Genomic DNA, 226,408 nt, shown 5'->3' with positions numbered 1-226,408 from the left:
TCGTACCCGAAGGGGTGTCCGGAGCTGGACGTCTCCTGGCCGTGGGCGAGGTCGCAGTCGTTGGGGTCGCCGCTCGCGAGGAGCTGCGGCCAGATCGCGACGACGATCAGGAACAGGATGATCAGCGCCGAGACGAGGAAGACCGGGTTGCGGCGCAGCGAGCGCCAGGCGTCCGACCACAGGGAGCGCGCGGGCCCCTCCGCGCCGCCGCCCTCGGGCGTGCTGCCGGGCGTGAGCTGGGCCTCGACGGTGACCGGGGTGACGGGCTCAGGCATAGCGGATCCTCGGGTCAAGGACGGCGTAGAGCAGGTCGACGATGAGGTTGGCGAGCAGGAAGACGATCACCAGGACGGTCACGAAGCCGACCACCGTCGGCGAGGACTGGTGGAGGATGCCCTGGTAGAGCTGGTAGCCGACGCCGCGGATGTTGAAGATCCGCTCGGTCACGATGGCCCCGCCCATCAGGGCGCCGATGTCGGTGCCGATGAAGGTGACGACCGGGATCAGCGAGTTGCGCAGCAGGTGCCGCCAGATGATCCGGCGCCGCGGCAGCCCCTTGGCGACGGCGGTGCGGACGTAGTCGGACTTGGCGTTCTCGGCGACGGAGGTGCGGGTCAGGCGGGTCACGTACGCCAGGGACACGGACGCGAGCACGAGCCCCGGCAGGATCAGCTCGCTGAACGGAGCCTCGTACGCCACCGAGGGTTTGACGATCCCCCACTCCATGCCGAAGAGGAGCTGGGCGACGAGCCCGGTCACGAACGTCGGCACGGAGATGACGACCAGGGTGAGGACGAGTACGCCGGTGTCGACGGGCTTGCCGCGGCGAAGGCCGGTGATGACGCCGAGGCCGATACCGATGACGATCTCGAAGACGATCGCCACGAACGTCAGCTTGATGGTGACGGGGTAGGCGCGCAGCAGCAGATCGGCGACCGAATCACCATTGAAGGCGGTGCCGAAGTCGCCCTGGAAGATATTGCCGAGGTAGATCAAGTACTGCTGCACCAGCGGCTTGTCGAGGTTGAAGTCCTTCTGCAGCTGGGCCTGGGTGGCCGGGTCGCAGGCCTTGTCGCCGCAGAGCGCCGCCGTCGGGTCGCCCATGACGTTGACCATGAGGAAGATCAGCAGCGTGGTGCCGATGAACACCGGGATCATCTGCAGCAGCCGCCGGATCACATAGCGCCCCACGGCACCTCCCTCACGTAACCCGAGCGGTCGTCGTTCTCAGTCATCGACGGTCATCTCCTCGAAGACCGGCACGCTGAAGGGGTTGAGCTTCACGTCGTGCACGCGGGTGCCGTAGACGGCGGTGCCGTTCTGGTACCAGAGCGGGATGGCGGGCATCTGCTCGGCGAGGATCCTCTCGGAGTCCTGGAAGTCCTTGATCGCGTTCTTCGGGTCCGGGTCCGCGTTGGCCTTGTTGATCAGCGCGTCGAACTCCTTGTCGCTCCACTTGCCGTCGTTGCTGGGCCCGGTCGTGGTGTAGACGGGTTCGAGGAAGTTCTGGATCAGCGGGTAGTCCATCTGCCAGCCGCTGCGGAACGGGCCCGTGAACTTGCCGCTCTGGATCTGCGTACGGAAGTCGGCGAAGGTGCCGATCGGGTTGCCGACGCAGGACTTGGAGTCGCCCATGACGCGGTTGATGCTGTTGCAGATGGCGTCGATCCACTGCTTGTGGTTGCCGGTGTCGGCGTTGTAGCTGAGGACCAGCTTGCCGCCCGGGAAGCCGCCGCCCTCGTCGATCAGCTTCTTGGCCTTCTCGGGGTTGTACTCGCAGCGGTCGCCGCAGATGGAGGGGGCGTAGCCGCCCTCCTCGCGGAGCACGGGCGAGGTCCAGTCCTTGGCCGGGATGCGGGTCTTCTGGAAGATCTTGTCGGTGATCTGCTCGCGGTTGATGGCGAGCGAGATGCCCTGGCGGACCTTGAGGGCGTCGGCGGTGTCCCAGTCCTTGTCGTACATCGGGAACATCAGCGTCTGGATGATGCCGGCGGGGGTGTTGATGTACCGGTCGCCCAGGTCGCTGTGGATGTTGTTCAGCTGCTCGGCGGGCACCTCGTCGGTGACGTCGAGCTGGCCGGCCACCACATCGGTGTACGCCGTGTTGTCGTCGGTGTAGACGAGCAGGTCGACGCCCTTGTTGCGGGGCTTGGCGCCGTTGTACTCGTCGTTGAGGCGGAGCTTCATGCGGCCGCCGCGCTCGTAGTCCGTCACCTGGTACGGGCCGTTGCCGAAGGGCTTCTCCAGCCATGCGTCGTGGTCGCTGAAGAACTTCTTGGGCAGCGGCGAGAAGGCGGCGTAGCCGAGCATGTCGGGGAAGAGCGAGAACTTCTGGTTGAGCCTGACCGTGAAGTGCAGATCGTCGGCGACCTTGAGCCCGGACAGCTTCTTGGCGGTGGGCTCGCCCTTGGCGGGGTGGACCTTGTCGTAGCCGTCGATGTAGCCGAAGAAGTCGGAGCCGATCTGCGCGTTGGGCAGGTACGCGGCGTAGTTCCAGGCGTCGACGAAGGACTGGGCGGTGACCTCGGAGCCGTCGGCGAACTTCCAGCCGGGCTTCAGCGTGATCTTGAAGTTCTGCGCGTCGTCGCTGGTGATGGACTTGGCGACGGCGTACTCGGGCTCGGCGGTCTCGGGGTTGTAGCGCTTGAGGCCCCGGAAGATCATGTCGAGGACCTTGCCGCCGTTGACCTCGTTGGTGTTGGCGGGTTCGAGCGGGTTCTGCGGGTCGCCCCACCTGGCCCGCACGATGCCCGACTCGGTGGTCGTGGCGCCGCAGGAGGCGAGCCAGGGCACGGCGACGACCAGGGAGGCGGCCAGGGCACCAGTACGCAGGCCGAGGCGCATCAAGGGTCCTCCAGAGGGCGATCCGACGACAAAGGGGACGAGCCTTGGGGACATTGGACCTGTTGGGTGGGCGGTGCGCCTGTTATGTCCCCCGTACGGGGGTCGGGGGCGCGGTGTGCTGACAGGTGAGGCCAACCAGAGGTGCACCGGGGCGCCCCCGGCTACCGTGGAGACATGGACTACGCGAAGATGCGCGAGATCGCCGAGGAGCTGGGTGAGTACGCCGAGCGCCTGGAGGGTTCCTGGACGGTGGAGATCGGTTCTTCCGGTCCGATACTGGCGATGATGAGCCCGTCGAAGCGGCACGAGGGGACGGTTTGGCGCATCAGCAAGCAGCTCAACGAACAGCTTGCCGCTACGCATCCCGGCTACGCGTGCATTCCGGGCCCAGAGATCGAGCACCCATCCGCCGGCCGCATGCGCCGCCCCGACGCGGTGGTGATCCCGGAGGAAGCCCTGGACGAGGACGGCCTGGCCGTCGACACCTCCCAGGTGCTGGCCGCCATCGAGATCGTCTCCCCCTCCAACCCCGACAACGACTACCGCGTCAAGCTCGCCGACTACCCCGCCATGGGCATCGAGCACTACCTCATCGTCGACCCGCGCGCGGGGACCATAGAGGTCCACTCCGACCCGGCCGACGGCCGCTACCGCTCGACGGAGCCGTACATCTACGGCGACCTCGTCCCCTTCGGCCCCTGGACCGTGGACACCGCCGACTTCCGCCGCTACGGGAAGGCGGGCGACCGGGACGGGCGGTGACGCCGCGCGCCCGCCGGCCAACGGCGGAGGCCCGGCCCCGGTGAAGATCACCGGGGCCGGGCCTCAGTCGCACATCGGGTCAGCCGACAGCCATCAGTCCTCGGACTCCGCGTCTCCCTCCAGCGCCGCGAGCGCCGGGTCCATGACGACGTCCTCGGCGCGCGCCTCGATCGTCGGGTCCTCCGGGAAGTGGCAGGCCGTGAGGTGGCCCGGCTTGCTGGTGGAGAGCTGCACCAGCGGGGGCTCCTCCGACGCGCACTTGTCCTGCGCCTTCCAGCACCGGGTGCGGAACCGGCAGCCGGACGGCGGCTCGATCGGCGAGGGCACGTCGCCCTCCAGGCGGATCCGCTCCCGCTTCTCCGCGTCGAGGTCCGCGTCCGGCACGGCCGACAGGAGCGCGTGGGTGTACGGGTGCCGGGGGCGGTTGTAGAGCGAGTCGCGGTCCGCGATCTCGACGATCTTGCCGAGGTACATCACGGCGACGCGCTGCGAGAAGTGCCGTACGACGGCCAGGTCGTGGGCGATGAAGACGAACGCGATGCCCATCTCCTGCTGCACCTTCTGCAGCAGGTTCACGACCTGCGCCTGGATCGACACGTCGAGCGCGGAGACCGGCTCGTCGGCGACGATCAGCTTCGGCTCCAGGGCCACCGCGCGGGCCACGCCGATGCGCTGGCGCTGGCCGCCGGAGAACTCGTGCGGGAAGCGGTTGTAGTGCTCCGGGTTGAGGCCGACGATCTCCAGGAGCTCGCGCACCCGGGCCTCGCGGCCGCCGGGCGGGTTGATCCCGTTGATCTCCATGGGCCCGGAGATGATCGAGCCGACGGTCTGCCGCGGGTTCAGGGACGCGTACGGGTCCTGGAAGATCATCTGGATCTCGGACCTGATCGGCGCCAACTGCTTGCGGTTCGCGTGGCTGATGTCCTGGCCCTTGTACGTGATGGTGCCCTGCGTGGGCTCGTACAGGCGGGTCAGGAGGCGGCCCGTGGTCGACTTTCCGCAGCCGGACTCGCCGACCAGGCCCAGGCTCTCGCCCGGCAGGACCTCGAAGTCCAGGCCGTCGACGGCCTTGACCGCGCCGACGGTGCGCCGGATCGGGAAGCCGCCCTTGATCGGGAAGTGCTTCTGCAGCCCCTCGACCTTCAGCAGCGGCGCGGTGTCGCCCTCGCGCTGCTCCGGGATCGCGTCGGCGACCGCCGTGGTGGTGTTGCTGTTGCTGTTGTCGCTCATGGTCATGCCCCAGTCGCCGGTTTCTCAGCCCAGCCGGGGCTGAATCGTCTCGATGAACACCTGCTGCTTCTGGTCCGCTGTCAGGTGGCAGGCGGAGCCGCGCCCGGCAGGGAGCTGCGGTCGCTCGCCCGAGCAGCGTTCGCCGGACACCTTGTCGGTGAAGGCGCAGCGCGGGTGGAACGGGCAGCCCGACGGCGGGTTGAGCAGCGAGGGCGGCGAGCCGGGGATCGGCATCAGCGGCTCGTCGAGGTCCGAGGTCAGGCGCGGCATCGAGCCCAACAGGCCCCAGGTGTAGGGGTGCTGGGGCTGCTTGAGCACCTCGCGCACGCTGCCCCGCTCGACGGCCCGGCCCGCGTACATCACGAGCAGGTCGTCGGCCATGTTCGCGACGACGCCCAGGTCGTGGGTGATCATGATGATCGCGGAGCCGAACTCTCGCTGCAGGTCCTTGAGCAGGTCGAGGATCTGCGCCTGGACCGTCACGTCGAGGGCCGTCGTCGGCTCGTCGGCGATGAGCAGTTCGGGGTTGCAGGCGAGCGACATGGCGATCATGGCGCGCTGGCGCATACCGCCGGAGAACTGGTGCGGATAGTCGTCGACCCGCTGCTTCGGGTGCGGGATGCCGACCTTGCCGAGCAGTTCGATCGCCCGGTCACGGGCCTGCTTCTTGGAGGCGCCGGTGTGCTTGCGGTAGGGCTCGGCGATCTGCCGGCCGACCGTGTAGTACGGCGACAGGGCGGTCAGCGAGTCCTGGAAGATCATCGCCATCTTGTTGCCGCGGAGCTTCTCCATCTCCGGCTCGGTGGCGGTGATCAGCTCCTTGCCGTCGAGGACGATCTCGCCGTCGATGGTGGTGTTCTTCTTCGGGTGCAGGCCGAGCACGGCCAGGTTGGTGACCGACTTGCCGGAGCCGGACTCGCCCACAATGCCGAGCGTCTTGCCGCGCTCCAGGTCGAAGGAGAGGCCGTCCACCGCCTTGACGGCGCCGTCCTCGGTGGAGAACTGCACCCGCAGGTCGCGTACCGACAAGAACGCGTCGGAGCCGGTCGGGGCCGGGGCGTCCTCGGGCTTGGTGAGTGTGGTCACGGGGGTTCTCCTAGGACAGCCGCACGCGCGGGTCGATCACGGCGTACAGGGCGTCCACGACGACGTTGCAGAGGATGATGAAGGCGGCGCTGACGATCATCACGCCCATCAGGACCGGCAGGTCCTTCTCGGTGACCGACGTGATCGCCAGCCGGCCCATCCCCGAGAGGTTGAAGGTCAGTTCGGTGACCATGCCGCCGCTGAGCAGCGAGGCGATGTCCATGCCGAGGATGGTGATGATGGGGATGAGGGAGCCGCGCCACGCGTACCGGAAGAAGACGAAGCGGCTGCTCATGCCCTTGGCCTTGGCGGCCCTTACGTGCTCCTCCTGCATCTGCTCGATCATCGAGGAGCGCGACATACGCGTGTAGTTGGCGGTGAAGATCGTCGCCATCACGATCCAGGGGATCAGCAGCCCCATGAACCAGGACGCCGGGTTCTCCCAGAACGACACGTACTTGGGCGACTTCAGCCAGCCGGTGCTGTAGACGAAGATGCCCATCACGATCGGGCCGAGCAGGTAGATCTGGAACGAGCTGGTCACCAGGGAGGCGCCGGAGAAGAGCTTGTCGATCCAGGTGCCGCGGAAGCGGGCGGCGAGCAGACCGGCGCCGAGACCCGCGATCAGGAAGACGACCAGGCCGCCGATCATGAGCGAGATGGTCAGCGGGAGACGGTCCATCATCGTGTCCCAGACCATCTGGTTGTTCCGGAACGAGACGCCGAAGCACGGCGCGCTGCAGTGGCCCACCGCGAAGTCACGGCCCACGAAGATGCCGGACAGGAAGTCCCAGTACTGCACCGGAAGCGGCTTGTCGAGCCCCAGGTTCTTGTGAATGATCGCCAGCGCGTCCGGGGTGCAGTTCTTGCCGCACGCGAGCGTCGCCGGGTCCTGTGGGATGGCGAAGTACATGAAGAACGTGAAGGCGCTGATCAGCAAGAGGATGAGTGCTGCGCCAGACGTCCGGCGTATGAGAAATCGAAGCATGGCAGAAAGCTGCTCTCAGGACGGCGGCGGTGGGAGACCAGGAGGGGATGTGCGGCGGCCCGGGGGCGAGAGCTCCGCCGCGCTCTCACCCCCGGGAACTGCCTTGTGCGAACTACTTCTTGAGGTAGACCTGCGTCGGGTCGGTGTAGCTGGTGACCGTCGAGTAGCGCAGGCCGCCCACGTTGGAGCCGGCGATCTGGAACACCTTGGTGTAGTAGATCGGGGCGGCCGGGTTGATCTCCTTGGAGATGTAGTTGGAGAGCTTGCGGTACTCCTTGGCGCGCTCCGCCGGGTCCGCGATCTTCTGGATGCGGGCGCTCTCCGCGTTCACGTGCTTGTCGTTCACGTGGGAGTAGTTGGAGCCGCCGTCCTGGATGTTGGTGCCGTCGTACGTCGGCGGGAAGACGGTGTTGCCGTCGGCCCAGTCCTGACCCCAGCCGGTCATGTAGAGGTCAAGGCCGTTCTTGACCTTGCCCATCTGCTCGTACCAGGTGGCGTTGTCGATTTCCTTCTTCTGGACGTCGAGCCCGATCTTCTCCAGGTTGTTGATGATCAGGTTCGCCTGGGTGACGCGGACGTCGGTGTTGGCGTAGCCGTAGACCATCTTCTTGCCCTTGGCGCCGGCCTCGTCGATCAGCTTCTTCGCCTTGGCGATGTCGCCGTTCGGCTTCCCCTCGCGGTTGAACACGTCGTCCTTCGCGTTGTAGCCCGGAAGCGCGGGCGACGTCAGCGAGTTGGCGGCGTCGCCGCCGTACTTGCCGCCGTCGGCCTGGGCGGCCGCGGTGGCCGGGATCGCCAGGGCGATGGCGTCGCGGATCTTCTTGTCCTTGATCCGGTCCATGTTCATGTTCAGCTGCCACACGTACGGGGCGTAGCCCTGCACCGTGCGCTTCATGACCTTCTTGTCGGTCGTGATCTTCTGCAGCTGGGTGGCGTCGTTCTGGCCGGTGAACATGATGGCGTTCTTGGCCTCGCCGCGGTCGGCCAGGATCGTCTTGGTCTGGTCGGCCTTGGAGACGTTGAAGTCGATGTTGAACCCGTCCACGTAGTTGTGGCGCATCGGGTCCGTCTTCTCGTCCCACTTGTCGTTGCGGACGAGCTGCAGGCTCTTGCCCGGCTTGTACGAGGCGATCTTGTACGGGCCGGAGGCGACGGGCTTCTGGTCGTACTTCTGCTTGGTGTCCGTCTTCTCGGGCACGACCGAGTACGCGGCCATGGCCAGGGCCTGCGGGGCGTCGGTGTGGGCTTCCTTGAAGTGGAAGACGATGGTCTTGTCGTCCGGCGTGTCCAGGACCGACTTCGGCAGGTGCTTGCCCTTGTACGGACCGCCGTAGGCCTTGCGGTAGGTGGTGCCGCCGCCGGAGAGCCACTGCTGGATGTACGTCGGACCGTCCGTGAGGAACGGGTCGTAGAGGCGCTCGATGGTGTGGCGGATGTCGGCCGAGGTGATCTCGCGGCCGTTCTCGTCCTTGATCCCGTCCTTCAGCTGGAAGGTCCAGGTCTTGCCGCCGTCCGAGGACTTGCCCGCGTCCTTGGCGAGGTCACCGACGACCGTCTGCTGGCCGTCGGCGTCCTCGGTGTACGTGGTCAGACCGCGGTACAGGAGCTTGGAGAGCAGGCCGGCGTCGGAGACGTATATCTGACCCGGGTCCAGGTGCGAGAAGTCGCTCTCCTGGTAGACCTGGACCGTGCCGCCCTTCTTGGCGCCCGGGACCGCCTTGGCGGGGCCGACGGAGTCCTGGGCGGTGCCCATGACGACCGGCTTGGCCTGGGCCGCCGCGTCGTCCTTGGACTTGCCGACATTCTTGTCACCGTCGCCGCTGCCGCTGCTGCAGCCGGTGAGCGTGAGGGCGCCGACAGCGGCGGCGACGATCGTTGCCTGCGCCGTGCGCGAACGAAGGATGCTCATGGAGTTGAGTCCACCTGCCTGTGAGTAGTGATCCTTGTGTGCTGCCTGACGCATCCGGCTGGTCGGTCCGGCGCCCGGGTGGCAGCGACCCTCGGTGAAGTCCGCTCAGCGTCCGGTCTTGGGATCGAACGCGTCCCGGACGGAGTCACCGAAGAGGTTGAACGCCACGAAGAAGACGACCATGGCGACACCCGGGAAGTACAAGTAGGTCGGGTCCACCTCGTAGATCTTCGCCGCCGTCGCGAACATCAATCCCCAGTCGGGCGTGGGGTCTTGGTATCCGACGCCGACGAACGAGAGGAAGGCGACCGAGAGGATGGTGCTGGGGAGCAGGTACGTGCCCTGCACGATGATCGGCGTCACCAGGTTGGGCAGCAGCTCCTTGCGGACGATCCGCCAGGGCGAGGCGCCCGCGACCTTCGCCGCCTCCACGAACTCCCGCTCGCGCAGCGACAGGGTCACCGCGCGCACCAGGCGTGCCAGGCTCATCCAGGTGAGCATCCACATGATGCCGGTGATGGCCAGGAACCGTACGTAGACCGGGGTTTCCTCGTCCGGGGCCACGAAGACGGCGACGATCACGGGCATGGCCGCGACCATGAACAGCTGATTGGGCAGCGCCATCATGAAGTCGGTGAGCCGGCCCAGCCAGTAGTCGATCTTGCCGCCGAAGTAGCCGCCCAGGAGGCCGATCACGACTCCGAGGATCACCATGCCGATGGTGGCGCACAGCGCGGTGTAGAGCGAGGTGCGCATGCCGTAGAGCAGGTAGGCGAGGACGTCGCGCCCGTAGTTCGGGTCGATGCCGAACCAATGCTCGGGCGACATACCGCCGTTGGGCCCGGCCGGCAGGTTGAACTCGTTGAGCAGCGTGGGGTCGTCCTGGCCGTAGAAGGTGTACGGGTCCTTGCCGTACAGCTTGCTGATGACCGGGGCAAGCGCGGCGATCACGAAGAAGAACAGGACGATCCACGCGGACCAGACACCCGTCCGGTCCCGCTTGAAGCGCCGCCACATCAACTGGCCGGGACTGCGCCCCTCGAGCTTCTTGGGCTCCTTCGCGTCACCCTGCGGCGCGCTCTCCTTGTCCAAGGCGGAAGAGGTCTCGGCGCCCTCAATCTCGATTGGACTCGTCATGATTCGTCCATTTCACAGGTGTTGGAGACCATCAAAGGCCGGAAGGCCCGGTGGTCGTCGCACGGCGTACGTCACTCGAAGCGCGCGAGGTCCGAGTAGCCGTCAGGAACCGTCGCAGCGCGGGATCCGGGACGCTACGCGGACCACTATTAGCCACAGCCGCTGTCGCGACCACACTCTTTTGGTCTCGGTTCGATCACACCTGAAGCGTACTTCTCCCAAAATCCGGACAAACAGATCCGAGATAGAGGGCCACGAAACGGACGTGTTACATACCTATCGGCCACCGGCGTCCGCATTCCGGACCACGGGATGGACTTAATCACTTGCGCTCCAGCGGAATTTGACCCGCTGTTGGGAGACATCGCCGCCGGTTTCGTTCACTGCGCGTAGACGGCGTGAAGACTAGCGGCAAGACAAAGGGCCCGGCACCCCCCTGTTGTGGGGGATACCGGGCCCAACTGCCGTCAGGCGGCGCGGACTAGTGGCGCGGACTAGTGGCGCGGACTAGCTGTGCTTCGCGCGCGAGGCCGAGCGGCCGCGCTCCTTCTGGTCCAGGACGACCTTGCGGATGCGCACGGCCTCCGGGGTCACCTCGACGCACTCGTCGTCGCGGCAGAACTCCAGGGACTGCTCCAGGGAGAGCTTGCGGGCCGGGACCACGTTCTCCGTGGAGTCGGCGGAAGCCGCACGCATGTTGGTGAGCTTCTTCTCCTTGGTGATGTTCACGTCCATGTCGTCGGCACGCGAGTTCTCGCCGACGATCATGCCCTCGTACACCTCGGTGCCGGGCTCGGTGAACAGCACACCGCGCTCCTGGAGGTTGATCATCGCGAAGGGGGTGACCGCGCCGGCGCGGTCGGCGACCAGCGAGCCGTTGTTACGGGTCGTCAGCGTGCCGAACCACGGCTCGTGGCCCTCGTGGATGGAGTGCGCGATGCCCGTGCCGCGGGTGTTCGTCAGGAACTCCGTACGGAAGCCGATGAGGCCGCGGGACGGCACGACGAACTCCATGCGGACCCAGCCGGAGCCGTGGTTCGACATGTTGTCCATGCGGCCCTTGCGGACGCCCATGAGCTGCGTGACGGCGCCCATGTGCTCCTCGGGGACGTCGACCGTCATGCGCTCGACCGGCTCGTGCGTCTTGCCGTCGATCTCCTTGGTGACGACCTGCGGCTTGCCGATCGTCAGCTCGAAGCCCTCACGGCGCATCTGCTCGACGAGGATCGCGAGCGCCAGCTCACCGCGGCCCTGCACCTCCCAGGCGTCGGGGCGCTCGGTGTCGAGGACGCGCAGCGAGACGTTACCGATCAGCTCGCGCTCCAGGCGGTCCTTGACCTGGCGGGCGGTGACCTTGCGGTCCTTGACGGCGGCCTTCGCGTCCGCGCCCTTGCCCGTGCCACCGCGGCCGACCAGCGGCGAGGTGTTCGTGCCGATGGTCATGGAGATGGCGGGCTGGTCCACCGTGATCAGCGGCAGCGCGACCGGGTTCTCCGGGTCGGCGAGCGTCTCGCCGATCATGATGTCGGGGATGCCGGCGACGGCGCAGATGTCACCGGGGCCCGCGACCTCGGCGGGCTTGCGGGTGAGCGCCTCCGTCATGAGGAGTTCGCTGATCCGGACGTTCTGGACCTCGCCGTCGCGCTTCATCCAGGCCACGGTCTGGCCCTTGCGCAGCTCGCCCCGCTCGACGCGGAGCAGCGCGATACGGCCGAGGAAGTTGTCGGCGTCCAGGTTGGTGACGTGCGCCTGGAGCGGGGCGTTCTCCTCGTACGTCGGAGCCGGGATGTGCTCCAGGATCGTGGAGAAGAACGGCTGGAGGTTCGTCGAGTCGGCCGGGACCGTGCCGTCCTCCGGCTTGGTCATCGAGGCGACGCCGTCACGGCCGCAGGCGTAGACGATCGGGAACTCGATCTGGTCCTCGTCGGCGTCCAGGTCGAGGAAGAGGTCGTACGTCTCGTTGACGACCTCGTCGATCCGGGCGTCGGGGCGGTCCGTCTTGTTGATGCACAGGATGACGGGGAGCCGCTGCTTGAGCGCCTTGCCCAGCACGAAGCGGGTCTGCGGGAGCGGGCCCTCGGAGGCGTCGACGAGCAGCACGACACCGTCCACCATCGACAGACCGCGCTCGACCTCGCCACCGAAGTCGGCGTGGCCGGGGGTGTCGATGATGTTGATCGTGATCGGGTCCCCGCCGTCCTTGGGGTGATACTTCACCGCCGTGTTCTTGGCGAGGATCGTGATGCCCTTCTCACGCTCCAGGTCGTTCGAGTCCATCACCCGATCGTCGACCGACTCCAGCTGGTGGGCCGCGAAGGCACCGGCCTGCTTCAGCATGCCGTCGACGATGGTGGTCTTGCCGTGGTCGACGTGAGCGACGATGGCGACGTTACGGATGTCGTGGCGCGTGGCCATAGTGAGGCGTACTCCTGGAGTGAGTGGTCGGCTGCGCGTACGTTGCTTTACGCGCGCCCTGCCGGGCTGGACATGCCACGGCCTCACCCCATGCTACGTGTCCCCGCGGCGACCGGCTCAGCCGGGCCGAACGGGCCGCCTCCGAAGAACCGGCCCGCCCGAAGAAACCGCAGGTCAGCCAGCGTCCTCCGTGGGGGAACCGGTGGCCTTGGCGCCCGGCTTCAGGAAGCCGATGTCCTCGTAGTCCGGCTCCTGGAAGCCAAAGGCGCCCGCGTTCACCAGATTCGCCTTCGCCGCGACGAGTTCGGGCCGCTGGTAGAGCGGAATCGATCCTGCGGCGGCCCAGATGCGCTCGTCCGCCTGCCGGACGAGCGAGCGCTCCTTCTCCTCGTCGAGCTCGCCGACCGCCTGGTCGAAGAGCTGGTCGATGTGGTCGGTGCCGACCCGCGTGTAGTTCTGCTCGACCGTGAGCGAACCGTCGGCGGCCGGGACCGGCTTGGCGTAGATCGGGCGGCCGTCGGTGGCCGGGTAGGCGGAGCCGGGCCACGAGTACAGCGCCAGGTCGTAATCGCCGGCCGCGATGTGGTCCTTGAAGTAGTCCGCGTCGTCGACCTTCGTGATGTCCGTACGTACGCCGATCTTCTGCAGCATCGCCGAGATCCGGTCGGCGACGGCCCGCAGCTGCTCCGAGTCCTCCCCGGAGGGCAGGACGAAGTTCAGGGTCAGCGGCTTGCCGTCCTTGGCCAGCTGCCCGGTGCCCGATTTGACGCCCTTGTCGGCGGCCTGCTCCGGAGCGGCGGTCCCCTTCGGGGCGTAGGCGCCGGGGGCCGCGCCCTGCTTGGCGTCGCCTGCGTGCTTCTGCTCGTCGCCGGGCTTCTGGTCGTCCTCGCCCATGATGTACGTGCCGTCACCGGAGCCGGAGCCGTGCTCGGCCGAGGTGTCGGAGGCGTGGTCGGCCTTGCCGCCCGCCGTCTTCGGCTTCTTCTCCTTCTCCTCCAGCGGGCCGCCGCGCACCCAGCCCGCCTCCGCGAGCAGCGCCTGCGCCTTGTCGGCGTCCTGCTTGCCGAGGGCGTCGCTGTTGTCGGCGTACGCGGCCTGTCCGGAGAGGGCGAGGTGGCTGCCGACGGTGGCGGCGGGCAGGCCGAGCGGCTTCAGCACGCTCTCGGCGAGCTTCGTACGGTCGAGGGCGCGGGCCACGGCCTGGCGCACCCGCTCGTCGGCGAGCGGGCCGCTCGAACCGTTCAACGCGAGCTGCGTATAGGCGGGTTCGAGCGACTTGCGGACGACGAAGCCGTCGAGGCCCGCCTGCTCCTTCGCGTACTTCTTCACGGCCTTCCGGGTCTTCGCGCGGGCCTCCAGCTCGCCCTCGGCGACCTCCCAGTCCTCGTTGTGCGCCCGCGCCCAGGAGCGCAGCGCCTCACCGGAGGTGACGTCGGAGCCGGGGCCGTGCGCGAGCGGGCCGGAGGCTCCCTTGGCGCCGTCCTTCCCCTTGTCGCGGGCGGCGTACGCGATGCGCTCGGCGGCCTCCTGGTCGACCCCGGCCAGGTCCACCCTGCCGTCGGCGAGCGCGGCGGGCCGCTCGTCCCGGGGCACCGCGGTGAGCTGCAGCTTCTCCAGCTTGGCGGGGCGGCCCCACCAGCGGGGGTTGCGGTCGAGGGTGACCTTCTTGCCGCTCCGGTCGACCTTGTCGAGCGCGAAGGGCCCCGCGGTCACCTTGAGGTTCTTCCGGGCGCCCTCGTTGAAGGCGTCCGGCGTCCCCATCACGTCCTTGGGGTACAGCGGCGAGAACAGCGAGCGCCAGTCCGCGTACGGCTTGCCGAACGTGACCCGCACCTCCAGGTCGTTCTTGCCGCGCTCGACCTTCTCGATGCGGTTGTAGCCGGCGTTGTGGGCGGTCCAGTACGCGCTGTTCTTTCCGGACAGGGCGCGCCACTGCGCGGCGAAGTCGGCGGCGCCGATCTCCCGGCCGTCGCTCCACACCGCCTGCTGGTTCAGCTTGTACAGCACGACCTGCTTGGGCTCGGTCTTGATGACCTCGGCCTTCTCCAGGTAGTCGGAGTCGGCCTGCGGGCGCCCCTGCGCGTCGAGCCGGAACATCGACGGCAGCACGGCCCCGGCGATCCGGCTGGTGGCCGCGTCCGCGTCGGCCTGGAAGGAGTTGAGGGTCTGCGGCACGTCGTCGACGGCCCACCGTAGCGTGCCGCCGTCCTTGACCTGGGCGCGGGCGGCCGAGGCGACGTCGGGCCCGGCGGCCGGCTCGCCCGCCTGGTCCTCGGAACCGCACCCGGCGAGGGCGGTCACGGCGAGCGCGCCGCACACGAGGAACGCGGCCGAGCGTGCGGCGGCTCCTGGGCGCCTGGGGACGTGGGGCATCACGGGTACCTCCGGGGCTGGCCGGTTTTGTCTCGTTTGGCGGTATATGGAGCTGATCACATCTATCGGCCAACTGAAGTGGATTCACGGAGGGGACCCGCCCGACACGCCCACAGGCCGTCCGGAAGCCACCCGTGCGGCCCAAAGGGGCCCGCGTCGCCACCTGCCCCGGCGGCGCGAATTCGCTGACGCGCACCACGGCGCACGCCGCCAATCCGCACGGATCCCTTCACAAACGGCAATGTGACGCGCGACACTCTCAGGCGCATGAGCAACTCCGCCGCACCAGCGGAAGTGAGGCCAAGTCATGTCCCTGCACGACGACTTGACGGCGGTTCAGCGCTGCGTCGACGACCTCGCGCGCGCCGTGGGGCGCATAGGGCCCCAGGTCGGAGGCCCCGATCTGCGTCGGGTACGCGCCGACACCGACCATCTGCGCGAGAGCGTCGCCCTGCTGCGCGAGTCGGCCGAGGGCCAGGAGAAACCGCGTCACCCCGAACTCGTGACGATCTCCGACGCCCCGTACGACAGGTCCCTGTGGATCGACACGGACGACGAGGGGCTCGGCGCCCGCGACCGGCACGCGCCCTAGCGCCCTTCTGACGGCACCCCCATCCCCCGTCCCTTCGAGCGGAGGCTTCGTTGGCCACCGGCACGGAACCCACCAGTACCGAAGAACCCCATACCGTGAGCGGCACCGGCGTCCGAGGCCGGACGCGTGCCGCGATCACCGCGCCCCATCTGCGTACGGACCGCTGGTGGCTGGCGCCGGCCGTGACCACGGGCGGGCTGCTCGCCTTCATCGTCTACTCGACGTGGCGGGCCTTCGCGAACGCCGACTACTACGCGGCCCCCTACGTCTCGCCGTTCTACTCGCCGTGCCTCGCGGACAACTGCGAGCCGATGCGGCACGGCCCCAACTGGGAGATCTTCGGGAGCTGGTGGGGCCTCTCCCCCGCCCTGCTGATCCTGATCTTCCCGCTCGGCTTCCGGCTGACCTGCTACTACTACCGCAAGGCCTACTACCGCGGCTTCTGGGCCTCGCCGCCCGCCTGCGCGGTGGCCGAGCCGCACAAGAAGTACAGCGGCGAGACGCGGTTCCCGCTGATCCTGCAGAACATCCACCGCTACTTCTTCTACGCGGCCGTGCTCGTGGCCTGCATCCTCACGTACGACACCGTGCTGTCGTTCCGCGACGAGCACTACGAGTGGGGGCACATGGGGCTCGGGTCCCTGATCTTCCTCGCCAACATCGTGCTGATCTGGGCCTACACGATCTCCTGCCACTCCTGCCGGCACATCGTCGGCGGACGCCTGAAGCACTTCTCGAAACACCCGGTGCGCTATCGGCTCTGGGGCTGGGTAGGGAAACTGAATGCCCGTCATATGTTGCTCGCCTGGGCCTCGTTGGTGAGCGTGGCGCTCGCCGACTTCTACGTGTATCTGGTCGCGTCCGGTGCTTTCGACGATCCGAGGTTCTTCTGATGAGTGCGGTTGAGCGGCAGCAGTGGGATGTTGTCGTGGTGGGCGCCGGTGGCGCCGGTCTTCGTGCCGCGATCGAGGCGCGGGAGCGGGGCGCCCGTACGGCGGTGATCTGCAAGTCGCTGTTCGGCAAGGCGCACACGGTGATGGCGGAGGGCGGCATCGCCGCCTCCATGGGCAATGTGAACTCCGGGGACAGCTGGCAGGTGCACTTCCGCGACACGATGCGCGGCGGCAAATTCCTCAACCAGTGGCGGATGGCGGAGCTGCACGCGCGGGAAGCCCCGGACCGCGTATGGGAGTTGGAGACCTGGGGCGCCCTGTTCGACCGGACCGGGGACGGGCGGATCTCGCAGCGGAACTTCGGCGGGCACGAGTACCCGCGGCTCGCGCACGTCGGGGACCGTACGGGACTTGAGCTGATCCGCACGCTCCAGCAGAAGATCGTGCAGTTGCAGCAGCAGGACTTCAAGGAGACCGGCGACTACGAATCCGGCCTGAAGGTCTTTCAGGAGTGCACGGTCACACGGGTGTTGAAGGACGAGGACGGGGCGGTCTCCGGCGCCTTCTGCTACGAGCGCGAGAGCGGCCGCTTCTTCGTCATCGAGGCGCCGAGCGTGGTCCTCGCGACGGGCGGCATCGGAAAGTCCTTCAAGGTGACGTCGAACTCGTGGGAGTACACGGGCGACGGGCACGCGCTGGCCCTGCTGGCGGGCGCCCCGCTGCTCAACATGGAGTTCGTGCAGTTCCACCCGACGGGCATGGTCTGGCCGCCGTCGGTGAAGGGGATCCTCGTCACGGAGTCGGTGCGCGGCGACGGCGGGGTGCTGCGCAACTCCGACGGCAAGCGGTTCATGTTCGACTACGTCCCCGACGTCTTCAAGGAGAAGTACGCGCAGTCGGAGGAGGAGGGCGACCGCTGGTACGAGGACCCGGACCACAACCGGCGCCCGCCCGAGCTGCTGCCGCGCGACGAGGTGGCGCGGGCCATCAACGCGGAGGTGAAGGCGGGCCGGGGGTCGCCGCACGGCGGCGTGTTCCTCGACGTGTCGACGCGGATGCCCGCGGACACCATCCGGCGCCGACTCCCGTCCATGTACCACCAGTTCAAGGAGCTGGCGGACGTCGACATCACCGCCGAGGCGATGGAGGTAGGGCCGACCTGCCACTACGTGATGGGCGGCATCGCCGTCGAATCGGACACGGCGGCGGCGCGCGGCGTGCCCGGTCTCTACGCGGCCGGTGAGGTGGCCGGCGGCATGCACGGCTCGAACCGGCTCGGCGGGAACTCACTCTCCGACCTGCTGGTGTTCGGGCGCCGGGCGGGACTGCACGCGGCCGAGCACGCGGAGGCGCGCGAGGGGCGTCGTCCTGCCGTGGCCGACGAGCAGATCGACACGGCGGCGGCAGAGGCGCTGCGCCCCTTCTCCGCGGAGGGCCAGGAGGAGGGCGTCACGCCCGAGAATCCGTACACCCTGCACCAGGAACTCCAGCAGACGATGAACGACCTCGTCGGCATCATCCGCCGGGAGGCGGAGATGGAGGAGGCGCTGCGCAAGCTCGCGGATCTGCGGGTGCGGGCGCGGCGGGCCGGGGTGGAGGGGCACCGCCAGTTCAACCCGGGCTGGCACCTCGCCCTCGACCTGCGGAACATGCTCCTGGTCAGCGAGTGCGTCGCGCGCGCCGCCCTTGAGCGCACGGAGTCGCGCGGCGGGCACACCCGCGAGGACCATCCGACGATGGACCGCACGTGGCGGCGGGCGAATCTGCTGTGCGGGCTCCGGGACCCCACCGGCGGGTTGGCGGCCACGGACCCGGTGCGCGGCCAGATCACCCTCACCCGCGAGACGACCGAACCCATCCGCCCCGACCTGCTCGCCCTGTTCGAGAAGGAGGAGCTGGTGAAGTACCTGGCCGAAGAGGAGCTTTTCGAGTGAGCAGCTACGAGGCGGCCTTCCGGGTGTGGCGGGGCGACGTCGACGGGGGCGGCCTGGAGGACTTCAAGGTCGAGGTGAACGACGGCGAGGTCGTCCTCGACATCATCCACCGCCTGCAGGCGACGCAGGCCCCCGATCTGGCGGTCCGCTGGAACTGCAAGGCGGGCAAGTGCGGTTCGTGCTCCGCGGAGATCAATGGGCGGCCGCGGTTGATGTGCATGACGCGGATGTCGGTCTTCGAGCGGTCGGACGTCATCACGGTCACGCCGCTGCGCGCCTTTCCCGTCGTACGCGACCTGGTGACGGACGTCGGCTTCAACTACACGAAGGCGCGGGAGGTCCCGGCCTTCGTCCCGCCGGCCGGGGTGGGCCCGGGCGAGTACCGCATGATGCAGGAGGACGTGGACCGCTCGCAGGAGTTCCGCAAGTGCATCGAGTGCTTCCTGTGCCAGGACACCTGTCACGTCGTCCGCGACCACGAGGACAACAAGACGGCCTTCGCGGGCCCGCGCTTCCTGATGCGCGTCGCGGAACTCGACATGCATCCCCTGGACGCGGCGGCCGAGGACGGCCTGGACCGTAAGCGCACGGCCCAGGACGAACACGGCCTCGGCTACTGCAACATCACGAAGTGCTGCACGGAGGTCTGCCCCGAGGGCATCCACATCACCGACAACGCCCTGATTCCCTTGAAGGAGCGGGCGGTTGACCGTAAGTACGATCCGGTGGTGTGGCTGGGGAACAAGATTCGGCGGCGACAGAAGTGATCCGGGGGCGCGGGCTGGGAGATCGTCCTGCGGATACCGGAGCGCGCCGGGCACAATGGCGTATACCCCCACAGCAGGAGCACAGGCGCCATGAGCGATCAGCCCGCGCAGGATCCCCCTCAGGAAGAGGGCATCTCGGCCACCGTGACCGTCACCGGGACGCGTGCCGCGATATTGCGTGATCTGGCGGCGGTGCTCGGCCGGTCCCCCGAGGAACTGGTCGCGGAGTGGGCCGGTGGCACGCTGGTCATCCCGAACGAAGCCATCGGGGACGATCCCCGGGTGCCGGAGTGGGGGCTGTTCGACGGCCCGACCGACCTCGCCGTCAGCGCGGAGGAGCAGCTCCGTGAGGGAACCGACGGATGAGCGGGACGGCACCGCCTGTCGCGGTGGTGGACACCTGCGTGCTCGTCGCCGCCTACAACCGCAAGGACGAGGACCACGAGGCCGGGGTCGCGGCGCTGAACGCACCGCGCGTGCTCGTCGTCTCTCCGCTGGTCCTGGCCGAGGTCGACCACCTGCTCATCAAGCGGGCCGGTGAGCGCGTGGCGTTGAACGCGGTGACCCGGGTCGGCGCACTCGCACGCCTCGGGCACGTACAGATCGCGCCGGTCACCGGCGCCCTGCTCGGGGAGGCCGAGGCGCTGCTGACCAAGTACGCGGGTCACGCCCTGGGCCTCGCCGACGCCGTGAACGCGGTCCTGGCCTGGCGCCTCGGCCGTCCGGCACTGCTGTCCTTCGACCACCACTACACCGATGTGATCGCGCCCCGGACCCGCGCGGAGTCACGGCTCGAAGTCGTCCCGGGCCCCAGACGGTGAACGCGCCCGCCCATCGGGCACAGCGATGGGGCGTCCCGCGCGGGACGCCCCTTCGCGGGACTGGCTAGTCCGTTCCGGACTCCATCGCCGCGCGGTCCAAGGCCTCCGCGTCGGCCTCGTATTCGCCGCGGGACGCGATCGCCTGGGCGCCGCCCTCCGGCATCGTGCCGATCAGGCCCGTGACGGCGGCCTGGGCGGCGCCTGTGACCGGGCTGCCCTCGCCGAGGAGGCCGAGGCCCGCGTACTGCTCGAGCTTGCCGCGGGAGTCGGCGATGTCGAGGTTGCGCATGGTGAGCTGGCCGATGCGGTCGACGGGGCCGAAGGCCGAGTCCTCGGTGCGCTCCATGGAGAGCTTGTCCGGGTGGTACGAGAAGGCGGGGCCCTGCGTGTCGAGGATGGTGTAGTCCTCGCCACGGCGGAGGCGCAGCGTGACCTCACCCGTGATCGCGGCGCCGACCCAGCGCTGCAGCGACTCGCGGATCATCAGGGCCTGCGGGTCCAGCCAGCGGCCCTCGTACATGAGGCGGCCGAGGCGCCGGCCCTCGGCGTGGTACTGGGCGACGGTGTCCTCGTTGTGGATCGCGTTGACCAGGCGCTCGTACGCGGCGAAGAGGAGGGCCATGCCCGGGGCCTCGTAGATGCCGCGGCTCTTGGCCTCGATGATCCGGTTCTCGATCTGGTCGGACATGCCGAGGCCGTGCCGGCCGCCGATCGCGTTGGCCTCCATCACCAGGTCGACGGCGGAGGCGAACTCCTTGCCGTTGATCGTGACGGGGCGGCCCTTCTCGAAGCCGATGGTGACGTCCTCGGTAGGGATCTCCACCGACGGGTCCCAGAACTTGACGCCCATGATCGGCTCGACCGTCTCCAGCGAGACGTTCAGGTGCTCCAGGGTCTTCGCCTCGTGCGTGGCGCCCCAGATGTTGGCGTCCGTGGAGTACGCCTTCTCCGCCGAGTCCCGGTACGGCAGGCCGTGCTCGACCAGCCACTCCGACATCTCCTGCCGGCCGCCGAGCTCGGTCACGAAGTCCGCGTCGAGCCACGGCTTGTAGATCCGCAGGTTCGGGTTGGCGAGCAGGCCGTAGCGGTAGAACCGCTCGATGTCGTTGCCCTTGTACGTCGAGCCGTCGCCCCAGATCTGGACGTTGTCCTCGAGCATCGCGCGCACCAGCATCGTGCCGGTGACGGCGCGGCCGAGCGGCGTCGTGTTGAAGTACGCGCGGCCGCCCGAGCGGATGTGGAACGCGCCGCAGGTCAGCGCGGCCAGACCTTCCTCGACCAGCGCGGCCTTGCAGTCGATGGCGCGCGCGATCTCGGCGCCGTACTGCTTGGCGCGGCTGGGCACGCCGTCGATGTCGGGCTCGTCGTACTGGCCGATGTCGGCGGTGTACGTGCACGGGACGGCGCCCTTGTCACGCATCCACGCGACGGCGACCGACGTGTCGAGGCCGCCCGAGAAGGCGATGCCGACGCGCTCGCCGGCCGGGAGGGAGGTGAGGACCTTGGACATAGGAAGAGTATGCATGATGATGCATGACCATGCAAAGGGGGGTGAGGGGATGTGTGCGGCGTCACCACCGAAGGCCCCGGCCGAGGGCCAGGTCAGAACAGGCTGAGCAGCGCCTCCGTCGGGTCCGCCAGGCCCGAGTCGCCGTCCGGCAGCGGCAGCTCGAACCACACCGTCTTGCCGCGCGGGGTGCGGCGCGAGCCCCATGCCGCGCTCAGCAGCCCGACGAGTTGCAGCCCGCGACCGCCCTCGTCGGTGTCGCGGGCCCGGCGGCGGCGCGGCTGCACGAGACCCGCGTCCCAGACCTCGCACACCAGCGTGCGGTCGAGGAGGAGGCGCAGCCTGATGTCGCCCTCGCCGTACCGCAGCGCGTTCGTGACCAGCTCGCTGACCAGCAGCTCCGACGTGTCGACGAGGGGTTCCAGGCCCCAGCTGAGCAGTTGCGCCCGCGCGTACTCGCGGGCCCGGCCGACCGACTTCGGCTCGCGCGGCAGCGTCCAGTCGCCGACGTTCCCCTTCGGCAGCCCCTGCACGCGCGCCATGAGGAGCGCGATGTCGTCCTCGCCGTGGTGCGTGTCGAGGGTGTTGAGGACGTGGTCGCAGACGTCCTCCAGGGCTGGGGAGGGGTCGTCGAGGGCCGCCCGGAACGAGGACAGGCCCTCGTCCAGCGGGTGGTCGCGGGATTCCACCAGGCCGTCCGTGTAGAGGGCGAGCAGGGAGCCCTCCGGCAGTTCGACCTCCACCTCCTCGAACGGTTCGCCGCCGACGCCGAGCGGCATCCCCGGCGGTACGTCGAGCATGAGCGCGCCCTCGCCGGGTTCGACGAGGACCGGTGGCAGGTGGCCCGCGTTGGCGAAGGTGCAGCGCCGGGTGACCGCGTCGTACACGGCGTAGACACAGGTCGCGAGGTAGACCTCGGAGAGGTCCTCGCCGCCGAAGGAGCGCGCGGTGCGGGCGGGCCGGGTGCCCTGCTGGGCGCCGCCGGGGGTGCCGAGGCCGCGCGCGATCTCGTCCAGGGCGCTGAGCACTTCGGCGGGTTCGAGGTCGAGGAGCGACAAGGTACGTACAGCGGTGCGGAGTTCGCCCATCGCGACCGCCGCGCGCAGGCCGCGGCCCATCACGTCGCCGACGACCAACGCCGTGCGGTGTCCTGGGAGTTCGATGACGTCGAACCAGTCGCCGCCGACCTCGGTCGCGGCGTTTCCGGGGCGGTAGCGGCAGGCGATGTCGAGCCCGGCCGCCTCCGGGTCGTCCGGCGGCAGCAGGGAGCGCTGCAGGATCAGGGCGCGCTCGTGCTCGCGGCGGTACAGGCGCGCGTTGTCGATGCAGACCGCGGCGCGCGCGGCGAGCTCGACGGCGAGCGCCCGGTCCCGTTCGTTGAACGGCTCGCTGCCCTTCGTACGGGAGAACTGCACGAGCCCGACGACGGTGTCGTGCGCGACCATCGGCACGGCGAGCGTGGACTGCACGAGGCCGCGCTGCTCGGTGGGCAGCGTCTGCGGCCGCGCCGTGCGCAGCGCCTGCGCGCAGGGCGAGTTGAACGTGTAGCGGTGCACCGCTCCTACGTTGACGGGGGCCTCGCCGCCCAGGTCGAGGAACGGCACGTCGGCGACGGCGCTCGCGGCGGCCACCCGGCGCAGTTCGGCGCTTCCGTCGGCGAGGCTGTGCCTGACGAGCGCCGTCTCGTCGCCGGCGAGGAGCCCTTGGTAGAGGTCCACGGAGGCGAGGTCGCAGAAGCCGGGGACGACGACGTCGAGGAGTTCGCGGGCGGTGGTCTCCAGGTCGAGCGAGTTCCCGATGCGGGAGCCGGCCTCGTTCAGGAGCGCCAGGTTGCGGCGGGCGTGCGCGGCCTCGCGGGCGGCGGCATGCCGGCGCGTGACGTCGGTGGCGAGGCCCGCGACGCCGATGGGGCGGCCGGAACCGCTGTGCACGCGGTAGAGGTTGATGGACCAGTGGCGCCGCTCGGTGGACTCCGGGGCGGGGCCGACCAGTTGCATGTCGGTCACCGCGTCCCCGGTCTCCAGGACCCGGCGCAGCGCGCCCTGTACGCGGTCCGCCTCGTGGCGCGGCAGATAGTCGTGGACGGTGCGGCCCCGGTGGTCGTCGACGTGCCCGCCGAAGACCGAGGTGAGGGTGCGGTTGGTGCGCTGGACCTTGAGGTCGGTGCCGAACAGCAGGAAGCCGAAGGGAGATTGGCCGAAAATCGCCTGCGAGGCGGCGAGGTCGGTCTCGATGTGGCGCAGGGTGCGGACGTCGACGACGATGCAGACCGCGGCGCGCTCGCCGGACCCGGTGGTCGTCGGCATCACATAGACCTCGGCGAGCCCGGTGGGCCCCGCGCCTTGCGCGGCCGACGCCTCGGCTCCGGATCCCGGTTCGGGGAGTTCGTCCGCCCCGGGAAGCCCGTCCACCTCGGGAAGTCCGTCCACCTCGGGGAGTTCGTCCGCCCCGGGAAGCCCGTCCTCCCCGAGAAGCCCGTCCTCCTCGGGAAGCCCGTCATCCTCGGGAAGCCCGTCATCCTCCGGGAGCCGGAACGGGACGACGCCCGTCCACTCCTGCCCGTCCAGGATCTCCGCCATCTTGCGGTGGCCGCGCTCGCGCAGCTCCGCCGGGACGAAGGCCTCGATGGGGTCCTTGCCCACGGCGTCCTCGGGCCGGATCCCGAAGAGCCGGGCGGCCCGCCGGCTCCACTGGTCGATCGCGCCGCCGGGGCCGATCGAGAAGGAGGCGACCTTGATGTAGTCGTAGATCGAACCCGGCGGGCTCGGCTGCCAGAGGTCGGTCCTGCCGAAGGGCTCCTCTGCCGACTCCTCGGCGGATTCCCCGGCCGGCTCCCCGGGGAGACCCGCGGCGCCCGGCCCGTCACCGCCCAGCGGCACCTGCTCCGCGCGCGGCGCCGACGCCGCGCCCGAGGGGCCCTCGGACACCCTGCCCTTCGCTGGTATCTCGCTCACGCGAACCGTCCCCTCCAGCTCACCGCGTCCGGCACCGGTCACCGGGGCGGCTGCACGCAGTATCCAGCACTACGGAGCCGCGCAACACGGTGTTCACGATCACACCATGCTCCCGACGCTTTTTGGCCCGTCGGGATCGACTGTTTCCGTACCCAGGGTCCGGGTGCGCCCACACACGGCATCTCACACCCGCCCCTCACACCCGCGTCTGTCCCACTCGGCCGATTCCTAACCATCGCCGATTCCTCACCCGGGGGCAGGTTCCTAACCCGGCAGGGCGAGCTCGAACCACACCGTTTTCCCACCGGCCCGCTCCCGCCCCGGCCGGGTGCCCCAGCGCCGTGAGGCCTCCGCCACCAGTTGCAGCCCGCGGCCGCCCTCGTCGTCGGGGGTGGCGGCACGGGCGCAGGGCGGGTCGGGCAGGGGGTCGGAGACCTCCACGAGGAGGACGCCCGAGGGCTCGTACGGGCAGGCGACGCGTACGCCGATGGGCCCGGACGCGTACCGCAGGGAATTCGTCACCAGCTCGCTGACCAGCAGCGCGGCGATGTCGGCGAGTTCCTCGAGGCCCCAGTCCACCAGCTGTGCGCGCACTTCGGCGCGGGCTCCGCGGACGGCGGACGGGTCGGCGGGGAAGGCCCACTCGGCGCAGACGCCTTTGGTGTGGAGCACGCCGATCACTTCCCTGGCCCGCGAGGCACTGTCCGGTTTCATGGGGTTAATCGGGATATACCCGGACCATGCAGCGCACTATCGCGAAGTGGGGTACGCCGTGGCACGGACGGCGTAGGCGTGGCGCGTGTGAGGCGGGCGCGAGCCCCGTCAGGCCCGATCCCGCCGGCTCTCCCCCAGCTCTCCCAGGACCTCCTTGACCGCCGATACGTCCTGGTCGAGCCAGTCCACGGACCAGACCTCGCCGGCCGTGAGCCAGCGCAGTTCGTCGTGGTCCTCAAGGGGCAGCGGGGTGCCGGAGCGCAGGCGGCAGCGCCAGACCCGCAGGACGTATCCGGCCTTCAGCGGCCATTCGCCCGGCACCCGGGAGAGCGGTTCGGCCTCGACGCCGAGTTCTTCGCGCAGTTCGCGGACGAGCGCCTGCTCGGGGGCCTCGCCCGGTTCGACCTTGCCGCCGGGCAGCTCCCAGCGGCCCGCGAGTTCCGGGGGCGCGCTGCGCCGCGCGGCGAGCAGCCGGCCCGCGCTGTCGTACAGGGCGGCGGCGACCACGACGGTCGGTGACGATGACAGCGACGGTGACGATGACAGCGACGGTGACGATGACAGCGACGGTGGCGTTGACGGCGACTCGGCAGGCATGCACCGGAGCCTACGGCTCCGCTATCGCGCTGTGTTGTTCCGCCCCTGCCCCAGGCGCTCCACCCAGTAGGTCGGCTGGTGGCCCTGGTGGTCGTCGAGGCTGTCGGCCATGCGCTGGGCCTCGGCCTTCGTGGCGTAGCGGCCCACCCGGTAGCGGTTTCCGTTGTCGTCCTCGCGGATGACCAGCCACGGAAGTGTGGTCGTGCTGTCATTCATCGCGCCCCGCCCCTCCCTGGCCGTTCCGACCTCGACTCGCATCGCGCCCCGCCCTCTCAGCCCGAGGAAACCGCAACCCGCATATGCCCGAGCCTACGCCTGACCTTTACTCACCGGATACGGATTGGCACAAAGAGATACGCAACAAGCCATCGTCCGAACATGCGGACGACGGGCCGAGGGGGCGCATCCAGTGGATGCGCCCCCTCGGCCCGTCAGTGGCCCTGCCTCAGTGCGCGCGCACCGTCGGCATCGGCATCATCACGGGTTCGCCCGTCGGCTTCTTGGTGCAGACGTCGCCGCAGTCGGCGTCGAGGGAACAGCAGAGCGAGCAGATCGGGCCGGAGTGGGCGGGGCAGTCGGCGATGTCGGGGAGTTCGTACGCCGTCTCGCACACGGCACAGGTGTGGGTGGCGGTGATGTCGGTGCCCTCGGGGAGCTCGACGTCCGGGCCGTTGACCGGGTTCGGCCGCGCCAGGTAGTAGCGGCCCTTGGTCGCCCAGGCGATGAGCGGGCAGAGCAGCAGCGCGAGACCCGCGGCGATGAACGTGGAGAACGCCTCGGCGTACTGGCCGAAGACCCCGAAGAACGCCGTGATCGAGACGGCCGAGGCGATCGTCATCGCGCCGAATCCGGCCGGGTTCACCGCGTACAGATAGGCCCGCTTGAACTCGATGTACTTGGGGCTCCAGCCGACCCGCTTATTGATGACGAGGTCGGCGGCGACCGCCGCGATCCAGGCGATGCCCACATTCGAGTAGAAGCCGAGCAGTTTATTCAGCGCGGCGAACATGTTCAGTTCCATCAGCGTCAGCGCGATGGCGAGGTTGAGGAAGATGTACCAGACACGGCCGGGGTGACGGTGCGTCACACGGGAGAAGAAGTTCGACCAGGACAGCGAACCGCTGTACGCGTTGGTCACGTTGATCTTGATTTGGGAGACCACGACGAAGAGCGCGGCGGCCGGCAGCGCGACCGGGCCGAGCCACGGCTTGAGCGCCTCGACCTGCGGCGCGATGGGTTCGAGCGCGTGCGTCTTGCCGACGGCTTCGAGCGCTACGAAGGCGAGGAGCGCGCCGCCGAGCTGCTTGGCGGCGCCGATGACGACCCAGCCGGGTCCGGCGGCGAGAACGGCCAGATTCCACCGCTTCCGGTTCGTCTCGGTCTTGGCCGGCATGAAGCGCAGGTAGTCGGCCTGCTCGCCGATCTGCGCGATGAGCGAGAGCGCGACGCCGGTGCCGAGCCCGAAGCCGATCCATGAGAAGCCGCTGCCCGCGCCCTCGGTGCCGCCGAAGTGCGTGAACTCGCCGAAGGAGGCGGGGGAATGGAAGAGCAGGATCAGGAAGGGCAGGACGAGGCCGATCAGCCAGATCGGCTGCGTCCACGCCTGCACCTTCGCCAGCGCGCCCATGCCGCGGAACACGATCGGGATCACGATGAGCGTGGTCACCAAGTACCCGATGGGCAGCGGGAGTCCGACGACCTCGTGCATCGCCTGCGCCATGATCGAGCCTTCGAGCGCGAAGAAGATGAAGGTGAACGAGGCGTAGATGAGGGACGTGAGCGTCGAGCCGAAGTAGCCGAAGCCCGCGCCGCGCGTGATGAGGTCCATGTCCAGGCCGTACTTGGCGCAGGCCCGGGCGATCGGGATGCCGGTGGTGAAGATGATGGTCGCCGCGCACAGGATCGAGGCGAGGCCGCTGGTGAAGCCGTACGTGAAGACGATGGACGCGCCGATCGCGAAGTCGGCGAGGTAGGCGATGCCGCCGAGCGCGGTGGAGGCGACCATGGTCGGCGACCAGCGCCGGTAGGAGTGCGGGGCGTAGCGCAGCGAGTAGTCCTCGCGGGATTCGTCGGCGGCGAGCCTCGCGTAACTTCGCTTCGGGGGCTGCCCGTCGGGCGGTCCTGCGGGTGACCCGGTCGCCCGGTCTGCGTGGGGTACGGCGGTCTCGGTCATGGCGGCTACCCGTTCCTCCGTCGGCGGTATACCAACTGCGTACGGAGGGCGAAGTTAGGAGCCGTACATGACAACGCGGGGCAGGCGGCGATTGCCTGCCTGTTACGGGAGTCGGGGCGCGGTTAACTCCCGATCACACGGCCCGGACGGACCGCGCCGGGTATCGGGCGCGGCCCGTCACTTCACCGGCAGGTGGTATGCGATGCGGTAGCGGTCCGCGGGCACCACCACGTCGGCCGTCTCCACCGGTCTGCCGGACGCGAAGAAGGTGCGGTGGATGACGAGGACGACATGGCCGGGCACCCCGCCGAGCGCGCTCAACTCCTCGGCGAGGCCGGGGCGGGCGGCGACTTCCTCCGTCACGTTGTCCACGATCACGTCGATCGCCGCCATGCGCTCGACGACGCCGCAGCCGCCGAGCGGGCCCTCCTCGGGGAGCATCACGGGGGTGCGGCCGGTCACGGCGAGCGGCTCCCAGGAGGTCGCGAGCATCATCGCCTCCCCCGCGTCCCGGTACACGTACTTGGTGCGCATCACGCGGTCGCCCGCGCGGATCGCGAGCCGCTCGGCGACGGCGGCGACCGCCTCGGTCTGCTCGCTGCGCGAGTCCCAGGTGCCGCGCGAGTCCGGGTCGCCCTGCTCCTGCCGGAACGGGGTGGAGCCGCTGCTCGGCCGGTATCCGGAGCGGGCGACGCGGCGCGGCACGGGAAGCTCGCGCACATACGTCCCCGAACCGGAGCGGCCCTCGACGAGGCCCTCCGCCATGAGGACCTTGCGGGCCTCCAGGGCCACCGTGTCCGAAACCCCGTACTCCTCGCGGATCTTGGCCTGTGAGGGGAGGCGGGTGTGCGGCGGCAGCGAACCACTGACGATCTTCTTGCGGAGGTCGCCCGCAACGCGGAGATACGCCGGCTGCTCACCGAATGTCACTGGTTGTCCCCTCAGATCCCCATCAGATTGACAGACAGCAACAGCGTGGCAACCGTGGGTTCAGGGGTGCAAGCAAAGGCCAAAGAATCACTCGATGTGATGACTTCCGAGGTCAGGGGCCTTTACGCAGCGACTTTGCCCAGGTAGTGCGTCATTCACACATCGGCCCATGATTCGAGTGTGCGTACGCCATGGCCTGGATAGTGCGTCACCTTGGGCGGTTTGGCGGCGCGCGTCCGACGGGGGTGGGGGGTCGCGGACCACGCTCTCCCCATGAAGCCAGCGCAGCTCGTCGCTCTCGCCGCACTCACCGTCGGCGCCTCCCTCACCCCGACCGCCCAGGCGGCACCGGACGCCGTGCCCAAGTGCGGTGGTTCCGGGTGGAGTCTGAGCACCCGGAAGGCCGAACCGGACAGCCCGTACCACGCCTACGCGGGCAACGGGTATCTCGGTGTGCGGGTGCCGCCCGGCGGGTCCGGGTACGCGAGGACCGGGGGTGAGGGGGCCAAGACGGGGTGGCCGCTCTATACGGCGCCGTACGACGGGGCCTTCGTGTCGGGGCTCTACGGGCGGGGGCCCAAGAACACCGCGCACCGGGAGGCCGTCGCCGCGCTCCCCAACTGGACCGGTCTCGACGTGCGGGCGCGCGGCGAGACGTACGGGCCGCGGAGCCGGACCACGGGATACCGGCAGACCCTCGACATGCGGTGCGGCGTCGTCCGGACCGAGGTCACGTGGGTGCACCGGGACGGGGAGCGCACCGACCTCACGTACGAGGTGCTCGCCGACCGGGCGGATCCGCATGTCGGCGCCGTACGGCTGCGCGTGACGCCCCATTGGTCGGGGGACGTCACCGTCACCGACCGGATCGACGAGCGCGGCGCCCGCCGGATCACCGGCACCGGCAGCGGCCCCGCGGGCAAGCGCACCACCGCCGTCGGCTTCCGTACCGACGGGTCCGGGACCGAGGGCGCCGTCGCCTCCACCCTCCGCTCCCCCGGCCGCACCCACACCGCCCGCCGGGACGAGGGCGGCCTCGGCAGCCGGCAGTCCGCCGACTTCCGGGTCGAGGGAGGGCGGACGTACGACGTCAGCAAGTTCGTGGGCGTCGACACCGGACTCACGTCGAAGCGTCCGCGGGCCGATGCCGTGCGCGCGTCCAAGCGGGCCGCGGCCGTCGGGTGGGATGCGATGCGACGTCAACATGACGCCGCCTGGCGGGAGTTGTGGGACGCCGACATCGAGACTCCGGGGCGGCCGGAGTTGCAGAAGCGGTTGCGCGCCTCCCAGTACGGGCTGCTCTCCTCGCTGCGGCCCGGGGCTCGCGACAGCCTCGCACCCACCGGGCTGAGCAGTGACAACTACGCCGGAATGGTGTTCTGGGACGCCGAGACGTGGATGTATCCCTCGTTGCTCGCCACCCGGCCCGAGCTGGCCGACCCGGTGCTCGAGTACCGGTACCGGACGCGGGGCGCCGCCGCCGAGAACGCGCTCAAGACCGGGCAGAAGGGGCTCATGTACCCCTGGACCAGCGCCAGTTCGGGCTCGTTGTGGAAGGAGTGCCAGAGCTGGGATCCGCCGCACTGCGTCACCCAGAATCACCTCATGGGCGATATCGCGCTCGCGGCCTGGCAGCGCTACCAGGCCACCGGCGATCGTCACTGGTTGCGCGAGCGGGGGTGGCCGCTGCTCAAGGGGCTTGCCGCGTACTGGAGTTCACGGGTCACACCGAATGAGAGTGACGGCTCGTACTCCATCAAGGACGTCGCGGGGCCGGACGAGTACAGCAACGGCGTCGACGACGGCGTCTACACCAATGCCGTCGCCGCCACCGCGCTGCGCAATGCCACCAAGGCCGCCGAGCTGGTCGGCGAGCGGGCGCCCGGCCGCTGGGAGCGGATCGCGGACCGGCTCCGGATTCCGTACGACAGGGACCGCAAGGTCTTTCCGCAGTACGCCGGTTACGACATCGACAAGGGCGCGGACATCAAGCAGGCGGACGCCGTGCTGTTGCTGTATCCGCTGGACTGGAAGCCGATGCCGAAGGGGGCGGCCGCCGCGACGCTCGACTATTACGCGGCGCACACCGACCGCGACGGACCTGCGATGACGGACTCCGTGCACGCGGTCGCCGCCGCGAAGATCGGTGAGCCGGGGTGCTCGACGTACACGTATCTGGAGCGGGCCTCGCGGCCGTTCTTCCGGGGGCCGTTCGGTACGTTCTCGGAGTCGCGGGGCGAGAAGGCGGGGGCCGGGGACGAGCTCGCGGGGACGCCCGCGCAGGACTTCCTGACCGGGAAGGGCGGGTTTCTGCAGGTGTTCACGCATGGGCTGACCGGGATGCGGCTGACCGACGGGGACGCCGTGCGGCTCGATCCGATGCTGCCGCCGCAGTTGAAGGAGGGCGTCAAGGTCAAGGGGCTGCGGTGGCGGGGGCGGACGTACGACGTCGCGATCGGGCCGGAGACGACCGACGTGCGGCTCACCCGGGGCGCGCCCTTCGCCGTCGAGACGCCGGGCGGGCGCGAGGCCGTGACCGGCGCCGGGGTCACGCTCCCCACCCGGCGGCCCGACCGCGAACCGACCACCGACCTCGCCCGTTGCAGGCCGGCGAAAGCCACGTCCGAGGACCCGGGGCAGTACGCGGGCGCGGCCGTCGACGGCAACCCGGCCACCACCTGGCACCCCGCGAAGCCGGGCGCCACGCTCACCGTGGATCTGGGCGGCGTACGGCCCGTGAACCGGGTGGAGGTGACCGGGACGAAGGAGTACCGGGTCGACACGTCGCCCGACGGTGAGCACTGGAAGCCGTTCGACGAGGCGACGGTCGGGCGTTACGTGCGGCTCACCGAGACCGGTGAATCGGCGGGCTCCGTCGGCGAGTTGACCGTGTCCTGAGGGCGCCGGCGGAGCAGGAGCTGGGCGCCGGTCGTGACCACGATGTTGACGGCGAGCGCGATCAGGCCGGTGTCCACGGTTCCCACGTCGACGGAGCCGAACGTCAGCCACGCGAGCACCGCGACGCCGGTCAGGATGCCGACGAGGGCCGGGACCGCGCCCAGCTTCACCTTCTTCGCCAGGCCCATCACGATCGCGGGCGCCAACTGGGTCAGGCCGCCGTACGTGAGCAGGAGCAGGTCGGAGAGGAGGCCGGGGCGGGTCAGGCCGAGGACGAGGGCGAGGCCCGCCGCGAGCACCACGCACACGTGGTTGGTGCGCAGTTGGGTGCGCTCGTTGCGGACGCTCAGCAGGTTGCGGGAGAGCAGGCTGGAGATGCCGACGACGATGGCAGCGGACGGCACCATCGCGGCGGAGGCCGCGGCGACCGCGACCAGGCCGACGAGCCAGCCCGGCAGGGTCTGTCCGGCGAGGGTGAGGGCGACGCCGTTGGGTTCGGTGCCCTTCTTCGCGAGCAGGACCCCGGCGAAGCCGATGACGATCGGGATGCCGAGGGCGATCTGGTAGAGGGGCAGCCAGATCGCGTTGGAGCGCAGCACGCGGCCGCTGCGGGCGGCGAGCACCGGCGGCCACAGGTGGGCCATGGTGCCGAGGCCGCCGCCGATGCCGGAGATGATGACGGCGGTGACGAAGAAGGTGCCGTCGTAGCCCTCTTGATCGAGCGTCAGGAGCTGGGGGTGGCTGGTGCGGAGGGTGTCGAAGAGGCCGCCGATGCCGCCGTTGACCGAGAGCGCGACGCCCGCGATCAGGACCACGAGGCCGATGATCATCAGCGCGTCCTTGAGGTACGCGACCCGCGCGATGCCTCGGATGCCGGACCACAGGACGAAGACGACGGTCAGGACGGTGGCGAGCACCATGCTCAGGTTGCCACCGGTGTGGCTGCCGGTGGCGAGCTGCACGATCATGCCGAGCCCGGTGATCTGCAGTTGCAGGTACGGCAGGAGGAAGACCGCGCCGACGACGGCGACGACCTTGCCGAGCAGCGGGCTGCCGTAGCGGTCGACGAAGAAGTCGGCCTGTGTCAAGTAGCCGCCGCGCTGGCCGAGTTGGCGCATGCGGGGCGCGGTGAAGTACTGGAGGACGAAGTTGATGGCGAGGTAGCAGACCGCGAAGGACGCGGCGACGCCGCCGCCGAAGGCGATGCCCGCGAGGCCGAGGAAGCTGAAGGTGGTGAAGGCCTCCCCGGCCTGGAGGAACCAGGTGGTGAAGGTGGAGAAGCCGCGCTTGGCGACGGTCCACTCCCCCAGTTCCTTGCTGGGCGCGCGGCGGCCCGTGACGCCGACCGCCGCGATGGCGACGATGCCGAGGACCGTGATGACCATGGTGCTGTTCATCCCGCGACCTCCTCGGCCTCGTCCTCGTAGCCGACGGTGGAACGCGTGCCGCGGTCGACGAGGGCGAGCGCGACCGTGGTGCCGACGGTCCACAGCAGGCACCAGGCGAGGACGGACGGGATGCCGAACCACAGGTGCGGTCCGTTGACGAACGGGAGGAACGGGGTGCTGAGGAAGGCGAGGACGGGCACGGCGGCCCAGAGCGCGTGCGGAGATCTCATCGGGGCTCCAGCTGACGGGAGTTGAGCGCTACGAAGGTTCCCTACGAAAGGCGGGGCGCGCGGCGTCCGTGTCCCGTGGCGGCCTCGTAGGCGGCGCCGATGTCGAGGACGGCGCGTTCGGCGCGCGGCGGGCCCACGATCTGCAGGCCGACGGGGAGCCCGGCGGGAGTGAAGCCGGCGGGGACGGAGAGGGCGGGTGCGCCCAGGACGGTGAGCAGATACGCGGAGCGCATCCAGTCGAGGTAGGTGTGCTGCGGCTGTCCGTCGATGACGGTGGGGTACTCGGCGTCGACGTCGAACGGCGCGACCTGGCTGACCGGGGCGATCAGCACGTCGTAGCGGTCGAAGAAGCCGGCGGCGGCCAGGTGGATGCGGGTGTGCTCGGTGCGGGCGCGGGCCAGGTCCGCCGAGGTGAGCTTGAGGCCCTCCTCGATGTTCCAGACGAGGCTGGGCTTGAGCTTGTCGCGGTCGGTCTCCAGGAGCGGGCCGAGTCCGGTGCGGAAGGCCTGCGCCCGCAGCGTGCGGAAGACGTCGTCGGCGCCGTCCAGGTCCGGGCAGTCCTCGACGACGTGCGCGCCCGCCGCCTCGAACACCTTGCCCTGCTCGGCGATCACCGCGCGCACCTCGGGGTCGACGGGGACGCGGCCGCCGAGATCGGGGGCGTAGGCGACGCGCAGCCCCTTCAACTCGCGGGCCACCGGGGCGCGGAAGGACGGGCCCGGCGTCTCCAGGGACTGCGGGAAGCGCGGGTCGGGGCCCGCCAGCACCGAGAGCAGCAGGGCGACATCGGCGACGGTGCGGCCCATCGGCCCGGCCACGCCGAGCGTCTCCCACAGGTCGTTCGTGGGCAGCGATGGCACCCGGCCAGGGGTGGGGCGCAGGCCGACGACGTTGCAGAACGAGGCCGGGTTGCGCAGCGAGCCGCCCATGTCGCTGCCGTCGGCGATCGGGGTGAGCCGGGCGGCGAGCGCGGCGGCGGCGCCACCGCTGCTGCCGCCCGCGGAGCGGGTGCGGTCGTACGGGTTGCGGGTCGCGCCGAAGACGGGGTTGAAGGTGTGCGAACCGGCCGCGAACTCGGGGACGTTGGTCTTGCCGATCCGGATCGCGCCGGCGTTCTGGACGCGCTCGACGAGGAGTTCGTCCTCGTCGGGCACGTGGTCGGCGAAGAGCGGCGAGCCGTGCGTGGTACGCAGGCCGCGGGTGAGGTGGGTGTCCTTGAAGGCGATGGGCAGTCCGTGCAGGGGCCCCAACTCGGCTCCGGACGCCGCCCGTTCGTCCGCCTGCCGCGCCGCTTCCCGGGCGCCTTCGGCGTCGAGCGTGACGATGGCGTTGAGGGCCGGGTTCACGCGCTCGACGCGGTCGAGGTGGGCGGCGAGGACCTCGCGCGCCGACAGGTCGCGGCGGCGGATCCGGTCGGCGAGCTCGACGGCGTCGAGCGCGCACAGGGCGTCGGATTCGGTGGGGCGTGCGGGACCTACGGGCATGACCGTCCTCGGGCAGGAGGCGACTGTGTGCGCCCTCACACTGCGACCGGGTGACGAATTAAGTCAATGGTTTGCGCTGCATGAACTTTTCAGACGTACGACTCAACTACTTGGCCTTTACGGTCACTCCGCTGCGCTTCCACGCCTCGACCACCAGATGGGACTGCACGGCCTCGGCCCTGCGCACCCACGGCGCCTCGGTGAGGAAGGCGTGCAGCGCCGCCTTCGACGGCTGGGTCACGTCGACCAGGAGCTGGTGCTCGCCCATGACCACGGCCGCGTACCGCACCAGCGGCGATTCGAGGAGCAGCCGGCCCACCTCCTCGACCTCGCCGGGCCGCGTCCTGATCCACAGCAGCGCCTGCACGGGCAGGCCGAGCAGCGCGGGCTCCACGACGGCGCGGATGCTGACGTGGCCCGCGCGGCTCAGCGCGTCCACGCGGCGCCTGGCCGTGGCCACCGACACCCCCGCGACGGCGGCGAGTTCGTCGTTCGTGCACCGCCCGTCCTCGGCGAGGGCGCGCAGGATGGCCTCCTCGTCGGGGGCGAGCTCGACCTCGTCGAGGCCGACCCGGTCGACCTGCCGCTCGCCGCCGAGCGCCTCGACCTCGGCGGCGTCGAGGATGCCGGGCGACCACTCGTGCACGGTGCGGAAGTAGCGCAGGACCGGCGAGACCTGCTGCTGCACGAGGCCGGGCAGCGCGGGCACCTCGTCCAGCATGAAGCGCCCCAACTGCTCGGGCGGACACTGCAGTTCGGCCACACAGTCGGCGGCGCCCGCGAGCACGTACGAGAAGATCGCGTCGGGCCGTCGCGCGGCGGCGAGCGCCGCGTCCCGTACGGACCCCGGGCGGCAGTTCATCCGCAGGATCACGGTCTCCCCGCGCACGACGAGCCCCCGCACCGCCACGTCCCCGCTCTCCACGAGCCGGTGCCCGCGCCGCGCCACCTTCCGCTCCGGCTCCCCCAGCACATCCGCGATCCGCCGCCAGGAGGCCCGCCCGTCGATCTGCAGCGCGGCGACGACGCGGCGGTCGAGGGCGTCGAGCGGGGCGGGCACTTCGGGGGGATTCGGCTCGGTGGTCACGGAACGACCCTAGTCCAGGCCACGCGACCCACATCTGAAAAACAGATCACTCACCCCGGAAACATCTGTTGGACAGGGTTGCGGGTGCGGCGAAGGATGGCTCCCACCGCACGACCCGAGTGGAGGCTCAAGTGCCGAGTGAACAGACGGAAGTTGTCGTCGTCGGGGCGGGCCAGGCCGGCATCGCCATGAGCGAGCACCTGGGCGCGCAGGGCATACCGCACATCGTCCTGGAACGGGACCGGATCGCCGAGCGATGGCGCACGCAGCGCTGGGACTCGCTCGTCGCGAACGGGCCCGCCTGGCACGACCGGTTCCCGAACCTGGAGTTCCCCGACGTCGGCCCCGACGCCTTCGCGACGAAGGAGCAGGTCGCCGAGTACTTCGAGCGGTACGCCGAGAAGATCGACGCCCCCGTGCGGTGCGGCGTCGAGGTGTCCAAGGTGCGCAAGCACGTGGGCGGGCCCGGCTTCCGCGTCGAGACGTCAGAGGGCTCGATCGACGCCGGGTTCGTGGTGGCCGCGACCGGACCGTTCCAGCGGCCCGTGATCCCGCCGATCGTGCCCGAGGGCGCGGTGCGCGCCCAGATCCACTCCAGCGAGTACCGCAACCCGGAGCAGCTGCCCGAGGGCGCCGTGCTGGTGGTCGGCGCCGGTTCTTCCGGCGTGCAGATCGCCGACGAGCTGCGCCGTTCCGGGCGCCGCGTATTCCTGTCCGTGGGCCCGCACGACCGGCCGCCGCGGCAGTACCGGGGCCGGGACTTCTGCTGGTGGCTCGGGGTGCTCGGGCTGTGGGACCTGACGACGCCGCCGCAGGGCGCCGCGCACGTCACCATCGCGGTGAGCGGGGCGCGCGGCGGGCACTCCGTGGACTTCCGCGAGCTGGCCGGGACCGGCATCGAACTCCTCGGCATGACCTCCGCGTACGAGGACGGGCTGCTGAGCTTCGCGCCCGACCTCGCCCAGAACATCGCGCTCGGCGACGAGAAGTACCTCGACCTGCTGCGGGCCGCCGACGCGTACGTCGAGCGCAACGGGCTCGACCTGCCCGAGGAGCCCGAGGCGCACGTCCTCGGCCCCGACCCCGAGTGCGTGACCAACCCGCGGCTCGCCCTCGACCTCGCCGATGCCGGGGTCGCCTCGATCGTCTGGGCCACCGGCTTCGCCGCCGACTACAGCTGGCTCGACGTCGACGCGTACGACGAGAACGGCCGCCCCGACCAGCGCCGCGGCGTCTCCACGGAGCCCGGCGTGTACTTCCTCGGCCTGCCGTGGCTCTCGCGGCGCGGTTCGAGCTTCATCTGGGGCGTCTGGCACGACGCCAAGTACGTCGCCGACCACATCACGACCCGGCGCGCATACCTCGCGTACGAGACCAACTGAAGGACTGAGGAGCACAGAGGCATGGCCAACGCCCCGATCGTGGCCGGCGGGCACACCCGGATCCGGCCGTTCAACACCCGCGACACCTATCCCGAGCAGAACCTCGACAACGACCTCTGCCAGGCCGTCGTCGCCGGCGACACGGTGTACGTCCGCGGCCAGATCGGCCAGGACCTCGACACCAGCGAGAACGTCGGCGTCGGCGACGCCGGGGCGCAGGCCGAGCGGGCCATGGCGAACATCAAGATGCTGCTTGAGGAGTCGGGCAGCCGGATGGAGCACCTGGTCAAGCTGACGATCTACCTGATCGATCCGCGCTACCGGGAGGCCGTGTACCGCACGGTCGGCCGCTGGACCAAGGGAGTTCACCCCATCTCGACCGGCATCGTCGTCTCGGCGCTCGCCCGCCCGGAGTGGCTGTGCGAGATCGACGCGGTGGCCGTGATCCCGCAGGGCGAGAAGGAGGCGCGGGCATGACGTTCTCCCTCGTCGTACGCGACGGTGCGCGGTTCGGCATCGCGGGCAGCTCGTCGAGCCCCGCGGTCGCGGCCCGCATCGCCCATCTGCGGCCCGGCGTCGGCGCCGCGTCCTCGCAGAACATCACCGACCCGGTGCTCGGCACGCGCCTGCTCGACGGACTGTCCGCGCACGGTGACGCGGAGCGCGCCCTCGCCGAGGTGGCCGGCGCCCCGGACGTCGAGAAGACCATCGCCTACCGGCAGTTGACGGTCCTGGGGCGGGAAGGCCCCGGTTTCGCGTACAGCGGTCCGCAGACCCTCGGCACGTACGCGACCGCCACCGCCGACGGCGCCGTCGCGGCCGGGAACATGCTGTCCGGGACGCACATTCCGGGCGTCCTGCTCGACGCGTTCGCGGCCGCCACCGGCGAGCTGGAGGAGCGGCTGGTCGCCGCCATGAAGGCGGCCGTCGCGGCGGGCGGCGAGGAGGGACCGGTCCACTCGGCCGGGCTCGCGGTCGTCGCCGACGTCGGCTGGCGCGTCACCGACCTGCGGATCGACTGGACCGACGACGACCCGATCGAGCGGCTCGGCGAGCTCGTCGACGTATGGCTGCCGCAGCGCGACGACTATGTGACGCGCGGCCTCGATCCGGCCTCCTCGCCCTCGTACGGCGTTCCGGGCGACGCACGATGAGTGCGCTCAAGGACACCGGCCTCAAGGACACCGGCCTCAAGGACGCCGCCCGCAAAGAAGTCGACCGGCACGCCGACCAACTCGTCGCGCTCTCCGAGCAGTTGCACGCCGACCCGGAGACCGCGTGGGAGGAGCACCGCGCGGCGGCGCGCGTGCCCGAGCTGCTCGACGGCGCCGGATTCGACGTCACGTCCGCGTACCTGGGCCTCGACACCGCCTTCCACGCCTCCTTCGGCAGCGGCCCGCGCCGCATCGCGCTGTGCGCCGAGTACGACGCGCTGCCCGGCCTCGGACACGCCTGCGGGCACAACCTCATCGCGGCCTCGTCGATCGGCGCCGCCCTCGGCCTCGCCGCCGTCGCCGACGACCTGGGCCTGACGGTCGAGGTGTACGGCACCCCGGCCGAGGAGGGCGGCGGCGGGAAGATCGAGCTGCTCGACCGGGGCGCGTTCGCCGGGGTCGACCTCGCGATGATGGCGCACCCGGCGCCGGTCGACGTGGCGGAGGCCAAGCCGTTCGCGGTCAGCCACTCCAAGGTCGCGTACCAGGGGAAGTCGGCGCACGCGGCGGCGTACCCGGAGGCCGGGGTCAACGCGGCCGACGCGTTCACCGTCGCCCAGGTCGCCATCGGCCTGCTCCGCCAGCAGCTCCCGGCCTCCGCGCGGGTGCACGGCGTCGTCACGCACGCGGGCGACGCCCCGAACGCGATCCCGGAGCGGGCGACCGGGCGCTGGTACGTGCGCGCCGAAACCCTCGCCGAATTGGCCGAGTTGGAGCCGCGCGTCATGCGGGCCTTCGAGGCGGGCGCGCTCGCCACCGGCTGTGAACTCACGGTCGAGCCGGAGAGCAAGCCGTACGCCGAGTTCCGCGCGGACGAGTCGGCGCTCGCCCACTACCGCGCCAACGCCCTCGCTCTCGGGCGCCAGTTCGCGCCGCCGGGCCAGGCCGACCGCATGAACCGGGCCTCCACCGACATGGGCAACGTCTCCCAGGTCGTGCCCGCCATCCACCCGTACATCGGCATCGGCTCCCTGCCCGCCACCAACCACCAGCACGAGTTCGCCGCGTACTGCGTGGGCGGAACCGCCGAGCGGGCGCTGCTCGACGCGGCGGTGGCGCTCGCGTGGACGGGCGTGGACCGGGCCGGACCGTCCTCCGGACCGCCCGAGGAGGCGAAGACGTGACCGTGACCGAGGCGGCGCCCGTACAGGCCGATGCAGCCACTTTGCGCAGGAGCGTCGCGGCCGGGGCCGTCGGCGTGTTCGTGCACTGGTTCGACTGGGCCGCGTACGCGTATCTCGCGGGCACCGTCGCCACCGTGTTCTTCCCGTCCGGGGACAGTACGACCGGGCTGCTCGCGGTCTTCGGCGTCTTCGCCGTCTCGTTCGGTGTCCGGCCGCTCGGCGCGCTGGTCTTCGGGCCGCTCGGCGACCGGATCGGCCGCAAGCGGACGCTGTCGCTCGTCATCCTGATGATGTCCGGCTCGACGCTCGCGATCGGGCTGCTGCCCGGCTACGACTCGCTGGGCATCGCCGCGCCGATCCTCCTGGTGGTGCTGCGGCTGATCCAAGGGTTCGCGGCCGGCGGCGAGTTCGGCAGCGCGGCGAGCTTCCTCGCCGAGAGCGCGCCACGACGCAGGCGCGGCTTCGGGGTGAGCTGGCTGGAGGTCGGCTCGCTGCTCGGCTTCCTGGCCGGCTCGTTCGTCTTCCTGCTCCTGTCGAGCGGGCTCGACGACGCCCAACTCACCTCGTGGGGCTGGCGGATCCCGTTCCTGATCGCGGCGCCGCTCGGCATCGTCGGTGTCGTCATCCGCAACAAGATCGAGGACACCCCGGAGTACCGGGCCCTCGAAGCGAACGACACGGTCCCGCGCAGCCCCGCCCGCGAGCTGCTGCGCACCCACCGCCGCGAACTCCTCCAGGCGGCGGGCCTGACGGCCACCATGCACGTGCCGTTCTACGCCGTGCTCACCTATCTCGTCACCTACGAGACCGACCACCTCGGCCACTCCGCCGACAGCGCCGCCCTGCTGTCCACCGTGATCTCGCTGCTCGGCCTGGTCTTCGTGCCGCTGTTCGGCGCGCTGTCCGACCGGGTGGGGCGCAAGCCGGTGTTCATCGGGGCGTCGGTGGCGCTGCTCGCCTTGTCGACTCCCGCGTTCTGGCTGATGCGGACCGGGATGGCCGGTACGTGGATCGCCGGGCTCGCGCTCGGCGTGATCCTGGCGGCGATCCTCGGGACGTACGCCGTGTGGTCGGCGGAGGTGTTCCCGACGCGGACCCGGCAGAGCGGGCTCTCCATCTCGTACAACGTCACGGCGGCGCTGTTCGCGGGCACCGTGCCGTACCTGATGACGCTGCTCATCGAGAAGACCGGCAGCACGCTGGTGCCCGGCCCCTATCTGATGGTGTTCGGCGTGGTCGGGCTCGTCTCCGCGATTTCCCTGAAGGAGACGGCGGGTTCGTCGCTGCTGCACGCGGAGGACGTACGGGAGGAGGACGCACGACAAGGGGACGCGGCCTAGAGTCGGGCGCACACCCCGGTTCACCTGGCACGAAGGCCCCGCATGAAGTCACCGCTCGGTTTCACGCTCGTCCAGTTGCGCTACTTCCTGGTCGCCGCCGAGCGCGGCTCCATGACGGAGGCGTCGCAGGAGCTGCACATCGCGCAGTCCGCCGTGTCCGCCGCCATCCACAACCTGGAGCGCGACCTCCAGGTGCAGCTGTTCATCCGCCGCCGCGGCCGGGGCCTGACCCTCACCCCCGCCGGGGAGCGGCTGCGCGCGCAGGGCCGCGACCTGCTCGCCCGCGCGCGCGAGGTCGAGCGGGAGGCGCGCGGCGACGGCGCGGAGCTGTCGGGTCCCGTGACGGTCGGCTGCTTCGTGACGCTCGCCCCGTACTATCTGCCGCGCCTGTTCAGCGAGTGCACGCGCCGCCACCCGGGCATCGAGATCGACGTCGTGGAGGCGGAGGCGGACGAGCTGGTCGAGGCCCTGACGACGGGCCGCATCGACTTCGCCCTCACCTACGACCTGGGCCTGTCCACCGAACCGGAGCTGCGCAGCGAGACCATCGCCCTGGCCCCCGCCTACGTCATCGTCGCGGCCGACCACCCGCTGTCAGGCCGCGGCAGCGTCTCCCTCGCCGACCTGTCCGCGGAGCCGCTCGTCCTCCTCGACCTCCCGCACAGCCGCGACTACTTCCGCTCCCTCGTCGCCGCCACCGGCACCGCCCCCGACGTCCGCTACCGCACCCGCAGCTACGAGACCGTGCGCTCCATGGTGGCCCGCGGCCTCGGCTACTCGGTGCTCAACCAGCGCCCCGCGACCACCCGCACGTACGGCGGCGGCGACATCGCCGAGCTCGAACTCCGGGACGCTGGGCGCCCGTTGGAGGTCCGCGTCGCGACCCTCGGCGGCATGACGCAGAGCGCGCGGGCGCGTGCGGTGATGGACGTACTGCGGGAGTCCGCCGACGGGCCCTAAAGGTCGACAGGCCCAAGGGCCCTAGAGGTCCGCGCACCCCGTGACCGCCGCCGCCTGCACCCGGATCAGCCGCTGCGCCTCCTCCCGCGTCAGCGCCGCGTTGCGGCTGACGATGTGCAGGCCGAAGCCGTCCTCAAGGGCGACCAGGTTGCGGGCCAGGTCACCCACGGGCGCCGTCAGCGTGAACACCCCGGTCGCCGCGCCCACTTCGAGCGCGGTGGCGTACAGGCCGACCTCGCCGGCGAACAGCGACGCCATCAACTCGGCGTGCCCGGGGCTGCGGTCGGCGCGGCCGTGGAGTTCGTAGAGCAGGCCGTGCGTCGCGTCGTCCGGGTCGGCCGGCAGGCCCGAGGCGATCAGCGCGCGCAGCCGGGCGACCGGGTCGGCGACCTCGTCGGTGACCTCGTGCCGGGCCGCCAGGAAGCGTTCGACCGCGCCGCGGTGGACCTCCAGGACCAGCTCGTCGAGCTCCGGGTAGTAGTAGAGGACCGAGCCCGCGGAGACGCCTGCCTCCGCCGCGATGTCCTTGATGCGCAGCCCTTCGAGGCCGCGCTCCGTGATGGCCCGCCCCGCCGCGTCCACGAGCGCCTCGCGCCGCGCGGTCTGGTTCTTCGGTCTCCCCGGTTTTCCCATGCGGTTAATTCTCTGTTACGTGGTTCAGGTAAATCAAGTTAATCCTCCGTAACCCATTGACGCCTCCCTGACGGATTGTTTGACTCTCGCATCAAAGAACTCACGACGGAGGCGGCATGGAGTCCGAGCACGTCGAGCGCAACGAGCACGTCGAACGCATCGAGCACCGCACCATCGACGTGGTCCCCGCGACCGAACGCCACGGCCGCACCCGGGACTTGTTCACGATCTGGTTCAGCGCCAACCTGGGCCCGCTGACCGTCGTCACAGGCGCCCTCGCGCCCACCGCCTTCGGGCTCTCCTTCTACTGGAGCCTGGCGGCGCTGCTCGTGGGGCACCTCGGCGGCGGCTTCCTGATGGCGCTGCACTCGGCGCAGGGGCCGCAGCTGGGCGTGCCCCAAATGATCCAGAGCCGGGGCCAGTTCGGCAGCGTGGGCGCGCTCGCGGTGGTGCTCGTCGTGCTCGGCATGTACCAGGGGCTCTTCGCGTCGAACCTGGTGGTGGGCGCGCAGTCGCTCGCCCAGGTCACCCCGGTCGGCGAGAGCGCGGGCGTGCTGCTGTGCGCGGTGATCAGCCTCGCGGTGGCGGTCGTCGGCTACCGCCTGATGCACCGGATCGGCGCGTGGACGACGTGGGCGTTCGGTGCGATCCAGGTCATCGGCGCCGTCTACCTGTTCGCGGGCGGACTGCCCTCCGACTTCCTGACGTCCGGCGGCTTCAGCCTCGCCGGGTTCCTCGGGATGGTGTCGGTCGGCGCGCTCTGGCAGATCGCGTACGCGCCGTACGTATCGGACTACTCGCGCTACATGCCCGCCCACCGGGCCGGCGTCCGCTCCACCTTGTGGTGTACGTACGCCGGGTGCGTCCTCGGCAGCGCCATCCCCATGGTGGTCGGCGCGGCGATCGGCATCGCGGGCGCGGGCGACCCGATCTCGGCACTGAACCACCTGCTCGGCTCGGCGCTCGGCCAACTGACGCTCTGGAGCTTCGCGTTGGTCACGATGCTGACCAACTCCATGAACCTGTACGGGGCGGTGCTGTGCGCCGTCACCGCCGTGCAGACCTTCGCCCACCGCTGGCTGCCGCGCGCGACCGGCCGTGCGGTCCTCGGCGCGGTCCTGACGGCCCTGTCCGTGGTCCTCGCTCTGGCCCTCGCCGACAGCTTCATGGACAACTACCTCAACCTGATCTACGTACTCCAGTACGTCCTGATCCCCTGGACGGCGATCAACCTGGTCGACTTCTACCTGATCCGGCACGGCGACTACGACGTGGCGTCCTTCTTCGCCAAGGACGGCGGCGCGTACGGCCGCTGGAACTGGACGGCCCTCGCGGTCTACGCGATCGGCATCCTCGCCGAGATCCCGTTCATGGCGCAGTCCCTCTACACCGGTCCTGTGGCGCACTCCCTCGGCGACACCGACATCGGCTGGATCGCGGGCCTGGTCGTCACCGTGCCCCTGTACTGGCTGCTCGCGTCCCGCGGCGCGCGCCGCCGTCCCTCCACACCCGCACCGACCACCACCACAGGAGTGCCCGCAGCATGACCGACACCCTGACGTACACCCGCCAGGACTGGGCGAACCTCGCCACCCAACTCTCCCCGCGCACCCGGGCGTTCATCGACGGCCAGTGGCAGGACGCGGCGTCCGGCGCGACCTTCGCCACCGTCGACCCGGCCACCGGGCGCACCGTCGCCGAGGTCGCCTCCTGCGACACCCCGGACATCGACGCCGCCGTGCGGGCCGCGCGCCGCAGCTTCGAGGCGGGCGACTGGTCGCGGGCGGACGCCGCGACCCGCAAGCGGGTGCTCCTCAAGCTCGCGTCCCTCATCGAGGAGCACGGCCGCGACCTTGCCCTCCTCGACACCCTCGACATGGGCAAGCCGATCGCCGAGACGTACGGCACCGACGTGCCCGGCGCGGCCGGTGTCTTCGCCTGGTACGCGGAGGCCGCCGACAAGCTGTACGACGAGGTGGCCCCGGCCCCGCCCGGCAATCTGGCGCTCGTACGGCGCGTGCCGCTCGGCGTCGTCGGCGCGGTGGTTCCGTGGAACTTCCCGCTGGACATGGCGAGTTGGAAGCTGGCGCCCGCGCTCGCGGCAGGGAACAGCGTCGTCCTCAAGCCCGCCGAGCAGTCCCCGCTGTCCGCGCTGCTGCTGGCCGAGCTGGCGGTGGAGGCGGGGCTCCCGGCGGGCGTCCTGAACGTCGTGCCCGGCCTCGGCGAGCGCGCGGGCCAGGCGCTCGGCCGCCACGACGACGTGGACAGCCTCGCCTTCACCGGCTCCACGGCGACCGCCCGCCGCTTCCTCGCCTACGCCGCCGAGTCCAACCTCAAGCAGGTGTGGCCGGAGGCGGGCGGCAAGAGCCCGAACGTGGTGTTCGCCGACGCCGACCTGGACGCCGCCGCCGAGCAGGCCGCGGCGGGCTTCGCCTACAACTCGGGGCAGGTCTGCTCCGCCAATACCCGCCTTCTGGTGGAGAGTTCGGTGGCAGAGGAGTTCACCGAGCGCGTCGCCTCGTGTGCCGCCGCGTTCGCCCCCGGCGACCCCCTCGACCCCGCCACCACGCTCGGCCCGCTCGTCGACGAGGCGCAGGCCGCCCGCGTGGTCAAGGCCGTCGCCGAATCCGGCGGCACCGTGGTGTGCGGCGGCACCCGCCCCGACCTGACCGGCGCCTACGTCCACCCGACGGTCGTCACCGGCCTCGCCCCGGACGCCCCGCTGGCCCGCGAGGAGGTCTTCGGGCCCGTGTTGACCGTGCACACCTTCGACACGGAGGCGGAGGCGGTACGCCTGGCGAACGACTCCCCGTACGGGCTCGCGGCCTCCGTCTGGACCCGCGACCTGGCCCGCGCACACCGCACGGCGGAGGCCCTCCAGGCGGGCACGGTCTCCGTCAACACGGTCGACGCGCTGTCGCCGCTGACGCCCTTCGGCGGCTTCAAGCAGTCCGGGTACGGCCGCGACCTGTCGCTGCACTCCTTCGACAAGTACACGGGGTTGAAGACGACGTGGGTGACGTACGGATGAGCGCGCCTGACCGCGACCGCGTCCTGACCGAACTGGACGGCAAGCGCGACGAATTGGTGGCACTCACGTCGCGGCTCGTCGCCTTCGACACCACCGTCCGCGGCTCCGCCGACGAGCGGCACCGGGCCGAGCACGACCTCCAGGACCACCTCGCCGACCGGCTCCGCGCGGCGGGCGCCACGGTCGACGTGTTCACCCCGAAGCCGTCGGACCTGCCGCGCTCCCCGCAGACCCCGGAGGGCCTCGGCTTCGACGGGCGGCCGCAGCTGATCGCCCGCTTCCCCGGTACGGGCGGCGGCCGCTCCCTCCTGTTCAACGGGCACATCGACGTCGTCTCGGCGGAACCTCGGAAGGCGTGGTCCAGCGACCCGTTCCGCGCGGAGGTCCGCGAAGGGCGCCTGTACGGGCGCGGCACCTGCGACATGAAGGGCGGCATCGCCGCCATGGTGATCGCGGCCGAGACCCTCGCGGCGCTCGGCATCCGGCTCCCCGGCGACCTGCTGATCAACACCGCCACCGACGAGGAGTGGAACGGCGCGGGCACCCTCGCCTCACTCGCGTACGGGGTGAAGGCGGACGCGGCGATCGTGCCCGAGCCCACCGACCTGGACGTCGTCACCGCCCAACGCGGCATCCTGGGCGGCACGTTGACGGTCGACGGGCGCCCGGGGCACGCCGAGTACCCGGCGGGCGACTGGCGCACCGGCGGCGCGGTGAACGCCATCGAGAAGACGCTCCCGGCCCTGACCGCCCTCCAGTCGCTGCGCGGGCACTGGTCCGACGACCCGGCCCACGCCCACCCGCTGCTGCCCCCGCCGTCGATCGTGCCGACCACCATCAAGGGCGGCGAGTGGTGGGTGACCTTCCCCGCCTCCTGCGAGGTCGGCCTGGACGTCACCTACCTCCCGGTCCAGGCCGACGCGGACGGCTGGGCGAGCAAGGTGCGGGCCGAGATCGAGGCGGCCGTGCGCGAGGCGTGCGCGGCCGACGGCTGGCTCACCGCGCACCCGCCCCGCTTCGACTGGGACACGGAGCTGCCGCCGGCCGAAGTGCCCAGAACGCACGCCGTGGTGACGGCACTTGAACGGGCGTCGTCCTCCCTGGGCCGCACCCCGCGCATCCTCGGCGAGCCGTCCTGGACCGACGCCGCCACCCTGACCCGGCTCGCCGACACCCCCGCCGTCTGCCTGGGCCCGACCGCGACCCGCCCCGACGGCTCCCCGACCCTCCACACCATCGACGAGTACATCGAGGTCGACGACCTCGTCGACACGGCGAAGGCCCTCGCGCTCGCCGCCCTCGACCTCACGGCACCCGCAGCCTGACCCCCGTACGGAAGGACATCCCCCATGCAGCACCAGGACCACCAGAGCCTCCTGTCGGCGGACCGCGCCCACATCATCCACCCCTACCTCCCCGGCAGCGCCGAGGAGCGGGTGATCATGACGTCCGGCTCCGGCTGCCGCCTCACCGACACCGAGGGCCGGAGCTACCTCGACGCGACCGGCGGCCTGTGGCTCGCGCAGGTCGGGCACGGCCGCGAGGACCTGGCGGACGTCGCGCACGAGCAGATGAAGAAGCTCGAGTACTTCACGAGCTTCTGGGAGTTCTCCAACGACCGCGCCATCGAACTCGCCGCCCGACTGGCCGACCTGGCCCCGGACCCGCTGAACCACGTGTACTTCACGTCCGGCGGCTCCGAGGGCAACGAGGCCGCCATCAAGATGGCCCGCTACTACCACCACCGCCGCGGCGACACCGACCGCACCTGGATCCTGGCGCGCGACAAGGCGTACCACGGCATCGCCTACGGCGGCGGCTCGGCCACCGGATTCCCGCTGTACCACGAGGGCTTCGCCCCGATGATGCCGCACGTCTCGCACCTGACGCCGCCGTGGCCGTACCGCTCGGAGCTGTACGGCGGCGAGGACCCCTGCGACTTCCTCATCCGCGAACTCGAGGAGCGCATCGCGGAGATCGGCCCGGACAACATCGCGGCGATGATCGGCGAGCCCATCATGGGCGTCGGCGGCATGCTGGTCCCGCCGGACGACTACTGGCCGCGCGTGCGCGAGACGCTCGACCGGCACGGCATCCTCCTCATCTTCGACGAGGTCGTGACGGCCTACGGGCGCGTGGGCGAGTGGTTCGCCGCCCAGCACTTCGGCGTCACGCCGGACATCATCGTCACGGCCAAGGGCATCACGTCCGGCTACGTACCGCTGGGCGCGCTGCTCGTCGCCGACCAGGTCGCCGAGGTGCTGCTTCAGGACCACGGCTTCCCCATGGGTTATACGTACAACGGCCACCCGGTCGCGACCGCCGTCGCCCTCGCCAACCTCGACGTCATCGAGAAGGAGGGCCTGCTGGCGCGCGCGAAGACCATCGGCGCGACGCTGCACGCCGAACTGGAGGCCCAGCTCGGCGACTTGCCCATCGTCGGCGAGATCCGCTCGGTCGGCATGATGCTCGCGGTGGAACTGGTCGCCGACCGCACCACCCGTACGCCCCTCCCCCTCAACCCCGACCGGATGCCGCACGACGTAATCCGCCGCGAGACCGGCGTCATCGTCCGCGACTCCGCGCACAGCCTGGTCCTGTCCCCGCCGCTGATCATGACGGAGGCCGAGGCCAAGGAGGTCGCGTCGGCGCTGCGCGGCGTACTGGAGCGCACGGACGCCTCCGGCGAGATCCGGGAGGCGTGAACAACAGGGGCCCGGCGCACCGTGCGCCGGGCCCCTGCCGCACACATCTGGCCACCCCCCGCACGCAGTCCCCGACTCCCCCTCCCTAGGAACTGCCCGTGTCGACGAAAAGCCCCTCCACAGCCCCGCAGTCCCCACCCGCCACCGCCTCGGACTCGAACCTCCGCCGCAGCCTGAAACGCTTCGACATCACGGCCATGGCGGTGGCCGCGGTGATCTCCTTCGACACCATCGGCCAGATCGCGACGGGCGGCGGCGAGGCGGCCACCTGGACCGCGGCCATCGCCCTCTTCTTCCTCCTGCCGTACGCGCTCCTCTTCGCCGAGACCGGCGCCGCGTTCCCGCAGGAGGGCGGCCCGTACGTCTGGGTGAAGCTGGCCCTCGGCCGCCCGGCGGCGGCCCTCACGACGCTCTTCTACTGGGTCACCAACCCGATCTGGCTGGGCGGTTCGCTGGTCTTCCTGGCCGCCGAGACCTGGGACGGCTTCGTCTTCCACCTGGGCTCGGGCACGTTCGCCGACTACACGTTCAAGCTGCTCTTCGTGTGGATCGCGATCCTCACGGCGGTCGTCTCCCTCAGCCGCGGCAAGTGGATCACGACGGCGGGCGCGGTGGTGAAGGTCGCGTCCTTGGCCCTCTTCACGATCACCGCACTTCTCTACGGGGCGGAGCACGGCTTCCAGGGCCTTGCTTCGGCCCACTTCGCCCCCACGACGGCCGGCTTCCTCGCCCTCGTCCCGATCCTGCTCTTCGCCTACGTGGGCTTCGAGGCGCCGAACGCCGCTGGCGAGGAGATGCACAACCCGCAACGCGACGTCCCCGCCTCCCTCGGCCGCTCGGCGACGATCGCGGCCGCCTGCTACCTCCTGCCGGTCCTCGCGCTCCTCGCGGTCGTCCCCGCCGGGAAGGTCACCGGCATCGGCGGCTTCATGGAGGGCGTCCGCCTGGTCTTCGACATCTACGGCCCGGCGGCCGGACCGCTGCTCACCCTCACCGCCGTCATGTTCGTCTTCGCCCTCCTCACCCAGGGCAGCGCGTGGATGATCGTCAGCGACCGCATGCAGGCGATGGCGGCGGCCGACGGCGGCTTCTTCTCCCGCGCCCTGGGCGCCTTCCACCCCCGCCTCGGCACCCCGGTCCGCACGAACCTGCTCTCCGGCGCCGTGGCCACGGTCTTCATGCTGGCCGCGATGCAGCTGGTGCACGGCGACACGGGCGCGATCTTCAGCGTGGTCCTGACGGTGGCGGTGACCACCCTCCTGCTCTCCTACCTGTCGGTCGTCCCCGCCCTGGTCGTCCTGCGCCTGCGCCGCCCCGACGTCCCCCGCCCCTACCAAGTCCCCTTCGGTAACCGGGGGTTCATGGCCTGCGCGATCCTCGTCTACGCCTGGATCCTCGTCGGCTCCTGGTCCGCCCTCTTCCCCGGCGTCCTGGAGTCCCTCTTCGGCATCGACTACGACTTCATGGACGTGTGGGGCGTCTCCCGCGCCACGTTCGAGACCTTCACCCTGGGCACGATCGTGGTGCTGCTGCTGGTGGGAGCGGCGGGGCTGGCGGCGGCCCGCAGGGACCGCGCGAGGTGACCCGGTGACCGGGGCGGTCTCGTGGCGGTGGCCGGCGTTCATTCGGCCATGGCCCGCCGCCGGTCCCCGGTCCCGTCCGGGGCGGTGTTCCGCGCACGCAGCTGTTCCAGGAAGCCCCGCGCCGCCCGCAGCAGTTCGGGGAAGTCGAGCCGCTCGGCGGCGGCCTGCCGCAGGACGCCCTCCAGCAGCCAGTCGTCGCCCGGCGGTTCCCCGCCAGGACCGGAGTATCCGACGACCGCCGGCTGGTGGAAGGCGACCACCAGATACGAGGCCATGCGCAGCCGCCGCCACTCCTGTCCGCACGCCGCGGCCAGCCTGCACGCCTCGTACGCCTTGGCCTGCGCGTCCGCCTTGCGGTCGAGCATCAGATTGCCCTCGCACTCCATGACCCGCAGCTGCGCCTGCCGCTCGATCAGCGAGCCGCCCCCGTCGCTCGCCTCGAGCCGCACCAGCAGGTCCACGGCCGCCTGGATGTGCCCCGCCCCGCGGTCCGCGTCGCCCTCCGCGGCACGGTTGAAGTACAGGCGCGCGAGTTCGCTGTGGCAGTGCACCATCTCCAGCGATGACAGGGGCACGGCCGTGCCGCTGGCCGTGGCCGCCACCGCCTGGCCCACCTCGTCCAGCAGGACGTTCCAGTGCCGCATCGCCCGTTCCAGGTCCCACAGTTGGGTGTAGGCGACGCCGAGCAGCGCACGGTGGTGCCAGGTCAGCGTCGGACGGGAGCGTTTCAGGATGCCCTCGACCTGGCGTACCAGCACGAAGAGTTCGTCCGACGTCGACTGCAGCGCCCTAAAGCGCGCGGCCCGCTCGGAGCCGGCGCCCGGGTCCAGGTCGGGGCCCCAGCCCTCCTGGAAACCCACCATGCAGCTGCGGATGCGGTCCATGACCTCGTCCAGAACCCGCGCGTCGGCGTCCCGCTTGGACACCCGTTGCTCCACGAGCGTCCGGCGCGCGAAGACGGCAGCCGCCAGCGCGCCCGCGAGCGACACCACACAGCTGACCAGCGCGATGACATCCCCAGCAGACATGATCTCCCCCTCGGGCGGGGCCACTTGGCCCCCTTCCGAGTCCCAGCATGGCGGGCGCGAAGGCCGGTCACTATCCCGTACGCGCGGCCGTTGTCCCGAGAGCGACGCATCGCGGCTCCACTGGTGTTCAAGCGGGCATCCGCACGACACTGAACGGGCCGCCCGGTGCCGTCCGACGCCCCGCGGCGACCCGCCCCACCGGCCGCTCCGAGGACGAGCCCATGACCGAGTCCACGACCGAGTCCATGACCGAGTCCACGCTCTGCCCGCGCCTGCCCCTCGCCGGTTTCCAGCGGCTGCACACCCGCGATCCGGAGCGGGCGCGGGACGTGGTGTCCGAGGCCTTCTGCCCGCACCGGCTCACGGCGCTCGACGGGCCCCGCAGGTTCGAGACCCGGTTCCACGGAACCGTCAGGAGCCGGGTGAGCCTGTGCTACCTGGACTACGGCGGCCCGGTCCACATCGCCCCCGAGGAACAGGCGACCTTCTACCTGGTCCTCATGCCGCTGGCCGGTCACGCGCGCCTCGGCGTCGGCCGTGACCAGGCCGGCTACGACGCCACCGCGGCGGGCGTGCCCCCGGTGGACCGGGGATACACGATCAGGGTGGGCGACGCCAGCCCGCACCTCGTCCTCCGGGTCTCGCGGAGCGCCCTGGAGGACCAGCTGCGCTCGTTCCTGGGGCACCCGGTCACCGAACCGGTCCGCTTCCGGCTCCACATGGACATGAAGGACCCGGCCGTCCGTTCCTGGCGCAGGGTCGTGGACCTGCTGCTCGACGACATCGACGACATCGGCCACCGGGGCCGCCCGGCCGCCGAGCCGCCGGCCATGCGCCGTCTGGAAGAGCTGCTGCTGAGCCGGTGGCTGCTCGGGCAGCCCAACAACTACTCGGCCGAGCTCCACGAACCCGCGCGCGGCGGTCCGCCCCAAGTGATCCGTGCGGCGGCGGAGTACATGGCGGCCCATGCGTCGGAGCAGCTCGCCGTCGCGGACATCGCCGATCATGTGGGCATCGGCATTCGCGCGCTGCAGGCGGGGTTCCGCGAGCACCTGCGCACCACACCGATGACCCATCTGAACGAGGTCCGCCTGCGACGCGCACGCCGGGAGCTGCTGGCGGCGGACCGGACCAGCACGGTGACCGAGATCGCGCTGCGCTGCGGCTTCCAGCACCTCGGTCACTTCTCGGTGGGTTACCACCGCCGTTTCGGGGAGCGCCCGTCCACCACGCTGCGCCGCTGAACGGGCCCGCGCCCACGGGCCAAAACCCCGTGCGGGATCCGCCTGAGCGGCGGGCCGTCAGCGCCGCAGCCCCTCCAGCACGACCGTCCTCAACTCCTCGTAGCGCGCGGGCAGATCCTTGCGCTCGCTGAGGACATCGGAGATGTGCTGCATGCCGAAGAAGGCCGAGACGAGGACCCGGGCGGCGGAGCGCGGGGTGACTCCGTCACGCAGTTCGCCGGCCTCCTCGACCGCCTCGACGAGCCGGGTGAGGTAGTCCTCCCAGCCGATGTACGGCTCGGGCAGATCGGCGTCGATCAGGGACCGCTCGATCTGCAGCCGGGCCCCGGCCTGCACCACGACGTCGCCGCGGAACGCCTCGGAGACCCGGTCGAGGATGGTGACGAGCGCCTCGTACGCGGGCAGTTCGTCCGTCGCGACCTCCGCGAGCAGCACCGGCCAGCGGGCGTAGTGCGCCTCCACCACGGCGATGGCGAGATCTTCCTTGTTCTTGTAGTGGAAGTACACCGCCCCCTTGGTCATGGCCGCCAGTTCGGCGACGTCCTGCAAGGACACCTTCGCGTAGCCGCGTTCGGCAAAGAGTTGGGCCGCCATGGCCAGGATGTGGGCCCGCGTCCGCCGCGCCCGTTCCTGCTTCGGCGCCGTCCTGCTGTCCGCCATGTCTCCGCGTCCTCCCGTCCTTCTGGTGATGTCGATTGCAATATACCTTCCCGCAGGTATATTTCTGCTCGACGGGGGCCACCAGGTCGAACGGCTGCCCCTGTCACCTCTTGTGCCTACCTACATTCTCTGGGGGGAGAAGCAGGCATGACAGTCACTGCCCTGCAGTCCGTGTCCGTGTCCGAGTCGGCTCCGGTGGAGCGGACCCGAGCGGACCTCACGTTCGACCGCACCGTGCCACGCCAGTTGGTGCACCGGGCCTCCGTCACCGAGGTCTTCCTCACCGACGCGGCGGCCCTCGCCACCGACCGTTTCGCCGTGGGGGCGCAGTGGCCGCGCTACCACGCGCTCTACCACCCCGACGAGTCCGGCCGCTGCGACTTCATGCTCCTCGCGGAGACGGTCCGGCAGGCGGGCATCTACGTACTGCACCGCTTCTACGAGGTGCCGCTCGGCCACCACTTCGTCTTCAAGTCCCTCGACCTGCACATCGGCGACTTCACCGCGCTGCGCGTGGGCGGTGTCCCGCTCGGCGCGGTCCTGGACGTGGCGATCACGGCGACCGGCAAGCCGCGCTCGGGCCGTTTCGACGCCCGGCTCGACGTCACCATCGAGGTCGACGGGAAGCCGTGCGTGCACAGCACCGTCTCCGTCGTCGTCATCCCCGGGCGGAGCTACGACGCGCTCAGGCGCCGCGGCCGCCCCGCGCCCGACGACTCCGCCGCCCCGTCGTCCCCGGTCGCGCCCTCCCCGGCGCCGGTCATCGCCGGCCGGCAGGACGCCAACGTACTGCTGCGCACCGCGACCGACGACGACACGTCGACCTGGCGGCTGCACGTCGACCCCGAGCACCCGGGCTACTTCGAGCACCCCTCGGACCATGTGCCCGGCATGATGCTGCTGGAGGCGTTCCGGCAGGCCGGGCATCTGACCGCGGCCAGCGACTGCGTACTCGCCTCGCTCAACGCCGAGTTCCGGTCCTTCGGCGAGCTCTGCCGGCCCATCGTCATCCGCTCGGCCACCGGTCCCGGCGGGCTGCTGCGGCTCACCGCCACGCAGGGCGAGCGGACCCTCGCCGAGGCCGACGCGCTGTTCGTCAAGGGATGAGGGCGGCGCCATGGACCTTCAGCGTCTGCGCGCCTTCCGGGAAGTCGCCCGGGAGCTGAGCTTCACCCGTGCGGCCCGGAACCTGCACTACTCGCAGCCGACCATCACGGCACAGATCAAGGGTCTCGAAGAGTCGGTGGGCACCCCGCTGTTCGTACGGCGCGGCAACCGCGCCGTCGAACTCACGGGCGCGGGCGCGCGGTTGTGCCCGTACGCGGACCAGATCCTGGGCCTGGTGGACGCCGCGCGCGCGGAGCTCCGCCTCGGCGCGTGACGCCGCCGGAACCGACACCACGGCGCCCCACCGCCCCATCACCCCACGCGTTTCCCCCCACCTTCGCCCCTCTTCCAGCCCTCTCCCAGGCAAAGGCCTCCCCTTCCCATGACGACCGACCCTGCCAGAGTCGCGTTCTTCGACGTCGACGAGACGCTCATCAACCGCAAGAGCATGCTGGGCATCCTCGCCCTCCACTGGGAGCGCACGGGCCGCGCTCCCTCCCGGCTGACCGCGGCGCGCGCCGCGCTCGGCCACCAGCTCCGGTCCGGCGTGCCCCGCGAACAGGTCAACCGCGCCTACTACCAACTGCTGCGCGGCTGCCGGGAGTCGGAGCTGGAGGAGAGCGGGCGTCTCTGGTTCGCCCGGGAGCACGCCCGCGGCCTCCTCTTCCACCCGCCGGTCCGCGAGGCCCTTCGGCAGCACCACCGCGCCGGTGATCTGACGGTCCTGCTCTCCGGTTCGTTCACGGCCGCCCTGGCTCCGGTGAGCCGGGAGGTCGGCGCCGACCTCGTCGTGTGCACCGTCCCCGAGGTCAGCGACGGCATCCTCACCGGCGGCCTGACCGGTCCCCCGATGATCGGCCGGGCCAAGCGGGCGGCCGCCCACCGGATCATGACCGCCCTCTCCGTGGACCCGTCCGACTGTTACGCCTACGCGGACGACGCGAGCGATCTGCCGCTACTGGGCGGCGTCGGCCACCCGGTGACCGTGGGCAGCGCCCCGGCCCTCGCGGCGCGGGCGGCGCTGCACGGCTGGCGGCGCCTGCCGGGCCCGGCCCTGTACGGCCTGGCCCCGCAGACCGCTTGAGACGCGCAGACCGCTTGAGACGCGCGAGCGGCACCCTCAGACGGCCGGTCCCAGGGCCGACAGCACGGCGTCCCAAAGCTCGTCCGCCGTCTCGACGCCCCCTCCCGAGACGTCCCCGACGTCCCCTACGTCCCCGACACCCTCGACCCCCTCGACGTCCTCGGCGCCGAAGCGGGTCGAGAACACCCCCAGCAGCACGGCCAGGATCAGCCGGGCCAGCACCTCGGGCCTGTGCTCCGCCGCCATCCGCTCCTCGCGCTGCGCGTCCCTGACCAACTCCAGCAGCCTCGTACGCAGTTCACCGAGCGGCGCCGACTCCCGCCGCGCCACCCGGGACGCGTCCACGGCGAGCCGGAGACCGGCGGCGAACCGTACGTCGTCATGGATCCGCCGGTCGAAGCCCAGGGCCAGCCCACGCAGTGAACTCCCGTGCGTGGCAAGCAACTTGGCCCACTCCTCCTCGAACCCCCGCACCAACTCCTCGGCCAGGTCGGCCTTGGAGGCGAAGTGACCGTAGAGCGCCCCCTTGGTGAGGCGGGAGCGGGCGGCGACCTCGGACAGGTTGGCGCCCGCGAAGCCGTGGCGAACGAACGCGCTCGCCGCCGCGTCGAGCAGCACCTCGTGCGTACGCCGCGCCCTGTCCTGCTTCACCCCTCGCCCCTTCCCGTCGATCCACGCGTCCGAGATCCCTTCATCCAAGATCCGTGCATCCAAGAACTACGCATCCAAGATCTGTGCATCCAAAGAAAATACCTTCTCGATCGAATTTTTTTCACCCCTCTCCCCGCTTCATGGAAGGCTCCGATGATTACGACCCCGCTCTCCCTGCCGCTCGACCCGACCACCCTCGCCACGACAGCGGCCCACCACGCCCCCGCCACGGAGCAAGCCGGCCGCCTCCACCCCGACGTGGTCCAGGCCCTGCGCCCGGCCGGTTTCGCCCGGCACTTCGTACCGCGCCACCGGGGCGGAAACGCGGGCGGCTTCGCGGAGTTGGTGACCGCCGTGGCCGCCGTCGGCGAGGGCTGCGCCTCCTCGGCCTGGTGCGCCGCACTCCTCGCCGCGCACGCCCGGCTCGCCGCCCACCTGCCCGAACAGGCACAGGCGGAACTGTGGGCCGACTCCCCCGACACCACGATCGCCGCGGCGATCGTCCCGCCCGCGGGCCGACTCGTACCCACCCCCGGCGGCTGGCGACTGACCGGGCGCTGGGGCTGGGCGAGCGGGATCGAGCACTGCGACTGGGTCCTGCTGGCCACCCTGGACGACACGGTGACCGGCCCGCCCGCGTACCGCGTCCTCCTCGTCCCCCGTCGCGACGTCCGCGTGCACCACACCTGGGACAGCGTCGGCCTGAGCGGCACGGGCAGCCACTCGGTCTCCGTCGACGACGTCTTCGTACCAGCGCACCGGTCCTGCCTGCGGGACACGCTGCTGACGGGCGTGACCGACCCGGAGGCCGCCGCCTGCCATCGGGTGCCGTACCCGCTGGTCGCCGCGCTGCTGTTCTGCGCCCCTGCGCTCGGGGCCGCCCGGGGCGCGCTGGCCGCCTGGACCGCGCTGGCCGGGGAACGCGGCGCCACGGCCGACCCCAGTACGCAGCGAACCCTCGCCCGGTCCTCGGCGGACATCGACATGGCCGCGCTCCTCCTGGAGTCGGCGGCGCGGCGCGCGGACCACGCCGCGCTCCAGCCCCCGGCCGCCTTCGCCCCGGAGGCCGCGGCCCGCAACCAGCGCGACGCCTCCCGGGCCGCCGAGCTGCTGACCGACGCCGTGGAGCGCCTCTTCCGCACGGCAGGCGCCCGCGCCCTGACCCGGACGAGCCCGCTGCAGCGCGCCTGGCGCGACATCCACGCCGTGTCCGCCCACGCGACCCTGCAGCCCGGCCCGGCCGCGACGGCCTACGCGGCGAGCACCTTCGCGCAGCACCAGGCGTAACCCACCGGCGCCGACGGAGCGTCGCGGAACCCTCAACTCGGGCTCCGCGACGCCCCGTTGACACACCACACCCGCATCACACCCGCGCCACCCCCTCCCCTCCACCACGCCCCCGCCCCTCCATCAGCCTTCCCGATAATATTTGATACCTTCGCGAAGGTTTTGTTTTATGGGTGCATGACCGAACCCACCAGCTCCACTCCCGCCTCCGAGGAGGGACCGCAAGCTCCTCCCGCCGGGCGTCACGGGGCGAGCAGGACGCCACTGGCCGACGCGGTTCTCGCGGTGTCCCGCCGGGACATCGCCTCCTTCCACGCCCTCCCCCTCTCCCACGGCCGGTCGATCCGCGACTCCCGCATCAGGGAGTCGTACGAGGCCCTCTTCGGCACGGCCCAACTCGCCGCCGACGTCTCCTACAGCGGCACGATGCTCGACTCCTTCTTCCGCCCCCGCGGCCCGCTGCGCCAGGCCCAGCGGCTGGCCGCGAACAGCTTCGGCGCCGACGCGACGTTCTTCCTTTCGACCGGCACCAGCACCGCCAACCGGGTCGCCCTGACCGCGCTGGCCCGCCCCGGCAGCCGGGTCCTGTCCGACCGCAGCTGCCACCAGTCGGTGCACTTCGCCCTCGGCGCGCTCGGCGTGGACGTCACGTACGCGCCGATGCAGAAGTGCTGCGCCACCTGCCCCCGTACGTTCGGCGACCTGCCCCGGCTGCTCGACATGTTCCGTGCCGCCGTGGCGGAGGGCAGGCCGTACGACACCGTCGTCCTGTCGGCGGTCTCGTACGACGGCGTCCGCTACGACCTGCCCACCGTGCTGACCGAACTGGCCGCCGCGCACCCCGCGGTGTCGGTGCTCGTCGACGAGGCGTGGGGCGCCGTGCACCGGTTCCACCCGCGCCTTCGACCGCTGACCGCGCTGCACGCGGTGGAGGCGCTGCGCGACAGCGGGAGCCCGCTGCCGCTGAGCATGGCCGTGACGCATTCGGCGCACAAGTCGATGTCGGCGCTGCGGCAGGGCTCGTACCTGCATCTGGTCGGCGACAGCGAGGCCCAGGAGCGTACGGCGCAGGCGCTGTTCCAGCACCACACCACCTCGCCGAGCTGGCCGGTGCTCGCGAGCCTCGATCTGGCGCGGCTGCAGGCGGAGACGGAGGGCGAGCAGCTGCTGGAGCGGTCACTGAGCCTGGCCGGCACCCTGCGCACCGAACTCGCCACGGATCCCCGCCTGTCGGCCTACCGCGCGCTCGGCCCCGACGGCCATCTGACGGACCCGGCGCTGCTGGTGAGCGACGACCCGACCCGGGTGCTCGTCGACATCAGCGCGCTCGGCATCACGGCGGCCGACTTCCGCCGGATCCTGTTCGACGAGTACGCCCTGTACGTGGCGCGGGAGAGCGGTGACGCCGTGCTCTTCCACGTACACATCGGGGTCGACGAGGCAACGCTGCTGCGGTTGTTGGAGGCGCTGCGCACGATCCAGCGCACCTACCGCACGTCGTCCGCCGCCCTGGCGCAGGGCACGACGGACCACTTCATCATCGCCTACCCGCCCGGCATTCCGATCGCCGTGCCGGGCGAGCGGCTGTGCGACCGGACCCTCAGCGAGATCGGCGCGCTGCGGTCCAGCGGCTGCGAGATCTACACGCTGCGCCAGTCCGGTGCGGTCGGCACCGCCGTCCCAAGTACCCCCGCTGTTCCCGCTGGAAGGAAGTGACTGGAAATGATCAAGCTCACGGACCTGCGCAAGCACGCCGAGCGCCGCCCCGGACACGTGGCCCTGGTCGACGGCGAAGTGCGGCTCACCTGGGCCAGCCTCGCCGACAAGGTCGCCCGCGTGGCGACCGCGATCGAGCGGAGACTGCCCGACATACGCCCGGCCCGCGCGGTCTTCGTCGCCGAGAACCGCTGGGAGCTCGTCGTCGCCATGGCCGCCGTCTCTACGCTCGGCATCCCGTGCGTCGGCCTCGACTACACCGCAGGCGCCGAGGCCACCGCGGGCACGCTGGAGCAGCTCCGGCCGACCGTGATCATCAGCACCGCCGCCCAGCGCTCCGTACTGACCGAGGCCGGCTGGCCCGAGGGCCGCGACGTGCTCGACATCCGGCTGGACAGCGATGTGCCGGCGAACGCGCCGGGCGTGACCTTCGACGAGCTGCTGCGCTCGCAGCCCGGTGAACCGCGGCCGGTGGAGCAGCCGTTCGAGGCGTTCTCCTTCACCTCCGGGACCAGCGGCATCCCCAAGATGGTGATCCGCCGGTCCTCCTTCGAGGCGCGCCGGTTCGCCGACCTGGTGGACCAGTACTCCTTCGACGAGGACGACGTCCACCTGGTCACGGTCCCGCTGTACCACGCCTCGGGTCCCGGCTGGGCGCGCATCTTCCTGTCGCTCGGCGGGACCGTCGTGCTCGGCCCGTACGACGACACCGCGGCCCTGATCCGGATCATCCAGGAAGAGGGCGTGTCCACCACGCTCATGGTGCCGCCGGTTCTCAAGCGGGTCGTCGCCCACCCCGACTCCGAGCATCTGCACGAGACTTCGCGCCTGCACTTCGTGCTCTCCGGCGGACGGCACCTGAACCGCTGGGTCGTCAACAACACCTGGGACCGCCTCGGCCCGGTCCTGCACCTCTACTACGGCACCACCGAGACCGGCGTGAACGTCATGATCGGCCCCGAGGAGCTGCACGTGGCGCCCTGCCGATCCGGCCGTCCGATGCCCGGCAACACCATCGCCGTCCTCGACCCGGAGAACCGTCCGGTGCCCAAGGGGATGCGCGGCCGCGTCGCGATCGCGAGCTACCAGCTGATGGACGAGTACGCCAACGCCACCCCGGAGTTCCTGGAGCTGGACTACGGCGGCCGTACCCAGCGCTTCCTGCTCACCGGCGACAGCGGCTTCATCGACGAGGCGGGCCGGCTCGAACTCACCGGCCGCAACGACGGCGTCTCCAAGGCGGCCGAGGGCAAGCCGCTCGACGTCAACATCTTCGGCCTCGAGAACGACCTGATGGACCTGCCCTGCGTACGCGAGACCGCCGTGCTGCGCACCAAGCTCCAGGGCACCGGAGAGGACGTGCTGGTCGTGCCGTTCGCCCCGGTCTCCCCGGAGCGCCTGGAGAGCGGCCGGCGCGCGGTCGCCGCCGCCTGCGCCCGCCGGGTGCCGTGCCTGCCCGCGTACGTGATTCCGGTGGAGGCGATCCCGTACAGCCCGACGGGCAAGGTGCGCGCGCCCCGCCTGCTGGAGACCGTGCTGCCCCTGGTCGACGCCGAGGCGGCGGCCCGCCGCGGCGAACTCGTCCCCGCCTGACCCCCTCGAAAGCGCCGACCCCCTCGACCCTCGACCCTCGAAGGAAGAACGAAGAATCATGAACGATCAGAAGAACTACGGCCGAGGTGTGCTGCTGTGCCTCCTGGCCACCGTCTCCTGGGGCGCGATGTTCCCCCTCATGGACGTCACCCTGAAGCACATCGACCCGTTCACCTTCACCTGCCTGCGGTACGCGATCGCCGGCGCGATGTTCCTCGTCTTCCTCAAGCTGCGCGAGGGGGCGGCCGGGTTCAAGCTGAAGGGCGAACGGATCGGTCTGGCCTGGCTGTTCGGCACCGCGGGCTTCGCGGGCTTCCAGTTCCTGGTCTTCTTCGGCCAGGACCTCATCGGTGACCGGGGCGCCCTGAACGCCTCGATCATGATGGCGACGATGCCCATGATGGGCTTCCTCGTGAACTGGGTGCTGCGCAAGGTGGTTCCGCCGAAGGGCGCGCTCGCCTTCATCGCGATGTCCTTCGTCGGCGTCATCCTGGTGGTCTCCGACGGCAGCCTCAGCACGCTGCTGGCCCACCCCTCCGACTTCGGCCCCGACGCGCTGCTGCTGTTCGCCGCGCTGTGCTGGGTGATCTACACCTCCGGCGCCACGTACTTCCCGGCCTGGTCGCCGATCAAGTACACGGCGATCACCACGGTCCTCGGCCTGGCCAGCGCCACCGTCATCACGGCGATCATCCTGGCCACGGGCGGCGTCCCCGTCCCGACCGCGCACGCCGTGACCACGGTCCTCCCCGAACTCGCCTACATGAGCGTCGTCGCCGGCTTCGTGGGCGTCCTCGGCTGGAACTTCGGCAACAAGTACCTCGGCCCCCTCAACGGCGTCCTGTTCATGGACGTCGTCCCGGTCACCGCCTTCATCATCTCCGCCCTGACCGGCGTGATCCCGGCCGGCATGCAGGTGGCGGGCGCCTCCCTGACGGCACTCGCCCTGGTCTTCAACAACCTGTACCTGCGCCGGGTGGCGCGCCGTACGGCCGCCGCGCGGACGACGCCGCAGCCGCAGCCGGTGACGGCCACGGCCACGGCCACGGAAGAAGCCCCGACCCCGGTGGCAGCGCGCGGCTGACACCCCGTACGCCCCGAAGAAGCGGCTGCCGTGGACCCACGTCCACGGCAGCCGCTCTCGCGCGGCGGACGGGGTGTCAGGAGAAGACCACCGTGCGCCGGCCGTGGCGCAGGATGCGGTGTTCCGCGTGGCGTTTCACCGCGCGGGCCAGGACCTGGCCCTCGACGTCCCGGCCGATGGCGGCGAGGTCCTCGGGGGCGGCGCGGTGGTCCACGCGGATGACGTCCTGCTCGATGATGGGGCCCTCGTCCAGGTCCGCCGTGACGTAGTGGGCGGTGGCCCCGATGAGCTTGACGCCGCGGGCGTGGGCCTGGTGGTAGGGCTTCGCTCCCTTGAAGCTCGGCAGGAACGAGTGGTGGATGTTGATCACTCGGGAGTCGAGCCGCTTGCAGACGTCCTCGGAGAGGATCTGCATGTACCGGGCGAGGATCACGAGTTCGGCGTCCGTCTCGTCGATGAGAGCGAGGAGGCGCTGTTCCGCTTCCGCCTTCGTCTCCCGGGTGACCGGGAGGTGGTGGAACGGGATGCCGTACGAGTCGGTCATCGCGCGGAAGTCCTCGTGGTTGGAGACCACGGCCGTGATGTCGATGGGCAGCGCCCCGGCGTGCGCCCTGAACAGCAGGTCGTTGAGGCAGTGGCCGTACTGGCTCACCATGATGAGCGTCCGCGTGCGGCGCGTGGCGTCGTCGATCCGCCACTCCATCGAGTAGATGGCGGCGAGCGGCTGGAACTCCGTGCGCAGCCGGGCGAGTCCGGGCTCCGCGACATCGACGGCATCGGCGGCGAAGTGCACGCGGAGGAAGAAGACGCCGTCCTCGCCGTACTGCTGGCTGTCGAGGATGTCGCAGTCGCGGGCCAGGAGGAAGCCCGACACCGCGTGGACGATGCCGGTGCGGTTCGGGCAGGACAGGGTCAGGATGTAGGTGGTGTGCGGCGGCTCATCGGGCGTCCGGGCCTGCGGCATCGGGTCCTCTTTCGGCTTTCGGCGTTCGGATACGGAGGGAAGGGCGGCGTGGCCGTGACGGGGGACACGGCCACGCCGCCCGGGTCGGGATGTCAGCCGGCCGCGGCCACCCGCTCCACCGTGCGGAAGGTGAGCGTCACGTTGTGGCCGCCGAACCCGCTGGAGTTCTTCACCGCGATGACCTGGTCGTCCGCCAGCTTCCGGGGTGCGCCGTGCACGATGTCGACGCGGAGATCCTCGTCCAGGCTGACGAAGTTCCGGGTGGGCGGCACCACGCCCTGGTGCAGCGAGAGCACCGTGGCGATCGACTCGATGGCGCCGGCCGCACCGAGCGCGTGCCCGGTCATCGACTTGTTCGCCGAGACCGCCGGGCCCTCGCCCGCGTCCCCGAAGACCTCGCGGATCCCGCGCGCCTCCCCGGCGTCGCCGACCGTGGTGGCGACACCGTTGGCGTTGAGGTGTGCGACGTCCGCGGGCGACACGCCGGCGTCGGCCAGCGAGGCACGGATGGCGCGGGCCGTGCCGGCGCCTTCGGGCTCGGGCTGCACCAAGTGGTGGGCGTCAGAGGCGATTCCCACCCCGGCGAGCTCCGCGTAGACACGGGCTCCGCGGGCCAGCGCGTGCCGCTCGGATTCGAGGACGAGGATGCCCGCACCCTCGGCGAACACCATGCCGTCCCGGTCCTTGTCGAAGGGGCGGCACGCGCCGGCCGGGTCGTCCGCCCGCTGCGACAGCGTCCGCATCGACGCGAACGCCCCGAGGACCATGGGGTGCAGCGGTGCCTCGGCGCCGCCCGCGAGGACGACGTCGGCGTCGCCCTTGCGGATCAGGTCGACCGCCGTCGCCAGCGCCTGCGTACCGGAGGAGCAGGCGTTGACGGTGGCGTACGCACCGGCGCGCGCGTTGACGAGCACACTGACGGCCGCCGCGGAGGCATTGCCCATGGACAGCGGTGCCGTCAGCGGCGACACCCGGTTCCAGCCGCGCTCCTTGAACCGCTCCCAGCCGTCGATGAGGGCGGTCATGTCGGCCGCGGCCGCCGAGACCGCGACGGCGACCCGGGTCGGTGCGAGCGCGGCCGTATCGAGCTCCGCGTCCTGCCACGCCTGCCCCGCCGCCGTCACGGCGAACTGTGCGGTGCGGCTGAGCCGTACGCGTTGCAGGGGTTGGAGACCGGGAGCCGGCTCGACCCGGATGCGGCCTCCGATCTGTGGCGGCAGGTCCCCGCACCAGGCCTCGCCGTCGAGGAGCTGGATGCCGTTCTCCCCTCTCAGCAGCGCCTCCCAGGTGCTGGGGACATCGCCGCCGAGCGCGGTGGTCGCGCCGAGGCCGGTGACGACGACCTTCGGCACGTCCTGGGCGTTGTCGCTCGCCCGTATCTCGTTGTCGCTCTCCCGTATCTCCCCCGGCATGACTTTCTCCTTACTTGGAATTCCCCGAATTCTTGGGGTTCTTGGAACGGTGACAGGGCGGCCGTACGACAGCTCGGGCGCTCAGGCGCTCAGCCGCGCCTCCTCGGCGAGCCGTGCGGCAAGGCGCCCTGAGTCCTTCTTGACCTGTGTGACAAGGACCTTGCGCAGCAGGGGCTTCGGCATGATCCCGAAGTAGTCCCCGGGGTCGACGTCGAACGTCCACTGGACCCGCGTCGTACCGTCGGGGCGCTCGGTGTACTCGTACGTGCCGACGTAGCCGAACGGTCCGTCGAGGGTGTGGAACTTCGAGCGGACTCCCGGCTCGAACTCGTCGACCTCGACCAGGAATTCCAGCCGCTTGCCGATCATCTGGAAGACGATCTCGTAGCGGCTGCCGGGCCGCGGCTCTCCGTCGAGCAGCTTCGCGTGCACACAGCTGCTCTGCCACTCCACGTCCATGGCCGGGTCCGACAGGATGGCGAAGGCCTCCTTGGGCGGCACCGGAAGGTCGAAGGCGTACTCAGCTCTGATCATGGTCGGTTCCTGCTCCCAGGTGTCGTCCGATCGCCTGTGCGGCGCCGGTGGCGTGCGGCGGATACATCACCGAGTTGTGGTCGCCGACGACGTCGATGACGTGCAACTCGCCCTTGATCAGGGCGTCCCAGCCGAGCTTCGGCCCGTAGTCGGCCTCCTCGTCGACCGCGCGCAGCAGCACGAGGTCGAGGTCGTTCGGTTCGGGAAGGTAGGTCTGCAGGGCGATGCCGTTGGCGAGGTACGCCTCGAAGTAGCGGAGGATCTGCGCGCGGTCCGCGTCCTCGGCGAGCACACCGATCGCGGCGGCCTCCCGGAGGATGTGGTCGAAGGCCGCGTCCCCGCCGAGCTCCCTGAGGTGCTCGGCCGGAAGGTCGAGGGTCTTCCCGGCCGGCACCGCGAGGTCCCGGGCGAACCACGAGAGCATCGTCGCGTCGTCGGGCGCCTCGGGGATGTTCGCCTCGATCGGCGCGCGGCTGTCGATGGCGGCGATGACCTCGATCTCCTCCCCCGCGGCCCGCAGCTGCCCGGCCACCTCGTAGGCGATGACACCGCCGAAGCACCAACCGCCGAGGGCGTAGGGGCCGTTCGGCTGGATCTCCTTGAGGTAGTCGATGTAGCGCGTGGCCATGGCCTCCACGCTCACCTCGGCCTCGCCCTCGTTCTCGATGCCGGGGGCCTCGACCGCCACGACGGGCCGGCCCGGCGGCAGATGCCTGGTCAGCTCCACGTAGCAGAAGACGGTGCCGCCGAAGGGGTGGAAGAGGAACAGCGGACGGCGGTCCGCCTCCCCCTCCCGTAGCCGGACGACGGGGGTGCGCGTGCTCTCCTGGCCGCCCTGGCGCACGATCGCGGCCATGTCGGCGATGGTGCCGTGCCGCAGCATCACGGAGATGGGGATCTCGACGTCCCACTCCTCGCGGATGGCCGCGCTGAGCCGGACGGCGAGCAGCGAATGACCGCCCACGTCGAAGAAGTCGTCGTGGATGCCGACCGCGCCGACCTGAAGGATCTCCGTCCACATCCGGGCCAGCGTGATCTCGGTGGCATCGCGCGGCTTCTCGAAGGACTCGTCCGTGGCGGCGGTGGGCGCGGGCAGCCGGTTGCGGTCGATCTTCTTGTTGGCCGTGAGGGGCAGCTCGTCGAGGGTGACGAGGATGCCGGGCACCATGTACGAGGGCAGGGACACCGCGGCCGCCGCCTTGACCTCGGCCGCCTTCAGCTCCGTGCCTGGCTCGGCCATGAGGTAGCCGACGAGCCGGTCGTCGCGGACGACGACGACGGCCGCCGACACGCCTTCCACGGCCTGCAACACCGTCTCGACCTCGGCGAGTTCGATGCGGTAGCCGCGCAGCTTGACCTGGTTGTCGAGGCGCCCGTGGTGCAGCAGCCGCCCGTCGCTGGTCCAGCGCGCCCGGTCGCCCGTGCGGTACAGGCGCTCCGCGGGGGCGGCGGGCAGCCCGGTGACGAACCGCTCCTCGGTCAGTTCGGCCCGGTCCCAGTAGCCGACGGCGAGGCCGTCGCCGCCGATCCACAGTTCACCGGGCAGCCCCGGCTCGACGCGCCGGCCGTGCGGGTCGAGGACGTACAACCGGGTGTTGGCGAGCGGTGCGCCGATGTCGACGCCGACGGCGGGTTCGACCGGGCCCGCGGTGGACCAGATGGTCGTCTCCGTCGGGCCGTAGGCGTTGATCAGGCTCCGCACCCGGCCGGTGAGGAACTCGGCGAGGTCCAGGGGAAGTTCCTCGCCTCCGCAGATCACGTTGAGGCGCGCGCTGCCGCTCCAGCCCGCGTCGCGCAGCATCCGCCACGAGGTGGGTGTCGCCTGCATCCAGGTCGCGCCGCACTCCTCGATACGGGCCGCGAGCCGGGCGCCGTCGGCGACGGTCTCGCTGTCGCAGACGATGACCCGGCCGCCGGTGATGAGCGGCAGGAACAGCTCGACGGCGGCGATGTCGAAGGAGATCGTGGTCACGGCGAGCAGGCTGTCCGCGTCCGTGAACCCGGTCTGGTCCCGGAACGAGAGCAGCAGGTTCACCAGGGCGCGGTGCCCGATGGCCACCCCCTTCGGACGGCCGGTGGAACCCGACGTATAGAGGATGTACGCGAGGTCGTGCGCCGGGCCGGAGGCGTCCGCGCTCTCCTGCGTCGGCGCCACTGCCCCCTGGACCGTGGCCTGCGGGTCGTCGACGCACAGGACGGGCAGGCCCGGCAGCCACTCCTCGCTGAGGCGCCGCTCGCTGAGCAGCAGCCGGGCGCGGGAGTCCTCGGCCATATAACTCAGCCGGTCGACCGGCAGGTTGGGGTCGAGCGGCACATAGGCGGCATCGGCCGCGAGGACCCCGAGGAGCGCGGCCACCAGGGGCGCGCCGCGCCGGGCAAGGACCGCGACGCGGTCGCCCGGCACGATGCCGGCGGCGCGCAGGGACGCGGCGATCCGCTCGGTCTCCGACCGCAGCCGGGCGTAGCTCCACTCCTCGCCGTCGGCGACGAGCGCGACGGCTTCGGGGGTGCGCAACGCCTGGTCCCGTACGAGCTCGGGCAGCCGGTCCGCGGGCAGTTCACGCTCCGGTCCCGTGCCCCAGGCGGCGAGCCGCTCCAGCTGCCCGGCGTCTCCCCGTACGAGATCACGCAGCGGTACGTCGGGGTGGGCGGCCAGCGACTCGACCGTGTTCACGTACGCGGCGGCGAGTTCCCGTGCGGTGCCTTCCTCCAGGATGTCGGTGTTGTAGCGCAGCACGCCGGCGAAGGCGCCCTGCCGCTCGGCGCCCATCTCGATCCACAGGTCGGTCTGGCCCTCCTGCTGCGGCACCGGGTACGGGCGCAGGGCGGCGCCCGCGATGTCGAGGACGGTTCCCGCGTCGGGTTCGAGCAGGAAGAAGTTGTCCATGTCGCCGAGGAACGGGAGCCGGTCCCAGGCGAAACCCGCCTGGTAGACGGGGGTCCGGCTCGGGTCGCGGGGCGGCGCGAGCTCCCGCACGAGCCACGGGAACGGCAGCTCCTGCGCGTGCAGCGCGTCGAGTGCGCGCGCCTTCGTGGCGGCGAGCAGCTCCCGGTACGTCGCCTGCTCATCGACCTCACCGCGTACGACGACGGTATTGACGAAGTTGCCGATCGCGTCCCGGAACTGGCGTTGCAGACGGCCCGAAGTCGGGGTGCCCACCAGGATGTCGGACTGGCCGCTGACCCGGCTGAGCAGCACGAAGTAGGCGGTGAGCAGCATCTGGTAGGGGGTCGCCGCGTTCTCCCGGCCCAGGGCGCGCACCGCGTCCGTGGTGGCGGCCGACAGCGCGAAGGGCACCGAACCGCCGTTGTGGCTCGGGGCGGGCGGGCGCGGCAGGTCGCCGATCAGGTCGAGGCCGGCGGGCAGGTCGGCGAGCCGCTCCGCCTCGCTGTCGCGCAGTTGCCCGGCCTTCTCCGTGCGCAGGAAGGCCTGCTGCTGCTCGGCGTAGGAGGCGAAGGCGCGGCCGTCGGGCGTGAACCTGCCCTTGGTGCCCTCCAGCCGGGCGCGTACCTCCGAGAGCAGCAGCCCGAGCGTCCAGAAGTCGGCCGCGATGTGGTGCATCACGACGGCGAACACCCAGGTCCGCTCGCCGGTGCGGTAGAGGTGGAGCCGCCACAGGGGCGGGCGTGCGAGGTCGAAGGGGGCGCGGGTGTCGGTCCTGATGCGCTGCTTCAGGGCCATGGGCGACAGGCCGCGGGCCTCCGCGAACCGCACGTCGAGCGGTACGGAGTCCTCGACGACCTGCTCCGGGCCGTCCTCGCCGGGGCGGAAGCAGATGCGCAGCGCGTCGTACTCGCGCATCAGGTCGCCGAGTATCTCCCCTGCCCGCGCGCCGAGTTCGGGGTCCGCGGTCGCCTCGGCGGCGAAGACGACGTGGTAGGCGGAGCACTCCGGGTCCGTCTCGTGGATGAACCACAGGCCGGACTGCTGGGAGTTGACGTACGGAGTCGTGATCGCTGTCGTCATCACTTACCGTCCACGGCGGCAGCGGCGAGACCGGGGTTGAGACGCTCCCAGAGCGCCACGGCGAGCGCGTCCACCGTCGGGTAGTCCCACAGCAGGTCGGCGGGGAGGTCCGATATTCGGCAGTGGTCCTCCAGCTCCATGCTGACGGAGAGCGCCGCGACGGAGTCGAGCTCGTAGTAGGTGAAGGGCTGGTCGGTCTCCACCTCGGCCGGGGTGATCCCGACCTCGGCGGCGACGGCCTCGGTGAGCAGCGTGCGGATGTCGCCGATCGTGATGTCGGTGGTGGTCATGGCAGGTTGGGCCTTTCGCTGAGGGTGTGCGTGCTTGCCTCGGGGGCTCCCGGTGCGGCCTGCCGCACCGTGCGGATCGAGAAGAACTCGTGCCGCGTGCGCTGGGTTTCGAGCTGGGTCACGAGTTCGGCGGCCGTCGCGGGCGCGAGGTCGCCGACCTGGTACTGATGCACTTCGGCGCGGTCGAGCGCGGCCTGCAGCCAGGCGCCGCCGGCGAAGAACGCGCCGAGGTGGTCACGGTTGAAAAGCCATACGCCGAGGGACGCGATCTTGGCGTGCAGGCCGCAGAGCTCCTCCGCGAGGCGCATGAGGCGGGGGTCCGTGGACTTGCCTGCCGTCTTCGGCTGCCCCGCCGCTGTCTCCCGCCGCACCCGCGCGACCTGCTGGAACAGGGCGTCGAGCTCCGTGCGCAGCCGCCCGGCCCGTGCCCGCAGGGCGGCGAGCCGCTCCGCGTCCAGGGGGCCGGAGGGCGACAGCGCGGCCAGCTTGTCGATCAGTGTGGGCAGGGAGGCGAGTACGGCGTCCCGGCCGCGGCCGAACATCGTGCCGCTGCCCGGTTCGAAGACCGGCAGCCGCGCCCGCAGGTCGTACAGGGCGGTCCAGTCGTCCTCCCGTTCGCGGCCGTACGCCTTGGCCAGCGCGGGCAGTTGGAGCGCCACGCTGTCCAGACACACCGGCTCGCTGCCGTCGAAGACGGAGACGACGGACGAATCGCGCAGCATCTTCTGGAAGATGCCCTGGTGCTCGGCGGAGCGGATGAAGTAGCGCGCGCCGAGCATCCTGGCCAGGGTCTTGCTGTTGAAGTCGATGAGGCGGGCCACCTGGACCTTGGTCAGGTTCCCCCAGACGCTGAACTCGTCCGCGTACAGGTGCAGTCCGCGCATCGCGACGAGGCTCTCGCACTCCGCGACCAGGATGCTGAGGTAGGCGTTGGCGAGGGCCTCCGAGACGTACGGGATCCGGCTCGTCGGCCCGTCGTACAGGACCCGCCGCGACAGGAAGCCGCTCGCGGTGCGCAGCATGGTGTCCCCGGCGCCGAGCGAGAGACCCGTGCAGAAGGTTCGGGTGATGAGCAGTCCGCGCAGCGCGAGTTCGAGCCCTTCGCCCTCCGCGCCGAGGCGGGCCCTGGTGTCCACCCGTACGCCGTCGAAGGCGACTCCGCTGATGTCGCAGCCGCGCAGACCGTACGTGGGGACGCGCGGGACTCCTTCCACGGTGCCGGAGACGACCTCGGACTTGTCGAGGAGGAACAGGGACTGCCGGCGCTGGACGGCCTTGTCCGCGCCGCCGGTGGCGCCGAGCAGCACCACATGGGTGGAGGTGGTGCCCCGGTTGATGGGCCACTTCTCTCCGTCGAGGACGTAGCTCCCGCCGTCACGCACGGCGCGGAGCTCGTTGGCGGCCAGGTCGGCGCCGTGGTCGAGTTCCGAGTACGCGAGGCAGGGGACGACCCCGCCGCCCAGTTGCACCGCCGCGAACTTGTCCTGCTGTTCGGCGTCGCCGCCGAGCCAGGCCAGCATCATCCACACCTGGGTGGTCTCGCTGACCGCGAGGTTCATGTCCCTGCGCGCCAGGACGCGGCTGAGCATGAAGATCTCCTCGGTGGAGCGGAGTTCACCGCCGAGGCGTTCCGGTACGAAGTACCGGTGGAAGCCGAAGGCACGCAGCCGGTCGATGGCGGCCGCGGGCAGCTCTTCTCGTTCGTCGAGGTCGAGGGCGTTCACGTAGGAGGCCGCGTTGGACTCCAGGCCCGGGTCTCCCAGCCAGCGCTCAAGGGCCTCGGCGGTCGTGGCGTGGCCACTGACCGGCCGGGCGGGAGGCGTTGACTCCTTCATTCAGCACTCCGTGTTCGTATCGAATCGGCCCGGTTCCCGGGTCCTTGTCCTCCGCCGGAAGTCCGAAGCCGAGCGCGACCTGGGCCACGAGGGCCCGGCGCAGGGTGCGCCGGACCGTCGTGTTCCGCAGCGTGTGCAGATGTCCGGTGGCGTTCATGCCGCGGTGAACGCGAGCACCGCGTTCTGTCCTCCGAATCCGAAGGAGTTGCTGACCGCGGCCCGCACCGGGCCCTCGCGTCCCGCCTTCGCCACCACATCGATGTCGATCTCGGGGTCCTGGCTCTCCAGATTGGCCGTCGGCGGCACGAAGGAGCGCTCAAGGGTGAGGACCGTGAGCGCGGCCTCGATGGCACCGGTGGCACCGAGGGAATGGCCGAGCACGCCCTTGGCCGAGGTGACGGACGGTCCCTCGCCGAGGACGCGCCGGATGAGGCGGGCCTCCGTCTTGTCGTTCAGCGGCGTGGACGTGCCGTGCGCGTTGACGTGCTCGATGTCCTGCGGGCCGAGCCCGGCGTCCTTGAGGGCCGCGCGCAGGGCGAGTTCGGCGCCCGCGCCCTGCGGATCGGGCGCGGTGGCGTTGTACGCGTCCGCCGACGCGCCGTACCCGCTGACGCGGGCCCGCACCCGGGCGCCGCGGGCCGCGGCGTCCGCCTCGCGTTCGAGCACGAGCACCGCGGCGCCCTCGGACATGACGAACCCGTCGCGCCCGGCGTCGAAGGGACGGGACGCCCCCGTGATGTCGTCGTGCCGCCGGGACAGGGCTCCCATCTGGCTGAACCCGGCGGAGATCGACGGAATCACGCAGGACTCCGTACCGCCGGTGACGACCACGTCGCAGGCGCCGCTGCGCAGCAGGTCACGTGCCACGCCCACGGCCGTGGTGCCCGAGGCGCAGGCCGTGGCCGTCACCAGGTTGGGTCCCTTGGCGCCGATCTCCATGGCCACGTAGCCGGCCGACATGTTGGGGGCCAGCATCGGGATGAGCGTGGCGGACACCTTCCGCGGCCCGCCCTCGCGCAGGAGCTCGTAGTTCTTCTCCCAGCTCCCCGCGCCGCCGATACCGCAGCCGAGCACGACGCCGACGCGGGCGCCGTCCCAGGCCGTGGTGTCGAGGCCCGCGTCCGCGACGGCCTCGGCCGCGGCGGCGATCGCCAGGTGATTGCACCGGTCGAGCCGCCACGCCTTGCGCCGGCCCACCAGCTCGTTGGCGTCGAAACCGGGCACCAGGCAGGCGAAGTCGACGGTCACACCGGCCAGTTCGGGCAGGTGCCGGGCGGCGGTTCCGGCGGCCTCGCAGACCCGCTCCCAGGTCGCCGCCGTGCCGATGCCGCCCGCGGTCACCATGCCGATACCGGTGACGGCGGCGTCGAACGAGTCCGCGGTGGCGGATCCCGTGCTGGGCATCAGACGGCCACCATCTTCGACTCGATCACTTTGACGGCCTCGTCGACCGTGTTGTCGGCGACGAGTTCGTCGTCGTCGACGTCGATCCCGAACTCGCCCTGGAGGGCGAGGGATATCTCGACCAGGGCGAGGGAGTCGAGGTCGAGGTCGCTGAAGGTGTCGGTGCCCTGCACTTCGGCGGGCTCGACGCCGAAGCCGCCGAGAAGGCCCACAAAACGCTCGTAGACGTCGCTCATCGCAATTACTCCGTGTCTGGGTGAAGTGGTGCTGGGTGAAGTGGTGCTCAGTAGGTGAAGTGGTGCTCAGTAGGTGAAGTGGTGCTCTGTAAGAGGGAGTTGAGGTGGTGGTCAGGCCGGCTGGATCTCCGGCCAGCGCAGCGTCGTGGCGCCCCAGGTCAGACCGCCGCCGAAGGCCGCGGTCAGCACCCGGTCGCCCGGCTTCAGGCGGCCCGAGTCCACCGCGTCGGCAAGGGCCAACGGGATGGACGCGGCGGCGGTGTTGCCGACCCGGTCCAGATGGACGTGGCAGCGCGCGCGGTCGAGCCCGATCGCGTCGGCGGCCGCGTGCATGATGCGGATGTTCGCCTGGTGGGCCACGAACACGTCGATGTCCGCGACGCTCCAGCCGTGCCGTCCGGCGGCGGCCAGGGAGGATTCCGCGAGGCGCTCCACGGCGTTGCGGAAGACCTTCTTGCCCTGCATACGGAAGTACGGGTCCGCCGCCTCCGCCGTCTGCGGGCGGATCGGGTCACGGGAACCGCCCGAAGGCACCATGATCAGGTCACTGCCGGTGCCGTCGCTGGCGAGTTCGACCCGGCCGATCGCACCGGGCTCGTCCGCGTCACCGGCGCGCACCACGACGGCTCCCGCCCCGTCGCCGAAGATGGCGCGGGTGGACCGGTCCGCGGGGTCGAGGAGGGTCGAGTACGTGTCGGCTCCGACGACCAGCACGGTGCGGGCCGGACCCGCGGCCAGATATCCGGCCGCGGTGGCGAGGCCGTAGAGGAAGCCGGTGCACACGGCGCCGACGTCGAACGCGGGAATCGTGCCGAGGCCGAGCCGCGCGGCGACCAGCGGCGCCGTGGCGGGGCAGATCCGGTCGGGTGTGGTGGTGGCCACGATCACGAGGTCGACGGCGTCGAGTCCGGCGGACTTCAGGGCCCGCCGGCCGGCCTCCACGGCCAGGTCGGAGGTCGCCTCGTCGGGCCCGGCCACATGGCGCATGCCGATGCCGGTGCGGCTGCGGATCCATTCGTCGGAGGTGTCGAGCTCTTGGCTCAGGTCGTCGTTGGTGACCACGTGGCGGGGCAGCCAGGTGCCCAATCCGCACAGAACAGGCGCGGCACGGGGCGCAGTTGCCGTCATCGTTGGTGTTCCTCGTCGTCGAGGGCCTGTCCTGCGGGGCAGGCCGGATCCCGGGTGGTGGGCGGGGCGGGCGGACCGGCCCGCCCCCGCTCACGTACCGGCTGGTGGTGGTGCGGCCGTGTCAGGCCTTCGCGCCGACGACATCGGCGCCCGGCTCGGCCGCGCTGTCCGTGCCGCCCGCCGCGTCCACGTCGGCCTCCGGCGGGACCGTCGAAAGGGCGCTGGCGTGCAGGTCCTTGTTGCGCACCAGCGCGAAGCCGATCAGCGCCGCGACGAAGCCGATGGAGGCGCACAGCACCATGGCGTCCTGGAAGGCGGTCGCGAAGGCCTCGCGGCCCGCCGTCACCACCTGCTCCTTGAGGGGGCCCGCCGCCTTGCCGACCGTCTCGATCGCGCCCGCGCTGATGCCGTGCGCCGCCTCGTCCGCGGCGCCGCCCATGCCCTTGCCGACCTGGGTGGCGCCGAACGCCTCGGAGACCCGGTGCTGGAAGAACGCGCCGACACCGGCGATCCCGACCGCGACACCGACCTGCTGGAACGTCTCGTTGATGCCGGAGGCGACACCGGACTTGGCCGGCTCCGCCACACCGATCGCGAGCGCGGCACGCACCGGGTTGAACAGACCCATGCCGAAACCGGTGATGAGCATGCTCGGCAGCAGCACGGTCCACTTGGAGTCGGCCTCGGCCAGGCGCAGGAAGAGCAGACCCGTGGACATGACCGCCACCGCGCCGCCGAGCAGCACCCGGAAGGGGACCTTGCCGATCAGGCCGCCGCCCAGCGCACCGGCCACGAACATCGCGCCCGTCAGCGGCAGGAAGCGCATACCGGTCTCCCAGGCGTCATGGCCCAGGAGGTTCTCCAGGTAGCTGGTCTCGAAGAAGATCGACGGCAGCGCCGCGGCGTTGCCGATCATGGCCACCAGCGAGATGCCCACGAACGTGCGGTTGCTGAAGAAGCCCAGGTCGATCATGGCGCGCTCGCCGAGGCGCCGCTCGATGGTCACGAACAGGACGAGGAAGACCGCGCTGACCGCGAACAGGGTCAGGGTCTGCGCGCTCGTCCAGCCCTCCTCGGGCGCGCGGATGATGGCGAAGACCAGCGCGCCGAGCGCGACGCTGAAGGTGAACAGGCCGGCCCAGTCGGTGGCGGGGGCCTTCTTGTTGAACGACTCGCGGACCCGCACCGCGCCGATGAGGACGGCGAGGATGCCGACCGGGACGTTGATGTAGAAGATCCAGCGCCACGACAGCGACTCGGTCAGCGCGCCGCCGACGAGCGGTCCTGCCGCGACGGCGAGGCCCACGGCCACACCGAACACGGTGAACGCCGTCGCCCGCTCCTTGCCGCGGAACTCATGGCCGAGCATCGCCGGGCCGACCGCGAACATGACGGCGGCGCCGACGCCCTGGATGGCGCGGAAGATGCTCAGCGAGGTGGCGTCCCCCGCCAGACCACAGGCCAGCGAGGCCGCGGTGAAGACGAGGAAGCCGATCTGGAAGAGGCGCTTGCGGCCGTGCCGGTCGGCGAGCGAGCCCGAGGCCACCAGGAAGATCGCGAGGGTGAGCGCATAGGCGTCGAACACCCACTGCAGGTCGGCGAAGCTGCTCTCCAGGTCCTCATGGATCTGCGGCAGGGCGACGGCCACCACGCTGAGGTCGAGCATCAGCATGAACGTCCCGAGCGAGACGATCCCAAGCGTCCACCACCTCAAGGGAGATGGCGTGGGTTGCGTGGACATACGAGTACTCCTAGATCGTTGACGGTTCGGTCGTTCGGGACGGGTGGACGGGGGGTTACGCCGCCGCTGTGAGCTCGGCGTGCGGGTCGGTGAAGTTCTCGCGGGACACGGCGGGGACCGTCTGCTTGGCGAGCCCGGTCAGGGTCTTGCCCGGGCCGATCTCCAGGAGGCGGTCGCAGGCCAGTTCCGTGGTGAGCGTGATGAGCACCTGGGTCCAGCGGACCGGTGCGGTGATCTGCCGGTGCAGGAGGTCCGCCCAGTGCGGGCCGCCGCGGTGCGGGCGGGCGTCCACGTCGGCGACGACCGGGGTGTGTCCGGGCATGAACCGCACCGCGGCGAGGGCCTCTTGGAATTCCTCGGCGGCCTCGGACATCAGCGGCGTGTGGAAGGCACCGCCGACCGTGAGCGGCACGAGCCTCGCGGCGCCGGCGGCCTTCGCCGCCTCCGCGCAGCGCTCGACGTCCGCGGCCACTCCGGCGATCACGGTCTGCCGCGGCGCGTTGTGGTTCGCCACCCACACCTGTCCGCCGTCGGCCCTGAGCTCGTCGGTGAGGGCCTCGACCCGCACCGGGCTCAGGCCGAGCACGGCGGTCATGGCGCCGGGGCTTCGCTCGCCCGCCGCCCGCATCGCCTTGCCGCGCGCCACGATCAGGCGCACCGCGTCCTGCGGATCGAGGATGCCGGCGGCGACGAGCGCCGTGTACTCGCCCAGGCTGTGTCCGGCGCAGGCGCCCGGCAGGGCGACCAGGGGGTGCTCCTTGCGCAGTTCGGTGAGCGCCACCAACGCGAGGGTGAACGTGGCGAGTTGGGCATTGTCGGTGCGCCGCAGCGTCTCGGCGTCGGCCCCCAGAAGCAGCGCGGAAACATCACGCCCCGCCGCCTCGGAGGCCTCGTCCACCACCGTCCAGCCGAAGCTGCGGGTCCAGGGCAGACCCATGCCGGGTCGCTGTGCCCCCTGTCCCGGAAACATCAGCGCCAGTCGGGCAGTCGCCATCGTGTCGTTCTCCTTTCGCGCTCCAGCCGCTTCTTTCCGGAATTCGGGATTCTCACCGGAATTCGAGGTTCTGGCCGATCCTTACCGCCATTCCATGAGAGCAGAACGATCCGCGGACAATCCAGGGAAACTGCACGTCAGTGGTACGCGATTGTTTCTTTAGGAGGGGGTGAATCCCTCTTCCGGATACGCCGCTTCAGACCGCGGCCTGCGCGAGCAGCGACAGATGCGCCAGGTGCTGGGTGACCATGAAGACGCGGTACGGGCGGCGTCCCGCGCGCCGCGATGCGGCCGCGCCGTCCGCGAGTGCCACGGCGGCGAGCACCGCACCGCCCACGAGCATCACCACCGCCGTCGGCAGCAGGCCGGGCGCCCAGCGCAGCGCCGCACCGGTGAAGCCGGCACCGACGGCGAGCGCGCCCGCCGCGACAAGTAGCCGCGTGCGCCGCTCGCCAAGGGTGACCGCCCAGGTGCGGCGCCCTGCCGCCGCGTCGCCCGCGATGTCCGACAGGTCCTTGGCGACCGCGCCGACCAGCGCCATCCACAGCGACATGCCCGCGCTCATCACGAGCAGTCCGGGGGCGTACACCGGTACGCCGAGGGCCGCGGGGCCCGCGCAGTAGGTGAGCAGGCCGGAGGCGAGGACCACGCCCATCGCGGCCGACGTGCGGTTCTTCCAGGCGAAGGGCGGCGCGGAGTAGGCGTGCCCGAGGAACAGCAGCACGGCGCACAGGATCAGGGGGGCGGGGCCCGCCGCCGCGGCGGCGACCAGTGCGGCGGCCAGGGCCCCGTACGCCATGGTCAGGGCGGCGCGCCGCGACAGCTGCCCCGAGGCCAGCGGCCTCGTCGAACCGTTCACACGGTCCTCGTGCAGGTCCTCGAGACCGTTGCGCAGATACGTGTAGAGGATCGCGCAGAACCAGGAGAAGGCGCCGAGCCCCGCCTGGATCACGGGCTTGTCCGTGGTTCCCGCGGACGCGGAAACGGCGAGCACTATTCCGGATGTATAGCGCAGCTGAAAAGCGACAAGAACCGCGGGGCGCGCTTCCTTGAGACCGAGAAGCAGCAGCCTCGCCATACCGGGAGAAGGGGCACTTGATGTGTTGCGGGCCCCGGGAAGGGCCGTCACATTCGCCATGACCCGGAGTTTAGGCAGAATCAAGTGGCGTGCACTGTCCAGCATTTGTGCCACTGGTACCTCTATGGAGGTATGGCGATTACGCGGCCGATTGCGTAAAGGCAGCGAATTCCCGCGGCGGTACGCCGGACCGTCGTCCAAGTGGTCCGCTCACCCGCCGCCCGCCTGCGCTTGGCTGCTGAACAGCGGACGCCGCCCGACGCGGCACTCCCGCTTCCCGTGCAGGGCCGTTGGCAGCCCTGGTCCGTTCCGACCCCCGGGAAGCCTCCATGCATGCCTTGCGCAGTCCTGTCCGGCACACCCACGCCCTCGAACACAAGGAGATCCATGTCTGGTCCGTCGCCCTCGACGAAGTCCCCCTGGACAGGGCGGACCTCGTACTCGACGACTCCGAACTCGCCCGTGCGGCCCGTATCCGCACCCAGGCAGGGCGGCAGCGCTACCTCTCCTCGCACGTGGCGCTGCGCACCCTGCTCGCCGGCTACCTCGCCGTGAGCCCCGGACTCCCGCGCTTCACGCGCCGCTGCCCGCGGCCCGAGATCTGCGGCGACTGCGGCAACGGGCGCCCCGAACTGCTGCCGGGCCCCTGGCCCCACCTCGACTTCAACCTGTCGCACTCCGGCACGACGGCCCTCATCGCGCTCTGCCGTACGCCGGCGGTGGTCGGCGTGGACGTCGAACGCGTCCGCCCCTTCGACTGGAGCAGGCTCGCCGCCGTCGGCCCCGTCGACGAGGTCGCGGGCTTCCGTACGTGGACCGCGATCGAGGCCGTGGGCAAGGCGGCCGGCTCCGGGGTCAGGAACATGGCGACCGTCGGCGAGCCGCGGTCCGACGGGGTGCGCAGGGCCCGCAGGCCGGGCGACGAGGCCGATTGGTACGTGCACGAGGTGGACTGCGCCGAGGGGTACGTCGGCTCCGTCGCCACCCGCGTACCGCGGGCAGAAGTACGAACCCTCCAGTGGCCACCACCGTGATCGGGCAGCCACAGCCGGTAGTTCACGATGTGAGATGTCAGGTTTGTACGTTGACACTGGCGAGCCCGCCACGTGATGATCCTGTGAACGAGCTCAAGAAGGTGGGGGTGAGCTCAAATTATCGGGCCAACTACAGTCGAGTCCGTGCCGCACTCATCGATCGCCGCGGAATTCCTGATTCATACACGGGATTTGCTGGACGAATACCAGGCACGGCTCAAGGAGATCAAGAGCCCCCTGGCCGCCGACGAAGCCACCTGGAAGACCTGTGCGCTGCAGGCCGAGCGCATCATCAGGGACTGCGCGGACAGCCTGGAGTCGGGCCGGCCGAAGGTACGCGGCACCCTGATCAACCTGGTGGCCGAACTCGGCGTGGAGCGGGCGACGCAGGGCATCAGCGCCGTGCACTCCATCCGCGCCGGAATCATCCTCTTCGACCTGGTCTTCGACGCCCTCACCGCGACGGTCACGGCGATGCCCTCGGAGATCGGCCGCTTCCAGTCCGGTGTGCGGGCCCTGCAGAAGGGCATCGGGAACCGGCTGGAGGCCGGCGCGCTCGGCCATGACACGTACCTCCTGAACACCGTCCGCGAGGTGAACGCCGCGAGCCGGCGCCAGCTCGCCCGCGAGATCCACGATCACCTCGGCAACCATGTGAACCTCGCCCTGCGCCAGCTCGAACTGCACGAATTGCAGGGCGACTTGCGCCCCGAGGCGACCAAGGCGCGGATCGGCTCCGTCAAGGAGACCCTCACCGATTCGCTCGGCATCATCCGCGACCTCGTCACGCAGCTGCGCCGGGTGGACAGCGAAGGCACGCTCCAGGCGGCGCTGACCGCCTTCCTGGAGTCGATGGCGATCCAGGAACCCGAGGTACGGGTGGAGGTCAACGGCAGCGAGGAGTGGGCGACGCAGGACGTGCTCGACCAGGTCTTCCTGGTCGTACGGGAGTGTTTGCGCAACGCGCTGGCCCACGCCGGCGCCGAACGCGTCCTCGCCGTGGTCGACATCGCTCCCTACAGCGTGCAGGCGCTGATCGAGGACGACGGCCGGGGCTTCGACACGTCCGTCGTCACCACAGCGGGCCGGGCCAACGGCATCGCCTCGGCCACCGAACGGGTCGAACTGCTCGGCGGAACCATCCTGTTCGCGAGCGACACCAAGACCGGCGGCACGCGTGTCACGGTCACCATTCCGCTGCTGGAGTCGTCGGGTGAGCCCGCTGAACCTTCCTTCTGACCCGATCCGCGTGCTCGCCGCCGACGACCACCAGCTGCTCCGTACGGCGCTGTGCGAACTGCTCGACGCCGAGCCCGACTTGACCGTCGTGGCGCAGGCGGGCAGCGGGCTCGGCCTGGCCGAGCTGGTGCGGCGGCACCGGCCGCATGTGCTGCTCCTCGACGTGGAGATGCCGCACAGCCATCCGAAGACCACGGTGCGAAGCCTTCTTGAGGCGTGCCCGGACCTGCGGATCATCATCCTCACCATGTTCGACGACCAGCCGCTCGTGCAGGAGTTGCTGCAGCTGGGCGCGCGGGGCTATCTGCACAAGAGCGTCCCGCGCGAGGCGCTGCTCGCGGCCATCCGCAATGCCGTGCACGAGGAGGACCAGGTCACCATCTCGGTGCCGCGCGGGAGTTTCACGGCCGGGCAGGACCAGGGCCACGCACCGTCCATGGGCGCGGTGTCGCCGCGCGAGCGCGAGGTCCTCGTGTGTGTGGCGGAGGCGATGAGCAACCGTCAGATCGCGGGCCGGCTCGGGATCACCGAGGGCACGGTCAAGCGCCATCTGCGCAATATCTTCGAGAAGCTGGCCGCCGTGTCCCGCATCGACGCGGTCAACAAGGCGCGGGCCCAGGGCCTGATCGGCGGCCCGCGCGCCCGCTCGCACCGATAACTGCCACGGCCCCCGCGCCCGCCGCCTCAACCGCGCCCCAGCTCCTCGTACGCCGCACCGATCGCCGCCACCGCCTCGGTGATGCCGGACAGCGGGAGCGAGCCGTAGCCGAGGAGCAGCGCGGGGCGGCCCGCGGAAGCGCTGCCGAAGCGGAACTGCTGGCTGCCGCGCACCAGTACGGAGCGCCGCAGGGCCCCCCGTACGAGCGCCGCCTCGTCGGTGCCCGGCGGCAGCAGCGCGTAACTGTGCAGCCCCGCCGCCGAGCCGTTCATCCTGGCCTGCGGCAGATGCCGGCCCACCGCCGCGGCCAGCGCCTCGCTGCGCGAGCGGTAGCGGGAGCGGACGCGGCGCAGATGGCGGTCGAGCAGGCCGCCCCTCATCAGGTCGGCGAAGGCCAGTTGGGTGAGGGTGTCGGAGCCCTGGTCCTGGCGTGAGCGGACCCGCTCCATCAGCGGGAAGATCTTCGGCGGGATGGCCAGCCACCCCAGGCGCAGGCCCGGCACGAGGACCTTGCTCGTGGTGCCCGCGTAGACGACCCGCTCCGGATCGCTCTCCTGGAGGGCCGGGGGCCTGGCCCTGCGGTCGAACCAGAACTCGCCGTCGTAGTCGTCCTCGATGATCCAGGCGTCCACCTCCTGTGCCCAGCGCAGGAGTTGCGCCTTGCGCGCGGCGGACAGGGTGACGCCGGTCGGGAACTGGTGCGCGGGCGTGACGAGGACGGCGCGTACCCCCGTACGGGCCAGGGCCTCGACGACAAGACCTTCCGCGTCGACCGGTACCGGCACCGGGCTCAGCCCCGTGTCGAGGATGAAGCGCCGCTGCCCGCTGTGGCCCGGTTCCTCGATCGCCAGTTCATGGATGCCCAGATGCTGGAAGGAGGCGGCGAGCAGGGCGAGTCCCTGGGCGAAGCCGGCGGTCACCATCACATGCCCCGGTGTGGTGCGCACGGACCGCACCCGGCCGAGATAGCCGGCGAGTTCATTGCGCAGTTCCGCGATTCCGGCCACCGGCGGATAATCCACGCCGTCACGGCCGACGTTCTGCAACACCTTCGTATAGGAGTTGAGCCATTCCTGGCGCGGGAAGTTCGAGAGATTGGCTATTCCTACGCGCATGTCCCAGCGGACTTCCGGCACCGGGCTCGGGTCCAGAAGGGACGGCTCGGCCGCCGTCGCGGGCAGTTGGCGGGTGACGTGGGTGCCCGAGCCGCGCACCGCGTCGAGATAGCCCTCGGCGATCAGCTGCTCGTACGCCTCGACCACGACGGACCGGGAAAGCCCCAGGTCCAGGGCGAGTTGGCGGCTTGAGGGCAGCCGTGCGCCGGGGTGCAGGACACGGTCTTCGATCATGTCCTTGATGCCGTTCTGCAACTGCGCGGTGAGAGGTACCACTGAGGCCCGGTCCACTTGGACCGACAAGTGCCAAGCCATCTGGTCTGCTCCGTCTCCCCCACAGTGGTCTGGGTGGTCTTCCCTGCCGACTGGCCTACTTATTCCACGCCAACGGCCCTTATTCATAGCACCTCTAGGGGAGATCACAATGCCTGATGTTCTGGTCCACACCCCGGCGAAGGCAGCCGGTGATACCCATTTCGATACACGCGTCGAAAGCCGCACTCTGCGCGTGGGAATCGTCGGTCTCGGTTACACCGGGCTGCCGCTCGCCCTCGGTTTCGCCACCGCGGGTTTCCGGGTCTCGGGTCTCGACACGGACGCCGGGCGGGCCGCCAAGGTGGTGCGGGGCGAGTCGTACCTGCCGGATGTGAAGGACGCCGAACTGGCCGCTGTCAGCGGCCTGTTGAGCGCCACCACGGAAGCCGGTGAGCTGGCGGGCTCGGACGTGCTGATCGTCTGCGTGCCGACGCCGGTCACCGGTGACCGGCAGGCCAACCTCGACTATGTGGAGTCCGCGCTCGATTCGGTGGCCCAGCTGATCGGCCGCGGGACGCTGCTCGTTCTGCAGTCGACAGTGCCGCCGGGCACCACGGCCGCCGCGGTGGCCCGCCTCGCGGAGACCACCGGCCTGGAGCCGGGCCTCGACTTCCATGTGGCGATGGCCCCGGAGCGGGTCGACCCGGGCAACGCGGCGGGCTGGAACCTCTCCAACACCCCGAAGGTGATCGGCGGCCTCACGGCGGAGTGCACGCGCCGGGCGGCGCTGCTGTTCGGCCAGGTCTGCCGGACGGTCGTGCCGGTCTCCAAGCTGGAGGTCGCCGAGCTGGCCAAGGTCTTCGAGAACACCTTCCGGCTGGTCAACATCAGTCTCACGCTGGAGCTTTCGGACCTGTGCCGGTCCCTCGACATCCCCGTACGCGAGGTCATCGACGCCGCTTCCACCAAGCCGTACGGCTTCCTCGCGCACTATCCGGGGCCCGGCATCGGCGGTGAGTGCATCCCGGTCGACCCGCTGTTCCTGCGGGAGGCGGCCGCCGCCGCGGGGACCGGCATGGAGATCGTGGCCGCCGCGCACGAGCGGATGGAGCGGCGCCCGCGGCAGGTCGTCGAGCGCGTCGAGGAGCTGCTCGCGCAGCGCGGCGGGAAGCTGTCCGGCGCCAGGGTCCTGATCGTGGGCGTCAGTTACAAGAAGGGCGTCGCCGATCTGCGCAACGCCCCGGCCCTCGATGTCATCCGCGGGCTTCGCGCGGCCGGTGCGAAGGTCTCGTACCACGATCCGCTGGTGGAAAACCTGGTGCTCGACGGGTTGCCGGTCGCCGCGGCGCCCTGGTCGGTGGTGGAGCTCGCGCAGCAGGACGCGGTCGTGCTCATCACCGAGGTCGCCGGTCTGGAGGAGGACATCCTGTGGGGCGTCCCGCCGGTCGTCCTCGACACCCACAACAAGCTCGCGGCGGCCCGCAATGTGGCGGTGCTGTGATGCCTACGGCGAAGGCCGGGGCGCTGGCCGCTGTCACCAAAGACGCAGTGGCCGGCCGGAAGATTTCGCAAGAGGCGGCCGATGCCGCTGTGACCGAGCTCCTGGACGAGGCGACCCAGCCGGTGGACGCCGCGGCGTTCCTGACCGCGGTCGCGACGGGTGGGCCCACCGCGGTCCTGGTGGCGGCCACGGTACGTGCCGTACTCGGCGCGGCCCGGCCGATCGCCTGGACGGGCCCGGCGGTCGATGTCGTCGGCACCGGTGGTGACGGGTCCGGCTCGGTCAACATCTCCACGCCGGCCGGCCTGATCGCGGCCGCCGCGGGGGCCACGGTCGCCAAGACCGGTAATCGCGCGGCCACTTCCGCGTGCGGCAGCGCCGACCTCCTGGAGGCGCTGGGCGTCGATCTGGACGCCGGGGAGCGCATCCCGGGCCTGCTCGCCGAGCACCGGTTCGCCTTCCTGTTCACGCCGAGCCTGCACCCGGCGCTGCGCCGCTTCGCGGCTCTCCGCCGCCGCCTTGGCTTTCGCACCCTGTTCAACCTCTCGGGCCCGCTGGCCGGCCCGGTCCCGTTGACCGGGCGGCTGGTCGGCGCGGCGACCCGCGCCGACCAGGAGGTGCTCGCCGAGACGGCAGCCCTGCTCGGGTACCGGCGCACCTGGGTGGTGCACGGGCACGGCGGGATGGACGAGCTGACCACCTCGGGCCCTGCCCGGGTGCTGGCCGTGGACGGCGGCCGGATCACCGAGTCACAGGTCGACCCCGGCGGCCTCGGCCTGCGTCCCGCCGGGCGTGCGGACCTCGCCGGGGGTGACGCCCTGCGCAACGCGGACCTCGCCCGCCGGGTCCTGGCCGGTACGGCGCCGGGCCCGCTGCTCGACACAGTGCTGCTCAACGCGGCGGCGGTGCTCCAACTCGCGGGGCACGCCGATGACTTGGCGGGCGGACTCGCGCTGGCCGGGGCCGCCGTGGAGCAGGGCGCCGCGACCGACCTGATCGAGCGCCTCGCCCGCGAGCGGGAGTCGACGCTCCTGCTGTCCACGACCCTCTGAACCCCATCGCCCGAACCCCACTCCCCCGCCTTCGCACCCGACTCCAGAGAGGAGCCCGAGGCCATGCACCTCGACGACATCATCGCCGCCAAGCGCGCCGCCTGGAGCGGCCCCCGCGCGGCCGATGCCGCGGCCCGCGGCCGGCTCAACCCGGTCGTACCCGGCCGGTTCGCGGCCGCACTGAGCGGCCCCGACGTCTCCGTGATCGCCGAGATCAAGCCCAAGTCCCCTTCCAAGGGACACCTGTTGGACCCCGAGCTCGCCGTCCCGACGGCCCGCAAGTACGTCGCCGGGGGCGCGAGCGCGGTCTCCGTACTCGGTGACACCCCCTACTTCGGCGGCTCGCCCGAGCTCGTCCGCACCGTCGCCGAACACCCCGACATCACGGTGCCCGTCCTGTTCAAGGACTTCCTCGTCGACACCCGGCAGGTGCGGCTCGCCCACGACTGCGGCGCCGACGCCGTGCTCGTCATCGTCCGCGCCGTGGACGACGTACTCCTGCGGGACCTGGTGCAGACCGCGCACGGGCTCGGCATCGAGGCCCTCGTGGAGACCTTCGGACAGGACGAGGTGGACCGGGCGCTGACCGCGAACGCCCGCGTCATCGGCATCAACAACCGCGATCTGGCGACCTTCACGGTCGACCTCGACAACGCGGCGCGGCTGCGCCGCGACATCCCGCGCGGCGTCCTGACCGTCAGCGAGAGCGGCCTCTCGGGCCGCCCCGACATCGACCGCATCGCCGTGGCCGGCTTCGACGCCGCGCTCATCGGCGAATCCCTGCTCAGCAGCCCCGACCCCGCCGCCCAGGTGCGGTCCTACGCCGGGGTCCCGATCCTGGAGGTGGCATCGTGAACGGCCGATTCGGCGAGTACGGCGGCCAGTTCGTCGCGGAGACCCTGGTGGGCCCGCTCGAAGAGCTGGAGGCGGAGTACCACAAGGCGCTCCTTGACCCGGAGTTCACCGCCGAACTGGACGGACTGCTCAAGAGGTTCGTCGGGCGCCCCACCCCGATCACCGAACTGCACCGGCTGGGCACCTCGCCGAACGGCGTGAAGCTCTGGCTCAAGCGCGAGGACCTCACCCACACCGGCGCCCACAAGATCAACAACGCGGTCGGGCAGGCCCTGCTCGCCCGCCGCCTCGGCAAGAAGCGCATCATCGCCGAGACCGGCGCGGGACAGCACGGTGTCGCGGTCGCCGCCGCCTGCGCCCATCTCGGCCTCGACGCCACGGTCTACATGGGCCGGGTCGACGCCGAGCGGCAGGCGCCCAACGTGCAGCGCATGCGGCTGCTCGGCGCGAAGGTCGAGCTCGTCGACCTCGGCACGGCCACCCTCAAGGACGCCATCAACGCCGCGATCCGCGAGTGGATCGCCCACCCCGACACCACCCACTACCTGCTCGGCTCCGTGGTCGGACCGCACCCCTTCCCGACGATCGTGCGCGGCTTCCAGTCGGTCATCGGCCGTGAGGCGCGGGCCCAGTTCACCGAGGCGAACGGCGCGCTCCCCGACGCGGTCGTGGCCTGTGTCGGCGGCGGCTCGAACGCGGCCGGGATGTTCAGCGCCTTCCTCGACGACCCGGTGCGCCTCGTCGGCGTGCAGGCCGCCGGTGAGGGCAAGGGCGGTCAGGGCGGGCACGCGGCGCCGCTGCTCTACGGCGACCCCGGCGTGCTCCAGGGGACCCGTACGTATCTGCTCCAGGACGACGACGGCCAGATCCAGCTGACCCACTCCATCGCCCCCGGCCTGGACTACGCGGGTGTCGGCCCCGAGCACGCGCACTTCAAGGACACCGGAAAGGTCGAGTACATCGCCGTCACCGACGACGAGGCCCTCGACGCCTTCGCCGCGCTGAGCGCCCAGGAGGGCATCGTCCCCGCCCTGGAGTCGGCGCACGCGGTGGCCGGCGCCCTGAAGGTGGCCGCCTCGTACGAGCCGGGGGCCACCCTCCTCGTCAATCTCTCCGGCCGCGGCGACAAGGACCTGACCTCCGCCATGGCCGCCCTCGAACAGCGTGAGGAGACCTCCCGATGAAGCGCGTCGAGCAGACCTTCGCCGACAACCGCGCCAAGGGCGAGACCACCCTGGTCGCGTATCTGACCTCCGGCTATCCGGGCCTCGGCGAGACGGTCGGCCTGATCCGTGCCGCCGCCGACGCCGGCGCCGATGTGATCGAGCTCGGCGTGCCGTTCTCGGATCCGCTGGGCGACGGCCCGGTCATCCAGGCCACCGGACAGGCCGCCCTGGACACCGGCACCACCACCGCCGCCACCCTCGACGTCGTGGCGGAGGCGCGCGCCTGCGGGGTCGAGGTGCCGATCATGCTCATGGGCTACTGCAACCCCTTCCTGCGGTACGGGCTCACGCAGCTGTACGACGACGCCAAGTCGGCCGGAGCCGACGGCTTCGTAGTGCCGGACCTGCCGGTGCGCGAGGGCGCCGAATGGCGGGCGCACGCCGAGAAGTACGAGCTCGGCCAGGTGTTCTTCGCGGCCCCCGGCAGCTCCACGGAACGTATCGCCGAATCGGCCGCGGCCTCCCGGGGCTTCCTGTACGTCCTCGCCGCCAACGGGGTCACCGGTGTCAGGAGTGAGCTCGCCGCCGACATCGACGCGTATCTGGACCGGGTCCGCTCGGTCTGCGAGGTCCCGATGGCCGTCGGGTTCGGCATCTCACGGCCCGAGCACGTGGCGGCCCTGCGCGGCAGGACCGACGGCGTGATCGTCGGCAGCGCGCTGCTCCAGGCGATCGGCGAGGCCCCCGACGCGGGCGGCAGGCGCCGGGTCACCACCGAGATGATCACGGCTCTGAAGGCGGCCACCCGATGACCGCGACCTCCGCCCCCAAGCCCCCCGTCCCCTTCTTCAGCGGCGCCGCCTCCGTCCGCCGCGACTGGCCCGAACTGGAGGCCAGGATCCGGCGGGTGGCCGCCTCCGGGCGGTTCACCTCGGGCCCGGTCACCGCCGAGCTTGAGGCCGCGATCGCCGAGCGCACCGGCGCCCGGCACGCGATCGCGGTGGCCAACGGCACGGACGCGCTGATCATCCTGCTCAGGGCGGCCGGCATCGGCCCCGGCGACGAGGTGATCGTCCCCGCGTACACCTTCTTCGCCACCGCCTCCGCGGTGCTGCACGTCGGCGCGGACCCGGTGCTCGTGGACGTGCTCCCCGGCTCGTACGCGATGGACCCGGCGCGCGCCGAGGCGGCGATCACCGGGCGCACGAAGGCGATCATGCCGGTGCATCTCTTCTCGCAGATGGCCGACATGGCGATGCTGAAGGATGTGGCGGACCGGCACGGTCTGCTGCTCCTGGAGGACAGCGCCGAGGGCATCGACATGCGGGCGGACGGCGTGCACGCCGGACTGTGGGGCAGCGGCGGCGTCCTGTCCTTCTTCCCCACCAAGACCCTCGGTTCGCTCGGTGACGCGGGCATGCTGCTCACGAACGACGACGAGATCGCCGCCACGGCGCGCCGGCTGCGCTGCCACGGGCAGTCCGCGGACGGTGCGTACGGCGGCGACGGCGCGTACGTCTACGAGGAGCTCGGCTACAACAGCCGCTGCGACGAACTGCAGTCGGCCTTCCTGCTGCACCGGCTGCCGCGCCTGAGTGCGGAGATCGAGCGGCGCGCCGAGCTGGCCGCCCGCTACGACCGGGCCCTCGCACCGCTCGCGGACCACGTCCGGACCCCGTTCATGGCGCCCGCCAAGTCGCCCAGCAACCAGGTCCATTACGTCTATCTCATCGAGTGCGACAGACGGGACGAACTCGCCGCCCACCTGGACGCGCACGGCGTCGGCACCGAGGCCTACTACCCGCGGGCCCTCACCGACCAGCCGCTGCTCGCCCCGCTGCCCGGCGCACAGCACCCGGTGCCGGTGGCGCGGGCCGCCGCCGAGCGTGCGCTCGGTCTGCCGATGTACCCCGATCTGACCGACGAACAGGTCGACCGGGTCGCCGGCCTCATCCACGCCTTCTACGGAAACCACGCCTTCCACGGAAACCACGCCTTCTACGGAGCCCAGAAGTGACCGCCGCCAGCCTCGCTGCCGAAGCCGCAGCCGCCGCCCCCGTCCCCGCCCCCGTCCCCTACTTCGACTGGCCGGCCCGGTTCGAGGACGTGACCGAGGACATCGTGGAGGTCTTCCGCGAGGTCGCCCTGAGCGACGAGTTCATCCTCAAGTCGCGGGTCGAGCGCCTGGAGTCCGAAGTGGCCCGACGCACGGGCGCGGCGCACGCGATCGCCGTGGCCAGCGGCACCGGAGCGCTCACCGTGATCCTGAGCGCGCTCGGCATCGGCGCGGGCGACGAGGTGATCACGCCCGCCTTCTCCTTCGTCTCCACCGCCTCCACCGTCGCCCTGCGCGGCGCGCGGCCGGTGTTCGCGGATGTCGAGTACGAGACGGGCCTGCTCGACGTGGCCGCCGCCGAGGCCGCCGTCACCGGCCGCACCCGGGCGCTGCTCCCGGCCCACCTCTTCAGCGACTCGCCGCGGATGGGCGCCTTCGCCGAGCTGGCCGGGCGCCGCGGTCTCCGCCTGGTCGAGGACAGCGCGGTGGCCCTCGGCGCCGAGGTGGACGGCAGGCCGGCGGGGCGCCACGGCGACGCGGGCGTGTACTCCTTCTTCCCGGCCAAGCCGGCCGGCGGCATCGGGGACGCCGGGATGATCGTCACCGACGACCCCGAACTGGCCCGCCTGGCACGGATGTTGCGCAATCACGGCCAGCCTGCGGGCCGCCGCTTCCACCACGAGCTGCTCGGCTTCAACTGCCGGATGGACGAGCTGACCGCCGGCTTCCTGCTGCGCAAGCTGCCGCACCTGGACGCGCTGCACCGGCGACGGCGCGAGCTCGCCGCCGGATACGAGGAGGGACTGCGCCCGCTGGCTCCGGCGCTGCTGCCCCCGCCCGCCGGTTTCGCCGGACGCTCCGTCTACACGTACGTGATCAGGTCGGCCGAACGGGACGCGCTGCGGGCGCACTTGGCGGCCGACGGCATCGAGACGACCGTCTACTACCCCCGGCCCCTGCATCTGCAGCCCGCCTTCGCGTACCTCGGTCACGGCCCCGGCGACTTCCCCGTCGCCGAGCGCCTGTCCCGCGAGGCGCTCGCCCTGCCGCTGCACCCGGGCATGGCGCCCGGCGCGGCCGAGCGGGTCGTGCGGTCCGTCACCCGCTTCTGCGCGGCGGGCCGGTGATCACGATGGACCTCCACGTCTCCCCCGACCGGCTGTGCGGCATCGGCGACGAGGCCGCCGCCGACCTCACGGGACAGCTGACGATCCACCACGAACTGGGCCTGACCGCCCTGGAGTTGCGCACCGTCGACGGGCAGGGCCTGCACGAGCTGTCCGCGGGCGAGGTCGCCGACGTGGCCCGCCGCACCATCGTGGCCGGTCTGCGGGTGCCGGTCGTGGACACCCCGATCGGCAGCTGGTCCACGACCCTCGCCACGGACCTCGGCGCCGAACTCGCCGTGCTCGAACGCAGCGCCCACGCCGCCTCCCTGGTCGGCTGCGACCGGCTGCGCGTCATGTCGTACCCGAACGACGGCCGCCCGGCGCACGCTTGGCGGACCGAGGCGCTGCGCCGGATGCGGGTCCTGAGCCGCGAGGCCGAGCGGCTCGGCGTGACCCTGCTGCACGAGAACTGCCAGGGCTGGGCCGGCCAGGGCGCCAAGGAGACCCTGCGGCTCCTCGAAGAGGTCGCGAGCGACCGGCTCCGGCTGCTCTTCGACACCGGCAACGGCCTCGCGTACGGCTACGACTCGGTGGAGTTCCTCGCGGAAGTGCTGCCGTGGGTGGAGCACGTGCACATCAAGGACGGTCTCGTACGTCCCGACGAAGGCGCCGAGTTCACGATGCCCGGCGAGGGCACGGCCCGCCTCACCGAGTGCGTGCGCCTCCTGGAGGCGTCCGGCTACCGCGGCGACTACAGCATCGAGCCGCACCTCGCCCGTATCCCGCATCTGGCGCTCGACGGCGACCCGGCCGAACTGGCCGCCGGATACCGCGCGTACGCCCGGCGGTTCACGTCCCTCGTGTGCCCCACGGGCGCATCGGCACAGAAGGAGACCAGCGGTGCCTGAGCAGACCAGGGCGGCCACCGACGTGCTGACCGCCGCCGACCTGGAGTGGCTGACCGAGCTGATGGACGTCGACTCGGTCTCGCCCCTGGAGGGCGGACCCCTCGACGGATCCGCCGACGCCCAGCGGGTGTTCCTGGCGGGCGCCCGGGAGCGCGGCTTCCGCACGGCCTGGCACGAGCCGCCCGCCCCGGAGATCCTGGAGCGCCCCGAGGTGCCGGCGCCGGTGCGCGACGCGGCCCGCAGGGACCTCGCGGGGTTCCTCGCCGGGCAGCCGTCGGCCGTGGTGGCGCTCGGCACCCCGGCGCCCGAGCAGCGCCGCCTCGTCGTCAACTTCCATGTGGACACCGTCGGACCGCACGTCGCACCGCACCTGGAAGGACGCATCCTGCACGGCCGGGGCGCCGTCGACGACAAGGGCCCGGGGATCGCCGCCGCCGTGGGCGTCGCCGCGGCGTTCGCCGATGACCCCGGCCTCGCCGGCCGGATCGAGGTCCAGCTCGCCTCCGTGGCCGGCGAGGAGGGCGGCGCGATGGGCACGTACGGCACCCGCGCGCTGATCGACGCCGGGTTCACCGGACGGCTCATGGTCTTCGCCGAGCCGACAGGCAACCGGTTCATGGACGCCTGCACCACCGCGATGACCCCCCGCATCACGGTGCGCGGCGAGGACTCCACCGACGACCACCCGGGCGAAGGACACAACGCGACCGTGCTGCTCGGCTTCCTCGCCGACTTCCTGGCCCGCAAGCTGGGCCCGCTCGCGCACGGCATGGGCGCGAAGCTGTGCGTCTCCGGGCTGCACACGGGCCACGCGCACAACAGGGTGTACGGCGGCGGCCAGTTGCTGCTCAACATCGCGTATCCGGCCACCGAGCAGGCCGAGCTGCTCGCGGCGTCCCTCGAAGTCCTGCTTGAGGAGGCCCGTACCGAATTCGGCCATCTGCACGCGCACGATCCGTTCAGCCGGCGCACCGTACGGGACTGGCGGCGCATCGTCCGCCTCGACTGGCTCAAGCGCGGCCTGCCGACCCTGAGCAACCGCGACCCGGACGCCGAACTCCTGCTCACCGACGCCGGGTTCAGCCGGCACGACGCGCTCGCCGACGGCTCCGCGTTCACCTGCGACGCGATCTGGGCTCCGGCCCCCGGCCGGTACGTGGCCGTGTGCGGCCCCGGCCGACTCGACACGAACGGCGCGCACACGCCGGGCGAGCACGTGCACCTCGACGACCTGAACGACTACGCGCGGCGCATCAAGAACCTGGTGCACATCTTCGCGGCCCGCACCGCCTGACCCCAACTCCCTCGCACACGAAGAAGAAGGAACCCGACATGACCGCCAGCGTCCCCCTCGCCGAGCTCACCGACTTCGTCCTGCGCGTCCTGCGCGCGTGCGGTCTCGACGCCGACTCGGCCCGTACCGCCGCCGATGTCATCGTCTACGCCGACGCGCACGGCTTCACCACCCACGGCACGAACGGCCTGGTGAACATCTACGCACCCCGCCTGCTCGACGGCCGGATCGCCGCGGACGCCGCCCCGCGCATCGTCCAGGAGACCGCGGGCACCGCGCTGCTCGACGGGGACCGCGGGCTCGGCCTGGTCACCATGGACCTGGCCATGGACATCGCCATGGACAAGGCGCGGCAGACCGGCATCGGCATGGTCGCGGTGCGGAACAGTACGCACTTCGGCAGCGCCGGCTACTACACGCAGCGGGCCGCCGGAGCCGGGCTGATCGGCCTCGCGATGACCAACTGCGGTGCGCAGGGCGTCGCACCGCCGCTCGGCGGCACGGTCCGGATGCTCGGCACCAACCCGCTGAGCGCGGCGGTGCCGGTGACCGAAGGCGCCCCGTTCGTCCTGGACATGAGCACCACGGTGGTCGCCACCGGCAAGATCAAGGCGGCGCACAAGGAGGGCCGGGAGGTGCCGCGGGAGTGGCTCGTCCGGCACGACGGGACGCCCACCACGGACCCGGCCGCCTTCATGGACGAGGAGGCGGACGTCGCCTGGCTCGGCGGACCCGCGGCGACGGGCGGCGCCAAGGGCTTCGGGCTCGCCCTGCTCGTCGACCTCCTGTGCGGTCCCCTGTCGGGCGCCGCCTACGGGCCCCGGCCGGGCGTGCTCAAGGGTGAGCCCGCGGGCGACGACAACGTGGGCCACACGGCGATCGTGATCGACCCCGCCGCCTTCGGCTCGGCCGGGCGGATCGCCGCCGAGAACCGCACGCTCCTCGACACCGTGGCGAACTCCCCCGTCGCCGCGTACGCGAAGGGCGTCACCTACCCCGGAGCCCCGGAGGCGGCACGCTACGCGCAGTCGGTACGGGACGGCGTCGCCCTGCCCGGCCCGGTGGCCGAAGGCCTGGTCCGGCTGGCCGGGCAGCTGTCCACCACGGCGCCGTCCGCACTGACCGAGCACGTTCTGGAGCCGACCGCATGAGCCGCCGACCGACCCGACCCACCGCTCTTCAGGAGGACACAGCCATGCGTATCGGAGTGATCGGCCTCGGCGTGATCGCGCCGTTCTTCCTGCGGGCCGTCCAGGAGAACCCCGGGCTGCGGCTGACCGCCGTATGCGATCTCGACGCCGCGAAGCTGACGGACTTCGGCCCGGAGGTCACCGCCTTCACCGACCACCGCGAGCTGCTCGCCTCCGGCCTGGTGGACGGCGTGGTGATCACGCTGCCGAACCACGCACACGCCCCGGTCGTACGGGACGTGCTGCGCGCCGGCGTCCATGTGTGCTGCGAGAAGCCGCTGACGGTGGCGGCCGTGGACGCGCACGAGCTGACAGACCTGGCCGAGGAGCACGGGGCCACGCTCTTCACGGCCTTCCACCGCCGCTACAACACCCACGTGCGGCGCCTGGCCGCAGAACTGCCGGACCCCGCCCGGATATCCCATGTCACCAGCCGCTACAACGAGAAGATCGAGGAGCACTCGGGCACGGACGCCTGGTATCTGGACATCGACAGGTGCGGCGGCGGCTGCGTGATCGACAACGGGCCGAACGCCCTCGACGCCCTGGAGACCGTGCTCGGCCCGCTCTCGCTGCGCGATGCCACCATCGGCGATGTCAGGGCCGGGGTCGAGTTCTGCGCCCGGCTCGAACTCGCCACCGCGGACGGCACACCCGTCGACGTGGAGCTCGACTGGGCGCTCGGCACCGGCGAGCAGAAGGACATCACGGTGCACCTCAAGGACGGCTCCGTGCTGCACGCCGACATGCTGGAGGGCTTCGACGCCTTCAAGTCCTCCCTCGACCACGAGTACGCGGGCATCATGGCCGACTTCCATCAGGTGGTACGTGCCGGTCGTGGCGCCCCCGACCGTGGCCCGCACATCGTCGAACTCGTCGAAGAGGCGTACGGCATCGGCCGGGTGAAGGAGACGCGGCTGCGGATGAGCCCCAAGGACCCGGCCGCCGCCCGCATGGTGAAACTGCTCTACCACCGGCGCGAGGACCGCGGCATGGTGCTCTCGCCGTGGCGGTCGCGCTGTGTGCGGGCCGGGGAGGTGCACGAGCTGGTGACGACGGTGGACCGCCCGGCACACGCCGGTGACGTGGTGGACCGGGTCGGGTTCCTCGGCTTCGCGGAGTTCCCCGTGGGCGCCGTGATCGAGCGGGGCGACCTGGTGACCGGGCCGGGCGGGCCGCTCGGCCGGGTGGCCGGATTCGACGAGTGCCACGCGCCGAACCACTACAACATCCTCATCGACACCGACCGCGTCCTGACCGCCGAGGACCTCGATCTGCGCACGGCCCACCACCTGACCTTCTCCGGAGGCACCGCATGACCACCAGCGCCACGTTCCGCAGGATCACCGTCTCGCCCGAGGCCAGGGAGCTGCTCCCCGGGGTCGAGGTCCTCACCATGGAGGCCCAAGTCCGGGCAGGCGCCGACGCGTTGGCGCCTGCCGTCGAGGCGGCGTGGACCGAGGCCCACGCGCGATGGAACGCGGCGAGCCGGTCCGAGGTCCGTGCGGCGCCCCGCATCGCCGCCTACCGCGAGCTCAGCCGGCTGATCGGGGCGCACCCCGACAAGCAGCCGCCGTCCGTGCAGGCCCTCGTCGACCGCGGCCTGCGCGGCAAGCCGCTCGGCTCCTGGCCGCGGATCAACCCGGCGGTCGACGCGGTCAACGCGGTGGCGGTGCGCAGCCTCGTCGCGCTCGGCGTCTTCGACCGCGACCGGCTCACGGGCGACGTACACCTGCGGCTCACGGACGGCACGGAGGAGTTCACGGCGCTCGGGGCGTCGGCCCCCGCGGTCGTCGAGGCGGGCCGTGCGGTGCTCGCGGACGAGGAGCGGGTGCTCTCCCTGTTCGCGCACCGGGACGGGGTCCACCAGGCGGTGACGGCGGACACGCGGCGCGTGCTGCTGCTGGCCTGCTCGGTGCCGGGGGTGGACCAGGACACCTGCCGGGACGCCCTGGTGGAGTCGGCGCGGCTGCTCGCGGGCGCGGCGGGGTGAGTGGACCGCCGCCCGGCGGGTCCAGTGGTCTGGGTCGCGTGGCCGGCTCGTTGGTTGGCTTGCGGTACGCCGCCGAAGCGGCGCCCCGACCAGAAAAGGACCACCGTCGATGCCGCCGACCGCCACCGCCCCCTCCGGCGCCGCGCCGCCCCGCCTACAGGACCTACAGGACCTCAGGGTCACCGTGTCGGCCGCCGAGCTGCCGCCCCACGCCCCGCTCGCCCTGTACACCGCCCTGCGCGAACTCCTCGGCGACGACGAGGTGTTCCTCTTCGAGAGCCTGGCAGGACCCGACCAGGACTGCCGGGCCGCGGTGGTGGGCGCCGAGGTGCTCGCCCGGATCACCGTGCGGGGCGGAGAGCTCGGCATCGACGGGCAGCCCGGCCTGGTGGCCCGGCTACGCGCCCTCGCCGAGCGCACGCCCGGCGCGCCCTGGGAATTCCTCCGGGCGCTCGACGGCTCGTTCGACGTGCGCACCGAACTCCCCGCGGACACCTTCGCGTTCGGCTTCCTCGGGATCTACGGATACGAGGCGGCCTGGCACATGGAGGAGCTGCCGGCCCGTGCGCCCGGCCAGCTGCCCGACATCACCCTGACGGCCTTCCGGCACACCGTGCACTACGACCTCGCGGAAGGCGGCGTGCGTCATCTGCGCGCCAGCGCGGCGGAGTTCGGGGACGCGGGCGCGCTCGGCAGCCGCCTCGCGGACCTGGTCGGCCGGCTGGATCCGGCCCCCGGTCCCGTTCCTGAAGCGCCCCGTGCGCACACGGTCTCGGGCACCGTGCCCCGCGAGGAGTTCGAGTCCCGGGCCCGGCGCTGCCTCGACCACATCGCGGCGGGCGACGTCTACCAGATCCAGATCGGCCACCGCGTCGACGTACGGACCGCGCTCGGCCCGGCGGACGCGTATCGCAGGCTGCGCCGCGGCAATCCCTCGCCGTACATGTTCCTGGCGCCGTGGGCGGACCGCACCCTCGTCGGGGCCAGCCCCGAGCTGCTGTTCCGGATCGAGGGGCGCCGGCTGACGATGCGCCCCATCGCGGGGACCGCGCCGCGCGACGCCGACCCCGCCGAGGACGCCCGGCGCGCGAGCGCACTCGCGGCCGACGAGAAGGAGCGCGCCGAGCACATCATGCTCGTCGATCTGTGCCGCAACGACGTGGCCCGGGTGAGCGGGCCCGGCACCCTCGCGGTCGAGTCGATGATGAGCGTGGAGCGCTTCTCGCACGTGCATCACCTGGTCTCGACCGTGCACGGCGAACTCGCCGACGGCGAGGACGCCTGGTCCACGCTGCGCGCCACGTTCCCCGCCGGCACCATGACGGGTGCGCCCAAGGTGCGGGCCATGGAGCTGATCCACGAGATCGAGGGCCGGCCGCGCGGCGCCTACGCGGGCGCGATCGGCCTGGTCGACGTGCGCGGCCGGGCCGCGACGCTCGCGCTGTGCATCCGGACCGCCGTGTACGACGGCGCGACCGGCACCTACTCCCTCCAGGCCTCCGCCGGGGTCGTCGCCGACTCGACGGCGCGGGGCGAATGGCGCGAGACACTGATCAAGATGGGCGCGGTGTACACGGCCCTGACCGGCGAGGAACTGACCGACGACGTACTGACCGACGACGTACTGGCCCACGACCTACTGGCTGACGACGTGCGGACCATGGGCGAGGGGTGTGCCGCATGAGGGTCCTTCTCGTCGACGCGCACGACAGCTTCGTGCACATCATCGATCACTATCTGCGCGAGCGCGGCGCCCGCACCGAGCTCGTCCGCTCCCGTTCCGCGACCCCGCGCGAGCTGGCCGGGCGCCGCCCCGACGCGGTGCTGCTCGGCCCAGGACCCGGGCATCCCGCCGACTCGGGCCACGTGGAGCTCGTACGCCAATTCGCGGGCCGCACACCGCTGTTGGGCGTCTGCCTCGGTCACCAGGCGATCGGCCTCGCGTACGGCGGGCGGATCGAGCGGGCCGCCCGCACCGTGCACGGCAAGTCGAGCCGCGTCGACCACGACGGCAGCGGCGTCTTCGCCGGGCTGCGGCCGGGCACGCCGGCCACCCGCTACCACTCGCTCGTGGTCGCAGAGCCGGTGCCGGACGAGCTGATCGTCACCGCGCGGGCCCGCGACGACCGCCAGGTCATGGGTGTGCGCCACCGTGAACTGCCGGTGGAGGGCGTGCAGTTCCACCCGGAGTCCATCACGACGCGGTCCGGCTACACCTACATCGACAACTTCCTTGAAGGAGCCAAGAGATGGGCAGCGACACACTCGTGGCGAACGGCCGACGCATCCCGGAAGGACACGGCCACGGCCCCTGGGCGACGATAGCCGCACTCAACGGCTCGGAGCGGCCGGAAGGGCTGACCTCCAAGGTGCTCCAGGAACTCGCCGCCGCGGCCGCGGGGCACGGGGTGCACCTGGACGTGATCCCGCTCGCCGAGTACGACATCACGCCCTGCGGACCGTGCGGCGACTGCAACATCCGCCCGCTGCCGTGCTCGCTCGACGACGACACCCCGGCCCTCGTGGACCGGCTGATCCGCGCGGACGGTGTGCTGTACGCGGCTCCCGTGCACGGCTTCGGTCTGGCGTCCGTGATGCAGAACTTCATCGAGCGGGCCGGGGTCGGCCATCTGCGCTTCGAGCGGCCGCTCGCGAACAAGGTGGCCGGTGTCGTGGTCACCGGGCGCCGCTACAGCCACGACCGGGTGTACGGCCAGCTCGTTGACAACGTCCTGCTCAACCGCATGATCCTGGCGGGCAGCGGCTTCCCGGCGTTCATCCACGACCAGTTCGCCCCGCACGGGGACGACGAGGGCATGGCGGCCGCGCACAGCCTGGTCGACCGGATGATCGACATGCTGCGGATCCTGCTGCTGCCGCACGGCGGCCGCGAGGACACCGCCCGCCTGCTCTCCCTGCCCCGCAACGAAAGGGCCGGGCTGCTCACCCCCACACGGTGAACAACCCGGCCGGTCAGAGCGGCCCGGACCGGTCCGGGCAGTCGGCGTCAGGCGGCGGGCGGCGCCACCGGGCCCGCCACATGCCGCCCGCCGATCAGCACCGACCGCAGCGCGCCCTTGTCCTGGAGCACCCTGAGGTCGGCCGCCGGGTCCCGCTCCCACACCACCAGGTCGGCGAGGCGCCCGGCCTCGACCACCCCGGCGTCGGCGCCGCGCCCGGCGAGCTCGGCGCCGTGCGCGCAGGCCCACTTGAGGACCGTCTCCGCGGCGATGCCCGCCCGCTCGGCGTACATCACCAGCTCGTCCGCGTAACTGCCGTGCGGAGTCCAGGCGAACCCGAAGTCGTCACCCGGCACGATCTTCAGGCCGAGCTCCTCCGCCCTGGGCAGGAAGTACAGGGTGTTCTCGATCTCGTCCTTGAAGTCGAGGGCCTCCAGATGGTCCGGGGCCTTGCCGAACCGCTCACCGAGCGCGAGCAGCCGGTCCGGCTGGAAGAGGCTCGGCACGACGAAGATCCCTCGCTCGGCGATCTCTTCGAGCGCCGCGTCGTCCGCGTACGTGGCGTGGTCGATGACGTCCACCCCGGCGGCCAGGGCGTTGCGGATGCCTTCGAGGCCGCGCGAGTGGGCCCGCACCCGGGCGCCCCTGCGGTGGGCGACCTCGACGACGGTGGCCAACTCCTCGCGCGTGAAGAGGAGTTCGTCGGAGCGGGCGTTGGGGAACGTGTCGTCGCCGGACGAGAAGACCTTGATGATCTGAGCGCCTTCGTCGATCTCCTCCTCGGTGTACTTCACGAGATCGCCGAGCACGTCGACGACGGGCATCAGCTCGCGCGGCATCCGCTGCTTCAGCTCGGGGCTGCGCCGGCCGGGCGGGCCCGACACCATGAGGTCGCGGCTGCACGGCGTGACGCGCGGCCCGGCGATCACCCCGGCCTCGATGGCGTTCTTCAGCGCCATGTCGATCCCGGCGACCGAACCCGCCCCGACGAACGCGGTGTAGCCGCAGTCGAGCAGACCCGCCGCGTGCCGGGCGGCGTGCAGGGTGACCTCCGGGACCCGGTACTTGAAGAGGGTCTCGCGGCCGGTGGTGACATTGACGTACGCGATGTGGGTGTGGCCCAGCGTCATCCCCGGAAGGACCGTGGCGCCGCCCAGGTCCCAGCGCAGGAAGTCACCGTCGGCCGGTGCCTCGGCGGCGGGCAGCACGGCCTCGATGCGCTCGCCGGCCACGAGCACCGAGCGGGCGGGCAGCGAGGCGCGGCCGAGCCCTTCCTGCACCGTGACGTCGTGCAGCAGCAGTCGGCGGTCGACGGTCATGCGGCACGGCTCCTCGACGAGTGGCGGGTGGTGCGGGTGGTGCCGGTCGGGGGCCGGCCGGGCGCGGCGGGACCGAAGACCATCCACACCATGGCGGCGCCGGGCCGTGACACCTGGAACGTCAACTGGTGGGCCGCGCACCCCGGTTCATTGGTGATGGCCGCGTCCGCGTGCCCGGCGGCCACGAGCTGGGCCGCGTGCAGGGTGGACTCGGCGGGCACCCAGACGATCTCGAAGCCGCCGCGCCCGCCCTCGTGGCCGTCGAGGAGTTCGACGAGGCTCCGGGTCTCGTGCAGGGTGGCGAGGTGCAGCGGGCCCTCGCGCAGGCGCCGGTCGCGGGTGGCGATGCCGTACGCGGGAGTGGGCGTGGAGAAGGTCGCGTCCAGGCAGAGCCTGGGCGACCAGAAGAACTTGGTCGCGCACTCGGCGGCGCCCGGCACCAGGGCGTAGGGCGGCCCGCCACGGGTGCCCACCTCGGTCAGGAGCCCGTCGAAGGTGTCGTACGGGACGGGCCTGACGTCGGCGCCACCGAGGTGCGCGAGCCGGTGGCCGAGCCGTTCGATGGCGACCATCGAGGTGGTGCCTTCGGGGCCGAGCGTCCCGATGCGCACGGTGCCCGGCCGCAGCAGCGGGGATCCGGGGATGCGCGCGGGCTCCCACAGGATGGGGAACGGCGTGAGATCCAGATCCGCGGCCCCGAAGAGGTTGTGGCCCGCGGGCACGGCCGGGAACCGGCCCGCGTACAGCGGTGATTCGGTCATGAGCGGTGCCCCCGTGCTCCGGCGAGCCGCCGGGCGGCGGCCGTCTCGTGGTCGTCGGCGGTGCGCCGGTCGTGGATCCGGGCCGCCTTCCAGCTGACGAAGGCGCCGGTGGTGGTGATGGCGTCGAGATCGTCGAGGAACTCGCTGCGGCAGCGCACGCCGAGCCGCGCGGCGACCCGCGCGGCGTGGGCGCTCTGCCGTGCGGGGTCCGGTCCGCCGGGCAGGTCGAGCCGGACGGTGAGCAGATCCTCGCCGGTCCCGTCGCGGTCGATGACCACCTGGTAGCCGTAGGCGCCGTCGATCCCGTCGAGCACGGCCCGCTCGATCTCCCAGGCCTGGAATCCGCGTTCACCGAGGACGAGCCGGTCGCGGGTGCGGCCGACGACCGTGACGAGCGGCCCCTGGATGCCGCAGCCGCAGTCGTTGGGCGCGATCTCGACGAGGTCGCCCGTCCGGTAGCGGATCAGCGGCTTGATGCCGTCGATCAGCATCGTGACGACGAGCTCCCCTGTGCCGTACGCCCCGAGCCGCGCGCCCGTGTCCGGGTCGACGAGTTCGGCGATGTAGTTGGGCCTGGCCAGATGGAGCCGGCCGCGCGCGCAGGCGGACGCGATCACCAGGGACTCCTGGGCGCCGTAGAGCGCGTTGTACGTGCGCGCGCCCCAGGCCTGGTCGATCTGCCGCGCGAGGTCGGGCGTGCACATCTCGCCGGTGACGAGGAAGACCCGCACCGCGAAGTCCCGGCGCGGGTCGAGCCCTTCGGCGAGGGCGGCCTTCGCGAGGGACAGCGCCACGTTGGGCGTGCAGAACACCACGTCGAGGGCGAGGTCCCGCATCAGCTGGAGCGCCTTGGGGAAACCGATCACCGGCGAGTACGGCCAGATCTTGGCCACCGCCGAACCCACGTTGCGGGCCACGTCGCCGAGGGTGTCACCGAGCGAGTGCACCTCGGTGGGGCCCATGACACCCACCCGTGGGGCGCGGTCGCCGAAGACGTCGGCGAAGATGTTCCGCCAGCCCTCGGTGACCTGCGTGTTGGAGGCGATGACCTCCCGCTGGTCACGCGGGCAGGGGGTGGCGGGCCCCGTGGTGCCGGTGGTCTCGTAGAAGAAGCAGGCCTCGTCGAGGTCCCGGCTGAGGATGTCGTACCGGGCGGCGCGCAGATCGTCCTTGGTGGTGAACGGCAGCCCTGGCAGGTCGTCGAGGGTCAACGACCGGGGGTCCACCCCCGCGAGGTGCTTCGCGTAGAACGGCGAACCCTCCTGCGTGAGCGCGACGACCCGGCGCAACTGCTCCCGCGCCCACTCCCGCCACGCCTCTTCGGTGAGCTCACCGGCGGCGTAGCTGCTGTGCAGCGGCAGATAGCGGTCGAGGAAGTCCCGGTATTTCTCGGAGGTGGGCAGCCACATGTGTCCCCCAGGCGGGTCGGGTGCGATGGAATCAGCCGTGCACGATGTGCGCCCGTACGCGTCCGGGAAGCGGCACGTCCGATACTGCGGCCCGCCCCGCGCGACACTCAATCCGCCTTAAGGGACAGCGAGTTGCCCCTAGGTGGCAGCCGTCTCGGCGACCTCGGCCACCTCGGCCACCTCAGCCCGCCGCCTCCTTGGCCGCCTTCACGAAGCGCTCGATGAGGGCGGGGTCCTTGACGCCCCGCGCGCTCTCCACCCCGCTGGACACATCGACGCCCCAGGGGCGGAGGGCCGCCACCGCGTCGCCGACGTTGCCGGGGCCGAGGCCGCCCGCGAGCATCCAGTGTCCGCCGGGCGAGGTGCCGCCGAGGGCGGCCGGGTCCCAGCGCTCGCCGGAGCCGGGCCGGGGCGAGTCGACGATCAGCGCGTCCTCGCCGTACGCGCCCGTGACCAGCGGGGCCGCCTCGTCCGGTGAGGTGGCGCGGACCACCAGGTACCCGTCGGCGCGCAGCGCGGCGAAGGCCTCCGGGGGCTCACCGCCGTGCAGTTGGACCGCCGTCACACCCGCACGGGCCGCGGCCTCGCGCACCTCGTCGAGCGGCTCACCGCGGAACACGGCCACGGTGGTGACCGACTCCGGGACGGCCGCGGCGAGTTCGCGCGCCCGGTCCGGCGTGACCTGCCGGGGGCTCGCCGTCAGCACGAAGCCGACCGCGTCGGCCCCGGCCGCCACCGCCGCGTCGACATCGGCCTCGCGGCTGAGACCGCACACCTTTACGTACACCGTTCCTCCTGTATGAACGAGTCGAGCATGAACGAGCCGAGCATGAACGAGCCGAGCTTCCGTGCACGGCGGATCATGCCGTACGACCGCCGGTGGCCTGCCGCGCCGTACGCGAGAACACGAAGGCCAGCGCCCCCGCCGAGAGTCCCACCGCGGTGACGAGCAGCGTGGCCCTGAGCCCCACGGCCGCCGCGAGCAGACCGCCGAGCAGCCCGCCCGCCGGGATCACCGCCCACGTGACGAACCGGAACGTGGCGCTGACCCGGCCGATCAGCTCGACGGGCACGGTGGCCTGGCGCAGCGCGATGGAGTGGATGTTGAAGACCGCGATTCCGGCTCCGTTGAGGACGTAGCCGCAGACGAGGACCGCGAGCCCGACTCCGCGGCCGGCGTTCGGCGCCAGCGGCACCAGCAGCGTCGCCGCCGACGCCACCGCCATGCCGAGCACCATCGCGGGCCCGGTCCCGAGGCGCTCCCCGAGACCGCGCGCGGCCAGCGATCCGCCGAGCGCACCCACGCTGCCCGCCGCGACGACCAGGCCGAGCCCGGCGGGGCCGAGGCCGAGCACCCGGATCGCGTACAGCGGGAAGACGACGAGGACCACGTCCCAGAGCAGGTTGTACCAGGAGGCGTGCAGCATGATCACCCGCAGCAGCCTGCTGCGCAGCGTCATCCGGAGCCCTTCCGCGATGTCCTTGCGCACGGAACGGCGGGCGCCCGCACGCGCGGGCCGCTCCTCCGGGGTGCGGATGCGGAGCAGCGCGACGGCCGCGACGAGATAGCCGAGGCAGTCGACGAGGATCGCGAAGGGCGCGGTCAGGACCTGGATCAGCGTGCCGCCGAGGCCCTGTCCCGCGGACTCCGCGACGGACCGGCTGCCCTGCAACTTGCTGTTGCCCTCGACGAGTTGCTCCTTCGACACCAGGGACGGCAGATACGCCTGGTAGGCCACGTCGAACTGCGCGGTGAGCACCCCCGTGGCGAACGCGACGGCGCACAGCGCACCGACACTGAGTCCCCCGAGCCAGGCGAGCAGCGGCACCACGGTGAGGATCGCGGCCCGCCCCAGGTTGGCGCCGATCATCAGCGGCCTGCGCCGCACCCGGTCGGCGATCACCCCGGCGAACAGGGTCACGCAGAGCACCGGCAGATACTGGGCGGCGTTCAGGAACCCGAGCTGGGCCGGACTCGCGTCGAGCAGCACGATCGCGGTGAGCGGCAGGGCGAGCTCGGTCACACGGGAGCCGAGCAGCGCGACGGTCTGCCCACCCCACAGACGCCGGAAGTCCCGGTGGTGCCAGAGCCCGCGCCGCGCGACCGGTGTGCTCTCCGGCCCGGGCGGCCGGGTGAGCAGGCGAGGGGCCTGCTGACGGATCTTGCTGGAGTCGCGGGCCCCGGCACGCACATCTGCGGCGTTGTCGTCGCTCGCGGAGCCGGACGGATGCGGCCGCCCGCGTCCAGCCTGATCCGTCAGCACGCCCCTAGACGAGGACATCGCTCACCTCACGAGGGTCGGCCGCGGGCTGCTGGGCGTCGCGGGCCGCGGGCCGCTCGTGGAGCGGGTGCCAGGCGATGCGGTATGCGGCGAGGGTCTCCTGGATCGCGGTCTGGACGAGCTCCGCGCGGGCCGCGCTGAACCGGAAGGTGCCCGCCGTGTGCACGGCGCCGCCGTTCCCGGAGAGCACCGCGCCGGGCGGCGGCAGCGTCTCGCCGTACAGCGCGGGCACCCGGCCGAGGAGCGAGTCGACGGCGTCGACGACCGCGGGGCGCACCGGCGGTTCGGGCATCATCAGGTAGCCGGCGACCGGTCCTTCCAGGTCCATGGCCTCGACCTTCGGTACGTCCCCGATCTGCGTCTGCGCCGACGCGGCGACGAGATCGACCCCGTACACCTCGTCCCAGACGACCCGCACCTGCCCGCCGCCGGCCCGCGCCCCGATCTCCAGGAACACGATGTCGTCGATGTCGTCGATGTCGTCGATGTCGTCGGATTCCGTACGGAAGACCTCCAGGTGGAACACGTCGTCGGTGAGGGCCAGGGCGGCACAGACCCGCTCGGCGAAGGCGGTGACCCTGCGCTCGAACTCCCGGTCGTCATTGGCCACGGAGCTGAAGGCCGTGCCGGTGGCGAAGTCGAGGCAGCTGCCGCCGCAGCGCCAGCTGCGCGAGGTGAGCAGCTCGCCCCGTGCCATCACACCGTCGACCTGGTAGAGCACCCCGTCCACGAACTCCTCGCACTGCGCATCGGCCAGTGCGCCGCCGCCGTCGAGGAGCGCGTCGTCGAGGAGCGTCGCCAACTGCGCGGCGTCGCGCACCACATGGACGCCCTGGCTGTCGGCTCCCGCCCGCGGCTTGAGCACGAACGGGTAGCCATGGAGCGCCGCGAACTCCCGTACGTCGGCGGCGGTGGGCGTGGCCCGGAACGCGGGCACCCGCAGACCGGCCTCGGCGACGAGCCGCTTCATGACGACCTTGTCGCGCACCGCGGCCACCTCCTTCGGCCCCCGGCCGGGAACGGCGAACCGCTCCCGCAGCTCACCCGCCAGTTCCAGGTCGAACTCGGACAGGGCCACGATGTGCGTGAACGGGCCGTGCAGCGCGATGAGTTCGCCGACCCGTGCCACCGCGACCCCGGTGTCCGCGAGGTCCTCGACGATCGCGACGCCCTCGGCGAGATCGAGGTCGAGCGGGCCGCTGCCCGCCTCGGTGGTGAGGTAGGCGACGCGGTCGGCGGTGTGGTCGAGGTAGCGGTGGTACTCGGCGAAGGAGTTGGTCCAGCGGTTGATGACGAGGATATGGCGGTCCATCAAGGTCTCCTGACGGTCGTCTGACGGTCGTCGTAGGTCAGCTGAAGTTCACGGACAGCTCGGCGAGCCGCAGCAGGCCCGCCGTCTCCCCGTACGAATCACCGGCGGCCAGCACATAGCCGAGGCGGCCCGCCGAACTGAACGGATCGGGGCGCGCGCTCCCGGGCGGCAGCAGCACCCCGATCTCCCGGATGCGCGGGTCGGCGCCGATCGCCGGATCGACGGTGAACTCCGTGTAGCCGTCGGCGAGTTCGGGGCGGAGGAAGTAGCGGATGCCGGCCCGGGTGTCGCTCTCGGCGCGTACGGGTTCGGGGTTGGGCAGCCCCAGATAGCAGCGCAGCATGATCTCGTACAGATCGTGCCCGCGCGCGAGGCGCAGCAGATCGGGGATCCGGTCGCCGGGCAGCCGGGCGGCGATCTCCATCAGGAGCGGCCCGCGCTCGGACATCCGCAGCTCGGCGTGGAAGGGGCCCATCCGCAGCCCGACCGCGCCGGCGACCCGGGTGACGTACTCCTCGATCTCCCGGGCGGGCGAGGGCCCGAGCGGAGCGGGCACCATGTGCCCGACCTCGACGAAGTGCGGTTCGGGCCCGAGCACCTTCTCGGTGATGCCGAGCACGTGCACGCGCCCGCCCTCGACATAACCCTCGACGCTGTACTCCGGCCCCTCGACATACTCCTCAACCAGACCCGGCCCCGCCCCCGCGCCCTCCACGCTCTCCGCGCCCTCCACGCTCTCCGCGCCCTCCGCGACCCCCGCGAGCCCTCCGGCCCGCAGCGCCTGCCGGAACGCCGCGACCGCTTCGTCCGCCGACGTGGCCTTGCGCACTCCGGCGCTGCCCGACTGCCCGACGGGCTTGATCACACACTGCGGCCCCAGTTCCGCGTACGCGGCGACGGCGGCGCGCTCGTCGTGGACGGCCCGGAACCCGGGCTGGTCGAGTCCGGCCGCGGCGACGGCCCGCCGCATCCGGTGCTTGAGGCAGAGGAGTTCGGCGGTGTCCGGCCCGAGCCCGGGCAGCCCGAGCAGATCGGCGGCGCGGGCGGCGAGGGGCACGTAGCGCTCGAAGCCGGGCAGCACGGCGTCGAGCGGGGACTCCCGGTGCAGCTCCCGTACGGCGGCGAGCACCGCGGACCGTACGGAGGTGTCGGCGACCACCACGCGATGGGCCCGCTCCAGGACCTCGGAGGACACCCGGCGGGCCCCGCCACCGCCGGTGAGGACCGTGACGCGATGCCCGAGCTCACGGGCCCGCCTCACCAACTCGCCACCGGAGGACAGGGGTTCGATGACCAGCACGGAGCTCATGCCGCCCTGCCTTCTCGAGTGCGTCCCGCGAGGTCGCTCTCGCACCGGGCGGGGCCCGTCGCCCGGGTCCGCGCGGCGTCCAGCAACTCCATGGACTCCAGATGCGCTTCAAGATCACCGCGCGGCGCGGGCCCCTCACCGCGGAAGTGTGCGTAGGCCTGCTCGATGAACCGGGTCAGCGGGGCATCGGCCACGACCTTGCGGACGGGACGCCCGGCGATCCGTATCTGCCCGAAGTCGTCGTCCCCGCTGACCGGGTAGTCCGCGACGAGCGTGCCCTCGGTGCCGTGCACATGCAGCCGGCGGCGGCGTACCGGCGAGGCGAGATCGGTGAGCAGCGTGGTCATGACACCCGAGTGGTGGCGCAGCCGCACCTCGGCGCCGCCCAGCCAGGGCAGCCGCCCGGTGGGCAGCGGCAGATCCCAGGCGCGCGATGCGCTCAACTCGGCGACGGGGCCCGCCAGATGGAGGGCGAGCAGCAGCTGATGCGGCAGCTCGACCTCGAAGGCACTGGCGTGGCCCGCCGTCTGAAGGGAACGGCGAAACCGCGGCTTGCTCTGTTCCATGTGATACGCGAGGGGCTCGCCGATCTCCCCGGCGGCGACGATCTCCTCCGTGGCCGCGGTGACAAGACTCGCGGGCCAGACGCTCACCGGCAGCGCCACGGCACCAGTGACGTCGACGAGATCCACCAGATGCACGGCTTCCGGCAAGGTGGACGCGATCGGCTTCTCAAGAATGAACCGCCGGGCGCCGACGGCCAGCAGCTGCTCAAGACATTCGAGGTGCACGCCCGGTGGCACCGCGATATGGAATACGGCGTCCGCGGGCGAGCACCCCGCGCCACGCAGCTCGGCCACCGCGGCCCGGACGTCCGGCACCCAGGTGCCGCCTGGCCCGTCGGCGGGCCGCGGGTCGACCACGGTCACCGGCTGCCGCGCGCCGAGGGCGTCACGCAGGGCTCGATGATGCAGATCACGGCCCGCGCGGCCGTACCCGACTATCACGGAGTGCGGCTGCCCGCTGCTACGAGGACCGGCGCTCTTCGTCCCCCTCGTGCCCATGGAATTCGTCATGGGCGAGAGCCTCACAGAGCGCCGGAACCCTCACCCAGGCCAGTTGCCCGCGCCCGGACCAGTCCACTTCACACGCCGCTTCACACGTTGAAGCGGAACTCCACGACGTCCCCGTCCTGCATCACGTAGTCCTTGCCCTCCATGCGCGCCTTGCCCGCCGAGCGCGCCTCGGCGACGGAGCCGCAGTCGACCAGGTCGGCGAAGGAGATGACCTCGGCCTTGATGAAGCCCTTCTGGAAGTCCGTGTGGATCACGCCGGCCGCCTCGGGGGCCGTGGCGCCCTTCTTGATGGTCCAGGCGCGGGATTCCTTGGGGCCTGCCGTGAGGTAGGTCTGCAGGCCGAGGGTGTTGAAGCCGACGGTGGCCAGGGTCGCGAGGCCCGGCTCGTCCTGGCCGACGGACTGGAGGAGTTCGAGGGCCTCGTCCTCGTCCAGCTCGGCGAGGTCGGCCTCCAGCTTGGCGTTCAGGAAGATCGCCTCGGCGGGGGCGACCAGGGCGCGCTGCTCGGCCTTGAAGTCGTCGTCCGTCAACTCGTCCTCGTCGACGTTGAAGACGTAGAGGAAGGGCTTGGTCGTGAGGAGGTGCAGGTCGTGGAGGAGTTCCTCGTTGCCGCTGCCCTGGACGATGCCCTGGGAGAAGAGCGTGTCGCCGCGCTCCAGGATCTCCTTCGCCTCCTCGATCGCCTTGACCTTCGGCGCCACGTCCTTCTTGATGCGCGACTCCTTCTGGAGGCGCGGCAGGACCTTCTCGATGGTCTGGAGGTCGGCGAGGATCAGCTCGGTGTTGATCGTCTCGATGTCGTTCTTGGGCGCGACCTTGCCGTCGACGTGCACGACGTTCTCGTCCTGGAAGGCACGGATGACCTGGCAGATCGCGTCGGACTCGCGGATGTTCGCCAGGAACTTGTTGCCCAGGCCCTCGCCCTCGGAGGCGCCGCGCACGATGCCCGCGATGTCGACGAAGTCGACCGTGGCCGGGAGGACCTTCTGGGAGGAGAAGATCTCGGCGAGCTTGGTGAGACGGGCGTCGGGGACGCCGACCACGCCGACGTTCGGCTCGATCGTGGCGAACGGGTAGTTGGCCGCGAGCACGTCGTTCTTGGTCAGGGCGTTGAACAGGGTCGACTTGCCGACATTCGGCAGACCGACGATTCCGATCGTGAGCGACACGTTGCGACTTCCCGTACAAGAGGTGGGGTGTGGGCGATCCACCAGTCTACGGCCTCGCCCGACCGGACCCGCTTCGGCCAAGCTGCGTCAAGGTCTGCCAAAGTGCGTGTCCCTTGGGCTATTGGGCACATAAGCGCATCTATGTTGGGGTTGTGGAGCAACCCAGGACGCGTTCCCCGCAGGCCCGCCCCCGCCGCACGCCCCCGCTGCCCCCGCAGGCGCAGGGGGGTCAGCCGAGTGGTCAGGACGACGGCGCCGTGCCGTCCGGTGAGTCCGCCACCGTGTACCGGGCCACCCGCGCGAGCAGGCCGCCCGCCGGCGGCAAGCGCCGCTCGTCCCTCCGCTTCCCCAACCCGCGGCTCACCGGGCGCGGCAGCGGTCTGTTCTGCGTCGTCGCGATGCTGGTGGTCGGCTTCCTCGACCGGCTGCTGTTCGACGGGGCGGCGGCCGTCTACGGAGTGCTGTTCCTGCTCGTCAGCGGGCTTACGGCGGTGTGGGTGCGGAAAGCGGACCTGGTGACGGCGCCGGTCGTGGTGCCGATCGCGTTCGCCGTCGGCATCGTGCCGATCTCCGAGGGCGCGGGCGGGTTCGCCCCGCAGGTCATGGGGCTCGCGACGACGCTCGCCATGAACGCGGTGTGGCTGTACGGCGGGACGCTCATCACCGGTGTGCTGGTGAGCGTGCGGAAGGTACGGCTCATGGCCAGGCGGGCCGCGGTGCGCAGGTCCGGAGGCGGCCGGGCTCCCGACGCGAAGGCTCCGGGGCCGCGGCGCCGCCCCGCGTAACCACTCCGCGGTCCGCTACGCGCGCGAGGCGGCCATCGCCGCGCCCACGATCCCCGCGTTGTTCTGCAGCTCGGCCGGGACGATCTCGGCCTTGATGCCCTCGATCAGCGGCAGGAACTTGTGCGCCTTGCGGCTGATCCCGCCGCCGATGATGAACAGGTCGGGCGAGAACAGCATCTCCACGTGCGCCAGGTACTTCTGGACGCGGTGCGCCCACTTCTCCCAGCTGAGGTCGTGGTCCTCGCGCGCCTTCGTAGAGGCGTGCTTCTCCGCGTCGCGGCCGTCCAGCTCCAGGTGGCCCAGTTCCGTGTTCGGCACGAGGGCGCCGTCGGTGAACAGGGCGCTGCCGATGCCCGTACCGAAGGTCAGCAGCAGCACAGTGCCCAAGCGGTCGCGCCCCGCGCCGAAGTTCATCTCGGCGACGCCCGCCGCGTCCGCGTCGTTGAGGACCGTGACCGGGAGCCCGCCGAGCTTCTCGCTCAGCAGGGCCCGCGCGTCGACGTCGATCCAGCTCTTGTCGACATTGGCCGCCGTACGAATCGTGGAGCCGCCCGTGACGACGCCGGGGAACGTGATGCCGACCCGGTCGGGCCGCACGTCGTCGGCGAAGTGCTCGACGACCTGCTTGACCCCGTCGGCCACGCCCTCGGGCGTGGCCGGGTGCGGGGTCAGCACCTTGTGCCGCTCCTGGGCGAGATCGCCGCGCTCCAGGTCGACCGGAGCGCCCTTGATCCCGGATCCGCCGATGTCCACGCCGAAGATCTGCATGACTCCACGTTACGACGTGGGACCGACAGTCACTCCTTGGAAGCGGATCCCCCGGCTTCGCCCGCCGTGCCCGCCGCGCCCGCCTCGCCCACCAGCGACGCGGCCTCCGCGCGCAGGTCGCGGCGGAGCTCCTTGGGCAGCGAGAACGTGATCGACTCCTCGGCCGCCTTCACGATCTCCACGTCCGCGTACTCGCGCTGCTTCAGGTACTCGAGGACCTCCTCGACGAGCACGTCGGGGACGGAGGCGCCGGACGTGACGCCGACGGTCGTGACGCCCTCCAGCCAGGACTCGTCGATCTCGGACGCGTAGTCCACGAGGTACGCCTCACGCGCGCCGGCGAGCTTCGCGACCTCGACGAGCCGCTTGGAGTTCGAGGAGTTGCGGGAGCCGACGACGATGACGAGCTCGGACTCGGCGCCCATCTGCTTCACGGCGAGCTGGCGGTTCTGGGTCGCGTAGCAGATGTCGTCGCTGGGCGGCGAGACGAGGCCGGGGAACTTGGTCTTGAGGGCGTCGACGGTCTCCATCGTCTCGTCGACGGAGAGCGTGGTCTGGGAGAGCCAGACGACCTTCTCCGGGTCGCGGACCTCGACCTTGGCGACGTCCTCGGGGCCGTCGACGAGGGTGATGTGCTCGGGGGCCTCACCGGAGGTGCCGATGACCTCCTCGTGGCCCTCGTGCCCGATCAGGAGGATGTCGAAGTCGTCCTTGGCGTAGCGGACCGCCTCCTTGTGGACCTTGGTCACCAGGGGGCAGGTGGCGTCGATGGTGGCGAGCTTGCCGCGCTCGGCCTCCTCGTGGACGGTCGGTGCGACACCGTGCGCCGAGAACATCACGATGGAGCCCTCGGGCACCTCCTCCGTCTGCTCGACGAAGATGGCGCCCTTCCGCTCCAGGGTCTCCACGACGTACTTGTTGTGCACGATCTCGTGGCGGACGTAGATGGGGGCCCCGTACTGTTCGAGGGCCTTCTCGACGGCGATCACGGCACGGTCCACACCGGCGCAATAGCCCCGGGGGGCGGCGAGCAGGACGCGGCGGGAGCCAGGCGTTGCAGTCATGCTCCCCATCGTAAGGGCGTACCCGGTGGGCTAAAGATCGTCCCGGTGGAGAGACTGGATGCCTGCGCGCGATCTACGGAGGCACGATGTCCGCCGACACCCCCCACGTCACGCATGAAGAGGCATCCCTGCGACGCAGTCTCGGTTTCCGGGACCTCGTCGTCTACGGGCTGCTCTTCATCGCCCCCATGGCGCCCGTCGGCGTCTTCGGCACCCTGGACGCGAAATCGCACGGTGCCGTCGCCCTCGTCTACGTAGTCGCGACGATCGCGATGGCGTTCACCGCGTTCAGCTACGCACAGATGGTGCAGGTGGCCCCACAGGCGGGCTCCGTCTTCGCCTACGCGCGCGCGGGTCTCGGCAAGGGGCCCGGGTTCATCGCGGGCTGGATGGCGATGCTCGACTACGTGCTGATCCCGGCGGTCGCGTATCTCTTCGCCGGCATCGCGATGAACTCGCTCGTCCCCTCGGTCTCCCAGTGGGTGTGGACGGCGATCGCGGTGGTGGTCACGACGCTGCTCAACCTGTGGGGCGTGCGGACCGCGGCGCGGGTCGGCTTCGCGGTGCTCGCCCTGGAGATCGTGGTCCTGCTGGTCTTCGTCGTCGCGGCGATCGTGGTGCTGGCCAGGGACGGCGCGCAGCGCGACTGGCTTTCGCCGCTGACCGGCGACGGCACGCAGGGCGCGTTCGCGCTGTCGGCTGTGATCGGGGCGGTGTCCGTGGCGGTGCTCTCGTACCTGGGCTTCGACGCGATCGCCTCGTTCGCGGAGGAGGTCACCGGGGGCTCGGCGAAGGTCGCGCGGGCGGTGCTGTTCTGCCTTGCCTTTACGGGTGTGCTGTTCGTCGTGCAGACCTACTTGGTGGCGCTGCTCGAACCGACCACGTCGGCGCAGCTCGCCGCCGATCCCGGCAAGCAGGGCAGTGCGTTCTACGACGCCGTGGACGCGTCCGTGGGGACGTGGCTGCACGACCTGGTGGCGGTGAGCAAGGCGATCGGCGCGGCCTTCGCGGCGCTCGCCGGGCAGGCGGCGGCCGGACGGCTGCTGTTCGCGATGGCCCGCGACCGACGCCTCCCGAAGGCCCTGGCGCGGACGTACTCCGGGGTGCCGCGCGTCGCGCTGCTGCTGGCCGCGGTGATCACGCTCGTCGCGGCGGTGTGGGCGGCCAGCCGGGACGACGGCATGGACCACCTCGTCTCGGTCGTCGACATCGGCGCCCTGACGGCCTTCACGCTGCTGCACGCGAGCGTGGTCGGGTATTTCGCGGTACGCCGCCAGGGCGGGGAAGTGAACTGGTGGCGGCACGTGGTCGTCCCGGTGATCGGCGCGGCGATCACGGTCGCCGTCATCGTCGAGGCGTCGAGCACGGCGCAGGTGGTGGGCGCGATCTGGCTGGTCATCGGGCTCGTGGTGCTGGCGGCGCAGCGGGGCGGGGACCAGCACCGGGACCGGGAGCCGGTCGTGCCGCCGACGGGCGGCGGCACGGCCGACTGACCTCTCACCGGTGTCGTACGCCGGTCAGCTGTCGTACGCGGGTCAATGGCGCCCGCGTCCGCGCTTGCGGCCGAGGAGGACGGCTCCGGCGCCGCCCGCGACCAGGGCCACCGCGATGCCGCCGAGCACGGCCGCCTGGCGCCGGTCGGAGCCGGTGTGGGCGAGGCCGGGGCCTGTGGAGGTGGGCGCCGGGGTGGAGGGTTCGGGGGCCGGGGTGGTCGGGGCCGTGGTCGACGGGGTGCCGGACGGGGACGGGGTGGGGCTGTCGCTGTCGCTGTCCGAGGGGGAGGGTGACGCGCTGTCGGACGGGGACGGGCTGTCCGACGGCGACGGGGTGTCGGAGGGCGTCGGCCTGGGGCTCACGCTGCCCCCCGCCGGGTTCTTGTCCTCGCACGACAGCTCCGCGTCGAACGGGAAGTAGTGGATCTCCCCGGCGTTGACGGCCGTCTTGGTGACCGGGTCGAGCGGCCCCGCGACCAGCTCCTTCGCGATCACGTCGCCCTCCATGTTCGACGGATCGAGGTCGGTGAGCTTCGCGTTGGGCGCGAAGACGGTGCCTTCGATCGTGTCGCCGTCGGCCACCGTGATGTCCGTCGCGTCGGGGAAGCTCCACATCATGTACGGGGCCTGCGCCCCGGAGACGCCCGCGAGGGTCGGGGTGTGCCAGGTGAACGTCGAGTCGGTGCCGGTGGTGTCCACGACGACGAGGAACGGGGTGTCGGCGCTCGGCTGGTTGTCGAAGGTGAGCTGGCCGATGTTGTTGAGCTGCTCGCCGGTCAGGTGCAGCACGTTGGTCTCGCCCTGGGTGAGCCGGACCCGGGCCTGTCCCCCGGAGGGGATCTGCGAGGGGTCCTTCAGGACGGTGTCGTTGCCGTCGCGCAGATCTACGTTGCTCGCGCAGCCCGTCATGGCCTGCGCGCGATCCCTGTAGGTCGTGAACAGCGAGGCGAAGTCCATGGGCTTCTGCCCCACCGAGGAGAGGGACTGCGTGGTGGTGAGTTCGATGCGGGAGGTCGAGTCGTAGGCGGCGCCCTCGCGCGTGATGTGGGTGTGAGCGTTGGCGCCGTTGCTGTCCTGGTTCAGGACGCGGCTGTCGCTGAGGTCGCCGATCTTGACGTAGCCGTCGCGCAGGACCTTCAGGACGCCGTCCGGCGCACTGTCCTGGTAGTCGATTCCGCCGCCCACGAGGAGGGCGGTGGGGTTGCTGTCCCCGGGGGCCACGTACGAACCGGTGTGGTTGAGGGCGACGTTGTAGCCGGCGCCGTAGGTGAGGTCGCCGCCGATGGCGACGGGGCCCTCCGACTCGGTGCTGCCGAGGACGGCATCGCCCTCCGTGACGACGCCGAATCCGTTGTTGCCCGCCACGGGGTTGCCGATGGACACCGTGTCGCGGGCGGGTGCGGCGGCGCCGGTCGGCGTACCGGCGAGCGCCCCGACCGCCGCGGCGCACACGACGCACCCCGCGAGCGGCAACACCTTTGAGGCTTTTGTCGTTTTATTCATACCTGGACGCTAGAAGCGCGCCCCGGGGCGGACGCGGCGCCACGCCCGCGAGGCCACCGGACGGAGGCCCGCCGCCACCTGCGTTGTCGGTGCCGGCGGCTACGCTCACGGCATGGCTGTCAACACGTCCGCGGACGCCCCGCTGCCCGTCGGCCAGGTGTCGCGGCTCATCGGGGGATGGATCGACCGGCTCGGCGCCGTGTGGGTCGAGGGGCAGATCACGCAGCTGTCCCGCAGACCGGGCGCGGGCGTCGTGTTCCTGACGCTGCGCGACCCCTCGCACGACATCTCGGTGTCGGTGACCTGCTACCGGCAGGTGTTCGACGCGGTGGCGGACGTGGTCCGCGAGGGCGCCCGCGTCGTCGTGCACGCGAAGCCGGAGTGGTACGCGCCGCGCGGTCAGCTGTCGCTGCGCGCCGCCGAGATCCGCCCGGTCGGCGTCGGTGAACTGCTCGCGCGCCTCGAACAGTTGAAGAAGACGCTGGGCGCGGAGGGCCTCTTCGCGGCCGACCGCAAGAAGCCCCTGCCGTTCCTGCCGCAGCTCATCGGCCTGGTCTGCGGCCGGGCTTCGGCGGCCGAGCGGGACGTGCTGGAGAACGCGCGGCACCGCTGGCCGGCCGTCCGCTTCGAGGTGCGCAACGTACCGGTGCAGGGCGTGCACGCGGTGCCGCAAGTCGTCCAGGCGGTCAAGGAATTGGACGCGATCGGCGACGTCGACGTGATCATCGTGGCGCGCGGCGGCGGCAGCGTGGAGGACCTGCTGCCGTTCTCCGACGAACAGCTGGTGCGGGCGGTCTCCTCGTGCCGCACTCCGGTCGTCTCCGCGATCGGCCACGAGCCGGACAACCCCCTGCTCGACTACGTGGCCGACCTGCGGGCCTCGACGCCGACGGACGCCGCCAAGAAGGTCGTGCCGGACGTCGGCGAGGAGTACGAGCGGGTGCGCTGGCTGCGGGACCGGGCGCGGCGCAGCGTGGAGGCGCTGATCGAGCGGGAGGAGCGGGGCCTGGCCGCCGCCCTCGCCCGCCCCTCGATAGAGGACCCGCACCGCATGGTCGACGAGCGCGAGGAACAGATCGCGGCGCTGACCGAGCGCTCCCGCCGCACCCTCGGCCACCTCCTCGACCGCGCCGAGTCGGAGCTGACGCACACCCACGCGCGCGTGGTCGCGCTCTCCCCCGCGGCCACCCTCAAGCGGGGCTACGCGGTGCTGCAGAAGCCGGACGGGCACGTGGTGCGCGGACCGGACGAGGTGGCGGCGGACGACGAGCTGCGGGCGCGCGTCGCCGAGGGCGAATTCACCGTACGAGTAACAGAAGTACGAGAAGCGGAAGGACGGACTGAGGCATGACGACCAAGGCGGCCGACGAGGCGCTCGGCTACGAGCAGGCGCGGGACGAACTGATCGATGTCGTACGGCGGTTGGAGGCCGGCGGCACGTCCCTGGAGGAGTCGCTCGCGCTGTGGGAGCGCGGCGAGGAGCTGGCGAAGGTGTGCCGCCGCTGGCTGGACGGGGCGCGCGCCCGCCTCGACGCGGCGCTCGCCGAGGAGGGCGAGGAGGAGACCGTCGGGAGCGAGGGCGAGGGCGAGGGCGAGGGCGAGGGCGAGTGACCCGCGGAGTGCCCCGGGGAGTGACCCGGGGTGCTGGGGGCGGCGCCTTGTGAACAGCGTCACGAAGGGTTTGGTTGAAGATTGAACCTCACGGGCGTACGGTCTCTCATGTGGGCCGATCCGGTCGGAACGGATCGCCACAGCCGTGACCCGTCACCGTCGCACCGAGAAGGTTGATCCATGTCTCTCGTACTTGACCCCGCCGCCCAGGACCTGCTGTTCCGCGAGGCCCGCACCGCGAACACGTTCTCGTCGGAGCCGGTGACCGACGAGCAGGTCGCGGCGATCTACGACCTGGTCAAGTACGGCCCGACCGCCTTCAACCAGTCGCCGCTGCGCATCACCCTGGTCCGCTCCCCCGAGGCCCGCGAGCGCCTCGTCAAGCACATGGCCGAGGGCAACCAGCCGAAGACCGCCGCCGCCCCGCTGGTCGCGATCCTCTCCGCGGACCACGAGTTCCACGAGGAGCTGCCGCAGCTCTTCCCGCACGCCCCGGCGATCAAGGACATGTTCTTCTCGGAGCGCCCGGTCCGCGAACAGGCCGGCACGCTGAACGCGACGCTGCAGGCCGCCTACTTCATCATCGGCATCCGCGCCGCGGGCCTCGCCGCGGGCCCGATGACCGGCCTCGACTTCGCCGGCGTCCAGAAGGAGTTCCTGGACGACGACCACACCCCGCTGATGGTCATCAACATCGGCAAGCCGGGCGAGGACGCCTGGTTCCCGCGCTCCCCGCGCCTGGAGCAGGAGCAGGTCATCACGACCATCTGAGCCTCATACGTACAAGGAAGGGCCCCGGGCTTCAGCCCGGGGCCCTTCCTTGTACGTATGAGGAACGCCTACACCTTCTCGCGCTTCATCTCCAGGGACCCGGCCATCTTCGCCAGCTGGTCGAAGCCGGCCGTGCCGGTCACCAGGGTCGTGGAGCCCTTCTGCTTCAGCACCAGGGCGTCGTACTTCTCGCCCTTGTAGCGCTCCCAGGTCTCGTCGCCGATCTTCTGCGTACGCCCCGTCGCCTCGGCGCCCTGGGTCGCGTCGTCGATGAACCTCTTGGCCCCGCCCGCCGACTGCTCGACGGCGACGTACTGGTTGTCCGGGTCGAGGAAGCCGAGGTGCCAGGCGTCGCCCGACGTGCCCTGGTAGCGCACGGAGGTCGCCTTCCAGGCGTCCGAGAGACCCGTGGGCGCCGCCACCGGGTACGAGGCCGCGCGCCGGGCCGTCGACAGCTCGACCTTGTAGTTGACCCGCTTGACCTGCGGTTCGCCGGAGTCGTCGTGCGGGACGAAGAGGTAGATCACGCCGGCCGCGACGACACAGACGCCGAGCGAGAGGACCAGGCTGCCGACCGTTTTCTTACCGTTTCTTGCTGCCACGCGCCCCATCGTCGCAGGTCGCCCGATGATCTCTGCCGGGAGGTCCGAAATTGCGCGGTCCGGCCCGAGCGGGCCCGCTCATCCGTGGGGCGGTCTGCTCAGATTGTCGGACTGACGATAGAGTCGTCCCCATACCACCCTCATCCGGCCGTCGTCGTATCCCGGTGAAAGCCGAACAACCCCGGTGAAACCCGGAACAGAAAGGTGCGTCTCGATGACCGAGCATCACCAGCTTCCGTCCGAACTCGAGGTCCCCTCCGAGGCCCCCGACCGCAACCTCGCCCTGGAACTCGTCCGGGTCACCGAAGCCGCGGCCATGGCCGCCGGACGCTGGGTGGGCCGCGGCGACAAGAACGGCGCGGACGGCGCGGCCGTGCGCGCCATGCGCACGCTCGTCTCCACCGTCTCCATGAACGGCGTGGTCGTCATCGGTGAGGGCGAGAAGGACGAGGCCCCGATGCTCTTCAACGGGGAGCGCATCGGCGACGGCACCGGCGCCGAGTGCGACATCGCCGTCGACCCGATCGACGGCACGACGCTGTGCGCCAAGGGCATGCCGAACGCGATCGCGGTGCTCGCCGCCGCCGACCGCGGCACCATGTTCGACCCGTCCGCGGTCTTCTACATGGACAAGCTGGTCACCGGTCCCGAGGCCGCCGACTACGTCGACATCAACGCCCCGGTGTCGGTGAACATCCGCCGCGTCGCCAAGGCGAAGAAGGCCGCGCCCGAGGACGTCACCGTCGTCATCCTCGACCGGCCGCGCCACGAGGGGATCATCAAGGAGGTCCGGGAGACCGGCGCGCGCATCAAGCTGATCTCGGACGGCGACGTCGCCGGTTCGATCATGGCCGTGCGCGAGGGCTCCGGCGTCGACATGCTGCTCGGCATCGGCGGCACCCCCGAGGGCATCATCTCCGCCTGCGCGATCAAGTGCCTCGGCGGCGTCATCCAGGGCAAGTTGTGGCCCAAGGACGACGAGGAGCGGCAGCGGGCCATCGACGCGGGGCACGACCTGGACCGGGTGCTGTCCACGGACGACCTGGTGTCCGGCGAGAACATCTTCTTCGTCGCCACCGGGATCACCGATGGGGAGTTGCTGCGGGGGGTGCGGTACGACGCGGAGCGGGCGCATACGTCGTCGCTGGTGATGCGGTCGAAGTCCGGGACGATTCGGCAGATCGACTCGACGCATCGGTTGAGCAAGCTGCGCGCCTACAGCGCGATCGACTTCGACCGGGCCAAGTAGCTTGCGGGACCCCGGGGTTGACGCCTCGGGGCGCTGCCCCGACCCCCGCTGCTCAAGCGCCGCAGGGGCTTGAAAAGATCGGGGCTCCGCCCCGGACCCCGCGCCTCAAACGCCGGCGGGGCTGGAAAGTCGACCGCCGGCGGGGCTTGAAGGTCGATCGCCGCAGGGGCTTGAGTTTTCAAGCCCCTGCGGCGATTGAGCAGCGGGGTCCGGGGCAGCGCCCCGGCCTTTTAGACCGCAACCGTGCGCGGCGTCTTCTTCAACTCGACCTCGCGGCGGCGCCGCCTCGCCAGGACCACGCGGCGCTCCGCCGCGGTGAGGCCACCCCACACCCCGTACGGCTCCGGCTGGAGCAGCGCGTGTTCGCGGCATTCGACCATGACGGGACAGCGGGCGCAGACCCGCTTGGCCGCCTCCTCGCGGGCGAGACGCGCGGCGGTGGGTTCCTTGGAAGGGGCGAAGAAGAGGCCCGCCTCGTCGCGCCTGCAGACGGCCTCCGTGTGCCAGGGCGCGTCGTGATCCCTGCCCCTGACTGGCTCGACTGGCTCGCGCTGCTGCGGTACGGCGGTGACCTGCAGGGACTGATGCGGCGGGTGCAGCACGGTCTACTCCTGACGACGGCTAACGACGGCTTTCGCGAGCGGGCGACGATGCAGCAAGCTCTACCCGCTGTGTCGACGCCTATGCACTGAGTTCCGATGCCGCCCAGCCGCCGTGCGCGGCCGTCAGCCGAAGTGCTTGCGCAGGTGCTTCTCCAGGTTCTGGACGAGCTTGCCGCGCTTCGGCTTCGCCTCGATGTTCCCGAGGACCGCCACCCCGTCGACGTACACGACGGGCGCCTCGGGTTCGCGCGCGTCCAGCGTGTCCACCTCGAAGTTGCCGAGGACGCCCGCGCCGCTGCCGCGCAGCGAGATGTTCTCGGGGACGCGGACCTCCACGTTGCCGAACACGGAGACCGCCTTGATGTAGACCTGCGGGTACTCGAATATCGCCTCGCTGAGGTCGATCTCGACGTTGCCGAAGATCGCGTACGCGTGCGTGCGGCGGCCGATCCGCCAACGGCCCCTGCGTGTCGTGGAGCTGAGGACCGCCACCAGGTTCTCGTCGGGCACCGGAGGGATGGTGCCTGGCGTCGGCTGGTTCGGCGCGGGGCCCGGCGCGGGCTCGGGCGCGGGCCCGCGCCGCGCGTGCGCGCCCGGCAAGTCCCTTACCAGCGGCTCCAGTTCGCCGACCGTCTTGGCGCGGTACACCCCGTCGACCCGCTCGGCGTGCTCCTCCGTGTCGAGCCGGCCCTCCGCGAGTGCCTCGCGCAGGATGTCCGCGATCCGGTCGCGGTCCGCGTCGGACGCGCGCAGGTCGGTCGGCTCCGCCACGGGGGCGCTGGGCGCGGGCTGCGAGGGGCGCTTTTGAAGGTCCACGACAGCAGCGTACCGAAACGCGATAGATCGCGACACCCCCTTCGCGCCGTCTCCCCCGGCCAACTGAGCCTTACCTCACAGGCTCGGCGGTCCGGCCAGGTTCTACGCTGGTTGGCGCTGCCAACGGATGCCAGCTGCTGTCTGTCGAGTGAGGAAAAGGCGAGATGCCGGAGTTCGCGTACACCGATCTGCTCCCCCAGGGTGAGGACACCACCAACTACCGGTTGGTGACCTCCGAGGGCGTTTCCACCGCCGAGGGGCCCGACGGCCGTACGTTCCTGAAGGTCGAGCCCGAGGCGCTGCGCAAGCTCGCCGAGGAGGCCATCCACGACATCCAGCACTACCTGCGCCCCGAGCACCTCGCGCAGCTGCGCCGCATCGTCGACGACCCCGAGGCGTCGAACAACGACAAGTTCGTGGCGCTCGACCTCCTGAAGAACGCCAACATCGCGGCGGCGGGCGTGCTCCCCATGTGCCAGGACACCGGCACCGCCATCGTGATGGGCAAGCGCGGGCAGAACGTCCTCACCGAAGGTGAGGACGAGAAGTCGCTCAGCAAGGGCATCTACGACGCCTACCAGAACCTCAACCTGCGGTACTCGCAGATGGCCCCGCTGAACATGTGGGAGGAGAAGAACACCGGCTCCAACCTCCCCGCGCAGATCGAGCTGTACGCGACGGACGGCGGCGCCTACAAGTTCCTCTTCATGGCCAAGGGCGGCGGCTCGGCCAACAAGTCGTTCCTGTACCAGGAGACGAAGGCGGTCCTCAACGAGGGCTCCATGATGAAGTTCCTGGAGGAGAAGATCCGCTCGCTGGGTACCGCGGCCTGCCCGCCGTACCACCTCGCGATCGTCGTCGGCGGCACCTCCGCCGAGTACGCCCTGAAGACCGCCAAGTACGCCTCCGCGCACTACCTGGACAACGTGCCCTCCGAGGGCTCCGCGCTCGGGCACGGCTTCCGGGACGAGGAGCTGGAGCAGAAGGTCTTCGAGCTGACGCAGAAGATCGGCATCGGCGCGCAGTTCGGCGGCAAGTACTTCTGCCACGACGTGCGCGTGGTGCGCCTGCCGCGGCACGGCGCCTCCTGCCCGGTGGCCATCGCCGTGTCCTGCTCGGCGGACCGCCAGGCCGTCGCGAAGATCACCGCCGAGGGCGTCTTCCTGGAGCAGCTGGAGACGGACCCGGCGCGCTTCCTGCCGGAGACCACCGACGAGGCCCTCAACGAAGGGGAGCAGGACAGCGACGTCGTCAAGGTCGACCTCAACCAGCCGATGGACGCGATCCTCGCCGAGCTCGCCAAGCACCCGGTGAAGACCCGCCTCTCCCTCACAGGACCGCTCGTCGTGGCGCGCGACATCGCGCACGCCAAGATCAAGGAGCGCCTGGACGCGGGCGAGGAGATGCCGCAGTACCTGAAGGACCACCCCGTCTACTACGCGGGCCCCGCGAAGACCCCCGAGGGCTACGCCTCCGGTTCCTTCGGCCCGACCACCGCCGGGCGTATGGACTCCTACGTAGAGCAGTTCCAGGCCGCGGGCGGCTCCAAGGTGATGCTCGCCAAGGGCAACCGCTCGAAGCAGGTCACGGACGCCTGTGACACGCACGGCGGCTTCTACCTCGGCTCCATCGGCGGCCCGGCCGCGCGGCTCGCGCAGGACTGCATCAAGAAGGTCGAGGTCGTCGAGTACGAGGAGCTCGGCATGGAGGCCGTCTGGAAGATCGAGGTCGAGGACTTCCCGGCGTTCATCGTCGTCGACGACAAGGGCAACGACTTCTTCCAGGCCCCGGCGCCCGAGCCGACCTTCACGAGCATCCCGGTGCGCGGCCCCGGCCTGGCGTAACCAGCACTCTTTCGTGGGGTTGTGCCGGCTTTCCGGAACAACCCCACCGTCGTGCGCGCTGTAAAGGGTATGAGCGACAACGCCGGCGAATACCGCATCGAGCACGACTCCATGGGCGAGGTCCGGGTCCCCGCCGCCGCGAAGTGGCGGGCCCAGACCCAGCGCGCCGTGCAGAACTTCCCCATCTCCGGGCAGCGCATCGAGCGCGCCCACATCGAGGCGCTGGCCCGCATCAAGGGCGCGGCGGCCACGGTGAACGCGGAGCTGGGAGTGGTCGACAAGGACATCGCCGAGGCCGTCGCGGCGGCGGCCTCCGAGGTCGCCGAGGGGCGCTGGGACGCCGAGTTCCCGATCGACGTGTTCCAGACGGGTTCCGGCACATCGTCGAACATGAACGCCAACGAGGTCATCGCCACCCTCGCCACCGAGCGCCTGGGCCGTGACGTGCACCCGAACGACCACGTCAACGCCTCGCAGTCGTCGAACGACGTCTTCCCCTCGTCCATCCACATCGCGGCCACCGCCGCCGTCACCCACGACCTGATCCCCGCTCTTGAGCACCTGGCGGCGTCCCTGGAGCGGAAGTCGGCCGAGTTCTCCGATGTCGTGAAGTCGGGGCGTACGCATCTCATGGACGCGACACCGGTGACTCTCGGCCAGGAGTTCGGCGGCTACGCGGCGCAGGTCCGCTACGGCGTCGAGCGGCTCACGGCATCGCTCCCCCGCCTCGCCGAACTCCCCCTGGGCGGCACCGCGGTCGGCACGGGCATCAACACCCCGCCCGGCTTCTCCGCCGCCGTGATCGCCGAGGTCGCGCGCGCGACGGGGCTGCCGCTGACCGAGGCCCGCGACCACTTCGAGGCGCAGGGCGCGCGCGACGGGATCGTGGAGACGAGCGGCCAGCTGCGGACCATCGCCGTGGGCCTGACGAAGATCGCCAACGATCTGCGGTGGGCCGCCTCAGGACCGCGTACCGGACTCGCGGAGATCAACCTCCCGGATCTGCAACCCGGTTCGTCGATCATGCCGGGCAAGGTGAACCCGGTCATCCCCGAGGCGACGCTGATGGTCGCGGCCCAGGTCACCGGCAACGACGCGACGGTGGCGGCGGCCGGCGCCGCGGGCAACTTCGAGCTGAACGTGATGCTTCCGGTCATCGCCAAGAACGTCCTGGAGTCGATCCGGCTGCTCGCCAACGTCTCCCGGCTGCTCGCCGACCGCACCGTCGACGGCATCACCGCCAACCGCGAACGGGCCCGCGAGTACGCCGAGTCGTCCCCGTCCGTCGTCACACCGCTCAACAAGTACATCGGCTACGAGGAGGCCGCGAAGGTCGCCAAGAAGTCCCTCGCCGAGCGCAAGACGATCCGCGAGGTCGTCATCGAGGGCGGCTACGTGGAGCGCGGCGACCTCACGGAGAAGCAGCTCGACGAGGCGCTCGACGTCCTGCGGATGACCCGCCCGTGACCGCGACCATGACCGCTGCTCGTGACCGCGCGTGGCCGGATGGCGTATTCGTGATACGCACCGCAGCGTCGTATGCCGTTGGCACCTAATATCTGTGCATGACAGACGACGACCGGAGCATGGACAGTGCGGGGCGCTGGGCGCCCGGGGAGCCGATCCTGTGGCGCTACCGCGCCAACGGGGGCGAGGGCTTCCACATCTGCCGTCCGGTCACGGTCGTCCAGGACACCGACGAACTGCTCGCCGTGTGGATGGCGCCCGGCACCGAGTGCGTGAAGCCCGTGCTCGCCGACGGCACCCCGGTGCACCGCGAGCCGCTCGCCACCCGCTACACCAAACCGCGCGCCCTGCACCGCGACCGCTGGTTCGGCACCGGCGTCCTGAAGCTGGCGCGGCCCGGCGACCCCTGGTCGGTGTGGCTGTTCTGGGAGCCGGGCTGGAGGTTCCGCAATTGGTACGTGAACCTGGAGGAGCCGCGCGCCCGTTGGGCCGGCGGCATCGACTCGGAGGACCACTTCCTCGACCTCTCGGTGTACCCGGACGGCAGTTGGCGCTGGCACGACGAGGACGAGTTCGCGCAGGCGCAGGCCGTCGGCCTGATGAGCCCGGCGCGCGCCGCCGAGGTGCGCGCCGCGGGGCACCGGGCGGTCGAGGCGATCGAGGGCTGGCAGCGGCCGTTCTCGGACGGCTGGCAGCACTGGCGCCCGGACCCGGCGTGGCCGGTTCCCGCGCTCCCGGCGGACTGGGACCGTACGCCCGCGCACGTGTCCTCATGAGACCCTTGATGCGCCCCCATGGGGGAACCGTAGGATCGTCCTCCGCAAGACAGCACAGAAGCGAACAGCGCAGAGAGACCCGGCCCGAATGTGCGGGTTCTACGGACAACTCTTGGCACGCACAGCAGGTCTGACACGATGTCAACGAGGTCATCGAGGGGCGGCGGGACCGTGAACCTGGGCGAAAAGACTCAGCGGGCGATTCCGTTCCCGGAGCGCGGGTTCCGGGTATCCGCTCCCCTGCGGGACACGCCCCAGGTCACCGCAGCCCCGGACGGACGGAATCGACACGCGTGACGGAGTACCCCACCTCCCACGAAGGCCGCCACCACGGCACGGCGGCCCGCCCCGCCGACTCCCGCGGGGCGCTTCGGCATACCCCCGAGACGTCCGGCGACGCCCCGGGCCCGGCCTCCGGCGGCTTACCGGAACAGCCGCGGCGCGCCGCCGGGTCCGCCGCCGACGCCGAGCACGCCCAGCCCGTGGCGCCCTCCCCCGAGCCGGTGCGCCCCGGACCTCCGGACGGAGCGGACCGCCGCACCGGCCAGCCGCGCCCCTCGGGGCAGCCCGCCGCCATGCGCCGCGACGGCGACCGGCTGCGCTTCGTCGGCGCCGCGACCCGGCGGATCGCCCGCGGCCTGGACCTCGACGAGATCGTGATGGGCCTGTGCCGGGCGACCGTGCCGACGTTCTCCGACGCCATCCTCGTGTATCTGCGCGAGCCGCTGCCGGTGGGCGACGAGCGGCCGACCGGGCCGATGGTGCTGCGCCTGCGCCGCAGCGACCGGATCCCGGACGCCACCGACACCGGCGGCGCCACCGACCAGGACACCGACGGCGCGGGCAGCCCGCTCGCCGCCACCACCCCGCAGCTCGAACTGACCGCGGGCAGCGCGGAGTTGTGCGAGGTGCGGACCGGCGGCGCGCTCGCCGAAGTGCTGCGCGGCGTCCGCCCCGTATTCGCGGACTCGCCCGCCGCGATGGCCGCACTGCCCGAACTCCTCGGCACGGAGCGGGTGTTGCCCAGCGGGCGGCGCGCCATCCTCGCCCCGCTGCGCGGCCGGCGCCGGGTGATCGGCGCCGCGGTGTTCCTGCGCCGCCCGGACCGGCCCGCGTTCGACGCCGACGACCTGCTGGTGGCGGGGCAGTTGGCGACGCACAGCGCGCTCGGCATCGACAAGGCGGTGCTGTACGGCCGAGAGGCGTACATCGCGGACGAGTTGCAGCGCACGATGCTGCCGGAGACGCTGCCACGCCCGACCGGCGTGCGGCTGGCCTCGCGCTATCTGCCGGCGGCGGAGACGGCGCGGGTCGGCGGCGACTGGTACGACGCGATTCCGCTGCCGGGCAGCCGCGTCGCGCTGGTCGTGGGCGACGTCATGGGCCACTCGATGACCTCGGCCGCCATCATGGGCCAGCTGCGCACGACCGCGCAGACCCTCGCCGGGCTCGACCTGCCGCCGCAGGAAGTCCTGCACCACCTCGACGAGCAGGCCCAACGGCTCGGCACCGACCGCATGGCGACCTGCATGTACGCCGTGTACGACCCGGTCGCGCACCGCATCACGATCGCCAACGCCGGGCATCCGCCGCCCGTCCTGCTGCACCTGGGCGGGCGCTCCGAGGTGCTGCGGGTGCCGCCGGGCGCGCCGATCGGCGTCGGCGGCGTCGACTTCGAGGCGGTCGAGCTGGACGCCCCGGCGGGCGCGACGCTGCTCCTCTACACGGACGGCCTCGTCGAATCGCGCCTGCGCGACGTGTGGACGGGCATAGAGCAGCTGCGTGAACGGCTCGCCGCCACCGCCCAGTTGACGGGCCCCGACCATCCGCCGCCCCTTGAGGCGCTGTGCGACGAGGTGCTCGACATGCTCGGTCCCGGCGACCGGGACGACGACATCGCGCTGCTCGCCGCCCGCTTCGACGGGATCGCGCCGAGCGACGTCGCGTACTGGCACCTCGATCCGGAGGACGCGGCGCCGGGCCGGGCCCGCAGGCTGGCCCGCAGCGCCCTGGCCCGCTGGGGCCTCGACGACCTCACGGACTCGGTCGAACTCCTTGTGAGCGAGGTCGTGACGAACGCGGTGCGGTACGCGTCCCGCCCGGTCACGCTGCGGCTGCTCCGTACCGACGTGCTTCGCTGCGAAGTGGGCGACGACGTACCGCAGTTGCCGCGCCTGCGGCAGGCGCGGGCGACGGACGAGGGCGGGCGTGGGCTCTACCTGGTGAACCGTCTCGCCCGGCGCTGGGGTGCGACGCGCCTGTCCACCGGCAAGGTCGTCTGGTTCGAGCTGCCGGTGCCGTAAATATGTGGCCATGTGCCACTACTGCGGATGCCGTGAGATCCCGCTCATCAAGGAGTTCATCGCCGAGCACGAGCGCGTCACCGACGCCGCCGGGGACGCGCTGCGGGCGCTGGAGCGCGGCGACGTGGCGGCCGCGCGGGTGCTCGTCGACGGCATGGCGAAGGAGCTGGCCTCGCACTGGAAGGGCGAGGAGGACGGCCTGTTCGCGGTGATGCGCGAGGACCCGGAGTACGCCGGGTACATCGACGCCCTGGTCGCCGAGCACCGCGACCTCGGCGCGCTGCTGCCCACCCTCGACCTCACCGACCCCGGCGACGTACAGCGCCTCAAGGACGAGACGGACGAACTGCACCGGCACATCGCCAAGGAGGAGGACGGCCTCTTCCCCGCGTCGCTGACGGCGCTGTCCGGGGACGGCTGGGACGCGTCGATGGCGGCGTGGCGGGCGGCGCACCCGCGGCCGGAGAAGGGCTGAACTCCGCGGCCGGGGAACGGCTGCGCGCCTGGTCGGGGACGTCGGACCCCTTCTCGTACGCGGGGGTGGCGACGTAGAACGGGCGGACACGCACCAGCGGATGTAGAAAGCGAGTCCCGATGACTGCCGGCTCCACCAGCGCCACCACCCTCGACAGCCTGCTGCCGTCCCTGCGCGAGCTCTACCGCGATCTGCACGCCCACCCCGAGCTCTCCCTCCAGGAGACCCGCACCGCCGGGATCGTCGCCACCAGGCTGCGCGAGCAGGGAAGTTGGGAGGTGACGGAGGGCGTCGGCGGCACGGGCGTCGTCGGCGTCCTGCGCAACGGCGAGGGGCCGACCGTGCTGCTGCGCGCCGACATGGACGCCCTGCCCGTCCTGGAGGCGACCGGACTGCCCTACGCGTCCGAGGCCCGCGGCACCGACCGCGACGGCAACGACGTACCGGTCATGCACGCCTGCGGACACGACATGCACGTCACATGTCTGCTCGGTGCGACGGCGCTGCTCGCGGCGGACCCGGCGGCCTGGCGCGGCACCGTCGTCGCCGTGTTCCAGCCCGCGGAGGAGCTCGGGCAGGGCGCGAGGGACATGCTCGACGACTCCTTCGCGGAGCGGTTCCCGGCGCCGGACGTGTGCCTGGGGCAGCATGTCGGGCCGTTCCCCGCGGGGGTCGCGGTGACCCGGCCGGGGGCGGTCATGGCGGCCTCCGACAGCTATCGCGTACGCCTCTTCGGGCGCGGCGGGCACGGCTCGATGCCGGAGTCGACGGTCGACCCGGTGGTGCTCGCGGCGGCCGTCGTGATGCGGCTTCAGACCGTGGTGTCGCGCGAGGTCGGCGCCTCGCAGACGGCCGTCGTGACGGTGGGCTCGCTGCACGCCGGCACGAAGGAGAACATCATCGCCGACGAGGCCGAGCTGAAGCTCAACATCCGCTCGGTGGACCCCGTGGTGCGCGAGCGGGTGCTCGCGGCGGTGCGCAGGATCGTACGGGCGGAGGCGGAGGCATCGGGGTCGCCGAAGGAGCCGGAGTTCACCTCGCTCGGCTCGTTCCCCGTCACCGAGAACAGCGACGAGGCGACCGCGACGACGGTGGCCGGGCTGCGCGAGGTCCTCGGCGAGGAGGCGGTGCTCGTGCTGCCGAAGCCGATCAACGGCAGTGAGGACTTCGGCCTGTTCGGCAAGGAACTCGGCGCGCCCTCGGTGTTCTGGCACTTCGGCGGCACCGACCCGGCCGCCTTCGCGGGCCTCGACGCCGAGACCCTCGCCTCGCGCGGGCTGCCCGCCGAGATCCCGGTGAACCACTCGCCGCTGTACACGCCGTTGCAGGACCCGACGATCGAGCTCGGGGTGCGGGCGCTGCTGGGCGCGGCCCGCACATGGCTCGGCTCCCCCGAGTAGAGCCGGGGGAGCCGGGTCCGGGCGGGGTCAGCCTCTGTCGCCGCCGCCTCCGGGGCCGTTGCCGTTGCCCGGGTCGACCGGGTCCTCCGGATCCGGCTCGGTCGTCTCGGTGTCGGTCGGGATCGGGAGCGTCGGCGTCGGCTCCACGGTCGGGGGCTCACTCGTCGGGGTCTCGCTCGGCGTCGACCGGGTCGGCGTCGGGGTCTCGGGCTCCGAACGGGTCGGCGTCGGCTCCGTCGTCGGCTCCTGGGTCGGGGTGACGGGGGCCTGCGTCGTGGGCTTGACCGCCTTGCCCATGTCGGTGTCCAGGTCGAACTTGCTGTTGGAGCTGGACGTGTTGAAGGTGTACTGCGCCCAGATCTGGGCGGGGAAGCTGCCGCCGTCGACGCGGGGCAGGCCGGCCGCGCCCTCCATGGACACGTGCCTGCCCGACTCGGTCGACTTCAGCGCGCCCTCGCCGAACAGCCCCACCGAGGTGACCAGGTCCGGCGTGTACCCGGTGAACCAGGCCGACTTGTTGTCGTCGGAGGTACCGGTCTTGCCGGCGACCTGCTGGCCGGCGCGGTCCGCGTTGTCGCGCACCGAGCGCTTCGCCGTACCGTCGTCGACCACGCCGGTCAGCACCGAGGTCACCGAGTCGGCGGCGCCGCGGCTGATCACCTGCTCGGACTCGGGCTTGTCCAGCGGAACCGGCTCGCCCTGCTTGGACACCGACTTCACGACCTGCGGGGTGACCTTCTTGCCGTGGTTGTCGAGCGTCGCGTAGACGCCGGCCATCTCCATCGGGCTCGCGCCCATGGTGCCGAGGGTCTGGGCGTAGTACGGCTTGAGGTCGGCGGAGTCCATGCCGAGCTTCTTCGCCATGTCCATCACCTGGTCCATGCCGACGTCGGCGCCCATCTGCGCGAAGACGGAGTTGATGGACTTGTTCATGGCGGTCTGGACGTTGACCGGGCCGTAGCTCTTCTTGTCCTCGTTCGGCGGGGCGAAGCCGACCTTCTTGCCGTTGTCGACGACCGGCCGCTTGCTGGTGCCGTCGTAGATCGTGTCGGCGGTGATGTTCTGGCCGGACTGCGTCGTGGCCTCGTCCTCCAGGGCGGCCGCGAGGATCAGCGGCTTGAAGGTGGAGGCGGGCTGGTAGTCGGTGCGCGTCGCGTTGTTGACGTAGTGCTCGCTGAGCCCCTCGCCGCCGTACAGCGCGAGGACCTTGCCGGTCTTCGGGTCGACGGAGACGGCGCCGGCCTGCACGCGCGCGTCGGCCTTCTTGCCCTTGCGGTCGAGCTTGTCGTTCAGCTGCTGCTCGACCGACTTCTCCAGCTGCTTCTGCTTCTTGCGGTCGACGTTGAGGGTGATCGTGTAGCCGCCCGCGTTGAACTGCTCCTCGGTGAGGTTCAGTTCCTTCATGACCTCGTCGCGCGCGGCGGTGTAGAGGTAGCCCTCCTGGCCGTCGAGCCCGGCGGCGGCCTTCGGCGCGATGGGCTTGTCGAACTTCATGCCCTGCCGCTCGCCCGCGTCGAGCCAGTGCATCTGGACCATGTTGTCGAGCACGTAGTTCCAGCGCGCCGTGGCCAGCTGCCTGCCGGTGTCGGAGGCGATCGCCCAGTCGTACTGGTTGGGCGCCTGCAACAGCGCGGCGAGATACGCGCCCTGCTGGACGCTCAGTTCCTTGGCGTCGATGCCGTAGTACGCCTCGGCCGCCGCCTGGATGCCCCAGGCGCCGCGGCCGTAGTAGCTGGTGTTGATGTACCCGGCGAGGATGTCGTCCTTGGAGTACCGCTGGTCCACCTTCAGCGAGATGACCAGTTCCTTGAGCTTGCGGGAGACGGTCTGTTCCTGCGTCAGGTAGAAGTTCTTCACGTACTGCTGGGTGATCGTCGAACCACCCTGCTTGCCCTTGCCCGTGACGGTGTTGAGCACGCCGCGGGCGGTGCCCTTCAGGTCGACGCCCTTGTCCGTGTAGAACGTCTTGTTCTCGGCGGCCACGAAGGTGTGCTGGACGGGCTTCGGCACCTCGGCCAGGTCGACGATCTCCCGGTTGACGTCGCCGGTGCGGGCCATCGTCGTACCGTCGCTGTACTTGTAGATGTTGCTCTGCACCTGGGCCTCGGCGTTGCCCTTGGGGATGTCGATCAACAGGTACAGCACCACGAACGCGCCCATACCCAGCAGCACGAGTCCGAAGAACGTGCCCAGAAGCTTCTTCCAGGTGAAGAAGCGGCGTATGCCAGACGGCCGCGCCGCGCGCTTGCGCGCCTTCCTCGCTTCCGCTCGGCCCATGACCTCAGTCGCTCCGCTTCTTGTTCGTCTTCGCTTTTGTGCTGAATCGGCTCAAGAACCTAACCCGTCACTTATGTCGAATCTCCGTTGATTCGGCCATAACGGACGTGACAATCAGCACCTGCCCCATGGGAACCGACGAGCGAGACGTGCGGATGGTTGCCATCCGCGTTAAAGTGATATCACTTTGCTAGACCAGGTTCGTGGCCCCGCGGTCACGAACGACCAGCTCAGAGAAACGGGGACGGTTATGCCCGAGACGGACGCCACACCGAGCACTCCCGACGTACCGGAGATGCCGAAGGCACGGGTGCGCGAGTTCACGGCGCACAGCATCGGCGGCGGACTCGCCCTTCTCCTCGGCCTCGTCGGCCTGATCGTCGGCGGCGGGCTGATCGCGATCGCAGGCTCCACCGACTCGGCGGGCGCCAGAGGGGCGCTCATCGCGATCGGCGTCGTGGTCGCGATCTGTTCGGTCTTCGCCATGGCGGGCCTGAACATGGTGGCGCCGGGCGAGGCCCGCGTCGTGCAGCTCTTCGGCCGCTACCGGGGCACGATCCGTACGGACGGCCTGCGTTGGGTCAACCCGCTGACCTCGCGCACCAAGATCTCGACGCGCGTACGCAACCACGAGACGGCCGTCCTCAAGGTCAACGACGCGTACGGCAACCCCATCGAACTCGCCGCGGTCGTCGTGTGGAAGGTCGAGGACACGGCCCAGGCGACCTTCGAGGTCGACGACTTCCTGGAGTTCGTCTCCACGCAGACCGAGGCCGCGGTCCGGCACATCGCCATCGAGTACCCCTACGACGCGCACGACGAGGGCGGGCTCTCGCTGCGCGGCAACGCCGAGGAAATCACGGAGAAGTTGGCCGTGGAGCTGCACGCGCGCGTGGAGGCGGCCGGCGTCCAGATCATCGAATCCCGCTTCACACACCTCGCCTACGCACCCGAGATCGCGTCGGCGATGCTTCAGCGGCAGCAGGCGGGCGCCGTCGTGGCGGCGCGGCGGCAGATCGTCGACGGGGCCGTGGGCATGGTCGAGGCGGCGCTCGCGCGGATCGCCGAGCAGGACTTCGTCGAACTGGACGAGGAGCGCAAGGCGACGATGGTCTCCAACCTGCTGGTCGTGCTCTGCGGGGACCGCGCCGCGCAGCCCGTCCTGAACACGGGTTCCCTCTACCAATGAGCCCGCGAGTGCCCCGCAAACAGGTCCTGCTCCGGCTCGACCCGGCGGTACACGATGCGCTCGCGCGGTGGGCGGCCGACGATCTGCGCTCCACGAACGCGCAGATCGAATTCATCCTCCGCCGCGCCCTGAAGGAAGCGGGCCGCCTCCCTGGGTCGGCGTCCCCCATACCAAGACGGGGCCGCCCCCCGTCCGCCCCCCAGGACCCACCCGACCCCACGTAAAAGACCGGGGCTCAAACGCCGCAGGGGCTTGATGCATCAAGCCCCGCCGGCGATTGAGGCGCGGGGTCCGGGGCGGAGCCCCGTGGCGTCAACCACGGACCACCCGCACCGGCAGGGACCGCAACGCATCACGCAGAGCCCGCGCCAGCTCCTCGTACTCCGCGGACCGCGCCGAACCGGTACGCATCGCGAACGCCACCCTCCGCGTGGGCGCGGGCTCGGCGAAATACCCGGTCAGGAGCTGCGCGGAGCGCGACGTCTCCACGCCGACCGCCGTGCGCGGAAGGAGCGTCACCCCGAGGCCACCGGCGACGAGTTGGACCAGCGTGGAAAGGCCCGCCGCGGTCGTGGCGACCGGCGCGTCGTCGCGGCCGGCCTCGCGGCAGATGTCGAGCGCCTGGTCCCGCAGGCAGTGCCCCTCGTCGAGCAGGAGCAGGTTCAGTTCGCGCAGCGCCTCGCGCGGGATGCCTTCGCGGCCGCCCAGCCAGTGGTCCATCGGCGTGACCAGGACGAAGTCCTCGTCGAACAACGGGAGTTCCGTCACCCCCGGCACCCCGAGCGGCACCGCGAGCAGCAACAGGTCGAGCCGCCCCGCCGCCAACCCCTCGATCAGCGACGCCGTCTGCTCCTCGTGCACCTGGAGGTCCAGGTCCGGATACGCGTCGTGGGCGAGCCGCAGCACCGTCGGCAACAGGTACGGCGCCACCGTCGGAATCACCCCGAGCCGCAGCGCCCCGGTGAACGGCGCCCGCACCGCCTCCGCCTCCTCGACCAGCGCCCCCACCTCGTCGAGCACCGCCCGCGCCCGCACCGCGATCCGCTCCCCGGCCGGCGAGAGCAGCACCTTGCGCGTCGTACGCTCGACAAGCGTGACGCCCAGCGCCTCCTCCAGCGCCGAGACCGCCCCGGACAGCGCGGGCTGACTCATCCCTATCGCCGCCGCCGCGTCCCGGAAGTGCAGCTGCTCCGCGACCGCCGCGAACGCCCTGAGCTGCGCCAGGCTGGGCTGCCTTCGCTTTCCGTTATGTACGGCCACTGATAGCCACCTCCGATCAACATGACCGAGTCTAGCTATTTCCATAATCAATACGGCCTGTGCCAGGATCGTAAGCAGTCCAACCCACAGAAAAGTCCTCAAAAGGGACGTTTCTAGATGCTAGTTGCAAGGAGAGCGCGTGCTCACTGTCGGTGACAAGTTCCCCGAGTTCGACCTGACTGCCTGTGTCTCGCTGGAGAAGGGCCAGGAGTTCGAGCAGATCAACCACAAGACCTACGAGGGCAAGTGGAAGATCGTCTTCGCGTGGCCCAAGGACTTCACCTTCGTGTGCCCGACCGAGATCGCCGCGTTCGGCAAGCTGAACGAGGAGTTCGCCGACCGTGACGCCCAGATCCTCGGCTTCTCCGGCGACTCCGAGTTCGTGCACCACGCCTGGCGCAAGGACCACCCGGACCTGACGGACCTGCCGTTCCCGATGATGGCCGACTCGAAGCACGAGCTCATGCGTGACCTCGGCATCGAGGGCGAGGACGGCTTCGCGCAGCGCGCCGTCTTCATCGTCGACCAGAACAACGAGATCCAGTTCACGATGGTGACCGCCGGCTCCGTCGGCCGTAACCCGAAGGAGGTCCTCCGGGTCCTCGACGCGCTCCAGACGGACGAGCTGTGCCCGTGCAACTGGAGCCAGGGCGAGGACACCCTGGACCCGGTCGCGCTGCTGGCCGGTGAGTGAGCATGGCCCTCGATGAGCTGAAGTCCGCCATACCGGACTACGCCAAGGACCTGAAGCTCAACCTGGGCTCGGTCATCGGCAACTCGGACCTGCCGGCCCAGCAGCTGTGGGGCACGGTCCTGGCGACGGCGATCGCGTCCCGCTCCCCGCGCGTGCTGCGCGAGCTGGAGCCGGAGGCGAAGGCGAACCTGTCGGCGGAGGCGTACACCGCCGCGAAGTCCGCTGCCGCGATCATGTCGATGAACAACGTCTTCTACCGGACGCGTCACCTGCTCTCGGACAACGAGTACGGGACGATGCGCGCCGGTCTGCGGATGAACGTCATCGGCAACCCGGGGGTCGACAAGGCCGACTTCGAGCTGTGGTCGTTCGCGGTCTCCGCGATCAACGGCTGTGGCATGTGCCTCGACTCGCACGAGCAGGTGCTGCGCAAGGCGGGTGTCGACCGGGAGGTCGTCCAGGAAGCCTTCAAGATCGCCTCGGTGGTCCAGGCGGTCGCCGTCACGCTCGACGCGGAAGCGGCGCTGGCTTAACACGTCGCTCGGAAACGGGGGCCGGATTGTTCCGGCCCCCGTTTCTCACGTCTCGGGGCTCCGCCCCGGACCCCGCTGCTCAATCGCCGCAGGGGCTCAAGAGATCAGGCCCCGCGCCTCAATCGCCGCAGGAGCTCAAAAGATCAGGCCCCGCGCCTCAATCGCCGCAGGGGCTCAAAAGATCAGGCCCCGCGCCTCAATCGCCGGCGGGGCTTGAGTGGGGCGCCACATCCACCGCCGTCGCCCCCCGCGGCTCCGGGGAGTGCCTGAGCGACGGCTCCCGGGACCACGCCCGCAGATAGCCGACGACCGTGTTCGTCACCGCCACCAGTGGCACCGCCACCACCGCTCCCCCGATGCCGGACACCATCCCGCCGGCGGCGACCGCGAGGACCACGGCCAGGGGGTGGACGCGTACCGCCCGGCCCAGGATGAAGGGCTGCAGGATGTGGCCCTCGATCTGCTGGACCGCGAGGACCACCGCAAGCGTCATCACGGCCACGAACACGCCCTGCGTCACCAGCGCGACGACCACCGCGAGCGCGCCGGAGACCACCGCGCCGACGAGCGGGATGAAGGCGAACAAGAAGATGAAGACGGCCAGCGGTACGGCCATGGGGACGCCGAGGAAGAAGATGCCGAGGCCGATGAAGATGGCGTCGATCAACGCCACTATCACCGTTCCGCGTACGTAGGCCGTCAGCGTGCGCCAGGCCCGCGGCCCCGCGCCCGCGATGCCGGGGCGGGCCTGCGCCGGGACGAGCTTGAGGGTCCACTCCCAGATGCGGCGGCCGTCGTACAGCAGGAACAAGGTGCAGAAGATCGTCAGGAGGATGCCCGTCATCGCCTCGACGATGACCGTGACGCCCTCCAGGCCCGCCGACGTGATCTCGTCCGTGTTCGCCCCGACCGCGTCCCGCAGCGACTTGGCGATGTCGTTGATCTGCCCCTCGGTCACATGGAAGGGGCTGTTGAGCAGCCAGCGGCGCAGGTCGTCGATGCCGTCCTGGACCTGTTCGGAGAGCTGGTCGATGTTCTCCTGGACCTGCCAGACCACGAACCAGCCGACGAGCCCCATGATGACGAAGCCGAGGATCGCCGTCAGGGCCGTCGCGAGGCCGCGGGGCACGCCGCGGCGCATGAGCCGGGCCACCGTCGGCTGCAGCAGCGCCGTGACGAGCAGCGCCGCGACGAACGCGAACACCACCAGCTGCACCGAGCTGATGACCTTCATCAGGACCCAGAGCGTCCCCGCGAGGACCAGGAACCGCCAGCCCGCCTCCGCGGCGACCCTGAGGCCCCACGGCACGGCGGCGACCGGCTCGGGGCGGGCCGCGACGGCGGGGGCGTAGGCGGGCGGGGCCGGCACGTGGTGGTCCTCGGGACCCGCCGCGGCCGGCTGCTCGGCCGGCGCGGGGTCAGGAGCCCTGGCCGGCGGGTTCGGTGGCGGGTCGGGCAGCTCGCGCTCCTCGGCGCGCTCGGCCTCCGCGCGGCGCTCGTCCAGGCGCTCGCCCACCTTGCTGATTCCGGCACCGACCCGGTCGAGCCACCCTGGCACTCGCGACATCATCCGTCCTCTTTGAGCCTGTGGCACCGACCGTACCGTGTGACAACGCCGAAGCCCCTCACCGTAAGGACGGTGAGGGGCTTCGCGAGGTTGCGAACTACTGGTCGCTCAGTACCAGTTGTCAGTACCAGTTGTTGGCCTGCCAGAACGACCAGGCCTCGCAGGGGCTGCCGTAGCGGTCGTTCATGTAGCCGAGGCCCCACTTTATCTGCGTGGCCGGGTTGGTCTGCCAGTCGGCACCGGCCGAGGCCATCTTGGTGCCGGGCAGGGCTTGGAAGAGACCGTAGGCACCGGACGAGGCGTTCGTTGCCTTGTAGTTCCAGCTGGACTCGTGGTCCACGATGTTGCTGAAGCACTGGAACTGACCGGACGGCACCATCTGACGGGCCATCGACTGGACCTGCGCGACGCTGTACGAGGACTGCGGGGCGAAGTCGGAGGAGTCGCGGGTCGCGGAACGGCTTGCGGCTGCCTTCTTCGCCGCGGCGCGCTCCTTGGCCTCCTTCTCCGCCTTCTCCTTGGCGTCCTGTGCGGCCTGCTGCTTCGCGACCGCGTCCTCGGCTGCCTGCTTCCGGGCGGACTCCTCGGCGGACTTCTGCGCAGCCGTGTCGGCCGCGATGGCCTGCGTCTGCGCCTGCTGCTTCAGCGACGAGGTCTGCACCTGCGCCTGCTGACCGGCAGGTATGTCAGCGAGAAGCGTCGCGTCGCTCGCCGTGGCCTCTGCCTCCTGAGGGGGCTGACCTGTGCTGCCCGAGGCAACACCCACGACGGCGCCGACGGTGGTGACCGCGGTGGCCGAGGCCACTGCGAATCCCCGGACCGAGATCCGGCTCACACGGTTTCCTTCCAGCATCGCCCGCTTGAGTGTGACCTACGCGGGCGCAATCGTGCCCCTGGCACTGGCCTCCCAACTGCGGGGTCACGGGAGACACGGGCCCGGTGGGCAACTCCCGTGACGGGAGCGCCGCGTGGTGCTCGGGCGGCATACGGCGGCCTCTATGTAGTTCAGGTGCGGCTGGTGCCGCGGTTGTTTCGTACCGCTGGGGGTACGCAAGTGCCGTATGCGGGGCCTGACAGGACCGTGACTCTGCCGCATCGGGGCATGGCAAGGCAATTCCCCGCCGCGTGTGAAAGGTCACACCCCGTTTGCTCCAAAGGATTTACGGAAACGAGCACACGCCATGGCGCCGCCCGGCTAGGCTCTCCCGCCTTTGCCGAACGGCGCCAATGGGGACAAACAGGGTCAGAACGCGGGCCGAACAGGCCCTGTGCAGGCTAGATCTGACCGTCCTCCAGCATTTCGGTCACCAGCGCCGCGATCTGCGACCGCTCCGAGCGCGTGAGTGTGACATGCGCGAAGAGAGGATGCCCCTTGAGCTTCTCGACGACCGCGACAACTCCGTCGTACCGACCCACCCGAAGGTTGTCGCGCTGGGCGACGTCATGGGTGAGGACGACACGCGAGTTGGCGCCGACGCGGGACAGGACCGTCAGAAGAACGTTCCGCTCCAGGGACTGCGCCTCGTCCACGATCACGAACGCGTCGTGCAGCGAGCGGCCCCTGATGTGGGTGAGCGGCAGGACCTCCAGCATGCCGCGCGCGGTGACCTCCTCGATGACCTCGCGCGAGGTGACGGCGGACAGCGTGTCGAAGACCGCCTGCGCCCAAGGCCCCATCTTCTCGGCCTCGGTGCCCGGCAGATAGCCGAGCTCCTGCCCGCCGACCGCGTAGAGCGGACGGAAGACCATCACCTTCTGGTGCTGGCGGCGCTCCAGGACGGCCTCCAGGCCCGCGCAGAGCGCGAGCGCGGACTTGCCGGTGCCGGCCCGGCCGCCCATCGAGATGATGCCGATGTCCGGGTCGAGGAGGAGGTCGAGGGCGATACGTTGCTCCGCGCTGCGGCCCTTGAGGCCGAAGGCCTCCCGATCGCCGCGCACCAGGCGGACGTTGCCCTCGGGCGTGACCCTGCCGAGCGCCTTGCCGCGCTCGGAGTGGATGGTCAGGCCCGTGTGCACGGGCAGGTCGGCGGCCTCGGGAACGTAGAGGGTGTCCTCTTCGAAGAGGAGGTCGACCTGCTCGGCGGGCAGCGCCAGTTCGGACATTCCGGTCCAGCCGGAGTCCGTGATGGCGAGTTCGGCGCGGTACTCCTCGGCGAGGAGGCCCACCGAGGACGCCTTGATGCGCAACGGCAGGTCCTTCGACACGACGGTGACGTCGTATCCCTCGGCCTGCAGATTGCGGGCGACCGCGAGGATGCGGCTGTCGTTGTCGCCCAGGCGGTACCCGGAGGGCAGCACGCTGGGGTCGGAGTGGTTGAGCTCGACGCGCAGGGTGCCGCCCAGTTCGCCGGTGGGGATCGGCGCGTCCAGGCGTCCGTGGCGGATCCGGTAGTCGTCGAGCAGGCGCAGCGCCTGCCTGGCGAAGTAACCCAGCTCCGGATGATTCCGCTTGGCCTCCAACTCCGTGACCACGACGACAGGAAGGACGACTTCGTGTTCGTCGAAACGGGTCATGGCGTTCGGATCGGCCAGCAGGACGCTGGTGTCGAGAACATAGGTGCGCCGGTCGGGCTTGGGGAGGCGCTTGTTGCTGGTCACCACGGAAGGACGTACCCCCTCGGAAGAGGTCGGGGAGCGACGGAGTTCTCGGGACCGGTTCATGGGCCGCGATGCGCGGGCCGAGAACCGGCCCTCCAAGTCGTCATCCGTACCCGTCTGCGTACGGTCGTCCTGGTGCAAAGGGCCTCCCGGGCGGACGGCCCCGTGCCGCCCGCTGAGATGCGGTGTCCCTTGGTTCGGACACCGACCTGGAAGGCTTATTCCCTCGAACACGCGCCGCCATGCAAGGGCATATGACGACGCGTGCGTTAACTCCCGATGACGTACGTCCCTCAGTGACCGTAGGTGGCCGTAGGTGGCCGTAGGTCAGCCGCCGAAACGGCGGTGACGCAGCGCGTAGTCGCGCATCGCGCGCAGGAAGTCGACCTTGCGGAAGGCCGGCCAGAAGACTTCACAGAAGTAGTACTCGGAGTGCGCCGTCTGCCAGAGCATGAAGCCGGACAGGCGCTGCTCGCCGCTGGTGCGGATGACGAGGTCCGGGTCGGCCTGCTCCTTGGTGTACAGGTGCTTGCCGATGGCGTCGACCGTGACGGTGTCGGCGACCTGCTCCAGGGACTGCCCCTTGTCGGCGGCGTCGAGCAGCATCGAGCGGACGGCGTCGGCGATCTCCTGGCGGCCGCCGTAGCCGATCGCGACGTTGACCACTATCCCGTCGCGCCCCGCGGTGGCCTCCTCGGCCTCCTTGAGCGTGTTGCGCAGGCCGGCCGGGAGGATGTCGGTGGCGCCGACGTGCTGGACGCGCCAGCGGCCGTCGGCGGCGAGCTCACGGACGACGCCCTCGATGATGCCGAGGAGCGGGACGAGCTCTTCCTGGGGACGGTCGAAGTTGTCCGTGGAGAGCAGCCAGAGTGTGACGACCTCCACGTCCGTCTCGCTGCACCAGCCGAGGAACTCCTCGATCTTGGCCGCGCCCGCCTGGTGGCCCTGGGCGGTGGTGGATCCGGCGGCCTTGGCCCAGCGGCGGTTGCCATCCATGATGACGCCGATGTGCTTGGGCACCTGGGCGTGGTCCAGGTGGCCTTCCACCCGGCGTGCGTACAGCCTGACCAGCAGGCCGCGCAGCCTGTCGCGCAGGTTCACGGTCTTTTTGCCCTCCGTGCATATGGAAGTCCCCGAAGGCGGAAGCCTACTCGGGTGGGGTACGGGTGCCTTGCTATGGGGTGTCAGAGGCCTGACGTAGCTTCGTATCCATGAACGACACCTCTCCTTACGTCGCCTCGGCGGACCGGTACGGTTCCATGGAGTACCGGCGCACGGGCCGCAGCGGTCTCAAGCTCCCCGCCGTCTCCCTCGGACTGTGGCACAACTTCGGGGACGACCGCACACTTGCAAGCCAGCGCTCGATCCTGCGCCGCGCCTTCGACCTGGGCGTCACACACTTCGATCTGGCGAACAACTACGGGCCGCCGCCCGGCAGCGCCGAGTTGAACTTTGGCAAGATCTTCGCGCAGGACTTCACGCCGTACCGGGACGAACTGGTCATCTCGTCCAAGGCGGGCTATCGCATGCACCCCGGCCCGTACGGGGAGTGGGGCAGCCGCAAGTACCTGATGTCGTCGCTGGACGCGTCCCTGAAGCGGATGGGCCTCGACTACGTCGACATCTTCTACTCGCACCGCTTCGACCCGGACACCCCGCTGGAAGAGACGATGGGCGCGCTCGCCTCCGCCGTCCAGCAGGGCAAGGCGTTGTACGTGGGGGTGTCCTCGTACAACAGCGAGCAGACGGCCGAAGCGGCGCGCCTGCTGCGGGAGATGGGCGTTCCGGCGCTGATCCACCAGCCCTCGTACTCGATGCTGAACCGCTGGACCGAGGACGACAATCTGCTGGACACGCTGGAGGCGGCCGGGATGGGCTGCATCTCCTTCGCGCCGCTCGCGCAGGGCCTGTTGACCGGCAAGTACCTGAAGGAGATCCCGGAGGGCTCGCGCGCGACGCAGGGCAAGTCCCTGGACCCGAACCTGCTGAGCGAGGACGTGGTCCGCCGCCTGAACGGGCTCAATGACATCGCGCAGCGCCGCGGCCAGTCCCTCGCACAGCTCGCGCTGAGCTGGGTGCTGCGGGACGAGCGGATGACGTCGGCGCTGATCGGCGCGTCCAGCGTGAAGCAGCTGGAGGAGAACCTGGCGGCGCTGGAAGGCCCGAAGCTGACCGACGGGGAGCTGACCGAAATCGACTCGTTCGCCATCTCCACGGCCGGCACCAACATCTGGAACGGCCGACGCTGAACTCCCGCACCGGGAGCCGGGGTTCGCCCCGCCGGGAATGGGACAAAAAACGGGCCGGTCCATGGGGGGGGAGATGGACCGGCCCGAGGGGGGGTTTCCACCATAACCCTTCGTAAGTGCCGACGGGTGCATCGGCGTGCCACAACTACGCTCCGAAGTCGTCCGGCGACGCCCGGAGGTTTCTTTCAGGCCGCCCCACGGCTGGTCGGACGGCGTCCGCGGCCCGGTTTCGCGGGCTTCGCGGCCCCTGGCGCGGCGTCCCTCTCCCGTGTCACACGCGGAGTTGACGCGAGGGCGGCGTCCCGTCCGCCCGCGGGGTCGGACCGGAATGAATGGCGTGATTACGGCCGGGGTACCGCGCAGCCCCCTCCACTGCGCGGTACCGACGCGCAGCTTTGCTCACGCGAATTGCCGTTGGTCTGAACTTACGTGAGTTTTAGGTGTGGTTCGATCGCGGACAGATAACGATCCGGATCACCCGCTCGGGACCACCTCGGGACCACCTCGGGGCCGCCTCGGGGCCGCTCCCCCACTCACCGTGTCCAGGCGCGCTCGCGCAGCAGGCGCAGGCCGTTGAGGCCGACCAGGACGGTCGAGCCCTCGTGGCCCGCGACGCCGAGCGGCAGCGGGAGGTGTCCCACCAGGTCCCAGACGACGAGGCCGGTGATGAAGACGCCCGCGATCACCAGGTTCTGGACGACGAGGCGACGCGCGCGCCGGGAGAGCGCCACCGTCCGCTCCAGCGCGCCCAGTTCGTCCCGTACGAGGATCGCGTCCGCGGTTTCCAGGGCCAGGTCGGAGCCGCCGCGGCCCATGGCGACGCCGGTGCGGGCGGCGGCGAGGGCCGGGGCGTCGTTGACTCCGTCGCCGACCAGGAGGACGGTGCGGCTGGCTGCCGCCAACTCGCGGACGACCGCCGCCTTTTCGTGGGGCAGGAGGCCGGCGTGTACGTCGGCGGGGGCGATGCCGACCTCGTGGGCCACGGCTTGGGCGGCGTGTTCGTGGTCGCCGGTGAGGAGGAGGGGGGCGGTACCGGTGCGGGCCTTGAGGGCTTGTACGGCTTCCGGGGCGGTGGGGCGGAGGGTGTCGGTGAGTGTGAGGCGGCCGGCGGGTGCGCCGTTGGCGGTGACCGCGACCTCGGTTCCGGGAGTGGAGGTGGGGTCCAGCCCCAGGTGGGGTGGGGAGCCTACGGAGACGGTGACCGGGTCGTCGTCGGGTGTCGCGGCGTCGTGGCTGGGCGCGCAGTTCCCCGCGCCCCTGAAGACCCTCGCCGAGACGCCCCTGCCCGGGAGTGAGTCGAAGGACTCCACGGGGTGGAGGGGGAGGTCGCGGTCTGTTGCCGCCTTGACGATCGCGCGGCCCACCGGGTGTTCGCTGGGTTGCTCGACGGAGGCGGCCAGGGTGAGCAACTCGGCTTCCGTGTACGGAGGTTCGGGCCGGATGTCGGTCACCTGCGGAACGCCCTCCGTCAACGTACCCGTCTTGTCGAAGGCGACGGTGTCCGTGCGGCCGACGCGTTCCATGACCACCGCCGACTTGACGAGGACGCCGTGGCGGCCCGCGTTCGCGATCGCCGACAGCAAGGGCGGCATCGTCGCGAGCACCACGGCGCACGGTGAGGCCACGATCATGAACGTCATGGCCCGCAGGAGCGCGTCCGTGAGCGCGTCGCCGAAGGCCGGCGGGACCAGGAAGACCGCCAGGGTCGCGGCGACCATGCCCAGCGCGTAGCGCTGCTCGACGCGCTCGACGAAGAGCTGCGTCGGCGCCTTGGTGCGGGTCGCCTCCTCGACGAGGGCGACGATGCGGGCGATGACCGTGTCGGAGGGGTCGCGGACGACGCGGACGCGCAGCGCGCCGGTGCCGTTGAGGGTGCCGGCGAAGACCTCGTCGCCGACGGTCTTGGGTACGGGCAGGGGTTCGCCGGTGATGGTGGCCTGGTCGATGTCGCCGGCGCCGGACAGGACGCGGGCGTCGGCGCCGACGCGTTCGCCGGGGCGGATCAACAGGACGTCGCCGACGGCCAGTTGGTCCGTGCCGACCGTCTCCTCGGCGCCGTCGGGGGCGAGGCGGGTGGCCGTGGGCGGGGCCAGGTCGAGGAGGCCGCGCACGCTGTCCTCGGTGCGGGCGGTGGCGAGGGCCTCCAGGGCGCCGGAGGTCGCGAAGATCACGACGAGCAGGGCGCCGTCCATGACCTGCCCGATCGCGGCGGCGCCGAGCGCGGCCACGACCATCAGGAGGTCGACGTCGAGGGTCTTCTCGCGCAGCGCCTTGAGGCCTTCGAGGCCCGGTTCCCAGCCCCCGGCGACGTAGCAGAGCGCGTACAGCGGGCCCCACAACCAGGCGGTGGCGTCGAGGAGTTGGAGCGGGAGGGCGAGGAGGAAGGCGACGGTGGCGGCCGCGGCCCAGCGCGCTTCGGGGAGGGCGAGGAGCGGGGTGCGGGTGCGGGTGGCGGGCGTCGCCGCGGCGGGCGCGGGTGCCGCGCGCTCGGACAGGGCGGTGGCGGGGGCGGGCATGCGGCACACAATACAGGAACACATGAAGACCTCTTCATACATGCCATGGCGGTCGGCCCCGGCCTGGATACGATGAGACCCATGGGCCATGGAATCGATGACAGGAGCGGCACCCGCGAACGGCTCGACGCCGTGGGCGCGGCCGATGTCGCGGCGACGCTCCAGGCCCTCGCCACCCCCTCGCGGCTGCGCATCCTGGCGCGCCTTCAGGAGGGGCCGTGCGCGGTCGGCGAGCTGGCGGAGGCGGCCGGCCTCGAACAGTCCGCGTGCTCGCACCAGCTGCGGCTGCTGCGCAATCTGGGCCTGGTCAGCGGCGAGCGCAAGGGGCGCTCGATCGTCTACGCGCTGTACGACGACCACGTCGCGCAGCTGCTCGACCAGGCGCTCTTCCACGTGGAGCACCTGCGTCTCGGGCTGCGCGACGGGGCGTAGCCGCTGTGCCTCCCGGGGCTTCCGGGGCGGGCGCGGCCTTCAGTGCAGGGCGAGGCGGATGCCCGCGATGCGGCCCGCCTCGTCGAAGCCGATCTCGGCGGGTACGGAGCCGGGCAGCTCGGCGGCGATCTGTCCGCCGTTGTCCCGGTACGCCACCCCGTGGTGGTCGAAGAAGCCCGTGACCAGGCGCCTGGCGTCGACGCCGAGCAGACCCTCGGCCTGCACGAGGGTGCGCGGCAGCGTGACCGGGTCGAGGGCGGCGCGCGGCACCTGCGGGTCCTCGGGCAGGAAGTAGACCTGGGTCTCGGCGCTCGCGGGTACGCCGATGTAGCCGGGGGCCCCGACCACGCCCATGCCCGCGAAGGCCAGGGTCTCGGCGGCGCGCCGGGGGTCGGGGAAGCCGGACAGATCGAGCTGCTGCGTCGTGAACTCGGCTATCTGGTGACTCTGGCCGAATCGCCCTACGTGCTCGGAGAGCGCCGCGACGGGCGTGCCGCGCAGTTCGGGGTTGGCCCAGCCCCACATCCACGACCGCCGCGCGGAGTCGTACGTGCCGAGGACGCCGACGCGCAGGTCCACATGGCCCTGCCGGTACCGGCACGTCGGCAGGTCGGCCGTCCACGACGACCCCTCCGGCAGGAACCCCATGAGAGCTTCGAGCTGAGCGCCACCCCACGCCGCGTGCCGCTCGGTCTCGTACAGAAAGGCTTGGCTGAATTGCGTGTGGCTCATGGGGCGGGACCTTACGCGAGACGGCTGTAGAGGCCAGAGTTACGGAGGCGACCAGAGCCACAGCTGTGGCTATGACTGTGGTTATGACTGGCTATGACTGTGGCCACGACTGTGGCTATGACTGTCGCTACGACTGTGGCTTGCGGGCCTCGATGAGGTGCCGGGTGCTGTGCGCCACGAACGGCCCGCCCTCCTTGATCTGCTCATGCAGGGCGCGGAGTTGAGGCTCGTACGCCTCGACTGTGAAACCCGGCACCATCCACACCACCTTCCGCAAAAAGTGCACAACGGCACCGATGTCGTGGAACTCCATGCGCAGCCGCTCGGCGCGCAGGTCGACGATCTCCAGGCCGGCGGCGCGCGCCTGCGCGGCCTCCACCTCGGGATCGCGGCCCCGGCGGGCCTCCGGCTGCGGGCCGAGGAAGTACTCGACGAGCTCGAACACGCTGGCAGGGCCCACGTGTTGGGCGAAGTACGTGCCGCCGGGGCGAAGCACGCGCGCGATCTCACCGAAGGGCGCCTTGACCGGGTGGCGGGCGGTGACGAGGTCGAAGGCGGCGCCCGCGAAGGGCAGCGGGGCGTCGTCGGGCGCGGCGACGACCACGACGCCGCGCGGACCGAGGAGCCGGGTGGCCTTCTCCACATTCGGGGGCCAGCCTTCGGTCGCGGCCATGAGCGGCGGGAGTTTCGGTGCCAGATTCAGCACCTCGCCGCCACCGGTGTGCAGATCGAGCGCGGATTCCACGCGGGCGAGGCGCTCCCCCATCAGCCGGGCGTACCCCCACGAGGGCCGCTCCTCGGTGGCCCTCCCGTCGAACCAGGAGAAGTCCCAGCCCTCGGTGGGCGCGGCCACCGCTTCGGCGACGAGCCCGTCATAGGACGCATCATTGGACTCTCCACTGGACCCGTCATAGGAACGGTGTGCGGGTGGGTGGTCCGTATGTGGGGTATGCGGGATCTCGGGGTGGCTCATGGAGCACATGGTCTCAGCCGCCGACCGCCCGGTTCAGCCGCTTTTTCCCTGCCCTAGGGGTAGCACCAGGGTGCGGTGGGGGGCTGCCCCTCTTCCGTAGAACAGGGGGATCGCACGTACCCTTGGCGTTCTCCCCACCACCCACACCCGTATCAGGCCCGTCCGTCCTACCGCCTCACCGCAGAAATGCGAGCACATGTCCGTACGTTCCGCGATAGCGACCTGGCTGACCCGCCTCTACTTCTCCCGGCTGCGCAAGAAGGGAACCGGCCTCGACCTGTCGGTGCTGTCGAAACTCCCCGACGCCGCGCTGCTGCCGCTGCGCCGCGAGGGCGTCGACCCGGTCCCCGAGATCGGCGCGCTGCGCGACCGCGAGCCCGTCAGCAAGCTGCCGATCCCCGGCATGACGGTGTGGCTGGTGTCAGGCTACGACGAGGCCAAGGAGGTCCTCGGCAACGCGAAGGCGTTCAGCAACGACTTCCGCAATCTGGTGGGGGTGGGCGGCGCCGAGGCCGAGCACAACCCCGGCGGCCTCGGCTTCTGCGACCCGCCCGACCACACGCGGCTACGCCGCCTCCTCACCCCCGAATTCACCATGCGCCGCCTGTCCCGGCTCACCCCGCGCATCCACTCGATCATTGAGGAGCAGCTCGCCCAGCTGGAGAAGGCGGCCCGCGAGTCGCCCGACGGCACGGCCGACTTCGTCGAGCACTTCGCGATGCCGGTCCCCGCGCTGGTCATCTGCGAGCTGCTGGGTGTCCCGTACGAGGAGCGGGACGCGTTCCAGCAGTTCTCGGTGGCCCGCTTCGACGTGCTGGGCGGGGCCGGGGCCTCCTTCGGCGCGGTGTCACAGTCCCTCGACTACCTGCGCGGCGTCGTCGCGGAGCAGCGCGCCAACCCCGGCGAGGGCCTGCTCGGCATGCTGGTGCGCGAGCACGGCGACAACATCACGGACGAGGAGCTGACCGGCCTCGCGGACGGCGTCCTGACCGGTGGCCTGGAGACGACGGCGAGCATGATCGCCCTCGGCACCATGATCATGCTCAAGGACCGCGAGCACTTCACGGCGCTGCGCGACGCGGAGGACCCGGCGACGGTCGCGGCCCCGTTCGTGGACGAGCTGCTGCGTCACCTCACGGTCGTCCAGACGGCCTTCCCGCGCTTCGCGCGCGAGGACATCGAGATCGGCGGCGTACCGCTGGCCGCGGGCGACATAGTGATCGTGTCCCTGAGCGCGGCGGACCGCGATCCACGGCTGGGCGACGACATGGACGAGTTCCTCCCCTCCCGCCCGCCCACGTCCTCCCACCTGGCCTTCGGCTACGGCATCCACCGCTGTATCGGCGCGGAGCTTGGCAAGATGGAGCTGCGGGCGGCGTTCCCGCAACTGGTGCGGAGGTTCCCGGAGTTGAGGCTGGCCGTGGAGCCGTCCGAGCTGGAGTTCCGGAAGCTGTCGATCGTGTACGGAGTGGACCGCCTGCCGGTGCACGTGGGGTGAGCGGGGCGAGTCACGTGAGCTGAGCGCGCGACCGAGTTGTGGCGGTGCCGAGTTGTGGCGGTGCCGAGTTGTGGCGGTGCCGAGTTGTGGCGGTGCCGAGTTGTGGCGGTGCCGACAATGGAGGGGTGCCCTCTTTGGCGAACTTCCGCAATGGATACGGGAGTTCGCGGTCGGTAGCGTCGCCGTATGAGGCGACGTAAACGGATCGGGACGGCGCGGATCGAGGCCTTGCAGCGCGTACGCGACCGGGCTCGGCGCCGCGGGGCCGCTCCGCCGGAGCGGGGCGGGCGGCGTGGCTGGGGCGGGCGTTTCGGGCGGCGGGCGGAGAGGGTTCGGCCGTGGTTGCAGTTTCTGGCGGATCTGGCGACGTTGGTCGTGAAGTTGACGCGGTGACGGTGACTGTGACCGCAAACACCAGCCCAGTTGGCGTTTGCCGTCACAGTCCGGGTGCGCGGCGGGGTCAGTCGGACTTCGGGAGGGAGACCTCGACCCTGCGGTTCTTTTTGCGGCCCTGTTCCGTGCCGTTGTCCGCGATCGGGTAGTCCTCGCTGTAGCCGCGGACCTGGAACGTGATGTTGCCGCCCTGCGCGCCGAGCGCTGCCGTCAGGGCGTCGTGGACGGATTCCGCGCGGTTCTTGGAGAGCTTGAGGCCGTGGGCGTACGAGCCCAGGTTGTCGGTGAAGCCGAAGACGCGGACCGAGCTTGCCTTCTGGTTCTCGATCTCGTCCGCGATGGCCTGGATCCGGGACTTCGCGTCCGGATTCAGCTTGGCGCTGTCCTTCGGGAAGAGGACCTCGGCCTGGAGGGCGAACGTCACGTCCTCGTTGGTGTCCGTGCGGCGTTCGTCGCCGGAGAGGTCCTCCACGACCGACTTGATGTCCAGGACCTTGGCGGGCGCGAGCGTGGCGCCGTCGGCGAGTTTCAGGCCGGGGCTGTTGGCGTCCACGGAGGGGGGCGGGGAGGTGCTGGTGCTGCCGGGCGGGGCGCCGGTGGGGTCGTCGTCGGCGACTGCCACTCCCGTGGTGAGCAGGAAGGTTGTCGCGGCGGCGAGGACCGTGGTGGTTCGGTGGCGGCGGGGCATCGTTACTCACCCTCGGTGATGGTGAGTTGGGCCGGGGGCATGGTGGGGACCTGGAACTGGACGGATTTCGTGCCCTCGGGTGGGGCGGGGAATTGGGCGAACCAGTCGGCGGTCTTGCCCTGGTCGATGCCGCCCTCGAATTTCGTGCAGAGGCAGCGGCCCTCGGTGTCGCGGAGGACCAGGTACTTCTTCTTGCCTTCCTGGTCGACGACGCTGGCGCCGGCCATGGAACCGCCATTAGTGCGCAGCTCGGTCTCCTCGCTCTTCCACCCGTTGGCTAGCCAGATGCCGGAAGTCCCGTTGGTGACGCTGCCGGTGACATTGAGGAAGCCGCCCTGGTCACGCGTGATCGACGTAACCGTGAGGGTGATGCCGTTGCTCTTCACCTCGGTCAGCGGCTTACCCGTCGCAGGCGTCGAGGACTCCGACTTGTCTTCGCTGCCCCGCTGCGCCGGCGCCGAGGACTTCGCAGCATCGCCCTCATTCTTATCGCCGTCGCCTCCGCAGCTGGACACGGACAGGACCAAACCCGTCGCGAGCGCCGCTGCGGCCAGAGCCCGGCGGGGGGTCTTCGTACGCCGAAAGTTCATCGCTGCGGCTTGCCTCTCTCGTCAGTCGGCCAGGCGGACGGCGAACAGGTCGGACGCGTCCGGCAGGTCGTCAAGGTCGAAGTCGTCGGGGTCGAAGTCCAACGTCCCTCCATCGCAGATGAGCTGGAGGGACTTTTCCGGATCGGCGTCCAGAGGGATGTCGCACCGTGGCTGTATCACCGCCGTGGCGTGCGCCTTCGCCCGCCGATTCTCGGTGCCAGGGACGATCGTGTCGCCGACGGTGTGGAGCGTTTCCACTTCGACCCAGTACCCCGGATGGCCATTGACCTCCGTGGCGGTCGGGCCGGACACGACCTTGGCGTCGTTGGCTGCGGCCAGCCTCTGAGCAGCAGTCAGCGCCGTGTCGCCTTTGGGATCCATACCGTCCAGCCAGTCCAGCCAGTTCTCGTCGCCGTTCACGAGTGCTTCGCCCAGGCCCTGCATCAGTTCATCCCGATCAGACTGCACCGCCGCCAACGCTGCTGCATCGGCCGCAGATTGGGCTCCGTTTCGAGCGGACGCCGCTTGAGCGAAGGCGAAGAAGGCGAACCCAGCAAAGAGCAGAATCCCGGTGAGCCAGATATAGATCGGCAGCGTGGAGCCACGGTCACCGCTCAGCCGACGAGGGCTCAGCCGGCGCCGGTGACGTCGTTCACCGCATTGCCGATGGCCGTGGAGATCTTTCCGTCCAAGCCCAACTGGTCGATCATCACGAAGATGCCCGCGATCAAAATCATCAACCCGGCATACTCCACGAACCCGGCCCCCGAATCCCGCCGAACCCGCTCCCCCACCGCGTTGGTCCACGCCACCCACACCCCGAGCAATTTGTCCCTGATCACAGGATCCCCCTTTCACCACTTCCGACACTCTCGCCAAGGCAACCAAATCAACACACGCAACGTACGTGCAGCGCAACCCTCTGCACCCGGATTCGCCAAGTAACGGGGCGCGCTTGACCGGAAGTTGTCGTCGGGTTGGTCTCGTCGTCATCGCTGCCCACCCTCCGTCCCGTACGCCTCAACGGCCCAGAATTGAGCCGAAGTTCGTGCCTGAACCAAGGAACATGCCCGTGGCGATGAGGATCATCGTCGCGGGAAGCATGAAGACCAGCGTCACCATCGTCGCCTTCGGGATCGTCTTTGCCGCGCGGCGACGCGAGTTCTGGGCGTCGGTGCGGCGCATGTCCGTGGCGAGTTGGATGAGGGTGTCCGCGATGGGGGAGCCGAGTTCCTCGCCCTGTTGGAGTGCCGAGACGAATTGGGCGACCTGTTCCGACGCGTTGCGGCGGCGGAGTTCGTCGAAGGCCTGGCGGCGGGGGACGCCCATGTCCATCTGGCGGAGGGTGATGCGGAGTTCGTCGGCCCAGGGGCCTTCGTATTTTTCCGATACGCGGTCGAGGGCCTGGCGGAAGCCGAGGCCCGCCGAGACGACGACGGCGAGGACGTCGAGGAAGTCGGGGAGGGTGCGGTCGATGACCTCTTTGCGTTCGCGGACTGCTTGCCAGATGAGCGCGTCCGCGGCCAGTGCGCCGAAGGCGAGGGTCAGGAGGGCGAAGAGGGGGCTGTCGGCGGAGAGGAAGACCAGGGACATCAGCAGGCCGAAGGCGCCGTAGACCGCTCGGCGTGCGGCGTAGCGGTCGATCGTCAGGCCGCCGGGGTTGCCCGCCATGTCGATCTTCCGGCGTTTCGCGTCGACGCGGCGTGGGCCCATCAGGCGGAGGATCAGGGGGGCGAAGCGGATGCCGATGCGGTCGACCGCCGAGCCGGTCGTCGAGACGCGGGTGGCGCCCACTTCCAGGGCGAGGGCCAGGTCGCTGGGGACCCTGGCGTCCGCGCGGTACATGCGGATGCCGGTGAAGATGCCCAGGACGGCCAAGCCCGCCAGGGCTGCGAGGAGGAGGCCCAGCATGGTTGTCGACATCGTGGGGTCACACCTCGATTCGGCCGAGGCGGCGGATGACGAAGAAGCCGATGCCGTAGAGGGCGAGGGCGATGAGGACGAGGGCGCGGCCGATGCCGGAGTCCGTCACGCGGGCCAGGGCGCCTTCGTTCGAGGCGTTGACCAGGATCAGGGAGCCGAGGCCGAGGAGGGGGACGGTGAAGGCCGTCGCGTTGACCTCGGAGAGCATCGTGCGGATTTCGCGGCGGGTCTCCTTCCGGTCCTCCAGCGTCTTGGTGAGGTTGCGGAGGGAGGAGACCACCGTGCCGCCCGCCTTGTTCGAGAGGACCAACGTCGTGACGAGGACGATGAGTTCGCGGGAGGGGAGGCGGGTGGCGAGTTCGTCGAGGGCGTCGTCCACGGAACGGCCGAGGGCCAATTGGTCGGCCACGCGGGAGAGTTCCTCGCCTGCGGGGGCTTCCAGCTCCTCTGCCGCCATGGCGAGTGACGTACGGAGGGCGAGGCCGGCCGCTGTCGCGTTCGCCAGGAGGCGGGCCACGTCGGGGAGTTGGTTGATGAACGCCTCGATGCGTTTCTGGCGTTGCCAGTTGAGGAAGATGAGGGCGCCGTAGATGGCGACGAGGGCGGCGATCGGGCCGAAGAAGGGGGCCAGGGTCGATGCCGCCAGGAGCCAGAGGGCGGCTGCCACCACGGCTACGTAGACCGTGAACTCGCCCGCCGTCAGGTCCAGGCCCGTCGCCGACAGGCGCAGGTGCACCGAGCGGCCCAGGCGGGTGCGGCGCAGGCGGCGGTCGACGGCGGCGAAGCGGCGGGCGCGGGTGCCGCCGGTGCCGGTGGCCGGGCCGCCGCCCGCCGGGTAGGCGTCCAGGCGGTCGACCAGGTCCTGGCGGCGGGCCCGGCCCGAGGCGAGGGAGTGGGCCGCCGCGATGGCGAAGATGCAGGCCAGGAGCGTGGCACCGAGCGCGAGGAGGGTCGGGGGTGTCATCCTGTGGCCTCCCTTGTCTGGCGCGCGTCCACCTGCTCCACGACGCCGAACGCCGGTGGCACCGCCTCCCCCGCCACGTTCATCCGGTCGGCGATCGGGCGGGGCAGCGGGAGGTGTTCGTAGTAGCCGTGTACGCGGCGGATCTCGGCGTCCGTGGCCCCGGATACGTAGGGCTGGGCGACGAAGCGGGTGACCGTCGCGATGCGGAACTGTTCGCGGCCGTGGGAGATGAGCAGGGCGATCTCCGTGATGCGGCGGGAGCCGTCGGCGGCGCGGGTGAGTTGGACGAGGACGTCGACGGCGGAGTTGATCTGGTCGCGGAGTGCCTCGAAGGGGACGTCGACCTCGGACATGGAGCCGAGGGTCTGGAGGCGGGTGAGGGCGTCCTCGGCGGTGTTCGCGTGGACCGTGGCGAGGGAGCCGTCGTGGCCCGTCGACATGGCTTGCAGCATGTCGAGGGTCTCGCCGCCGCGGACCTCGCCGACGATGATGCGGTCGGGGCGCATGCGCAGGCTGTTGCGGACCAGGTCGCGGATGGTGATCTGGCCCTTGCCCTCGACGTTCGCGGGGCGCGATTCGAGGCGGATGACGTGGTCCTGTTGCAGTTGGAGTTCCGCTGAGTCCTCGATGGTGATGATGCGTTCGTGGGCGGGGATCAGCGCCGAGAGGGCGTTGAGGAGGGTGGTTTTGCCGGAGCCGGTGCCGCCGCTGACGATCACGTTGAAGCGGGCGCGGACGCAGGCCGCGAGGAACATCAGCATGTGTTCGTCGAGCGAGCCGAGTTCGAGGAGTTCGGTGAGGCTGTACGCGCGCGGGAAGCGGCGGATGGTGAGCGTGGCGCCGGTGAGGGAGAGCGGCGGGATGATCACGTTGACGCGTTCGCCGGTGGGGAGGCGGGCGTCGACCATGGGGTTCGACTCGTCGACGCGGCGGTTCACGGTCGAGACGATGCGTTCGATGGTCTGCATGAGTTGCTCGGACGAGGTGAAGCGGAGGGGGAGTTGTTCGACCCTTCCGGCTCGCTCTACGAAGATCGAGTCCGGGCCGTTCACCATGATTTCGGTGATCGAGGCGTCCGCGAGGAGGGGTTCGAGGATGCCGAGGCCGAGGGCCTCGTCCACGACGCGGCGGATCAGCTGGGTGCGTTCCGTGGAGGAGAGGACCGGGCCTTCGCGGCTGATGATGTGGCCGAGTACGCGTTCCAGGCGGGCGCGGCGGTCCGCTGCCGGGAGCGCGGACATCTCGGCGAGGTCGATCTCTTCGAGGAGCTTGGTGCGGTAGACGGCGACCAGGCCCTCGTCGCGGTCGGGCGGGGTGGGGGTGCCGGGGGCGGCGCCGGTGCCGGACGGGTCGCGGGTGGCGATCACGCGTGAGCGGAGGCTCATCTCTGGCTCGTCACCTCAACTTCCTGTGTTTGTACGGTCGTTCGGCATCGTCGCCTCGCGGTGGATGTACCAGCCGTCGCCGAACAACGGGATGATCGGTCGTACGTGGACGGTCACGGTGTACGTCACCGTGTCCCCGCCGCCGGAGGGTTGCGCGTCGGGCTCCAGCCATTTGCTGGTGGAGGCGGCGGCTGCCGCCTGGGCCGATCCCGGGGTGAGGGATTCGGCGCGGGCCGCTGCGCGGGCGGCGGAGCCTGCCTGGTTGGCGGCGTAGCCGACGAGGCCGAGTTGGATCGCGGCGATTCCGATGACCAGGAGGAAGGGGAGGAAGCCGGCGAATTCCAGCATCGAGACGCCGCGGTCGCCCTTCGGGGTGCGGGTCGGGGTGGTTGCGGTCGCGGGGCTCTGCCCCGGGCCCCGCTCCTCAATCGCCGGAGGGGCTTGATTTACCCGAACCGGAGGGGCTTGATTTGCCCGAACCGGCGGGGCTTGATCGGCCGATGTCATCGTTGGGCCTCCGTTGCCGCGCCGGCTTCGCCGGTGACGGACCAGCCGGGGTCTACGCCGGGGAAGAAGAGGGGGACGTCGACCCGGACCGTGGCACGGGTTACCGTTTCGCCCTCCTCGCAGCTGATGTCCGCGTCCTGCCACGCCGACGGCAGGTGCTCGCGCCCCGCCGCGGCGCAGGCGCCCGCCCCGTCACCGCTCCCGGCGGCAGCCGACGTCGCCGCGCGCGCCGCCTCGTCCGCCGCGTTGCCGGCCAACGAGTACGTGTAGCCGTACAGGACGCACTGCCACATCAGCGCGAGGACGACCAGGACCAGCGGGAACATCGCCGCGAATTCGAGGGTGACCGCGCCCTTGTCGCCGCCGCGGCGGCGGGAGCGGCGGCCGCCGGGCGTGGGGGGCGCGGGCGTGGCCACGAGGTCGAGTTCCGCCGCGAGCGCCCACATCGCCTGCTTGACCGTGGAGCGGTTGTCGAGGTCCTGCATGCGGCCCGCGTCGACGGCGGCCTGGAGTTCCTTGTACGCGGCGGGGATGGAGGTGCGGGCCGTCCTGGTGCCGGTGACGCGTTCTACGAGGGGTGGCTGGATCTCCGCCGAGCGGGCGTGGCGGTTGACGACCGTGAGGGTCTCCTCCGCCTTGCGGATCTGGAGGCGGTCCCAGAGGCGGACCATGCGTTTCGCCGCGCGCACGGCGACGACGTCGGGGGTGACCAGGAGGGTTGCCTGGTCGGCGAGTTCGATGGCGGTCGTGTTCGCCGAGGACATCTGCGTACCGCAGTCGATGACCACCACGTCGTAGCGGGCGCGCAGGGCGTGGATCACCTGGCGGGCCACGCGGTCCGTGACGTCCTCGCCGCGCTCCCCCTCCGAGGGGGCCAGGAGGAGGTCGACGCCGGACTCGTGGGAGAAGGCGGCGTCCTGGAGGACGCGGGGCGTGATGTCGCGGATCGCGGAGAGGTCGGCGACGGAGCGGCGGAACTGGACGTCGAGGTAGGAGGCGACGTCGCCGGACTGGAGGTCCAGGTCGAGGAGGGCGGTGGTGCGGCCGGACGCGCGGGCGGCGAGGGCGAGTTGGACCGCCGTGACCGTTGTGCCTACGCCGCCCTTCGCTCCCGCCACCGCGATGACGCGGCCGCCGCCGCCCGCCGGGACGAGTTCCGTGCCGGTGCCGCCCGCGAGGTGGCGGCGCATGCCGGCCGACCAGGACGCGGCGGCGTGGACGCGTTCGGCGAGGGCGTCGTAGCCGAGCGGGAACGCGACGATGCCGCGCGCTCCGCTGTCCATCGCGGCGGTGAGGAGGGCGGGGCTGGTGTCGGCGGTGAGCAGGACGACGCCGACGGCCGGGAAGCGGAGGACGAGGTCGCGGATGAGGTCCAGGGCGGGGACGGGGCCGATGCGTTCGTGGACCAGGACGACCTCGGGGAGTTCGTCGAGGGATTCGGCGGCGAGGGAGGCGAGGGTGTCGAGGAGGGCGGTGGCGTCGGGGACGGGTGGGGCGGGGTCGGTGTCGGGGAGCTGGGAGAGCAAGGTGATGAGGCCTCTGGCGGTTTCCGGGTCGGCGATCGCCGGGAGAATCCGAGTGGTCATGGGCGGGACCCCCCGTCCACCAGTACCGGCGTTACGCCCCCGGGGCTCCGCCCCGGACCCCGCTCCTCAATCGCCGGAGGGGCTGGAAAACACGGCCTGGTCCGCAACGCCGATGCGGGCAAATCAAGCCCCGCCGGCGTTTGAGGCGCGGGGTCCGGGGCGGAGCCCCGAGGCGTTGACCCCGGTACCCGGTCCCCAGCGGTAAGCGTCATCGTCACTTGTCGCCCTCCAACGTGTACGACCGGTCGTCCGGAGCGAGGGAGGCGTCGCTGTGGGGGGCGACCAGGGCCAGGCGGACGTGCGTGGCGAAGGACTCGGCGTAGGCGACCCGTTGGGCGTCCTCGGCGGAGAGCGCGAAGGTGATGGGGACCGCCTCGCCCTGCCTGCGGGCGGCGGGGTCGTTGTCGGCTGCGCCCTGCTGGTCGATGGGGGTCAGCTTGCCCACGTCCATGACCTCGGCGTTCTCGACGATGACCTTGGACTGGTCGCGCTCCTTGTCGTTCTCGGCCTTGAACGTGGCGTAGATGTTGACCTGCGCGCCGGGGTTGATCTTTCCGGCGACGCCGGTCTCCGCGTCGATCATGATGGCGATCTCCTGCTGGCCCGGCTCAAGGCGGGGGCGGTCGACGATCATGTCGGACTGGAGGAGGGAGCCCTTCTTGAGCTGCGTGACGGCGATCTTGCCGCGGATGTCGCGGAGGTCGGTGACGGCCGTGTCCGAGAGCCAGCGCTCCGGAATGCGGATCTTCTCGAACTGGTCGGCCGTGAGCTGCTTGTAGGGGGACACGTCCTGCTTGAGCTGGTACGCGTCGGTCTCGGGCGCCACCTTCGAGTCCACGTCACGGATCACCGCGAGCACTCCGGCGAACGCGCCGATGGCGCACAGGGCCGAGACGACCAGGAGTATGACGCCGCGGCGCTGACGTGAATTCATCGGCGGGACAACCTCGTTGTAGGAGTCATAGGGGTCAGTGGTGGGTGGCTCGGGGGAGGGCGGTGCGGGCGGAGGCCGCGGCCGGGGTGAGGGCCGAGGGGCCGGTGGCCGTCGGGGCCTGCGGTGGGGCCTCGTCGAGCAGCGGCGCGGAGCAGAAACCGCAGCGGTCGCCGATGAGTTCGAGGCCGCACCAGTGGCACTGCTCGCGCCGTACGGAGGAGACCAGTTGGTAGAGGACGGAGATGTCGGGGATGGCCGCCGCGAACTCGACGATGCGGCCGGGGCTGCCGCGCTTGCCCGTCGACCACCAGCGCGGCGACTCGGCGGGAAGCCGCGTCTGCGACACCCCTTGCACCCGCCAGGCGGGGGCCAGGACGCCGGTGAGCCAGTCCGGGGAGTGCTGGCCGACGGCGTAGACCATGCGCGTTCCGAAGGCGGGGCCCGTCGGGGTCTCCGAGCCGGTGAGGCGCTGGAGTTGGGGCTGGGGGGAGGCGACGACCGCGAACTGGGCGTTCGGGGACCAGGAGCGGGCGTGCGAGCGCAGGGAGACCGGGACGCGGTCCAGTTTCGTCACCGAGCCGACGACCGCGCCCGCGTACACGTAGTGCGCGAGCAGGCGGGCCGATGAGGCGAGGACTCCCGGGCTGAAGTCGCAGATCGACAACTGGCGCAGTTGCAGGGCCAGTACGGCCAGGCCGAGGGGTGGGAGCGCCGGGCGGAGGATCGCGATTCGGTCGGTTTCCAGCATCGAACGGATCGAGTGCAGGCGGTGGACGGTCGCGTCCGGCGCCGAATCGGGGCAGAGCACGATCGCGTATCCGTGCTGTTCGATCAGGGTGTGTACGTCGGTGAGGGCGCGGTCGAGCGGGTACTTCTGCTGCGGTTCGCCCACGGGCAGCACGGTGGCGGTCGGCGTGTGCCGGTCCGGTGAGGCGAGAACCAGGTCGGGGTCGGTCACGGCTATGGCGGTCGGCACGCGTGAACCCCCCGGTCGTCGCTCTGCGTTCCTCCAGCGGCACCTTGCGGTGATGTCGCGGTTCTGCTTGAGCACCATATCCACGCCACCGCCCGGCAACACCCCACTTCGCACTGTTCACGTGGGCTTCGGGTGCCGGTCGGCCCCGGGTTGGCGAAGAAGCGTCGGCGCCGGCCCTTGACAACCGCATTGGTCTGGACCAGCTTGTACGGCCAGCAGCTGCTTCCCCAACTCCTCCCCCGTCTCCCCCACTTCGGTGCCGGGAGCCCTCCCCCCACTTGGAGGCAGAAATGGCGCATTCCTATCGCAGACACTCCCGGCTCGGCGTGCTGTTGAGCGCGTTCACGGCGGCGGCGGTCGCCGCCTGCGGCCTAGCCGCGAGCGGTTCGGCGCGGGCGGCCGACAACTCCCCCACCGCCGTGCCCGCACATGCCGTCACCGGCTACTGGCAGAACTTCGACAACGGCGCCACGGTGCAGAAACTGGCCGATGTCCCGGACGCGTACGACATCGTCGCCGTCGCCTTCGCGGACGCGACCGCGACGCCCGGCGCCGTCGACTTCACGCTCGACTCGGCCGGCCTCGGCGGCTACACGGAGGACGCCTTCAAGGCCGACATCAAGGCCAAGCAGGCGGCCGGCAAGTCCGTGGTCGTCTCGATCGGTGGCGAGAAGGGCACCATCCAGGTCAACGACGCGTCCTCCGCGACCCACTTCGCCGACTCCGTCTACGCGCTCATGCAGGAGTACGGCTTCGACGGCGTCGACATCGACCTGGAGAACGGGCTCAACTCCACATACATGTCACAGGCGTTGAAGTCGCTTGACGGGAAGGCCGGTGGCGATCTCGTACTCACCATGGCGCCGCAGACCATCGACATGCAGTCGACGTCGGCGGAGTACTTCAAGACGGCGCTGGCGGTGAAGGACATTCTCACCGTCGTCAACATGCAGTACTACAACAGCGGTTCGATGCTGGGCTGCGACGGCAAGGTCTACAGCCAGGGGTCCGTGGACTTCCTGACCGCCCTCGCCTGCATCCAGCTGGAGGGCGGGCTCGACCCCTCGCAGGTCGGCATCGGCACGCCCGCCTCGTCGAGCGCGGCGGGCAGCGGATACGTGGCCCCGTCGGTCGTGAACGACGCGCTCGACTGTCTCACCAAGGGCACCAACTGCGGGTCCTTCAAGCCGTCGAAGACCTATCCGGGGCTGCGCGGCGCGATGACCTGGTCCACCAACTGGGATGCCGCGGCCGGGAATTCCTGGTCGTCGGCGGTGGGCCCGCACGTCGACGCCATGTAACACCCCTGCCCCCCTGAGACGGGCAGCGCCGCCGCTCCCCCGGCGGCGCTGCCCACGCCCACGTCCCCCGTACGGTCAGAAGAACTCCGAAGAACTCAGAAGAGCTCAGAAGAAATCCGCCCAGGGCACGTCCCACACCTGCTTCACGCACAGGACGACGAACAGCAGGCCCGCCACCGACAGCATGCCGTTGCTGAGCCACCCGTTGCGCCAACGGGCGGGCGTACGCGAGGAGTTGAGCAGCCACACCAGGGTGAGCGCCAGGAACGGCATGAAGGCCGCGCCAAGCACCCCGTAGATGATGACGAGGCGGAACGGCTGGCCCTGGAAGATCAGGACGATCGGCGGGAACGTCATCCACAGCAGGAACGCGCGGAACGGCCAGCCCTTCTCGCGGTCGCCGCTCGCCACCTCCTCGCCTGTGACGACGCGGGAGAGCCGGTAGCGCTCGACGAAGTCCGCGAACATCAGGCTCACGCCGTGCCAGACGCCGATCAGTGACGTGAAGGACGTCGCGAAGAAGCCGATCAGGAACATCTTCGCCGTCGCCGTGCCGTACTGGGCCTCCAGGATCCTGGAGAGGTCGACCAGGCCCTTGTCGCCCTCCGCGATCGCCGTGTGCGAGGCGTGCAGCAGTTCGGCGCCGACGAACAGCATCGCCACGACGAAGATGCCGGTGGTGATGTACGCGACCCGGTTGTCGAGCCGCATCACCTTCATCCACGACGTGTTGGTCCAGCCCTTCGCGTTGACCCAATAGCCGTACGCGGCAAGGGTGATGGTGCCGCCGACGCCGCCGATCAGACCGAGCGTGTTGAGGATCGAGTCCTTCTCGTCGGGCAGGACCGGGAGCAGTCCCGCGAAGGCGTCGCCGAGGTTCGGGGTGACGCGGATCGCCAGATAGACCGTCACGACGAACATGACGCCGACGAGCACCGTCATGACCTTCTCGAAGACGCTGTACTTGTTCAGCCATACGAAGATCAGGCCGACGACGCCGCTCAGGATCGCCCACGGCTTGATCGACCAGTCCGCCGGGAACACGTCGGGGAACAGCGCCTGGAGCGGCAGTCCGCTCGACGACATCGCCGCCGCGCCGTACACGAAGCCCCAGATCACCGCGTAGATCACGAAGAAGTACGTGGTCCACTTGCCGAGGCTGGCCCAGCCGTCGAAGAGGGTGCGCCCGGTGGCCAGGTGCCAGCGGCCGGCCGCCTCCGCGAGGCTGATCTTGACGACGCAGCCGATGACCGCGGCCCAGAGCAGGGTGTAGCCGAAGTTGCTGCCCGCGATGAGCGTGGCGACGAGGTCACCTGCCCCGACGCCGGTCGCGGCGACGACGATGCCGGGGCCGATGTATTTCCAACTGGACTTGCGGGGTTCGGAGTCGGGGGTTGTGGTGGTGCCGGTTCCTGGAGTGCCCGTGGTGTCCGCCATGGACAACAAGGGTGCGGATCAACACGGCCATGGCAAGGGGGCCGTCAGCACCAACTGACCACCGACCATCCGGCTACCGGGAGTCATTTGGGGCCCGCCAGTAGTGCTGGACGAGGTCCCAGACGACGGGGTGACCGTTCGGGCAGCTGTTTCCGATGGCAGGCCGCTGTGGTCGTTCGTACGATCACCGCGCCTTTCGTCTCTGGCAGGCGCACCCGAGCCGGAAGAAGGCACGGCGGTCGGCATCGGCGCAGCGGGAGCTGTCGCGCAAACAGAAAGGCTCCGCGAACCGTGAGAAGGCCCGCCTGGAACTCCGTCCTCCCGGGAGGAGTTGCAGGTCAATCCTCGAAGTACGTGTCCAGTGCCTTGTCCATCAGGTCCGTCCACTCCTTGAGGCGGGCCTTGTCGGGGGCCTCTACGTCGTTCGGGAACCAGCGGCTGTTGGGCAGGTGGACCGTCACCGTGAGGCGCTTGCGGGCGGTGCCGAACTCGACGGCGCTGATCTCGGCCCAGGTGAAGTCGGCCTCCTGGTCGTCGAGCGTGAAACGGACGCCGGTCGCGTCGACGGTGATGGAACCGCGCCGGTCCTTGGCCTCAAGGACGGGGCCGTCGGCTTCGGCGACCGGCTCCTTCGCGGTCCGCGGCTCCGCTTCGGACCGTGTCGTCACCTCCTTTGGCGACTCATCCGGCGCCTCCTCGGCATCCGTGGCCTCGGCGTCCTTCGCTTCCGGCTCCACCGCGGGGGCCGTCAGGCCGGGGATGTGCGCCGGATCGAAGCCGGCACCGGTGACGGGCGTGACCTTCTCGTTCTCCATACGCTGCTCCACGGGCGGAAGTATGGCGTACGCCGCTGTGCGCTATTCGGGGGTGGTCCAGAAAGTCACAGTCGGCCCGTACGCGCCGTCCTCCTCGTCGCTCACCTCGACGGTGATCCCGCGATCCGGATAGCGCATGGCCAGGACCCCCTGCCAGCACTCCCCCAGGGCCTGGGCCAGTTGCGGCAGTTCCTCCCCGAGCTGGTCCTCGTCGGTCAGCGGAGTGTTGTTGAAGGTGTCCCACAGCCTGACCCCGTTGACGACGCGCTCGATGCGCGCGCCGTCGTCTCCCAGCTTGGCGAACCAGTCGTCGACCGTGTCCTGAAAGAACCGGTCCTTCAGGAACACGCACCCGCGGTACTCGACCGTTTCGGGGCAGAACATCCAGGCCGCGGCGAGCACGAAGCGCAATCCGCCCTCGAAGTCGAGGTAGTTGTCCGGGCCGAGATCCTCGTTCTTCCAGTCCGTGCGCCACTGCTTGAAGAAGGCGGGCAGCTCGCGCTCGGACCACGACGGTTCGATGCTGTTCACGGGCGCCGCCGGCTCGCGCTCAGCGTGTGACCGTAGTCGTAGAAGGCGTGCCCGGCGGTGTGGAAGTCGCGGCCCGCCTCGATCCACTTCTTGGGTTCGCCGTGGAAGCGGTCGCGGAAGGCGTCCCCGGCCGGGCCGCGCCAGCCCTCCTCGGTGTCGACCTTCGCGAGGCCCTCGCCGGCCTCGATGAGCGTGTCGCCGTACGCGAGCATGGACTGCGCGGTCGAGAGCACCCCGTCCGGGTCGCCGGGGACCAGGTCACGGGCGTCGGACGTCTCTCCGAGCTCGGCCATCAGGACGCCCCGGGGTCGGAGCCGGTCGAGGACCCCAGAATGCCCTGCATGGAGATCTGGATGTGCCGCTCGGCGGCTTCGTAGCTCTTAACGCAGTGGTTCAGCCGGTCGGACACCTCCGCGCCGTCGTTGGCGAGGTGCGTGACACCGATGTTCCAGCGCTCGCAGAAGTCGTCGACGGCGGAGGCCAGTTCGTCGTGGCCGAAGGCGTCTCCCGGAGCGTCGATGTCGCTGACCTTCTTGGTGGCCATCGCGTCCAGCGTGGTGGTGATTCCGGATGCCGCGCCGCGTAGCGCGTCGAGGTCGACGGAGAACCCGTCCGCCATGCTCAACTCCCCCTTCCGAGCCCCCTTCTGAGCCGGGACCCGCAAGACCGTAACAACGCGTCGGTCATGGTGGAGAAGCCGGGAAGCAAAGCCCCGACAAAGCCGGGGCCTGCGGAAACGACCGCGCCGGGGCGCCCGCGCACGTCGTGCGGGCGCCCCGGCGGGACGGTGCTGCGGAGCGTCAGACGAAGAGGCTGAGCACCAGGGCCACCACGAATCCGGCGACCGAGAGGACCGACTCCAGGACCGTCCACGTACGCAGGGTGTCGCGTTCGGTGATGCCGAAGTACTTGGAGACCATCCAGAAGCCGCCGTCGTTGACGTGCGAGGCGAAGATGGAGCCCGCGGAGATCGCCATGATGACGAGGGCCGTGTACGGCTGCGAGTAGTCGCCCTGCGCGAGCAGCGGGCCGACGATGCCGGCCGTCGTGACGATCGCGACCGTCGCGGAACCCTGCGCGACGCGCAGCACCAGCGAGATCAGGTAGGCCAGGACCATGATCGGCAGGCCGATGCTGTTGAACGTGTCGGACAGCGCCTGCGCGATGCCGCTCGCCTGGAGGACCGCGCCGAAGACCCCGCCGGCGCCGACGACGAGCAGGATGTTGGCGACCGGCTTCAGGGACGCGGTGGACACCGTCTCCAGGGACTTGCGGGACCAGCCGCGGCGCAGGCCGAGCAGGTAGTACGCGGCGAACAGCGCGATGGTGAGCGCGACGAACGGGTTGCCGAAGAACTCGATGACCGAGCGGCCGGTCGACGGGTCCATGGCGATGGAGGAGAAGGTCGCGGCGAGGATCAGCACCAGCGGAATGGCGATGATCGTGAAGACGATGCCGAGCGGGACCGGGTCCTCGCGGGGCGTGATGCCCTCCTTGCGCTGCTCATCGGCGAGCGCGGCCTTCGCCTCGTCGGCGGCCTCGACCATGTCCTGCGGCACCGGCACGAAGATCTTCTTGCCGATCCAGGCGGCCCAGGCCCACGCGGCGAGCACGGCGGGGATGCCGCAGACGATGCCCATGAGGATGACCCAGCCGAGGTCGACGTGGAGCAGTCCCGCCGCGGCGACCGGACCCGGGTGCGGGGGCAGGAACGCGTGGGTCATCGACAGGCCGGCGAGCAGCGGCATGCAGTAGAGGATGATCGACTTGCCGCCGCGCTTGGCGGCCGCGTAGACGATCGGCGCGAGCACGAAGATGCCGACGTCGAAGAAGACCGGGATGCCGAAGATGAGGCCGGTGAGGCCCATCGCGATGGGGGCGCGCTTCTCGCCGAAGAGGTGGATCAGGCGGGAGGCCAGCACCTCCGCTCCGCCGGAGACCTCAAGCATCGCGCCGAGCATGGTGCCCAGGCCGATGATGATCGCGATATGGCCGAGCGTTCCGCCCATTCCGTCCTCGATGACCGAGGTGGCGGTGGACTTCTGGACGGTGCCGAAGAGTTCGGTGACGGAGAGTCCGGCGGCGAGGCCGACGGCGATGGAGACCGTCAGGAGGGCCACGAAGGGCTGGAGCCTGACCTTGATGATCAGGAAGAGCAGCAGGGCGATGCCGAGGACGGCGACGGTCAGCAGGCCGGCGGTGCCGGGTATCAGGAGGAGCAGACCACCGGTGTGCTCGGGCGCGTCTGCGGCGGCGGACGCGAGGGGGGCGTACGGGGACATCGTTGACCTCGTAAGTACATGTGGGGGTACGGGATGTTTCCTGGCAGGGGGGATCGCGGTGCGGCGTTCCCCTGGCAGGGGCGCCGCACCGTGACGACGTACGAACTACTGGGTGAGAAAGGTGCTCAGCTCAGGACGGCGAGCGCGTCGATCTCGATGAGCAGGCCCTTGGGCAGACCGACGTAGACGGTCGTGCGGGCGGCGGGGGCCTCCTTGAGGCCCTGGCCCTCGAAGTACTCGTTGTAGATGGCGTTCATCTCGGCGAAGTGGTCGACGTCCGTCAGGTAGACGCGCATCATCATGACGTCGTCCCAGCTCGCGCCGCCCTCTTCGAGGATCGCCTTGACGTTGGCGAAGGTCTGGAGGGTCTGCTCCTTGAGGGTCGGGCCCGCGGGGGTCGGGGCCTTGCCCTCCTCGGCCGGCAGGAAGCCGACCTGGCCGGCGACCTGAAGGATGTTGCCCTTCTTGACGCCGTGCGAGAACTTCGCCGGCGGGGTGGTGTGGGTGGCGGGCGTGAGCGCGGTCTTCTCGGTCATGATCTTTAACTGGCTTTCTTTGGAGGGGTGTTACTTGGGAGGGGTACCGGAGTAGTCCCGGCTGATGGCTTCCGCCGTGCGGCGCACCAGCGGGAGCAGGTTGAGGAGTTCCTCGGCGGTGACGACGACGTTCGGCGCGGAGACCGACATGGCGGCGACGACCCGGCCGTCCGCGCCGCGGATGGGGGCGCCGACGCAGTTGATGGACTCCTCGTGGCCACCGAGGTCGGTGGCCCAGCCCTGTTCGCGCACCTTCTCCAACTCCCGCAGGAACGCGGCGGCGTTGGGGGTCGAACGGGACGTGTACATGGGGTAGTCGAGCTTCTCCGCGACGACGCGGCGCTCGGCTTCGGAGAGGTCGGCGAGCAGCAGCTTCGCCACGGCCGCGACCGTGATGGCGACGGGCTTGCCGACGCGCGAGTACATGCGCACCGGGTAGCGGCTCTCGACCTTGTCGATGTAGAGGACCTCGTTCTCCTCGTACACCGCGAGGTGGATGGTGTGCCCGACCTTCTCGTTGAGCTCGGCGAGGTGCGGGTGGGCGATCTCGCGTACGTCGAGGTTCTCCACGGCCTCCTGCGCGAGCGCGAAGAGGCGGGCGCCCAGGCGGTAGCGCTGGTCGGACTGGCGGTGCACCAGGCCGTGCTCGTGGAGGGTGCGCAGCAGGCGAAGCGCCGTGGACTTGTGCACGCCGAGCCGGTCGGCGACCTGGCCCAGGTCGGCGGGTCCCTCGGCGAGCAGCGGCAGGATGCTGAGCGCGCGGTCGACGGTCTGGCTCATGGCGTACGTACCTCCTCCTCGGCGGCCTCGCGGTCGGTTGCCTCGCCGGTGGCGTCCGCCCAACCGGGGCCGACGTGCAGTCTCCCCCACCGGTCGGCGTCGAGGCCGACCAGGCGGTCCGCCCGGGCGCGGCTCGGCGGGGCGGCGAGGTCGCCGGGCTCGGTGAGGGCGACGGCGGCCCAGAGGTGTCCGTGGCGAAGCCGCTCGGCGACGGGCAGCCCGCGCAGGGTGGCGGAGAGGAATCCGGCGGCGAAGGCGTCGCCCGCGCCGACGGCGGCGACGACGTCGACGCGCGGGGCGGGTTCGTCGTGGCGTCCGTCGGCGTCGTAGGCGACGGCGCCGTCCGCGCCCCGCTTCACGACCAGGAGGGACGGTTCGGGCAGCGCCTCGCGGATGGCGTCGGGTCCGCCGGTGATGCCCCAGGCGTCCTCGGCCTCGTCGTCGCCGACGAAGACGATGTCGGCGCGGCGGGCGAGTTCGAGGAGTACGTCGGGGCCCTCGGCGGAGCCGGGCCACAGGCCGGGGCGGTAGTTGACGTCGAAGGAGACGAGCGGGGCGGAGCCCGTGCGCGTACTCACGAGCGTACGGAGGAGGTCGAGGCAGCTGGCGGAGAGCGCGGCGGTGATCCCGGACAGGTGCAGGATCCGGCCGGAGCGCAGCGCGTCCAGGTCCAGGTTGGCCGGGGACATCGCGGAGGCGGCGGAACCGGCCCGGTAGTAGGCGACCTCGTGGGCGGCGCTGGCCCGGTCCCCGGCCGTGCGGAAGTAGATGCCGGTGGGGCGGTGCAGATCACGGCGTACGGCGGAGGTGTCGACGCCGTACGCGCCGATGGCCTCGACGAGGTGGTCGCCGAAGCCGTCGGCGCCGACCCGGCTGATCCACGCGGACCGGTGTCCGGCGGCGGCGAGCACGCACGCCACGTTGGACTCGGCGCCGCCGATCCCGCGGTCGAAGGACGGCACGTCGGCGAGCCGCCCGGGCTCCGAGGGCCGGAACGTGACCATGGACTCGCCGAGCGCGACGACGTCGGGCGTGGTGCCGGCGGCGGGTGCGCTGGTGGGTACTGCGGGTCCGGTGGCGGTCACGGTGGGTCGCACTCCTCGCGGCTGGGGGACTTCGGGCTCCGTTGACCCGACGTTGGCTCGGATGTTAGACAGCATGAAGCGACATACGCAATGACCGTTGCAAATAGCGCAACGGACTGCCTGGAGGAGGCGCCGTGACCGCCGAGAACCCCGAAGCCACCGTCGAGCGCAGGACTCAGCGCCTGAAGGACCTCGCGAACGACCGGGTCGACTTCCGCTTCAAGGGCCTGCCTCCGGAGGCTGACGGCACGACGGTCGGCGAGCTGGCGGCCCGCCGCCTGAACCTCTTCACGGACGGCTTCACCACGCCGATCCTGGCCCTCTCCGCCGAGCGCCTGGAGCACAACCTCGCGCTCATGGAGGCCTATTCGGCCCGCCACGGCCTCGCCTTCGCCCCGCACGGCAAGACGTCGATGGCCCCGCAGCTCTTCCACCGGCAGATCGAGCACGGCGCCTGGGGCATCACCCTCGCCGTGCCCCACCAGGTGCGCGTGGCCCGGGAGTTCGGCATCGAGCGGATCTTCCTGGCGAACGAGCTGGTCGACGCGGCGGCGCTGAAGTGGCTTTCGCGGGAACTGGACGCCGACCCCTCCTTCCGCTTCGTCTGCTACGTCGACTCGGCGCGCGGCGTGGAGTTGATGCAGGCCGCGCTCGCGGCGGCCGGGGCGGGCCGTCCGGTCGACGTGGTGGTGGAGCTGGGCGCGGGTGACGGCGCGCGCACCGGGGCCCGTACCGAGGCGGACTGCGCGGCGATCGCGGACGCGGTGGCCGCCGCGGACAGGCTGCGGCTCGTGGGGGTCGCCGGGTACGAGGGCGAGGTTCCGGACGCCGACGGTGAGCGGGTACGGGCGTGGCTGCGCCGCCTGGTCGCGCTCCTCGCCGACTTCGACAAGGCGGGGCGCTTCGCGGGCGTCGGCCTGGACGAGATCGTGGTCAGCGCGGGTGGCTCCGCGTGGTTCGACGCGGTGGCGGACGTGTTCGCCGAGATCCCCGAACTGACGCTCCCTGTCCTGAAGTTGCTGCGCTCCGGCGCCTACGTCTCGCACGACGACGGCCACTACCGGCACCTCACCCCGTTCAACCGGGTCCCGGAGGAGGGTGCGCTGGAGCCGGCGTTCCGGCTGTGGGCGCAGTTCGTCTCCCGGCCGAACGACGGGCAGGCGTTCACCAACGCGGGCAAGCGGGACGCGGCGTACGACATCGACCTGCCGGAGGCGCAGGTCGTCCGGGACGGGCGCACGGGTGAGGTCCGCGAGGCCGTCGGTGTCACCGTGTCGGGGCTTTCCGATCAGCACGGATGGGTTCGTACGGAGCCCGGGGCGGACGTGGAGGTGGGCGACTGGCTCGGCATGGGCCTGTCGCACCCGTGCACGTCCTTCGACAAGTGGCAGCTGATTCCGCTGGTGGAGTCGGACGGCACGGTCGTGGACTACATCCGCACGTACTTCTAGCCGAAGCCGACCCGGCGCCCCGCCCGGCACCCGTCCACCTACGCCACGGGGCTCCGCCCCGGACCCCGCGCCTCAAACGCCGGCGGGGCTTGATTTACCCACCCGTCGCGGTCGACCGCACCCGCCTTGGGCAATCTGCCGCCTTGGGCGGCAGGGTGGGCAAGGCGGCCCCCGGTGCGGCGCACCGATACGGACGGCTCCGGCCACGGCGCCGAAGAATCGACCTCACCCTCAGAGAGGCACCCCCCATGGACCTGGTCATCCGCGACGCCCGCGTCATCGACGGCACCGGCGACGCCTCCTACCGAGCCGACGTATCCGTACAGGACGGCCGGATCGCCGAGATCCGCCGCGAGGGAGACGGCCCCCGCCCCACCGCGGAGCGCACCGTGGAGGCCGAGGGCCTGGCCCTCTCCCCCGGTTTCATCGACATGCACGCGCACAGCGACCTCGCCGTGCTCCGCGACCCCGACCACTCCGCGAAGGCCGCCCAGGGCGTCACCCTCGAAGTCCTCGGCCAGGACGGCCTGTCCTACGCCCCGGTCGACGACCGCACCCTCGCCCAGGTCCGCCAGGCCATCACCGGCTGGAACGGCGACGGCTCCGACATCGACTTCGACTGGCGCACGGTCGGCGAGTACCTGGACCGGATCGACCGCCAGGGGATCGCCGTCAACGCCGCCTATCTCATCCCCCAAGGCACCGTCCGGATGTACGCCGTCGGCTGGGACGACCGCGACGCCACCCCCGCCGAGCTCGACCACATGAAGCGCCTCGTCGCGGAGGGCATGGAGCAGGGCGCCGTGGGGATGTCCTCCGGGCTGACCTACACCCCGGGCATGTACGCCAAGGACGCCGAACTCACCGAACTGTGCCGGGTGGTGGCGCAGTACGACGGCTACTACTGCCCGCACCACCGCAGCTACGGCGCCGGCGCCCTCGACGCCTACCGCGAGATGGTCGAGCTCACCCGCACCGCCGAATGCTCCCTCCACCTCGCCCACGCCACCATGAACTTCGGCGTGAACAAGGGGAAGGGCAAGGACCTCCTCGCCCTCCTCGACGAGGCCATCGCGGGCGGCGCCGACATCAGCCTCGACACGTACCCGTACACCCCGGGCGCGACGACTCTCGTGGCGATGCTGCCCAGTTGGGCCAATGAGGGCGGCCCCGACGCCACCCTCGCCCGCCTCAAGGACGACGAGACCGCCGAGCGGATCCGCCACCACGTCGAAGAGATCGGCGCGGACGGCTGTCACGGCGTACCGATCGAGTGGGACAGGATCGAGATCTCGGGCGTCTCCGACCCCGGGCTCGCCTCCTGCGTCGGCAAGACGGTCGCGCAGGCCGCAACCGAGCGCGGCGAGGCCCCCTGGGTCACCGCCCGCCGCCTGCTGATCAACGACAACCTCGGCTCGACGATCCTCCAGCACGTCGGTCACGAGGACAACGTCCGCGCGATCATGCAGCACCCCGTGCACACGGGCGGCAGCGACGGCATCCTCCAGGGCTACAAGCCGCACCCGCGCGCGTACGGCACGTTCCCGCACTACCTCGGCCACTACGCCCGCGACCTCGGCGTCATGTCCCTGGAGGAGACGGTCGCGCACCTCACGTCCCGCCCGGCCGCCCGCCTCCGCCTCCCCGACCGCGGCCTGGTCCGCGAGGGCTACCGCGCCGACCTGGTCCTCTTCGACCCGGAGACGGTCGCCGCGGGCTCCACCTTCGAGGCGCCGCGCACGCTGCCCGTCGGCATCCCGCACGTCCTCGTAGACGGAAAGTTCGTGATCGAGGACGGCAGCCGTACGGACGTCCTCGCGGGCAGGTCCGTACGGCGCACCACCAAGTGATCCCGGTGAACTACGCGGCGGGCTCGGGCAGTTCGCAGCCCTTCCGACCCAGGTCGATCTTGCTGTCATGGGCGACGCAGGGCACGATCCCGTACGTCTGCTGCGCGTAGTTGATGCCCTTGCGCACGGTGATCCGGCCCTTGCGGTCGACCTCGCAGGGGTTGTTGAGGGTGCACTGCTCGCCGTCCTCGTTGCCGGTGTTGTTGACGGCGATCACACGTCCCGTGTGGTCGTCGATCACCGGGGAGCCGGAGGTGCCGCCGATGGTCTGGCACTCGGGCGTGTAGCGGACCGAGTCCTTCCAGGTCCACCAGTACTCCTTCAGCCGGTACGCGAACCCGTCGACGGAGCACTTGTACTGCTTCTTCCAGTACCCGGAGACCACGGAGATGTCGGTGTTCTTGCGCGGGTGCCGGGGGTCGATGAGCAGCGGCGCGACGTGGTACTTGTTCTCGATCTCCTCGTACGTGGTGGTGAGTTGGTAGAGCGAGATGTCCGTGTCGGTCATCGTCGCGTACGAGATCTTGCTCGCCGTCAGCGTGCCGAGTTCACCGGCGTCCGCGTCCAGGAGCTTGAACGTCCGCTTCGACGGCTGGTCGACGATCACCTCTCCGGCCTTCGGGAAGCCGGTCTCCAGGCAGTGGCCGTTGGAGAGGACGAGCGCCGGGTCGTCCGGCTGCGACTGCGGGGTGCGCACGACGGAGCCGGAGCAGTTGCTGAGCGCGACGGTGCCCGCGAAGGTGACGGGCGCGTCCTGGGATCTGTCCGCGCCGAGGGCGGGCGCCGCGCCCGCGCCGACGAGGGCGAGCGCGAACACGCCCCCGGCGATGGACTTCTTGATCGGGTGCATCGACCGCATCGATCGCATCGGTTGCATCGGTTGCATCGGTTGATCCCCTCATGGCGTCCGGTGGGACGCCTGTAGCCGATGGTTGCCGAGCGCATTCTTTTGTGGCGCGGGACGGCCGGGCAAGAGGTGGGATCCGGTCCGGATGCGGGTCAACTCCCGTTCAGCGCACCCCATTTGGCCGGAACTGCACGCTGATCCGGCCCCCGGCCGCCCGCGCGGACTTGGGGATCGCGTGCTCCCACGTCCGCTGGCACGAGCCGCCCATCACGATGAGGTCGCCGTGCCCGAGCGGCCGCCGCACGGTCGGCCCGCCGCCTCCCACGGGCCGCAGCAGCAGATCGCGCGGCGCGCCCACCGACAGGATCGCGACCATGGTGTCCTCGCGCGCCCCGCGCCCGATCCGGTCGCCGTGCCAGGCGACGCTGTCCCGCCCGTCCCGGTAGAAGCAGAGCCCGGCCGTGGTGAAGGGCTCGCCCAACTCCTCGGCGTAGTGCGCGGACAGCGCGTCGCGGGCCTCGCCGAGCACGGGGTGCGGCAGCCCCTCCCCCGCCCCGTAGAACCTCAGCAGCCGCGGCACCTCGACGACCCGCTCGTACATCCGCCGCCGCTCGGCCTTCCACGGGACACCGCCCGCGAGGTGCTCGTACAGCGCGTCGGCGCCGCTCAGCCACCCCGGCAGTACGTCGATCCAGGCGCCGTCGCCGAGCACGGTGCGGCGCACCGGAGCGAGCGCGCCGAGCGCGATGTCCTCGGCCTGGTCGAAGAGCGATCCCTGCAGCATGGGCCCCACCGTAGCGAAGAATTAGAACGCATGCTCGATTAGCCGCGCCGCGCCCCGGCCACACCCCCGAAGGAGCCCGGAGTGGCTCATCTCACCCGCCCCTCACCCACCCCCTCGACCCGCCCCATCCAAGCCGCACCCACCCCGGAACCCGCCGATCCCAAGGCTCCGGCACTCCGTGCCACCGCATCCGAAACCGGGTGCCGCCGGGGCCGCCGCACCGGGCGACAAACGGTGCGCGGCGCCACGAAACACGGCCGTAAAGTCTGAGCATGCAGCTCATCCAGTCGACCAAGCTCTCCAACGTCTGCTACGAGATCCGTGGCCCGGTTCTTGAGGAGGCGATGCGCCTTGAGTCGGCTGGTCACCGCATCCTGAAGCTGAACACCGGCAACCCGGCGGCGTTCGGCTTCGAGTGCCCGCCCGAGATCCTCGAGGACATGCTCCGCAACCTCGGGGACGCGCACGGCTACGGCGACGCCAAGGGCCTGCTCGCCGCCCGCCGCGCGGTGATGATGCACTACCAGACCCTCGGCGTGGAGACCGACGTCGAGCACGTCTTCATCGGCAACGGCGTCTCGGAACTCATCGTGATGGCGATGCAGGGACTGCTCGACGACGGCGACGAGGTCCTCGTCCCCGCCCCCGACTACCCCCTGTGGACCGCCGCCGTCTCGCTCTCCGGCGGCACCGCCGTGCACTACCGCTGCGACGAGCAGTCGGACTGGATGCCGGACCTGGCCGACGTGGAGCGGAAGGTCACCGACCGCACCAAGGCCATCGTCATCATCAACCCCAACAACCCCACGGGCGCCGTATACAGCGACGAGATGCTGCGCGGCCTCACCGACATCGCCCGCCGCCACAACCTCCTCGTCTGCTCCGACGAGATCTACGACAAGATCCTCTACGAGGACGCCACGCACACCCCGACCGCCGCCGTCGCCCCCGACCTGATGACGCTCACCTTCAACGGCATGTCGAAGGCGTACCGGGTGGCCGGCTACCGGGTCGGCTGGATGGCGATCTCGGGCCCGCGCGCGCACGCGGAGTCGTACATCGAGGGCCTGACGATCCTCGCCAACATGCGCCTGTGCGCGAACATGCCGGGCCAGCACGGCGTCGTCGCGGCGCTCAGCGGACGCCAGACGATCAGCGATCTGGTGCTGCCGGGCGGCCGGTTGAAGGAACAGCGGGATGTGGCCTACGACCTGCTGACGCAGATCCCGGGCGTGACGTGCGTGAAGCCCAAGGGGGCGCTGTACCTGTTCCCGCGGCTCGACCCGAAGGTCTTCAAGGTCAAGGACGACCGGCAGATGGTCCTCGACCTGCTGCGCGCCGAGAAGATCATGGTGGTGCACGGCACCGGCTTCAACTGGCCGGAGCCCGACCACTTCCGCGTCGTCACGCTGCCCGACACCCGGCAGCTGACGGAGGCGGTGACCCGCATCGGGAACTTCCTGGACGGCTACAGCCAGCCGTGACGCGCAGACGCCACGCCCCTACTTTGGACAGGTTCTAGTTTAGACACGATCTAAGGTACGATGGAGGTCAAGCTGACACGCATGCCCTGGAGGCCTCCTATGTACGAGCCGATCCGCACCAAGTCGGTCCACTCGACGGCGGCCGACAGCGTCGACTTCCCGCACCGCTCCCGTGAGGAGGAGCTGGACATCCAGCTCGCGGGCCACCTGGCCGCCCTCCTGGCCGTGACCGACGAGCTGCGCCACCTCGCTCCGGGAGACGACCTGGACGAGGCGGCGGAGGCGCTGGCCACGCAGGTGGCGCGGTTGCGCGGGGGCCTGATGCCGGTGCGCGCGTCGGTGGCCGCCGCGATTCACGAACCCGGCATCGACGCGCTGCACCAGCGGGCGCACGCCCTCGCGGGCCGCGCCCTGGTGGTCGCGGCCTCCCGCGCCGACACCGCCGCGGCGATCCTGGCGGCACAGCGCATGGAGGCCCACGCCCTCGTGGCGGCCTGAGGCCCTAGGAGGACCCCAGGCATGAGGAGGCTCTAGCCGAGCCGCTCCACCAGCTTGCGGTACTCGTCCCACAGCTCCGTCGGCGTGTGGTCGCCGAAGGTGTTGAAGTGGGCCGGCACGAGCGAGGCCTCGTCGCGCCACGCCTCCTTGTCGACCGTGAGCAGGAAGTCCAGGTCGGAGTCGGCCAGTTCGAGGCCGTTCGTGTCCAGGGACTCCTTGGTCGGCAGAATGCCGATCGGCGTCTCGACGCCCTCGGCACGGCCGTCGAGCCGGTCGACGATCCACTTCAGGACGCGCGAGTTCTCACCGAAGCCGGGCCACACGAACTTGCCGTCGGCGTTCTTCCGGAACCAGTTGACGTAGTAGATCTTCGGGAGCTTGGCGGCATCCTTGTTCTCGGCCACCTTCACCCAGTGCGCCATGTAGTCGCCCATGTTGTAGCCGCAGAACGGCAGCATGGCGAAGGGGTCGCGGCGCAGCTCGCCGACCTTGCCCTCGGCGGCGGCGGTCTTCTCGGACGCCACGTTCGCGCCGAGGAACACACCGTGGTTCCAGTCGAAGGACTCGGTCACCAGCGGCACGGCCGAGGCACGACGCCCGCCGAACAGGATCGCCGAGATCGGCACGCCGCGCGGGTCCTCCCACTCCGGCGCGATGATCGGGCACTGCGAGGCGGGGGTGGTGAAGCGGGCGTTGGGGTGCGCGGCGGGCACCCCTGACTCCGGCGTCCAGGAGTTGCCCTTCCAGTCCGTGAGGTGCGCCGGAGTCTCCTCCGTCATCCCCTCCCACCACACGTCGTTGTCGTCGGTGAGCGCGACGTTCGTGAAGACGGAGTTGCCCCACAGGGTCTTCATGGCGTTGGCGTTGGTGTGCTCACCGGTGCCGGGCGCGACACCGAAGAAACCGGCCTCCGGGTTGATCGCGTAGAGGCGGCCGTCCTCGCCGAACCGCATCCAGGCGATGTCGTCGCCGATCGTCTCGACGGTCCAGCCGGAGATCGTGGGCTCCAGCATCGCGAGGTTGGTCTTGCCGCAGGCGGACGGGAAGGCGGCGGCGACGTACTTCGACTCACCCTGCGGGGGCGTCAGCTTGAGGATCAGCATGTGCTCGGCGAGCCAGCCCTCGTCGCGCGCCATGACGGACGCGATGCGCAGCGCGTAGCACTTCTTGCCGAGCAGGGCGTTGCCGCCGTACCCGGAGCCGTACGACCAGATCTCGCGGGTCTCCGGGAAGTGCGAGATGTACTTCGTGGAGTTGCACGGCCACGGCACGTCCGCCTCGTCGGGGCCCAGCGGGGCGCCCAGCGTGTGCACGGCCTTCACGAAGAAGCCGTCCGAGCCGAGCTCGTCGAGGACGGGCTGGCCCATCCGGGTCATCGTGCGCATGGAGACGGCCACGTACGCCGAGTCGGTGATCTCGACGCCGATGGCGGACAGCGGCGAGCCGAGCGGGCCCATGCAGAACGGGACGACGTACATGGTGCGGCCCCGCATGGAGCCACGGAAAATCCCCCCGTTCCCCTCGTTGCCCCGGAAGATCTCCCGCATCTCGGCGGGGGCCTTCCAGTGGTTCGTGGGGCCCGCGTCCTCCTCCTTCTCGGAGCAGATGAACGTACGGTCCTCGACCCGCGCGACATCGGACGGGTCGGAAGCGGCGTAGTACGAGTTGGGGCGCTTGATGGGGTCGAGCTTCTTGAACGTTCCCTTCGCGACGAGCTCGTCCGCGAGGCGCTCGTACTCGGCCTCGGAGCCGTCGCACCAGACCACGCTGTCCGGCTGCGTCAGTTCGGCGATCTCGTTGACCCACGAGATCAGTTCCTGGTGGTTCGTCGGGAGGGTGTCCAGGGAGGGAGCCGCGATGTCGCGCGCCACGATCGCTCCTAAAAGAGGGGTTCTGAGGTTGATTGCCCCGTGGGGGCTGCGACCCGGACGCTGCGCCTCCCAATCCACTGGAGCTCAGTGGGCGCTCATCCGGTGCCGACCGCACTCATTTGATCATCCGACCGAATCGCCCATCTGTCCAGGGGGCCTCACAGGTGAGCGAAGTGAGCATGGCCACTCACGAGGGCCGTTACCTACGGTCGCGTAGGTTCGGCTGGGTACGATGCGGGGATGAGCGTCGCCACCGAGCAGCCCGAAGTCCCCGCCGCCCAGCATTCCGTGCTGAAGCCGAGACTGCGCGGCTGGCTGCACGCGGGCATGTTCCCCGCCGTGCTGATCTCGGGCCTGTTCCTGACGGCCCTCGCGGACTCCACGCGCGGCCGGGTCGCCTGCGGCATCTACGTACTGACGGCCTGCCTGCTGTTCGGCGTGAGCGCGCTCTACCACCGGGGGGACTGGGGGCCGCGCGCGGGCGGCATCCTGCGCCGGCTCGACCACGCCAACATCTTCCTGATCATCGCCGGTACGTACACGCCGCTGACGATGCTGCTGCTGCCCGGCGCCAAGGGACAGTGGCTGATGTGGGGCATCTGGGCGGCGGCAGCGGCGGGGATCATCTTCCGGGTCTTCTGGGTCGGCGCCCCGCGCTGGCTCTACACCCCCTGCTATATCGCGATGGGCTGGGCGGCCGTCTTCTTCCTGCCGGACTTCATGCGGGAGGGCGGCATCGCGGTGCTCGTCCTCGTGATCGTGGGCGGGCTGCTCTACAGCGCGGGCGGCGTCATCTACGGCATCAAGCGCCCGAACCCGTCCCCGCGCTGGTTCGGCTTCCACGAGGTCTTCCACTCGTTCACGCTGGCGGCGTTCGTCGTGCACTACGTGGGCATCTCCCTGGTGGCGTACCAGCACGCCTGACGCTTCCCCTCTTCCCCTCTTCCTCTCTTCCTCCTTCAAGGCCGCGGCTTCCCGCCGCGGCCTTTTTGCGCGCTCACACCGACCCCCCATATTGACAGACACCCGATTTTGAGAGCTACTCTCATTTCATGGCTACTGTCACTACTGGGGTGGAGGCTCACCCCGACCCCCGGCGCTGGTGGGCCCTCGGGGCCCTGGTCGCGAGCATGCTGGTGCTCGGCTTCGACATGACGATCCTCAACGTCGCGCTGCCGACGATCGCCGGAGACCTCGGCGCCACCACCGGCCAGCAGCAGTGGATGGCGGACGCGTACATCGTGGTGTTCGCCGCGCTGATGCTCCCGGCGGGACTGCTCGGCGACCGGTTCGGGCGGCGCCGGATGCTCGTCGCCGGGCTCGGCGTCTTCCTCGCGGCGTCCGTCGTGGGCGCGCTCGCGGGCGATGTCGCCTGGGTCATCGCGGCCCGCGCCCTCATGGGCGTCGGCGGGGCGTTCGTGATGCCGCTCGCCATGTCCGTGATCCCGTCGCTGTTCGCGCGCGAGGAGCAGACCAAGGCCATCGGGGCGATCTCGGCGGCCTCCGCGCTGGGCCTGCCGCTCGGCCCGATCGTCGGCGGCTGGCTGCTGGACCACTTCTGGTGGGGCTCGGTGTTCGTCCTGAACGTGCCGATGGTCGCCATCGGCATCACCGCCTGCCTGTTCCTGCTCCCCGAGAGCCGGGACCCGGCGGCCCCGAAGGTCGACGTGCCCTCCACCGCGCTCACCGCGCTCGGACTCGGCGCCCTCATCTACGCGATCATCGAGGGCCCCGAGAAGGGCTGGACGAGCGCCGTCGTCCTCGGCGGATTCCTGGCGGCCGTCGTGCTGATCGGCGCGCTGGTGCTGCGCGAGCGGCGGAGCCGGCGGCCGATGCTCGACCTGTCGCTCCTCGCGCACCGGGGCTTCCTCTCCAACACGCTGGCGGCGACGCTCGGCATGTTCATCCTGACCGGCCTGCTGTTCCTGCTGCCGCAGTACCTCCAGGCGGTCCTCGGCATCGACTCGTTCGGCACCGGCGTACGGATCGTGCCGTTGATGGGCGGGATGCTCCTCGCGGCGAAGCTGGCGGGCCCCCTCGTCGCGAAGTTCGGGGCGCGGGCCGTGATCTGCGTGGCCCTCGTGGTCCTCGCCTTCGCCGCGTTCCTCGGGGCGCGCACCACCGTCGACTCCGGGTACGGCTTCACGGCGCTGTGGCTGTCGATCGCCGGGGTCGGGGTCGCCTTCGCGATGATCCCGGCGATGGGCGGCGCCATGGCCGCGCTCGCCAAGGACCAGGCCGGCCGCGGCTCCGGCCTGCTGTCCACGGTGCGGCAGACCGGCAGCGCGCTCGGCGTGGCCCTGCTCGGCGCCGTGCTCTCCGGCGCGTACACGGCCCGGCTCGGCACGGCGGGGCTGCCCGAGGCGGCGGCGGACGTGGCGCGCGATTCGGTGGTCGGCGCGCACGTCGTCGCCGGAAAACTCGGCGACCCGGCCCTCGCGGCCTCGGCGAACAGCGCCTTCGTGCACGGCATGGATCTCGCCCTGGTGGTCACCGGCATCGTCGCCCTCGCCGCGGCCCTGCTGACGGCGGTGCTGCTGCCCGGAACCGCCGACGACAACGCCCCCGCCGACCCGGAGGTGGCCCCGGTCAGCGCCGATGCCTGAGAATGAGCGCCATGGCCGCGTCAGCACAGCAGCCCGCGGAGCCCAAGATCGGGCTCCGCGAGCGCAAGAAGATCAAGACCAGGACGGCGATCCGTGAGGCGACGTACCGCCTGATCGCGGAGCAGGGGTACGACGCGACGACGGTCGAGCAGATCGCCGACGCGGCCGAGGTGTCGCCGTCCACGGTCTTCCGCTACTTCCCGACCAAGGAGGACATCGTCCTCACGGACGAGTTCGATCCGATCCTGGAGCGGGAGCTGCTCAAGCGGCCCGAGGACGAGTCGATCGTCGAATCCGTGCGGCACGTCGTCCAGCGCAGCCTGGAACTCGCCTTCACGGACGAGGATCCGGAGATCACCAAGTTGCGGCTGCGGCTCCAGGTGGAGACGCCCGCGGTGCGCTCGCGGATGATGGAGTCCATGTCGACCACGGGCCGGCTGCTGTGCCGGGTCATCGCGGGCCGCACCGGCCGGGACGCCGCCGACCTCGAAGTCCGCGTCTACGCCATGGCGTTGGTCGGCGCCCTCATGCAGGCCACGATGTACTGGGCCGAGCACGACCACCAGGACGACCTGCGGGAGCTCGTGCTGCGCGCCCTCGACACGGTGCAGCACGGGCTCTAGGACTCCAGGGGTCTAGGGCTCTAGGACTCCAGGGCACCAGTCACGCGTCGCTCACACGCCCACCCGCCCCCGTCCGGGTCGAGCCGCAGCGGGTCGTCCTTCCCGTTCACCTTGAGCCGCCCGTAGCCCTGGCCCTCCAGCCACGCGCACCGCGCCTTCGTGGTCGCCTTCACCCGCGGCGGGAACACGGTCGGTACGCACACGTTCGCGGAGCCGTAGTGCCGGTCGCAGCCGGAGACGGCGGGGCTCACCGGGGCCGAAGTCCGCTTCGGACGCTCGGACTTGGGCGCGGCAGGTCCACGTACCGCTGGTCGGGGTCGGAGGAGTGCGTGACGGTCGCCGGGCGGATCAACTCGGCCTTGGCGATGGGGCGGTCGACGGTGATGCGCTGGGTGTCGCCGTACACGAGAACATGAGGATTCTGTGATTTTGTTGAGGTGTTCGCTTAAATCCCGTACTACCCTTCCGTCTCCCCCAAGGTCCGCTTCAATTGGTCAACATCGGACACGGGGGCATCACAGACGAAGTGACGGCACACATACGCGGTTTCGCGTCCGTCGACGAGCAACCGGTCGGCGAGCAAAGGGAGTTCGGCACTCCCCTCCTCCCCTGCCGCGACGACGGCACCCGGGGCGGTCCCGGTAAGCGCCGCGTGGTGCATGCGCCCACCGATCTCCCCGACGACGGCGACCTCCCGCGGCCCGTCGAGGAGCGCCTCGGCGACGGCCAGCCCGTTCCCGATGAACCGCGGCGCCCGCGGCCCGAGCGCCTTCACGACGCCCAACGCCCGTTCGGCGGCGGTGCGGTGGGGTTCGGAGCCGGTGTGCGCGGCGTAGGAGAGGAGGGCGCCGGCGGCGGCGGTCCAGCCGGAGGGCGTGGCGTTGTCGGTCGGATCCTGGGGCCGCCGGATGAGCTTCTCGGCATCGGCGGCGGTGTCGTAGAGCGCCCCGCTGTCCGCATCGGTGAAGCGGTCGAGGACGTGATCGAGCAGGAACCCGGCGAACTCCAGCCAGACTCCCTCACCGGTGACGGCCGCGAGCGCGAGGAACCCCTCGGCGACATCGGCGTAGTCCTCCAACACGCCCGCGTTGTGGCCGACTTGCCCGTCCTTACCGGTGCGCGCGAGCCGGGTGAGGTCGTCCATGTGCAGCCGTACGAGCAGGTCGCCCGCACACACGGCCGCGTCCACGAGATCCTGGCGGCCGAAGTACGCTCCGGTCTCGGCGAGCGCGGCGATCGCGAGCCCGTTCCAGGCGGCGACGACCTTGTCGTCACGGCCGGGGGCGGGGCGCTCGGCGCGGGCGGCGCCCAGCCGCTCCCGGATCCGCTCGATCTGCGCGGCGTCGAACACCCCGTCGTCCTGCGGGAGTTGGAGCACGGAGGCCCCCTCCTCGAAGGTGCCCTCGTCCGTGACGCCGAAGTACCGGGCGGCGACATCGGCATCGCCCTGATCCCCGAGCGCGTCGGCGAGCTGCTGCGGAGTCCACACGTAGTGCGCGCCCTCGACATGCTTGCCGCTCGCCGGATCCTCACTGTCGGCATCGAGCGCCGAGGCGAACCCACCCTCGTTCGTACGCAGTTCACGCACCATGAAGTCGGCGGTCTCCAGGGCGACGCGCTTGGCGAGCTCGGAGCCGGTCGAGCGCCACAGGTGGGCGTACGCGCGGCACAGCAGCGCGTTGTCGTACAGCATCTTCTCGAAGTGCGGCACGGTGAACTCGCGGTCCACGGAGTAGCGGGCGAAGCCGCCGCCGAGCTGGTCGTAGATCCCGCCGCGCGCCATCCGCTCGCACGTGTCGACGGCCATCTGGAGCGCGCCCTCGGCGCCGGTGCGGGCGTGGTGCCGCAGCAGGAACTCGATCACCATGGACGGCGGGAACTTGGGTGCGCCGCCGAAGCCGCCGTGCGTCGCGTCGTACTCACGGGTGAGCCCCAGCAACGCCTGCCCCAGCTCACCCTCCCCCGGCAGCTCCGTGTTCCCGTACGGCAGCTCCCGCGCGGCCAGATCGGCGGTGATCTTCCCGGCCACCTCGGCGACCTCCCCGCGCCGCTCGCCCCACGCGTCCCGCACCCCGTGCAGCACCTGCGTGAACGACGGCATGCCGTGCCGGGGCTCGGGCGGGAAGTACGTCCCGAAATAGAACGGCTCGGCGTCCGGCGTCAGAAACACCGTCATCGGCCAGCCGCCCTGCCCGGTCGCGGCCTGCACCGCCTCCATGTAGACGGCGTCGACGTCGGGCCGCTCCTCGCGGTCGACCTTGACGCTGACGAAGTTCTCGTTCATGACGGCGGCGGTGGCCTCGTCCTCGAAGGACTCGTGAGCCATTACGTGACACCAGTGGCACGCGGAGTAGCCGACCGACAGCAGCACGGGCACATCACGCCGCCGCGCCTCCGCGAAGGCCTCGTCTCCCCACGGCCACCAGTCGACCGGGTTGTCCGCGTGCTGAAGCAAATAAGGCGAGGTCACACCAGCTAGCCGGTTCATGCCATCCAGCCTCTCACAGGGGCGGGACCCTACGGTGGGACCGTCGCGCCGCGCCGGACGCCGCGCGCAGCGCGCAGGGTCACGGAGACGTCTCCGATCCCCGGGACCCTCGCGCAGCCACCCCGTACGCAGCACACTTGACCCGTATGGTCGCCACCGGAGGGGGAGCGAAGATGCGGGACAGCCATCGGGCGGAAGCCGAACGGCTGTTGGCTCGGGCCGTGGAGGAAGAGGTGCGGCGCTCCGGCGGGCGCGCGGACGGTGCCGTGCTGCTGTCGCGGGCGAAGGGCGCGCTCGACGCCATGGGGCGCAGCGCGGCCGACGAGTACGACGCGTTCACGCGGGCCCTCGACGAGGCGGACGCGGGGCAGATGACGTTCGGGCAGCGGTTCGCGCAGGAGCGGGGCTCGACTCCCTTGATGGTGACGGGAGTTGGGGCGGTCACCGCGACGTTCGCCGACATGCTGCTCGGCACGGGGACGGGGGTCGCGCTGGGAGCGGGGGCCGCCGTCGCGGTGCTCGGCTCCGCCATGACCGTCGTGAAGGTGACCGCCGCGCACGTGCCGGCGGCGAACCGCAGCGCCGGGGCGCGCAATCAGCCGGGCGGGCCGGAGCAGCTGCGCCTGCAGTGGCTGACGGCGCTGGAGGTGCGGGGGATACGGCCGTTCCTCGATCAGCAGCGGGTGCTCGCCGCCAGCACTGGCACGTCGAAGAAGGCGTCGACGCCTCAGTTGCGCAGGACCAACAAGAGCGCGGAGGCGCGCCGCAGGAGCGTACTTGAGCAATCGTTCGGTCAACTCCCGGAGCCGGAGGGGCCGTTCGCGGGTCGGCGGACCGCCATGTCACAGATCGCGCAGTGGGTGCACGCGGCGCGCGCCAGCACCGAGACCCGGCCGACCGTGGTGGTGCTGCACGGCGAACCGGGATCCGGCCGGACCACGCTCGCGGTGCGCGCGGCGCACGCGCTGCGGGACCAGTTCCGCGGGGCGTGCGTGGTGGATCTGCGCGGCGACCGCCCGGACGCGCCTGCGCTGCCCACGCGGGACGCCCTGCTGCACCTCCTCAACCGGCTCGGCGCGCCGCGCGAGCAGCTGCTGTTCCGGGAGCGGTCCTCGCAGGAGCAGCAGGTCAAGCGGCTCAGCGAGCTGTATCACCAGCATTTGGCGGGGCTTCCGGTGACGATCGTCCTCGACGACGCGGCGAGCGCCGAGCAGGTCCGCGCGCTGGTCCCCGAGCGCTCCGACAGCCTCGTGATCGTCACCTCGCGCGAGCCCCTCGACCTCGGCGGCGACACCCCGGCCTGGGTGCACGACCTGCCGGTGCGGGCGCTGGACGCGGCGGGCGCGGAGGAGTTGCTGCGGGCGGCGGCGCAGGATACGACCGGCCCCTACGATGCCGAATCCTCGGATGCCGTACGGGAGTTGTGCGACGGTCTGCCGTTGGCGCTGCGGATCGCGGGCTCCGCGATCGGTCCGCGTACGACGCGTCAGCTCGCCGCCGACCTCGGCGCGTACGGTCCGGTGGCCGCGGTCGACCGGGTGCTGTGGCTGCGCTACTCCGACCAGTCCGAGCAGGGCAGGCGGCTGCTTCGGCGGCTCGCGCTCGCCGGGCGCGCCTCGCTCGGCGCGGCTGCCGCGGCGGCGCTGCTCGCCACGGACAGCACGGAGGCGAAGCGGCATCTGACGGCGCTGGCCGGGGCCGGCCTCGTCGACCATGTGCGCGGCAGCCGCTACCGGCTGCACGACCTGGTGCGCGACTTCGCGCAGGCCCGCCTCGCCGACGAGGAGGAGCCGGCGGAGCGGACGGCAGCGCAGGAGCGCCTGATCCAGAACTACGCGGACCTCGCCGACTCGGTGATCCGCCTCGTCGACGGCAACATGTCGACGCGCGCGGGCCAGACCGGGCCGCACGGGTTCACGTCCCTGGACGCGGCGCTGCGCTGGCTGGACGACGAGTCGAGCTTCATCACGGCGGCGCTGCGGCACGCGGAGGGCGTCAATCAGGACGCGGTCCTCGGCCTGCTCGGCGCGCTGTGCGACTACTGCCTGCTGCGCGGCGACCTCTACCGGCTCGGCGAGATACAGGAGTTGACGCACTCCATCGACCAGGGCCTGCTCATGCGCTCGGTCCAGTGGCGCACGGGCATCGCGGCCCGCCAGCTCGGCGAGCTCGACAAGGCGCGTACGACGCTGTCCTCGGTGGTCGACCTCTACCGCGAGGCGCACCACAGTGCGGGCGAGGCCCGCGCCCTGTGCTCCCTCGGCATCACCCTGCACCACCAGGGCCAACTCAACGAGGCGGCCGCGAAGTTGAGGGAGGCTCTCGACCTCCAGACCACGCCGGAGACGAAGGGCGACCGGGGCTGGACGCTGCACGCCCTCGCGGCGGTCGAGCGGGACCGCGCCCACCCGCGCGAGTCCCTGGCCCTGCTCACCGACGCGTTCGCCCTGCACCGCGAGAACGAGTCGCTGCACGGCGAGGCCTGGGCGCACTTCCAGCTCGGCCAGCTGTGCCTGCGGATGGGCGATGTGGCGCGCGCCGAGGAGGAGTTGCGGGCGGCGCTCGACCTGTACGGGCGCACCCGTGACGGCCGCGGCCAGGCCTGGGCGCTGACCCAGCTGGCCCGCGCCCGGCTCGTCGACGGTGAGGCGTCGGCCGCGGTCGACGGCCTGCGCCAGGCTGCGTCCCGGCACCGCGAGAGCGAGGACGCGCGCGGCGAGGCCTGGTCGTACTACTACCTGGGGCAGGCCCTTGAGGAGGCCGGCAGCCTCGATCAGGCGGTCCGTGAACTGGAGCGTTCGCGCACGATGTTCTCCCGGATGCGCGATGTGTACGGCCTGGCCTGCGCCCGGCACCACTCGGCGCGCGTCACCCGCGACGAACGGGCCGCGCAGACCGGCTCACTGCGCAACTCCGGGTTCGCACGGCAGCTCCTGATGGACGCGCGCGCCGACTTCCAGCGCATCGGCGTCCCGCACGGCGAGGCGTGGACGTGTCTGGAGCTGGCGGTGGTCGACGCGGGCAACGCGCGGCTCGGGCAGGCGATGGAGCTGTGCGAGGAGGCGGCGGGCCTGTTCGCCGGGTACGGGGACCGGCGGGGCGAGGACTGGGCGACGTTCCTGCGCTGCACCCTCCTCCCGTACGCCTCGCCCGGCGGTTCGGAGGTCGGCACGGCGGTCGCCCAGGAGGAGCTGTCCCGGCTCGCCGCCGCCTCGCACCCGGCACGCGACGGCAAGCTCGACGACTACGTGGAGGCGTACCAGTTGCTCCTGGAGCGGGGCGTGGACCTGGACGCGGGCTGGCAGGCGTGGCGTCTGGGCATGGTGCCGAACCGGCATGCGCGGGACGTGATGGGGGTCACCGAGGGCGCACACCCCGCGCCCTGACACCTCGCCCTGAACATGTCAGGCCGGCGCCGCGCGGCACACCGCGCGACGGCCCCGCGCGCACTCGGGCGCGGGGCCGGTGCCGTTCAGGCGGTCGACTTGCCGGTGTCGCCCTTGCCGCTCGCCGCACCGGCGGGCTCGTCCGACTTCTCCTTGAAGTCGACCTTGCCCATGTGCCGGTTCATCGACTTCATCAGGCCCCAGACGGCGACGGCCATCACGGCGAAGACGATGAAGCCGAGGACACCCGGAGTCACCTTGTTCTCGTCGACCTCCTTGGCGGCAAGGGGGACGAGATGGGTCAATGCCAGATTCGCGTTCACATCAGGCATTGTGTCGGATGCCCGCGAAGAGGTCGTCCTCGGGGATGGAAGTCTCGACGAGGGAGCGCGCGAGCTCGTACTCCTCGGTCGGCCAGACCTCCTGCTGGATCTCCATCGGCACGCGGAACCAGCCGCCGTCGGGGTCGATCTGCGTGGCGTGCGCGATCAGCGCCTTGTCACGGATCTCGAAGAAGTCGGCGCACGGAATGTGCGTGGTCAGCGTGCGCTCGGTGCGCGCCATGTCGTCCCAGCGCTTGAGCCAGTCCCCGTACGGGGATTCCATGCCGCGCCCGATGAGCGCGTTGTGCAGCGCCTCGGTGCGCGGCCGGTTGAAGCCCTGGTTGTAGTAGAGCTTGCGCGGCTGGTAGACGGGGCCGAACTCGGCCTCGGGGTACTTCTCGGCGTCGGCCGCTCCGTCGAAGGCCACCATCGAGATCTTGTGGGTCATGATGTGGTCGGGGTGCGGGTAGCCGCCGTTCTCGTCGTACGTCGTGATGACCTGCGGACGGAAACTGCGGATCTGCTTGACCAGGGCGCCGGCCGCATGGTCGACGTCCTCCAGGGCGAAGCAGCCCTCGGGCAGCGGCGGCAGCGGGTCGCCCTCGGGCAGTCCCGAGTCGACGAATCCCAGCCAGTCCTGCTTGACGCCGAGGATCTCGCGCGCCTCGTCCATCTCCTTGCGGCGGACCTCCCGGATGTTCTCCTCGACGTACTTGTCCCCCTGGAGCTTCGGGTTGAGGATGGAGCCGCGCTCGCCGCCCGTGCAGGTCACGACGTGCACGTCCACCCCCTCGGACACGTACTTGGCCATGGTGGCCGCGCCCTTCGACGACTCGTCGTCGGGGTGGGCGTGAACGGCCATCAGTCGCAGCTGCTCAGTCAAGACAAGATCCTCGGTGAGATACGGACGCCCGGGTACGTGATGCGCAATGGGCGGCTTCTATAGTGACGTAAGCCGGGGGGCGGAAAATTCCGGTGCCCGTACAACATCCTGAACATGTCGGGCGTTACGAGAGGAACCGGCCGATGAGCGCCGTGCAGCAGTTGCCCGAGGGCCGATACGGATCCTCGCGCTCCGCCGACGCCCGCGCCGACCGCAAGCTGAAGATCACCGGGATCGTGCTCGGCACCCTGTTCGCGGCGCTGATGATCTGGTTCGGCTGGTACTACGTGGTCGGCGGCAGCAAGTTCAGCGGCGAGGTCATCGCCTTCGACACGAACAAGCACAACGTCCAGGTCCACATGGAGATCCGCAAGGACACGGACGCCACCGGCTACTGCACGATCCGCTCGCAGAGCGCGGACGGCGCCGAGGTGGGCCGCGCCGACTTCCGCTTCGACCAGAAGACCGAGCGGATCGACAAGGTCGTCACGCTGAAGACGGCGGGCCGGGGAACGTCGGCGGAGCTGCTCGGCTGTCACGCCGACTGACCTGCACCTGACCTGCACCGATGGAACACCGGTGGCTTTTGTCCTCCCCCTTTTACGTCTGAATTGTTAGGCTCGTGGTTTCGCCCACTCAGTAGGGAACATCCTTCTGGGTAGGGCGATGCTTTGTATACCCAGTACCTACGAGGAGCGACCTGTGACCCAGACCAGCGAAGACGTCACCTGGCTGACGCAGGAGGCGTACACCAAGCTCAAGGACGAGCTGGCGTACCTGTCTGGTCCCGCGCGCGAGGAAGTCACCGCGAAGATCGCGGCCGCGCGCGAGGAGGGCGACCTGCGGGAGAACGGCGGGTACCACGCGGCCAAGGAGGAGCAGGGCAAGCAAGAGCTCCGCATCCGCCAGCTGACTCAGCTCCTGGAGAAGGCCAAGGTCGGCGAGGCCCCGGCGGCGACCGGTGTGGTCGCGCCCGGCACGGTCGTCACGATCGCCTTCGACGGCGACGAGGACGACACCCTGGAGTTCCTGCTGGCCTCCCGCGAGTACGCGAGCAGCGAGTTCGAGACCTACTCGCCGCAGTCGCCGCTCGGCACGGGCGTCAACGGCCACAAGGTCGGCGAGGACGTCGAGTACGAACTGCCGAACGGCAAGAAGGCCTCGGTCCGGATCCTCAAGGCGGAGCCCTTCAACGGCTGACGCTCTTGGACATACGACGAGGCCCCCGCGGTGTGCACGCCGCGGGGGCCTCGTCGTATGTCGGCGTCAGGCCGCGGTGCGGTACTTGCGGACCGCGAGGGTGCGGAAGACCAGGATGATCACGACGGACCAGATCAGGGAGGCCCAGATCGGGTGCTCCATCGGCCAGGCGCCGGTCAGGGACTTCGGTACGCCGTCGATCGTGTTGCCGAACAGCTCACGGGACGCCGACACCGTGGCACTGAACGGGTTCCACTCGGCGACGTACTGAAGGAACCTCGGCATGCCGTTCACCGGCACGAACGCGTTCGAGATGAACGTCAGCGGGAACAGCCAGATCAGGCCGCCGGAGGTCGCCGCCTCTGGCGTGCGCACGGTCAGGCCGATCAGCGCGCCGATCCATGTGAACGCGTAGCCGAGCAGCAGGAGCAGGCCGAACCCGGCGAGCACCTCCGCGATGTTCGTGTGCGTACGCCACCCGACGAGCAGCGCCACCAGCGCCAGCACGACCAGCGTCACGGCCGTCTGCACGAGGTCGGCGAGGGTGCGGCCCGTGAGCACCGCGCCGCGCGCCATGGGCAGCGAGCGGAACCGGTCGATGAGGCCCTTGTGCATGTCGTCGGCGATGCCCGCGCCCGCGCCCGCCGTGGCGAAGGTGACGGTCTGGGCGAAGATGCCCGCCATCAGGAATTCCTTGTAGGCACCGGCACTTACTCCGGCGCCGGGGATGGCGATCGAGCCGCCGAAGACGTACGTGAACAGGACCACGAACATCACCGGCTGGATGATCCCGAAGAGGATCATCTCGGGGATCCGGGTCATCCGGATCAGGTTCCGCTTGCCGACGACCAGGGAGTCGCTCCAGGCGCTCATTTCTTCGCCCCCTTCGGGTCCTCGGCCGCTTCGGCCGCCTCAGCCGCGTCGGACGCCTCGGGTTCCTCGGCGACATGGCCGGTCAGCGAGATGAACACGTCGTCCAGGGTCGGGCGGCGCAGCCCGATGTCGTCGATCTCGATGCCGCGGGCGTCCAGGTCCCGGATGACCTCCGCGAGGAGCTTCGCGCCTCCGGTGACCGGGACGGTCAGCTTGCGGGTGTGCTGGTCGACGGTGGCCTCGCCCTTGCCGAAGCCGGCGAGGCTGTATTTACTCAAGACGGCGCGCGCCGTGTCGATGTGCTCGCGCTCGTGCACGACGACCTCGACGCGCTCGCCGCCGGTCTGCGCCTTGAGCTGGTCGGCGGTGCCGCGGGCGATGACGCGGCCGTGGTCCACGACGCAGATGTCGTGCGCGAGGTGGTCGGCCTCTTCCAGGTACTGGGTCGTCAGGAGCAGTGTCGTACCGCCCGCGACCAACTCCTGGATCACGTCCCACAATTGCTGCCGGTTGTACGGGTCGAGCCCGGTCGTCGGCTCGTCCATGAACATCACGGGCGGCGATACGACCAGGGCCGCCGCGAGGTCGAGGCGGCGGCGCATGCCGCCGGAGTACGTCTTGGAGGGGCGGTCCGCCGCGTCCGCGAGGTGGAAGCGGTCCAGGAGCTCGCCCGCCCGACGCTTCGCGTCCTTCTTGGACAGCTGGTACAGCTGCCCGACCATCTGCAGGTTCTCCCGCCCCGTCAGGTATTCGTCGACCGCGGCGAACTGGCCGGACAGGCCGATGGAGCGGCGCACTTCGTTCGGGTGCTTCAGTACGTCGATACCCGCGACGACCGCCTTGCCGCTGTCCGGTGTGAGCAGGGTCGTCAGGCAGCGCACGGCCGTCGTCTTCCCCGCCCCGTTCGGCCCCAGCAGGCCGAGGACCGTGCCCTCCGGTACGTCCAGATCGACGCCGTCCAGAGCCTTTACGTCGCCGAAGGTCTTCACCAGACCTTCGGCGTAGATGGCGCCTGGCATGTGGTTCCCCCAGTGTGTGGGTGACTTCCTATGTGAGGAAAGTGTAAATTTGCCGGGTTTCGGGCGCCCGGCAAAGGCTGAAACGCACTGTGCGAGGAGAACGCTATCGCGATGTATCGCGTACCGCCACGGGATTATTCGATGACGGTGTAGCCCGCCTCCCGCAGCGCGTCGGCGACCTCGACGCAGTGCGCGGGGCCCTTCGTCTCCAGGTGCAGCTCCACCTCCGCCTCCGTGAGCCCGAGCCTCGGATCGGTCCGTACGTGGCTCACGTCGGTGACGTTAGCGTCGGCCACTGACAACACCCCGAGAAGCGTGGCCAGGGCGCCGGGGCGGTCGGGCAGGCGAAGCCGCAGCGACAGGTAGCGGCCCGCGGCGGCGAGGCCGTGGGTGAGGACGCGCTGCATCAGGAGGGGGTCGATGTTGCCGCCGGACAGGAGCGCGACGACCGGGCCCTCGAAGGCCCCGGGCTCGCTCAGCAGCGCCGCCACGGGGCTCGCGCCCGCAGGTTCGACGACCTGCTTGGCGCGCTCCAGGCAGAGCAGCAGGGCGCTGGAGAGCGCGTCCTCGGAGACCGTGACGACGTCGTCGACGAGGTCACAGACCAGCTCGAACGGGACGTCGCCGGGCCGCCCCACCTTGATGCCGTCGGCCATCGTCGCCGGGGACGGGATCGCCACCGGGTGCCCGGCGGCCAGCGAGGGCGGGTACGCGGCGGCACCCGCCGCCTGCACGCCGATCACCCGCACGTCGGGCCGCAGCGCCTTCACCGCGACGGCGATGCCGGCCGCGAGCCCGCCGCCGCCGACGCCCACCAGGATCGTGCGCACCTCCGGGCACTGCTCCAGGATCTCCAGGCCGAGCGTGCCCTGCCCCGCGACGATGTCCGGGTGGTCGAAGGGGTGGATGAAGACGGCGCCGGTCTCCTCGGCGTACTCCTGCGCCGCCGCGAGGGTCTCGTCGACGACCTGGCCGTGCAGCCGCACCTCGGCCCCGTACTCGCGGGTCGCGGCGACCTTCGGCAGAGGCGCGCCGACCGGCATGAACACCGTGGAGCGCACGCCGAGGAGCGAGGAGGCGAGGGCCACGCCCTGCGCGTGGTTGCCCGCGCTCGCGGCCACCACCCCGGCGGCCCGCTCCTCGGGCAGCAGGCCCGCGATCCGCACGTACGCGCCGCGCAGCTTGAAGGAGCCGGTGCGCTGAAGGTTCTCGCACTTGAGGTGGACCGGCGTCCCGGCCAGCTGGGAGAGGTGGTGACTGTGCGCCATCGACGTCACCCGCGCCACCCCGGAGAGCATCTTCTGGGCGCCGCGGACGTCGTCGAGGGTGACCGCGGGCGTCGAGGAGTGCATGGTCGGCAAGTAGTCAGACGCGCTGTTGCTCATGACGGAAGTCTTGCAGCTCACGGCGTACGCCTCTCGGGATGCTCACGCTCCGAGACCGGATTGCGCACGGCCGGTACGGCCAGCGCTTTCGCCGCGTACCCTGTGGGCCAATCCAGAGCAATCCACCACCCACGCATGAAGTGAGCCCCCGGCCATGCCCACACCACAGGAAACGATGGACATGACGACCGCTGGTGACCCCGGCCTCCTCGAAACGCTCCAGCACGAGGTGGCGGTCTTCGCCCGTCGCGCCGAACAGACCCGTCTTGGCGGGGTCGGCCAGGTGCGCAACTCCATGGATCGAGCCGCCTATCTGCTGCTCAACCGTCTCGACAAGGAAGGCCCGATGGGCGTCAAGGCGCTCGCTTCGAGCATGGGGATCGACTCCTCGACGGTGACCCGGCAGGTCGCCCCGCTCGTCGACACGGGGCTCGTCAAGCGCACCTCCCACCCGGAGGACGGACGTGCGGTGGTGTTGCAGCTGTCGCCGCGCGGCGCCGCCCGGCTCGACGAGGTACGCACGTCCAGGCGGGAGTTGATGGCCCAGTTGACGCAGGAGTGGGAGCCGGAGGAGCGCGAGCAGTTCTGCGCGCTCCTCGCGCGCTTCAATTCGGCGCTCTCCGCGCGGCACGGCCAGCCGACGCCGCCCGCCGACTCCTGAGTACGTCCGACGGTGAGCGGCTCCCGCCCTCTTGACCAGGGAGCCGCGCTCGGCCTCATATGAAGGGTGCGTGAACGGCAGGCGTCGCGGGACGCCCGCCGGGCCCGTGAGTTCGAGGCGTTCGTCGCGGGCGCGGCCGGGCGGCTGTTGCGCGCCGCGACGCTGCTCACCGGAGAGCCGCCGGACGCCAACCCGCGCGCGCGGAAGCTGCTCACGGCCGCCCTCGGCCGAACGTACGCCTCCTGGGACCACCTTCGGGGTGAGGATCCCTACGACTGCGCGCGCAAGGAGCTGGCCGTCCGGTTCGCGCGCGGAGCGTGGCGGCAACATCGCGCGCGTGGCGGCGCGTTGGGGCGGCTGAGCCCCCAGGAACGGCTGATTCTCGTGCTGCGGCTCTTCGAAGGGGTCGGCGAGGAGCAGACGGCCTCGCTGCTCGGGCTGCCCGTGGAGCGGGTCCGCTCCGTGCACGCGCGGGCGCTCGCCCTCGTCCTGCACCCGCCGCGCGGCCCCGCGCCCACCGAGTTGCAGGGAGCCGCGCCGGCATGAGCCTCGAAGAGCGCCAGGAAGCCGCCGTACGTGCCGTGCTCGACGCCGAACCCGCGCCCGTGGTGCCGGCCGAGCTGTGCGCGGAGGCGATGCGCAGGGGCGGCAGGGCGCGGCGGCGCAGGCGGGCGGCGCTCAGGCTCCTGTGGTGCGTGCTGGTCATCGCCGTCGTGGCGTTCCTCGTGTGGGCGACGGTCGACCGGCCGTGGGTGGAGCCGCCTTCGAAGACGACTCCACCACTGACGGGGTGGTGAACCCACCTACGTACCTACCGTGAACCCACCTACGTAGAGGGCTACTTGTCGAGCGCCTGCTGAAGGTCCGCGAGCAGGTCGTCGGCCGACTCGATGCCTACGGAGAGGCGTACGAGGTCGGCGGGGACCTCCAGGGCGGAGCCCGCGGCGGAGGCGTGCGTCATGCGGCCGGGGTGCTCGATGAGGGACTCGACGCCGCCGAGGGACTCGCCCAGCGTGAAGAGCTTCGCCCGGTCGCAGACCGCGACGGCCGCCTCCTCGCCGCCCTCGACCTGGAAGGACACCATGCCGCCGAACGCCCTCATCTGCTTCGCCGCGATCTCGTGTCCGGGGTGCTCGGGCAGGCCCGGGTAGAGGACCTTCGTGACCCGGGGGTGGCGCGTGAGCATGTCGACGATGCGACCGGCGTTCTCGCTGTGCCGGTCCATGCGCACGGGCAGCGTCTTGATGCCGCGCAGCACCAGCCAGGCGTCGAAGGGACCGGCGATCGCGCCCATGGCGTTCTGGTGGAAGGTGAGGTCCTCGGCGAGGGCGTCGTCGTTGACGACGAGGGCGCCGCCGACGACGTCCGAGTGGCCGCCCATGTACTTCGTCATGGAGTGGACGACGACGTCGGCGCCGAGGGCGAGCGGCTGCTGGAGGTAGGGGCTGGCGAAGGTGTTGTCGACGATCAGCTTGGCGCCGGCCTCGCGGGCGACCTGCGCGACGGCCGCGATGTCGGTGATGCCGAGGAGCGGGTTGGAGGGCGTCTCGACCCACACGGCCTTGGTCTTCGGGGTGATCGCGGCGCGCACCGCGTCGACGTCGCTGGTGTCGGCGACCGACCACTCGACGCCCCACCGCGTCACGACCTTGGCGAACAGCCGGAACGTGCCGCCGTAGGCGTCGTTCGGGATGACGACGTGGTCGCCGGGGCCGAGCAGCGTACGCAGCAGGCAGTCCTCGGCGGCGAGCCCGGACGCGAAGGCGAGCCCGTGCCGGCCGCCCTCCAGGGCGGCGAGGTTCTCCTCCAGGGCGCTGCGGGTGGGGTTGGCGCTGCGGCTGTACTCGTAGCCGCCGCGCAGGCCGCCCACGCCGTCCTGCTTGTACGTGGACACCTGGTAGATCGGCGGGACGACGGCGCCGGTCACGGGGTCTGCCGTGTTGCCGGCGTGGATGGCGGTGGTCTCGAAGCCGCGCGGAGTGCTGCCGCTGTGGCTGTGCGTGTCGCTCATGTCGGCCGAGCGTAGGCGGTCGGGCGGGCGGAGGTGGGGCGCTGCGCGCTTTTGTCGCCCGCGCTGGCGGGAACCCGCTGTCGGAGCCGCACGTTAGCGTTGTTGATATGGGAATTCTCTGGGGGCTGATGGCCGCGCTCATGATCGGGCTCGTGGTGTCGCAGTTGGTGCGACGCCGCGGCGGGATCCGTCAGGTCGCACCGGGTTCGCCGGACGCCGCCGACCCGGCCGACTACGGGTTCGCGTTGCAGGAGGACCTGGACGTGCGGCTGCCGGGGCCCGACCAGGACCTGCTCGACGTGATGGCGGTCGTGCAGCGGGGCCAGGACTTCACGGCGGCCTCCCAACTCCTCGCCGGGACCGGCAAGGAGACCGAGGCCCGGTGGGAGCGGGTGCAGGCGGTGGCCGGTGCCGCCGCCCTGGAGGCGCAGCAGACGCCGCGGCTCGGTGCCGGGTGGCTGCACGCGTGGCGGTCCCAGCAGCCGAAGGACGCGGGCGGGGCGCAGGTCTTCGCCGAGTTCCTGGTGCAGCAGGCGTGGCGCGGCGGCGGTACGCCCGAGGAGCAGCGGATCGTCCTGGAGGAGGCGCGGGACGCTTGTGAGGCGGCGGCGCTGCTCGCCCCCGGCGACCCCGTCCCGCACATCACGCACCTCGCCGTCGCGCGTGGACTCGGCTATTCGCAGGTCGAGTTCGAGCAGCTGTGGCTGAAGATCCTCGACACCGCGCCCGGCCACTTCGGCGCACACCTGGCGGGTCTTCGCTACTGGACGGAGAAGTGGCACGGCTCCCGCGAGCAGGCCTTCTCCTTCGCCGAGGCCGCCGCCGCGCGCGCCCCGCGCGGTTCGCTGCTGGCGGCGCTGCCGCTGTTCGCGCTGTACGAGCACGTGCCGGACGTGAACCTGGTGCGCGGCTTCTACGAGAGCGAGGTCGTGACGAAGGCGCTGCACGGCGCGCTGTTCGCGGTGAACGCCGCGCGTCCCGACGACCCGATGCTGGCCCACGTACGGCACCTGCTCGTCTTCTTCCTGGTGCGCGGCGAGCGCTGGTCCGAGGCGATGCACCAGCTGGTGCACGTCGACGGGCACGTGGGCGCGATCCCGTGGACCGCCGAGCCCGACCCGGCGGCCTCGTACGCGGTGTACCGGGCGCTGGCCGTCGCCGGTTACGAGGCGAATGGCGGGAGCCCGGCGACGCTGCGCCATTGATCCGGTGCCGTGCCTACGTCTCGGGGCTCTGCCCCGGCCCCCGCGCCTCAATCGCCGGCGAGGCTTGATCTTGCCCACCCGGGAACATCCGTCCAATACGGCCGGGGCCTTCCGCCGTGATGCTCGATCCACAGCCGGTACGGCAACGGGAGGCGGGCAGCGTCATGGCGGAGCTCTACGTAACAGATGTCCACGTGGAAGTGAGCGGGCCGCCGCAGGCGCCCGCCGTGCTGCTGGTCCACGGCAGCGCGGGCTCCTTGGAGCACTGGGACCCGGTGGTCCCGGCGCTCGCGGAGACCTTCCGGGTGATCCGGGTGGACCTGCCGGGGTGCGGGCGCTCCCCGGCGCCGAAGAGCGGCGGGTTCGGGGTGCCCGCACAGGCGCGCCGGGTCGGCGCCGTCCTGGACGACCTCGGGGTGGAGCGGGTGACCGTCGTCGGGCACTCGTCGGGGTGCATGGTGGCGACGGCGCTGGCAGAGCAGCGGGCCGCGAAGGTGACGGCGGTGGCGCTGATCGACATGGGGCCCGATCCGAACGCGCAGGCCGGCGAGAGTCCGCTGGTGCGGCTGCTGTCGGTGCCGGTCGTCGGGCCGCTGCTGTGGCGGCTGCGCACCCCCGACGCGCTGCGGAGGGCCGCGGCCACGGCGGTCACCCGCCCCGTCCCGATCCCCGACTCCTACGTCGAGGGGGCGCTGGCCATGACTCACCGCGCCTTCGTGGGGACGATGCGCGGCTACCGGGCGTATCTCGGGCAGCGCGGCCTCCCGGAACGCCTCGCGCCGCTGGGTCTCCCGGTGTTCGTGCTCTTCGGCGCCGAGGACAGGCGGTGGCGGTCCTCCTCGGCCCAGGCGTACCGCGCCGTGCCCGGGGCCCGTATCGAACTGTTGCCGGGGGTGGGGCACACGCCCATGCTGGAAGCGACGGAGGAGACCGCCGCGCTGCTGCGGGAGTTCGCCGCGACGGCCACGGCGGACTCCAACTGAGCGCACGCGTAGGCAACTTGAGGGGAGAGGGGAGACCCGGATGCCCCGGCCCCCGTGGGAGATCGCCGTACCGGCAGGACCCGTGCCCGGGCCACTGCGTGGGCTGCGAATGGCCGGTTTCAGCGACCGGCGCACGGATCTGCGGAACCTGCTGCTGATCCCGCACCCGTCGGTCACGCTGGCGTTCAACCTCGGCGGCGCTCCCCTGTCCGTGGACGACGGCGCCGGCCGCCGGGGCTGCGAGCGGCTGGTCATCGGCCTCGCGCCGGACACCGTGCGGGCCGGGGGCGAGCGCGGCTTCGCCTGCCTCCAGTTGCGCCTCTCGCCGCTGCTCGCGCACGCGGTGCTCGGGGCGCCGGGCGGCCCTTACGGGGAGGCGGTCGACCTCGACGCGCTGTGGGGGCGGGCCGCCGCCGAGCGCCTGCAGGAGCGGTTGCGGGTGGCCGGGTCCTGGCCGGAGCGGTTCGCGATCGCCGAGCGGGCGCTGGCACTCAGGGCGCAGGACGGTCCCGTCGTCGACCCCGAAGTGGCGTACGCCTGGCGGCGGTTGGCGGCCGACCACGGTCTCGTACGGGTGGACCGGCTGGCCCGGGAGACGGGGTGGAGCCGCAAGCGGCTGTGGTCCCGGTTCCGCGCGCAGGTCGGGCTCACGCCGCAGCACGCGGCCCGGCTCATCCGCTTCGACCGGGCCGCGCATCGCCTCTCGGCGGGAACCCCGCCGTCCCGTGTCGCCGCCGACAGCGGGTACGCCGACCAGTCCCATCTGCACCGCGACGTCCGCGCGTTCACCGGGGCGACCCCCTCGGCGATCGCGGAGACGCCGTTCCTCGCGGTGGACGACGTGGCGTGGGCGGCGCCCCGGGGTCAGTGAGCCGCGGCCCGCATCCTCGCCGCCGTACGGGCCGCGTCGTACCCCTCCGGGACGCCCTCCAGGAACACCACGTCGCCGGGCAGGTGGTCGGTGCGCAGCGGCAGGATCTCCTGGTAGGCGGGGGACGCGTACCAGGCGTGGGCCGCGGCCAGATCCGGGAACTCCACCATCACGACGCCGCCGAGCGGCTCGCCCTCCACCCACTCCCCCGGCTTGCCGTGCACCAGGAAGCGGCCGCCGTACGGGGTGAAGGTGGCCTGGACGCGCTCCATGTAGGTGAGGACGTCGGGGTGCGGGGTGGGGGTGGACGTGGTGTCGAGTACGGCGATGACGTAGGCGGTCATGAGCGAGCCCTCCTCGGGTCCGTCGGGATACTCGGATCCTGCCGGAGCCCGGGGAGGGCGTCGATTACGTCTCGGGTAAGGCGGTGAGGAGGGGAGGAGGGAAGGCGCCGGGGCCGGTCCTCACTCCCCTGTTGCGCGGCACTGAGAGCCGTCGACCGCAAGCACGGTTCGGCAATTCAAGCCCCGCCGGCGCTTGAGGCGCGGGGTCCGGGGCGGAGCCCCGTGGCGTGGGCCGGTGCCGGGTAAAGGTCAGATCGTGGCCGCGTCGATCACGAACCGGTACCGCACGTCCGACGCGAGCACCCGCTCGTACGCCTCATTGACCTGGCTCGCCTCGATGAGCTCGATCTCGGCGCCAAGCCCGTGCTCGGCGCAGAAGTCGAGCATCTCCTGGGTCTCGGCGATGCCACCGATCATGGACCCGGCCAGCACCTTGTTGCCGCCGATGAGGGAGAACAGGTTGAGCGCGATCGGCTCCTCGGGGGCGCCCACGTTCACCAGCGCGCCACCCGTCTTGACCAGCCCCATGTACGCGCTGAAGTCCAGCGGCGCGGAGACCGTCGAGAGGATCACGTCGAAGGTGCCGGCGAGCTCCTCGAAGGTGGCCGGGTCGCTCGTCGCGTAGAAGTGGTCGGCGCCCAGGCGCAGGCCGTCGTCCTTCTTGCGCAGCGACTGCGACAGGACCGTGACCTCGGCGCCCATCGCGTGCGCGATCTTGACGCCCATGTGGCCGAGGCCACCGAGGCCGACAACGGCGACCTTCTTGCCGGGGCCCGCGCCCCAGTGCTTCAGCGGGGAGTACGTGGTGATGCCCGCGCACAGCAGCGGCGCGGCCACGTCGAGCGCGATGCCCTCGGGGATACCCACGACGAAGCCCTCGGTGACGACGACCTTCTGGGAGTAGCCACCGTAGGTGGGCTCACCGTCCTTGCCGACACCGTTGTACGTCTGGACGTTGCCCTTGACGCAGTGCTGCTCGAACCCGGACGTGCAGGGCTCGCACTCGCCGCAGGAGTCGACCATGCAGCCGACGCCGACGCGGTCGCCGACCTTGAACTTGGTGACGCCCGCACCGACCGCCTCCACGACACCGGCGATCTCGTGGCCCGGGACCATCGGGAAGATGGCCTCGCCCCAGCCCTCGCGGGCCTGGTGGATGTCGGAGTGACAGATTCCGGCGAACTTGATGTCGATCAGTACGTCGTGCTCGCCGACGGCACGGCGCTCGATGGTGGTGCGCTCCAGCGGGGCCTTGGCGCTGGGGGCGGCGTATGCGGAAACAGTCGTGGTCATGGCTCCAAGACTGCGCCCGGCCCACCCCGATCGGCAAAGAATGCGCAGGTCACCGCTTTGCGTACGTTCAGTGGTCCTACTACTGGCGGGGTCAGGCTCCCGGTCGTACGAACGGGAATACTGGACACTATGGACGACGACAACGGTGGCCTGGACCGGCGGGCCGAGCTGAGCGAGTTCCTGCGCACCCGGCGGGCCCGGCTCAAGCCCGAGGACGTGGGGCTGCCCACGCCCGTGCGACACCGGCGGGTGCCGGGGCTCCGGCGCGAGGAACTGGCGCAGCTCGCCGGGGTCTCGGTCGCGTACTACACGCGCCTGGAGCAGGGCAACGGGCGCAATGTCTCGGCCGAGGTGCTCGACGCGATCGCGCGCGCCCTCAGACTCAGCGACACCGAGCACGCGCACCTCGTCCACCTCGCCCGGCCGACCCGGACGCTGCGCAAGGCGCCGGTCCCGAAGCGGCAGGCGCAGGTGCGGCCCGCGCTGCGGCACCTCCTCGACTCGATGGAGGGCGTACCCGCGTACATCGGCGGTGCGCGCTCCGACATCCTCGCGTGGAACCGGATGGCGGCGGCGCTGTTCGGGGACTGGGGGAAGCTGCCGCGCGCGGAGCGGAACTGGGCGCGGCTCACGTTCCTGAACCCGGACTACCGGGAGCTGTTCGTCGACTGGGACTCGAAGGCGACCGACATGGTCAGCTATCTGCGGCTGTACGCGGGACGCAATCCGGAGGACCCCGAACTGTCGGCGCTGGTGGGTGAACTCTCCGTCAAGAGCGAGGAGTTCAGGCGGCTGTGGGCCACGCACGACGTGAAGGAGAAGGGTCACGGCGTGAAGCGGATGCGGCACCCGGTGGTGGGCGACCTCACCCTGGCGTACGAGACGCTGCACCTGCCGGACGACGACGGCCAGTTCCTGTCCGTGTACCACGCGGAGCCGGGTTCTGCGTCGGCGGAGGCGCTGCGCCTGCTGGCCAGCTGGGGCGTGGACGACTCGCTGCGGACGAAGCTGTAGACGCCTCTGTGGACGCCCCCTCTTGACGGAGTGAGCACTCACTCCGTACCTTCGGCTCATGCCGCCCACCACCAAGAAGCGCGCGCCCGGCATGAGCCCGGAGCAGCGCCGCAGCATGATCGTCGCGGCCGCGTTGCCGCTGGTCGCCGAGTACGGCGGGGCCGTCACCACGGGGCAGATCGCGCGGGCCGCCGGGATCGGGGAGGCCACGATCTTCCGGGTGTTCAAGGACAAGGACGAGGTGCTCGACGCCTGCGTCGCCGAGGCCGTCAGCCCCGAGCACGTGCGGCGCGAGCTGGGCTCGATCGACCTGGAGCAGCCCCTCGCCGCCCGGCTCACCGAGGCCGCCGAGGCGATGCGGGCACACCTGGACCGGATGGGCACCGTCGTCGGCGGGCTCTACGCCTCCGGGCGTCGGCGCGGGCGCCCCGAGGGCGAGCGGCCCACGCAGGACAACCGGCAGGCGTCCGCGCAGGCGATACGGGAGGCGCTGAGCGAGCTGATCGAGCCGGACCGGGAGGCCCTGCGGCTGCCGCCGGACAAGCTCGCCACGGTCTTCCTCGGCATGCTCTTCACCCAACTGCGCTCCCCGGAGGCCGAGTTGAACCCGACCCCGGCCGAGCTCGTCGACGTACTGCTGCACGGATCACTGGCCGCGCCCACCGGGAGCCCCGCATGACCGTCACCCTCAACCACACCATCGTCCCGGCCGTCGACAACACGGCGGCCGCCCGCTTCTTCGCCGACGTGATGGGTCTTGAGGCGCTGCCGCCCGCCGGGATGGGCGGGCACTTCGCGCCGGTCCGGGTCAACGGGTCGCTGACCCTGGACTTCATGACGGTCGAGGAGCCCGAGGGGCATCATCTCGCCTTTGACGTCGACCCCGAGACCTTCGACCAAATCCACGCCCGCGTAAGAGAGTTGGGGGTCCCCTACGGCAATTCGCCGCGCGATCCCGCCAACGGGCGCATCGATCACCCGCTGTGCGCCCGCGGGCTGTTCTTCGTCGACGACGCGCGGAATCTGTACGAGGTGATGTCCCCGGCGTAGCGCCTCTCAGGGGCGGTACGGAGGGGCCGCGCCCCAATTCCATCGCGGGACCGGCTGGTCCGTCGGACACGTCGCGTCGGGGTTGGAGAAGTAGAGGGCCATGCGGGTGCCCCACTCGATGTACGCGCTGAACGCGGAGCGGAATTCGGGGTCCGCGGGGAAGTTGGCCTCGTCCGCCGCGTCGTGCATGAGGTTGACCCAGCGGCGGCGTTGCGGCTCGGTGATGGACTTGCCGAGGTGGCGGGAGGCCATGTGGCTGTGGCCGCCGAGTTGTTCGGAGTAGGTGGGCGGGCCGCCGAAGACCTCGCCGAGCCAGAGCGCGACGTGCTGCGGGTGCTCCGGCGGCAGGTCGGCGAAGAGCGGGGCGAGGAGGTCGTCCTTGACCACCTTCTCGTAGAACACGGTGGTGAGGCGGGTGAACGCCTCGGCGCCGCCCGCCCATTCGTAGAGCGTCGGCTCCGCGGAGCCCGTGCCGTGCACCGTGGTCGGCGCGTAGTGGCGCATTTCGTCGATGTACCCGACGTAGGGGCGGATCTCGGCGAGGAAGGGCGGGAAGAGGTCGGAGGCGCGGAAGCCCTTGAGGTGGTCCTCCGTCGACGTCCACTCGATGCGCAGGACGAAGTGCTCGAAGTCCTCCTCGCAGCGCGTGAGTTCGTAGTCGTGGCAGTACGGGGACGCCGCCAGTTGCCGGGCCGCGCTGGTGTAGGACGCCAGGAATTCGGCGGACCGCTCCTCGGGGATGCGGTAACGGATGTACTCGACGGTGCGGGATCGAGTCGTCATGCCGTCCAGCGAAGCACCGCCGGGACGCTCCGGCCACGCTGTCAGCGACGAGCGCAACCGGAGCGCGGGGCTCACTCCTTGACCGTGACCGGGCGGTCCTCCCGCAACTCCGTGAACAGGAGCTTCGCCTTCTTCTTGTCCCAGACGATGGCGCTTCCCTTGGACGTGGCGAGGCCCATCGTGCCGACGGGGACGCCGAGTTGCTTGCCCTGTCCCGCGGTGACCGCCTTCATCGACTTGAACAGCCGGGTCAGCTGCGGGACCCCGGTGGACTTGTCGACGATGAGCGTGTCGAGGCCCGCGCCCGCCGTGCCGTACAGGGCGGACGGGTTCATCAGGACGCCCGGCGACGAGGCCTTCTTGGCGAGCGCGGAGAGGAATTTCTGCTGGTTCTGCGAGCGGCCGAGGTCGCCGTTCTTCTCCTGGTGGCGCTGGCGTACGAAGCCGAGCGCCTCGCGGCCCGTCAGGTTGTGGCAGCCCTTGGTGAGGTCGAGGCCCGACTTGTCGTCGACGATGTGCCGGTCCACGCACATCGGCACGCCGCCGACCGCGTCGACGATGCCGACGAACCCGGCGAAGCCGATCTCCGTGTAGTGGTTGATGCGCAGGCCGGTGTTGGACTCGATGGTGCGGACGAGGAGTTCGGGGCCGCCGAGCGAGAACGCGGCGTTGAGCTTGTTCTTCGCCGGCTTGTGGTGGACGCCGGTCTTCGGGTCCACGTAACCGGGGATGGTGACCCAGGAGTCGCGCGGCAGGCTGGTGAGGGTGGAGCCGTGGGCGCCGGAGTGCAGCACCATCATCGAGTCGGTACGGCGCCCCTCGGAGCCCAGCTCGGAGCCGGTGTGCAGGTTCTTGGCCTGCTGGTCGCTGAGGCCCTCGCGGCTGTCGGAGCCCACGATCAGGTAGTTGGTGCCCTTGCCGGGCGCGGCCCGCTGGGAGATCGCGCCCAGGTCGACGTCGCCGTCGAGCCGGGAGCCCGCCCACACGTACGTACCGGCTCCCGCCAGCAGCGTGAGCAGTACGAGCAGGCACAGCAGGCGCACCAGCTTGCCGAACTTGCCGCGCTTGCGCTTCCGCTTGGGCTCGCGCTCGCTGCGCTTGTAGCCGCCGCCGGCCCGGCCGCCGGGGCCGTTCGGCGGCACCGGGTCGAACGGGTGGTGCTCGACGAGCTCGTGCGAGTGCACGTCGTCGTACCCGGGCGAGTAACCGTCGTCGTACTCGTGTGAGTAGCCGTCGCCGTGACCGTAGGGGTCGTACGGGGTCGGGGTCAGTGCGCTGGGGTTCAGGATCGTCACCTCGCGATCGGCACGCCGGGACCGTCGGCCGGCCTGCCGATGTGCTGGGCCGCCGCGGCGGCCGTTCCGGACCGGTGCATGCGCTGCCACTTCAGCCGGCTGCCACCCACGAAGGCCACCACGGACTGGATGACCACGAGGTACATCAACTGCCGGTAGACGAACAGCTGGAAGGGCAGTGACCAGAGCGTGCGCCTGCGCTCTCCGTCGAGCTTCAGAGCGTACGCCGCGACGACCATCTGGAGGAGGAGAAAGCCCACCCAGGCCACGACGGATGTAGTGGTGTCGCCGGCGAACAGCGCGCTGTAGAGCATGAATACGTCGATCATCGGGGCCAGCAGCGGCAGTACGACCTGGAAGAGGAACAGGTAGGACAGGCCGCGGCGGCCGAAGCGGCCCGCGGGTCCGACCTCGACGACGGCGTGCCGGTGCTTCCACATCGCCTGGAGGGTGCCGTAGCACCAGCGGTAGCGCTGGCGCCACAACTGCCGGAAGGACGTGGGGACTTCGGTCCACGCGATGGCCGTCTCCTCGTACACGACCCGCCAGCCGGCCCGCCACAGCGCCATGGTGAGGTCGGTGTCCTCGGCGAGGGTGTCCTCGCTGAGACCGCCGACGCCCATCAGCGCGTCGAGCCGGAAGGCGCCGATCGCGCCGGGCACGGTCGTCATGCACTCCAGGACCTCGAACATGCGGCGGTCGAGGTTGAACCCGAAGACGTACTCCAGGTGCTGCCAACGCCCGAGCAGCCGCTTGCGGTTGCCGACCTTGGTGTTGCCGCTGACCGCGCCGACCGCCGGGTGGGCGAGCGGCTGGACGAGCCGCTGGATGGCGTCGGCCTCGAAGACGGTGTCCGAGTCGACCATCACGACGTACGGGCAACGGGTGTACTTCAGGCCGTGGTTGAGGGCCGCGGCCTTTCCGGAGTTGGGCTGGCACACCACTTGGATACGTGGATCGCGCCGCGCGTACTCATCCGCGATCTCCACCGTGCGGTCGCTCGAACCGTCGTCGATGACGATGATCTGCAACCGCTGGTGGGTGGAGGCGAGCAGGGAGCGCAGCGTCGCGCCGATGCCCGCCTCCTCGTTGTACGCGGGGACGAGCACGGTCACCGGGTCGCGGATCTCGCGCAGCCACGGCGAGCCGGGCCGGAACCGTTCGAGCCTTCTGACGTGCGCGCGGGCGAACAGGACGAGCACGAGCAGGCGCAGCACACCGAGGGCGGCGGCCGCGGTGAGCACCCAGGAGAGCGCGGAGACGAAGCTGCGGCCGAGGGTCTGGAACCACATCAGGCCGGTGCCGAGCCAGTGCGCGGGCGCGGACGCCTCGGTCGTCGCGGGCTGCTTGGTGCGCACGCCCTCGGTGACGGTGGTGAACCGCTTGGCGTGCGGGTTCTTGAGGAGCTTTTCCGTCTCCTGGTAGGCGAGGGCGGTCTGGCTGAACTGCTTGACCAGGCCGTCGGAGACGTGCTGCCCGGTGTGGTCGGCGGCGACCAGCAGGTAGCCGTCCTCGGACGCGGCCTGCGCGGCGGGCCACTCACCGCCGCACATCGTGGGGACGGTGGTCGTCATCGGCATCCGCAGCAGCGAGGTGTGGAAGCCGTCGCTGCCCGCGAAGGCGCTCTGGGTGAGCCCGAGCTCCATCTTGCTGCGGACCTTGGACGAGCTGCCCATGTCGGCGCCGGTGTAGGTGTTGGAGCCGATGTCGTGCCCGTCCGCCCTGATCTCCTTGACCAGCTCGGGGTACTGGGCGGCCTTGGAGCCGTTGAGGAAGAACGTGGCGTGGGCGTGGTGCTTCTTCAGCAGCGCGAGCAGCTTCGGCGTCGTCTTCGGGCTCGGCCCTCCGTCGTAGGTGAGCGCGACCGTGCCGGGCGGCATCGAGGCGCTGTGCACCTTGCCGTGCTCGACCGACAGAACGGGGCCCGCGCCGGCGGCCGCCGCGGGAACGGGCTCCGTACAGGCAGGCTTCGTCTTGGCGCCGTCGACCTCGTTCTGGGTCCAGCCCTGAAAGAGGAGGGCACCGAGGAGCACCGGCAGGGTGAGCGCGAGCAGCAGCCAGTGCGCCCGCGGATCCCTCGCTTGCTTGTGCCGAGCGCCCATCAGGCGTCGGCACCGGCGTCGCCGCCCGGCCGGCCCAGGTTGTGACGAGTCGGCCGTATTCGGCACTCGATCTCCACGTTCCACTTACACATGAGAGGCGAGTGTATTGATGTGGCGGTCTGCGAATTGGGGCATTGGGAAACATCTGGGACTGGAGGGGTACGTGACAAAGGGCACACCCACCTCTGTACGTACAACCTTTGGCAAACACTCGAACACGCGGGCACACGGACAACAGACAGCGGGAGCCGGAGCGTTCGATGACGCTCCGGCTCCCGCTGCGGCGAATCGGCAGAAGTACGACTCGGGGGTCGTTACTCGGCGGAACCGGCCTTCCACTGCGACCAGCTCAGGTTCCAGCCGTTGAGGCCGTTGTCGGGCTGGACGGTCTTGTCGCCGGTGTTCTTCACGATGACGACGTCGCCGACCATCGAGTTGTTGTAGAACCAGGCGCCCGGGGTGCTCGGGTCATTGGCGCCCTTGGCGTCCTGGAGGCCGACGCAGCCGTGGCTGGTGTTGGCGCCGCCGAAGATCGACTTGGCGCCCCAGTAGTTGCCATGGATGAAGGTGCCGGAGTTCGACAGGCGCATCGCGTGCGGCACGTCCTTGATGTCGTACTCGCCCTTGCCGTCGTCGTCCGTGAAGCCGACCGTCGCACCGTTCATCCGGGTCTCCTTGAACTTCTCGGAGATCACCATCTGACCCTCGTACGTCTTGTTGTCCGGGGAGCCGGCCGAGATCGGGATCGTCTTGACCTTCTTCCCGTCCCGCGTGACGGTCATCATCTTGGTCTTGGCGTCGACCGTGGAGACCTGGTCGCGCCCGATCTTGAACGACACGGTCTTCTGCTGCACACCGGTCACGCCGTCGGCGCCCTCGACCCCGTCAAGGTCGAGCTTCATCGTGACGGTGGAGCCGCCCTTCCAGTAGTCCTCGGGGCGGAAGTCGAGCCGGGTGTCGTTGAACCAGTGCCCGACGACCTCCTGCCCGCTGCTGGAGGTCACGGTGATGTGGTCCTGGACGTCGGCCTTGTTGCTGATCGCCTTGTCGAAATTGATGGAGACCGGCATGCCGACGCCGACGGTCGAACCGTCCTCCGGCGTGAAGTTGCCGATGAAGCTGTTGGCCGGGGACACCGTCGTGAACTGCGAGTTCTCGTGCGCGGCGCGGCCGTCGGAGTCCTTGGCCTCGGCGGCGATCTTGTACGTCGTGGCGCGCTCGAGCTGGTTCGTGGGCTTCCAGCTCTTCTTGTCCGCGGAGATCTGACCGTCGACCTTCGTACCGTCGGTCGTGGTCATGGAAACGTCGGTGAGCGAGCCCTTGCTCACGGTGACCTTCGCGGCGTTGTTGATGCTCGCGTTGTCGGAGCCGTCCTTGGGCGCGATCTTGATGTCGGCCTCGGAGGTCTTCTTCGCGGCGGCCTCGTCGGCCTGCGCCTGCGACTCCTTCTTGCCCGAACCGCCGTCGCCACCGCCACACGCCGTGAGCACGAGCACACCGCCGAGCAGCGCGGACGCGGCCATCAGGCCTTTGCGCCGCTTACCGTCCGTTATCACACGCTTCTCCATAGTCGCCGAATTTCCCGACTTCGCCGAATTCCCCGGCTGTCGACCGCCCCGAGCCCGGTCGACAGCGGGCCCAAGAGGACACAGCTGTCCCCTCGTACCCACTCAACGCCGTGACCGGTTCGTCCCGTTCCCGAGGAGCGGCCGATGTGGGCGAAGCCACTCCGGAACCTCCCCCACCAGGGACGACAAAACCCTGGGCAACGGTTGCCGCCCAGGGTTCCCGTTTCAAGGGCCGCTACACGCCGTCCCCGTCGTCCCTCTGCCCGTCCTCCTCCTCATCATCCTCGTCCAGGTCCCAATCCGGCGAGTCGGGGTCGTAGTCGACCTGCTCGCTCGACCAGGAGGCCTGCACCAGCTCGGCGCCCGGAACGTCGGCGACCAGATCGAAGGGATCCACGAGGTACGCGACCGCCTCCGCCTCGTCCTCCTCGACGGCGCTCACCGAGTGCGCCCGCTCCTCGGGCCCCGGCCCCTCGTCCTCCGCGATCCGCTGCAGCGCGGCCCCGGTCAGCGCCTCCGCGTCACCGACCTCCAGCACCAATTCCACCTTCAGCCGAACAAAGCGTGACGTCTCATCAGTGGTCATGGCCGGAGCGTACGACTCTTCGCACTCGTGACTTTCCTGTGACCCGCGTCTTTCACTAACATCAGCCCACACGGCCAATTAGCCAGCGCCACAAGGGGGATCGCTTCCGTGTCAGCCGCACGTCGCTCACTGTTCACCGCCTCCGCGGCCGCGGCGCTCCTCGGCGCGCTGTGGTTCGTTCCCACCGCGACGGCGACCCCCGAGCACTTCGCCCATGCCGACCAGCAGCGCACCGCCACGGTGGTCACCGAGCAGTCGGACCGCCAACTGCGGCTCGCCGACACGGGGCAGGTGGACACGACGCCGTATGTGATCGGCGGTTCGGTGTTCCTCGGTGTGGGCGTCGGGTTCGTGGCGTACTCGGTGCGCAGGGGCAGGGCGTACGAGGCGTAGGAGACGGAAGAGGGCGGCGCGAACAGGCTGTCGCGCCGCCCCTTCATGTCGTACGGATCGTACGGACCGGTCAGCCCAGCGGGCCCGTGACTGTCTCAACTGCCGTCACCAGCGCGCCACTTCGGACGAACTCGTCCGCCGCCGCCAGGTCCGGGGCGAGGAAGCGGTCCGGTCCCGGGCCCTGGACGCCCGCCTTGCGGGCCGCCGTGATGGCGGCGGTGGAGGCGGGGGCCGGGGTGAGGCCCTCGCGGAGTTCGATGCCGCGGGTGGCGGCGTAGAGCTCGACCGCGACGACGCGGGTCAGGTTGTCGACCGCCGTGCGCAGCTTGCGGGCCGCGGACCAGCCCATGGAGACGTGGTCCTCCTGCATCGCCGAGGACGGGATGGAGTCGGCGGAGGCGGGGACCGCGAGCCGCTTCAACTCGCTGACCAGGGCGGCCTGCGTGTACTGGGCGATCATCAGGCCCGAGTCCACGCCCGCGTCGTCCGCGAGGAACGGCGGCAGGCCGTGCGAGCGGTTCTTGTCGAGGAGGCGGTCCGTGCGGCGTTCGGTGATCGAGCCGAGGTCCGCTGCCGCGATGGCGAGGAAGTCGAGGACGTAGGCGACCGGGGCGCCGTGGAAGTTGCCGTTGGACTCGACACGGCCGTCGGGGAGGACGACCGGGTTGTCGACGGCCGCGGCCAGCTCCCGCTCGGCGACCAGCGCGGCGTGCGCCATCGTGTCCCGGCCCGCGCCCGCGACCTGCGGGGCGCACCGCACCGAGTACGCGTCCTGCACGCGCGGCGCGTCGTCCTGATGGTGCCCCGTGAGACCCGAACCGGCCAGCACGGCAAGCATGTTGGCGGCGGAGACGGCCTGGCCCGGGTGCGGGCGGATGTCGTGCAGCTCGGGCCGCAGGACCTTCTCCGTACCGAGCAGGGCTTCGAGGGAGAGGGCGGCCGTGATGTCGGCGGCCTTGTAGAGGTTGTCGAGGTCGGCGAGGGCCATGACCAGCATGCCGAGCATGCCGTCGGTGCCGTTGAGGAGGGCGAGGCCCTCCTTCTCGCGCAGCTCGACGGGGGTGATCCCGTGCTCGGCGAGCAGCTCACCGGCCGGCTTCACGACACCGTCGGGGCCCTCCGCGTCGCCCTCGCCCATGAGCGTGAGCGCGCAGTGCGAGAGCGGGGCGAGGTCCCCGGAGCAGCCGAGGGAGCCGTACTCGTGGACGACCGGGGTGATGCCCGCGTTCAGCACGTCCGCCATGGTCTGTGCGACCTCGGGGCGTACGCCGGTGTGGCCGGAGCAGACCGTCTTGAGGCGCAGGAACATCAGCGCGCGCACGACCTCGCGCTCGACGCGCGGGCCCATCCCCGCGGCGTGCGAGCGCACGATGTTGCGCTGCAGCTGGGCGCGGAGTTCGGTGCTGATGTGCCGGGTGGCGAGCGCGCCGAACCCGGTGGAGACGCCGTAGACGGGCTCCGGTTTGGCGGCGAGCGCGTCGACGATCTCGCGGGCGGCGGCCAGCGCGGCCACGGCCTCCTCGGAGAGCTCGATACGGGCGCCCTGGCGCGCGACGGCGACGACATCGGCTGCGGTGACCCCGGCGTCCCGCCCGTCTCCCACCACCACCCTTTCAATGCCGCGCTGCGCGCCTTCCCCATTCACCACAGTGTGCATATCCATATTCAGGAGCGTACGCAGTGAATCTCAAGATGTCACGACCGGGTTCGGGGTTGGCCCCTTACGCGTGTTCACTCATGTTCGAGGCCCCTGATCCGCCGCCGCTCCCCGTCCCCCGACACGGGCGGCGGGGAGTCCGCGAGCCGGACCACCGGGTCGTCGAGGCCGCCGTCCCGCCCGGCCACCACCGGTTTCGCCGCGCGCAGCGCCTTCGCCTTGTACTGCGCGGCGTCCGCGAGCCGGAACAGCCGCCGCGCGCTGCTGACCTCGCCGATCGGGTCCCCGGTCGACGCGATGCCGACGGCCACCCCGTCGCCGTGGTCAAGGTCGGCGGCGCGCGCGCAGATCTCCTCGCCCACCCGCGCCACCTCGTCGGCCGAGGGCCCCACGACGACGAGCGAGAACTCGTCGCCGCCGAGCCGCGCGGCGAGGGCCCCCGGCAGCATCGCCCCGCACAGCGAGAGCACGGAGCCGAACCGTTCGAGGAGCCGGTCGCCCGCCGCGTGCCCGAAGGTGTCATTGACCCGCTTCAGCCCGTTGAGGTCGCAGACCACGAGGCTGACCACGGAGCCGTCCGCCCGGTGCCGTTCCACGGCCTCGTCGAGGCGTATGTCGACGGCGCGGCGGTTGGCGAGGCCGGTCAGGGCGTCGGTGAAGGCGAGCTTGCGCGCCTCCTCCAGGCGTTCGGTCTGCGCGATGCCGGCCGCGACGACCGCCGCGAGCACGGTGGCGAAGTCGGCGTCGGCCCGGCCGAACACCTCGTCCCCGGTCGGCCGCGCCACATACAGCTCGCCCCAGGCCCGCCCGTGCAGCACGATCGGCGCGACGACGCACGCGCCGCGCCCCCGGCGACGTAGCGCGGCGACCCGCTGATGGCAGTAGCCGCCCGGCCCGACGGGCCCATCGGCGGTCTCGACCCAGGCGTCCGGCTCGCCGCCCTTGGCCCACCGCTCGTGCAGAAACTCGGTGATCTCCGGGAACTGGTGCACCGGATAGGCCTCGCCGTCGGGGAACTCCTCCTCCCCCTCGGCCAGCTCTCCTACGTTGACCAGCACGCGCAGCCGTCCGCGCTCGCGCTCCCACACGGACAGCGCGGCGAAGCTCCCGGACAGCGCCCGACAGGCGCCGAGCGCGGCCGCCCGCCAGGAGTCGCGCGGAGTCCGCGCAGCGGCCATGCCCTGCGCCAGCGTCACCACGGCGCGTAGCCGAACGTCCTCACCCATCACTCAAGAGTAAGGAGAATTCCGGCATTTTGGTGAATTCAGTACGTAGAACCGGGGTCTACGCCGGAGTAGAAATCACCCTCTGTTATCCGCGCTGTCCGCTCACTCGCCGGGCCAGCGCGGCGCCCGCTTCTCGTTGAACGCCGCGACACCCTCGGCCCGGTCCCCGGAGAACGCCACGGACCGCCACGCCGCGTCCTCCACCTCAAGACCGGCCCGCAGGTCGAGCCCGTGCCCGAGGCGCAGCGCCTTCTTCGACGCGCGCAGCCCGACCGGCGAGTTGACGGCGATCCGCGCGGCGAGCGCCAGCGCCTCGTCCCGGTCCGCGCCCGCCGCCACGACCTGGTCGACGAGCCCCAGCTCCCCGGCCTCGGCCGCCCGCACCCGGCGCGCCGTGAAGACCAGCTCGGCGGCGCGCGCCGCACCGACGCGGCGCGGCAGCAGCTGCGTACCGCCGCCGCCGGGGATCACGCCGACCGACACCTCGGGAAGGCCCACCACGGCCGAATCGTCGGCCACGATCAGATCGCAGGCGAGCGCCAGCTCGAACCCGCCACCGAGCGCGAAGCCGTGCACGGCCGCGATCGTCGGCATCGGCAGTTCGAGAACGCCCGTGTACGCGGCGCGCGTGACGGGCCGCTGCCGCAGCAGCTCGGCGTCGGAGAAGGAGTTCCGTTCCTTGAGATCGGCCCCGACGCAGAAGGCCCGCTCGGCGCTGGAGGTCAGGACGACGACCCGGACATCCCGGTCCCCCGCCAGCGCCTCGCACGCACCGGCGATGGAACGGGCCATGTCGCTCGACACGGCGTTCATCGCCTTCGGCCGGTCGAGCACCAACTCGGCGACGGTGCCCTCCTCATGCGCCCGCACCGCCACGAACTCGCCGAACCGCCGCTCGTCACCCATGACACGCCCTTTCCGTTAACGATGGTTAACGGAAAGAATCTCAGGTGCGCCGGGTCAGCGTCCAGGGCTCGACGACCCCGAGGCCGCGCACGGGCCGCTGCCACATGGGCTGCAGGGCGAAGCGGTACGTCGGCGGTTCCTCGCCGGCCTCCTTCGCCTTCTGCGCCTCTGCGGCGGCCTCCGCCTCCGAGGTGGGCGTCTCCCCGATCCTGATCAGCTCCTGGGCGAAGGCGCCGTCCACCAGGACGTTGTCCCGTGGCGCTATCGACGTGAGGCGGCTCGCGAGGTTCACGGTCGAGCCGAAGACATCGCCCATGCGCGTGGTGACCGTGCCGAAGGCGATGCCGACGCGCAGCTCGGGCATCGTCTCGTCGTTGCTCATCGTCTCGATGAGGCGCAGCGCGATCTCGCTCGCGATGCCGGCGTCGTCGGCGGCGAACAGGACCTCGTCGCCGAGCGTCTTGACGAGCCGCCCGCCGTGCGCGGCGACGAGGTCCGCGGCGGTCGTCTCGAAGGCCTCGACGAGCTCGCCGAGCTCCTCTTCCTCCATACGTCGGGTCAGCCGCGTGAACCCGACGAGGTCGGCGAACCCGACGGCGAGCCGCCGGTCGACCATCTCCTCGTCGTCACCGGCCTGTACGACGCGTCCGGTGGCGGCGGCAAGCTGCCGCCGCCACACATACACAAGGAACTCCTCCAGCTCCGGCAGGAGCAGTTCCATCAGCGGGTACGTGACCTCGGTGCGGGTCATGCCGGGTTCCGGGGGCTCGGTGAGCCCTTCCAGGAACGAGTCGATCTGCCACTCGGCGAGGCGCGCGGTGGTCTGCCCGGTGGACCGGGCGACCTGCACGGCCATGGCCTCGCTCAGCAGCCCGGCCTCTACGAGCCCGGCGAGCCGCCGCAACGCGAGGACATCGGCCTCCGTGAGGGCCTTGGCCTGCCCGATGTCGGCGAATCCCATGGCCCGCCAGAACCGCGAGGCCAACTCCATGGAGACGCCCGCGCTGCGCGCCGCCTGGAACGGGGTGTATCTGCGCTCGGCCCCGAGGATCAGCCCTTCGAGCCGCAGAGCGAGGGGGTCCTCGGTGTTCTCTCCCTCTTGCTCGACTCCCTCCGGTTCGTCGGGGTCAGTGGGGGCGCCCGTGCCGGAGCCCGAGTCGTCGACGGTCACGCCTGCTGCCCTTCCGATCTGCCGCGGTCAGGTATCGACCGCGCTCAACTCTACGGCAGCCCCTGTGCGCCACGTCACTCCGCTCATCTGCGGGTGGCGTCCGCCCCGTCGCCGCTGGGGAGCCGCGAGCGACCTCTGCGCGAGCGCACGCCACCCGTGGCCGGGCGCGCAGTTCCCCGCGCCCCTTACGCATGCGGCTCCGCCGCTGCTCCAGGGGCGCCCCTGAGTTGGCGCACGGAGTGCGCCTTTCAGGGGCACGGGGAACTGCGCGCCCAACCCCGCCGGCCCGCAACACGACACGGGGCACACCCCGCCTCCCCAAGGTCCTTAAGGGGCGCGGGGAACTGCGCGCCCAGCCACGGCCGACCGGAACACGGCAAGACGCGGCCCCCGGGGCCCTACGCCGGCCGCAAGTGGACGATGTCGCCCGCCCCGACCGGCTCCCGGCCCCCGGCCTCCGTCGCGATCACCAGCCGCCCGTCCCCGTCCACGGCCACCGCCTCCCCCACCAGATCCCGGTCCCCCGGCAACATCGCCCGCACCTGACGCCCGAGCGTCACGCACCCCGCCGCATACGTCTCCTGCACCCCGGACAACCCCGGATCCCCCTCGGCCGCACACCACTCCACGTACCACCGCTCCAGCGACCGCAGCACCGCCCGCAACACCGGCTCCCGGTCGGAGACCTTCGCCCCGGCCAGCGCCAGCGACCCCGCCGTGGGCACCGGCAACTCCTCCGCCCGCAGCGACACATTGAGCCCGACCCCGATCACGACCCCGTCCGCCCCGGCCCGCTCCAGCAGGATGCCGCCGGCCTTGCGCTCCTCACCGTCGACCGTGAGCAGCACGTCGTTCGGCCACTTCAGCCCCGTGTCGACCCCGGCCGCCGAGGACAGCGCCGTCGCCACCGCCACCCCCGTGAGCAGCGGCAGCCACCCCCACCGCGCCACCGGCACCTCGTGCTCCCCGGGCTTGAGCAGCACCGAGAAGAACAGCCCGGACCGCGGCGGAGCCGACCAGCTCCGGTCGAGCCGCCCGCGCGCCGCGCTCTGCTCCTCGGCGACGCGCACGGTGCCCTCCGGCACGGGCCCCGCCGAGGCCCGCTCCACCAGATCCGTGTTCGTGGACCCCGTACGGGGCACCACCTCCACGGACGACCACAGTCCCCCTTCCCGTACGAGAGACCTCCTCAGCCCGGCCTCGGACAGCGGGGGTCGCTCCAGGTCGGACCAGGGGTTTGCGGGCACGTCTGAACCATCTCGCGGCGTCATGCAACCCAGCCTAGGTGTGGCAAAGACCGCACTGCTGAACGGTATTCAGGCCACTACGCTACGAATCAGTAGCCCCACTCCCCCTTTTGAACCATCCCCCACCCACCCCCGAACCGTCCCCCGTGAGCAGCGTCGAAGCAGGCAGGGAGCCGCATCCCGATGTCCGAGTTGGAACAGCCGACAGCGCAGATCGACATCCACACCACCGCAGGCAAGATCGAGGATCTGCGGCGCCGGATCGACGAGGCGACCCACGCCGGGTCCGCCCGCGCGGTCGAAAAGCAGCACGCCAAAGGCAAGTTGACCGCACGTGAGCGGATCGAGCTGCTGCTCGACGAGGACTCCTTCGTGGAGCTGGACGAGTTCGCCCGGCACCGCTCCACGGACTTCGGCCTCGATGCCAACAAGCCGTACGGCGACGGTGTCGTGACCGGATACGGGACCGTGGACGGCCGCCCCGTGGCCGTGTTCTCGCAGGACTTCACGGTCTTCGGCGGGGCCCTCGGCGAGGTCTTCGGGCAGAAGATCATGAAGGTGATGGACTTCGCGCTGAAGACCGGCTGCCCGGTCATCGGCATCAACGACTCCGGCGGCGCCCGCATCCAGGAGGGCGTCATGGCCCTCGGCATGTACGGCGAGATCTTCCGCCGCAACACGCACGCGTCAGGTGTCATCCCGCAGATCTCGCTCGTGGTCGGCCCGTGCGCGGGCGGCGCCGTCTACTCCCCCGCCATCACCGACTTCACGGTCATGGTCGACCAGACCAGCCACATGTTCATCACCGGGCCCGACGTCATCAAGACGGTCACCGGTGAGGACGTCGGCTTCGAGGAGCTGGGCGGCGCCCGCGCGCACAACAGCCGTTCCGGTGTCGCGCACCACATGGCGGGTGACGAGAAGGACGCGATCGAGTACATCAAGTCGCTGCTGTCCTACCTCCCGTCGAACAATCTGAGCGAGCCGCCCGCCTTCCCCGAGGAGGCCGACCTCGAACTCACCGACGAGGACCGCGAGCTCGACACCCTCATCCCGGACAGCGCGAACCAGCCGTACGACATGCGCACGGCGATCGAGCACGTCCTGGACGACGCCGACTTCTTCGAGACGCAGTCGCTGTTCGCGCCGAACATCATCACCGGCTTCGGCCGCGTCGAGGGCCGCCCGGTCGGCATCGTCGCCAACCAGCCGATGCAGTTCGCCGGTTGCCTCGACATCCACGCGAGCGAAAAGGCCGCGCGGTTCGTTCGGACGTGTGACGCCTTCAATGTGCCGGTGCTGACCTTCGTCGACGTGCCGGGCTTCCTGCCGGGCGTCGAGCAGGAGCACGAGGGCATCATCCGGCGCGGCGCCAAGCTGATCTTCGCGTACGCCGAGGCCACCGTGCCGCTCATCACGATCATCACGCGCAAGGCCTTCGGCGGCGCGTACGACGTCATGGGCTCCAAGCACCTGGGCGCCGACCTCAACCTGGCCTGGCCCACCGCGCAGATCGCCGTCATGGGCGCGCAGGGCGCGGTCAACATCCTGCACCGCAAGACGATCGCGGCGGCCGAGGCCGACGGGAACGTCGAGGAGACCCGCGCCCAGCTCATCCAGGACTACGAGGACACCCTCCTCAACCCCTACACGGCGGCCGAGCGCGGCTACATCGACGCCGTGGTCATGCCCTCCGACACCCGCTCGCACGTGGTGCGCGGCCTGCGTCAGCTGCGTACGAAGCGGGAATCCCTGCCCCCGAAGAAGCACGGCAACATCCCGCTGTAAGGAGCGCCGCTGTGATGATCAAGGTCGTACGGGGCAATCCGACCCCCGAGGAGCTGGCCGCCGCGCTCGCGGTGGTGCAGGCCCGCGCCGCGGCGGTCCCGGACGCCCCGGCCGAAGCGGCGGACCGGGACGCGGCGGGCGCGTGGTCCGACCCCTCCCGCATCGCCAGGCACCGGCTGCCGGCGCCTGGGGCGTCGAGCTGGTCGCGTACGTACTGGCCGTCGTGACCACGTACGGGCCCGAGTACCGGCCCGCGTGAATTAGTCCCTACGTACCGGGGCGCCTGAGTACGCGTACTCAGGCGCCCCGCTCGCGCGGGCACCACCATGCTGTATGTGCTGTGGTCCGACCCCGATGACGAGCCCCCAGAGGAGCTCCGCGAAACGCAGGCGATGCTGCGGCGCGCGGGTTTCGTCGTGGCTCTGGCCATGGTCGCCCTGTTCCTGATGCTGGGGTTCGGGTAGCGCCGCCGTGGATAACCTGAGGCGCATGACTGCTCCACGCCGCCTGATCCTGGCCTCCCAGTCCCCCGCCCGTCTCGGTCTGCTGCGGCAGGCCGGGTTCGCCCCCGAGGTGATCGTCAGCGGGGTCGACGAGGACGCCGTGACGGCCCCGACGCCCGCCGAACTCGCCCTCGCCCTCGCCGAGGCCAAGGCCTCCGTGGTCGCGGCGCGGCCGGAGGCCGGCGGCGCCGTCGTCATCGGCTGCGACTCCGTGCTCGACCTCGACGGCGAGGCGCTCGGCAAGCCCGCCGACGCCGAGGAGGCCACGGCCCGCTGGAAGTCGATGCGCGGCCGGGCCGGAACGCTCCAGACGGGCCACTGCGTGTACGACACGGCGAGCGGCCGGTACTCCTCCGGCACCGCCTCCACCGTCGTCCGCTTCGGCGAGCCGAGCGACGCGGAGATCGCCGCGTACGTGGCGACGGGCGAACCCCTCTACGTGGCGGGCGCGTTCACCCTGGACGGCCGCTCCGCCCCGTTCATCGACGGCATCGACGGCGACCACGGCAACGTGATCGGCCTCTCGCTGCCGCTGGTCCGCCGCCTCCTCGCCGAACTGGGCGTCGGCATCACGGAGTTGTGGGCGCCGGCGGAGTAGCCGGGCCCTGCTCCCCCTGCTGGTTCCCCTGTTCGTTCCCGTGCTCGTGTCCCTGCCGGTCGTACGCCACCAGCGTCAGCACCAGCAGGGCGAGCACGACCATCAGCAGTACGAAGCTGAACCAGCCCACCAGGCTGATCGAGAACGCGCCCAGCAGTCCGTGCACGACGGCCGCGCTGATCAGCAGGATCCGCCCGAATCCGCCGGGCGCCCGGTCAGTGATCGCGGTGCGCGCGAGCACGATCCCGCACAGCACCAGATAGAGCCCGAACAGGCCGCCCGCTATCCACGCGCCCGTCGACATCGCCCGCGGGTCGAGCCCCGCGAGGGACATGTCCTGGTTGTCGACCACCAGGCCGAGGAACCAGTTCAGGAGAACGATCCCGAACGCCTCCACGATCAACACGATCGCGGCCACCCACGCCACCGGCCTCCGTGCCACCGGTCCCACCCACTTCCGCTGACTGTTACCGCTAGTACGGCCAAGACATCCCGAACGCTACTAACGGGTAAACCTCCGGACAAGGGTTCTGCGGAAGGCAAAGAATCGTTGGGCCATTCGTAGGGACTCCACAAAGAATGCCGATGGGGCGCAGCACGGTCTCACAGAGACCTTGGCCACAGGGCCGGGCTAGGGTGGCCGTGAGGGATCGCGCATATCCAGGCGCGACAAGGGATTTCACGGGTCGAGCGAGCCCCGAGTGACACTCCGTGTGGGCAAGCTCACCCTTGGGGACGGGTCGTGGCGCCGTGTCGGCAGTCCCTAAACTCAGCTTGTTTCAGTGAGTCAAGCTTCACGGTGACCCGCCGACCGCCCCGGCTCGGGCGAGCACGGCCGGGGGTCCGGGGGATGCCCCCGGGAAGACACAGCAAGGAGGGAGCCATCGTGCGCAAGGTGCTCATCGCCAACCGTGGCGAAATCGCTGTCCGCGTGGCCCGGGCGTGCCGGGACGCGGGGATCGCGAGCGTTGCCGTCTACGCCGAGCCGGACCGGGACGCCCTGCACGTCCGTGCGGCCGACGAGGCCTTCGCCCTTGGCGGCGACACCCCGGCGAGCAGCTACCTGGACATCGCCAAGGTGCTGCAGGCCGCCAAGGACTCCGGCGCGGACGCGATCCACCCCGGGTACGGATTCCTGTCGGAGAACGCCGAGTTCGCCCAGGCCGTCCTCGACGCGAACCTGATCTGGATCGGTCCGCCGCCGCACGCCATCCGTGACCTCGGCGACAAGGTCGCCGCGCGGCACATCGCGCAGCGCGCGGGCGCCCCGCTGGTCGCGGGCACCCCGGACCCGGTGGAGGGCGCCGACGAGGTCGTGGCGTTCGCCGAGGAGCACGGCCTGCCGATCGCGATCAAGGCCGCGTTCGGTGGCGGCGGCCGCGGCCTGAAGGTCGCCCGCACCCTCGAAGAGGTCCCCGAGCTGTACGACTCCGCGGTGCGCGAGGCCGTCGCGGCGTTCGGCCGCGGCGAGTGCTTCGTCGAGCGCTACCTCGACAAGCCGCGCCACGTGGAGACGCAGTGCCTGGCCGACCAGCACGGCAACGTCGTGGTCGTGTCGACCCGTGACTGCTCGCTGCAGCGCCGCCACCAGAAGCTGGTGGAGGAGGCCCCGGCCCCGTTCCTGAACGAGGCGCAGCTGGAGCAGCTGTACTCGTCCTCGAAGGCGATCCTGAAGGAGGCCGGTTACGTCGGCGCGGGAACGGTCGAGTTCCTGGTCGGCGCGGACGGCACGATCTCCTTCCTGGAGGTCAACACCCGCCTCCAGGTGGAGCACCCGGTCACCGAGGAGGTCGCCGGCATCGACCTCGTACGCGAGATGTTCCGTATCGCGGACGGCGAGGAGCTCGGCTACGACGACCCCGAACTGCGCGGCCACTCCTTCGAGTTCCGCATCAACGGCGAGGACCCGGGCCGGAACTTCCTGCCCGCGCCCGGCACCGTCACGAAGTTCGACCCGCCCGCAGGACCCGGTGTCCGCCTGGACGCGGGCGTCGAGTCCGGCTCGGTCATCGGCCCGGCGTGGGACTCCCTGCTCGCCAAGCTGATCGTCACGGGCCGCACCCGCAAGGAGGCCCTGGAGCGCTCCGCGCGCGCCCTGGCCGAGTTCGACGTCGAGGGCATGGCGACCGCCATCCCCTTCCACCGCAAGGTCGTCACCGACCCGGCCTTCGCCCCCGAACTGACCGGCGGCGAGGACCCGTTCACGATCTACACCCGCTGGATCGAGACCGAGTTCGTCAACGACATCGAGCCGTTCGCCGCCCCGGCGGCCGGTGAGGACGAGGACGAGGCGGGCCGCGAGAACATCGTCGTCGAGGTCGGCGGCAAGCGCCTGGAGGTCTCCCTCCCGGCCGGGATGGGCATGTCCCTGGCGCGTACGGGCCTCAACGCGGGAGCCAAGCCGAAGCGCCGCGCCGCCAAGAAGTCCGGCTCGGCCGTCTCCGGCGACACCCTCGCCTCCCCGATGCAGGGCACGATCGTGAAGATCGCGGTCGAGGAGGGCCAGGAGGTCAAGGAGGGCGACCTCGTCGTCGTCCTGGAGGCCATGAAGATGGAACAGCCCCTGAATGCCCACAAGTCGGGCACCATCAAGGGCCTGTCCGCCGAGATCGGCGCCTCGCTCACGTCGGGCGCCGCGATCTGCGAGATCAAGGACTGACGCCCACAAGCCCACAAGCCCACAACAGGCGTACGCCGAGGGCCCGTCGACCGGTGCGGTCGACGGGCCCTCGGCCGTGCCTTTGCCCTCCGCGCCGCTCCAGCGCGGCGATCGGGCATCCTTGAAAGCCGGCGTACGCCCAGGGAGGCCCGATGACGACAGCCGAGCACGATCGCTCGCGCCGGATGCGCGCCGACGCGCGCCGCAATTACGATCGGCTGCTCGCCCAGGCCCGTATCGCGTTCGCCGAGCACGGCACGGGGGCGTCCCTGGAGGATGTGGCGCGGGGTGCCGGGGTCGGCATCGGCACGCTGTACCGGCACTTCCCGAACCGGCACGCGCTGATGAGCGCGGTCTTCGAGGAGGCGGTGAGCGACCTGCTCGACCGGTCCCGTGCGCTGCTCGACGCCCCGCAGCCGTGCGCGGCGCTCGTCACCTGGCTGCGCGAGATCATCACGCACGCGAGCGAATACCGGGGGCTTTCGCGGGCCCTCATGTCGGCGTCGCAGGACGCGAGTTCGGCGCTGGCGCGGTGCAGTGATCCCATGCGGGAGGCGGGCCAGGCGTTGCTCTCGCGAGCGCAGCGGGTGGGGGCGGTGCGGTCCGACGTCTCCATCACGGATCTCCTGCAGCTCACGAACGCGATCGCGCTCGCGGCGGAGGAGACTCCGTCGGACCCGGGGTTGGCGGATCGACTGTTGCGCCTCACGCTCCGCGGCATCACGGACTGACCCACGGCACCGTGGTGACGCCCCTGGGGCGCTGCCCCAGACCCCGCTGCTCAATCGCCGCAGGGGCTTGATCTTTCCAGCCCCTCCGGCGATTGAGGAGCGGGGTCCGGGGCGGAGCCCCGGCCTTTGACGTCAGCGGCGGCGGAGGTCGGCGACGCGGGCCGGGCGGTCCGGGCCCACGTCCAACGCGGCAGCGCTCCGCAACGAATGCCCGCCCCCACCAGGAAGCTGCCCCCTCCGCTGCCCCGGCAACGGCACATCCCGCCGCGCCTGACGCGCCGGGACGGATTCGCCGCCCCCGGGCGACTCCTCCGCCCCGGCCCCCGCGACAGCGACCTGCACACCCTGATCGGCCAAGGCCTGAAGCTCCGTGGCGGCCCGGTCGTCGTGCGTCGGAGGCTCATCGGTCACGAGCCGCGTGATCACATCGGTCGGCACGGTCTGGAACATCGTGTCCGTACCGAGCTTGGAGTGATCCGCGAGCACGACGACCTCGGACGCCGCCTGCACGAGCGCCCGGTCCACGGACGCCGACAGCATGTTGGACGTGGACAGGCCGCGCTCGGCGGTCAGGCCGCTGCCGCTCAGGAAGGCGCGGGAGACTCTCAGCCCCTGAAGGGACTGCTCCGCCCCGCTGCCCACCAGCGCGTAGTTGGAACCCCGCAGCGTGCCACCGGTCATGACGACCTCGACGCGGTTGGCGTGGGCGAGCGCCTGCGCCACCAGGAGGGAGTTGGTGACGACGGTCAGCCCCGGCACACGCGCGAGCCGGCGGGCCAGCTCCTGCGTGGTCGTCCCCGCGCCCACCACGATGGCCTCGCCCTCTTCGACGAGACCCGCGGCGAGATCGGCGATGGCCGTCTTCTCTGCGGTCGCGAGATGTGACTTCTGCGGAAAGCCGGACTCCCGCGTGAATCCGCCCGGCAATACCGCACCGCCATGCCGGCGGTCGAGGAGTCCTTCTGCCTCCAGTGCGCGCACGTCCCGCCGTACGGTCACTTCAGAGGTCTGGACGACGCGGGCGAGCTCACGGAGCGAAACGGCTCCGTTGGCTCGCACCATTTCGAGGATCAATTGACGACGTTCTGCAGCGAACACGAAACTGACAGTAACCCCAACGACCGTCTGGTTTCAGCAGTTTGCGCCGAATTACAGATTCTGTTCACACCGGAACGGTAGAGGTGGTATAGGCGCGACACCGCGCCTACCCGCATCGCCTATGCCCCCCGCATGGGCCGCAACTCACCGTGACCTGCGGCCCGTTGGCGGAATTCAGCCGTACGTCAGCTCTCTTCGGCGATCTTCCGCGTGTGCAGCTGCCGCGCCACTTCGGCGATCGAGCCGGAGAGCGAGGGGTACACGGTGAACGTGTTCGCGATCTGCTCGACCGTCAGATTGTTGTCGACCGCGATCGAGATGGGGTGGATCAGTTCCGAAGCGCGCGGCGCGACGACCACTCCGCCGACCACGATCCCCGTACCCGGACGGCAGAAGATCTTGACGAAGCCGTCCCGGATGCCCTGCATCTTCGCGCGCGGGTTGCGCAGCAGCGGCAGCTTGACGGCGCGGGCGTCGATCTTCCCGGAGTCGACGTCGGCCTGCGTGTAGCCGACGGTCGCGATCTCCGGGTCGGTGAAGACGTTCGACGAGACCGTCTTGAGGTTCAGCGGCGTCACCGCGTCGCCCAGGAAGTGGTACATCGCGATGCGGCCCTGCATCGCGGCGACGGACGCGAGGGCGAAGACGCCGGTCACGTCACCGGCCGCGTACACGCCGGGAGCGGTGGTGCGGGAGACCTTGTCGGTCCAGATGTGTCCGGACTCCTTCAGCTTCACCCCCGCCTCCTCCAGGCCGAGGCCCTCGCTGTTGGGCACGGCGCCGACGGCCATCAGGCAGTGCGTACCGGTGATGACCCGGCCGTCGGAGAGCGTGACCTCGACGCGGTCGCCGACGCGCTTGGCGGAGGCGGCGCGGGAGCGGGCCATGACGTTCATGCCGCGGCGCCGGAACACGTCCTCCAGGACGGCCGCCGCGTCCGGGTCCTCGCCCGGCAGCACGCGGTCGCGCGACGAGACGAGCGTGACCTTCGAACCGAGCGCCTGATACGCGCCGGCGAACTCGGCACCGGTGACACCGGAACCGACCACGATGAGCTCCTCGGGGAGCTCGTCCAGGTCGTACACCTGCGTCCAGTTGAAGATCCGCTCGCCGTCCGGCTGCGCGTCCGCGAGCTCGCGCGGGTGGCCGCCGGTGCACAGCAGCACGGCGTCGGCGACGAGGGTCTCCTCGGTGCCGTCGGCGGCGGTGACGATCACCTTGCGGGAGCCGTCGAGCGCCTGCTGACCGTCGAGGCGCCCCTTGCCGCGCATCACGCGCGCACCCGCGCGCGTGACGGAAGCGGTGATGTCGTGGGACTGGGCGAGCGCGAGGCGCTTCACACGGCGGTTGACCTTGCCGAGGTCCACACCGACGACGCGGGCCGGGCTGTCCGGGTCCGGGGTGTCGTCCTCGACGATGATGCCGAGTTCTTCGTACGAGGAGTCGAAGGTGGTCATCACCTCGGCGGTCGCGATCAAGGTCTTCGACGGTACGCAGTCGGTGAGCACCGACGCCCCGCCGAGGCCGTCGCAGTCGACGACGGTCACCTCCGCGCCGAGGGACGCGGCCACCAGTGCCGCCTCGTATCCGCCAGGTCCGCCGCCAATGATCACGATCCGAGTCACGTACTCCATTGTCCCGCACGCTTCAAGCCCGCACAGAGCCGGGGCCCCCGTCCGGACGTCATGAACGCGTATCTCCTCTTAAGAGGGGTGCTTCCGTTACTCACGAGACACCTGGGCCGTCTGACGTACTCTCGATTCCATGTCGCTCTACGCCGCGTACGCCGGCAATCTCGACGCGCGGCTCATGACGCGCCGCGCCCCGCACTCGCCGCTGCGCGCGACCGGCTGGCTGAACGGCTGGCGGCTCACGTTCGGAGGCGAGCACATGGGCTGGGAGGGCGCGCTCGCCACCATCGTCGAGGCGCCGCGTTCACAGGTCTTCGTCGCGCTGTACGACATCGCCCCGATGGACGAGGACTCGATGGACCGCTGGGAGGGTGTCGGCCTCGACATCTACCGGCGGATGCGGGTCCGCGTGGACACCCTGGAGGGCGAGGAGCCCGCGTGGGTCTACGTACTGAACGGCTACGAGGGCGGCCTGCCCTCCGCGCGCTATCTCGGCGAGATCGCCGACGCGGCGGAATCGGCGGGCGCGCCGCACGACTACGCGATGGAACTCCGCAAAAGGCCCTGCTGAGGCCGGACCGGCGTCCCTGGTTGTCGGAAACGACAAGGCAACGATCCCAAGGACGTGACCTCCGACATCTACGCGCGTAGGCAACGACAGGCTACCCTCGTCGACGTGAACGCTTCTCTTACTCCGGACAACGTCCTGGCCGACCCGTACGCCGCCGCCGACGCCGCAGCCGCGCGGCTGCGCGAGCTGACGGGGGCCGAGACCCACGACGTCGCCCTCGTGATGGGCTCCGGCTGGGCGCCGGCCTCCGAGGCGCTCGGCGAGCCCGTCGCCGAATTCCCCTTCACCGAGCTGCCCGGCTTCACCGGTGCGGCGGTGGCGGGCCACGGCGGCAAGGTCCGCTCGTACCAGGTCGGCGAGAAGCGCGCCCTGGTCTACCTGGGCCGCACGCACTTCTACGAGGGCCGTGGCGTCGCCGCGGTCGCGCACGGCGTGCGCACCGCCGCCGCCGCGGGCTGCAAGACCATCGTGCTCACCAACGGCTGCGGCGGCCTGCGCCAGGGCATGCGCCCCGGCCAGCCGGTGCTCATCTCCGACCACATCAACCTGACCGCGGCCTCCCCGATCGTCGGCGCCAACTTCGTCGACCTGACGGACCTGTACTCCCCCCGCCTGCGCGCGCTGTGCAAGGAGATCGACCCGAGCCTCGAAGAGGGCGTCTACGCCCAGTTCACCGGCCCGCACTACGAGACCCCCGCCGAGGTCCGGATGGCCGGCATCCTCGGCGCCGACCTCGTCGGCATGTCCACCACCCTGGAGGCCATCGCGGCCCGCGAGGCGGGCGCGGAGGTCCTCGGCATCTCCCTCGTCACCAACCTCGCGGCGGGCCTCTCCGGCGAACCCCTCAACCACGAAGAGGTCCTCCAGGCCGGCCGCGATTCGGCCTCCGCCATGGGCGACCTCCTGACCAAGGTCCTCGCAAAGATCTGACCCCGGCCCGGCCATTCAAGCGCCGGTCCGGAAAATCAAGCGCCGGTCCGGAAAATCAAGCCCCGCCGGCGATTGAGGCGCGGGGTCCGGGGCAGAGCCCCGAGGCGTCAACCCCGTGCGGGCGGGCCGACAACTCCCCGAAGGAATGCGAACCGTGACCGTATCTGGCAGCGCAACCCTCGACCGGGCGAAGACCTGGCTCGCGGAGGACCCGGACCCGGAAACCCGCGAGGAACTCGCCAAGCTCATCGAGGCCGACGACACCGAGGCCATCGCCGAACGCTTCGCCGGCACCCTCCAGTTCGGCACCGCCGGCCTCCGCGGCGAACTGGGCGCAGGACCCATGCGCATGAACCGCGCCGTGGTCATCCGCGCCGCCGCGGGCCTCGCCGCGTACCTGAAGGCCAAGGGCCAGACGGACGGCCCGGTCGTCATCGGCTACGACGCCCGCCACAAATCGGCCGACTTCGCCCGCGACACGGCCGCGGTGATGGTGGGGGCCGGGCTGCGCGCCGCGGTCCTCCCCCGCCCGCTCCCCACCCCCGTACTCGCCTTCGCCATACGGCACTTGGGCGCGGTCGCGGGCGTCGAGGTCACGGCCTCGCACAACCCGCCGCGCGACAACGGCTACAAGGTCTACCTCGGCGACGGCTCCCAGATCGTGCCGCCCGCCGACGCGGAGATCGCCGCCGAGATCGACGCGGTGGCGTCCCTGAACGACGTACCGCGCGCGGAGTCGGGCTGGGAGACGCTCGGCGACGAGGTCCTCCAGGCGTACCTGGCGCGCACGGACGCGGTCCTGGCCGAGGGCTCGCCGCGGTCGGCCCGCGCCGTCTACACGGCGATGCACGGCGTCGGCAAGGACACGCTGCTCGCCGCGTTCGCGCGGGCGGGCTTCCCGGAGCCGGTGCTCGTGCCCGAACAGGCCGAGCCCGACCCGGACTTCCCCACGGTCGCGTTCCCGAACCCGGAGGAGCCGGGGGCGATGGACCTGTCGTTCGCGACGGCCCGCGCGCAGGCCGAGACGCCCGACCTCATCATCGCCAACGACCCCGACGCGGACCGCTGCGCCGTCGCCGTCCGCGACGGGGACGCGTGGCGGATGCTGCGCGGCGACGAGGTGGGCGCGCTGCTCGCGGCGCACCTGGTGAAGCGGGGCGCGACCGGCGTCCTCGCCGAGTCGATCGTGTCGTCATCGCTGCTGGGCCGGATCGCGGACGCGGCTTCGTTGCCGTACGAGGAGACGCTGACCGGGTTCAAGTGGATCGCGCGCGTCGAGGGCCTTCGTTACGGCTACGAGGAGGCGCTCGGCTACTGCGTCGACCCCGAGGGCGTACGCGACAAGGACGGCATCACGGCGGCGCTGCTCGTCACCGAGCTGGCGAGCGAGCTGAAGGAGCAGGGCCGTACGTTGCTCGACGCGCTCGACGACCTGGCGCTGGCCCATGGGCTGCACGCCACGGACCAGTTGAGCGTGCGGGTCGAGGACCTGTCCGTGATCGCGGACGCGATGCGCAGGCTCCGCGAGGTGCCGCCGGTGGAGTTGGCCGGGCTCGCGGTGTCCCGCACGGACGACCTCGCCGAGGGGGAGGGTGGGCTGCCGCCCACCGACGGGCTGCGGTACGCGTTGGACGGGGCGCGGGTGGTGGTGCGGCCGTCCGGTACGGAGCCGAAGTTGAAGTGTTACCTGGAGGTCGTGGTGCCAGTGGCGGAGCGGTCCGGGTTGGCCGGGGCGCGGGTCATCGCGGCGGAGCGGCTCGCGGCGCTGAAGCGGGACCTCTCGGTGGCGGCCGGCATCTGACACGCCCACCCGTGGTTGCGGACGCGGGGCTCCGCCCCGGACCCCGCGCCTCAAGCGCCGGCGGGGCTGGATTTGCCGAACCGGCGTTGCGGACGCGGGGCTCCGCCCCGGACCCCGCGCCTCAAGCGCCGGCGGGGCTGGATTTGCCGAACCGGCGTTGCGGTCTCGGGGCTCCGCCCCGGACCCCGCGCCTCAAACGCCGGCGGGGCTGGATTTGCCGAACCGGCGTTGCGGACGCGGGGCTCCGCCCCGGACTCCGCTGCTCAAGCGCCGCAGGGGCTTGAAGAGGGTGCCGCAGGGGCTGGACCGGGTTACAGGGCGGTGAGGATCGCCAGGAGGGCGGCGCCGAGCACGGTCGGGGCGATGATTTCGTAGGCCCAGCGGACCGCCGTCTCGCCCTGCGCGTTCTCGGCCGCGGAGCGGGTCGCGTGGAGTTCGCGCAGTTCGTCCATGGCCTGGTCGCCGGTGGACCGGGGGGTGACGGTCGCCGTGGTGGCGGCGCGGTCGCCCTTCGTCGTGGCGCGCAGTTGCTGGCGCTGCGCCTTGCGGCGGCCGCGCAGCGAGACCGGGATGGACCAGAGCTGGTACTTGGTGCCCGCCTGGTCGACGACCTCGTTCGAGTACCCGGACTTGAAGCTCTCGACGGCGGCCCACGGCAGCGTCACGTCGCGGAACGGGTTGCGCACCCGGAGCCGCTCCTCGTTGCCGAAGACCGCGGGCCGGACGGTGAACGCGACGACGAGCGGCACGAGGAACAACAGCACGGCGACGACCGTCCACGGCGTGCGCCCGGTTCCGTTGATCACGGCGTCGGTCCCCAGCCAGGCCCCGATCAACAGCAGCAGCACGCCACCCGCGATACCGGCGGGAGACCGATAGATCCGGTCACTGGCCTGCGGGGGCGTGGTCTCGCTGTGCGTCATGGCTTGATTGTGCCCGACGCGTCAAGCCCCGCGACCGAGCTCCAGGATCGCGCCCCGGGACCGCGACCACGACCGCCCGGAACCGTAAACCCCGACCTGTACAAGCCGCTACGCGCGTAGATATGCTCCCCTCGTGACCATGCCCAGTTCTGCACCCGCACCCGCCGCTTACCAGGACGTCACCACGTCCGAGCGCACCCTGCGCCGCTTCCTCCACGGACTGCCCGGCGTGGACGCGGTCGGCCTGGAGGCGCGCGCCGCTTCGCTCGGGACCCGTTCCATCAAGACCACGGCGAAGGCGTACGCCATCGACCTGGCCATCTCGATGATCGACCTGACGACGCTCGAGGGCGCCGACACCCCGGGCAAGGTCCGGGCCCTCGGCGCGAAGGCGATCAACCCCGACCCCACGGACCGCACCGCCCCGCGCACCGCCGCGGTCTGCGTCTACCCCGACATGGTGGCCACCGCGAAGGCCGCCGTCGCCGGCACGGACGTCAAGGTCGCCTCCGTGGCCACCGCCTTCCCTGCGGGCCGCGCGGCCCTCGACGTCAAGCTCGGCGACGTACGCGAGGCCGTCGCGGCCGGGGCGGACGAGATCGACATGGTCATCGACCGCGGCGCCTTCCTCGCGGGCGACTACATGAAGGTCTACGAGGAGATCAGGGCCGTGAAGGAGGCCTCGGGCGCCGCCCGCCTCAAGGTCATCTTCGAGACCGGCGAGCTCTCGACGTACGACAACATCCGCCGCGCGAGCTGGATCGGCATGCTGGCGGGCGCCGACTTCATCAAGACGTCGACGGGCAAGGTCGGCGTCAACGCCACCCCCGCCAACACCCTCCTCATGCTCGAAGCCGTACGCGACTTCCGCGCCGCCACCGGGGTACAGGTCGGCGTGAAGCCCGCGGGCGGCATCCGCACCTCCAAGGACGCCGTCAAGTTCCTGGTCATCGTGAACGAGACCGCGGGCGAGGACTGGCTCGACAACCACTGGTTCCGCTTCGGCGCCTCGTCCCTCCTCAACGACCTGCTGATGCAGCGTCAGAAGCTGGCGACGGGCCGCTACTCCGGTCCCGACTACGTGACGGTGGACTGATCACCATGACCAACGCATCCGTATTCGAGTACGCGCCCGCGCCCGAGTCCCGCTCGGTCGTCGACATCGCGCCGTCGTACGGCCTGTTCATCGACGGCGAGTTCACCGACGCCGCCGACGGCAAGGTCTTCAAGACGGTCTCCCCCGCCACCGAAGAGGTTCTCTCCGAGGTCGCGCAGGCCGGCGAGGCCGACGTGGACCGCGCGGTGAAGGCCGCCCGCAAGGCCTTCGAGAAGTGGTCGGCGCTGCCCGGCGCCGAGCGCGGCAAGTACCTCTTCCGTATCGCCCGCATCATCCAGGAGCGCAGCCGCGAGCTCGCCGTCCTGGAGACGCTCGACAACGGCAAGCCCATCAAGGAGACGCGGGACGCCGACCTCCCCCTCGTAGCCGCGCACTTCTTCTACTACGCGGGCTGGGCCGACAAGCTCGACCACGCGGGCCTCGGCCCCGACCCGAAGCCGCTGGGCGTCGCGGGCCAGGTCATCCCCTGGAACTTCCCGCTCCTGATGCTGGCGTGGAAGATCGCCCCGGCGCTCGCGACCGGCAACACCGTCGTCCTGAAGCCCGCCGAGACGACCCCGCTGTCCGCCCTCTTCTTCGCGGACATCTGCCGCCAGGCGGGCCTGCCGAAGGGCGTCGTCAACATCCTTCCCGGATACGGCGACACGGGCGCGGCGCTCACCGCCCACCCCGACGTCAACAAGGTCGCCTTCACCGGCTCCACGGCCGTCGGCAAGGAGATCGCGCGCACCGTCGCCGGCACGGACAAGAAGCTGACGCTCGAACTCGGCGGCAAGGGCGCGAACATCGTCTTCGACGACGCCCCCATCGACCAGGCCGTCGAGGGCATCGTCACGGGCATCTTCTTCAACCAGGGCCAGGTCTGCTGCGCGGGCTCCCGCCTCCTCGTCCAGGAATCGATCCAGGACGAGTTGCTCGACAGCCTGAAGCGGCGGCTCTCCACCCTCCGACTCGGCGACCCGCTCGACAAGAACACCGACATCGGCGCGATCAACTCCGCCGAGCAGCTCGCCCGCATCACCGCACTCACCGAGCAGGGCGAGGCGGAGGGCGCCGAGCGCTGGTCGGCCCCCTGCGAACTCCCGTCCTCGGGCTACTGGTTCGCCCCGACGCTCTTCACGAACGTCACGCAGGCCCACACCGTCGCCCGCGACGAGATCTTCGGCCCGGTCCTTTCCGTGCTCACCTTCCGTACGCCGGACGAGGCCGTCGCCAAGGCCAACAACACGCAGTACGGCCTGTCGGCGGGCATCTGGACCGAGAAGGGCTCCCGCATCCTCGCCGTCGCCAACAAGCTGCGCGCGGGCGTCGTCTGGGCCAACACGTTCAACAAATTCGACCCGACCTCGCCCTTCGGCGGCTACAAGGAGTCGGGCTTCGGCCGCGAGGGCGGCCGCCACGGTCTGGAGGCCTACCTCGATGTCTGAGTCGCAGACGCGTCTTTCGGTCTTCAAGACCTACAAGCTGTACGTCGGCGGGAAGTTCCCGCGTTCCGAGAGCGGCCGGGTGTACGAAGTGACCGATGGCAAGACCGGCGAGTGGCTGGCCAACGCGCCACTGTCGTCCCGCAAGGACGCCCGTGACGCCGTGGTCGCGGCCCGCAAGGCGTTCGGCGGC

General features: G+C 70.9%; 205 protein-coding genes and 1 pseudogene (2 of these 206 only partly in view). 97 read left to right on the top strand and 109 right to left on the bottom strand.

Annotated features, from left to right (window positions below; genetic code table 11):
- The 3 genes in view from RBJ65_RS04550 to RBJ65_RS04540 are tightly spaced (at most 36 nt apart) and all read right to left on the bottom strand, a layout consistent with a single transcriptional unit that may run on beyond the window.
- Positions 1–275: the beginning of an ABC transporter permease gene (locus tag RBJ65_RS04550; protein ID WP_306317933.1), read on the bottom strand. It extends 652 nt beyond the left edge of the window; 275 of the gene's 927 nt are visible here — the first part of the coding sequence; the start codon lies at positions 273–275; the stop codon falls past the left edge of the window.
- Positions 268–1,191, bottom strand: a complete 924-nt coding sequence (locus tag RBJ65_RS04545; protein WP_306317932.1) for an ABC transporter permease — start codon at positions 1,189–1,191, stop codon at positions 268–270. The genes RBJ65_RS04550 and RBJ65_RS04545 overlap by 8 nt, the downstream gene beginning before the upstream one ends.
- Before the next feature lie 36 nt (positions 1,192–1,227).
- Positions 1,228–2,844 carry an ABC transporter substrate-binding protein gene (locus tag RBJ65_RS04540; RefSeq protein ID WP_306317931.1) on the bottom strand — a complete coding sequence of 539 codons (1,617 nt, stop codon included), beginning with the start codon at positions 2,842–2,844 and terminating at the stop codon, positions 1,228–1,230.
- A gap of 174 nt (positions 2,845–3,018) precedes the next feature.
- Between RBJ65_RS04540 and RBJ65_RS04535 the strand changes: the two genes are divergently transcribed.
- Positions 3,019–3,606, top strand: a complete 588-nt coding sequence (locus RBJ65_RS04535) for a Uma2 family endonuclease (protein ID WP_306317930.1) — start codon at positions 3,019–3,021, stop codon at positions 3,604–3,606.
- A 93-nt stretch (positions 3,607–3,699) separates the two neighbouring features.
- Here the strand turns inward: RBJ65_RS04535 and RBJ65_RS04530 are convergent, their stop codons facing one another.
- The 7 genes from RBJ65_RS04530 to RBJ65_RS04500 form a co-directional block, all read right to left on the bottom strand.
- On the bottom strand, positions 3,700–4,836 hold the full coding sequence (locus RBJ65_RS04530; protein ID WP_306317929.1) for an ABC transporter ATP-binding protein: 1,137 nt from the start codon (positions 4,834–4,836) through the stop codon (positions 3,700–3,702).
- Positions 4,837–4,860: 24 nt separating this feature from the next.
- Positions 4,861–5,922: an ABC transporter ATP-binding protein gene (locus RBJ65_RS04525; RefSeq protein WP_306317927.1), complete on the bottom strand. Its 1,062-nt coding sequence runs from the start codon at positions 5,920–5,922 to the stop codon at positions 4,861–4,863.
- Positions 5,923–5,932: 10 nt separating this feature from the next.
- Entirely contained in the window at positions 5,933–6,910 is a 978-nt protein-coding gene (locus tag RBJ65_RS04520; RefSeq protein ID WP_306317926.1) for an ABC transporter permease, read from the bottom strand.
- A gap of 112 nt (positions 6,911–7,022) precedes the next feature.
- Complete coding sequence (locus RBJ65_RS04515) at positions 7,023–8,819, bottom strand: ABC transporter substrate-binding protein (RefSeq protein ID WP_306317925.1); 1,797 nt, start codon at positions 8,817–8,819, stop codon at positions 7,023–7,025.
- A gap of 105 nt (positions 8,820–8,924) precedes the next feature.
- A complete protein-coding gene (locus RBJ65_RS04510) occupies positions 8,925–9,956 on the bottom strand; it encodes an ABC transporter permease (protein WP_306317924.1) in 1,032 nt (343 codons plus the stop codon).
- Between the two features lie 507 nt (positions 9,957–10,463).
- The gene (typA, locus tag RBJ65_RS04505; protein ID WP_306317923.1) at positions 10,464–12,371 is read right to left on the bottom strand and encodes a translational GTPase TypA; all 1,908 of its coding nucleotides are present in this window, start codon (positions 12,369–12,371) and stop codon (positions 10,464–10,466) included.
- A 174-nt stretch (positions 12,372–12,545) separates the two neighbouring features.
- Complete coding sequence (locus RBJ65_RS04500; protein WP_306317922.1) at positions 12,546–14,744, bottom strand: ABC transporter family substrate-binding protein; 2,199 nt, start codon at positions 14,742–14,744, stop codon at positions 12,546–12,548.
- A gap of 307 nt (positions 14,745–15,051) precedes the next feature.
- On the opposite strand from RBJ65_RS04500, the gene RBJ65_RS04495 reads away from it, so the two are divergent.
- The 6 genes from RBJ65_RS04495 to RBJ65_RS04470 all read left to right on the top strand — a co-directional run bounded on the left by RBJ65_RS04495 (position 15,052) and on the right by RBJ65_RS04470 (position 19,751).
- Positions 15,052–15,336 (top strand): hypothetical protein, encoded by a 285-nt coding sequence (locus RBJ65_RS04495; protein WP_306317921.1) that lies wholly within the window; start codon positions 15,052–15,054, stop codon positions 15,334–15,336.
- A 50-nt stretch (positions 15,337–15,386) separates the two neighbouring features.
- Positions 15,387–16,229: a hypothetical protein gene (locus RBJ65_RS04490; RefSeq protein WP_306317920.1), complete on the top strand. Its 843-nt coding sequence runs from the start codon at positions 15,387–15,389 to the stop codon at positions 16,227–16,229.
- Positions 16,229–18,163 carry a fumarate reductase/succinate dehydrogenase flavoprotein subunit gene (locus RBJ65_RS04485; RefSeq protein ID WP_306317919.1) on the top strand — a complete coding sequence of 645 codons (1,935 nt, stop codon included), beginning with the start codon at positions 16,229–16,231 and terminating at the stop codon, positions 18,161–18,163. The genes RBJ65_RS04490 and RBJ65_RS04485 overlap by 1 nt, the downstream gene beginning before the upstream one ends.
- On the top strand, positions 18,160–18,930 hold the full coding sequence (locus RBJ65_RS04480) for a succinate dehydrogenase/fumarate reductase iron-sulfur subunit (RefSeq protein WP_306317918.1): 771 nt from the start codon (positions 18,160–18,162) through the stop codon (positions 18,928–18,930). Before RBJ65_RS04485 ends, RBJ65_RS04480 begins: the two co-directional genes overlap by 4 nt.
- A gap of 90 nt (positions 18,931–19,020) precedes the next feature.
- Entirely contained in the window at positions 19,021–19,296 is a 276-nt protein-coding gene (locus RBJ65_RS04475) for a hypothetical protein (protein ID WP_306317917.1), read from the top strand.
- A complete protein-coding gene (locus tag RBJ65_RS04470) occupies positions 19,293–19,751 on the top strand; it encodes a type II toxin-antitoxin system VapC family toxin (protein ID WP_306317916.1) in 459 nt (152 codons plus the stop codon). Before RBJ65_RS04475 ends, RBJ65_RS04470 begins: the two co-directional genes overlap by 4 nt.
- Positions 19,752–19,815: 64 nt before the next feature.
- Here the strand turns inward: RBJ65_RS04470 and argG are convergent, their stop codons facing one another.
- The 7 genes from argG to RBJ65_RS04435 all read right to left on the bottom strand — a co-directional run bounded on the left by argG (position 19,816) and on the right by RBJ65_RS04435 (position 28,626).
- Positions 19,816–21,261 carry an argininosuccinate synthase gene (gene argG / locus RBJ65_RS04465; protein WP_306317915.1) on the bottom strand — a complete coding sequence of 482 codons (1,446 nt, stop codon included), beginning with the start codon at positions 21,259–21,261 and terminating at the stop codon, positions 19,816–19,818.
- A 92-nt stretch (positions 21,262–21,353) separates the two neighbouring features.
- Positions 21,354–24,212, bottom strand: a complete 2,859-nt coding sequence (locus RBJ65_RS04460; RefSeq protein ID WP_306317914.1) for a SpoIIE family protein phosphatase — start codon at positions 24,210–24,212, stop codon at positions 21,354–21,356.
- 264 nt (positions 24,213–24,476) lie between these two features.
- Positions 24,477–24,926 carry an ATP-binding protein gene (locus RBJ65_RS04455; protein WP_306317913.1) on the bottom strand — a complete coding sequence of 150 codons (450 nt, stop codon included), beginning with the start codon at positions 24,924–24,926 and terminating at the stop codon, positions 24,477–24,479.
- Between the two features lie 108 nt (positions 24,927–25,034).
- Positions 25,035–25,433, bottom strand: a complete 399-nt coding sequence (locus tag RBJ65_RS04450; RefSeq protein ID WP_306317912.1) for a (deoxy)nucleoside triphosphate pyrophosphohydrolase — start codon at positions 25,431–25,433, stop codon at positions 25,035–25,037.
- A gap of 111 nt (positions 25,434–25,544) precedes the next feature.
- The gene (locus RBJ65_RS04445; RefSeq protein ID WP_306317911.1) at positions 25,545–25,739 is read right to left on the bottom strand and encodes an SPOR domain-containing protein; all 195 of its coding nucleotides are present in this window, start codon (positions 25,737–25,739) and stop codon (positions 25,545–25,547) included.
- Positions 25,740–25,968: 229 nt separating this feature from the next.
- Positions 25,969–27,696 (bottom strand): cytosine permease, encoded by a 1,728-nt coding sequence (locus RBJ65_RS04440; RefSeq protein ID WP_306317910.1) that lies wholly within the window; start codon positions 27,694–27,696, stop codon positions 25,969–25,971.
- 177 nt (positions 27,697–27,873) lie between these two features.
- Positions 27,874–28,626: a GntR family transcriptional regulator gene (locus RBJ65_RS04435; protein WP_306317909.1), complete on the bottom strand. Its 753-nt coding sequence runs from the start codon at positions 28,624–28,626 to the stop codon at positions 27,874–27,876.
- Between the two features lie 273 nt (positions 28,627–28,899).
- Here RBJ65_RS04435 and RBJ65_RS04430 point away from each other — a divergent pair, with 273 nt between their 5' ends.
- Positions 28,900–31,524 carry a discoidin domain-containing protein gene (locus RBJ65_RS04430; protein WP_306317908.1) on the top strand — a complete coding sequence of 875 codons (2,625 nt, stop codon included), beginning with the start codon at positions 28,900–28,902 and terminating at the stop codon, positions 31,522–31,524.
- Here RBJ65_RS04430 and RBJ65_RS04425 read toward each other — a convergent pair.
- From RBJ65_RS04425 to RBJ65_RS04410, 4 genes are all read right to left on the bottom strand, one after another.
- A complete protein-coding gene (locus tag RBJ65_RS04425; RefSeq protein WP_306317907.1) occupies positions 31,461–32,921 on the bottom strand; it encodes a sodium:solute symporter in 1,461 nt (486 codons plus the stop codon). The genes RBJ65_RS04430 and RBJ65_RS04425 overlap by 64 nt on opposite strands.
- Complete coding sequence (locus tag RBJ65_RS04420; RefSeq protein WP_306317906.1) at positions 32,918–33,142, bottom strand: hypothetical protein; 225 nt, start codon at positions 33,140–33,142, stop codon at positions 32,918–32,920. Before RBJ65_RS04420 ends, RBJ65_RS04425 begins: the two co-directional genes overlap by 4 nt.
- 41 nt (positions 33,143–33,183) lie before the next feature.
- Positions 33,184–34,626 carry an amidase gene (locus RBJ65_RS04415; protein ID WP_306317905.1) on the bottom strand — a complete coding sequence of 481 codons (1,443 nt, stop codon included), beginning with the start codon at positions 34,624–34,626 and terminating at the stop codon, positions 33,184–33,186.
- 106 nt (positions 34,627–34,732) lie between these two features.
- A complete protein-coding gene (locus RBJ65_RS04410; protein ID WP_306317904.1) occupies positions 34,733–35,713 on the bottom strand; it encodes an Lrp/AsnC family transcriptional regulator in 981 nt (326 codons plus the stop codon).
- A 131-nt stretch (positions 35,714–35,844) separates the two neighbouring features.
- Here RBJ65_RS04410 and RBJ65_RS04405 point away from each other — a divergent pair, with 131 nt between their 5' ends.
- The 6 genes from RBJ65_RS04405 to RBJ65_RS04380 are packed head-to-tail and all read left to right on the top strand — an operon-like array spanning position 35,845 to position 41,733.
- Positions 35,845–37,095, top strand: coding sequence for an NAD(P)/FAD-dependent oxidoreductase (locus RBJ65_RS04405; RefSeq protein WP_306317903.1), 1,251 nt, complete (start codon positions 35,845–35,847; stop codon positions 37,093–37,095).
- 21 nt (positions 37,096–37,116) lie between these two features.
- Positions 37,117–37,572: a RidA family protein gene (locus tag RBJ65_RS04400; RefSeq protein ID WP_306317902.1), complete on the top strand. Its 456-nt coding sequence runs from the start codon at positions 37,117–37,119 to the stop codon at positions 37,570–37,572.
- The gene (locus RBJ65_RS04395; protein ID WP_306317901.1) at positions 37,569–38,249 is read left to right on the top strand and encodes a DUF1028 domain-containing protein; all 681 of its coding nucleotides are present in this window, start codon (positions 37,569–37,571) and stop codon (positions 38,247–38,249) included. Before RBJ65_RS04400 ends, RBJ65_RS04395 begins: the two co-directional genes overlap by 4 nt.
- A complete protein-coding gene (locus RBJ65_RS04390; RefSeq protein WP_306317900.1) occupies positions 38,246–39,433 on the top strand; it encodes a M20 family metallopeptidase in 1,188 nt (395 codons plus the stop codon). Before RBJ65_RS04395 ends, RBJ65_RS04390 begins: the two co-directional genes overlap by 4 nt.
- Positions 39,430–40,773, top strand: coding sequence for an MFS transporter (locus RBJ65_RS04385; RefSeq protein WP_306317899.1), 1,344 nt, complete (start codon positions 39,430–39,432; stop codon positions 40,771–40,773). The genes RBJ65_RS04390 and RBJ65_RS04385 overlap by 4 nt, the downstream gene beginning before the upstream one ends.
- A gap of 42 nt (positions 40,774–40,815) precedes the next feature.
- Positions 40,816–41,733, top strand: coding sequence for a LysR substrate-binding domain-containing protein (locus RBJ65_RS04380; RefSeq protein WP_306317898.1), 918 nt, complete (start codon positions 40,816–40,818; stop codon positions 41,731–41,733).
- Positions 41,734–41,754: 21 nt separating this feature from the next.
- Here RBJ65_RS04380 and RBJ65_RS04375 read toward each other — a convergent pair whose 3' ends face one another.
- On the bottom strand, positions 41,755–42,366 hold the full coding sequence (locus RBJ65_RS04375; RefSeq protein ID WP_306317897.1) for a TetR/AcrR family transcriptional regulator: 612 nt from the start codon (positions 42,364–42,366) through the stop codon (positions 41,755–41,757).
- 116 nt (positions 42,367–42,482) lie between these two features.
- On the opposite strand from RBJ65_RS04375, the gene RBJ65_RS04370 reads away from it, so the two are divergent.
- From RBJ65_RS04370 to RBJ65_RS04350, 5 genes are all read left to right on the top strand, one after another.
- Positions 42,483–43,913: a cytosine permease gene (locus RBJ65_RS04370; RefSeq protein ID WP_306317896.1), complete on the top strand. Its 1,431-nt coding sequence runs from the start codon at positions 42,483–42,485 to the stop codon at positions 43,911–43,913.
- Positions 43,910–45,397: an aldehyde dehydrogenase gene (locus tag RBJ65_RS04365; protein ID WP_306317895.1), complete on the top strand. Its 1,488-nt coding sequence runs from the start codon at positions 43,910–43,912 to the stop codon at positions 45,395–45,397. The genes RBJ65_RS04370 and RBJ65_RS04365 overlap by 4 nt, the downstream gene beginning before the upstream one ends.
- A complete protein-coding gene (locus tag RBJ65_RS04360; protein WP_306317894.1) occupies positions 45,394–46,722 on the top strand; it encodes an ArgE/DapE family deacylase in 1,329 nt (442 codons plus the stop codon). Before RBJ65_RS04365 ends, RBJ65_RS04360 begins: the two co-directional genes overlap by 4 nt.
- 24 nt (positions 46,723–46,746) lie before the next feature.
- Positions 46,747–48,102, top strand: coding sequence for an aspartate aminotransferase family protein (locus RBJ65_RS04355; RefSeq protein ID WP_306317893.1), 1,356 nt, complete (start codon positions 46,747–46,749; stop codon positions 48,100–48,102).
- Positions 48,103–48,200: 98 nt separating this feature from the next.
- Positions 48,201–49,685, top strand: a complete 1,485-nt coding sequence (locus RBJ65_RS04350) for an APC family permease (RefSeq protein WP_306317892.1) — start codon at positions 48,201–48,203, stop codon at positions 49,683–49,685.
- A gap of 38 nt (positions 49,686–49,723) precedes the next feature.
- Here RBJ65_RS04350 and RBJ65_RS04345 read toward each other — a convergent pair whose 3' ends face one another.
- Positions 49,724–50,713: a hypothetical protein gene (locus tag RBJ65_RS04345; RefSeq protein WP_306317891.1), complete on the bottom strand. Its 990-nt coding sequence runs from the start codon at positions 50,711–50,713 to the stop codon at positions 49,724–49,726.
- Between the two features lie 221 nt (positions 50,714–50,934).
- Between RBJ65_RS04345 and RBJ65_RS04340 the strand changes: the two genes are divergently transcribed.
- A complete protein-coding gene (locus RBJ65_RS04340) occupies positions 50,935–51,957 on the top strand; it encodes a helix-turn-helix domain-containing protein (protein WP_306317890.1) in 1,023 nt (340 codons plus the stop codon).
- A 57-nt stretch (positions 51,958–52,014) separates the two neighbouring features.
- Here the strand turns inward: RBJ65_RS04340 and RBJ65_RS04335 are convergent, their stop codons facing one another.
- On the bottom strand, positions 52,015–52,617 hold the full coding sequence (locus RBJ65_RS04335; RefSeq protein ID WP_306317889.1) for a ScbR family autoregulator-binding transcription factor: 603 nt from the start codon (positions 52,615–52,617) through the stop codon (positions 52,015–52,017).
- Positions 52,618–52,764: 147 nt separating this feature from the next.
- Between RBJ65_RS04335 and RBJ65_RS04330 the strand changes: the two genes are divergently transcribed.
- The 3 genes from RBJ65_RS04330 to RBJ65_RS04320 all read left to right on the top strand — a co-directional run bounded on the left by RBJ65_RS04330 (position 52,765) and on the right by RBJ65_RS04320 (position 54,808).
- Positions 52,765–53,724 carry a ScbA/BarX family gamma-butyrolactone biosynthesis protein gene (locus RBJ65_RS04330; protein WP_306317888.1) on the top strand — a complete coding sequence of 320 codons (960 nt, stop codon included), beginning with the start codon at positions 52,765–52,767 and terminating at the stop codon, positions 53,722–53,724.
- Positions 53,725–53,734: 10 nt separating this feature from the next.
- The gene (locus RBJ65_RS04325) at positions 53,735–53,998 is read left to right on the top strand and encodes a LysR family transcriptional regulator (RefSeq protein ID WP_306317887.1); all 264 of its coding nucleotides are present in this window, start codon (positions 53,735–53,737) and stop codon (positions 53,996–53,998) included.
- A gap of 108 nt (positions 53,999–54,106) precedes the next feature.
- On the top strand, positions 54,107–54,808 hold the full coding sequence (locus tag RBJ65_RS04320) for an HAD family phosphatase (protein WP_306317886.1): 702 nt from the start codon (positions 54,107–54,109) through the stop codon (positions 54,806–54,808).
- Between the two features lie 36 nt (positions 54,809–54,844).
- On the opposite strand, the gene RBJ65_RS04315 is transcribed toward RBJ65_RS04320, so the two are convergent.
- A complete protein-coding gene (locus tag RBJ65_RS04315; protein ID WP_306317885.1) occupies positions 54,845–55,459 on the bottom strand; it encodes a TetR/AcrR family transcriptional regulator in 615 nt (204 codons plus the stop codon).
- 153 nt (positions 55,460–55,612) lie between these two features.
- Here RBJ65_RS04315 and RBJ65_RS04310 point away from each other — a divergent pair, with 153 nt between their 5' ends.
- The 4 genes from RBJ65_RS04310 (at position 55,613) to RBJ65_RS04295 (ending at position 61,139) form a co-directional block, all read left to right on the top strand.
- Complete coding sequence (locus RBJ65_RS04310) at positions 55,613–56,746, top strand: acyl-CoA dehydrogenase family protein (RefSeq protein ID WP_306317884.1); 1,134 nt, start codon at positions 55,613–55,615, stop codon at positions 56,744–56,746.
- Between the two features lie 177 nt (positions 56,747–56,923).
- Complete coding sequence (locus tag RBJ65_RS04305) at positions 56,924–58,462, top strand: arginine decarboxylase (protein ID WP_306317883.1); 1,539 nt, start codon at positions 56,924–56,926, stop codon at positions 58,460–58,462.
- A 6-nt stretch (positions 58,463–58,468) separates the two neighbouring features.
- The gene (locus tag RBJ65_RS04300) at positions 58,469–60,055 is read left to right on the top strand and encodes a class I adenylate-forming enzyme family protein (RefSeq protein ID WP_306317882.1); all 1,587 of its coding nucleotides are present in this window, start codon (positions 58,469–58,471) and stop codon (positions 60,053–60,055) included.
- 58 nt (positions 60,056–60,113) lie between these two features.
- Positions 60,114–61,139, top strand: coding sequence for a DMT family transporter (locus RBJ65_RS04295; protein ID WP_306317881.1), 1,026 nt, complete (start codon positions 60,114–60,116; stop codon positions 61,137–61,139).
- A gap of 76 nt (positions 61,140–61,215) precedes the next feature.
- On the opposite strand, the gene purU is transcribed toward RBJ65_RS04295, so the two are convergent.
- The 12 genes from purU to RBJ65_RS04235 all read right to left on the bottom strand — a co-directional run bounded on the left by purU (position 61,216) and on the right by RBJ65_RS04235 (position 76,638).
- Positions 61,216–62,103, bottom strand: a complete 888-nt coding sequence (gene purU / locus RBJ65_RS04290) for a formyltetrahydrofolate deformylase (protein WP_306317880.1) — start codon at positions 62,101–62,103, stop codon at positions 61,216–61,218.
- A 92-nt stretch (positions 62,104–62,195) separates the two neighbouring features.
- Complete coding sequence (locus RBJ65_RS04285) at positions 62,196–63,515, bottom strand: beta-ketoacyl synthase (RefSeq protein WP_306317879.1); 1,320 nt, start codon at positions 63,513–63,515, stop codon at positions 62,196–62,198.
- An 81-nt stretch (positions 63,516–63,596) separates the two neighbouring features.
- Positions 63,597–64,049, bottom strand: coding sequence for an SRPBCC family protein (locus RBJ65_RS04280; protein WP_306317878.1), 453 nt, complete (start codon positions 64,047–64,049; stop codon positions 63,597–63,599).
- Positions 64,036–68,016, bottom strand: a complete 3,981-nt coding sequence (locus tag RBJ65_RS04275) for an amino acid adenylation domain-containing protein (protein ID WP_306317877.1) — start codon at positions 68,014–68,016, stop codon at positions 64,036–64,038. Before RBJ65_RS04275 ends, RBJ65_RS04280 begins: the two co-directional genes overlap by 14 nt.
- The gene (locus tag RBJ65_RS04270) at positions 68,016–68,306 is read right to left on the bottom strand and encodes an acyl carrier protein (RefSeq protein WP_306317876.1); all 291 of its coding nucleotides are present in this window, start codon (positions 68,304–68,306) and stop codon (positions 68,016–68,018) included. The genes RBJ65_RS04275 and RBJ65_RS04270 overlap by 1 nt, the downstream gene beginning before the upstream one ends.
- A complete protein-coding gene (locus RBJ65_RS04265) occupies positions 68,303–70,141 on the bottom strand; it encodes an acyl-CoA dehydrogenase family protein (protein WP_306317875.1) in 1,839 nt (612 codons plus the stop codon). The genes RBJ65_RS04270 and RBJ65_RS04265 overlap by 4 nt, the downstream gene beginning before the upstream one ends.
- 153 nt (positions 70,142–70,294) lie before the next feature.
- Positions 70,295–71,545 (bottom strand): beta-ketoacyl synthase, encoded by a 1,251-nt coding sequence (locus RBJ65_RS04260; protein ID WP_306317874.1) that lies wholly within the window; start codon positions 71,543–71,545, stop codon positions 70,295–70,297.
- A complete protein-coding gene (locus RBJ65_RS04255; protein WP_306317873.1) occupies positions 71,545–71,781 on the bottom strand; it encodes an acyl carrier protein in 237 nt (78 codons plus the stop codon). Before RBJ65_RS04255 ends, RBJ65_RS04260 begins: the two co-directional genes overlap by 1 nt.
- Before the next feature lie 111 nt (positions 71,782–71,892).
- Complete coding sequence (locus tag RBJ65_RS04250; RefSeq protein ID WP_306317872.1) at positions 71,893–72,909, bottom strand: beta-ketoacyl-ACP synthase III; 1,017 nt, start codon at positions 72,907–72,909, stop codon at positions 71,893–71,895.
- 121 nt (positions 72,910–73,030) lie between these two features.
- Complete coding sequence (locus tag RBJ65_RS04245) at positions 73,031–74,650, bottom strand: MFS transporter (protein ID WP_306317871.1); 1,620 nt, start codon at positions 74,648–74,650, stop codon at positions 73,031–73,033.
- Between the two features lie 55 nt (positions 74,651–74,705).
- A complete protein-coding gene (locus tag RBJ65_RS04240) occupies positions 74,706–75,644 on the bottom strand; it encodes an ACP S-malonyltransferase (protein ID WP_306317870.1) in 939 nt (312 codons plus the stop codon).
- Positions 75,645–75,840: 196 nt separating this feature from the next.
- Positions 75,841–76,638, bottom strand: a complete 798-nt coding sequence (locus tag RBJ65_RS04235) for a UbiA family prenyltransferase (RefSeq protein WP_306317869.1) — start codon at positions 76,636–76,638, stop codon at positions 75,841–75,843.
- A 422-nt stretch (positions 76,639–77,060) separates the two neighbouring features.
- On the opposite strand from RBJ65_RS04235, the gene RBJ65_RS04230 reads away from it, so the two are divergent.
- From RBJ65_RS04230 to RBJ65_RS04220, 3 genes are all read left to right on the top strand, one after another.
- Positions 77,061–77,756, top strand: coding sequence for a 4'-phosphopantetheinyl transferase superfamily protein (locus RBJ65_RS04230; RefSeq protein WP_306317868.1), 696 nt, complete (start codon positions 77,061–77,063; stop codon positions 77,754–77,756).
- A gap of 144 nt (positions 77,757–77,900) precedes the next feature.
- Positions 77,901–78,995, top strand: coding sequence for a sensor histidine kinase (locus RBJ65_RS04225; RefSeq protein ID WP_306317867.1), 1,095 nt, complete (start codon positions 77,901–77,903; stop codon positions 78,993–78,995).
- Complete coding sequence (locus RBJ65_RS04220) at positions 78,970–79,653, top strand: response regulator transcription factor (protein WP_306317866.1); 684 nt, start codon at positions 78,970–78,972, stop codon at positions 79,651–79,653. Before RBJ65_RS04225 ends, RBJ65_RS04220 begins: the two co-directional genes overlap by 26 nt.
- A 26-nt stretch (positions 79,654–79,679) precedes the next feature.
- Here RBJ65_RS04220 and RBJ65_RS04215 read toward each other — a convergent pair whose 3' ends face one another.
- Positions 79,680–81,083 (bottom strand): PLP-dependent aminotransferase family protein, encoded by a 1,404-nt coding sequence (locus tag RBJ65_RS04215; protein WP_306317865.1) that lies wholly within the window; start codon positions 81,081–81,083, stop codon positions 79,680–79,682.
- A gap of 193 nt (positions 81,084–81,276) precedes the next feature.
- Here RBJ65_RS04215 and RBJ65_RS04210 point away from each other — a divergent pair, with 193 nt between their 5' ends.
- The 15 genes from RBJ65_RS04210 to RBJ65_RS04140 all read left to right on the top strand — a co-directional run bounded on the left by RBJ65_RS04210 (position 81,277) and on the right by RBJ65_RS04140 (position 97,107).
- Positions 81,277–82,524, top strand: a complete 1,248-nt coding sequence (locus RBJ65_RS04210; protein WP_306317864.1) for a nucleotide sugar dehydrogenase — start codon at positions 81,277–81,279, stop codon at positions 82,522–82,524.
- Positions 82,524–83,576 carry an anthranilate phosphoribosyltransferase gene (gene trpD, locus RBJ65_RS04205; RefSeq protein ID WP_306317863.1) on the top strand — a complete coding sequence of 351 codons (1,053 nt, stop codon included), beginning with the start codon at positions 82,524–82,526 and terminating at the stop codon, positions 83,574–83,576. The genes RBJ65_RS04210 and trpD overlap by 1 nt, the downstream gene beginning before the upstream one ends.
- 63 nt (positions 83,577–83,639) lie before the next feature.
- Complete coding sequence (locus tag RBJ65_RS04200) at positions 83,640–84,431, top strand: indole-3-glycerol-phosphate synthase (protein WP_306317862.1); 792 nt, start codon at positions 83,640–83,642, stop codon at positions 84,429–84,431.
- On the top strand, positions 84,428–85,615 hold the full coding sequence (gene trpB, locus RBJ65_RS04195; RefSeq protein ID WP_306317861.1) for a tryptophan synthase subunit beta: 1,188 nt from the start codon (positions 84,428–84,430) through the stop codon (positions 85,613–85,615). The genes RBJ65_RS04200 and trpB overlap by 4 nt, the downstream gene beginning before the upstream one ends.
- On the top strand, positions 85,612–86,409 hold the full coding sequence (gene trpA, locus RBJ65_RS04190; RefSeq protein WP_306317860.1) for a tryptophan synthase subunit alpha: 798 nt from the start codon (positions 85,612–85,614) through the stop codon (positions 86,407–86,409). Before trpB ends, trpA begins: the two co-directional genes overlap by 4 nt.
- Entirely contained in the window at positions 86,406–87,614 is a 1,209-nt protein-coding gene (locus RBJ65_RS04185; protein ID WP_306317859.1) for a DegT/DnrJ/EryC1/StrS aminotransferase family protein, read from the top strand. Before trpA ends, RBJ65_RS04185 begins: the two co-directional genes overlap by 4 nt.
- Positions 87,611–88,780 carry a DegT/DnrJ/EryC1/StrS aminotransferase family protein gene (locus RBJ65_RS04180; RefSeq protein WP_306317858.1) on the top strand — a complete coding sequence of 390 codons (1,170 nt, stop codon included), beginning with the start codon at positions 87,611–87,613 and terminating at the stop codon, positions 88,778–88,780. Before RBJ65_RS04185 ends, RBJ65_RS04180 begins: the two co-directional genes overlap by 4 nt.
- A 5-nt stretch (positions 88,781–88,785) precedes the next feature.
- Positions 88,786–89,670: a sugar phosphate isomerase/epimerase gene (locus RBJ65_RS04175; protein ID WP_306317857.1), complete on the top strand. Its 885-nt coding sequence runs from the start codon at positions 88,786–88,788 to the stop codon at positions 89,668–89,670.
- Complete coding sequence (locus tag RBJ65_RS04170) at positions 89,663–90,964, top strand: M20/M25/M40 family metallo-hydrolase (RefSeq protein WP_306317856.1); 1,302 nt, start codon at positions 89,663–89,665, stop codon at positions 90,962–90,964. The genes RBJ65_RS04175 and RBJ65_RS04170 overlap by 8 nt, the downstream gene beginning before the upstream one ends.
- Before the next feature lie 38 nt (positions 90,965–91,002).
- Positions 91,003–92,115 (top strand): Ldh family oxidoreductase, encoded by a 1,113-nt coding sequence (locus RBJ65_RS04165; RefSeq protein WP_306317855.1) that lies wholly within the window; start codon positions 91,003–91,005, stop codon positions 92,113–92,115.
- A gap of 44 nt (positions 92,116–92,159) precedes the next feature.
- On the top strand, positions 92,160–93,473 hold the full coding sequence (locus RBJ65_RS04160; protein WP_306317854.1) for a Gfo/Idh/MocA family protein: 1,314 nt from the start codon (positions 92,160–92,162) through the stop codon (positions 93,471–93,473).
- Positions 93,470–94,147: a B3/4 domain-containing protein gene (locus RBJ65_RS04155; protein ID WP_306317853.1), complete on the top strand. Its 678-nt coding sequence runs from the start codon at positions 93,470–93,472 to the stop codon at positions 94,145–94,147. Before RBJ65_RS04160 ends, RBJ65_RS04155 begins: the two co-directional genes overlap by 4 nt.
- A gap of 109 nt (positions 94,148–94,256) precedes the next feature.
- Positions 94,257–95,831 carry an anthranilate synthase component I family protein gene (locus tag RBJ65_RS04150; protein WP_306317852.1) on the top strand — a complete coding sequence of 525 codons (1,575 nt, stop codon included), beginning with the start codon at positions 94,257–94,259 and terminating at the stop codon, positions 95,829–95,831.
- Complete coding sequence (locus RBJ65_RS04145) at positions 95,828–96,472, top strand: aminodeoxychorismate/anthranilate synthase component II (protein ID WP_306317851.1); 645 nt, start codon at positions 95,828–95,830, stop codon at positions 96,470–96,472. The genes RBJ65_RS04150 and RBJ65_RS04145 overlap by 4 nt, the downstream gene beginning before the upstream one ends.
- A complete protein-coding gene (locus tag RBJ65_RS04140) occupies positions 96,397–97,107 on the top strand; it encodes a flavodoxin family protein (protein ID WP_306317850.1) in 711 nt (236 codons plus the stop codon). Before RBJ65_RS04145 ends, RBJ65_RS04140 begins: the two co-directional genes overlap by 76 nt.
- Before the next feature lie 47 nt (positions 97,108–97,154).
- On the opposite strand, the gene RBJ65_RS04135 is transcribed toward RBJ65_RS04140, so the two are convergent.
- The 9 genes from RBJ65_RS04135 to ychF all read right to left on the bottom strand — a co-directional run bounded on the left by RBJ65_RS04135 (position 97,155) and on the right by ychF (position 107,744).
- Positions 97,155–98,426: an amidohydrolase family protein gene (locus RBJ65_RS04135; RefSeq protein WP_306317849.1), complete on the bottom strand. Its 1,272-nt coding sequence runs from the start codon at positions 98,424–98,426 to the stop codon at positions 97,155–97,157.
- On the bottom strand, positions 98,423–99,187 hold the full coding sequence (locus tag RBJ65_RS04130) for a hypothetical protein (RefSeq protein ID WP_306317847.1): 765 nt from the start codon (positions 99,185–99,187) through the stop codon (positions 98,423–98,425). Before RBJ65_RS04130 ends, RBJ65_RS04135 begins: the two co-directional genes overlap by 4 nt.
- A complete protein-coding gene (locus RBJ65_RS04125; protein WP_306317846.1) occupies positions 99,184–100,596 on the bottom strand; it encodes a phenylacetate--CoA ligase family protein in 1,413 nt (470 codons plus the stop codon). Before RBJ65_RS04125 ends, RBJ65_RS04130 begins: the two co-directional genes overlap by 4 nt.
- A 181-nt stretch (positions 100,597–100,777) precedes the next feature.
- Positions 100,778–101,383: a phosphoribosylanthranilate isomerase gene (locus RBJ65_RS04120; protein ID WP_306317845.1), complete on the bottom strand. Its 606-nt coding sequence runs from the start codon at positions 101,381–101,383 to the stop codon at positions 100,778–100,780.
- A gap of 73 nt (positions 101,384–101,456) precedes the next feature.
- Entirely contained in the window at positions 101,457–102,878 is a 1,422-nt protein-coding gene (locus RBJ65_RS04115) for an MFS transporter (protein WP_306317844.1), read from the bottom strand.
- A complete protein-coding gene (locus tag RBJ65_RS04110) occupies positions 102,865–104,190 on the bottom strand; it encodes an acetyl-CoA carboxylase biotin carboxylase subunit family protein (protein ID WP_306317843.1) in 1,326 nt (441 codons plus the stop codon). The genes RBJ65_RS04115 and RBJ65_RS04110 overlap by 14 nt, the downstream gene beginning before the upstream one ends.
- Before the next feature lie 37 nt (positions 104,191–104,227).
- Positions 104,228–105,499 (bottom strand): ATP-grasp domain-containing protein, encoded by a 1,272-nt coding sequence (locus RBJ65_RS04105; RefSeq protein ID WP_306317842.1) that lies wholly within the window; start codon positions 105,497–105,499, stop codon positions 104,228–104,230.
- Positions 105,496–106,575, bottom strand: coding sequence for a Gfo/Idh/MocA family oxidoreductase (locus RBJ65_RS04100; RefSeq protein WP_306317841.1), 1,080 nt, complete (start codon positions 106,573–106,575; stop codon positions 105,496–105,498). Before RBJ65_RS04100 ends, RBJ65_RS04105 begins: the two co-directional genes overlap by 4 nt.
- Positions 106,576–106,655: 80 nt before the next feature.
- The gene (gene ychF, locus RBJ65_RS04095; RefSeq protein ID WP_306317840.1) at positions 106,656–107,744 is read right to left on the bottom strand and encodes a redox-regulated ATPase YchF; all 1,089 of its coding nucleotides are present in this window, start codon (positions 107,742–107,744) and stop codon (positions 106,656–106,658) included.
- A gap of 152 nt (positions 107,745–107,896) precedes the next feature.
- Here ychF and RBJ65_RS04090 point away from each other — a divergent pair, with 152 nt between their 5' ends.
- On the top strand, positions 107,897–108,529 hold the full coding sequence (locus tag RBJ65_RS04090; protein WP_306317839.1) for a DUF6542 domain-containing protein: 633 nt from the start codon (positions 107,897–107,899) through the stop codon (positions 108,527–108,529).
- 15 nt (positions 108,530–108,544) lie between these two features.
- Here RBJ65_RS04090 and ppgK read toward each other — a convergent pair whose 3' ends face one another.
- Positions 108,545–109,297: a polyphosphate--glucose phosphotransferase gene (gene ppgK, locus RBJ65_RS04085; protein WP_306317838.1), complete on the bottom strand. Its 753-nt coding sequence runs from the start codon at positions 109,295–109,297 to the stop codon at positions 108,545–108,547.
- Positions 109,298–109,326: 29 nt separating this feature from the next.
- The gene (locus tag RBJ65_RS04080) at positions 109,327–110,370 is read right to left on the bottom strand and encodes a 4-hydroxy-3-methylbut-2-enyl diphosphate reductase (protein ID WP_306317837.1); all 1,044 of its coding nucleotides are present in this window, start codon (positions 110,368–110,370) and stop codon (positions 109,327–109,329) included.
- A 77-nt stretch (positions 110,371–110,447) separates the two neighbouring features.
- Here RBJ65_RS04080 and RBJ65_RS04075 point away from each other — a divergent pair, with 77 nt between their 5' ends.
- Positions 110,448–111,854 (top strand): APC family permease, encoded by a 1,407-nt coding sequence (locus tag RBJ65_RS04075; RefSeq protein WP_306317836.1) that lies wholly within the window; start codon positions 110,448–110,450, stop codon positions 111,852–111,854.
- A 42-nt stretch (positions 111,855–111,896) separates the two neighbouring features.
- Here RBJ65_RS04075 and RBJ65_RS04070 read toward each other — a convergent pair whose 3' ends face one another.
- On the bottom strand, positions 111,897–113,357 hold the full coding sequence (locus tag RBJ65_RS04070) for a choice-of-anchor A family protein (RefSeq protein ID WP_306317835.1): 1,461 nt from the start codon (positions 113,355–113,357) through the stop codon (positions 111,897–111,899).
- 112 nt (positions 113,358–113,469) lie between these two features.
- On the opposite strand from RBJ65_RS04070, the gene xseA reads away from it, so the two are divergent.
- The 3 genes from xseA to RBJ65_RS04055 all read left to right on the top strand — a co-directional run bounded on the left by xseA (position 113,470) and on the right by RBJ65_RS04055 (position 115,739).
- Positions 113,470–114,708 (top strand): exodeoxyribonuclease VII large subunit, encoded by a 1,239-nt coding sequence (xseA, locus tag RBJ65_RS04065; RefSeq protein ID WP_306317834.1) that lies wholly within the window; start codon positions 113,470–113,472, stop codon positions 114,706–114,708.
- On the top strand, positions 114,705–114,968 hold the full coding sequence (locus RBJ65_RS04060) for an exodeoxyribonuclease VII small subunit (RefSeq protein ID WP_306317833.1): 264 nt from the start codon (positions 114,705–114,707) through the stop codon (positions 114,966–114,968). The genes xseA and RBJ65_RS04060 overlap by 4 nt, the downstream gene beginning before the upstream one ends.
- Positions 114,969–115,148: 180 nt before the next feature.
- Positions 115,149–115,739 (top strand): malonic semialdehyde reductase, encoded by a 591-nt coding sequence (locus RBJ65_RS04055; RefSeq protein WP_306317832.1) that lies wholly within the window; start codon positions 115,149–115,151, stop codon positions 115,737–115,739.
- A gap of 68 nt (positions 115,740–115,807) precedes the next feature.
- Here the strand turns inward: RBJ65_RS04055 and RBJ65_RS04050 are convergent, their stop codons facing one another.
- Positions 115,808–116,341, bottom strand: a complete 534-nt coding sequence (locus RBJ65_RS04050) for a DUF4245 domain-containing protein (RefSeq protein WP_372341219.1) — start codon at positions 116,339–116,341, stop codon at positions 115,808–115,810.
- A gap of 214 nt (positions 116,342–116,555) precedes the next feature.
- Between RBJ65_RS04050 and glpX the strand changes: the two genes are divergently transcribed.
- A complete protein-coding gene (gene glpX, locus RBJ65_RS04045; protein WP_306317830.1) occupies positions 116,556–117,590 on the top strand; it encodes a class II fructose-bisphosphatase in 1,035 nt (344 codons plus the stop codon).
- Positions 117,591–117,820: 230 nt separating this feature from the next.
- Here glpX and RBJ65_RS04040 read toward each other — a convergent pair whose 3' ends face one another.
- Together RBJ65_RS04040 and RBJ65_RS04035 are read right to left on the bottom strand one after the other, a co-directional pair.
- Positions 117,821–118,192: a WhiB family transcriptional regulator gene (locus tag RBJ65_RS04040; RefSeq protein WP_306317829.1), complete on the bottom strand. Its 372-nt coding sequence runs from the start codon at positions 118,190–118,192 to the stop codon at positions 117,821–117,823.
- Between the two features lie 123 nt (positions 118,193–118,315).
- The gene (locus RBJ65_RS04035) at positions 118,316–119,008 is read right to left on the bottom strand and encodes a DUF1707 domain-containing protein (RefSeq protein ID WP_306317828.1); all 693 of its coding nucleotides are present in this window, start codon (positions 119,006–119,008) and stop codon (positions 118,316–118,318) included.
- A 164-nt stretch (positions 119,009–119,172) separates the two neighbouring features.
- Here RBJ65_RS04035 and RBJ65_RS04030 point away from each other — a divergent pair, with 164 nt between their 5' ends.
- From RBJ65_RS04030 to RBJ65_RS04005, 6 genes are all read left to right on the top strand, one after another.
- A complete protein-coding gene (locus tag RBJ65_RS04030; protein WP_306317827.1) occupies positions 119,173–120,852 on the top strand; it encodes a fumarate hydratase in 1,680 nt (559 codons plus the stop codon).
- Between the two features lie 69 nt (positions 120,853–120,921).
- On the top strand, positions 120,922–122,319 hold the full coding sequence (locus tag RBJ65_RS04025; RefSeq protein WP_306317826.1) for an aspartate ammonia-lyase: 1,398 nt from the start codon (positions 120,922–120,924) through the stop codon (positions 122,317–122,319).
- Between the two features lie 98 nt (positions 122,320–122,417).
- A complete protein-coding gene (locus RBJ65_RS04020; RefSeq protein ID WP_306317825.1) occupies positions 122,418–123,095 on the top strand; it encodes a DUF402 domain-containing protein in 678 nt (225 codons plus the stop codon).
- A 293-nt stretch (positions 123,096–123,388) separates the two neighbouring features.
- Positions 123,389–125,398: a SpoIIE family protein phosphatase gene (locus tag RBJ65_RS04015; RefSeq protein WP_306317824.1), complete on the top strand. Its 2,010-nt coding sequence runs from the start codon at positions 123,389–123,391 to the stop codon at positions 125,396–125,398.
- A 10-nt stretch (positions 125,399–125,408) separates the two neighbouring features.
- Positions 125,409–125,873, top strand: a complete 465-nt coding sequence (locus tag RBJ65_RS04010) for a hemerythrin domain-containing protein (protein ID WP_306317823.1) — start codon at positions 125,409–125,411, stop codon at positions 125,871–125,873.
- Between the two features lie 119 nt (positions 125,874–125,992).
- Positions 125,993–127,273, top strand: coding sequence for an amidohydrolase (locus RBJ65_RS04005; protein WP_306317822.1), 1,281 nt, complete (start codon positions 125,993–125,995; stop codon positions 127,271–127,273).
- Positions 127,274–127,300: 27 nt separating this feature from the next.
- Here the strand turns inward: RBJ65_RS04005 and RBJ65_RS04000 are convergent, their stop codons facing one another.
- Entirely contained in the window at positions 127,301–129,550 is a 2,250-nt protein-coding gene (locus RBJ65_RS04000) for a transglycosylase domain-containing protein (protein WP_306317821.1), read from the bottom strand.
- Positions 129,551–129,800: 250 nt separating this feature from the next.
- Between RBJ65_RS04000 and RBJ65_RS03995 the strand changes: the two genes are divergently transcribed.
- On the top strand, positions 129,801–130,739 hold the full coding sequence (locus RBJ65_RS03995; RefSeq protein WP_306317820.1) for an SPFH domain-containing protein: 939 nt from the start codon (positions 129,801–129,803) through the stop codon (positions 130,737–130,739).
- Entirely contained in the window at positions 130,736–130,963 is a 228-nt protein-coding gene (locus RBJ65_RS03990; protein ID WP_306317819.1) for a hypothetical protein, read from the top strand. Before RBJ65_RS03995 ends, RBJ65_RS03990 begins: the two co-directional genes overlap by 4 nt.
- Positions 130,964–131,051: 88 nt before the next feature.
- Here the strand turns inward: RBJ65_RS03990 and RBJ65_RS03985 are convergent, their stop codons facing one another.
- Positions 131,052–131,999, bottom strand: a complete 948-nt coding sequence (locus RBJ65_RS03985; RefSeq protein ID WP_372341218.1) for a LysR substrate-binding domain-containing protein — start codon at positions 131,997–131,999, stop codon at positions 131,052–131,054.
- A 139-nt stretch (positions 132,000–132,138) separates the two neighbouring features.
- On the opposite strand from RBJ65_RS03985, the gene RBJ65_RS03980 reads away from it, so the two are divergent.
- Positions 132,139–132,693 carry a peroxiredoxin gene (locus RBJ65_RS03980; protein ID WP_306317818.1) on the top strand — a complete coding sequence of 185 codons (555 nt, stop codon included), beginning with the start codon at positions 132,139–132,141 and terminating at the stop codon, positions 132,691–132,693.
- A gap of 2 nt (positions 132,694–132,695) precedes the next feature.
- Positions 132,696–133,226 carry an alkyl hydroperoxide reductase gene (locus tag RBJ65_RS03975; protein ID WP_306317817.1) on the top strand — a complete coding sequence of 177 codons (531 nt, stop codon included), beginning with the start codon at positions 132,696–132,698 and terminating at the stop codon, positions 133,224–133,226.
- A gap of 196 nt (positions 133,227–133,422) precedes the next feature.
- Here RBJ65_RS03975 and RBJ65_RS03970 read toward each other — a convergent pair whose 3' ends face one another.
- The 4 genes from RBJ65_RS03970 to RBJ65_RS03955 form a co-directional block, all read right to left on the bottom strand.
- Positions 133,423–134,793 carry an AI-2E family transporter gene (locus RBJ65_RS03970; RefSeq protein ID WP_306318017.1) on the bottom strand — a complete coding sequence of 457 codons (1,371 nt, stop codon included), beginning with the start codon at positions 134,791–134,793 and terminating at the stop codon, positions 133,423–133,425.
- A gap of 121 nt (positions 134,794–134,914) precedes the next feature.
- Positions 134,915–135,646 carry a lytic transglycosylase domain-containing protein gene (locus RBJ65_RS03965; protein ID WP_306317816.1) on the bottom strand — a complete coding sequence of 244 codons (732 nt, stop codon included), beginning with the start codon at positions 135,644–135,646 and terminating at the stop codon, positions 134,915–134,917.
- A gap of 422 nt (positions 135,647–136,068) precedes the next feature.
- Complete coding sequence (locus RBJ65_RS03960; protein WP_306317815.1) at positions 136,069–137,394, bottom strand: PhoH family protein; 1,326 nt, start codon at positions 137,392–137,394, stop codon at positions 136,069–136,071.
- Between the two features lie 324 nt (positions 137,395–137,718).
- Positions 137,719–138,492, bottom strand: coding sequence for an isoprenyl transferase (locus tag RBJ65_RS03955; protein WP_306317814.1), 774 nt, complete (start codon positions 138,490–138,492; stop codon positions 137,719–137,721).
- A gap of 110 nt (positions 138,493–138,602) precedes the next feature.
- Here RBJ65_RS03955 and mgrA point away from each other — a divergent pair, with 110 nt between their 5' ends.
- Complete coding sequence (gene mgrA / locus RBJ65_RS03950; RefSeq protein ID WP_306317813.1) at positions 138,603–139,640, top strand: L-glyceraldehyde 3-phosphate reductase; 1,038 nt, start codon at positions 138,603–138,605, stop codon at positions 139,638–139,640.
- Between the two features lie 533 nt (positions 139,641–140,173).
- Here the strand turns inward: mgrA and RBJ65_RS03945 are convergent.
- Positions 140,174–142,156, bottom strand: a complete 1,983-nt coding sequence (locus RBJ65_RS03945; protein ID WP_306317812.1) for a heavy metal translocating P-type ATPase — start codon at positions 142,154–142,156, stop codon at positions 140,174–140,176.
- 81 nt (positions 142,157–142,237) lie between these two features.
- Here RBJ65_RS03945 and RBJ65_RS03940 point away from each other — a divergent pair, with 81 nt between their 5' ends.
- Positions 142,238–142,588 (top strand): metalloregulator ArsR/SmtB family transcription factor, encoded by a 351-nt coding sequence (locus RBJ65_RS03940; RefSeq protein ID WP_306317811.1) that lies wholly within the window; start codon positions 142,238–142,240, stop codon positions 142,586–142,588.
- A gap of 39 nt (positions 142,589–142,627) precedes the next feature.
- Here RBJ65_RS03940 and RBJ65_RS03935 read toward each other — a convergent pair whose 3' ends face one another.
- Together RBJ65_RS03935 and RBJ65_RS03930 are read right to left on the bottom strand one after the other, a co-directional pair.
- Positions 142,628–143,320 (bottom strand): DUF6882 domain-containing protein, encoded by a 693-nt coding sequence (locus tag RBJ65_RS03935; protein ID WP_306317810.1) that lies wholly within the window; start codon positions 143,318–143,320, stop codon positions 142,628–142,630.
- A 127-nt stretch (positions 143,321–143,447) separates the two neighbouring features.
- Positions 143,448–144,278 carry a class I SAM-dependent methyltransferase gene (locus RBJ65_RS03930; RefSeq protein ID WP_372341226.1) on the bottom strand — a complete coding sequence of 277 codons (831 nt, stop codon included), beginning with the start codon at positions 144,276–144,278 and terminating at the stop codon, positions 143,448–143,450.
- Positions 144,279–144,489: 211 nt separating this feature from the next.
- On the opposite strand from RBJ65_RS03930, the gene RBJ65_RS03925 reads away from it, so the two are divergent.
- Positions 144,490–145,791, top strand: a complete 1,302-nt coding sequence (locus tag RBJ65_RS03925) for a cytochrome P450 (RefSeq protein WP_306317808.1) — start codon at positions 144,490–144,492, stop codon at positions 145,789–145,791.
- Positions 145,792–146,251: 460 nt separating this feature from the next.
- Here the strand turns inward: RBJ65_RS03925 and RBJ65_RS03920 are convergent, their stop codons facing one another.
- The 11 genes from RBJ65_RS03920 to RBJ65_RS03870 all read right to left on the bottom strand — a co-directional run bounded on the left by RBJ65_RS03920 (position 146,252) and on the right by RBJ65_RS03870 (position 155,737).
- Positions 146,252–146,872 carry an OmpA family protein gene (locus tag RBJ65_RS03920; protein ID WP_306317807.1) on the bottom strand — a complete coding sequence of 207 codons (621 nt, stop codon included), beginning with the start codon at positions 146,870–146,872 and terminating at the stop codon, positions 146,252–146,254.
- Positions 146,873–146,874: 2 nt separating this feature from the next.
- Positions 146,875–147,387, bottom strand: coding sequence for a hypothetical protein (locus tag RBJ65_RS03915; RefSeq protein ID WP_306317806.1), 513 nt, complete (start codon positions 147,385–147,387; stop codon positions 146,875–146,877).
- 96 nt (positions 147,388–147,483) lie between these two features.
- A complete protein-coding gene (locus RBJ65_RS03910) occupies positions 147,484–148,026 on the bottom strand; it encodes a pilus assembly protein TadG-related protein (RefSeq protein WP_372341225.1) in 543 nt (180 codons plus the stop codon).
- 65 nt (positions 148,027–148,091) lie between these two features.
- A complete protein-coding gene (locus tag RBJ65_RS03905) occupies positions 148,092–148,301 on the bottom strand; it encodes a hypothetical protein (protein ID WP_306318015.1) in 210 nt (69 codons plus the stop codon).
- Between the two features lie 181 nt (positions 148,302–148,482).
- Positions 148,483–149,385, bottom strand: coding sequence for a DUF5936 domain-containing protein (locus tag RBJ65_RS03900; RefSeq protein WP_306317805.1), 903 nt, complete (start codon positions 149,383–149,385; stop codon positions 148,483–148,485).
- A gap of 7 nt (positions 149,386–149,392) precedes the next feature.
- Positions 149,393–150,349: a type II secretion system F family protein gene (locus RBJ65_RS03895; RefSeq protein WP_306317804.1), complete on the bottom strand. Its 957-nt coding sequence runs from the start codon at positions 150,347–150,349 to the stop codon at positions 149,393–149,395.
- A complete protein-coding gene (locus RBJ65_RS03890; RefSeq protein ID WP_306317803.1) occupies positions 150,346–151,734 on the bottom strand; it encodes a CpaF family protein in 1,389 nt (462 codons plus the stop codon). The genes RBJ65_RS03895 and RBJ65_RS03890 overlap by 4 nt, the downstream gene beginning before the upstream one ends.
- Positions 151,735–151,749: 15 nt before the next feature.
- The gene (locus RBJ65_RS03885; protein ID WP_306317802.1) at positions 151,750–152,082 is read right to left on the bottom strand and encodes a TadE/TadG family type IV pilus assembly protein; all 333 of its coding nucleotides are present in this window, start codon (positions 152,080–152,082) and stop codon (positions 151,750–151,752) included.
- 155 nt (positions 152,083–152,237) lie between these two features.
- A complete protein-coding gene (locus RBJ65_RS03880) occupies positions 152,238–153,827 on the bottom strand; it encodes an AAA family ATPase (RefSeq protein WP_306317801.1) in 1,590 nt (529 codons plus the stop codon).
- Positions 153,828–154,041: 214 nt separating this feature from the next.
- Positions 154,042–154,761: a Flp pilus assembly protein CpaB gene (gene cpaB, locus RBJ65_RS03875; protein WP_306317800.1), complete on the bottom strand. Its 720-nt coding sequence runs from the start codon at positions 154,759–154,761 to the stop codon at positions 154,042–154,044.
- A 34-nt stretch (positions 154,762–154,795) separates the two neighbouring features.
- Positions 154,796–155,737 carry a hypothetical protein gene (locus RBJ65_RS03870; RefSeq protein WP_306317799.1) on the bottom strand — a complete coding sequence of 314 codons (942 nt, stop codon included), beginning with the start codon at positions 155,735–155,737 and terminating at the stop codon, positions 154,796–154,798.
- A 290-nt stretch (positions 155,738–156,027) separates the two neighbouring features.
- Here RBJ65_RS03870 and RBJ65_RS03865 point away from each other — a divergent pair, with 290 nt between their 5' ends.
- Positions 156,028–157,038, top strand: coding sequence for a chitinase (locus RBJ65_RS03865; RefSeq protein ID WP_306317798.1), 1,011 nt, complete (start codon positions 156,028–156,030; stop codon positions 157,036–157,038).
- 105 nt (positions 157,039–157,143) lie between these two features.
- On the opposite strand, the gene RBJ65_RS03860 is transcribed toward RBJ65_RS03865, so the two are convergent.
- The 9 genes from RBJ65_RS03860 to RBJ65_RS03820 form a co-directional block, all read right to left on the bottom strand.
- Positions 157,144–158,475, bottom strand: coding sequence for an Nramp family divalent metal transporter (locus RBJ65_RS03860; protein WP_306317797.1), 1,332 nt, complete (start codon positions 158,473–158,475; stop codon positions 157,144–157,146).
- 338 nt (positions 158,476–158,813) lie between these two features.
- Positions 158,814–159,302, bottom strand: coding sequence for a hypothetical protein (locus RBJ65_RS03855; protein ID WP_306317796.1), 489 nt, complete (start codon positions 159,300–159,302; stop codon positions 158,814–158,816).
- Between the two features lie 30 nt (positions 159,303–159,332).
- Entirely contained in the window at positions 159,333–159,821 is a 489-nt protein-coding gene (locus tag RBJ65_RS03850) for a hypothetical protein (protein ID WP_306317795.1), read from the bottom strand.
- A complete protein-coding gene (locus RBJ65_RS03845; RefSeq protein WP_306317794.1) occupies positions 159,818–160,114 on the bottom strand; it encodes a putative T7SS-secreted protein in 297 nt (98 codons plus the stop codon). The genes RBJ65_RS03850 and RBJ65_RS03845 overlap by 4 nt, the downstream gene beginning before the upstream one ends.
- The gene (locus RBJ65_RS03840) at positions 160,114–160,440 is read right to left on the bottom strand and encodes a hypothetical protein (protein WP_306317793.1); all 327 of its coding nucleotides are present in this window, start codon (positions 160,438–160,440) and stop codon (positions 160,114–160,116) included. The genes RBJ65_RS03845 and RBJ65_RS03840 overlap by 1 nt, the downstream gene beginning before the upstream one ends.
- 181 nt (positions 160,441–160,621) lie before the next feature.
- A complete protein-coding gene (locus tag RBJ65_RS03835; protein WP_306317792.1) occupies positions 160,622–162,103 on the bottom strand; it encodes a GntP family permease in 1,482 nt (493 codons plus the stop codon).
- Positions 162,104–162,228: 125 nt separating this feature from the next.
- Positions 162,229–162,639, bottom strand: coding sequence for a RidA family protein (locus tag RBJ65_RS03830; protein ID WP_306317791.1), 411 nt, complete (start codon positions 162,637–162,639; stop codon positions 162,229–162,231).
- A gap of 30 nt (positions 162,640–162,669) precedes the next feature.
- Positions 162,670–163,419 (bottom strand): IclR family transcriptional regulator, encoded by a 750-nt coding sequence (locus RBJ65_RS03825; RefSeq protein ID WP_306317790.1) that lies wholly within the window; start codon positions 163,417–163,419, stop codon positions 162,670–162,672.
- Positions 163,416–164,504: a sugar kinase gene (locus tag RBJ65_RS03820; RefSeq protein ID WP_306317789.1), complete on the bottom strand. Its 1,089-nt coding sequence runs from the start codon at positions 164,502–164,504 to the stop codon at positions 163,416–163,418. Before RBJ65_RS03820 ends, RBJ65_RS03825 begins: the two co-directional genes overlap by 4 nt.
- 182 nt (positions 164,505–164,686) lie before the next feature.
- Between RBJ65_RS03820 and RBJ65_RS03815 the strand changes: the two genes are divergently transcribed.
- Positions 164,687–165,955, top strand: coding sequence for an alanine racemase (locus RBJ65_RS03815; protein WP_306318014.1), 1,269 nt, complete (start codon positions 164,687–164,689; stop codon positions 165,953–165,955).
- A gap of 248 nt (positions 165,956–166,203) precedes the next feature.
- On the top strand, positions 166,204–167,805 hold the full coding sequence (locus RBJ65_RS03810; RefSeq protein ID WP_306317788.1) for an amidohydrolase family protein: 1,602 nt from the start codon (positions 166,204–166,206) through the stop codon (positions 167,803–167,805).
- Positions 167,806–167,815: 10 nt separating this feature from the next.
- Here the strand turns inward: RBJ65_RS03810 and RBJ65_RS03805 are convergent, their stop codons facing one another.
- Complete coding sequence (locus RBJ65_RS03805) at positions 167,816–168,646, bottom strand: serine protease (RefSeq protein WP_372341224.1); 831 nt, start codon at positions 168,644–168,646, stop codon at positions 167,816–167,818.
- A gap of 169 nt (positions 168,647–168,815) precedes the next feature.
- Positions 168,816–169,436, bottom strand: a complete 621-nt coding sequence (locus tag RBJ65_RS03800; RefSeq protein WP_306317787.1) for an alpha-ketoglutarate-dependent dioxygenase AlkB — start codon at positions 169,434–169,436, stop codon at positions 168,816–168,818.
- Between the two features lie 272 nt (positions 169,437–169,708).
- Here RBJ65_RS03800 and RBJ65_RS03795 point away from each other — a divergent pair, with 272 nt between their 5' ends.
- Together RBJ65_RS03795 and RBJ65_RS03790 are read left to right on the top strand one after the other, a co-directional pair.
- On the top strand, positions 169,709–170,920 hold the full coding sequence (locus RBJ65_RS03795; protein WP_306317786.1) for a pyridoxal phosphate-dependent aminotransferase: 1,212 nt from the start codon (positions 169,709–169,711) through the stop codon (positions 170,918–170,920).
- A gap of 99 nt (positions 170,921–171,019) precedes the next feature.
- Positions 171,020–171,418 carry a hypothetical protein gene (locus RBJ65_RS03790; protein ID WP_306317785.1) on the top strand — a complete coding sequence of 133 codons (399 nt, stop codon included), beginning with the start codon at positions 171,020–171,022 and terminating at the stop codon, positions 171,416–171,418.
- 32 nt (positions 171,419–171,450) lie between these two features.
- Here RBJ65_RS03790 and RBJ65_RS03785 read toward each other — a convergent pair whose 3' ends face one another.
- On the bottom strand, positions 171,451–173,289 hold the full coding sequence (locus tag RBJ65_RS03785) for a phosphoenolpyruvate carboxykinase (GTP) (protein WP_306317784.1): 1,839 nt from the start codon (positions 173,287–173,289) through the stop codon (positions 171,451–171,453).
- Positions 173,290–173,529: 240 nt separating this feature from the next.
- On the opposite strand from RBJ65_RS03785, the gene RBJ65_RS03780 reads away from it, so the two are divergent.
- From RBJ65_RS03780 to RBJ65_RS03770, 3 genes are all read left to right on the top strand, one after another.
- Positions 173,530–174,213 (top strand): hemolysin III family protein, encoded by a 684-nt coding sequence (locus tag RBJ65_RS03780; protein ID WP_306317783.1) that lies wholly within the window; start codon positions 173,530–173,532, stop codon positions 174,211–174,213.
- A 128-nt stretch (positions 174,214–174,341) separates the two neighbouring features.
- Entirely contained in the window at positions 174,342–175,895 is a 1,554-nt protein-coding gene (locus RBJ65_RS03775; RefSeq protein ID WP_306317782.1) for a DHA2 family efflux MFS transporter permease subunit, read from the top strand.
- An 11-nt stretch (positions 175,896–175,906) separates the two neighbouring features.
- On the top strand, positions 175,907–176,518 hold the full coding sequence (locus RBJ65_RS03770) for a TetR/AcrR family transcriptional regulator (protein WP_306317781.1): 612 nt from the start codon (positions 175,907–175,909) through the stop codon (positions 176,516–176,518).
- A 20-nt stretch (positions 176,519–176,538) separates the two neighbouring features.
- Here RBJ65_RS03770 and RBJ65_RS03765 read toward each other — a convergent pair.
- Positions 176,539–176,921: pseudogene (locus RBJ65_RS03765) on the bottom strand (hypothetical protein); the annotation flags it as partial.
- Between the two features lie 54 nt (positions 176,922–176,975).
- Positions 176,976–179,006, bottom strand: coding sequence for a thioredoxin domain-containing protein (locus RBJ65_RS03760; protein ID WP_306317780.1), 2,031 nt, complete (start codon positions 179,004–179,006; stop codon positions 176,976–176,978).
- Positions 179,007–179,179: 173 nt separating this feature from the next.
- Between RBJ65_RS03760 and RBJ65_RS03755 the strand changes: the two genes are divergently transcribed.
- Complete coding sequence (locus RBJ65_RS03755) at positions 179,180–182,392, top strand: tetratricopeptide repeat protein (RefSeq protein ID WP_306318012.1); 3,213 nt, start codon at positions 179,180–179,182, stop codon at positions 182,390–182,392.
- Between the two features lie 86 nt (positions 182,393–182,478).
- On the opposite strand, the gene RBJ65_RS03750 is transcribed toward RBJ65_RS03755, so the two are convergent.
- Together RBJ65_RS03750 and mca are read right to left on the bottom strand one after the other, a co-directional pair.
- The gene (locus RBJ65_RS03750) at positions 182,479–182,724 is read right to left on the bottom strand and encodes a hypothetical protein (RefSeq protein WP_306317779.1); all 246 of its coding nucleotides are present in this window, start codon (positions 182,722–182,724) and stop codon (positions 182,479–182,481) included.
- Positions 182,717–183,598 carry a mycothiol conjugate amidase Mca gene (gene mca, locus RBJ65_RS03745; RefSeq protein ID WP_306317778.1) on the bottom strand — a complete coding sequence of 294 codons (882 nt, stop codon included), beginning with the start codon at positions 183,596–183,598 and terminating at the stop codon, positions 182,717–182,719. The genes RBJ65_RS03750 and mca overlap by 8 nt, the downstream gene beginning before the upstream one ends.
- A gap of 143 nt (positions 183,599–183,741) precedes the next feature.
- On the opposite strand from mca, the gene RBJ65_RS03740 reads away from it, so the two are divergent.
- The gene (locus RBJ65_RS03740; protein WP_306317777.1) at positions 183,742–184,146 is read left to right on the top strand and encodes a DUF4307 domain-containing protein; all 405 of its coding nucleotides are present in this window, start codon (positions 183,742–183,744) and stop codon (positions 184,144–184,146) included.
- A gap of 154 nt (positions 184,147–184,300) precedes the next feature.
- Positions 184,301–184,798 carry a transcription elongation factor GreA gene (greA, locus tag RBJ65_RS03735; RefSeq protein ID WP_306317776.1) on the top strand — a complete coding sequence of 166 codons (498 nt, stop codon included), beginning with the start codon at positions 184,301–184,303 and terminating at the stop codon, positions 184,796–184,798.
- 66 nt (positions 184,799–184,864) lie between these two features.
- Here the strand turns inward: greA and RBJ65_RS03730 are convergent, their stop codons facing one another.
- The 3 genes from RBJ65_RS03730 to ilvA all read right to left on the bottom strand — a co-directional run bounded on the left by RBJ65_RS03730 (position 184,865) and on the right by ilvA (position 188,075).
- Complete coding sequence (locus tag RBJ65_RS03730; protein WP_306317775.1) at positions 184,865–185,671, bottom strand: ABC transporter permease; 807 nt, start codon at positions 185,669–185,671, stop codon at positions 184,865–184,867.
- Positions 185,668–186,690, bottom strand: a complete 1,023-nt coding sequence (locus RBJ65_RS03725; RefSeq protein WP_306317774.1) for an ATP-binding cassette domain-containing protein — start codon at positions 186,688–186,690, stop codon at positions 185,668–185,670. The genes RBJ65_RS03730 and RBJ65_RS03725 overlap by 4 nt, the downstream gene beginning before the upstream one ends.
- Before the next feature lie 134 nt (positions 186,691–186,824).
- Positions 186,825–188,075, bottom strand: a complete 1,251-nt coding sequence (ilvA, locus tag RBJ65_RS03720; protein WP_306317773.1) for a threonine ammonia-lyase — start codon at positions 188,073–188,075, stop codon at positions 186,825–186,827.
- Between the two features lie 175 nt (positions 188,076–188,250).
- On the opposite strand from ilvA, the gene RBJ65_RS03715 reads away from it, so the two are divergent.
- The 3 genes from RBJ65_RS03715 (at position 188,251) to RBJ65_RS03705 (ending at position 189,533) form a co-directional block, all read left to right on the top strand.
- Positions 188,251–188,736 (top strand): MarR family winged helix-turn-helix transcriptional regulator, encoded by a 486-nt coding sequence (locus RBJ65_RS03715; RefSeq protein ID WP_306318011.1) that lies wholly within the window; start codon positions 188,251–188,253, stop codon positions 188,734–188,736.
- Between the two features lie 66 nt (positions 188,737–188,802).
- Positions 188,803–189,282 carry a sigma factor-like helix-turn-helix DNA-binding protein gene (locus RBJ65_RS03710; RefSeq protein WP_306317772.1) on the top strand — a complete coding sequence of 160 codons (480 nt, stop codon included), beginning with the start codon at positions 188,803–188,805 and terminating at the stop codon, positions 189,280–189,282.
- Positions 189,279–189,533, top strand: a complete 255-nt coding sequence (locus RBJ65_RS03705) for a hypothetical protein (protein ID WP_306317771.1) — start codon at positions 189,279–189,281, stop codon at positions 189,531–189,533. Before RBJ65_RS03710 ends, RBJ65_RS03705 begins: the two co-directional genes overlap by 4 nt.
- Positions 189,534–189,574: 41 nt before the next feature.
- Here RBJ65_RS03705 and RBJ65_RS03700 read toward each other — a convergent pair whose 3' ends face one another.
- Positions 189,575–190,747: a cystathionine gamma-synthase gene (locus tag RBJ65_RS03700; protein WP_306317770.1), complete on the bottom strand. Its 1,173-nt coding sequence runs from the start codon at positions 190,745–190,747 to the stop codon at positions 189,575–189,577.
- Between the two features lie 107 nt (positions 190,748–190,854).
- Here RBJ65_RS03700 and RBJ65_RS03695 point away from each other — a divergent pair, with 107 nt between their 5' ends.
- The 3 genes from RBJ65_RS03695 (at position 190,855) to RBJ65_RS03685 (ending at position 193,806) form a co-directional block, all read left to right on the top strand.
- A complete protein-coding gene (locus tag RBJ65_RS03695; RefSeq protein WP_306317769.1) occupies positions 190,855–191,952 on the top strand; it encodes a hypothetical protein in 1,098 nt (365 codons plus the stop codon).
- Between the two features lie 164 nt (positions 191,953–192,116).
- Positions 192,117–192,935, top strand: coding sequence for an alpha/beta fold hydrolase (locus RBJ65_RS03690; protein ID WP_306317768.1), 819 nt, complete (start codon positions 192,117–192,119; stop codon positions 192,933–192,935).
- A 40-nt stretch (positions 192,936–192,975) separates the two neighbouring features.
- On the top strand, positions 192,976–193,806 hold the full coding sequence (locus tag RBJ65_RS03685; RefSeq protein WP_306317767.1) for an AraC family transcriptional regulator: 831 nt from the start codon (positions 192,976–192,978) through the stop codon (positions 193,804–193,806).
- On the opposite strand, the gene RBJ65_RS03680 is transcribed toward RBJ65_RS03685, so the two are convergent.
- Both RBJ65_RS03680 and RBJ65_RS03675 read right to left on the bottom strand, forming a co-directional pair.
- Positions 193,800–194,150 carry a DUF1330 domain-containing protein gene (locus RBJ65_RS03680; protein WP_306317766.1) on the bottom strand — a complete coding sequence of 117 codons (351 nt, stop codon included), beginning with the start codon at positions 194,148–194,150 and terminating at the stop codon, positions 193,800–193,802. The two genes, RBJ65_RS03685 and RBJ65_RS03680, sit on opposite strands and share 7 nt — an antisense overlap.
- 249 nt (positions 194,151–194,399) lie before the next feature.
- On the bottom strand, positions 194,400–195,443 hold the full coding sequence (locus RBJ65_RS03675) for an NAD(P)-dependent alcohol dehydrogenase (RefSeq protein ID WP_306317765.1): 1,044 nt from the start codon (positions 195,441–195,443) through the stop codon (positions 194,400–194,402).
- A gap of 129 nt (positions 195,444–195,572) precedes the next feature.
- Here RBJ65_RS03675 and RBJ65_RS03670 point away from each other — a divergent pair, with 129 nt between their 5' ends.
- Genes RBJ65_RS03670 through RBJ65_RS03660 form a run of 3 tightly spaced genes read left to right on the top strand, consistent with a single transcriptional unit; the run spans position 195,573 to position 197,507 of the window.
- Positions 195,573–196,457: a helix-turn-helix domain-containing protein gene (locus tag RBJ65_RS03670; RefSeq protein ID WP_306317764.1), complete on the top strand. Its 885-nt coding sequence runs from the start codon at positions 195,573–195,575 to the stop codon at positions 196,455–196,457.
- A gap of 58 nt (positions 196,458–196,515) precedes the next feature.
- The gene (locus RBJ65_RS03665; RefSeq protein WP_306317763.1) at positions 196,516–197,136 is read left to right on the top strand and encodes a TetR/AcrR family transcriptional regulator; all 621 of its coding nucleotides are present in this window, start codon (positions 196,516–196,518) and stop codon (positions 197,134–197,136) included.
- A complete protein-coding gene (locus RBJ65_RS03660; protein ID WP_306317762.1) occupies positions 197,133–197,507 on the top strand; it encodes a VOC family protein in 375 nt (124 codons plus the stop codon). The genes RBJ65_RS03665 and RBJ65_RS03660 overlap by 4 nt, the downstream gene beginning before the upstream one ends.
- Positions 197,508–197,513: 6 nt before the next feature.
- On the opposite strand, the gene RBJ65_RS03655 is transcribed toward RBJ65_RS03660, so the two are convergent.
- From RBJ65_RS03655 to RBJ65_RS03635, 5 genes are all read right to left on the bottom strand, one after another.
- A complete protein-coding gene (locus RBJ65_RS03655; protein ID WP_306317761.1) occupies positions 197,514–198,290 on the bottom strand; it encodes a group II truncated hemoglobin in 777 nt (258 codons plus the stop codon).
- A gap of 71 nt (positions 198,291–198,361) precedes the next feature.
- Positions 198,362–199,585 (bottom strand): LCP family protein, encoded by a 1,224-nt coding sequence (locus tag RBJ65_RS03650; protein WP_306317760.1) that lies wholly within the window; start codon positions 199,583–199,585, stop codon positions 198,362–198,364.
- On the bottom strand, positions 199,582–201,687 hold the full coding sequence (locus RBJ65_RS03645; RefSeq protein ID WP_306317759.1) for a bifunctional polysaccharide deacetylase/glycosyltransferase family 2 protein: 2,106 nt from the start codon (positions 201,685–201,687) through the stop codon (positions 199,582–199,584). The genes RBJ65_RS03650 and RBJ65_RS03645 overlap by 4 nt, the downstream gene beginning before the upstream one ends.
- 314 nt (positions 201,688–202,001) lie before the next feature.
- Positions 202,002–203,255 (bottom strand): Ig-like domain-containing protein, encoded by a 1,254-nt coding sequence (locus RBJ65_RS03640; RefSeq protein WP_306317758.1) that lies wholly within the window; start codon positions 203,253–203,255, stop codon positions 202,002–202,004.
- Between the two features lie 235 nt (positions 203,256–203,490).
- Positions 203,491–203,841, bottom strand: coding sequence for a hypothetical protein (locus RBJ65_RS03635; protein ID WP_306317757.1), 351 nt, complete (start codon positions 203,839–203,841; stop codon positions 203,491–203,493).
- 108 nt (positions 203,842–203,949) lie between these two features.
- On the opposite strand from RBJ65_RS03635, the gene RBJ65_RS03630 reads away from it, so the two are divergent.
- Positions 203,950–204,234, top strand: coding sequence for a hypothetical protein (locus RBJ65_RS03630; RefSeq protein ID WP_306317756.1), 285 nt, complete (start codon positions 203,950–203,952; stop codon positions 204,232–204,234).
- Between the two features lie 70 nt (positions 204,235–204,304).
- On the opposite strand, the gene hutH is transcribed toward RBJ65_RS03630, so the two are convergent.
- The 5 genes from hutH to RBJ65_RS03605 all read right to left on the bottom strand — a co-directional run bounded on the left by hutH (position 204,305) and on the right by RBJ65_RS03605 (position 210,465).
- Positions 204,305–205,897 carry a histidine ammonia-lyase gene (gene hutH, locus RBJ65_RS03625; RefSeq protein ID WP_306317755.1) on the bottom strand — a complete coding sequence of 531 codons (1,593 nt, stop codon included), beginning with the start codon at positions 205,895–205,897 and terminating at the stop codon, positions 204,305–204,307.
- Between the two features lie 68 nt (positions 205,898–205,965).
- Complete coding sequence (locus tag RBJ65_RS03620) at positions 205,966–207,117, bottom strand: GGDEF domain-containing protein (RefSeq protein WP_306317754.1); 1,152 nt, start codon at positions 207,115–207,117, stop codon at positions 205,966–205,968.
- Positions 207,118–207,219: 102 nt separating this feature from the next.
- Positions 207,220–208,023, bottom strand: a complete 804-nt coding sequence (locus RBJ65_RS03615; RefSeq protein WP_306317753.1) for an enoyl-CoA hydratase/isomerase family protein — start codon at positions 208,021–208,023, stop codon at positions 207,220–207,222.
- Between the two features lie 40 nt (positions 208,024–208,063).
- Positions 208,064–209,194: an adenylate/guanylate cyclase domain-containing protein gene (locus RBJ65_RS03610; protein ID WP_306317752.1), complete on the bottom strand. Its 1,131-nt coding sequence runs from the start codon at positions 209,192–209,194 to the stop codon at positions 208,064–208,066.
- 398 nt (positions 209,195–209,592) lie between these two features.
- Complete coding sequence (locus tag RBJ65_RS03605) at positions 209,593–210,465, bottom strand: biotin--[acetyl-CoA-carboxylase] ligase (protein WP_306317751.1); 873 nt, start codon at positions 210,463–210,465, stop codon at positions 209,593–209,595.
- A gap of 159 nt (positions 210,466–210,624) precedes the next feature.
- On the opposite strand from RBJ65_RS03605, the gene RBJ65_RS03600 reads away from it, so the two are divergent.
- The 4 genes from RBJ65_RS03600 to RBJ65_RS03585 all read left to right on the top strand — a co-directional run bounded on the left by RBJ65_RS03600 (position 210,625) and on the right by RBJ65_RS03585 (position 213,330).
- Positions 210,625–212,229, top strand: coding sequence for an acyl-CoA carboxylase subunit beta (locus RBJ65_RS03600; RefSeq protein WP_306317750.1), 1,605 nt, complete (start codon positions 210,625–210,627; stop codon positions 212,227–212,229).
- A gap of 11 nt (positions 212,230–212,240) precedes the next feature.
- A complete protein-coding gene (locus tag RBJ65_RS03595) occupies positions 212,241–212,456 on the top strand; it encodes an acyl-CoA carboxylase subunit epsilon (protein WP_306317749.1) in 216 nt (71 codons plus the stop codon).
- A 108-nt stretch (positions 212,457–212,564) separates the two neighbouring features.
- Complete coding sequence (gene mmpB, locus RBJ65_RS03590; RefSeq protein ID WP_306317748.1) at positions 212,565–212,693, top strand: morphogenic membrane protein MmpB; 129 nt, start codon at positions 212,565–212,567, stop codon at positions 212,691–212,693.
- A gap of 25 nt (positions 212,694–212,718) precedes the next feature.
- Entirely contained in the window at positions 212,719–213,330 is a 612-nt protein-coding gene (locus RBJ65_RS03585; protein WP_306317747.1) for a nucleoside triphosphate pyrophosphatase, read from the top strand.
- Here RBJ65_RS03585 and RBJ65_RS03580 read toward each other — a convergent pair.
- Positions 213,302–213,772, bottom strand: coding sequence for a hypothetical protein (locus tag RBJ65_RS03580; protein WP_372341217.1), 471 nt, complete (start codon positions 213,770–213,772; stop codon positions 213,302–213,304). The two genes, RBJ65_RS03585 and RBJ65_RS03580, sit on opposite strands and share 29 nt — an antisense overlap.
- 444 nt (positions 213,773–214,216) lie before the next feature.
- On the opposite strand from RBJ65_RS03580, the gene RBJ65_RS03575 reads away from it, so the two are divergent.
- Both RBJ65_RS03575 and RBJ65_RS03570 read left to right on the top strand, forming a co-directional pair.
- The gene (locus RBJ65_RS03575) at positions 214,217–215,989 is read left to right on the top strand and encodes a biotin carboxylase N-terminal domain-containing protein (RefSeq protein ID WP_306317745.1); all 1,773 of its coding nucleotides are present in this window, start codon (positions 214,217–214,219) and stop codon (positions 215,987–215,989) included.
- 152 nt (positions 215,990–216,141) lie between these two features.
- The gene (locus tag RBJ65_RS03570) at positions 216,142–216,720 is read left to right on the top strand and encodes a TetR/AcrR family transcriptional regulator (protein WP_372341216.1); all 579 of its coding nucleotides are present in this window, start codon (positions 216,142–216,144) and stop codon (positions 216,718–216,720) included.
- A gap of 132 nt (positions 216,721–216,852) precedes the next feature.
- Here RBJ65_RS03570 and RBJ65_RS03565 read toward each other — a convergent pair whose 3' ends face one another.
- Entirely contained in the window at positions 216,853–217,818 is a 966-nt protein-coding gene (locus RBJ65_RS03565; RefSeq protein ID WP_306317744.1) for a DeoR/GlpR family DNA-binding transcription regulator, read from the bottom strand.
- Between the two features lie 185 nt (positions 217,819–218,003).
- Complete coding sequence (locus RBJ65_RS03560) at positions 218,004–219,452, bottom strand: NAD(P)H-quinone dehydrogenase (protein WP_306317743.1); 1,449 nt, start codon at positions 219,450–219,452, stop codon at positions 218,004–218,006.
- 130 nt (positions 219,453–219,582) lie between these two features.
- Here RBJ65_RS03560 and RBJ65_RS03555 point away from each other — a divergent pair, with 130 nt between their 5' ends.
- From RBJ65_RS03555 to RBJ65_RS03545, 3 genes are all read left to right on the top strand, one after another.
- The gene (locus RBJ65_RS03555; protein ID WP_306317742.1) at positions 219,583–220,020 is read left to right on the top strand and encodes a gamma-glutamylcyclotransferase; all 438 of its coding nucleotides are present in this window, start codon (positions 219,583–219,585) and stop codon (positions 220,018–220,020) included.
- 105 nt (positions 220,021–220,125) lie between these two features.
- Positions 220,126–220,950: a purine-nucleoside phosphorylase gene (locus tag RBJ65_RS03550; RefSeq protein WP_306317741.1), complete on the top strand. Its 825-nt coding sequence runs from the start codon at positions 220,126–220,128 to the stop codon at positions 220,948–220,950.
- A 154-nt stretch (positions 220,951–221,104) separates the two neighbouring features.
- Positions 221,105–222,751: a phospho-sugar mutase gene (locus RBJ65_RS03545; protein WP_306317740.1), complete on the top strand. Its 1,647-nt coding sequence runs from the start codon at positions 221,105–221,107 to the stop codon at positions 222,749–222,751.
- A 311-nt stretch (positions 222,752–223,062) separates the two neighbouring features.
- Here RBJ65_RS03545 and RBJ65_RS03540 read toward each other — a convergent pair whose 3' ends face one another.
- Positions 223,063–223,674: a PH domain-containing protein gene (locus RBJ65_RS03540; RefSeq protein ID WP_306317739.1), complete on the bottom strand. Its 612-nt coding sequence runs from the start codon at positions 223,672–223,674 to the stop codon at positions 223,063–223,065.
- Positions 223,675–223,813: 139 nt separating this feature from the next.
- Between RBJ65_RS03540 and deoC the strand changes: the two genes are divergently transcribed.
- The 3 genes in view from deoC to RBJ65_RS03525 are tightly spaced (at most 5 nt apart) and all read left to right on the top strand, a layout consistent with a single transcriptional unit that may run on beyond the window.
- Positions 223,814–224,770 carry a deoxyribose-phosphate aldolase gene (deoC, locus tag RBJ65_RS03535; RefSeq protein ID WP_306317738.1) on the top strand — a complete coding sequence of 319 codons (957 nt, stop codon included), beginning with the start codon at positions 223,814–223,816 and terminating at the stop codon, positions 224,768–224,770.
- Positions 224,771–224,775: 5 nt separating this feature from the next.
- On the top strand, positions 224,776–226,218 hold the full coding sequence (locus RBJ65_RS03530; protein WP_306317737.1) for an aldehyde dehydrogenase family protein: 1,443 nt from the start codon (positions 224,776–224,778) through the stop codon (positions 226,216–226,218).
- On the top strand, positions 226,211–226,408 hold the beginning of the coding sequence (locus RBJ65_RS03525; protein ID WP_306317736.1) for an aldehyde dehydrogenase. It continues 702 nt past the right edge of the window; 198 of the gene's 900 nt are visible here — the first part of the coding sequence; its start codon is at positions 226,211–226,213; its stop codon lies beyond the right edge, outside the window. Before RBJ65_RS03530 ends, RBJ65_RS03525 begins: the two co-directional genes overlap by 8 nt.

Source organism: Streptomyces sp. KL109B (genome assembly GCF_030766935.1).
Taxonomy (GTDB): Bacteria; Actinomycetota; Actinomycetes; order Streptomycetales; family Streptomycetaceae; genus Streptomyces.
Note: the sequence above shows the minus strand (reverse complement) of the source record. Positions and strands in the feature narration are given on the sequence as shown.

Excerpts from the sequence above, each read along its gene's own strand:
- RBJ65_RS04470 (WP_306317916.1), top strand. The coding sequence starts at position 19,293 with ATGAGCGGGACGGCACCGCCTGTCGCGGTGGTGGACACCTGCGTGCTC.
- RBJ65_RS04345 (WP_306317891.1), bottom strand. The coding sequence starts at position 50,713 with ATGTCTGCTGGGGATGTCATCGCGCTGGTCAGCTGTGTGGTGTCGCTC.
- RBJ65_RS04440 (WP_306317910.1), bottom strand. The coding sequence starts at position 27,696 with ATGACCGAGACCGCCGTACCCCACGCAGACCGGGCGACCGGGTCACCC.
- RBJ65_RS03660 (WP_306317762.1), top strand. The coding sequence starts at position 197,133 with ATGACCGTCACCCTCAACCACACCATCGTCCCGGCCGTCGACAACACG.
- RBJ65_RS03840 (WP_306317793.1), bottom strand. The coding sequence starts at position 160,440 with ATGGCGGACGGGTTCTCCGTCGACCTCGACGCGCTACGCGGCGCGGCA.
- RBJ65_RS03990 (WP_306317819.1), top strand. The coding sequence starts at position 130,736 with ATGAGCCCGCGAGTGCCCCGCAAACAGGTCCTGCTCCGGCTCGACCCG.
- RBJ65_RS03795 (WP_306317786.1), top strand. The coding sequence starts at position 169,709 with ATGCAGCTCATCCAGTCGACCAAGCTCTCCAACGTCTGCTACGAGATC.
- RBJ65_RS04110 (WP_306317843.1), bottom strand. The coding sequence starts at position 104,190 with ATGGACCGCCATATCCTCGTCATCAACCGCTGGACCAACTCCTTCGCC.
- RBJ65_RS04445 (WP_306317911.1), bottom strand. The coding sequence starts at position 25,739 with ATGAATGACAGCACGACCACACTTCCGTGGCTGGTCATCCGCGAGGAC.
- RBJ65_RS04295 (WP_306317881.1), top strand. The coding sequence starts at position 60,114 with ATGAACGATCAGAAGAACTACGGCCGAGGTGTGCTGCTGTGCCTCCTG.
- RBJ65_RS03810 (WP_306317788.1), top strand. The coding sequence starts at position 166,204 with ATGGACCTGGTCATCCGCGACGCCCGCGTCATCGACGGCACCGGCGAC.
- RBJ65_RS03680 (WP_306317766.1), bottom strand. The coding sequence starts at position 194,150 with ATGACCGCCTACGTCATCGCCGTACTCGACACCACGTCCACCCCCACC.
- RBJ65_RS04175 (WP_306317857.1), top strand. The coding sequence starts at position 88,786 with ATGGACCTCCACGTCTCCCCCGACCGGCTGTGCGGCATCGGCGACGAG.
- RBJ65_RS03790 (WP_306317785.1), top strand. The coding sequence starts at position 171,020 with ATGTACGAGCCGATCCGCACCAAGTCGGTCCACTCGACGGCGGCCGAC.
- RBJ65_RS04100 (WP_306317841.1), bottom strand. The coding sequence starts at position 106,575 with ATGACGAATTCCATGGGCACGAGGGGGACGAAGAGCGCCGGTCCTCGT.
- RBJ65_RS03755 (WP_306318012.1), top strand. The coding sequence starts at position 179,180 with ATGCGGGACAGCCATCGGGCGGAAGCCGAACGGCTGTTGGCTCGGGCC.
- trpA (WP_306317860.1), top strand. The coding sequence starts at position 85,612 with ATGAAGCGCGTCGAGCAGACCTTCGCCGACAACCGCGCCAAGGGCGAG.
- RBJ65_RS03665 (WP_306317763.1), top strand. The coding sequence starts at position 196,516 with ATGCCGCCCACCACCAAGAAGCGCGCGCCCGGCATGAGCCCGGAGCAG.
- trpD (WP_306317863.1), top strand. The coding sequence starts at position 82,524 with ATGCCTACGGCGAAGGCCGGGGCGCTGGCCGCTGTCACCAAAGACGCA.
- RBJ65_RS04115 (WP_306317844.1), bottom strand. The coding sequence starts at position 102,878 with ATGTCCTCGTCTAGGGGCGTGCTGACGGATCAGGCTGGACGCGGGCGG.
- RBJ65_RS03655 (WP_306317761.1), bottom strand. The coding sequence starts at position 198,290 with ATGACGACTCGATCCCGCACCGTCGAGTACATCCGTTACCGCATCCCC.
- RBJ65_RS03635 (WP_306317757.1), bottom strand. The coding sequence starts at position 203,841 with ATGACCACTGATGAGACGTCACGCTTTGTTCGGCTGAAGGTGGAATTG.
- RBJ65_RS03780 (WP_306317783.1), top strand. The coding sequence starts at position 173,530 with ATGAGCGTCGCCACCGAGCAGCCCGAAGTCCCCGCCGCCCAGCATTCC.
- RBJ65_RS03695 (WP_306317769.1), top strand. The coding sequence starts at position 190,855 with ATGGGAATTCTCTGGGGGCTGATGGCCGCGCTCATGATCGGGCTCGTG.
- RBJ65_RS03645 (WP_306317759.1), bottom strand. The coding sequence starts at position 201,687 with ATGGGCGCTCGGCACAAGCAAGCGAGGGATCCGCGGGCGCACTGGCTG.
- RBJ65_RS04485 (WP_306317919.1), top strand. The coding sequence starts at position 16,229 with ATGAGTGCGGTTGAGCGGCAGCAGTGGGATGTTGTCGTGGTGGGCGCC.
- RBJ65_RS04130 (WP_306317847.1), bottom strand. The coding sequence starts at position 99,187 with ATGACCGAATCACCGCTGTACGCGGGCCGGTTCCCGGCCGTGCCCGCG.
- RBJ65_RS04000 (WP_306317821.1), bottom strand. The coding sequence starts at position 129,550 with ATGGGCCGAGCGGAAGCGAGGAAGGCGCGCAAGCGCGCGGCGCGGCCG.
- RBJ65_RS03940 (WP_306317811.1), top strand. The coding sequence starts at position 142,238 with ATGGGCCATGGAATCGATGACAGGAGCGGCACCCGCGAACGGCTCGAC.
- RBJ65_RS04415 (WP_306317905.1), bottom strand. The coding sequence starts at position 34,626 with ATGCCCGTAGGTCCCGCACGCCCCACCGAATCCGACGCCCTGTGCGCG.
- RBJ65_RS04370 (WP_306317896.1), top strand. The coding sequence starts at position 42,483 with ATGGAGTCCGAGCACGTCGAGCGCAACGAGCACGTCGAACGCATCGAG.
- RBJ65_RS03975 (WP_306317817.1), top strand. The coding sequence starts at position 132,696 with ATGGCCCTCGATGAGCTGAAGTCCGCCATACCGGACTACGCCAAGGAC.
- RBJ65_RS04380 (WP_306317898.1), top strand. The coding sequence starts at position 40,816 with ATGAAGTCACCGCTCGGTTTCACGCTCGTCCAGTTGCGCTACTTCCTG.
- RBJ65_RS03555 (WP_306317742.1), top strand. The coding sequence starts at position 219,583 with ATGTCGCTCTACGCCGCGTACGCCGGCAATCTCGACGCGCGGCTCATG.
- RBJ65_RS03700 (WP_306317770.1), bottom strand. The coding sequence starts at position 190,747 with ATGAGCGACACGCACAGCCACAGCGGCAGCACTCCGCGCGGCTTCGAG.
- RBJ65_RS04030 (WP_306317827.1), top strand. The coding sequence starts at position 119,173 with ATGCCGGAGTTCGCGTACACCGATCTGCTCCCCCAGGGTGAGGACACC.
- RBJ65_RS04475 (WP_306317917.1), top strand. The coding sequence starts at position 19,021 with ATGAGCGATCAGCCCGCGCAGGATCCCCCTCAGGAAGAGGGCATCTCG.
- RBJ65_RS03760 (WP_306317780.1), bottom strand. The coding sequence starts at position 179,006 with ATGAACCGGCTAGCTGGTGTGACCTCGCCTTATTTGCTTCAGCACGCG.
- RBJ65_RS03970 (WP_306318017.1), bottom strand. The coding sequence starts at position 134,793 with ATGTCGCGAGTGCCAGGGTGGCTCGACCGGGTCGGTGCCGGAATCAGC.
- RBJ65_RS04320 (WP_306317886.1), top strand. The coding sequence starts at position 54,107 with ATGACGACCGACCCTGCCAGAGTCGCGTTCTTCGACGTCGACGAGACG.
- RBJ65_RS04335 (WP_306317889.1), bottom strand. The coding sequence starts at position 52,617 with ATGGCGGACAGCAGGACGGCGCCGAAGCAGGAACGGGCGCGGCGGACG.
- RBJ65_RS03800 (WP_306317787.1), bottom strand. The coding sequence starts at position 169,436 with ATGCTGCAGGGATCGCTCTTCGACCAGGCCGAGGACATCGCGCTCGGC.
- RBJ65_RS03825 (WP_306317790.1), bottom strand. The coding sequence starts at position 163,419 with ATGAGCCAGACCGTCGACCGCGCGCTCAGCATCCTGCCGCTGCTCGCC.
- RBJ65_RS03895 (WP_306317804.1), bottom strand. The coding sequence starts at position 150,349 with ATGACACCCCCGACCCTCCTCGCGCTCGGTGCCACGCTCCTGGCCTGC.
- RBJ65_RS03640 (WP_306317758.1), bottom strand. The coding sequence starts at position 203,255 with ATGGAGAAGCGTGTGATAACGGACGGTAAGCGGCGCAAAGGCCTGATG.
- RBJ65_RS04325 (WP_306317887.1), top strand. The coding sequence starts at position 53,735 with ATGGACCTTCAGCGTCTGCGCGCCTTCCGGGAAGTCGCCCGGGAGCTG.
- RBJ65_RS04250 (WP_306317872.1), bottom strand. The coding sequence starts at position 72,909 with ATGACGGCAACTGCGCCCCGTGCCGCGCCTGTTCTGTGCGGATTGGGC.
- RBJ65_RS04255 (WP_306317873.1), bottom strand. The coding sequence starts at position 71,781 with ATGAGCGACGTCTACGAGCGTTTTGTGGGCCTTCTCGGCGGCTTCGGC.
- RBJ65_RS04060 (WP_306317833.1), top strand. The coding sequence starts at position 114,705 with ATGACGACCAAGGCGGCCGACGAGGCGCTCGGCTACGAGCAGGCGCGG.
- RBJ65_RS03570 (WP_372341216.1), top strand. The coding sequence starts at position 216,142 with ATGACGACAGCCGAGCACGATCGCTCGCGCCGGATGCGCGCCGACGCG.
- RBJ65_RS03605 (WP_306317751.1), bottom strand. The coding sequence starts at position 210,465 with ATGACGCCGCGAGATGGTTCAGACGTGCCCGCAAACCCCTGGTCCGAC.
- ppgK (WP_306317838.1), bottom strand. The coding sequence starts at position 109,297 with ATGCAGATCTTCGGCGTGGACATCGGCGGATCCGGGATCAAGGGCGCT.
- RBJ65_RS04300 (WP_306317882.1), top strand. The coding sequence starts at position 58,469 with ATGATCAAGCTCACGGACCTGCGCAAGCACGCCGAGCGCCGCCCCGGA.
- RBJ65_RS04430 (WP_306317908.1), top strand. The coding sequence starts at position 28,900 with ATGAAGCCAGCGCAGCTCGTCGCTCTCGCCGCACTCACCGTCGGCGCC.
- RBJ65_RS04215 (WP_306317865.1), bottom strand. The coding sequence starts at position 81,083 with ATGGCTTGGCACTTGTCGGTCCAAGTGGACCGGGCCTCAGTGGTACCT.
- RBJ65_RS04535 (WP_306317930.1), top strand. The coding sequence starts at position 3,019 with ATGGACTACGCGAAGATGCGCGAGATCGCCGAGGAGCTGGGTGAGTAC.
- RBJ65_RS03675 (WP_306317765.1), bottom strand. The coding sequence starts at position 195,443 with ATGACCACGACTGTTTCCGCATACGCCGCCCCCAGCGCCAAGGCCCCG.
- RBJ65_RS04005 (WP_306317822.1), top strand. The coding sequence starts at position 125,993 with ATGACTGCCGGCTCCACCAGCGCCACCACCCTCGACAGCCTGCTGCCG.
- RBJ65_RS04020 (WP_306317825.1), top strand. The coding sequence starts at position 122,418 with ATGACAGACGACGACCGGAGCATGGACAGTGCGGGGCGCTGGGCGCCC.
- RBJ65_RS03925 (WP_306317808.1), top strand. The coding sequence starts at position 144,490 with ATGTCCGTACGTTCCGCGATAGCGACCTGGCTGACCCGCCTCTACTTC.
- RBJ65_RS03685 (WP_306317767.1), top strand. The coding sequence starts at position 192,976 with ATGCCCCGGCCCCCGTGGGAGATCGCCGTACCGGCAGGACCCGTGCCC.
- RBJ65_RS04375 (WP_306317897.1), bottom strand. The coding sequence starts at position 42,366 with ATGGGAAAACCGGGGAGACCGAAGAACCAGACCGCGCGGCGCGAGGCG.
- RBJ65_RS03995 (WP_306317820.1), top strand. The coding sequence starts at position 129,801 with ATGCCCGAGACGGACGCCACACCGAGCACTCCCGACGTACCGGAGATG.
- typA (WP_306317923.1), bottom strand. The coding sequence starts at position 12,371 with ATGGCCACGCGCCACGACATCCGTAACGTCGCCATCGTCGCTCACGTC.
- RBJ65_RS04160 (WP_306317854.1), top strand. The coding sequence starts at position 92,160 with ATGCGTATCGGAGTGATCGGCCTCGGCGTGATCGCGCCGTTCTTCCTG.
- RBJ65_RS04400 (WP_306317902.1), top strand. The coding sequence starts at position 37,117 with ATGGCCAACGCCCCGATCGTGGCCGGCGGGCACACCCGGATCCGGCCG.
- RBJ65_RS03725 (WP_306317774.1), bottom strand. The coding sequence starts at position 186,690 with ATGCCAGGCGCCATCTACGCCGAAGGTCTGGTGAAGACCTTCGGCGAC.
- RBJ65_RS03540 (WP_306317739.1), bottom strand. The coding sequence starts at position 223,674 with ATGACGCACAGCGAGACCACGCCCCCGCAGGCCAGTGACCGGATCTAT.
- RBJ65_RS03880 (WP_306317801.1), bottom strand. The coding sequence starts at position 153,827 with ATGACCACTCGGATTCTCCCGGCGATCGCCGACCCGGAAACCGCCAGA.
- RBJ65_RS04280 (WP_306317878.1), bottom strand. The coding sequence starts at position 64,049 with ATGATCAGAGCTGAGTACGCCTTCGACCTTCCGGTGCCGCCCAAGGAG.
- RBJ65_RS04010 (WP_306317823.1), top strand. The coding sequence starts at position 125,409 with ATGTGCCACTACTGCGGATGCCGTGAGATCCCGCTCATCAAGGAGTTC.
- RBJ65_RS03770 (WP_306317781.1), top strand. The coding sequence starts at position 175,907 with ATGGCCGCGTCAGCACAGCAGCCCGCGGAGCCCAAGATCGGGCTCCGC.
- mgrA (WP_306317813.1), top strand. The coding sequence starts at position 138,603 with ATGAACGACACCTCTCCTTACGTCGCCTCGGCGGACCGGTACGGTTCC.
- RBJ65_RS04340 (WP_306317890.1), top strand. The coding sequence starts at position 50,935 with ATGACCGAGTCCACGACCGAGTCCATGACCGAGTCCACGCTCTGCCCG.
- RBJ65_RS03775 (WP_306317782.1), top strand. The coding sequence starts at position 174,342 with ATGGCTACTGTCACTACTGGGGTGGAGGCTCACCCCGACCCCCGGCGC.
- RBJ65_RS03690 (WP_306317768.1), top strand. The coding sequence starts at position 192,117 with ATGGCGGAGCTCTACGTAACAGATGTCCACGTGGAAGTGAGCGGGCCG.
- RBJ65_RS03890 (WP_306317803.1), bottom strand. The coding sequence starts at position 151,734 with ATGAGCCTCCGCTCACGCGTGATCGCCACCCGCGACCCGTCCGGCACC.
- RBJ65_RS04285 (WP_306317879.1), bottom strand. The coding sequence starts at position 63,515 with ATGCCGGGGGAGATACGGGAGAGCGACAACGAGATACGGGCGAGCGAC.
- RBJ65_RS04305 (WP_306317883.1), top strand. The coding sequence starts at position 56,924 with ATGACCGAACCCACCAGCTCCACTCCCGCCTCCGAGGAGGGACCGCAA.
- cpaB (WP_306317800.1), bottom strand. The coding sequence starts at position 154,761 with ATGAATTCACGTCAGCGCCGCGGCGTCATACTCCTGGTCGTCTCGGCC.
- RBJ65_RS04105 (WP_306317842.1), bottom strand. The coding sequence starts at position 105,499 with ATGAGCTCCGTGCTGGTCATCGAACCCCTGTCCTCCGGTGGCGAGTTG.
- RBJ65_RS04425 (WP_306317907.1), bottom strand. The coding sequence starts at position 32,921 with ATGAACAGCACCATGGTCATCACGGTCCTCGGCATCGTCGCCATCGCG.
- RBJ65_RS03845 (WP_306317794.1), bottom strand. The coding sequence starts at position 160,114 with ATGGCCGAGCTCGGAGAGACGTCCGACGCCCGTGACCTGGTCCCCGGC.
- RBJ65_RS04395 (WP_306317901.1), top strand. The coding sequence starts at position 37,569 with ATGACGTTCTCCCTCGTCGTACGCGACGGTGCGCGGTTCGGCATCGCG.
- RBJ65_RS03530 (WP_306317737.1), top strand. The coding sequence starts at position 224,776 with ATGACCAACGCATCCGTATTCGAGTACGCGCCCGCGCCCGAGTCCCGC.
- RBJ65_RS03865 (WP_306317798.1), top strand. The coding sequence starts at position 156,028 with ATGGCGCATTCCTATCGCAGACACTCCCGGCTCGGCGTGCTGTTGAGC.
- RBJ65_RS04155 (WP_306317853.1), top strand. The coding sequence starts at position 93,470 with ATGACCACCAGCGCCACGTTCCGCAGGATCACCGTCTCGCCCGAGGCC.
- RBJ65_RS04125 (WP_306317846.1), bottom strand. The coding sequence starts at position 100,596 with ATGTGGCTGCCCACCTCCGAGAAATACCGGGACTTCCTCGACCGCTAT.
- RBJ65_RS04540 (WP_306317931.1), bottom strand. The coding sequence starts at position 2,844 with ATGCGCCTCGGCCTGCGTACTGGTGCCCTGGCCGCCTCCCTGGTCGTC.
- RBJ65_RS04520 (WP_306317926.1), bottom strand. The coding sequence starts at position 6,910 with ATGCTTCGATTTCTCATACGCCGGACGTCTGGCGCAGCACTCATCCTC.
- RBJ65_RS04310 (WP_306317884.1), top strand. The coding sequence starts at position 55,613 with ATGATTACGACCCCGCTCTCCCTGCCGCTCGACCCGACCACCCTCGCC.
- RBJ65_RS04260 (WP_306317874.1), bottom strand. The coding sequence starts at position 71,545 with ATGCCCAGCACGGGATCCGCCACCGCGGACTCGTTCGACGCCGCCGTC.
- RBJ65_RS03900 (WP_306317805.1), bottom strand. The coding sequence starts at position 149,385 with ATGTCGACAACCATGCTGGGCCTCCTCCTCGCAGCCCTGGCGGGCTTG.
- RBJ65_RS04135 (WP_306317849.1), bottom strand. The coding sequence starts at position 98,426 with ATGACCGTCGACCGCCGACTGCTGCTGCACGACGTCACGGTGCAGGAA.
- RBJ65_RS04075 (WP_306317836.1), top strand. The coding sequence starts at position 110,448 with ATGTCCGCCGACACCCCCCACGTCACGCATGAAGAGGCATCCCTGCGA.
- RBJ65_RS03670 (WP_306317764.1), top strand. The coding sequence starts at position 195,573 with ATGGACGACGACAACGGTGGCCTGGACCGGCGGGCCGAGCTGAGCGAG.
- RBJ65_RS04080 (WP_306317837.1), bottom strand. The coding sequence starts at position 110,370 with ATGGGGAGCATGACTGCAACGCCTGGCTCCCGCCGCGTCCTGCTCGCC.
- RBJ65_RS03615 (WP_306317753.1), bottom strand. The coding sequence starts at position 208,023 with ATGGGTGACGAGCGGCGGTTCGGCGAGTTCGTGGCGGTGCGGGCGCAT.
- RBJ65_RS04025 (WP_306317826.1), top strand. The coding sequence starts at position 120,922 with ATGAGCGACAACGCCGGCGAATACCGCATCGAGCACGACTCCATGGGC.
- RBJ65_RS03715 (WP_306318011.1), top strand. The coding sequence starts at position 188,251 with ATGGACATGACGACCGCTGGTGACCCCGGCCTCCTCGAAACGCTCCAG.
- deoC (WP_306317738.1), top strand. The coding sequence starts at position 223,814 with ATGCCCAGTTCTGCACCCGCACCCGCCGCTTACCAGGACGTCACCACG.
- RBJ65_RS04140 (WP_306317850.1), top strand. The coding sequence starts at position 96,397 with ATGGGCAGCGACACACTCGTGGCGAACGGCCGACGCATCCCGGAAGGA.
- RBJ65_RS03730 (WP_306317775.1), bottom strand. The coding sequence starts at position 185,671 with ATGAGCGCCTGGAGCGACTCCCTGGTCGTCGGCAAGCGGAACCTGATC.
- RBJ65_RS04495 (WP_306317921.1), top strand. The coding sequence starts at position 15,052 with ATGTCCCTGCACGACGACTTGACGGCGGTTCAGCGCTGCGTCGACGAC.
- RBJ65_RS04515 (WP_306317925.1), bottom strand. The coding sequence starts at position 8,819 with ATGAGCATCCTTCGTTCGCGCACGGCGCAGGCAACGATCGTCGCCGCC.
- RBJ65_RS04150 (WP_306317852.1), top strand. The coding sequence starts at position 94,257 with ATGCCGCCGACCGCCACCGCCCCCTCCGGCGCCGCGCCGCCCCGCCTA.
- purU (WP_306317880.1), bottom strand. The coding sequence starts at position 62,103 with ATGCCGCAGGCCCGGACGCCCGATGAGCCGCCGCACACCACCTACATC.
- RBJ65_RS04360 (WP_306317894.1), top strand. The coding sequence starts at position 45,394 with ATGAGCGCGCCTGACCGCGACCGCGTCCTGACCGAACTGGACGGCAAG.
- RBJ65_RS03835 (WP_306317792.1), bottom strand. The coding sequence starts at position 162,103 with ATGTCCCCGTACGCCCCCCTCGCGTCCGCCGCCGCAGACGCGCCCGAG.
- RBJ65_RS03620 (WP_306317754.1), bottom strand. The coding sequence starts at position 207,117 with ATGGGTGAGGACGTTCGGCTACGCGCCGTGGTGACGCTGGCGCAGGGC.
- RBJ65_RS03920 (WP_306317807.1), bottom strand. The coding sequence starts at position 146,872 with ATGCCCCGCCGCCACCGAACCACCACGGTCCTCGCCGCCGCGACAACC.
- RBJ65_RS04330 (WP_306317888.1), top strand. The coding sequence starts at position 52,765 with ATGACAGTCACTGCCCTGCAGTCCGTGTCCGTGTCCGAGTCGGCTCCG.
- argG (WP_306317915.1), bottom strand. The coding sequence starts at position 21,261 with ATGTCCAAGGTCCTCACCTCCCTCCCGGCCGGCGAGCGCGTCGGCATC.
- RBJ65_RS04500 (WP_306317922.1), bottom strand. The coding sequence starts at position 14,744 with ATGCCCCACGTCCCCAGGCGCCCAGGAGCCGCCGCACGCTCGGCCGCG.
- RBJ65_RS03600 (WP_306317750.1), top strand. The coding sequence starts at position 210,625 with ATGTCCGAGTTGGAACAGCCGACAGCGCAGATCGACATCCACACCACC.
- RBJ65_RS03750 (WP_306317779.1), bottom strand. The coding sequence starts at position 182,724 with ATGCCTGATGTGAACGCGAATCTGGCATTGACCCATCTCGTCCCCCTT.
- RBJ65_RS04240 (WP_306317870.1), bottom strand. The coding sequence starts at position 75,644 with ATGGCGACTGCCCGACTGGCGCTGATGTTTCCGGGACAGGGGGCACAG.
- RBJ65_RS04530 (WP_306317929.1), bottom strand. The coding sequence starts at position 4,836 with ATGAGCGACAACAGCAACAGCAACACCACCACGGCGGTCGCCGACGCG.
- RBJ65_RS04455 (WP_306317913.1), bottom strand. The coding sequence starts at position 24,926 with ATGAAACCGGACAGTGCCTCGCGGGCCAGGGAAGTGATCGGCGTGCTC.
- RBJ65_RS03560 (WP_306317743.1), bottom strand. The coding sequence starts at position 219,452 with ATGGAGTACGTGACTCGGATCGTGATCATTGGCGGCGGACCTGGCGGA.
- RBJ65_RS04390 (WP_306317900.1), top strand. The coding sequence starts at position 38,246 with ATGAGTGCGCTCAAGGACACCGGCCTCAAGGACACCGGCCTCAAGGAC.
- glpX (WP_306317830.1), top strand. The coding sequence starts at position 116,556 with ATGACCGAGCATCACCAGCTTCCGTCCGAACTCGAGGTCCCCTCCGAG.
- RBJ65_RS04275 (WP_306317877.1), bottom strand. The coding sequence starts at position 68,016 with ATGACGACAGCGATCACGACTCCGTACGTCAACTCCCAGCAGTCCGGC.
- RBJ65_RS04510 (WP_306317924.1), bottom strand. The coding sequence starts at position 9,956 with ATGACGAGTCCAATCGAGATTGAGGGCGCCGAGACCTCTTCCGCCTTG.
- RBJ65_RS04055 (WP_306317832.1), top strand. The coding sequence starts at position 115,149 with ATGTCTCTCGTACTTGACCCCGCCGCCCAGGACCTGCTGTTCCGCGAG.
- RBJ65_RS03830 (WP_306317791.1), bottom strand. The coding sequence starts at position 162,639 with ATGACCGAGAAGACCGCGCTCACGCCCGCCACCCACACCACCCCGCCG.
- RBJ65_RS04200 (WP_306317862.1), top strand. The coding sequence starts at position 83,640 with ATGCACCTCGACGACATCATCGCCGCCAAGCGCGCCGCCTGGAGCGGC.
- RBJ65_RS03705 (WP_306317771.1), top strand. The coding sequence starts at position 189,279 with ATGAGCCTCGAAGAGCGCCAGGAAGCCGCCGTACGTGCCGTGCTCGAC.
- RBJ65_RS03740 (WP_306317777.1), top strand. The coding sequence starts at position 183,742 with ATGAGCGCCGTGCAGCAGTTGCCCGAGGGCCGATACGGATCCTCGCGC.
- RBJ65_RS04165 (WP_306317855.1), top strand. The coding sequence starts at position 91,003 with ATGACCGCCAGCGTCCCCCTCGCCGAGCTCACCGACTTCGTCCTGCGC.
- RBJ65_RS03860 (WP_306317797.1), bottom strand. The coding sequence starts at position 158,475 with ATGGCGGACACCACGGGCACTCCAGGAACCGGCACCACCACAACCCCC.
- RBJ65_RS03935 (WP_306317810.1), bottom strand. The coding sequence starts at position 143,320 with ATGAGCCACACGCAATTCAGCCAAGCCTTTCTGTACGAGACCGAGCGG.
- RBJ65_RS03585 (WP_306317747.1), top strand. The coding sequence starts at position 212,719 with ATGACTGCTCCACGCCGCCTGATCCTGGCCTCCCAGTCCCCCGCCCGT.
- RBJ65_RS04185 (WP_306317859.1), top strand. The coding sequence starts at position 86,406 with ATGACCGCGACCTCCGCCCCCAAGCCCCCCGTCCCCTTCTTCAGCGGC.
- xseA (WP_306317834.1), top strand. The coding sequence starts at position 113,470 with ATGGCTGTCAACACGTCCGCGGACGCCCCGCTGCCCGTCGGCCAGGTG.
- RBJ65_RS04245 (WP_306317871.1), bottom strand. The coding sequence starts at position 74,650 with ATGTCCACGCAACCCACGCCATCTCCCTTGAGGTGGTGGACGCTTGGG.
- RBJ65_RS03945 (WP_306317812.1), bottom strand. The coding sequence starts at position 142,156 with ATGCCCGCCCCCGCCACCGCCCTGTCCGAGCGCGCGGCACCCGCGCCC.
- RBJ65_RS04265 (WP_306317875.1), bottom strand. The coding sequence starts at position 70,141 with ATGAAGGAGTCAACGCCTCCCGCCCGGCCGGTCAGTGGCCACGCCACG.
- RBJ65_RS04145 (WP_306317851.1), top strand. The coding sequence starts at position 95,828 with ATGAGGGTCCTTCTCGTCGACGCGCACGACAGCTTCGTGCACATCATC.
- RBJ65_RS04270 (WP_306317876.1), bottom strand. The coding sequence starts at position 68,306 with ATGACCACCACCGACATCACGATCGGCGACATCCGCACGCTGCTCACC.
- RBJ65_RS04070 (WP_306317835.1), bottom strand. The coding sequence starts at position 113,357 with ATGAATAAAACGACAAAAGCCTCAAAGGTGTTGCCGCTCGCGGGGTGC.
- RBJ65_RS03965 (WP_306317816.1), bottom strand. The coding sequence starts at position 135,646 with ATGCTGGAAGGAAACCGTGTGAGCCGGATCTCGGTCCGGGGATTCGCA.
- ilvA (WP_306317773.1), bottom strand. The coding sequence starts at position 188,075 with ATGAGCAACAGCGCGTCTGACTACTTGCCGACCATGCACTCCTCGACG.
- hutH (WP_306317755.1), bottom strand. The coding sequence starts at position 205,897 with ATGGATATGCACACTGTGGTGAATGGGGAAGGCGCGCAGCGCGGCATT.
- RBJ65_RS04355 (WP_306317893.1), top strand. The coding sequence starts at position 46,747 with ATGCAGCACCAGGACCACCAGAGCCTCCTGTCGGCGGACCGCGCCCAC.
- RBJ65_RS04420 (WP_306317906.1), bottom strand. The coding sequence starts at position 33,142 with ATGAGATCTCCGCACGCGCTCTGGGCCGCCGTGCCCGTCCTCGCCTTC.
- RBJ65_RS03885 (WP_306317802.1), bottom strand. The coding sequence starts at position 152,082 with ATGCTGGAATTCGCCGGCTTCCTCCCCTTCCTCCTGGTCATCGGAATC.
- RBJ65_RS04365 (WP_306317895.1), top strand. The coding sequence starts at position 43,910 with ATGACCGACACCCTGACGTACACCCGCCAGGACTGGGCGAACCTCGCC.